Below are 230,686 nucleotides of genomic sequence, written 5' to 3'. Positions count from 1 at the left end.
AAATAATGATGGATGAATTAAGAGAATATCGATTTTATAATACAGATATGATTCATCCTAACGGAATAGCGATTGAATATATTTGGGAACGCTTTTCTGCAATTTGGATAGCTGAAGAGGCTAAGAAGACTATGATGAGAGTTGAAGAAATCCAGAGAGGACTAAGACATCGTCCTTTTAACCCAAATAGCAAACAACATCTTACCTTTCTTCAAAATCTAGAAGAAAAAAAACATCGACTTCAATCAATGTATTCTTTTATTCAGTTTTAAAATATTTTTAATTTTCTGTTTACCTTTTTGTTATACTCTACACTAAAGAAAGAAGAAGGGGACATAGGTATAAAAAGCTTTATTGTGAGGTTTTTTAACCTGAAGTCGGGGTATGACATATTGTTGTTATCCCCGACTTCTTTTTGGAGTTATATTTGTTTAATCTTTTCTTCTTAATTCTTCTTCCAGAAGTACAATTTTGGTTTCAAGATCATGTAAACGATCGTACACATCTACAGGTTCTGGCATTTGCTTAGAGGCAAACATGGTTACATACCAGGCTTCCAGGATTTCGTCAGAATTAATTGTGTAAGTAGGATAATTGCCATCTTTATTGTCTGATTTCAGGATCAATTTTCCTCGTTCTTCTACACGATTAATAACCCTTTTTAAAACAATGCCATCATTTTTGCTAATAATAACATAGACTCTACCATCTTTTATGTCTCTTAGATTTTCAACATATTTTCCAAAAACCAAATCGCCATCAAAAAATGTTCGTACCATAGAATTTCCTTGTACTTCAAAGCATCTAAAAGTTCCATTGTTTAGATGCGGCATGTTAAAAGAAGGTAAGGTTTCAATAAATTCTGTATCGCCATAACCATCAAGATATCCTGCTCGGGCTTTTATAGGAACATATACTACATTTTCATCTCCTTTTTGATCTATGGCAACTACTTGAGGTATTCCACCATATGTTGGATTTTCTTGATTTTGATGTTTTATTATGGATGAGCTCTTTCCAAATAGATATTCGGGATTAATATCAAATTCAGAGATGACACTTTCTAATAAATCATATCCGGGTTTAGTTCGTTTTCTGGAACCGTCAGATTGTAAACGACCAGTAGTAATACTATCTATTGTAGTACTGGTAACACCTATTTTTTTTGCGAAAGAGTGATTGTTTAGGTCAAGAAAATCTATTATCTCCCTTATTTTACGATCAATTTCTGTCATATTCTTTAGGTGTTAAGTTGAGAAGCTTCAGTATACAAGCGGTTTAAACATTTTACAGAAAATATCTGTATTTTGTTGTTAAAATCTGTAAAATGTTGTATATTTGTTCTGTAATTAGTTGCTAAACTACAAAAAATAATTCATTTTAAAACATTTGTAGTGCTTTTGTTGCAACATTTTCAGGTGAATACAGAATTAAAGTGTATCTAAATCATTTTATTATTGATTATTCAAACAAAAGTTTGAATAGGGTAAAATTTCTATGTCTAATATTTAAAAACTAAAAGGTTTATGCAAAGAAGTAAATTGTTATTAGAGAAACGTAAACAATTTGTTCAAAATTATGTCGAAAACAATTCAGATAAACAAATGAAAGTTATTGTTGCAGAGCTTATAGAGCAACTATTTGTTTCAGAAAAAACAATTTATAATATATTAAAAAATTAAAGTTGAGAGGCTTGTAAATTAAAACTATAGGGTTTGCTGATTTTATTATACTGTAATTGCGCCTTTTGTAATAATATCTATACCGCTATCAATTAGGTTTTTGATTTCTGGCCTTTCGGCTTTAATTTTTTCAAGATGTTGGATAATGTTTTCTGCAAAGTTTTGATCTCTATCATAAACGAGTTCATAGATTTCAATGGGCAGTAGCCAATCTTCTCCGTGATCTTTTTTTAGAATTGCAAAAACAGCTTCTAAAGAAAACTTTGTGTTTTCTCCATTACGAACATTTTTAACTGCCTGGTATAAAGAATGTAACTCTTCCTCTTTGGAAGAGTGCGTTCTTTTTATAGTATTTGTTTCTGTTGTATGAGTAACGAGATCAAAAGAATAATCGTCTGCTGGACCGGAGAATGCGGATACAATCTCTTTTCCAACGGCTAAATCAAAGGTTCCCCATTCAGGTTTGAATAAAAATTCACCTTTATACGTGATAGTACATTCGCTAAACTGTATTAGGATTAATTCTCCTTGAATATTTCTTATTCCGGTAATGTTAAGTCCTGCTACTGTTATTCCGCTTTCAAACTCAAACTCAATATATTCTCCATCGTAGAAATTGTATGCTTTAAGATCTCTGGGCGACATGTTTTCTATGGCTAGATTAATACCTTTTAATTTGCCTAAAGGAGATCTTAATCCATCAGGATGAGCATCAACTCCATGTCCTATTAATTCTTTTTCTCTAAAAGAAAGTGCGGTAGGTCCTTTGGTTTCAAAGTAAATAACCTCGTTATCTTCATTTTTTATCATTCTGGTAAATATCCCAGAAATTTGTAGTCCTGTACTGAGTTCAATAGTTCCCAGGTTTTCAGACTCTATTAATTTTGCAAGTCCGCGATGTCCTCCTTTTCTTAAAGCCATAGTGTCTGCAAATTCTTCAAGAACCTGGCATAAATATGCAAAATCTGGAGTTACAAACAGTTGTGGTTGCGGTTTAGTAATATCAAAATCCTGAAAAGCAGCTTCAGGAGAGTATGCTAGTTTTTTTACATTATCTGTCATGCACCATTCGCTTTCGCCAATGGATGAAAGCAGACCTGCTCCATAGATTTTGGGTTCATCAGTAGATCCAATAAGACCATATTCTACTGTCCACCAATGTAAATTACGAATCAAAGCCATCTCAGAAGGATCTTCTTTTTGGTTTTGTAATTCAAAAATTCGTTTTTCAGCATCTTCAATTGCAGAAGGGTCCGTATTGTGGGCTTCTTTAAGGATGGATAATAAACGAACAGCTTCATAGATATCATAATCTCTCTTTGAAGAAATGGCTTTACATCCTATTTTTCCGAAACGCCTTAGATATTCAGCATAATCTGGATTGGCAATAATAGGAGCGTGACCAGCGGCTTCATGTATAATATCAGGAGCTGGTGTATATTCAATATTCTCTAGCTGCCTGATATCAGATGCTATAACAAGAATATTATATGCCTGAAATTCCATAAAAGCATTAGGCGGGATAAAACCATCTACAGCAACGGCAGCCCAGCCTATTTCCTTTAGGATCCGATTCATCCCATACATGCTAGGTATTTCATCAATCCCAATTCCTGTTTTTTTAAGACCTTCCAGATATGATTTGTGAGCAACTTTGCTTAAGGATGCAATGTTTTTTCGCATAACATATCTCCATACTGCTTGGTTGATAGAGGTGTATTCCTCATAATTTTGAGGCTTGATAAATTGCTTCAAATGAGGAGGAAGTCGGTCAATCAAAGGATTAGACTCTATAGGTAATGACATTTTATATCAATTTTGAGGAAATAATATTTTAAAACCTGAAAGTACTGGTTTTAATACTAATAAATGAACTAATTAACTAAGTTTTTAATGATCTTACTATTCTATAATATAATAATAGGAAAGAGCAATTATAGTAATTCTATTAATCACAGAAAAAAATATGATCATTTATTACGAAAGCTCCATTCTTTTAAAGCGAAATTGAACAGTATTGATCTTAAGATTTTGCAGAGTCTAGATGATATTTTGTTTAAACAAATATGATAGATGTTAAAATAGATGCACTCATATACTCGATGGCTATCTTATTTAATTGGTGTGATTAAGATTACAGGTGCGTTATTTTCATCTGTAAGACTTATAAACCTTTCTTGGGTTTGTTTGAATCTTATTAAAGAGATGGCCTTGAAAAAATCTTTCTCTAATTCGACAGTCTTTTCACAATATATTTCAGTAGCGATAGGGAAACCAAATGAGATGGTTTTTTTGTCAATTGTGTAATTACAAGAGTATGTATTACAGGCAGAATATCCTGATATAGTTTTTTTTTCTGTATCAAAAGACATTGTGATTTTTTGCTCAGATACATCTTTGTTAAAAAGTGTAATAACCTGGTATTTTCCCTCTAGAATGGTGTCTTGTGCCGTTATTTTAGAATCAGAAATAGGGTTATTAGAACTATTGCAGTTACTAAATAAGGCTAAATAGATTAAAATAAAAGTGAGATGTTTCATTAAAAATCGGATTGTAATTTGTTCTTAGAATTTAATTCTTGACATAAGGTAAATTTATCATTTTTTAAGATTAAATATTTATTTGCAATAGTTTATATGAGATTAAAATTTATTTTTGAAGGGGAATACAAAAGAAATAACATAGATGAAACCTGAAAACAGAAAGCAAGAAATTATAAATGCAGCATCGATACTTTTTAAAGAAAAAGGGTATAGTGCGGTTACTATGAGGGACTTGGCTAAAGCTATGGGGATTAAAGCAGCTAGTTTATATAATCACATTCAATCCAAACAGGAGATTTTATCTACTATAATTATTGAGTTGGCAGAAGAGTTTACGACAGGGATGAATCGTATAATTAATTCTGACCATAATGCAATTGAAAAGCTTGAGAATATTATAGATCTTCATATAGATGTTACATTGCGCAATGCAGACGGGTTAGCTTCACTTAATAATGATTGGATGCATTTGGAAGAGAAAAGCTTATTGTATTTTGAAAAAATGCGCCTTGAATATGAAGAAAATTTTAGAGAAATTGTAATTCATGGAGTAAAGAATAAAGAGATTAAATCTTATAATATTGAGATCATTGTGTTTTCTACACTATCTACACTTAGAACCTTATATCTATGGTATCCAAAGCAAAAAAATATTGATGCAAATATTCTGAAAAGAGATATGATATCAGTGCTCTTAAAAGGAATCTGTTAAAATTAACAAATAATTATTTGTGTATAAAACTAACAATTGTTAGTTTTGTTTAGCTATAACGTTATAGTCGAACGAAGCTTATGACTGATTTTTATACTATAAAGGTTTCTGAAATAAATAAAGAAACTAAGGATTGTACTGCAATTACCTTCGATATTCCCGAAGAGCTTAAAGAAAAGTTTGCGTATAAACAAGGTCAACATCTTACTCTTAAAACCATTATAGATGGTGAAGATGTAAGACGTTCCTACTCTTTGTTTTCAAGTCCAATAGAAGACAAATGGCAAGTTGCCGTTAAACGCATTAATGGAGGAGTGTTTTCTAATTATGCAAATAATGACCTGAAAGTTGGAGATACTCTGGAATCCATGTCTCCTGTTGGTAGCTTTTTTATAGAAGTTGATCCTACAAAAGCCAAAAATTATATTGTTTTTGCAGCAGGAAGTGGTATTACGCCTATTCTTTCGATAATAAAGACACATTTGGCTTTAGAGCCAGATAGTACATTCAAGTTGTTTTACTTGAATCGCACGGTTAAATCCATTATCTTTAAAGAAGAGATAGAAGCGCTAAGAAATACATATTTTGGAAGATTTGAAATATTTTATTTTTTAACTAAAGAAAATCGCGATATCCCCTTGCTTAATGGAAGATTTACATCAGAAAAATTGCAAGAACTTACAGAAAAGATTATTGATGTTTCAGATGTGAATGATTGCTTTATCTGCGGTCCTGAAGAAATGATTTTTCTGATTAGAGATGAATTAGTTAAAGCAGGATTGCCTAAAGATAAAATTCATTATGAATTATTCTTTTCTGGAGTTACTGAAGAGGATAAGAAGAGAGCCGCAGAAGCGGTTGAACATAAATTTGATGGAACCGAAGTAACGATCATTGACGGTGGAAAAGAATTCCACTTTGATATGGACGATGATTATGATAATATACTTGACGGAGCTTTAGCTGCTGGGGCAGATTTGCCCTTCGCCTGCAAAGGAGGAGTGTGTAGTACCTGTAAGTGTAAAGTCGTTGAAGGAAATGTAGAAATGAAAATAAATTATGCATTAGAAGAAGATGAGGTGGCCAAAGGTTTGGTTTTATCTTGTCAAGCTGTACCAACTACAGAAAAAGTAGTCGTGGATTTTGATGTTTAGAATACAAATAAAACTTTGCTTACTCCTTTTTATTTAAATAAAGGTTGAGGGTGAAGGCTTCAAGTTATGAGTGAAAAAGAAATTAAAAACCTAGAAGAGATCTTTGAGCAAAGAATTGCCAGAGATGAAAAGATCGAACCTAAAGATTGGATGCCTGAGAAATACCGGAAAACTCATATCCGACAAATTTCTCAACACGCGCATTCAGAAATTATAGGAATGCTACCAGAAGGTAATTGGATTACCAGAGCTCCTTCTATGCGACGTAAAGTGGCATTATTGGCAAAAGTTCAGGACGAAGCCGGTCACGGGCTGTATTTATATAGTGCTTGTGAGACCTTAGGGATTTCTAGGGATGAGTTATATGAGCAACTACATACAGGTAAAGCTAAGTATTCAAGTATATTTAATTATCCAACTCTAACTTGGGCAGATATAGGTGCAATAGGTTGGTTGGTTGATGGTGCAGCGATTATAAATCAGGTGCCTTTATGTAGTACTTCATACGGACCCTATGCACGAGCGATGGTTAGAGTATGTAAAGAAGAAAGTTTTCACCAACGTCAGGGATATGAGATTATGATGACTTTGGCAAAAGGATCTCCTGAACAAAAAGAACTTGCTCAGGACGCATTAAACCGTTGGTGGTGGCCGTCATTAATGATGCTAGGACCAACAGATGCAGAATCTGTGCACACAGAGCAATCTATGAAATGGAAGTTGAAGCGAAAAACCAATGATGAACTTCGTCAGCAATTTATAGATCAAACGGTGCCTCAGGCAGATTTAATAGACCTTAAAGTACCAGATCCTGATTTAAAATGGAATGAAGAAACGGGTCATTATGATTTTGGTGAAATTGATTGGGATGAATTCTGGCAAGTAGTTAAAGGTCATGGCCCTTGTAATAAAGAACGCATTTCTGCAAGAGTTAATGCCTGGGAAGAAGGAGAATGGGTACGTGATGCTGCTATGACATATGCAGAAAAACAACAAGATAAAAAGCTTAAAAAAGTAATTTAAATAAAATTCCTTGCTGATACCTTTTTTACATTAGTATAAAGGTAGGGGTGAGGTCTTTAATTATGAAAAAAAATTGGCCACTTTGGGAAGTGTTTGTAAGAAGTAAAAACGGATTAGAACATCGTCATTTCGGAAGCCTGCATGCAGCCGATGAAGAAATGGCATTAGAAAATGCAAGAGATGTTTATACTCGAAGAAATGAAGGAGTTAGTATTTGGGTAGTAGAATCTAAACATATTACAGCTTCTAATCCAGAGAATAATGGAGAATTGTTTGAACCTGCTCAGGATAAAGTATACAGACATCCTACTTTTTATACTTTACCCGATGAGGTAAAACATATGTAATTGTTGATTAGAAATAAATAACTAATAAGATACCCACTTTTGCGGGCATTGCTATGAAAAACGAAAACTTAATACAATATATCTATGGTATTGCTGATAATACCTTGATTCTGGGGCAACGACTTTCTGAGTTATGTGGTCACGGACCAAGTTTAGAAACCGATATAGCTTGTACCAATATTTCATTGGATCTTTTAGGTCAAACACGAAGCTACTTCCAATACGCTGCTCAACTTTCAGGAAAAGAAATTACCGAAGATGATATCGCTTTTTTAAGAACAGAAAGACAATATAAAAATGTATTGTTGGTAGAGCAGCCTAATACACATTTCGGATACGTAATTGTAAGACAATTTTTGTTTGATGTTTTCCACCTGCTATTACTACAACAGTTGGAAAACAGTAAGGATGAAACCATAGCTGCCATTGCTAAGAAAGCAATCAAGGAAATAAGCTATCACCAGCGTTTTTCTTCAGATTGGATCAAAAGATTAGGTGATGGTACTGAAGTGAGTCATCAAAAAATTCAAGAGGCAGTCGATGATCTTTGGAGATATACAGATGAGTTATTTCATCTTACAGAAGATGATAAAGTAATGATAGCCTCAGGTATAGGAGTTGACGTTTCCAGTCTTAAAGAGAAATACTATGAAATTGTAAAAGAAATTCTGGAAGAAGCTACAATAGTAATACCTGATCTTAAATGGTTCAGTAAAGGAGGTAAAGAAGGAATCCATACAGAACATATGGGATACTTACTTTCTGATTTACAATATATGCAACGTACATATCCAGATATGAAATGGTAAATAGTTGATAGTTGCTTTTTTTGAGCTGAACTAGATCTATAATAAGAAATGACTATTGAATTAGAACAACATATAGACTCAAAATTTATCTCAATCCTTGAGAAAGTTTATGATCCCGAAATTCCGGTATTATCTATTATGGATATGGGAGTGGTTCGTTCTGCAAAAGTCGTAAATAACGTGGTTCAGATTACAATTACACCCACATATAGTGGTTGTCCTGCAATGGATGTATTGGGCGAAGATATTATTAAGGCTTTTGCCCAAGAAGGTATTAACGCCAAAGTTTCATTGGTGTTATCCCCTGCCTGGACAACAGATTGGATTACTCCTAGAGGAAGAAAAGCATTAGAAGACTATGGTATTGCAGCGCCCTTGGATGAAGAGTCAGATAAAGAAGCTTTATTAGGAAATAAGAAAATAGTAAAATGCACTCAATGTGGTTCAACAAATACCAAAATGATAAGTCAATTTGGCTCTACTGCCTGTAAAGCCTTATTTCAGTGCGAAGATTGTCAGGAACCTTTTGATTATTTCAAATGCCTAAAATAAAGATATGCTAGGTTTAAGAACAACTATATATAAAGTAAATGATCTTAATAAAGCAAAAGAGTGGTATGCAAAGGCTTTTAATACCAAACAATATTTTGATGAACCTTTTTATGTTGGATTTAATATTGGAGGGTATGAACTTGGATTATTACCAGAAGAAGGCGCTGTAAAAGATAAAGAAGATAGTGTACTTTCTTATTGGGGAGTGGATGATATCCATACTACATATCAAAAATTAATAGAATTAGGAGCTACTCCTCACGAAGAACCAAAAAATGTAGGAGGAGAACTTATGGTAGCTTCAGTAAAAGACCCATGGAACAATATTATTGGAATTATTTATAATCCCGAATTTAAAATAAAAAGCTAATATGCCATCTATAGAAATACATATTGAAAATAACATAGCTAGAATAGCCTTAAATCGCCCTGAAAGCTTTAATAGCTTTAATAGAGAAATGGCTTTATTGCTTCAAAGCATACTAGATGATTGCAAAACCAACGATGAGGTAAGAGCAATTATTATTACCGGAAACGGAAAAGCATTTTGCGCAGGACAAGATCTTAAAGAAGTTACTTCTCCTGAGCTAAACCCCGGTTTTAGAAAAATATTAGAAGAGCATTATAATCCAATAATTCAAAGAATAAGAGCAATAGAGAAACCAATTATAGCAGCTGTAAATGGAGTAGCTGCAGGAGCAGGAGCTAATATAGCTTTGGCTTGTGATATTGTTGTGGCTTCAGAGGTAGCTGGGTTTATTCAGGCATTTAGCAAAATTGGATTGGTTCCTGATAGTGCAGGTACCTTCTTTTTACCAAGACTTATTGGATTTCAAAAAGCTTCTGCTTTGATGATGTTGGGTGATAAAGTCAGTGCAAAAGAAGCAGAGCAGCTAGGCATGCTATATAAAGTGTTTTCAGCAGAAACTTTTGAAGAAGAAGTAGCGGGATTGGCATTAAAATTAGCACAAATGCCAACCAAAGCATTGGGTTTAACAAAAAGATTACTTAACCAATCAATGGTAAATGACCTGGAACAACAATTAGCAATTGAATCGGATTTACAAATAGAATCTGCAGAAAGCCAAGATTATGCAGAAGGAGTTAAAGCTTTTATAGAAAAAAGAAAACCCGTTTTTAGCGGAAAATAAAATTTAAAACTGAAAAATATCAAATGTAAAAAACTTAAACATTTTACATTTTACATTTAAAATTTATGATTCAAAAGGTAGGAATAATAGGATCTGGAACTATGGGAAGTGGTATTGCTCAAGTAGCAGCTACTGCAGGTTGTAGAGTAAAAGTACTGGATACAAAACAAGAAGCACTTGAAAAAAGTAAACTAGCTTTAGAAAAAATATTATCTCGTTTGGTAGAAAAAGGAAGAATAGACCAAGCTGAGAAAAAACGTATTCAGGATAATATTTCATATGTAGATTCTTTAGAAAGCCTGAAAGATTCTGATCTTACTATAGAAGCTATTGTCGAAAATATCGACGTTAAACAAAAAGTGTTTTCAGAGTTAGAAACTTATGTTTCTGAAGATACGATTATAGCTTCCAATACCTCGTCATTATCAATTGCATCCATAGCATCGTCTTTACAAAAACCTGAAAGGTGTATCGGGATACACTTTTTTAACCCTGCGCCATTAATGAAGTTGGTAGAAGTAATTCCAGCTGTGCAAACTTCAAAAGAAGTAACAGATCAGGTAGTCGATGTTATTAAGGGTTGGAAAAAAACTGTTGCATTGGCCAAGGATACTCCTGGTTTTATCGTGAATAGAGTGGCGAGACCTTTTTACGGAGAATCATTAAGAATTTATGAAGAAGGAATAGCAGATATAAGTACAATTGATACGAGTCTTAAAACACTAGGTGGATTTAGAATGGGTCCTTTTGAATTGATGGATTTTATTGGTAACGATGTCAATTATACCGTTACAGAAACGGTATTTAGAGCCTTTTATTATGACCCTAGATATAAACCTTCTTTTACACAAAAGAGATTATCAGAAGCTGGATATTTAGGAAGAAAAACTGGGAAGGGATACTATAACTATGACAAAACAGGTGGTGTGATTTCTCAGAATATTACAGCAGATCAGGTCAAAGGTTTAGATTTTAATCACAGTGTTTCAAAAGAAGAGCTTTCTCAATATATTTTTAATAGAGTATTAGTCATGTTAATTAATGAGGCAGCAGATGCACTATTCTGGAACATAGCTTCTGCGGAGGATATTGATAACGCCATGACTAAAGGTGTAAATTATCCAAAAGGTCTGTTAGCCTGGGCTGATGAAAAAGGGATCGATTGGTGTGTTCATAAATTAGATAAATTATATGATGAATACCGAGAAGATAGGTATAGATGTAGTCCATTGTTAAGAAAGATGGTAAGTGAGAAAAAGAATTTTTTCTCTTTGGTTTAAGATGTAAGAATGAAATCGAAAGGTAAAAGAGATTAAAAATGGAATCTGAATTTAATTTTAAGTTTGAAAACTTAACAGTTTATAATAAGGCGATGGAGTTTGGAGAGATAGTAAATAAACTAACTCAAAAATTTCCAAAAGAAGAACAACTTGAACTAGGTTCTTATTTTAGAAGAGCAGCAGATTCAATAGCATTAGATATTGCAGAAGGTTCTTCTAGTACAGATGAGCAATTTTATTTGTATTTAGAAAATGCTTGTAATAGTGGACATGAATGTATTTCATATAGTTCTAAAGCAAAATTTCGGAAATATATAACTTTTGAAGAAGATGAAGAGAATAGAAGAATGATAACCGAATTGTCAAAAATGATCAATACCCTTCGTAATAAAATATTATCAAGGATTAATAATAAATAGAAGCAAATGAATGAACTTACCCCTATACCTTCACACCTTATACCAGTAAAGATGCTTAGTCTTGATCCGTTTAGTCAATGGTTAGGTATTGAGGTATTAAAGGTAGAAAAAGGACGATGTAGAGTTGGGATGACAGTTCGAAAAGAAATGCTTAATAGTATGGGCAAAGCTCACGGAGGCATATCTTATAGTTTAGCAGATACAGCCTTTGGTTTTTCTGCAAATACACATGGCAAATATGCAGTTTCAATAGAGACATCAATAAACCATATAGAAGCCCTGGAAGAAGGAGATTATTTAACAGCTGAAGCAGTTACAGATATAGCAAAAACCAAAGTAGGTTTTAATATTGTAGAAGTAAAAAGAGGAGAACAGATTGTCGCATTGTTTAAAGGTGTGGTTTATCGAACAGCAAAAGACTGGGAATAAAAAATAACGCAAACAAATGAAAAAGCTTTTTATCTCTGTAATGACACTAGTACTGATAGTTTCTTGCGGAGAAAATAAAAAATCAAAAACAGAAACGCTTCCTGGAACAGAAAACCAGGAAAACAATCAAAAAGATAATGTATCTCAGGATGAAGTTAATGCAGCACTAAGCGGAATGTTTAATTCTGACATTAAGATGGATGTAGATGAGACTGTGTTTGTTATAGATAACGGAACCAATAGAGTAACAGAAGATATGACTGCAGGAATAATGAAGATGTTATCTCCTCAGCCATACGAACAATTAAAAGCTCGACTTGAAAAAGAACCAAATCAAGAAGGATCTACTCTTATTGGGATTCAGGAAATAGAAAAAGATGGAAAAAAAATACTTCAACAAAAATCTATGATAATAGATGAAGTAGGAGATAGAATGATTATGATGATGCATGCTGTACCAGCAGGAAATCAAACAATGATGATCTCGTCCTTCTATCCCGAAGAGCAAGAAACAAAGTATTTACCATTAATAGAAAAATCAGTCTTGTCAGCAAGATTAGAAAAATAAAAGCGTGAAAAAAGCATATATAATAGACGGAATCAGAACTCCTATAGGGAGTTATAAAGGAACCTTGTCAGCTGTTAGAACAGATGATTTGGGAGCACTAGTAATAGAAAAATTAGTAGAAAATAACCCCAATATTCCAAAAGAAGCATACGATGATGTAATTATGGGATGTGCAAATCAGGCAGGAGAAGATAACCGTAATGTTGCTAGAATGGCATTATTACTTGCAGGATTACCTTTTACAGTTCCTGGAGAAACGGTGAATCGTTTATGTAGTTCAGGATTATCAGCTATTATTCATGCTAATCGTGCTATCAAAGCAGATGATGGAGATGTGTTTATTTCTGGAGGAGTCGAAAATATGACTCGCGGACCCTATGTTATTGCAAAACCATCTTCGGCATTTGGTAATGATTCCAAAATGTATGATTCAAGTTTTGGATGGCGTTTTGTAAATAAGAAAATGCACGAATTGTATGGAACTGATGGAATGGGTAATACAGCAGAGAACTTAGTAGAAAAATATAATATTTCTAGAGAAGATCAAGATGCTTTTGCACATTGGAGTCAGATGAAAGCAACTAATGCAAAAGAATCAGGAAGGCTGGCAAAAGAAATCACAACTGTTGAAATTCCGCAAAGAAAAAAGGATCCCATTATATTCTCTGATGACGAGTTTATAAAACCAACAACCACCAAAGAAGTATTAGCAAAACTTCGTCCTGCTTTTAAAAAGGATGGTAGTGTAACCGCAGGAAACTCTTCAGGATTGAATGATGGTGCAGCGGCAACGATTATTGCTTCAGAAGATGCAGTTAAAAAATATGACCTTAAACCATTGGCTAGAATTGTAAGTTCGGCTGTAGTAGGAGTAGAACCAAGGATTATGGGGATTGGCCCGGTTCAAGCGTCTAATAAAGCTATCGAAAAAGCTGGAATAACCATGGATGATATAGATGTAATAGAGTTAAATGAAGCTTTTGCATCACAAGCTTTAGCTTGTATTCGAGAATGGGGCTTGGCCGATGATGATCCTAGAATTAATCCTAATGGAGGATCTATCGCAATAGGACATCCGTTAGGAGTAACAGGAACCCGTATTGCATATTCCGCAGCTTTGGAGTTAAAAGAACAAAATAAGCGCTATGCACTAATTACAATGTGTGTAGGTGTTGGACAAGGATATGCTTGTGTGATAGAAAATGTAGATTTTGAAGCATGATTGCAGCAACTCGTACAGGTCTGATTTTATATGTCAAGAAGTATAACGAGTGTGTAAGTTTTTATAAAGAAATCTTGCAGCTTCCTGTTCTATTTCAAAACGAAGTATTAACGTGCTTTGATTTTTATGGGACCTATCTAATGGTCGAAATAGAGGATAGAGAAGAGTATCTCAAACAAAATATGATTGACAAAAATTATAGCTGTTTACGATTAAATGTAGCTAATGTTGAAACTACAGCTAATATGCTAAAAGCTAAAGGCATTGAAGTGAATTATCAAAAACATGAATGGGGCGAAGTAGCTAAGTTTTTTGACCCAGAAGGAAATATGATTGCTTTTAAAGATGAATCTGGATTTGCCGATCAAATAGAAGAATATAGTAAACTAAATAAATAGCCAAAGAGAAGTTCTGAGGACTAGTATGTTTTAATATGAAAAAATTAGAAAGTTACATCAACGGGAAATGGACTGCCGGCACTGGAGAAGGGATCATTATGCATGATGCTGTCACTGGTGAAACTATAGGAGAAGCCACAACTGAAGGATTAGATATTCCTGAAGTACTACAATATGGTAGAACCAAAGGAGGAGAAATCCTTAGAAAGATGACCTTTCAAGAACGAGGGAACATGCTTAAAAAACTAGCATTATACCTTACTAAAAGAAAAGAAGAATTCTATGACTTAAGCTATCGTACAGGAGCAACTCGCATAGATAGTTGGATTGATATAGAAGGAGGTTTTGGTAATTTGTTTGCTAATGCTTCCTTACGTAAATTATTTCCTAATCAATCCTATCACGTAGAAGGTGATCCAATAGATCTTTCTCGTGGAGGTAGATTTATGGCGCACCACATTCTTGTTCCTAAAAGAGGAGTAGCTGTACATATTAATGCTTTTAATTTTCCAATATGGGGAATGCTTGAAAAATGTGCTGTTAATTGGATGGCTGGAGTTCCTGCAGTAGTATTACCAGCACCACAAACAGCATATTTAACAGAAGCAGTAGTACGAGTGATTGTAGATTCAGGAATTCTTCCAGAAGGAGCATTACAGTTATTGAGTGGTATGACCAAGAATATTCTGGATACTGTAGAATCTCAGGATATTGTGACTTTTACGGGTTCAGCACGTACAGGAAGAATGTTGAAAGCACATCCAAGATTAATAGAAGAATCTGTACCATTTACGATGGAAGCAGATTCACTAAATGCTTCGATACTAGGAAAGGATGCTGTGCCAGGGACACCAGAATTTGATTTGTTTATTAAAGAGGTACGAAAAGAAATGACCGTGAAATCCGGTCAAAAATGTACCGCGATTCGTAGGATAATAGTACCATCAGGATTAGTTGAAGATGTACAAATAGCATTGGGTCAACAATTGGATAAAGTTACAATAGGAGACCCAAGACTTAAAGAAGTACGAATGGGGGCATTGGCCAGTAAGCAGCAAGTAGAAAGTTTTAGGAACAATGTTTCTGAAATAGCTAAAACAGCTAATATTGTTTATGGAAACCTGGATAAGATCGAAACTATTGGAGCAGATGCAAATAAAGGAGCTTTTGTAAGCCCGATTTTATTAAGAGAAGATAATCCGTTTAAAAATACAGAAGCACATGTTATAGAAGCTTTTGGACCAGTATCTACAATTATGCCGTATGATACCTTAGAAGATGCGATTACGCTATCTCAAATGGGTAAAGGGTCTTTAGTTTCTTCCATTTTTACATATGATGACAAAATAGCAAGAGAATATATAGTAGGAGCAGCTTCTCACCACGGAAGAATTTTAGTAGGTAATCGAGAAAATGCAAAACAAAGCACAGGTCATGGATCACCGCTACCGTTATTAACTCATGGAGGTCCTGGAAGAGCAGGAGGAGGAGAAGAAATGGGTGGAATGCGAGGTATAAAACATTATATGCAGCGATGTGCCATACAAGGAACCCCAACAACTCTTACAGAAGTAACAGGGATTTATCAGGCAAATGCAGCATATAAAGAAGCAGAAAAACATCCGTTTGCCTATCACTGGGAGGATATCGAACCAGGAATGTCTTTAAAAACTCATAAGCGTACTGTTACTGATACAGATATTATCAATTTTGCTAATCTGACCTGGGATCATTTCTATGCACATACAGATATTACTTCTCTAGACGGAAGTATCTTTGAAAAGCGTACTGCGCACGGATATTTTATTCTTGCAGCGGCAGCAGGATTATTTGTATACCCTAATAAAGGACCCGTTTCTGCAAATTATGGGTTAGAAGAATGTAGATTCTTGAGACCGATTTATCATAATGATACAGTATATGTTAGGTTAACCTGTAAGCAAAAAGTAGATCGTGATGTAGCAAGCGCAGAACATCCTAGCGGAATTGTAAAATGGTTTGTAGAAGTATTTGATACAGAAGATGAATTAGTGGCAATAGCTACTATTTTAACCATGGTACAAAAAAAGCAAACTACCCTGGTAGAAATGACCGAAAGAAAAATTAAGGAATGTTTACATAAGTTAACAGCGGATACTAAACCAAAATGGGGAATTATGACGCCACAACATATGATAGAACATTTGGAGTATACCTATAAAATTGCTTCAGGAGAAATTCAGGACTTTGAAATTGCAACACCTGAAAAGATTTTAGATAAAGTTCATAATAGCCTATACAACTATCAACCTTTTCCTAAAAACACAGATTTTCCATTATTAGAAAAAGGAGTGTTGGAAGATTTAAAACATGCAGATTTAGAAACAGCTATAGCTAAATTTAATGAAGCTAGAGAAGCCTATAAAACATATTTTGAAGCAAATCCTGAAGCGAATTTGAAAAATATCGTTTTTGGAGAAATGAATAAATATGAATGGTACTTGTTAGAAAGAAAACATCTGAATCATCATTTTGAACAATTTAATCTAATAGATTAAACTGTTCAAAATTCCCGTGAAGACGGGAATCTAAAAAAGGGGATTTGTAAAGGAAAATCTCAGAAATTAAAGGATTGAATGATAATATGGAGTGTATATATTATAACCAATAAACCAAATGGAGTTCTATATATAGGAGTAACAAAAGATTTAAAAATAAGAATATATCAGCATAAGAATAAGTCGCATCCAAATACATTTTCAGCTAGATATAATTTAGATAAGTTGATTTATTTTGAAAACTATAAAACAAAGGATGAAGCATATACTTGTGAAAGACGAATGAAAAAGTGGAATAGAGAATGGAAAATTAAACTAATCGAAAAAGAAAATAAAGATTGGGCTGATTTGAGCGAAAACTTGATAGAGTATTTAAAAAAAATGAATAATTAAAATGAGACATCCGCCTTCGCGGATGATGAATATGACACAACCTTACGTAAACATAATGATAGAAAACGGAGTAGGAACTATAGAGTTTTTTCACCCCGCACATAATTCTTTACCAGGAGATATACTTGCAAAATTAGCTCAGACAATTACTGATGCAGGTAATAATTCAGCTATAAAAGTAATTGTTCTAAAAAGTGGAGGCGCCAGAACTTTTTGTGCCGGAGCAAGCTTTAAAGAATTAATTAATATCAATGACGCAGAAACAGGTAAAGTGTTTTTCTCCGGTTTTGCCAATGTGATTAATGCAATGCGTAAATGCCCAAAATTCATCATAGGACGAGTTCAAGGTAAAACTGTTGGAGGAGGAGTTGGGGTAGCATCAGCAACAGACTACTGTATGGCTACAAAATTTGCTTCTATTAAGTTAAGCGAATTAAATGTTGGGATAGGACCATTTGTTGTGGGACCTGTGGTAGAACGTAAAATAGGATTATCAGCAATGACTCAAATCGCTATTGATGCTAACTCATTTTATGAAGCAGAATGGGCAAGAGATAAGGGATTGTTTACCAAAGTTTTTGAAGATACTGAAACCTTAGATGCGGAAGTAAAAGCATTTGCAGAACATTTATGCACCTATAATCCAGAAGCTATGAAAGATATGAAAAAAGCTTTTTGGGAAGGTACAGAACATTGGGATACCCTATTAGCAGAAAGAGCAGTAATTAGTGGAAGATTGGTGTTATCTGATTTTACTAAAGAAACATTGAAGAGATTTAAATAAAATGAGAATAAGTCAAAAATATGATTTGCAAGAAAGACTTGTAAAATTTTCAGCAAGTATAATCACTAATATAAATGGGTTGAATAAGGATTTTGCTTCAGAACATTTGGCTAAACAACTAATTCGTTCATCGACTTCCTCAGCTTTAAATTATGGAGAAGCGCAAGCTGCGGAATCAAGAAGAGATTTTATTCATAAAATGAAAATATGTCTTAAAGAATTGAGAGAATCTCAAGTTAATTTGCAAGTGTTAAAAGAAGCTAGATTAATTAATGATTTAGATGAATTTAATAAGATTATTCAAGAGTGTAAAGAATTAGTTGCAATTTTCACCAGTAGTGTAAAAACAACAGCAACTAAATAAAATGTAAAACCGAAAAATGCAAAATATAAAATGTAAAAGTGAAGCTGTATTTAGTGCAAACTTTAAACTTTGTCATTTTACATTTATAATTTAATATTTAGTATTAATAAAATGATATACAGTTTCAAAGGATACATACCGGTAATACACGAAAGGAGTTTCGTACATCCATTAGCTGCAGTGACTGGTAATGTAATTATAGGAAAAAACTGTTATATAGGTCCTGGAGCCGCTATACGTGGAGATTGGGGCGAAATTATCCTTGAAGACGGAGTAAATGTACAAGAAAATTGTACGGTGCATATGTTTCCAGGTAAATCCATTGTCTTAAAAGAAAGTGCACACGTAGGGCACGGAGCAGTCATTCACGGCGCAAATTTAGGACGTAATTGTTTGATTGGTATGAATACTGTGATTATGGATGATGCTGAAATTGGTGATGAATGTATAGTAGGAGCCATGTCTTTTGTAAAAGCAAATACTGTGTTCCCGAAACGAAGTTTAATCGTTGGTAATCCAGCTAAAGTGATTAAAGAAGTTAGCGACGAAATGATCAATTGGAAAACCAAAGGGACAAAGTTATATCAACAATTGCCAGCAGATTGTTTTGAATCTTTAAAAGAAGTAGAACCGCTGCGAGAGGTTCCAAAAGATCGACCTACGCAAGAAGCGTTTTATAAAACATTAGAAGAGTTTAAGAATAAATAAGAGTGCACGAATGTCACACTGAGCTTGTCGAAGTGTGGTTAAAAGACATAAAGCTATAATAGCCTTCGACAGGGTCAGGGTGACACAAAATTTAAGTCAGTAATATAAAATATAAACTAACGAACATTAGTTAACTAAAATGTCAACAGTAGAATTAAAAATGCCCAAAATGGGTGAAAGTATATCAGAAGCTACCATTCTTAATTGGCTTAAGAATGTTGGTGATACCGTAGAAGAAGATGAAACCATTTTGGAAGTAGCTACTGATAAAGTAGACTCTGAAGTACCATCACCTTGTAACGGAATAATTACAGAGGTACTATATCAACCCAATGAAGTGGTTGCAGTAGGGCAAGTAATTGCTGTGATCAATGCAGATGCTAATGTAAAGATCACAAATGCTGCTAGTAGTGATGATTCCTCTTCCGTTTCAAAAGAAGAAGAGCCAGCTAATACAGTACAAAAAGAGCTAAGGAGTGTAAGCAATACTGAATTTAAGATTACAGCCTCAGGAGATAATGATGGATTCCTTTCTCCTTTGGTGATTAGTATTGCCAAAAAGGAAAACTTATCTATAGAAGAGGTTCAAAGTATCCAGGGAACTGGTGAAGGAGGTCGTATTCGCAAAAGTGATGTAATGCACTATCTTAAAAACAGGAAGTATCCCTTACCAAGTAGACCGCAGCAACCTCAGGCCTCAAAACCTGCGTATACTCCACCACCAATTTCTTTTACAGAAGGTAAAGATCGAATTGTAGAAATGGATCGTATGCGTAAGATGATCGCGGATCATATGGTTTACTCAAAACATACCTCTCCACACGTTACCAGTTATATTGAAGTTGACGTAACTAATATGGTAAACTGGAGAAATGATAAAAAAATATCCTTTTTAGAGAAATATGGAGAGAAACTAACGTTCACACCAATTTTTGTTGAAGCCGTGGCAAAAGCAATACAAGAGTTTCCGATGATTAATGTTTCGGTAGATGATAAGAAAATCGTTGTTCATAATGATATTAATATAGGAATGGCGACTGCTCTGCCAAGTGGTAATTTGATAGTACCTGTAGTTAGAAATGCAAATGAAAAAAACCTTTTAGGATTAGCAAAGAATGTAAATCATCTGGCAAACAATGCAAGAAATAATGCACTAAAACCAGATGAAATAGGAGGAAGTACATTTACAATTTCTAATGTAGGAACCTTTGGTAGTTTAATGGGGACACCTATTATTAATCAACCAGAGGTTGCAATTTTGGCATTAGGGATTATTAAAAAACGACCAGAAGTGATTACTACTGATAAGGGAGATGAAATAGCTATCAGAAGTATGATGTATTTATCATTATCCTTTGATCATAGGGTAGTCGATGGATTTTTAGGAGGTTCGTTCTTAAGAAAAGTAGGAGATGAACTAGAAGCCTTTGATATTAATAGAGAAATATAATAATTATATGCGCAAGGGATAGTAGCGGTTACCCCGCAGTATTGTCTTCTTGAGTTGTCACACTGAGCTTGTCGAAGTGTTACCGAAAGAAACAATATGAGGAGTATGAGCAGATAGCCCGACCCGACTTTAATGAGGGATGCGCTCAAAATAGATAAATCAGAATGGAACAACAGATCAAAATTACAAGAACCTCGAATTCAAAATTAAAGGATATTGATTTTGATAATATTCCTTTAGGAAAAGCATTTACAGACCACATGTTTGTTTGTGATTATGAGGATGGAACATGGCAAAACCCTAGAATAGAACCATTAGAGTTAATTCCTACACATCCTGCAGCAATGGCATTGCACTATGGTCAAGCTATTTTTGAAGGAATGAAAGCTACAGTTGGAAATAATAATACGCCTTTACTGTTTAGACCAGAACAAAATGCAAAACGATTTAATGTTAGTGCAGCAAGGTTAGGAATGCCTTCAGTTCCAGAAGAGCTTTTTGTTGAAGCTGTAAAACAGATTGTTGGAATAGAACAAGCTTGGATTCCTCCACAAGAAGGAAGTGCTTTGTACTTGAGACCTTTTATGTATGCTGATGAGCCTTTTATTGGGATGCGTGCAGCAACGAGTTATAAGTTTATTGTAATCTGTTCTCCAGCCGGACCATTTTTTACAAAAAAGATACGATTATACGCTGAAACTGAATATATCAGAGCAGCAGATGGAGGAACAGGAGAAGCAAAAGCAGCTGGAAACTATGCTGCGGCTATTCTTCCTACCGAAAAAGCTAAGGCTAAAGGATACGATCAGGTATTATGGCTGGATGCTAATGAGCACAAATATGTTCAGGAAGTAGGTACCATGAATATCTTTTTTAAAGTAGATGGTAAATTCATTACACCTAGTACTGATGGATCAATTTTAAAAGGGATTACCAGAGATAGTGTGATTACTCTATTAAAAGATAAAGGGTTTGAAGTAGATGAACGACCCATTACTATTGATGAGGTTATTGGTTATTCTAAAGAAGGAAAACTAGAAGAAGCCTTTGGAACGGGTACAGCTGTTGCAATTGCTATGGTAGAAGCAATAGGATACAAAGAAGAGGTGATTACTTTGCCAACGACAAATCCGGTAAGTCAGGATATGAAAAAAACACTGGACGAAATCAAAACACAAAAACAAGAAGATAAACACGGTTGGATCATACCAGTAACTGTTGAAGAAAAAGTAGGGTAAGAGGATTTATTATTTCAATATAAATTATAAAATATGTTAGCAGAGAAAACAATAGCAAAAGAAGTTCTGAAGAAAGCGTTTTTTACACTGTGTACAGCAAAAAGTATGACCGAACTGTATGAAGAAAACTTCAAAACAGTTTCTAAATACGTTCATGCAACCTCTAGAGGACATGAGGCTATTCAGATTGCTTTAGCAATGCAATTATTACCACAAGATTATGCATTTCCGTATTATAGAGATGATGCTATGTTATTGGGGATTGGAATGCGTCCGTATGATCTAATGTTACAATTGTTAGCTAAAAAAGAAGATCCTTTCTCTGGTGGTCGAACGTATTATTCACATCCTAGCCTTAGAGATGATGATAAACCTAAAATCCCACATCAATCTTCAGCAACCGGTATGCAGGCAATTCCATCAACAGGAGTAGCATTAGGAATGCAGTATAAAGAATTGGTTGGGATCGATCATACTTTTCAAAATGATCTAAGCAAGAGTGAGATAACAAAACCATCTCTGATGGAAGAAAAACCACTGGTGGTGTGTTCTTTGGGTGATGCATCTGTAACAGAGGGAGAGATAGCAGAGGCTTTTCAGATGGCGGCTTTAAAACAACTACCAATTTTATACCTGGTACAGGATAATGGATGGGATATTTCTGCTAATGAAGCAGAAACCCGTGCACAAAATGCTTTTGAGTATGCACAGGGATTTCATGGATTAGATGCTATATCAATTGATGGTGCTAATTTTACAGAGAGTTATCTGGCTATAGAAGAAACGATTAAAACGATCCGGGAAGAGCGTAGACCTATACTGGTACATGCAAAAGTACCATTGTTAAATCACCATACATCAGGAGTACGTATGGAGTGGTATCGAGATGATCTTGAAGAAGCCCGTACTCGTGATCCATATCCGGTTCTAAGAAGTCAATTGTTAGAAGGCGGTTTTACCGAAAAAGAGGTAAATGCTATAGAAGCTGGAGCAAAAGAAAAAGTAGCAAAAGATCTTGAAGAAGCTATGAAGGCTGAAGATCCAACGCCTGAAGATTTATTTACTCATGATTTTGCACCTACCACCATTACCGAAGAGAAAGGAGAACGTTCCCCATCCGATAAAGAAGAGGTGGTCATGGTAGATTGCGCATTGTTTGCTGTAGAGGAGTTAATGAAGAAGCATAAAGAATGCTTGTTATACGGTCAAGATGTTGGAGGGCGACTAGGAGGTGTTTTTAGAGAAGCAGCAACCTTAGCACAAAAGTTTGGTGATGAACGTGTATTTAACACACCAATCCAGGAAGCTTTTATCGTAGGATCTACCGTAGGGATGTCTGCAGTAGGTTTAAAACCAATTGTAGAAGTCCAATTTGCAGATTATATCTGGCCTGGCCTTAATCAATTATTTACAGAAGTAAGCAGATCGTGTTACTTATCTAATGGTAAATGGCCCGTATCTATGATTTTAAGAGTTCCTATTGGAGCTTATGGAAGTGGAGGCCCTTATCATTCATCCTCAGTAGAGTCAGTAGTAACAAATATTAGAGGGATCAAAATTGCGTATCCAAGCAATGGAGCGGATTTAAAAGGCTTGATGAAAGCCGCATATTATGATCCAAATCCAGTGGTAATCCTAGAACACAAAGGGTTATATTGGTCCAAGGTAAAAGGAACGGATGCCGCCAGAACTATTGAGCCATCAGAAGATTATATATTGCCATTTGGTAAAGCAAATATCGTACAGCGTATCTGGGCACAGGATGAAAAGGAAACTATGACTGTGGTAACGTATGGAATGGGAGTACATTGGGCATTAAATGCAACAAAAGATATCCAGGAATCTGTTGAAATTATTGATTTACGTACCTTATATCCACTGGATGAAGAAACTATTATAGAATCTGTAAAAAAGACCAAAAAATGCCTTGTGGTGACAGAAGAACCTTCAAATAATTCATTTGCAAGAGCATTGGCAGGAAAAATTCAAGAAGAATGCTTTAGATATTTGGATGCTCCTGTAATGACTATTGGATCAGAGAATATGCCTGCGATCCCTTTAAATAGTACATTAGAGCAAACGATGATTCCTTCAACAGAAAAAGTAAAAAAGAAGATTAACGAGTTACTTAACTATTAAAGATAACAACCCTGAAAACCTATTTATAGCGTTTTCAGGGTTTATTTTTTACCACCATAAACAAAATCTTCCGTGGTGACATTCTCCAAGGCCACAATTACCGTTTTCGCAACATAAATGCCTCACTTGGTGGCAGCCATCTTCACTAGCTCCTTTAACTGATTTTTGTTGATCTCTGCTTAATTTTTTAACTCCGTTTAGGTGTAAGATTTTTTTCATTTTATAGAATTTATATTCAGTGCTTTTAAAATTATTAATTATAAGTAAAAATATTATGCGGTTTTAACTCATTTGTTTTACTGTTATCGATAAAGATTAATATTGATATACTAATGATTGGTAGATAATTCAAAACCTTTGATGGAGTAGGGTATTAAGGAATATAAAAATCAAAATTCGGGGAGATTCACCCTTTTAGGGTGAATTGAAATATGATGCAAGCTGTAATTTTAAGGCTTTATTTATTACTAACTTTATTATATAAAAAATGAAGAAAAACTTTAAAGAATTAAGAGTTATTGCTACCCAAGTAATGAGTAGGAAAGAGCTTAAAATGATTAATGCAGGCCGTATGGGAGACTCTTGTAGTAGTCTTTGTACTACTGACGCAGATTGTGGTGGTGTTAACAGAGATTGTACAGAATATTATTGCAGCGGAAATTCAGGACCTACTTTTAAACAATGTGGGCCCGGAACGGCTACTTATTAAAAAGTGCAGACAAACCTCATAAAATGAAGTTTATGAGGTTTGTTATATAGTATGCAAATATCTTCTTAATAGATTTTTATAAGTATAAAGAATAATAGAGTAAGATTTGTTATCAAGAGTTAATATTACACCAGTTATATTAAAAGTAGAAATGATATCAAAGACTCCGTTCTTTTTAACCCCATCTTTTTTTAGTTTGTTTATCTTTGAATAGAATTCAAAAATAACCCATCCATTGATTTTAGATTACTTTATTTCTGATAAACAGGTAACTAACGTATGCAAGTTATGGATTTGTTTTATTGTGTTACCTTTCTTTACACATTCACTAAATGCTCAAAAGGATAGTATTGAGGTTGAAAGACTTTATAAAAATGGGATTGATAGTTTAAGGATTAAAACGAAAACTTCTTTAAGTACTTTAGAAAATGCTTTACAACTTATTAATGATAGCATTTTGACAAAAGATAACAACAATAGATATTTTTTGTTAAAAAAAGCTTTGATTTTAGACGAATTAAGTTTCTACTACCGAAAAGATACAGAATATGTTAAAAGTTTAAAGGCTATCCAGGAAAGTTTAAAAATAAAAGAAGACATCGAGGAAACCTATACTTTGCCCAAAACATATTACATTTTTGGTAGATTATACCAGCATAAGAAGGATAGTATTAAAGCATTTCAATTTTACAATAAAGCTTTGTTCTTATCTAAAGAATACGGGAATAATAAAGATTTTGTACGAGCATTGTATTATTTAAGTCAATACTACCTTTTGTATAAAGATCTGGAAAAAGGAAAAATGTATGGACTACGCGCATTTAAGTATGCGGATTCGATTGGGTATGATTATGGAAAGTCCAAAGCTCTATCTAGTTTATCCAGCTATGAAACCAAAAATAAAAACTACACCAAAGTTATTTCATATGCAAATAAGAATATAGAAATATGTGAAAAAATCAATGATAGAATTGGTCTACAGGGAGCTTATAAAAAACTAGGTTATGCCTACAGAAAAATGGGGCAACTCCAAAAAGCCGTTTCATACTATAAAAAATCTTTTGAAATGGTAGTAGATATAAGGGTTGATGGCTTAATAGCGAATCGCAGTTTAGCTTTGAGTAACATTTATAAAGACCTTGGAAATCAAGAGCTAGCTTTTAAATATTATAGAGCGTATAAACGTCAGCAAATAACGGATATGAAGGTTAAGAGTATTAAAGAATTTGCTGAGTTAGAAGCCAAATATACCTATGAACGACAAAAAGTTGTCGACAGTATTAAGTTAGTAGAAAAACAAAAAATTAAAGAATCACGTCTTTTACAGCAAGCCTCTACTAAATTTTGGAAAATCACAACAATCATTGCAGTAATATTCGGATTAATTATAACAACAATCATTTTCCTTTTACGAAAAAGAAAAGAACAACTCAGACTTGGAGAACTCAAAAATGAAATGCTTCAACAGGAGATTCACTATAAACAAAAAGATATTTCTGATTTTGCATTGAACATTTCGAGAAATCGTAAATGGAGAGAAGAGCTGCTATCATATGTCAAAAAAATAAAAAAATCAGGTTCACTTAAAAATGATACTAATTTTAAAGCTTTAGAAAAAGCAATTCTAGAGAGTGAAGTTGTAGATGGTACTATGATTAGCTTTCAAAACAAAGTAGATATTCTAAATTCTGCATTTTATGAAAAACTGCTTGAAGAATACCCAACATTAACTAAAACGGAAGTTAAACTTTGTTCATTTATTCGGTTAAATATTGATAATAATGAAATCGCAATTCTCCAAAACATAGCGATTGAATCCGTTTACAGAAGCAGATCCAGGCTTAGAAAAAAAATGAACTTATCCCCTGATGAAGATTTAAATGCAATTTTAAATAAATTCTAGATTTGTTTTTAAGTAATTAATAATCAGTTGTTTGGATATTAATTTTCTTTGATTGTACATTATTTGTACATGGGTTATTTACGCTTTGTACATTATTTGTACATATTATTTTTCTTAATTCAATAAACTTTATAAATAGTTTTGAGGCATTAAAACTTCATATGCCACAAAATGTCAATAAGACAATTCATTAACAATTTTTTTGGTGGAGATCGAGCAAGGATCATTCAACAAAAAAATAAACGTCTTAAGATGAAATTGCAGGCATTAGAAAAGCTAAAAAAGGAATTAGAAAAAAACCAACTAAAAAACTAATCATATCTCTTAATTATGAAAATCCTTAAGTTCTTCAGTGTTCTGTATATATTTTCTTTTATCTCTATTAGTTCCTGGGGGTTCCAAAACATTGAGAATTCATCTGTTTTGGAGTCACAAATTACGGCCATTAAAATTAAGCCTGTAAATGATGGAATCAATCTTGAAGTAGATAGTTCAGGAAATTTGGTTTATACCGATTTTATGGATGTTAATGATGATATTAGTATTATTTCAGAAGATCTGAATTATCGCGTAAGTAATTCTTCGGCCCTACTAGTAGCTGGAAAAGGGATGAAGCAAGATGGAAACGATGTGCTGATACCCATTACCTTAGTAACCGGAGAAATTAAAATCAATACTCAAGGAGGAGATGATACCTTTACAATAGATCTTTCTAATGGAGATATTGGCGTTCCTATTAACTATAGCGGAGGTGCCCAAAATACACCATCAGGAGATGACTTGATACTCATAAGCTCTGATGCTATTGTATATGATACAGTAGTACATACCTTCATTAATGATCATGACGGATATGTAGAAGTTTCAGGCAATAATACAATCAATTACACCGGATTGGAACCGATAACAGACAATCTGAATACATCTGATCGTGTTTTCACCTTTACAGGTGATATAGGAAATATCGAAACCATCAATTTGGAAGCAGGAGGTACCTTAGATAATAGGATAGATTCAAGTTTGGGTGAGTCCGTAGATTTCAATAACCCTTTAAATTCGTTGAGCATTAATCTCAGCGGTGCAGGTGAAGACTTATTTAGTGTAAGAAGTTTGGCAAACGGTTTTGATGCCAGTCTTACTATTAATGGAGATACAGGCGATGATGTTGGTTTTAGAAATAATGCTATCGATCTGGGTAATGGTAACCTTAATATCACCTGTGACCTGCTTAGTATTCACCAAAACATTACCACAACGGGAACGATCAATACGTCGTCTAAAAATACCACACATATTATTAATGCAACGGTGCAATCTAATGGAGGAAACATCTCTGTTAGCTCGGGAACAGAAGTGGTTTCTGGTGATTATGGTGTGATTAATATGTTCGGTGGTCATGTAGAAACAACAGGTTCCGGGACAATTGCCATGAATGGTAGAGCGTATTCTAGTCGAAACATAAATTTTATACTTAGTGGCATATTTATGAGAAACGGAAGTAGTATTACCACCGATACCGGAACGCTAGAGATGACCGGAAGCGGAGTTTTCGACGGACGTGCAAATATTAGGGGGATTCGAATAGAAGGTAATTCATCCATTCAAAGTACTACCGGAAATATCACTATCACTGGTACAGGAATGAATGGAGCAAATAATGATAACGTAGGTGTTTCATTGGCTTCAGGTGCCATTCAAACCGGAGGCACTTTAAATATTACAGGAACCGGTTATATTGGGATGCAACTGGGTGGAATTGTTAAGGATTCAGGTAATATGTCACTTCAGGGAACTAGTGCATCTGCTAATACTCCGGCAATAAATATTACTTCATCAAATGCAAAACTCGACTCAAACAATTTATTGATAAGAGCCAATGTAGGACCAATCAATACACCTAATGGAGTTGCATTACAAGAATTAATCGAAGCAAACAATACGACAATTAATGGGGTTCTGGCACCGGGGCAGTCTCCCGGGCAATTGATTGCAAATACCAATCTAACCATTGGATCAGGGAGTACAGTAGAAATAGAATTTGAGAGCTCATCAACTGCAGGGAGTGATTATGACCAAATAGTAGTTAGAGGTGCGATAGATATTACAGGAACAACATTTAATCTAGTTGATAATGCTAATGCTATTTTTAACGAAAATTATACGATTATTGATAATGATGGAACAGATCCTGTACTAGGAACTTTTGATGGGCTACCAAACGGTGCAGCTATAGCGGGTAATGGGCGAACATGGAATATTTACTATAATTATGATGGTAATAATGATGTAGTGTTGGTTACCGAACCTGATGAACCTAATGTATATGTAGACAATTCAGGGAACATGGTTTTTGAAGACTCTAATGGTTTAAATAATAACTTAAGGATTAGGGTAGATGGGGTTAATTATCGTATCAGCGATTCAGAAAACAGCTTGATTTCCGGTTTCGGAGCGATTCAGGATGGGAATGATATTTTGATCCCTATAACATCAGTTACTGGAGAGATCAATTTAAATGCAGAAGCGGGAGATGATACTTTAAATATCGACTTGAGCAATGGTAATTTTACTGATGTGATTAATTTCAATGGAAATAATGGTGCAGATAAATTGTCTTTACTAGGAACAGGTACGTATAATAATGTCGTTCACACAGTTGATAACCCTGGCGAAGGAAAAGTTAGAGTTACAGGAAATAGTATGATCAATTACACAGGAGTAGAAGGAAACATTATTGATCAATTAGACGTAAACGAAAGAACCTTTACCATCAATGCTGATACTACAACCAGTTTAAAATCAGATGGCACACTGGAGAATCAGGTGGATATACGAGGTTTTTTAACTATAGATTATAATAACCCTAATAATGTGCTGACTATAAATGGAACAGGAGGCGAAAATGGATTTATTCAGGTTACTGGATTTGCTTCGGGGTTTGATGCACATTTAGTCATTATTAAGGAGGAGGATGTTGTTAGACTTGGTCCTAACACAAATATAAATCTTGGTAGCGGGATCCTTAGGGTTATAGCAAGATCGGTTTTATTTAGAACAGAAGTTACTACCCAGGGTGCGATCGAAGTCACAAGTTATGAAGGCACTTCTTTTTCAGAGGCTAATGTTGTGTCTTCCGACGGAGAAGATATCACCATCAATGCTGGTTTGTTCCCAAATCCGGGACTTAGTACCTATGGTATTGATATGATTGAGTCAACACTTCGTACCACAGGTGCAGGAAATATAACCCTTAGCGGAAAAGCATTTAGCGATGACCCTTCAATTTCGACCAGAGGGATTACCATGGTCCGTACCAATATACTTACAGATAGCGGTACTATTACTATTACCGGTAAGGGACCTGTTATGGGTGTGAATCAATGTAAAGGAGTAATTATAGGATTGGAAACAGTAATCCAAAGTAATAGCGGGAATATCAACATTACAGGAACCGGAGGAGAATGTTCTGGAGGAGTAAACGTAGGAGTCTCGTTAGTAATAGACATGATGATCAAAACTTCGGGATCTGGTCATATAAATATTGATGGAAATAGCGGACTGGCTGGTGATTATAACTACGGAATTGAAATGATGGGTACTTCATCCATCACAGCAGAAAATGGAGAAGTTATTTTTATGGGGAATAGTACTGCCACTACGGGTACAGGTCATATAGGAATATGGCTCGAAGGAGCTGTTAGCACCACTGGTACAGGAAATATTACTGTAAACGGAAGGGTGAATTCATCCGATAATACTATCGGAATATTCCTGCCGGAACATGACACCCAGATTCAATCTGGGAACAATCTACACTTATATGCGGTCTCTGGACCTATATATACACCAGAAGGACCTGCCAGACAAGACTTGTTTAGTGCTAACAATATCTTCATTAATGGAGCTTTAGAACCGGGACGATCTTCTGGTCAGTTGATGATTAATGGAGTCCTGGAAGCGAATGTAGGAACTACTCTTGAAATAGAAATAGATGATTTTACTACGGCAGGAGTTCATTATGATCAGATTGTAGTAAATGGTACAGTAAATTTAGAAGATGCTACCCTTACTATCAAAGATAATTCAGGTAGTTTTTCTAGTCCCAAAAACCTTATTTTGATCAATAATGATGGCGATGATCCCATTACAGGTACTTTTTTTGGATTACCTCATGGTACAGCTATCCCAGGAAATCAAAAGACCTGGTATATCTATTATAACCTTAACGGAAATGATGTTTTATTAAGTACCTCGCCTCCTAATGTACATGTCGATAATTCTGGGAACCTTGTTTTCTCAGATCCCTATGCTGTAAATGATAACCTCAAGATTACTGTAGATGGAGAAAATTACCGTATCAATGACTCGGAAAAACCAGTGATTGCTGGTGTAGGAGCTACCCAAGATGGAAATGAGGTATTGGTAGCAATAACTTCTGTGACCGGAGCAATCAACATTAACACAGAAGACGGAGATGATATGTTGAATATAGATTTGAGCAACGGTAATTTTACCGATGCTGTCAATTTTGAAGGCGGTAATGACAATGATGGATTATCGGTAACAGGAACAGGTATTTATGATAGTGATGCGCATACTGTAAGTAGCGCAGGAGAAGGAACAATTGCTATTACAGGAAATAGTGCTATTAGTTATACCGGACTAGAGCAAACCATTACAGATCATCTGGAAGTAAATGAAAGAATCTTTACTATTAATGTGAATAATTTTACTATTCTCGAAGCTGTGGGTGCTTTAGAAAATCAGGTAAGAATCAGTGATATTACTACTATCGATTACAATAACCCTAATACTGCGTTGACCATCAATGGTGCAGGATCAGATGTGGGCTATGTTTATATCAATGGCTTTGCCACCGGGTTTGATGCAAATTTGACCGTTGTTAGAGAAGAAGATCAGGTTCGTTTTGGAGATATCATAAATACAGACTTGGGGAGTGGAGCACTTAATGTTACTTCGAAAATAGTGATATTTAGAACAGATGTTACTACAGAAGGCCCTATAAACATTACAGCAGATGAGGCGATTCATATGTCAGGATCGGTAGTTCAATCTACTGCCGGAGAAGATATTACTATGAAATCCGGCATTGCTCCTCAACCAGGAACGGGTTTTGACGGTTTTGAAGCGTTTGAATGTACCATCCAAACCTTTGGTACCGGAAACATTATCCTTGATGGAAAAGCGTATACAGAAAATACTTCAACTTTTCTGGAGGGGATGACATTGTATGAAACTAATATCATAACAGATATAGGTGATATTACCATTTCGGGAACAGGCCCTGCTACAGGCCCCTTAAAAAGTATAGGAATGCAGGTATTGTTTTCTTCAGAAATACAAAGTAATAGCGGAAACATTAGTATTACAGGTATAGGAGGAAACAGTATAGGTGCTTCGAATATCGGAACTGCCATAGAAAGTTCTATAGTACGTACAGCAGATGCCGGCTCAATAACGATCAACGGAACCGGTGGAATGGGTACTGAATTTAATTATGGAGTGGATATAAAAGATAATGCAACTATCCTGGCATATGATGGTAACATTACTATTACAGGAACCAGCCTGGATACTACAGGAAACAATCCATTCGGAATTAACTTTAATGCATCCGCTACTACCTTAGCGGGTACTGGTAACATTATATTAGAAGGTACCAGCGGCAGGGCAAATGCCTCGGCCATCAATATATCATATACAGGTACAGAGTTACAATCTGGAGGAGATTTAATAATGACAACTAACCTTGGACCTATGCATACAACCGATGGAGTTACAGGTGTGCAAACCAATTTTGTAGCAGAAAATAACATTGTTATAAATGGAGTTTTGGCACCGGGTCAGTCCATAGGACAGATGATAACCCTTGGCAATCTTACGATGCAATCAGATGATACGCTGGAGGTAGAAATAAATAATTTTACTACCGCAGGAACCGATTATGATCAGATAGTTGTCAGAGAAGGTTCTGTGGATATTACAGGAACAACCCTTACATTAATAGATAATTCAGGCATTCTTAGTGAAAATACTGAAACTCTGGTACTAATTGATAACGATGGAACAGATCCTATTATCGGAACTTTTGATGGACTGCCTAATGGAGCTTCAATAGCAGGTAACAACAAGATCTGGTACATATATTACAATCGAGGAGATGGAAACGATGTTATACTAAGTTCAGATCTATTAAGCCCAAATGTGTTTGTAGATGCTTCAGGAAATATGGTGTTTACTGACCCTTATCAGCTTAATGATCAACTTACAATAATTATTGATGGTAGAAATTATAGAATTAGTGACCAAACAAGAGGTCTTATAGCCGGAGCAGGAGCTATTCAGGATGGAAATGATGTCCTTGTAGCTATTAGTTCTGTAACAGGAGCAATCAATATTAATACAGAAGATGGTAATGACCATCTAAACATAGACCTGAATGGTGGTGATTTTACAGATGAGATCAATTTTGATGGAGGTAATCAGGCCGATGGTTTGTCACTATTAGGAACAGGTACGTATACTAATGTAACCCATACTTTTACAGATAATAATGAAGATGAAGGTTTAGTTGCTATTACAGAAAATAGTACTATAACATACCGATCCATAGAAGAAACTATTGTGGATAACCTGAATGTTAATAATAGAATTTTTGCTTTAGATCTTGATAATAATGTCACTTTAGATAATATAGGCTCCCTGGATAATCAAATATATGCATCTAAAGGAATAGTTGTAGATTATAAAAAACCTTCAAATTCGTTAACTATTAACAAAATAGGTTTAAGCGATAATACTTTGTTTGTTAGGGGAGTGAAAGAAGGATTTGATGCAGATTTCACCATAAATGCTAACAATGATGATGTTCGTTTTGATTCCAATAAAACTATAGACATTGGTAGTGGTAATTTACATATAAATTCAGGTACACTTACTTTTGGTAGTAATAGCCATATCACTACAAGAGAATCAATTGTTGTCAATACAAAAAGTGTGACCTCAATTCTGGGTAGAGTATATTCTGATGGTGGTAATATTTCAGTAATGGGAGGTACAGAAGTTATTCCAAAAGATAATTATAGTGGAATATTTCTGTATAGCTGTCATATAGAAACTACAGGTGCAGGATCTATTACACTCGATGGAACGGCATACTTCAATACTGCATCAGATATCGTATTAGACGGTATATTGATGAGAAGAAATAGTAGGATTATAACAGATACAGGAGATATCATACTTTTAGGAAAAGGTGTTGACAATGGATTGGTTAATTATAGAGGTGTATATATCGAAGAATCTTCTAGCATAGAAAGCCGTCGTGGACATATTGCAATTACCGGTACAGCAAGAGATCATGACGATGATTCAAATATAGGTGTCTTTATGGAGGAAGGCACAAAAATAGAGACCGATAAACCAGCTACCTTGAATATTACCGGAGAAGGAAAAGTAGGTATGGAATTGAATGGATTAATCTCTACAGGTAATGTCTCCCTGGAAGGAACGAGCCGTAGTGTAGATGCTCCAGCCATCAACCTGGTATCTTCTACAGCAAAAGTTCAGGGCTTTAGAGATGTAACTTTAACTACAAATGTAGGGACTATTCATACTCCATCAGGAGTAGCAACCCAAACTCATATTGATGCTATCACCGGTATAACAACCATTAACGGAGTACTAGCACCCGGTCAGTCTTCAGGATCAGAGATAGGACAATTGGTTGCCGATGGAGATTTTGTAATGCAGTCTGATGATACGCTAGAAATAGATTTGAATAATTTTAATAATGCGGGAGAGGGTTATGACCAGTTGGTAGTCAACGGAGGTTTTGTAGACATCAATGAAACTACGTTAGTACTCAAAGATGATACGGGGATGCTTCTTCCCGGTCAATCCGTAACATTGGTGTTGATTGATAATGATGGAACCTATGACAAAGCTATAGGTACGTTTAAGGGGTTACCTAATGGTGCGGCAATTACCGGTAATGGCAAGACGTGGTATATTTATTATAATCTTGGTGACGATAATGATGTTGTACTGAGCACAGAGAATATTGAGGTAATTGTAAAACCAAGAGTTTATTTACAAGGAGCTGCTTTTGACCCTAATACCGGCGAAGAAGCATTGATGCGTGACGATTTACGAATAGAAGGACATATTCCTTTGACTTCTCCTTATGAAGACGAGGTAATTGTAGATGCATCAGTATTCTCAATTTCGGGCAATGATGCCATTGTAGACTGGGTATGGGTAGAGCTTCGTGATAAGGACGATAATACTAAAATTTTGTATAGTCAATCCGCTCTCCTACAGCGTGATGGAGATGTCGTAGCTTTTGATGGTGTTTCAAACCTTAGCTTTAAAGGAGTGATTTCTGATAACTACTACGTTGCCATAAAACACCGAAACCACTTGGGTATCCTGAGTGCTAATACCATTAACTTGAACAATGATATAACAACAGTTGATTTTAGTAATGGTAACATGCCAACATATGGAACAAACGCACTGACTGTCACCGGTATGCCTGTTGATATTTTAGGGATGTGGGCTGGAGATGCTAATGGAGATGGTATTGTACGATATTCTGGTGATGTATCAGACAACCCTGATATTCTATCTTATGTACTGAATGATCCAGATAATTTCTTAAACCTGCCTACATATCAGATAAGCGGTTATACTGGAAATGATATAAATATCAATGGAACAACGCAGTATGTAGGTGGTAATTCTGACTTACCGTTTATTCTACAAAATGTGATGAATCATCCTGATAATTCTTTAAATCTAAGTACCTGGACTATCCAGGAACAACTACCAGAGTCTATGGATTAATTTATGAATAGACGAAAGACATATAATAATAGTAAACAAAACAAAATAATAGTACAGATTATGAAAGCAATTACTTCTTTTTACTTTGTATTACTTTTAGTAGTAGGAATAACAATGCAAGGAATAAGTGCACAACACTATGACTTTACCTTGATACATAATGGGAATTATAGCTTTAGTATCGCTGCGGTTCCAAATTTTGATTCAGGGAACTTTTCCCCGATAACTCAATCATATGGATTTACACTTGTTGTACCCGATGGGGTAACTATTAGCTTTGATAGTTATGCTCCGACTGGAACCAATGAAACCATAACTCGAATCCCCGGCACCAATGTTTCAGTATTTGATCCATTGATGGCTGATAAAGATCTGTATTTAATAACTACCGATACAAAAGGAGAAACAATAGGACATCATTCAAGCGATGCTATAATTCCTTTGGTGAATTTTACAGTGGATGGAAATCCACAAAACGGAGAATTACGAATACTGGACAACAATTCAACTTTGGCAAGTGCCTTAGGAATAAATGGTTCATTGGACAGTTTTATACAGACGGATGTAACTGATAATAATACAGTAAATTTTACAAATGTATTTAACGGGCTAACAGGTATGGATCATTTCATATTTAATACATTGGGTATTGAGGAGAATGAGGCCATTGAACAAGGTTGGACTTTATATCCAAACCCTTCCACTCATTTGGTTTATACCAAAGGAGCTATACAGCAACTCACCAAAATAGAAATATTTGATATAGCAGGACAACTTGTACTGCAACAGAATACTTCGTTAGATCAGGTTGATGTCAGCCATATGGAATCTGGTGTGTATATGGTAAAGCTTTATAACAAAAGCCATCAGCAACAGATAATAAAGCTGATTAAAGAATAATTGAAACCTACATCAATTCAAATAAACCAAGAAATATAGTTATCAGTTAATTCTGTTAAATCAACAGGACTATCTCTCTTTTAGTTTATTCATCTGTATCAGGTGGGTAAGATACTTTGAGTCAATAATTAAACACTTATTAAATATAAGACTAATAATTCTTTTAACATATGAAAAAAATAATACTCATTTTAGTTACAATTTTATGTGCAATACAAATTACTATGGCGCAATGTGGTCCTGGAGAAGATACAGAAGCTCCTGCACCAATTTTGGAAAACGGTACTCTTGAAAGACCATTTACGAACCTGTTATCGTCTTATGTTGGAAGCGTTCCAAGTGGAACCTATTACTTTAAATTTAATGGCAGTACCTTTCAAGGGGTATTGGACAATGATACCGATGGAGGTGGTTGGTTGATGATTCTGAACTATGTACATCTGGCAGGAGATAACTCTGAGTTACAGGTACGCAATACAGATTTACCTTTGTTAGGCTCTTCCTCCTTAGGGGATAACGAATCTGGAACTTCCAATTGGGGACATCTGGGAAATCAGTTGGCAGCAACCTTGGATTTTGAAGAAATGAGATTTTACGGAGTAAGTACAGGACATGCCCGTGTCATTAATTTCAAAACCGATTATGCCAACGCTCTAAACTATATCAAAACAGGAAGTGGTTCTTTTAGCGGATTTGATACCCCTGCTAATTTTACGGCATTAGAAGAGCATTCAGCTAATATTCCAGAAGATACAGGGAGTTTCTTCAGTAATCAGGGAGATCTGGCATTGACAAGTTTCCCTTTTTACAAGCATAGTAATTTTCACTGGGGAATCCGTGGATTTGGAAGCCGTTGGGAAGTAGATGATTATGCACTTAATGCCGAAAGTACTATTCATAGGGTGTGGGTACGAGGAGACTTATCTCCAGCACCGCCTACAGCAAGTATTTCTATTACCCGTAACTTGGATGCCTCCGGAAACCTGACCATTGCCGCTACTGATTTTGGAGTAACATTTACTGATAATTGCGGGAATGTTAATCAGAGCGTAAGTCAAACAGATTTTACCTGTGCAAACCTTGGAACAAATATAGTTCAGCTAATCGGGACCGATGATCAAGGAAACAGTATCTCTGTAGATGTAACTCTTGTTATTGAGAATACTCCTCCGGTAATTACTACGGATTCTTCTACAATTACATTAACTCTTGATAGTATGAATCCTTCTGTTTCGATTACCCCAGCGGACCTGAATGCCAGTGCCGAAGATGAATGTGAGGTGCAAAGTTTTGAAATTACCAGTCAAACCGAGTTTACTTGTGCTGACATAGGATCTAATACTGTAATACTGACAGCTATTGATAACCTCGGGCAAACCAGTACGGCAGAGGTAACTCTTGTTATTGAGGATACTCCTCCGGTAATTACTACGGATCCTTCTATAATTATATTAAACCTGGATAGCATGAATCCTTCCGTTTCAATCAGCCCGGAAGATCTTAATGCAAGTGCCATAGATGACTGTGGATTGCAAAGTTTCGAAATTACAAGTCAGACAGAGTTTACCTGTGCAGATTTGGGGAGTCATACAGTAACGCTGACAGCTATTGATGACCTTGGGCAAACCACGACAGCAGAAGCAACTATTTTTATAAGGGATAATGAAAGCCCGGTCGCTATAGGAAAGGATATTACGGTACAGTTAGATGCTTCGGGATCGGTAACCATTTCAGGCACCGATGTAGATAATGGTTCTACAGATAATTGTAACCTGATCTACAGTGTGGACAAAGACACCTTTTATTGTGATGATATAGGAAGTAATATGGTGACTCTTACCGTTACGGATAATGATGATAATACGGATACAGCAGTAGTTACAGTAACGGTTGAGGATATTTTAGGACCTGTATTCAATCCATCAACCCTACCAGGTGATCAGGAAGTAGTTGCGAATAATGGAGATGTCTATATAGTAACAAACTTCACTGCTGAGGCAACAGCTATTGATAATTGTGAACCGAGAAAGAAGGCAACCAATATTACACAAAACCCTGTTGTCGGAACAGAACTTTCAATTGGAGACCACATTATTACACTGACAGCTAGTGATAATAACAACAATAATACTATCCATACTTTTACCCTGACTGTGTCCCCGGTATTATCGGTAAGAGATCTTCAATTCGAATCTCAATTACAAGTGTATCCTGTTCCGGTAAGGGAAATGGTTACTATTAGTTCTTCCCAAGAACTCATTGATAATATTGTATTAATAGACTTGAGTGGCAGGATTATCAAAAAGACAGATCAAAAAAGAGTGAATAACTATCAGATGAATACTGCTGATCTTGCTAGTGGAGTATATTTTCTAAAAATCACCTCTGGAAATAAAGAAGCAATCAAACGAATTACCAAGAATTAATATATACCCCATCTAATACCTGGTTAGTTAATCAACCGGGCTTGTACTTATGACAAGCCCGGTTTTATAAGTATTATCAAAATTGATTAAAACTATATAGATCTCTTTACACTTAAAAATGATAAATTAGTACTGTACAATTACTGTACAAATAGTAAATAAATTGGTTAATTATATAACTTTGCATCACTAAAACTTACTATATGAAGAATAATTACATACCCATTAAAGTTTTGATCTTCTTTTTCTTAGGTATAACCTCAATGATGGCGCAACAAAATAATGTGTCTTCTGGGGGAAATGCTACTGGTCCAAGTGGAACCTCCAGTTTTTCTGTTGGACAAACTTTTTATACAACTACACAAAATGCAAGTGGTTCATTATCGGAAGGTGTACAACAAGCTTTTGAAATTGAAACGTTAAGTAATCCAGAATTCGAATTGGTGCAGCTTAATGTTAGTACATATCCAAACCCTACTACAGATAGATTAATTCTTTCTTTGGATGAGATTGATATAACAAACACAAGTTTCGAAATTCATGACATTCACGGTAGATTAGTACTAAGTAAAGCTATCGATAGTAATACTAATGTTATCGAAATGGGAGCGTATGCTTCCGGAACTTACATCCTAACCATGAAAATGCAGAATACTGCTTTAAAAACCTTCAAAATCATAAAAAAATAAACCAATGAACAAAATATTTACTTTTTTAATGCTTGTATTTGCTGTAAGTGTTACAGCACAAAATTCATATAGAATCAACTATCAGGCTGTAGTAAGAGATGCAGGTAATATGGTTGTAGCAAATACTAATGTTGGAGTGCAAATCAACATTTTACAAACATCAGCGACTGGAACATCTGTTTATTCAGAAACTCAAAATGTGACAACTAATATTAATGGTCTTGCTGATATAGTTATCGGTAATGTTGCAGGATTTGATACTATTGATTGGTCTGCAGGTCCTTATTTTGTGAGCGTAGAAATAGATCCTGCAGGAGGAACCAATTATACTTTATCTACAGTTAATGAGCTTTTAAGTGTGCCCTATGCTTTACACTCAGCTACTGCAGATGTGGCTACCACTGCGGATTATAATTCTTTAACAAATCAACCAACTACAATTACTACAGAACAATCGGCTAAGATTGATTTTATTTCGGTAACATCTGCAGTAAACCTTGATCAACTGCAAACAGATGTAACTGCTAATAATGCCAAAGTAACATTCCCAGGGTTTGGAACAGTGCCAGGAACGGCATTAGAAGGAAATAATGTGATATGGACAGAATCTGCATCCAATGATATTTTTTATAATGCAGGTAACGTTGGGATAGGAGTTGATGAGTCTAGTAGTTTTAGTGGTTCTAAGCTACATGTAGGAGGCCCGATTTTATTTGACGGAACACCAGCAGCTACGGTTCCAGGAAGTTTATATTATGATAGTACGGGTAGCGGAAGTTTTCACTATATAGATAATACAAACACTGATGTAACTATCAACTCAGGAGGAGTTACTTATGCTGGTGGATTATGGAGTGTTGAGAATGGAGATGCAGTTATTAGTAATGATGTAATTATTCAAAATAGCTTGGGTGTTGGTTTAGATGTATCGGCTGGAGTTGATTTTGGATTTAATTCAATTCTTCTTGCCGAAAATAACCTGAGAATATTATTTGATGATAGCGATGATATTTCAGGCACGCTACCCGCTAATGACTGGCAAATAGAAATTAATGAAACTCGTAATGGAGGTACAAATCATTTTGCCATAGTAGATGTTACTGGAGGAACTACACCATTTAAAATTATGGCTGGAGCTCCTGAGAATTCTTTATTTGTAGCTTCTAATGGTAATGTTGGAATTGGAATCAATACTCCAACCAGTAAATTAGATGTTGTTGGGGCTATTAAAGCAGATTCTTTTGTGGGAGATGGTTCAGGGATTACAGGAATTGCTGCAGGTACAGGAGGTATCTCTAATGCAGGAGATACAACAATTGCAGCAGATAACGATGCTGATACCGTGGGAGAGATTGCTTTTCAAACGCAAAACACAACTAGGATGACGATTACTAATTCGGGTGCAATAGGTATTGGTACAACCTCACCTTCCGTGGCTTTAGAAGTCATTGGGGATGCCAAAGTAAACAATATGACTCTTAGCGGTAACGCTTCTGTTCAAACTATTGCAATCACACCTAATGCTGAAACATCAGCAGCTCCTTTTCCTACTACTTATGATGTAGCAGATAAAGGGTTTGTGACTCTTAATGGTCAAGCAGCCTCTACTATTCAGGCTTTTACAGGAGGAGTGACAGGACAATCAGTAACTATAACTGCGCTTACATCTGCTATTACATTTGAACACAATGCAGGAACAGGATCGCAAAACTTTCAGTTAGCAGGAAATGCTAATATTGTTCTTACTGCAAATGGAAGTTCGACATTTATATATGATGGGACCAATTGGTATTGTGTAGGACTTAACAACTAATAGTAAGATGAAAAAGATATTAATAATAATATGCTTGTTGATTAGTACGATAAGTTTATACGCACAGGCACCAGAAAAGTTTAGTTACCAGGCTATTATACGTAATGCATCTAATGAATTGGTTATCAATTCTAATGTATCTATACAACTTAGCATTATGGAAGGAAGTGTAACTGGTACTACTGTATATAGTGAGACTCACAGTTCGACAACTAATTTTGCAGGAGGAGTGAGTGTTTTAGTAGGAAGTGGATCTGTTATTTCGGGATCTTTAAATACCATAGATTGGGGAAGCAATACCTATTATATTAAAACCGAAACAGACCCTACAGGCGGTACTAATTATGATATTGTAGGCACAGCTCAATTACTTAGTACCTCCCTGGGAATAAACACAAACAGAACAGATCTTGCCTTAAGTGTGGATTATAACAATTTGACCAATACACCTGATATTATAACTACTCAACAAGCTGATAAATTAAATTTTTTAAGTATTACATCAGCAGCAGATTTAAATCAGATCACGACCAATGTAGCATCAAATACGGCTAAGGTTTCTTTTCCGGGATTTGGAACTACCGCAGGAACAGCATTTGATATCATATGGTCAAAAATAGGAGATCACGTATACTATGATACAGCAAAGGTAGGTATTGGTTTTACCGATGCGACTAGTTTTGGGAGTGCCGTTTTAGGAGTTAAGGATGGAATGATTTTAAGCAATACTAATGATGTGGTAAATAACATGACTCCTGCAGGTACTTTATTTTATGAAGGAAGTGCCAAAGGATTTATGTTTTACTATGATAATACCGGAGCCTTAAAATCTTTAGGGACTGGTGATATTACATTTAATACGAGAAGTAATGTATTTATAGAAGAGTCCATTGTAAAGAACCGAATCGCTATTGGAGATGATGTGACAACAGGCATGGATTTTGGAGAAAACGATATGGTTATATCAGATGATACTATTGGTATTTTGTTTAGAGATACTAGTACTTCTGCAAGTTTTCCTTTTAATGACTGGTCGATACAAATCAATGATATCGCTGATAATGGTGAAGATTACTTTGCAGTAAATGATATTGATGGGAGTAGAACACCCTTTAAAGTGATGGCTGGTGCTCCGGATAAAACTCTAGAAGTTAATAACAATGGAAATATTAACGTAGGTAATGTGGTTCCAACCGAAAAAATTGAAATAGCAGGTAATGTTACAGCGACTTCTTTTGTAGGTAGCGGTAAAGATCTTACCAATCTTACAGGAGCAGGTACGGCTGCTACTTCAAATACTGGAAGTACCACTATTGGTGCCGATAATGACGCAGATACTAATGGTAGTATTATTTTTGAAACTGAGCAAAATACTAAAATTAGAATTGAAAATAATGGATCTGTAAATAACGGAACAATAGATCCTTTAAACCTCTTAAATATCAATGGAGATGCAACATTTAATGCATTAACAACTCAAAATCTTATTGTTGGTAAATCTATTGTATCACCTGTAGTTACTGAAACAACGTTTTCATTTATAGCTAATTATGATCCAATAGGGAAGTCGATTGTTATTTTGAATAATGGTTCTAACATATTTTTAAATGTGTTTGATGGGGTAACAGGGCAGAAAATACATTTTATTAATATTCATCCGACAAATACCGTAACTATTTCTATAACGGGATTGATATCCCCTAGTACACCTGTATTAGGACAAAATGAAAGCATTAGTATGATCTTTAATGGAGCCGATTGGGTTGTTACTGATTTTGTAGCTGTTCCTTAGTTTGTAAAATGCTTAGTACTATTAAAAGTCCCTTTACTGATATATCAGTAAAGGGACTTTTAAATTGCAGCTTTTCATCTCTTTGAAGAGTGAAAAGTATCAGTAAATGATAATATCTCATATTTTTTTTTAGGTTAATACTGCTAACTTGTTGGAATATAAAAACCATCATGCGTTATTCAAAAAAAGAAGTTAGCCGAAGAAAGTTTATTCAAGGAATATCAATTGGTACTATAGGTGTTGGGTTAAATTATTCAGCATTATCAGCATCTTCTACTTCTTCATCAAATATTCTTTTTCCGAGTGTTTCTGAAACTATTGCAGGCAAGAATGTTCGAAGTCAATTTATGTTACAACCTGGTTTGAGTTATTTTAATACAGGAAGTCTTGGGCCTTCGCCTAAAAGAGTCTTTGATAAAGTATCTGAAATTACCAGAGAGTTAGAACTCAATCCTGTGGGAAATAATTGGGGGCCAATAGGTAATCAAGCCAATGAAGTAAGAAACCAGTTAGCAGATTATGTAAACGCAGATGCTGAAGAAATCATTCTCACTAGAAATACTACAGAAGGAATGAACCTTGTTGCCTCTGGATTATCGCTCAAGGAAGGGGATGAAATTATTACCTCTACTGATGAACATTATGGAGGCCAAGCAGGGTGGGAGTTTTTCGAAAAATATCATGGGGTAAAAATCCGAAGAGTCGAATTTCCGAAAGAGAATATAACAACTGATCAGGTAATTGGATTCATAAAAAAACAAATTACTTCTCGAACCCGAGTATGTAGCTTTATGGATGTTTCTACTATTACCGGAATGCGGATGCCATTTAAACAGCTTTCAGAAATCACTAAACCCAAAGGAATTCTTTTGGTGTGTGACGGGGCACAATCCGCAGGAATGCTTGAGGTTGATGTTCAAAAAATGGGAGTCGATGTTTTTGCTACCAGTGGTCATAAATGGATGTTAGGGCCAAAAGAAACAGGATTTTTATATATCAAAGAAGAAGTAAAAAGCAGAATTAAATCTATACAATTAGAATCTGGGTATAAAGCATATAATCATAATACAGGAACCAGAAATGTAGCCAATATATTAGGCCTTGGAGAAGCAATCAAAACGCAACAATCTTGGGGAGGTATTACTGTAATTGGAGAATATAATATAGCTCTGGCTAATCACTTAAGAGGTAAACTAAAAGTAATTAAACGATTGCAATTAATTACTCCAGATGAAAAGAATTTACAATCAGGGATCACTTCTTTATATGTACCAAATCAGGATGTTAAGGAGATTTTTGAACAGCTTAAACAAAAGAATATTGTTGTAAAAACATTGGGTAAAAGAAATATCTTACGATTCTCTACTCACATTTTTAATACCCAAGAAGAAGTCGATCATTTAGTAGAACAATTGTCTATTTTTATAAAGTAAAGAAAAATGAAATTAGTTGTTTTTTTTAGATGTTAGGATGAATGATTTATTATTGGAGTTGAATTGTATACTTCACAAATTAAAAAGGCGGAGATTTTATTAAAATCTCCGCCTTTTTAATATTCTCATATTGTTTATTATTTCTTAATTCCAGGTAGTCCTTCAGGTTTTTTAGTTTGCCAGAAAAAAGTTTCTGCTTTTTGCTGTTTTGGCCATACTTCATCCAGGTTATTGGCATTATATACTTTACCGTTTTTGATCACGTGTGTAAGTGTATTTGTATTTCTGAGGTTTTCTAAAGGGTTTTTTGCTAAGATCAGGATATCTGCCAGTTTCCCTTTTTCAAGGCTCCCCAGATCGTTGTCTAATCCTAGAGCTTCTGCACCAAGAGTGGTAGCCACTTTAAGCGCATCGTGGTTTTTCATTCCGCCGCTGGCTACTGCCCATAACTCCCAGTGAAAACCTAACCCTTGTAATTGTCCGTGACTTCCTATACCCGCCAGTCCATCAGCTTCTACAAGATCTTTCATAAATTCAGCGTGTTTTTTAAATACGTGTTCTTCATCCATAAACCATCCTGGTCTTCTTCTGGATTTTTGAGCCAGTTCTTCATAAGGCGTGAAATATTGTAATTTTTGATCACCCCATACATTTTCTCTTGAGTAAAAATAATTCTCTGCCCAAGGTCCACCGTACGATACTAATAGAGTAGGAGTCACCGCCATTTTTGAATCTGCTACAGTTTTGATCACATCTTTATAAATAGGATAAATAGGTAATGAATGCTCATGACCAGGATATCCATCTAATAATTGAGTCATATTAAGTTTGAAATCCAATCCACCTTCAGTAGTAGGCATTAATTTTAATTCTTTGGATGCCATCATTATCCATTGTCTTTGTTGGCGATTACCTACCAGGTACATTTTGATACTTTTGGTGTTATAATATTCACTATACTGTTTTAATACCTCTTTGGCGTGATCTAGACTTTCAATTTGATATTTCCAGAAACCAACTCCAGGGCCAGTGCTATACACTCTTGGACCATGAAGCATACCTGCTTCTACCATATCAGAATAAGTAAGCACATCGGTAGTAGCGGTTTGAGGATCCCTAGTGGTAGTTACACCATAAGCCAAGTTAGCAGAATACATCCATACCTGGTTTTTATGCACTCCCCAATTAGGCCACATATGTGCGTGGGTATCTACAAATCCAGGAACCAGGGTTTTTCCCGATACATCAATTGTTTTTGCGCCTTTTGGGATAGTCAAACTTCCTGATGCACCAATATTTTTGATACGGTTATTTTCAATAAGAATATCTCCATTTTCAATCACTTCATTACCATTCATAGTAATGATTCGACCACCTTTTAATAATAAAACACCTTTAGGAGTGTCCTTCTTATAATTGACTTTGATTTTAAATTCTTCGGCTTTGAATTTAGGATCCTTCTTTTCTTTGTCTTTATCTTCTTTGGTATCTGTTTTTACAGAATCGGATTTCTTTTCGGATTTCTTAAGCTCTTCTTCTTTTTTCTTGGCTGCAACTAAACTATCCTTAAATTTTTTTCCTTCGATCAAATCATACCTAAAATGACTTGCTCCCAATGACCAATGTACTTTTTTACTATCAGAAGACCAGAACGGGAATTCACCACCCATAATGGTGAGTTTCATAGCAGGAAAAGCTGCTCCTTCTGCTTTTGCTAAAGAGATGGTAGGTGTTTTTCCGTATCGAGGGATAGTAACCGTATAGATATCATTATTGATCAAGGCTAATGCCGTTTTTGCATCTGGAGAAATTCTAATTTCTGATGCCTTTGAAGCTTTACTCTTATCTCTCCACCCTTCTTCTGAAGCTGGTAAAGCTGCAGTCTGATTTGCGTGATCATGACCCACACCAAATACATCCTGAGATCCGTATGTTGTGATCCCGGTTAATTTAAGATGTTCTTTCTGATCAGAACCATCCCAACGGATAGAGATCAATCCTTTTTCAAAATGATTAAGATAAATACGATCGTCAACCTTGGTAAAATGAGGATACTGCCTTCCTTTAGCCTTATCGATCATATTAATGGGGCCTCCATTTGATGAGATCCATACAAGATCTTCTTGCGTACGACCAGAAAAAGGATCAATAGCATCATCATAGGTTTGCGCTGCTCCTCTATGAAATACAATACGATCAGATGAGTATGACCATGCTGGTTGTGTATAAATGCCAGATTCTTTTGTTAGTTGGACAGGATTAGGGCGTCCATCGATATTAATTTTATATAGATGACCACCACCACGTTTCCAGGTAGTGAATACTACAAATTTTCCATCTGGAGACCAGGTTGGTTGCGCTTCTGTAAAATTATTTTTTGTTAAACGTTTAGGAGTTCCATTAGGAAGTTCTTGAATATATAATCGATTTAAAGCGGTGAAAACTAATTTTGATCCATCAGGAGAAGGTTTAGCGTCTCGTATTTGAGTAACCAAGGCATTCTCGGTGTCTTTAATTGGATATTTGAAAGCTAATTGAGGCCCTAAATCCAATTTTACATCTACCTGAAACGGAATTTCAGTAGCTGTTTTGCTTTCTAGCGCGATTGAATATATTTTTCCTCCATAGGAAGCAATTAGGCTTTTACTATCTGGCGTAAATGACATACCTGGTAATACTCCTAATGGAGCAATGGATTCTTGTTCATCTCGCTGAACAGGATATGCTAACCAGCGTTCTTTGCCTGTTTTTAGGTTGCGCAATACTAAACCGGTTTCATCTTCAAATCGGGTACCATACACCAGCCAATTGCCATCATCAGAAAGTGTGGGAGTAAAAGCAGAACCATACCTGGATGTTATGACTGCCATATCACTATCTTCCATATCATAAGTACCAATTTGATATTGTGGCAATTGAGCATTATAATTCCAGGACCCTCTACGTTGAGAGAAATACAACAATTTACCATCTGCACTAAAAGCAGGATCTATGGCTTTTAATTCTTTTGGTTTATCTAATAATTGACTTCCGGAACCTCCATCTTTATGATAAATATGTAATTTGATATTTCTTCGTCCTTTACCACCTACAAGATATTCTCCGTCAGGAGTCCATTCTGCAGAAAAGAAATTATGCTTCTTTTCTTTAGTGATTTGTTTGTCTTCTTTGGTAGCAAGATCAAGTGTCCAGATATTATCAGATCCACTTTTATCTGAGATAAATACCAACGATTTACCATCAGGACTGTATCTGGGATGTACATCATATGCCATGCCACTAGTGATTTGTGTTGCTTTTCCACCATTTACAGGTATAGAATATATATCACCCATAAGATCAAAAACAATTGTTTTTCCGTCAGGGCTTACATCTAATGATATCCAGGTTCCTTTATCTGTAGTAAATTCTATAGTACGTTCTGGTTCTAGTGGAAGTTCTTTAGTAGCTTTTTTGAGCGTATCTTTTTCTTTTGTAGTGTCTTGAGAGAATGTTGTAAGTGTGCTTAAAAATAGGAATAGAAATATACTCCTGGTCATAATGTGAGTGTTCATTGATCGAGAATGTTGAATTAATGTGATAGGTAAATATAGATAATAAATCCATGAACCGCATCTATACTCAAAAAGGAACTTGATATACAGCTATAATTTAGAAGTTTCTTAACAATCTTATATGTGATATGATTAAAAACAATCAATAAAAAGATTGATAATAATCAATTGATTACTTGATCTATTGGGAATTTATAGTAATGGTTATGCCATAATTTTGAAACCAAATTGAAAAACTTAACACACAAATTCAACTAATTATGAGGTCATTAACTTTTAAAACTCTATCGGTATTAGCCATAGCAGTATTTTTAATCTCTTGTGAAAATGAGCAGATAGATAATACAGATCCCGATCAAAACATCAAAGATCAAATGGTTTTAGATTATTTAACCGGACGAACATCATCAGATTGTCATTTTGAATATGAAGGCTCTTCAGGACCAGATAATTGGTTTTCTCTATGTAATGGTGCCTGGTCTGATTGCGGAGGTAATGTACAATCTCCTATTAATATCGTAACTAATTCTACACTTGAGGATGATAGTATTAATAACATTAATACCAATTATGCTAAGAGTAGTACTGATATTTTTAATAACGGACATACTATACAATTTAATTATAACAGTGGTAGTTATGCTTCTCTTGGTAATATTGATTATAACCTTTTGCAGTTTCATTTTCATACAGGGAGTGAACATACCGTTGATGGATTGAGGTACCCTATGGAAATGCATCTGGTTCATCAGGACCCTACTACTGGTTTATTAGCTGTGGTAGGTATTTTCTTTACAGAAGGAAGAGAAAATGAAGCATTAGCACAATTTATGGATCATCTGCCAGAAAATGAAGATGATCATTATACAAGTAGTGAAGAATACGATATCAAAGATATTCTTCCGGATGAGTTAGATTTTTATACATATAATGGCTCTTTGACGACACCACCGTGTTCAGAAATTGTTAGTTGGTACGTGGTTAAGGCTCCAGTAGAGGCATCACATGAACAATTAGAAAGGTTTGAGCATATTATGCATGAAAATTTCAGACCTGTCCAAATACTTGATGGAAGAACCGTAAGAACTAATGATGATTAAAATTTAGATAATAAATTCTCTTTTTTAAACCTCTCAAATAATAGACTGTCCTTTAAATTAATAAGGATAGTCTTTTTATTACTTCTAAATCGAAGAGATAACAGAATGAATCCATAATTTAAAATAATAAGAGGTGCAAATCTGTGATCATAAGAAATAAACGATTTACACATTATTTCTTACACTTCATTCTTATTTTATGCTATTTCACATAAACTATCTTTAATGCTCAAGAATATTTTAAGAATTTTAAGAGTAATTCTATTTTTTTTAGTTTTAAAGATGATAAAAAATATTGAACTTGATTTAATAGAAACACAGAAGATGAATGGTGTGTTGTTGTTGCATTATTAATGGAGATCAAATATTGAGCATATAATGTAGTATTATACTTTAGGACTTTATTAACAGGTGTTAAAGCAAAAAGTACAACTAATTCATGGTTTTTAATTTATTGATAATTAATTTGTTACTACCAATTTTTGTAAATTAGATTAAATTTACCTCGTCATGATTAATACCCTATTCCCCTACAAACGGTATTCGTTTATAAATGAGACGGTACTGGACAGTCTTCCACAGGATTTTATTGACCAAATAGAAAAGAATAAAACTGTTTTGAATCTTAAGAAAGGACAGATACTTTTTCATGAAGGTTCTATCCCGACTGGAGTATATATAGTAAAGTCTGGAAAAGTGAAAAAATACTCAACAGGATTAAATGGTAAAGAGCATATTTTTTATTTAATAAAGGAAAATGGAATTCTGGGTCATCATAATTTGTTATGCGATGAGACCTATTCGCATTCAGCAGCTTGCCTTACAGATAGTATGTTTTATTTGATTTCAAAAGAAGTTTTTCTTTCAAGCATCCAGAACAATAATGAAATGTTGAATCGATTCTTGAATAATATCAGCCATGAATTTGGAGTGTTTATGAATAATTCCAAAATTTTAGCACAGCATAATGTTAGAGAAAGAACGGCGTTATGTATTATTAAACTTCAAGAATTCTTTCAAGAAGAGGGTTACATAAAATTGTCTAGAAAAGATCATAGTAACATTATAGGAACGTCAATAGAATCTCTGGTTAGAGTATTGCATGACTTTAAAGAAGAAAGATTAATTGAGGTTAGGGAAAATACTATTTATGTTACAGATACTAAGGGGTTAATAGATGCCGCTAATTTTATCTAGAATATATTTTGATTGAACTCATCTTGACTTTTTGTTTTTAACCGAAAATGAGTTGAAATTTGACCAGATGAAGCACTTTTTGCGAGTCATAGCAGAGCTACGAACAAAAAAAGTAATAAAATATGGTTAAAATTCAGCCATTTTTTAGGAAATAGAAAAAGTCAAAATGAGTTCATTATATAAATCCTCCAAAAAGTAAATGGCATAGAATAAATGCGATTACGGATAGTATGATCCCAAATAGAAATACATTAAATGATTTACGAATTAATTTAAATTTTGAATCTATTACCTTACCTAAATGAAAAGTATCTGTAGCGATGGTTTTATATAATTCATCTCCCTGATTCATTAGATTGATTAAACTATTTACATATTCGCTTTCTTCCATATCATTAAAATTGCCATAAAACATAAGGTTATTGGCTTCTCTATCACCGTGTTTTAATTCTGGACGTGTTGCTAGTACAGCATAAGTTATGGAGGCTAAATTGGTAAATAGCATTAATACTGTAGGATAAATTAAATGGGGATCTGTATCTAATTGATTGAGTACGGTTCCTAAAACAATAGAAAGGATTAATGCATTGATGGAGATCAGGATATTTGATTTTCTATCAATCATAGCATTAAGGGTATATTGATTTTTAGAAACCAATCTAAACAGAGTTTCTACACCTCTTTCTGGTCTTGGAGCAATCTTAGAAAGTTTCTTTTTTAAAGCTTTTAATTCATCTTTATTGATATTAAGCTCCTGACTAAGAATTTCATCTTTTAGCTTTTCTATCTTTTTATCGCTCATAACACTGGTTTTAAATGTTTGATATGGTTTCTACCTGAGCTCTTAATTTTGACGTTGCACTAATGTAAGTGTTATCCTGATCTTCATTTATAACCCTTGCTTTAACGGTATCGTCTAATTGCAATTGTATCATTTTTCTTATTTTAGTATATACCTCAATATCTAATATAGGAGTTATGACTTCGATTCTGTGATCTAGATTTCGAGTCATCCAATCGGCCGAACCAATGTACATTTTTTCTTTTCCTTCATTACAGAAAATATAGACTCTTCCGTGTTCAAGAAAGCGATCAACAATACTTGTGACCTGGATATGTTCACTTTGTCCTTCAATTCCAGGAACAAGACAGCAAATCCCTCTTATAATAAGCCTTATCCTAACACCAGCATTATTAGCTTCATACAGTAGATCGATCATTTTGGTATCCTGAAGACTATTAAGCTTAAGTATAATATAGGCTTCTTTTCCAGCTTTGGCATTTTCAATTTCTACTTCTATTAGTTTTCTAAATGTACTTCTGGTGGTAAAAGGAGAAACTAATAGTTTTTTAGTTTTAGGGATTATAATAGTTCGTTCTAGCAACTGAAAAACCTGGCTTAATTCTGATGTTATTTTTGTGTTTGCAGTCATCAATCCAAAATCGGTATATATTTTGGCAGTTTTTTCATTAAAATTCCCGGTACTGATATACCCATATGTTTTTGGAATATCATTCTCAATACGCTCAATAAACAATATCTTAGAGTGCACTTTAATACCCGGATAACTATATGTTACTTTGGCTCCGTTATCTTCCAAGACTCTTCCCCATCGGATATTGTTTTCTTCATCAAACCGAGCTTTGGTTTCTATGAAGATAAAAACTTCTTTTCCATTTTTTGCTGCTTCAAGCAAGGCGTCTGCTAACCCCGATTGTTTGGCAATCCTATAAAGAGTGACTTTGATTTTGGTAACATTTTTGTCAACAGCTGCTTGTTTTGCTAAACGTAATACATCATCAAATGCCTCATAGGGATAGTATAATAATCTATCTTTTTCGGAAATAGCATCAAACATATTAGAAAACTTCTGTAATTCTTGATTGCGAACTGGTGATACGGGTGTATCTGAGAGGTTTTTATCAGTAGGGTTAGGAAATCCAAAAAAATCTTTGAAATTATGATAACGCCCACCTCTTAAAATATCAGTTTCATTAACATCCAGCATTTTTTCAACAGAGGACAATAACTTTACAGGCATATCGGTATCTATTAAAACTCTGGTAACTTGTCCTGTATCTCTATTACTTAGAGAATTTTTTATTTTAGTTAATAAATCTCCCGAATATTCATTATCAATATACAACTCGGCATCTCGAGAAATCTTTATAGAATAAAAAACAGAGGTCTCTCTATTAGAATAAAAATTTGCCAGATTGTGCTTTAAAATATCATCTACAAAAGTGATATAATAGGTATTGTTTTCTTTTGGAAGAATTATAAATCTCTTTGTATCTGAAGGGATCTTGACAATAATTAACTCTTCATCATTTAATAAGGCAGTGAGATATAACTCTTCATTCTCAATAAATACCTTTTTGTTTTCACGTTCAATATTAATGTTTATTGTAAGCTTATTTTGTAAATTATCTTTATAATATTGTTCTGCAAATTCTTTTTGAGATTTTGTAAAATCCCCACAGCTTACTAATTGTACCCCTTCTTTTTTAAGTTCTTCAAGGATTTGATTATTAAAAATATCTCCAAATTCTATCTGTTGTAGATGAACTTGTTTTTTAATTTCTTTTAAGAGCTTATTAGGCTTAGTGATTAATTTCTTTCTTAATGATTTATCAAGGTTTTTGATTTTTCTAATGTCAGATACACGTACTTTGAAAAACTCATCCAAATTACTGGAGAAAATAGCTAGAAATTTAATGCGTTCATACAAAGGGTTATTACTGTCTGCAGCTTCTTGTAATACCCTATGATTAAAACGTAACCAAGAAAGATCTCTGTTGTAATACTTTTTTGAAATTAATGACATTTTGTGTGGCTTTTAAATTTTTAAACGTATTCCCGCTCTAAAATATTTTTTATTAGAATTACCCAATGAGAGTATTCTATCTTTATTGTTATCTCTTAAATAAACACTATTACTGGCGATATAGGCTGCTCTAAAATAAAACTGAAAGTGATCTAAGAAATGGTACTCATATTGCAATCCAGAAACGATCAAAGACATATTTATACTTTCTGCAGTAACTCCATTTCCTAAATCCATTCCTTGCTGGATATTTGACGTAAAACCATCTAGTTCTGTATAGGCTTTTAGACGGTGTCTGTCTGAATAATGAAATTGTAAATTGGTTTTAGGAACACCAATGTTATATGACCATTTAGGGTGAATTTTTCTGTAGTAACTAATAAATGGTAAAGGAAAAGGAAATCCACGATTTTCTGAATACGAAATCCCAACAATAATACGATATGGTTTTCTAACGTCAGGAGCTTGTTTTTTGTCATTGATAAAAACTAAATCTCCTGATAGTACAATGTCTTCTATAGAAAGCTCATTAACTGTTAAATTAGAACTTACTCCTGGCGTAATACGAACTCCTAAACGCCAGTTTTTACTAATTTTGGTAGTATATCCAATGTTGAGATCAAGAAGTTGAAAATCTTCTAGTTTCTCTTCATTAAAAGCAGAGAAATCATTACCAAATTTTAAATCAATGTTACTATAATCAAGTCCCAAAAATAGGTAAGTGCCTTCGTTTAATTTTACCGGATAATTAAAAAGAGCTCTAAATCGATGATACTCAATATCAGAATCTCCTTCGGGTAAGAACGTATAGTCTATTCGAGCTAGATCAGATAATTGGGCTTGACCAATAATGGGAAACAGAAAAATTATGAAAAGATATTTTATTTTGGGAATTTTCATATAAAAGTAAAATTGTTAGTTGTTTTTTATGCTTACTTATTGTTAAGTTAACGATATATCTTCTTTACTAATTTTCCTATACTAAGCCCTTGTACAATGATAGAAAATAGAACGACCACATATGTAATATATAGAATCACCTCTGATGAAGAGTTACCCATTAGATTTAATGCCAATGCAATAGAAATACCACCTCTTAATCCTCCCCAAGTCAAAACAGTGACTGTTTTGATAGGGCTTTTTTCAGAATGTTTTAGTAAAGAGTAAGGGATGAATACAGAAATAAACCTGGAAAGTAATACAATCACAATAGCAAGAATACCAAGTGTTAGGTGATCTATATCAAACTTTAAGAGATGAATAGCTAATCCTATAAGTACAAATAAAATACCGTTAAAAACATCATCTAATACTTCCCAAATGTCATTGATCATTTTTCTAGTAGGGCCTTGATTAGTGGCGATATTTAATTTATTACCTATAATCATCCCCGCAACAACCATGGCCAAAGGACCAGATACATGAATAAGTGAAGCAAAAGCATATCCACCCATAACAACAGCAAGTGTAATCATTACGGTTAATTGGGGGTTATCTTTTACAGATTTAATAGATTGATATCCTACAAACCCTAATACTGCTCCATATAGTATTCCACCTACGGCTTCTTCAAGAAATAGTTTTCCGATTTCAAAACCTATAGAACCTTCTCCATGATGCCCTCCCATTCCTGTTAGGATTAAAACTCCTGAAAATACAACCACGCCAATCCCGTCATTAAATAAAGATTCTCCTTCAATTTTAATACTTAGACTTTTTGCGATATTTGCTTTTTTAAGAATTGCCATTACTGCAATTGGATCTGTTGGAGAGATCAAAGCTCCAAAAAGCAATGCATGTAAAAACGGTAATTCGATGCCTATTATTTGCGCTGTCCAATAAGTCAAACCTCCTACAATAAAAGTTGATATAAGTACACCAAGTGTTGCAAATAGAAGGATGGGCCATTTTTCTTTGGCCAGTTCATCAATATTAACGTGTAAAGCGCCTGCAAAAAGTAAGAAACTTAAGATACCATCTAGTAGTAAGGATCTGAAATCAGAATTAGTAACTATATCACAAAAAAACTGATAGAATTCTGGAAAGATACCTTTGCTAAAAGTTATAATTACTATTGTCGCTAAACTCATTAACATTAATCCAATGGTAGTAGGTAGCTTAATCCACTTATAATTGACAAAATTGAAAAAAGCAGCAATAGCAAAAATTATACTGAAAGATTGTAACATGTTTTCTAAGATTTTACATTAATATATTTTCCTACAAAGACACCAATTACGATGGCTAAGTAAAATTGACCTATAATATTCATTACTAGTGTGATAGATTGTGCTTGAGGTGTTAATGGTGTTATGTCACCATACCCAACTGTGGTAATACTGATAAAACTGAAATAGTAAAAAATATACCCAGAATAATCACCTCTATGATGAAAGGAATTAGGTTCAATGAAATGCATTGTTTCAAATAAAATACCTCCGATAATTCCCAGATAAATAAATCCCAATATTGGCCCCATAATAAATTGGAGGTTTATACTTTTTATTTTTTTTAATTGCTGAATTAATAGAATACAGAAGTATAAAAACAGGATAAAAGATGATAAAAGCCGCAAGCATCTTATAACATCCGAATTAGGATCTGAAAATTCTAACCAAATAAAGATTAAAACTAAAACGCCTAATACATAGGATCTTAATCGAGTACTAGTATTGGATGCAATTAATGAACTAGCCAGAATTACCAAGGTGTAATTAATAACGACTACTTGAGCCGGGTACATTCCAGAAAGACTTGTATGAATAGGAGTTAATAGAAAATTAAATACACTAATCAAGGCGATTAAATATTTGTATTTACGTAGTATTTCTATTAGCTTACCCATAATCAATATACTTTTGAAGGAAGGTTAAGATCTTGAATATCTTTAGTGTCGATACGCAATTGATACCAATCCTCTAACTGTACTATATCTCCTTTAATAATTGAAGGTTTACCTACGTAGGGTAAAATATCTTTATTGATAGGCTTTCCATTATTATCTGTGATCAGATAATATTCTGATATGTTGTTTTTATCAGTTGTTGCTAATACTGGAGGGATACCTCCAGAGATACATAATACGGCACAACTTCTGTGAATTTTACCTTTTCCAGGCTTCATTACACCAAAATAACATTTGGGATCAATGATCTCGCCTTTAAGTTCCATGCCTTTAACCATCGACTTTGTTTGAGGAAGTCTTCCTGAATTTGCTTTTTCCAGAAGTGTAACTTTTTCATCACTGGTAATTTGTAATAACGTTTTTCCGTTGTAGTAGATAAGGTTCCCTTCGATACTGAGCATACTACCAGATAGTTCAGAGATTTCATCTCTTATCTTTTTCAGAAAAGGATTGGCACTTGATTTTCCAAAACCAAGTAATACTATATTTTTGAATGTTTCTTCACCAGTTTTTACTTTTAACATGGGATAGGGCATCTCGTGGTATACTCCCATAATTTTTGTATTGGTAGTGAGTTCAAATGAACTATTTTTAAAAGTATTTTGCGTAAAAGCAAATACAATTGCAATTGTTATAAGAACAAGTAGACTGATCCATACAAAACTTTTTATTGTCTTTTTGGTTGTAGGAGAAACATCATCTATATAACCAACAAAAAAATCATCTTTCTTTTTTTCCATAATGTCTTTTTTATTTAAAAAGTAACGGGTTCAACCTCGGTTCCTTCTGCTAAAGCTTCTGGAAGAACATATATTTTATTATTCTTGTTTTTTAAGCGATACGTAGCCACTTTTTCGGTAAATGGTGGTGGCGATTGTCCATTATGAGGTAGATATTGATATCCGTGCCAGGGACAAGTAACACATCCATCTATAACTTTTCCTTCACCAAGAGGACCGCCCTGGTGTTTACATACATTTGATATAGCCGATAACTTATTGTCGTATTTAAAAACAGCAATACGTTCTTTATCGACAATGAATATTTTTGCTCTATCCTCAGGGATTTCATCAATATCACATACATACTCCCATCCATCTTCAACCTGTTCGGTTTTGGATTTATCGACTTTGGTTTCTTTTATTGCTGTAGTTATGTGTAATCCTGCTATAGTCAAAAAACCAATGCTTAATACTGCAATGGACCATAAAGAAGGTTGTTGTTGAAATGCACCTAAGAATACATGTAATATGATTAAGGAATAAGCAAAATACACCATCATATGCAGACGCTTCCAGGTTTTTGGTGAAAGGTTTTTTAACCAGAAATCGTGACTGGTGGCAGCCATAAGAAATAAGATTATTAATGCCAAAAATCCTAATACCTGAAATGGGAAATTAGCTATGGAACCATAATCCATATTAGAAGTAAACACCGCATAAATAGGATTTACGTTTCCTAAGGAATGAAACTGAAAAATAGAAAACCCTCCATGAACTAGAGCTGCCAAAAACATACTTACTCCCAGATGCCTTCGATTATATAACAATGGTAAAAACCTTGTATTTATTCTGGCCAAAGGGCCAATGGCTAATATAATATGTAGTAAAGCGATTGCTAAAGTACCAAAAGCTCTTATGATCAGTGTCTCTGCACTTGTTTCACTATTTGTTAAAATGGTAACTCCTATGAAACTTACAAGATAGATAAGCATACTAATGGCTATCCATTTATCATAGATCTTTTTATTTCGGTTCCATAGTACTGGTTGATAATTTACTCCCATTATAGTTCTATATTAAGTATGTCGTTTTGCTTTATCTCATCATAGATCTTTACTTTTTTGATCAATTTATCAATATCAAAAGAGTATTGTCCGGTATTATTTAGCGTTCCTATATAAACCTCTTTTTGAGTATCAGTAGTGATTCCATAAACAAGAGACGAAGCACTTTTTAAAGGTTTTTTTAGAATGATATGAAGAACATTTCCTGTATTTTGCTCTTTAATATGTATCAAAAAATTCTGATCTTCTAGGATTGTGCGTTGATTTGAAGTTTCTGATATAAATAGTTCATCATTATCCGAAAACAAAGGCTCTTTGATGCTTTGAACAGATAAAATAATCAATATAGGTACTGCGATGATTAGCAATATCCATATGATCTTATGAGTGTTTCTAAGTCCTGAAGTCATGCTTTTGTTTTTGAAGTTTTAAGTATTTTTAAAAGAAGAATGGGCCATAAACCAATTGCTCCAGGAACGAGCAACAAACGTACTGTCCATTTACTATCAGCAATCAATTCATCTATTTGAAAAGCACCTTTAATAAAAAAGTAAATTCCGAAGAGCACTCCTATAATTGCATAAATGCCCAGAATCGTTAAAAAAATGTCTATTATTATCATAATCACCTTATTTAGTAAAACCTGCTTCCAATACTACTCGTTCTCCTTTTCTAAGAACTTCAATACGTACTTTGTCACCTGCTTTTAGATTTTCGATTTGTCGTTTAATATTCCCAAGGTTATGAGGAGCGGTACAACTTGTTCCTTGTATGCTTAAAATAATATCACCGCCTAACCATATTTTTTGCCCAAGAATCTCTGCCTGTAAAAAACCAGGTTTTAAACCAATGTTAGAAGCAAAAGAATTAGGAGTTACTCGTTGTATCAATACACCCGATTTTTGAGGAGTATTTAAAACACCTGCCATTGTTTCATTAAGGAAGACTCCTTCAAAACCTGTCCAGAAATTATTAACATCAAACATGGTCTTTTTCACGGTATTGATATCTACTGCAAAACCCAATCCTTCAAAACCACCACTATTAGATAAAATAAAACTTACAATACCTATTAATTCTCCTTTGAGGTTAAACATTGGCCCTCCCGAATTTCCTTGATTGATAGATGCATCTGTTTGAATAAACCCAGCCATTTCTCCATTTGTAAGCATATTCTTTCTCATTTTTCGACTGATATGTCCAACAGAAAGAGAGTGTTCTAAACCTAAAGGAGCTCCTATGATGATAATTTGTTCTCCTATTTTGGCCGTATCCGAATTCCCTACCTTTACGGGTTTTAGATTTGTAGGCGCTGTACGCAGTTTTAAGAGAGCTACATCTGCAGCTGAAGAAGCAGATAAAACATCTGCTTTTACAGAAGTGCCATTTTGTAATTTTACAGATACTTCATTAGCAAAATCAACTACATGAGCTGCGGTAAGAATCAATCCGTCTTCACTAATAATTACTCCAGAACCTAACCCACCAGACGATGTAAGCTGTTGATCTTTTATCTTATACTGGGTAACTTCAATAGTTACCACTGCCGGATCTAATTGTGCAAATAACCCTGATAAATCTTGGGCTTCTACATGAATACCAAAGCTTATGATTAATATACAGATTAATGTTCTCATTAGTATTTACGTTTTTAGGGTGCTACGTATGCTTCTTTTACAGCTTGGGCTACATTAATTGCAATTTGATTATCTAAACTTTTCGGAATAATAAATTCTCGGCTGGGATCTTTTACACTATTTGCAATGGCATGTGCTGCTGCGATTTTCATTTTGGGTGTAATACGTTTTGCTCGGCAATCTAATGCTCCTCTAAAAATTCCTGGAAATGCTAATACGTTATTTACCTGATTAGGATAATCACTTCTTCCTGTAGCAATAATGGCTGCTCCACCTTTAAGAGCTTCCTGAGGTGTTATTTCTGGATCGGGATTGGCTAATGCAAAAACAACAGGGTTTTTTGCCATAGTTTTAATGTCATCAGCAGTCAGGATATTAGCAACACTAACACCAATAAATACATCGGCATCTTTAATTGCATCTTTTAAAGTTCCTTTGATATTATTAGGATTAGAATAATTTAGCAACTCTATCTTAGCAGTATTTAAGTTATCTCTATCTCTATGAATAATACCTTTACTGTCACAAACTAAAACATCTTTTACTGGTATACATACATTAGGATCTATACTGATACATCGTAGTAACCTTGAAATAGCAATCCCCGCCGCTCCGGCACCATTGATCACAATTTTGAGATCAGCGATATCTTTTCCTAGTACTTTACAGCTATTCATTATACCTGCCAGGGCAACAATAGCTGTACCGTGTTGGTCATCATGAAATACCGGGATACCAATATCTTGTAATGCAGTTTCTACTTCAAAGCTGCGGGGAGCAGAAATATCTTCAAGGTTAATACCTCCAAAAACAGGCGCAATTCGTTTTACCGTTTCTATAATTTCACTAGCTACTGTGGTGTTTAAACAAATAGGAAATGCATCTACATTAGCAAACTTTTTAAAGAGCATTGCTTTACCTTCCATAACAGGTATTGCTGCTTCTGGTCCTATATTACCAAGACCTAAAACTGCAGTGCCATCAGAAACAACAGCAATGGTATTTCCTTTGATTGTGAGATCATATGCTTTATCAGGATCTTTGGCAATCGCTCTGCAAGGTTCTGCAACTCCAGGAGAATACACTCTTGAGAGATCATCAGAATCGTTTACTTCAATTTTAGAGATCACCTCGATTTTTCCTTTATGCTTTGCATGAAGATCCAGAGATTCTTTGTAAAAATCGTGTTTAGCCATTCGCGGTTTATTATGTTATTATGAATTGCTCTTGCGAGTTCAAAGTTTAAATTAAATTTACATCGGTTACCACTTCTAATAGTACCGGACCATTATGGTCACGAACTTTCTCCATTGCAGGGATCAGATCTTCTAGCTTTTCTACTCGAACTCCTAGTGCTCCACAGTTTTCTGCAAATTGAGCAAAACTTGGATTGTGTAAAGATGTTTGCCATACATCTAATTCTGCCGCTCTTTGTTCTTTGGATATTTTACCGAGTTCTGAGTTATTTAACACAATATGCTTAATATTCATATTGTATTTTACAAGTGTCGAAATCTCTGCAAGGTATTGTCCCAGACCTCCATCTCCTGAAACTGACCAGATTGGTCTTTCATGTCCTTGCGCTGCCCAGGCGCCCATTGCTGCAGGTAAAGCAAATCCAATAGAACCCAGATATCCTGACATGAGTATAGACTGATTTTTAGGCTCAAAATATCGCCCAAAAGAGTAGGTGTTGTTTCCTACATCAACAGCAATTACAGCATTTGCAGGAGTTACCTTATTCATTGCATCAAATAGAGCAATAGAACTCAATCCTTTGATACTTGAATCTTCAAGTCTACTTTGTTTTTCTTCTTTCCAGATTTCCCATCGTTGGGCAATCTCAGCTTTTTGATTTATTGTATTTGTTTTGCCTTTTGTTTTTTCTTCTAAAATCCCCAGAGTTTCTGAGATTTCTCCCCATAAGGCAGCATCAACTTTATGGAATTTACTTAAGGCCATCGGATCAAAATCTACCTGAATAATTGGTTTTTTAGGAGTAATACCTGTATGATTAGAGAATGAAGCTCCAAACACAATTAAGAGATCACTTTCATTCATAAACCAAGAAGCGATAGGAGTACCACTTCTACCTAAAACACCACATCCTAATGGGTGGTGATCAGCAATTAATCCTTTTCCTTTAAATGTAGTAATGACCGGGCAGTTTAAAGTTTCTGCATATGAAATGATTGCGTTCATATTAAATCGAGCTCCGTGACCAACTACAATCACTGGCCTTTTTGAAGACAAAATCATTTTACTTGCTTTGTCTACCATTTCTTTTGGTGGAGAAATATTAAATGGTGTAATCCTATTTTCTGGAGTTTGGGCTTTGTCTTTTTTAGATTTTTTAGAAAATGCTACTTCATCGGGAAAAGTTAGATGTGAAACGTCTCTTTTGATTAACGCATGCTTCATCGCTAGAGACATTAATTCACTATGATTCGAATTTTGATGAACAGCATGATTGAATTCTGCAACAGATTCAAAGGCTTTTGCCAAATCCACTTCCTGAAAAGCACCCGTACCTACAACCTGAGTGTTTACTTGTCCAGAAAGTGCTAATAATGGTGCTCGATCTACTTTTGCATCCCACATACCGGTAAACATATTAGTCGCTCCCGGACCAGCAATACCAAAACAAGCAGCGGGTCTACCAGTAAGTTTAGCATATCCAGAAGCAGCAAAAGCTGCAGCACCTTCATGACGAATACCAAAATAGCGTAGCTTACCTTCTTTTTCCTGTCTACGCATAGCATCGGCAACTCCAAGATTACTGTGTCCTACCATTCCAAAAACAGTATCGACACCCCAATTAACCATGGTTTGAACCATTACATCAGAAACAGTTTCTTCATGATCAGGTTCTTCAGGAATGCCAACGTATATAGCATTATCTTCTTCTTTAACATCAAATGTTGCGACTCCATCATCAAAACCACCAGGAGGTAATCCGGTACAGGGATGAAAATCCCATCCATGCCAAGGACATCTAAGCATTCCGTTTTCTATAGATCCTTCTCCTAAAGGACCACCCTGATGTGGACATCGATTATCTAATGCAGAGAATTTTCCTTCAAAATGTGTTAGACAAACTCCTTGATGACCTGCGGTAACGGTTTGAACTCTTCCTTCTGGAAGCCTTTCTTTATTGTCTAATACTTTATACCAAACTGTTTTTTTATCTGAAGCCATACTTGTTTTTTTAGTTGTTTATTTTATGTTGAAATTGATCTTGCCTTATTTTAACTGCTCTAAACGAATAAATAATGAGAGTGATTAATCCTAGAAGAATGCTTGCGATTCCAGCAATGGTAATGTAGATAGCAGAATCAGAATTACTATCAATACTCTTATACAATCCAGAAACCAAAGCCGAAATAACAAAGCAAGCGACCCCTATGTATAAAAACACCATAGCGCTGTTAAGTAATTTTAGCTGTTTTAATTTTCTTTGAATCATTTTTTTTTCTATCGATACTTCTTCTATCAAACCTTTGATTTCTGTACTCAAGTTTATTAATAAGTTAGAAGTAGATAGAATCAAAAGTCCGATACCGGGAATGATTGTTGCAGGAATATACCAATGCTCCATGAACTTTAGTTTTTATAAGCGTTAAATGCTTCATTAAAGAACTGAACTCCTTTAGAAAAATCGATTCCAGTTATAGGAAGTACGGCTCCCTTAAAACCATCATTTTTCCATACGCCATTTGTAAGAGGAGAGAAACTAGATGTATCAATACCATTATGACCTTGATACGCACTTATATAGAAATAGTAATCTTGAATCATTGTATCTGGTATTGCAAGACCTAGTCCAACAGCAAGTCCTGACTCATCTTCTAAAGGAGCAAAAGCTCCAGAGTCAAAGTGATGAGGCCAAATCCTAATTTCAGAATTTAAACGATTTATACTCAAAAACTCTCTTAGAATATTACTAGTAAGAATCCTTTGCTCTTTTAATTTTTGTAAACCATTTAAATCCTCTAATTTAAATATGTAGTCGTCTTGTATTTTGTATGGTAATTCATAATGTAAATCGTAAGTGTATGGGCCAATATTACTCGTTTTAGCCATTTTTTGAATCCAGTCTAGTACTTCGGCGTGAGATGTTCCATCTAGTTTTAATACATTTTTTTTGCCCTGATCATTCCATTCTAAAATAAAGAGATCATAATTAAGAGAGAGCACAATTGATTGTCCTTTTAGTTTTCTGGTATAAAGACTTCCTTGTTCAATAGAAAATCCCAGATTGGTATGACTATCATCATCTTTTTTGTCTACAAAACTTATTCCTGCAGCAGCGAGATACTGCGCAGCCAAATGTAATTGAGTTGTCATTTTTTTCAGGTTTGTTAGTTTTCTATAATGTTCTTATGTTTTTCTTTACTTATAATTAAAAAGGTAAAATCACATCAACGATCAAAACTTCATCATTCAACTTTCTTACAAAGCTTTTAAGCTATTCAATAACAAAAAGTTTCCTTGGTTCAAAGTCATAATTGTTTTCATTAGAAGTATTGACTAATCTTTCGTTTTTCAATAATAAAATCTATTCCAGAAAGAGGGTAGCCTCCCAATGAATGATAAAGCTCAAAAATGTTTTTCAGGTTTATTATAAAATATGCGTGTTAGCTTCAATAAGACTATCTTTTAGTCTCAATGAACACACAAATCTTATCGTTCATTCTTGTTAACTATTATGACGAGCCATTGAACAAGAAAACTATTTTATAAACCCAAATTATTTATAAAACCCCAGCATAATTAATGCCCGTCAATCGATGCATGTCATAATCGAAAGTGGTCAGGTCATCAAAATTGAATTGTGTTATATCATTATGCCCACATGATCTGGCAATTACTTTCATCAACTCTGTAGATGCTTCAAAATAATTAGCTAATTGTCTGGCCGAGGATTGTATTTTTAATCGAGATCTAAGATGTTCTTTTTGAGTAGCAACACCTACAGGGCAATTATTAGTATTACAGGCTCTCATCCCAATACATCCTACAGCTTGTATTGCAGCATTAGAAACTGCAATGGCATCTGCTCCCAGCATCATAGCTTTAGCATAATCTTCTGCAATCCTCAATCCACCTGTAATTACTAAAGTAACATCTTTAACACCTTGTTGATCTAAGAATTTTCTAGCTCTAGCCAGCGCTGGTATTGTAGGTACATTGATATTATTTCTTAATACGGTTGGAGCTGCTCCGGTTCCACCACCACGACCATCGAGAATAATATAATCTGCATCAGATTCAAGTGCGAAAGCAATATCTTTTTCTATATGACTGGCTGCTAACTTGAATCCTACAGGGATACCACCAGATACTTCTCTTACTTTATCCCCCCATTCTCTAAAATCTTTTATAGTAACTAGATTAGTGAAGGTAGCAGGAGATATAGCGGGCTCACCTTCTTTGAGCTGTCGTACTTTGGCAATTTCACCTTTTACTTTTTCACCAGGCAAATGTCCTCCGGTTCCTGTTTTTGCTCCTTGTCCTCCTTTAAAATGGAAAGCTTGCACTTTGGTAACGCGATCCCATGAAAATCCAAACCCAGCAGAGGCATACTCCATAAAATATCTGGAATTCTCTGCTTGTTCATCTGGAAGCATTCCTCCTTCGCCAGAGCAAATTCCTGTCCCTGCCATTTCTGCACCGGTCGATAAAGCAATTTTTGCTTCTCGAGAGAGTGCCCCGAAACTCATATCACTTACAAATAGAGGGATTTCTAAAGTTAAGGGTTTCTTTGCTTTAGGTCCAATAATTACTTTTGAAGATACTTCTACATCATCTAATAAAGGTTTTTTGGCAAGTTGTGCAGGAAGAAACTGAATGTTTTCCCATTTTGGTAATGTATTGCGATCAACCCCCATGGCTTCTGAAAAACCATGATGTCCAATTTTTTTAAGTCCATACTGAGCTAAATGCTTAATGTAATTGGTATAAGGTTCTGTATCTTCGGGATGCGTATCAGCGTAATCGCCTAAGTATTCGTCACGATTAAATGGCTGAGGGTGATCTTTAAGATAGGCATTGATTTCTACTTCATCTACCAATACGTTATCTCCTTCTATCTGTGAAGTAAACTTATGAAGCACCTCACTATTATTGTATTCTGACACTCCGGTATCGTACCGATAATCCCATCCATGAACTCCACATATAAGATTATGACCATCTATATGTCCATCAGCCATCAAAGCACCTCTATGAAGACACCTTCCGTATAATACTGAAATTTCTTGATCAAACTTTACAATGACCAAATCTAACCCATTGACTTGGGCGTGTGTTGGTTGTTTATCTTTTAAATCACTGAGTTGTGCAATGGCAATGGGTTTCTTCATTGGTTTGTTGTTTTAGTGTTTTGTATTAGTAAATTGTGGATCGCAATCAAAACAAATATGTTAACTTGGTCTTAAATTATTCTATAAACTTACTGAGGTATTAAAAAGCAAATCCAAGAACGAAGACTAATCTACCTCCATCTGAACTGCCAAAGTAACCTGCATTAGCAGTAAAAGTATCTAAACCGGTTACCCAAAAAGATCCGCCTACACTGTTGTGCCATTTATCAGAATTATCATCTTCTAACCACACTCTTCCATAATCAAAGCCACCAGTGATGCCATATTTTAAAGGTACGAAACTGGTTTTAAATTTACCCATTTGAAGACGTAAATCTGTATTTTGATACACTGAGTATTTACCCGTAAATCGCTCATTTCTAAAGCCTCTTAAACTATGAGTTCCTCCTATTTGCGCTCCGTGATAAAACTCAAAGTTATCACCAAGAATTGCTTCGCCGCCAAGTTTTGTGGCAAGAACTAATCTTCCATTTTTTGTTAGTTTATGGTCAATGGCAATATGAGGTTCTATATAGGCAAAACGATTTTCATTATCGCCTCCATCAATATTAGATTTATAACCTGCTGTGATACCTACATCCATTCCTAGAGTAGGAAATCCAATGTCATTTTTATTTTTAAATCGATAAGTAACTTCTGCTCCTGCATACGTTTGTTGCTCAAAAACAGAACTGTTTGCAGGAAAGAAAGTGTTTACAAACCTATCTGTGGTGTTTTCTACTTCAAAAGATTCTATGAGCGGCTTAAATTGAAAGTAGCCTCCATCGCGACCTCTCCATATCAAGGATATCGCAGCATTCCATTTTCTAATTCTGGTACGGTTAAAATCCAAATCCATTTCATCTCTATCATATTCTGAATCGTTTCCTGCACCAAAGAAATTGATGGCAAAATTAGGACTGGTATATAACCCTTCGATCCCAAAATTCCAATTATGAAAAATATTAGAAAACTCACCTTTATAAGAGATGTCAAAACCGCTTGATCCAGTATAGTAAGATGCGCTTAGAGAATGTTTTTGAGTATAAGGGTTTCTTTGTAATCCATAATATGTAAAATGATCCAAGACTCCAATGCGTAACCCATCATCAGGATTAAAGGCAATAAGAGGAAGTATTTGATTAAAATTGTATTTACGTTTTTTGTGATCATAATTATTGATTCCGTAATCATCTACTAACCATTTTTTGGATCGTTTATTGATTATAGTATTGTTTTTACTTTTATAATCATAAATTTTTACTTTTTTGGTGTTTTCAAAATCATAGGTATCATTCTTTTTACCACCAATGATTTTTAGTTTTATTAAATCATCTCCTTTTCCTGTAACCTTAAAAGTATCATTTCCATCTAATCCGTAGATCCATATTTCTGTAGTTTCATCTCTATTAAAGGTTCTATTAAAAATACCGTTGTCTTTGCGATGGATTGCTACTTTTGTTTCTCCATTAGAAAGCCTGGTAATTTCAAAAAGGTCGTCTTTTTGAGTACCCACTAATACTTCAAATTTATTTAGGAACTTATAATATTTATGTGCGATATCTACTATATTGGCTCTTCTTCCTTTTAGTTTTGTTTTAATTTCATTTATGGTAGTTCCTTTAATTTCATTTGGAATTTTATCGAAAGCTTGATCAATAATTTCATCTGTAATATTGTCCTGAAGGTATTTTGCTTGTTTTTCCCAATCATCCCAATCTGATTTATTTAAGAAAGTCATATCTAATGGGTAAGGTGCGAGTGCAAACCATTTAGGGCTTTTTAACTCTTCTTTGAAAGATTGCATTTTCCTTAATTCAGGAATAGCTTGTGTTAAAAAAGAAATAATACCTCCATCAAACACTGAGAAAGCCTGATCGCGATCTCTTGGGATAGGTTTATAAGTTTTGGTACCATCTGCGTTTTTAAAAAGACCCCATCGCCATTGATCTTCATGACGATCCCAGTCACCGATAAGCATATCAAATAATCGAGCTTTTATATAAGATGGTTCGTCTACAGTAGATTTCCCCTTTTTATGGACTTCTCTTAAAATTTCATCAGTGCTTATAATATCTTCAGGTTTACCAAAACTTGCCTGCTCTGTATGTGTTGAATTTACAGCTTCTTCAAAAAGATATAACCCGTCACCATATTCATCATTGTATTGCCCCAAAGTTTGTTGTTTAGGAATATAGTACAATTGAGGGTTACTATGAAAAACACCAACAGCATCAGATAATGTGCCAATAGCAAAAGAAGTATAAGGATGTGCTGTGGTATAAAAATCTAATAAAAACTTATCAGCAAAACTGTCTTCAAGATCTTCTTCTACGTAGTTGTCTTGAAATGCAACAGCCTGTAAAAACCTAGTAGCACTTTTTCGTAAAGCTCTCATTACATATTGCTTACCGTTTTTATCTTCTAGTCTTAAAGATAAAGATTGGTGCCCACCACCTTTTCGCACTGGTGTTAACCCTCCTAAAAGGGTATCTAGAAAAACAACAGGAGCATTTACTTCTTTACTATAATATTTTCTGTAATGATTACCCCATAAACCGCGATATAATTTACTTTTTTTGGTTTCTTCTTTTGAATAAACTGAAGCGTTTTGTGTTTTAGAAAAACTGTTTTTAGGTTTAAAAGAATATTCAATACCTTTTTTGGGTTCGTCAAAAACAATTGTTGAGAAAATTGAAGTTGAGGTTCCATTTTCTGAAGAATAAAAATCTATAGTGACTTTTCCTGTTTTATGAATATCTAATTTGGCATATCCTTTTTTGGCGACAGCAAAATTACCGTTAGTTACCTTTTTAACTCTTTTGGTCGTTGACGCTGAACCACTAACGATTTGAGGAATGCCATATTGATTGATGTATTGTAAATTCTTATCATGACCCGAAACAAAAATGGTGTTTTTTGTTTGCCTTGCCAAAGTAGTTAATCGATTCCTTAACTTTCTATATTGTTTGTTTTCATAATCATTTAATGAAGCACCTGCCGTGTTAGATATTAAACCAAAAGCAGAATTAGAATGAGTAGGGTGATGAATTGCAATGATCTTGATTTTATCTTGAGATTTTTTTAGCATACTCTCAAATTCAAGAAAAAACAGGGTCCTGTTTTTTATGTCACAATCTTCATTAAGATAAATATGATTATTCCAGTTTTCTAAATACCATTGAGAATCTATCGTAATTAAAACAACATTTTCGCTAAGATCTTTTTTCTTAATAGGACAACCATCATCAGGATAAAATTTTACATTATCGTTGTTTTGGATGAACTTCTCTAGTTTACGAACTCCTCTATGGCCATTAGTAGCCCATTCATAATGTCCTGGAGTAAAGATAGTATTACCATTAAAAGAAGAAATAATGTCTAATTGCGAATTTATTTTACTTTCACTTTCTGGACTACTAAAGCCTTCTTTTATTGTTGCATTCCCTAATATTAATAATGTAGAAGAATTGGTTTTTTGAGAATGATTTGTTATCTGTGTTAAGATACTTTGATTATTGGTATTTCCAGTATTAGCAGTTATAAAAATCGATTTTTCTAACTCTTGAGAGTATCCTTGTATGCCAAAGAAAAAAAGAAACAGAACGTAAAAGTGTTTTGTCTGGATAGAAATTTTCATTTGATTAGTTTTAGTTATGTTTTTAGTTGTTGTGTTAAAAATATTGCACCTGTACAGAAAGTAGTAAAAGAGCTATTTTACTATAATCTTCATTTATTTTATTTCTTTCATTGTCAAGTTATCAGAGTCAAAAAAAATCTAATAATAAACAGAGTGATTAATACTTTATAAGCTTTGTTTTATGATCCGGTAACTTCGGGAATTCAATCTTGAGTTGCTTGCACTTTTTTCCTTTCTGTTTTAAAATTGTTTTCTATTATATGTTTAAAGAAGATCATAAGGGCGCGTTTTTTTCAGGCATTGAAATATGCTGTGAATCATAATCGATTAATAATTCCTTTCGCAAAGAACTCATCACATTACTAACGGTTTGACGTGAAGTGTTTGTAAGGTTTGAAATGTCTTTATGAGACAATAGATTTTTGGCAACAATTCTATCATTATCTATTTCTCCAAACTCTTTTATATAATCGATAATAAATTCTTTAATTCGGGTAGTACTGTCTTTATACAGAAGATCTTGTAAGCGGCGTTCTAATTTTTTTATACGCAAACCATATACTTTAAGAACTCCGTTTTTTAGAGATTTATGTTTCTCCATAATACGCTCCATTCGATCGGCTTCTATATAGCAAACGATAGAATCTTCTAAAGTAATGGCTTGCTCTTCTACAGCAGCTTGTTCATCATAAAGAGATAATTCACCAAAAATATGTCCTTTTTTGACTATGTATTTGACATTATTAGAAGCGGTATCTACAATTTTGACAGTTCCTTTTTTTAAGAAAAAGATGTTTTTTTTGTCATCGTTTTTAAGTTCGATAACAGTCCCTTTATCCATATTTTCCATTTCAAGGATTTCACACATGCGCATCATAGTGAGTCTGCCGAGTTTGTTAAAAAGATTGAATCCTTCTAAAAACCAATATTTGGTATATGTATTCAAAAAAGGGGATTTAATAGTTAGTATGTTAAAAATAATGAATTCTAACAATATTACTCTTGGATAAATTTCCAGAAGTTACTTCAGACGACAATCTGTTAATTTTTGTAGATTTTTGGTTATAAGGATACTGTGTTATAAATATGTATATATGATTAATTTATGTCTTAAAATGAAAATAAAAATGATACTTTAGTGGTCACAATATTTAAGGTATTCCTAATGTCTAAAAAATATAGCAATAGAAGTCTTATCACCCATTCGTTATATAGAATGGCAAGCTATATAAATATAAAATCTCCTTTTTCGTAATAACTTCAGTTTAATTGATTTTTGAGAAATCCTAAAGGTTTTGTTTTTACAATTTGACAAGACCGTATTGGGGATATAATTACATTTTTTTAATTAGATATTATTATGAATAGAGAAGAATTATTAGAAGCAATTGATAGAAAATATACAGCAATGGGACAAGATCCTAATACACATCTTGCAGGGTTATTATATTCAGAACCTATGCAATATTGGGATTTTATTCAGTTAGATGCTTTATTAGGATTACAGACCAAACGAACTCAATTACCCGATGAGATGGTGTTTATTATGTATCATCAAATTAATGAATTATTGTTTAAAATGATTTTGTGGGAAATGAATCAGATCTCGGAAGAAGAGAATATTACCCCAGAAAAATTTGAAATGCATTTGATGCGAGTAAGCAGGTATTTTGATATGCTTTCTAACTCTTTTGATATTATGAGCGATGGTATGGAAATAAGTCAGTACATGAAGTTTAGAACAACATTAACTCCTGCTAGTGGTTTTCAATCGGTACAATATCGTAAAATTGAGATTGCTTCTACAGAGTTGATTAATTTGATTGATTTTAGATTTAGAAAAACGATTAATAGAGAAACATCTTATGTACATGCATTTGATCATATGTATTGGCAAGCAGCAGGAAAGGATTATAAAACAGGGGAAAAGAGCAAGTTAATGCTCAATTTTGAGGATAAGTATAAAAAAGAATTGATAAGCTGGATGAAGGAATATAATACAGTAAACCTTTGGACTAAGTTTAAACAATTGCCAGAAGGTTATCAAAAAAATAAAGATTTAATAAATGCTATGAGGCACTATGATCATACGGTAAATGTTAATTGGGTAATGCATCATTATAATACCGCTGCAAAGTATTTGGATTCTGGTAAAGTTAATGTAGAAGCAACAGGAGGAAGCAATTGGCATAAATATATGCATCCAAGATATCAAAGAAGAATTTTTTTTCCAGAATTATGGAGTGAGTTTGAACTTGAAAATTGGGGAATTACCAATCTTGAGGGATATGAAAAAATAAAATAAAGACGATCAAAATATAATCGAACAGAACTAAACTTTTTAAATGATCATATGTGATATGTTTAAATAAATTATTCTTATAGTTTTCTTCTCAAAATACTGCTGGGGTAAATTTTTAAAAGGATAATTATATCTGTGGTCCTGTTTTTTTATTGATCAAAAAATATAAAACCTAAAGAAGTATTCATTACAGATACCTTGTTATTTATAACAAATATCCCATAGTTAAAAACATAATTGTAAAACCTTCCTATTTAATTTTAGAATTTACGAGCTTATAAAGTTGGGTGATAAACTGTATAACTCATAAATTCTAAAATGAAATCAATATCTATATCGTTGTTTTTAATTGTTGCTTTATTCAATACCTGTTTATTGATAGCCCAAGATAAAAACTCAGATCATTATTTATATTCTATTAATAAAACTGATCAGATATACTCTGGTAAAGGAATTGATTGGATTTTGAATAAAAGGGATACTACTCAGTTTTATCTTTTTGGAGAACAACATGGGATTAGTGAAATCCCTAAACTAGTACGTTTTGTACATAACATACTAAATGAAAAAGAACAATTTCATTTAGTATTAGAAATGGATGAATGGAGCGCTCATAATATCTCAAAAAATGGAGTCGAACGAGTAATAACAAAATATCCACATTCTGTGGCATTTGATTATGACCAAGAAATTGCACTTATAAAATCTGCTGAGAAAAAATCAGAGATTTGGGGAATAGATCAGATGGTGACGGCAATTCACCCTTTTCAACGTCTTGTAGAACTTGCTCCCAATGAAAGTGCAAGACGATTAGCTAAAGGAGCTTTTTTGAAGGCATCTCTAAAAATGGGAAACTACTTGGTAGAACCTCATTATGATGATTTTGAAGCTATTAAAGAAGCTTTTGGAAAAGAACTTCCTTCTGAAGCAAAAGAAATATTAGATAACCTTCAAATCTCGATGAAGATTTATGTAACCTATAAAGCAGGCCAACGTAAAGAAATATCTAGGCAGGTTTCGGTTGAGTTGAGAGAAAAATTTATGATGAATCAATTTGATTCTTATATCCAAAAAAAGCCAAAGCAAAAAGCAATTTTCAAAATGGGAGGGGCACATATTATAAAAGGTATTGGTCCCAATGGTGTTGAAACATTAGGCAATCATGTTATAAAAAAAGCATATCAAAATAATCTAAATGCATTAGCAATAGGAGTGTTTAATTATCACAAAGATCTACAATTTGTTACAGAAGATATTTTTAAATACTCAGATATAGTTTTATTGGATTGTAAAAAATATTTAAATCAAATAGATGGTTCTTCTTCTGATTTTTCTGATAATAATAAGTTCTTATTAGAAGGGTATGATGCTATTATTCTTTTTAATAATTCTCAAAGAGATACTAAGAGTTTTGTTAGCCTTTTTCAACGTAGTTTTAAAACAGGTTTAATTAAAAAAATATCAATTGGTGGAGTTCTTATTCTAATCTGTTTTACGTTGATTGTACCAGTAGTTTTATATAAACTCTCAAAATCTAATAAAACGAAAAACTATTACTTGTATGGTAAACTGATAGTTCAAATACTTGTTGCTTCTATCATTGCAGTTATAATTGTTTCTTTACAAATCTATACAATTTTATATAGTATCAATTCTTCTCTAATTGTAAAAAGCTCATGGAGTATTTGGATATATATAGCCCTACTGTTGACAGCAGTTTATTTTGTTTATAAAACAATTTTATTTCTAAAAAACGATGGGAAGAAAAAGCATAAAATATACTTAGTTACGGTAACCTTGTCGTATTTTCTCTTAATATGTTTTTTGTATTATTGGAATATAGGTGGAATGATTTCTTTTTAATACCTGGTAATGAAAAAAATGTTCGGAAAAATAAGTTACCTACAGCTAATTTTAGACCTGATTATTGTTTTTATTGGAGTTAGTTTGGCTTTCTTGTTTACCAATTACCGTGAACAAAAAAAAGAAGAAGAAGAAACGAAACAAGTTATCGAATTACTACATATAGGATTAAGTAAATATGATAAGTTATTTTCAGGAATTATTTCATACCACGAAAGGTATAATATTGAATTCAAAAACAAATTAAATAATCAAGAGATTCCAGATTTTACAGGAGTGATTTTTCTTTCTCCAGCATATCCTATAAATGCTATTTCTCTATTAACGGATCAAGGTTATAAAGTACTTAATCCAAAAGTTTACATCGCTTTAACAGGGTTTGCTAACGGGATACAGCGTTTAATGTATGTAGAACAAAAATTGGTTGATATTTCAGAAAAATCGACTGCAATAATCAGAAGCAATTTTAAAACTTCAAACGAATATGAATTTGAACAAAAAAAATGGGCAGAACAATATTTGAAATATTTAGAAATAAGAAAGCGTATCTTAAGAGAATTACAAAATAAAAATCATAATTTAAGAGAACTTTTAAAAGAGTTGTACTAGATATGAAAATTAAAAACACATTTAAATATCATTTTATATTAGGTGTTATTATAGTATTGATGGAGGTTTTTAGTAATTATGTGTATATGGGCTCTGAAAAGTTTTTGGATAATTTGAGACCTGGAAGAATTTTACTGAAAATAACATTCTTTATTACTTTTTTTAGTGTTTATACTATTAATTATAAAGTGATCTGCCCTAAAACACTTCCTAAAAAGAATCTGATTACTTTTTTTGTGGCTATATTTTTAATGCTTTTTCTTTTTGCAGGAATACGATATACTTTAGATGAAATAATAGTATACAATATTTTTGGGTTTCATAACTATTATGAAGATAAGCGTGTTTTTGGATATTATGTTTTTGATAATTCATATTATGCAATACAAGCACTTCTGTTTAGTACACTAATGTATTTGTTCTTTATGTATGTTAAAAATAAAGATAAAGCACATACTATGGAAATAGAACAAAAGACATCAATATTTGAAAACCAATTACGATTACTTTTAAGTGATGTAAAAGATGAAACTCTTGAGCAGAATATTATTTCTCAATTCAATAAAAAACTTATTATCAAAGTTGGAAAAGAAGCATCATTAGTTCCTATAGATACAATCAAATACATTTCGGCTTCAGGTAGTTACGTTGATGTTAAAACTATTGATAAATCATACGTTTTACGTACCTCTTTAGACGGTGTTCTAAAAGATATTAATGATAAGAAATTTGTAAGAATTCATCGTTCAACAATTGTCAATATAGATTACATAGACAAGCTTATATATTCTAACCATGGAGAAATCGATACCAAAATGAAAGATGGAACTTTGTTTAGAGTAAGTAATAGTTATAAAAAAGAATATCTGAAATTGATAGGAGCATGAAATACTTAAGGATATAAGAAAATTTCTAACTATCTACCTCCATATTTATATAACAACAGGTACCTAAAGAAAGCCTTGCAATCAATAGATCCCTGTTTTTATAGTTAGTAATAAGCGGTATCTATTTTCCTAGCATTAAGAGTTCGCTGCACACTACTTCTGTAATATATCTTTTAGTCCCTTCATTGTCATCATAGCTACGAGAAGTTAATTTACCCTCAATAGCAATTTCTTGACCTTTGGTTACATATTTTTCAACGATATCTGCTGTTTTTCCCCAAGCCACAATGTTATGCCATTGTGTATCTGTAACCTTATCACCTTGCTTGTTGTAATAGTAATCATTGGTAGCTATAGAGAATTTAGCTAGTTTTCTCCCTGAATCTAGAGTGATGATTTCAGGTTCTTGTCCTAAGTTTCCAATCAACTGTACTTTGTTTTTTATCGTGTTCATAATTTTAATTTTTCGTGTTAAACAATTGATACTATCGAGTTCTTATGTTTCGACAATGCAAACATAAAATCAAGAAATTATGAGATTCGGTTAGGAAGTGTTTAATTTCGTTTGTAATTGTTTGTAGTCGTTTGTAATTGATTATGAAATCACTTTTTTAAGTGTATATGTATTGATTATCAGGAAGTAAAAAACGTTTGTTGTTAGGGTTATTATGCTCTTGAATCTAATGAGTTGATATTTTGCAATATGTGATTTTATGTAATATTGTCCAACCCATCCTTATTATAATTATCTAGTTTGGCACTTCAAAAGCTTTTTGAAAATAGTTTCTAAGCTAGTTTAATGGTGTGCATATAATACCTCTATTCTTATTTAGATACTAATATCAAAATGAAATTAACCCTGTTAAGGGTTAATTAATATGAAACGAATAAAGAATTAATTAAAAACTTAAAACTGCTTTTAACACCTTAATTATTATGAGAAGAAACATATTACTTATAGCAACAACTTTGATCATCTTCGGTTTCTCAAAAATTGATATCCAGAATGAAAAATGGGTAGCTCCAGAAACTGCTAAAGAGATAGAAAATACGGTAGCAGAGAAAAATCGTAATTCGGCGGCAAAAAAAGGAAAGAAAATCTTTATGAAACGTTGTGCTGTATGTCATGGCGAAAGTGCAAAAGGAGATGGAGCAGTAGGAGCACGATTGAATCCAAAACCTGCTGATTTGACATCTGATAGAGTACAAAACCAAGTAGATGGAGAGATTTTTTGGAAAATAACTAATGGGAGAGGAAGTATGCCCAATTGGGGTTCGATACTTTCAGATGAAGAACGTTGGAACTTGGTCAATTTTATAAACACTTTTGCGCAATAATATAGTATTGAAACACAAGTTTGGAATAAATGAGTTTACGACTCTGGCTATGTTTTATTTATGAATTGAGTAAGAAATATTAAAAGAAAGAGAAATGAAAAAAAGAATTATACTACCAGGAATACTGGTTTTGAGTATTGTCATACTAAGTTTTAATAAGAGGATGGATAATGCAACTGATAGATATGTTCCAATTACAAATAAAGATAAAGTAGAAATAGCTTTAATCGATTTTCAGTTAGATTATAGTGATTATAAGAATTGGTATAGGATTACAAAAGATAAACCAAATACCGGAGATCCTACAGGCTTTTTATCAGGAAAACATAAAGGGATTAAAGCATATAGAGAAGTATATGTAAATAAAATAGGAGAAGCAGTAAACAAGGGTTCTGCGCCTTATAAATACCCTGCAGGAACAATGATTGTAAAAGAAGAATATAAGAATGAAGCAGCCTGGAAATCCGGAAAAAAACCTAGTATAAAACTAATGGTAAAATTAAAAGAAGGAGAATCTCCAGAAACAGGAGATTGGGGATATGCAAGTAAACTTAATGCAAAAAAAATAGCTACCAGAACATCTGGTAAAGCAAAATTCTGTACTAAGTGCCACATTTTTGTAGCGGCAAAAGATGATTATGTTTTTATGAATAGTGATTTTTTAAAATCTGAATCTAATAGAAATTAAATTAAAAGTTAGCTTATTATATGCTTCTTTACATTTAATAGATTCGATTATGTATAATGAAAAAACTTATTATTAAGTTTAATAATTGGGAGTATTGGCCTTTTTGGATATTATATATTCCTGTATTTGTAAATTGGATAGTTTCTTCTATTCGATTAAGATCGTTTCTTTACTTTACTACCATAAATCCTCAAATTGAGACAGGAGGTTTTGTGAATGAAAGTAAAATAGATATTCTAAAACAAATTCCTGAGAAGTATATACCCAGATCAATTCTTGTGACAAAGGATATGTCTTTTTCAAAAGTTTTAGAATATATAAAGAACGAAGGAATTATATTTCCTTTAATAGCAAAACCTAATATTGGAGAAAGAGGATACAATGTCCACATCTGCGCTACTAAAGAAGAATTAAAAAAACATCTAAAGAAAAACATTGGTGAATTTATTATTCAGGATTTTGTATCCTATCCTTTGGAAGTTGCAGTTTTATATTATAAATACCCCAATAATAAGAAAGGAGTGATATCTTCTGTCTGTAAAAAAAAGTTCTTGACCGTAACAGGTAACGGTATCGATAATGTGAGAATGTTAATGAAAAGAAACAATAGGGCAATATTACAGGTAGAACGTTTTGAAAAAGAAAAATCTCATTTACTTGAAGAAATTCCTGAAAAAGGAAAATCTGTTGTAATAGAATTTATAGGTAATCATACCAAGGGAACAATGTTTTTGGATGCTAACGATTTGATTGATGAAGATTTGGTAAAGGCATTTGATCAGATATGCAATTCGATTCCTAATCTTAATTATGGAAGGTTTGATATAAAGTGTGCATCTATTGATGATTTAAAAAAGTTACAAAACTTTGCAATTATGGAAATAAATGGAGTATCTGGCGAACCAGCACATATTTATGATCCGAAGCACTCTTTTTTTAATGCAGTAATGACATTATTGGATCACTGGAAAGTATTATTTAGAATATCAAAAAACCAAATTGAAAATGGAGTAAAACCCATGAAAATGATAGAATTTATTAAGTATTTAAAAAGAGTATAGAGCACATAATTATGTGGTATGAAGGCTGGTTTTAAAGTGTTTTTATCGGGATTTCTAATAAGTTTCCTGGGTTCGCTCCCTCCAGGAATATTAAATGTAACTGCTTTTCAAATAGCTGCTTCTCAAGGAGTAAGTAAAGCTTTGGTTTTTGCCTGTGCAGTGGTTTTAATTGAGTTAATAATTGTCCTTCTTATATTAGGAGGAATTAAAAGATTCAAAATTAAAACAAAGAATTACCTGTATTTACTATTGATAGCGGTTATTCTATTATTTTATTTAGCAGTTTCCAAATTCATGGAATTGGGAAAACCTGTTGAGTTAAAAAATGAACATACTTTGTTTTCAACAATAAGATCATCACTGTTTTTAGGAATACTATTAAGCGCTTTAAATTTTATTCAAATTCCATTTTGGATAGGTTGGAGTAACACATTAATTGCCAAAAATATTCTTCAGAATAAATTGATTTCTAAATTACTGTATGGTAGTGCAATAGCAATAGGAACTTTTATGGCCTTAATGATATTTATGTACTCAGGGAGTCATATTTTTCAAAATTATTACCAATATAATTATATAATCACTCTTTTTTTAGGTTTTACATATCTGGGGTTTTCAATCTACATGATATATTTGTTTGGCAAACAATATAATAAGAATACCAAACTTAAATATCACACAAATGAAAATCGTTGACTTATCTAAACCTATCCAATACAACAAACAAGATCCTTGGTTTATGAAGGTGAAAATAAAACATAAACCTCATAAAAAAGCAAAATGGCTGATTAGAATTTTAGGACTGCCTTTTAAACTATTTCCAAAAGATTTTACTGGTTGGGCAGATGATACTATCAAAAAAATGGGAGTGCATGCAACTACACATATAGACGCTCCCTGGCATTATTCTCCTATTTGCAATGGTCAACCAGCCAAAACTATTGATCAAATTCCTTTAGAATGGTGCTATGGAGAAGGCTTGGTAATAGATATGAAACACAAACTTGATTTCGACCCTATAACAGTTGAGGATATTGAAAGTTTTCTAAAAAAAGAAAATTTAGAAGTTAAAGAAGGGATGATCGTTCTTATAAAGACAGGTAGAGATAAATTTAATGGAACAAAAGATTTTCATAAGATAGGAACAGGTATGAGTGCAGCCGCTACAGAATGGCTAATAGATAAAGGGATAAAAGTGATGGGGATTGATTCCTGGGGTTGGGATTTACCTTTGCCATATTTAATAAAAAAAGCTAAAGAAACATCAGATCCAGATTTGTTTTGGGAGGCTCATCTTGTAGGGCAAAATAAAGAATATTGTCATATGGAACAACTTGTTAATTTAGGCGAATTGCCATATAATGGATTTAAAATAGCTGTTTTTCCTTTAAAAATAGTTGGTGCTTCTGCTGCACCGGCTAGAGTAGTTGCACTTTTTGATGAAAAATAATTATATTTTTATATAATGTAAAGCACTTATAATTAGGTTATTGTGTTTTAAAAAGAAAACTGCTCAATCTGTTTTATAGGTTTTTTTAAATTATTTTAATTCAGGGGGTAGGGTAGATAGTATGTAGTGCGTTCTATACATATAAATAAGTATAGCTTCGTGTGACCCTTCAGCAGGTACAATTAGCTATTTTATATAATCTGTATATTAATTAATAACGTGGAGTTTAGGGGATAAAAATTCTACAATTACGGATTATCTCATAAAAAGTGGAAGGATGATATTCTTTCCACTTTTTTTTGTTTATACGATTTTAAGATAAATTTTGGATGATGTTAATTTAATGCGATATGATTTTCGTTAAATATTAATCGTTAGATTTGATATGAGGGTTAAAAATTTGATCAGATGCCAAAATCATTACTATTTATACCTGATATATCAGGGTTTACACAATTTGTTCAAAATACAGAAGTTGAACACAGTCAACATGTGATTTCAGAATTATTAGAAGTTTTGATTAAGGCGAATACACAAAATTTGCGGCTTGCAGAAGTAGAAGGCGATGCTTTGTTTTTTTTTAAGGAAAATGAGATTCCATCTCAGGAAAAACTTTTAGCTCAAATTGAGACAATGTTTACAGCATTCTATAGCCATCTTAAGTTATTAGAAAAAAATCGTGTTTGTCCTTGTAATGCGTGTGCTACAGCTCCAAACCTTCAGTTAAAGATAATAGCACATTGTGGTGAGTTACAGTTTATAACCGTGCAAGAAAAAAGAAAACCTTTTGGAGAATCAGTAATACAGGCTCATAGATTACTTAAAAACTCTATATCTAGTGATAATTATGCATTGCTAAGTGAAGACTTATCACAAATTATAGGGCTTCCAGAAAAATATCAAAGTGTATTGTATGATTTTTCTAAAAGCGGAGATGTTTACGACGAAAAAGAAATTCTATATAGGTATTCTAAAATAGATAATAATAAATTAAAACTTAGGCCTTTCGCAACTCCTGAAAATGTAGTTTTTAATTGTGATCCAAGTGTAGTAGTTGAGAAAGAATTCGATGTATCTGCTACAAAGTTAATGGAGTATATTACAAATTATAGCTACAGACATCTTTGGGCAAAAGGAGTAGATAAGTTAGAATATAATCCAGAAGAAATTACTAGGTTAGGCTCAGAACACGTTTGTGTAATCGATGGAAAACGATTAAACTTTACAACGGTTACGAAAGAGGTAGAGCCTGGTTATTTAATTTATGGAGAACTAACTAAAGATGTGCCAATTGATGCCCTATATCAATTTTTTGTTTTTATCCCAGTTTCACAAAACACCTGTCGTTTGAGAGTAGAATTATATCCAAAAGCAAAATCGATCTTTAACAAAATACTGTTAGCTTTAATTATGAAAAAAAATTTCAGAAAATCGCTAAATAGTTCTTTAGAAGAGTTAAAAACGTACGTAGAAAAGGATAGTGATTAGATTAAATCAAGAATACGTTCTAATTTCATTCCTCTTGAGCCTTTGATGAGTATGACATCTTTTAGAGCATCTGAATTTGAATCCCAGTGATTTTTTAAGTCTTCATAGGATTTATATTTTGTGATACGAGAATCTGAGGTGATAGTTTTTTCAAAATTTTCTCCAATTAAGAAAATAGAATTTACATCGGTAGTACAGATAAGATCTGCAATACTTTGATGTTCAATAGCCGCCTCCTTACCAAGTTCAAACATGTCTCCAAGAAATACACATTTAGAACTATAATCTAACTGTTTAAAATTATCAATAGCCGCTTTCATACTAGAAGGGTTAGCATTATATGCATCTAGAATGATAGTGTTATTATTCTTTTTGATAATCTGCGAGCGATTATTAGAAGGGTTGTAAGATTCTATAGCGTTTTTAATATGATCAGTTTCTATACTAAAGTAATTTCCGATAGAAATTGCTGCCGATATATTAGAAAAGTTATACGTTCCAATCAGGTTACTGTTGATTATAGTTTTATCAAACTCTACAGAAACCATAGGATTTGCTTGAAGCAATTTTATATGCAAATCACTTTTAGAAAACTCAGAAAATGTAAAAGTTTTCATTTCTTTAGAAGCCTTTAAAAGCTTTGGATCATCAGCATTTACAAAAATAAGTTTCTCTTGTTTTTGTAAATGTCGATACAATTCTGTTTTGCCTTTTAATACGCCTTCTAAACCTCCAAAGCCTTCTAAATGGGCTTTTCCTATATTGGTTATATATCCGTAATCAGGAAGAGTAATAGAGCATAAAAAATCTATTTCTTCTAAATGATTAGCTCCCATTTCAACAATTCCGAGCTCGGTATCTGAGTTCATGGATAATAATGTTAAAGGAACTCCAATATGATTATTTAGATTGCCAACGGTAGCAACTGTATTGTATTTGGTAGAAAGAACATTATAGATTAATTCTTTTGTTGTTGTCTTACCATTACTTCCTGTTAATGCAACTATAGGTATTTTTAGATATTGACGATGGTAAGACGCTAATTGCTGTAGCGTTTGTAAAACATTATCTACGAGAATATACTTTTCTGATGTTACATATTTTTTTTCATCAATTATTGCATAAGACGCGCCTTGTTCTAGAGCTTGATTTGCAAAAGTATTTGCATTAAAACGTTCCCCTTTTAATGCAAAAAAAATGGAATTATCTATAATGTTTCTGGTGTCTGTACAAACACCATTGCTATTTAAAAATAATTGATGAATATTGGCAATTGTCATATAACAAAAACGAATTAAAAAGCCCTGCACAAATTGTCAGGGCTTATTTATATAACGAACTTTTAATCTATTATCTTCTTGGAGAACGGTGCTTAGGTGTTTTCTTGTTTTTAGCTTTTTCACCTACGCGAGACATCGCATTTCTAAAACCAATATAGTCTGTAGACATATCTTGAGGGAAGAACCTTCTCTGTGCAGGATCTAACCAATATGCTCTATCTTTCCAGGAACCACCTTTATATACACGTACATTATCATCTACGATTGTAGTTCTGGTACTGGTTTCGTCATATCTTCTATCTAATTTAGTACTATCTTCAGAACTAACAGTTACACTATGGATAGGAGCGTTGTACATTCGTTTACCAGCGTTGTCCTGCTCTTGAAAACCTTCAAAATATCTTGATGAACTCTTATCACCATCGCGGTAATTACGATTATCACTCTCTGTAAAGTTAGTTCTTAAATAAGTTTCATTTTCATCAACCGGGGTTTGTAATATTCCTCCAGGTAATACTCTTGCAACTATCTTACCATTACTTAGTGTATCATAAATAATAGAATCTGTAGTAACAATTTTTACCGTTCCATCAGGGTTAATTGCATTTTTAGTATATACATTTCCTCTGTAGTAGTTGAAATCATTATACTCATCATCTACAATTGGTCTGTAAACATCAGCAACCCATTCGGCTACATTTCCTGCCATATCATATAATCCATAATCATTAGGATCATAAGATGCTACGGGAGCTGTAATATCTGCACCATCGTCACTCCATCCAGCAATACCACCGTAGTCACCGTCACCTTGCTTGAAGTTAGCTAATTGATCTCCACGTGTTCTTCTTTTTCCAGAACGTGTGTATTTACCGCTCCAAGGATATTTTTTTCTACCTCTGTATATGTTATAACTTCTGATTTCAACTAACCCTAAAGCTGCATATTCCCATTCAGCTTCAGTTGGTAGTCTATATTTTGGTAATAACAATCCATCTTTACGCTGGATGTATAAACCTGAAGAGTCATTATCTTTTGCATATCGTTCTGAAGCTTTACCACCGCGGGTTGCTTCATCATTACCACCATAAACTTGAGTAGGGGCATTAAGATATGTTTCTGTGTCAAAAGTACTTTCTGCAGATACATCTTCGAAAGGAGTGTTATCTCCTATTACATTTTCTTCCCAAAGAATTCTTTCGTTTGTACGATTAGTTCTCCAGTTACTAAACTCTACTGCTTGAATCCAATTTACACCTACCACAGGGTACATTTGATAAGCTGGATGACGTAAATAATTATTGGTCATCATCTCATTAAATCCAAGACGATTTCTCCAAACTAAAGTATCTGGAAGTGCACCGTGATATATATTTTTGTATTTAGGTTCTGTTGGAGGGTATACGGCTTTTAGCCAATCTAAATATTCCAGGTACATTACATTGGTAACCTCAGTTTCGTCCATATAGAATGACTGCACATGTTGTTGGGTAGGGGTATTGTTCCAATCGTGCATTACATCATCTTGAACACGTCCCATAGTAAAAGTACCTCCTTCGACAAATACTAAACCTGGTCCTGTTTCTTGTTCTTTGTAATTTGTATTTACCTGAAATCCGCCTTTTTTGGAGTTGTATTTCCAACCAGTGGCTCTGGAACTGCTGCCGTAGTCGTTTTTATTACAACTGAGCAGCAAAGCACTAACGGTAACCGCCATTAGCGACTTAAAAATAAACGCGTTTTTCATAATCTTAAGTTCGTTAAAGTAGAAATTAGGGCTTGCAATATAATAATTAACGTTAAATTTACCCTAATATTTTTTAAATAATATCAAATCGCAAAAAAAATGCCTTTTTGCATCGACTTTGGTTTAACGCAATATTTTTGTATTTATTATTATTTTTGAAGAAAAACTATGATTTAGGGAAACACTAAATTAGTGTTAAACCCGTTTATACGCTATGACAAAGAAATTTACAATCTTATATGCATTACTGATATCAATATTTGTTTCTGCTCAAAAGACACAATCTGTCTCGATAGAATGGAAAAATACTGAAATCAGTACATCAAATTCTACCATAAATGTACCTGGTTTTGATAGCCAGTATTTTGGTTATAATGATGAACAGGGGATTATATATTCATCCCAATGGGAAGAATCCGGATATATTAATACTACGACCGCTAAAGTGGTTAATGTAGTATATAAGGATATATCTAGATCAGAGTTGTTAGGACTTGATCCTAATTTGATACCCGAGAAGTTATCTTATAAAATAGGTTCTGCCCAGGCTAGAAATAAGAGAACTGGATATATTCAATTGTTTCCGATCGTTAAGAATGGTAATTCTTATAGAAAAATAGTTTCTTTTGATATCCAATATCAAACTGGACAAAATAAATCTTTTGCGCAAAGGTTGCCAATATCTAATTCTGTATTAGCAACGGGTGATTGGTATAAGTTTTATGTTGATAAAACAGGAGTTTTTAGAATTACTCCTGATTTTCTTAGCGGTTTAGGAATGGATCTTTCTTCTGTAGACCCTAATACAATTAAAATATATGGTAACGGTGGTCAAATGATGCCTTTGCTTAATCAGGATAATACAGAATTTGACCTTAGAGAAAACGCAATTCAGGTTGTTGGAGGAGAAGATGGAGTGTTCTCAGGAAGTGATTATATCCTTTTTTATGGAGAAGGAACACAGGGGTTTAGTCCAGAAAATGCTACTAATATTAACTTGTACGAAGATAAATCCTATTATTTTGTAACTGCAGGAGGTAATAATGGAAGAAGAATTTCTGGATATACTGAGCCATCTGGAGCAGCAACTAATCAGATCAATTCTTTTACTGATTATCAATTTCATGAATTAGACGAAGAGAGTTTGGTTAAGGTAGGAAGACGATGGTTTGGAGATCGATTTGATATTCAGTCAAGTAAAAGTTTTGATTTTAATTTCCCAAATTTAGTTTTATCAGAACCTGTAGAGATAAGAGTTATTGCAGCGGCAGTTTCAGAGTCTACTTCGAGTATGAATATTACTTTTAGTGGGCAAAATGTAGGAACATTGAATTTTTCTACAATTACTGGTACCAGTTTTGCTTCAGGAAGAGAAATTACACGGTCAATGGATTCGAGTTCAGACCGAATTACAGTTGGCCTTACTTATAATAATAATGGAAACCCTACGGCCACAGGGTATTTAGATTATATAAGTTTAAAAGGACAAAGAACTCTTGCCGGTACAGGTACCCAAATGCCGTTTATCTATGAAACAGCAGCTACTCTGACAGGAATTGGACAGTATAATTTATCTAACGCGTCAAGTGTTTCTCAAATATGGGACGTGACTAATCCAGCTTTAATAACTAGTATTGCTAACAATAATAACTCTACAGTAAGTTTTAAAGCTAATATGGGTGAAATAAGAAAGTACCTAGCTGTAGTGCCAAATGATTATTTTGAACCATTAGTAGATCAAAATGCTACACGAGTAAGTAATCAAGACTTAAAAGGAACAATTTTTCAAAATAACCAAGGTCAGTTTCAGGATATTGATTACCTAATCATTACTAATAATGACCTGGCTGCAGCAGCAAATAGATTGGCAGAGTATCATAGAAATACTAACAATCTAAACACTAAAGTAATTACTATTGACAAAATTTATAATGAATTTGGAAGTGGTAAGCAAGATATCGTGGCAATCAGAAACTTTGTTAAATATGTGTATGATAATGCTTCTACTCCATCAAACCGAGTAAAATACTTGTGTCTTTTTGGTGATGCATCCGTTGATTATAAGGATAGATTACAAGGTAATAATAATGAAGTACCAACTTTTGAAAGTGTTTCAAGTTTTTCATTGGTGAGTTCATTTGCGACAGATGATTTTTATGGTTCAATGGATCCTGAAGAAGGTCAAATGTTGGGTAGTGACCAGCTTGACATTGCGGTTGGTAGGGTTTTGGCAGATACCCCTCAATTAGCAGATGCAATGGTGACCAAAATTATAGATTATGGTAGCCAACAATCTTATGGAAGATGGAGAAATACTGTTTTGCTGATTTCTGATGATGTAGATGCAGATTGGGAAGAAACTATACAACGCAATTTGAATGAATTGGGAGATGATCTTAATGCCAGAAAACCATTTTTTAACTTATCAAAGATTTATGCTGATGCTTTTCAGCAAGAATCATCTGCTTCAGGAAGTCGTTATCCTAGAGTTAATGAAGCGATTTCAAATGCTGTTGAGACAGGAGCAATTGCTATAGATTACTTTGGTCACGGAGGAGAAGATGGTTTGGCTAAAGAATTTATTTTTAACCAATCTGACGCCAGAAACCTGGCTAATACAAATAGGTATCCTTTTATCATAACAGTAACGTGTGAATTTACAAAGTTTGATAATCCACTTAGGCCAACCGCTGGAGAATTGACTTATTGGAATACTAATGGAGGAGCCATTGGACTTATAAGTACTACTAGAGATGTAATAGTTACGTTTGGTATTTCTGTTAATGATAGACTTTCTGGATTTTTATTTCCAGACGGATCTGATTACCCTACAGTTGCAGAAGCTGTAAGGTTAATGAAGAATACGTATGTAGGTACTCAAAGAAGAGTAGTGTTCTTTTTTGGAGATCCTGCTATGAAAATGGCAATTCCAAAACCAAATATTAGACTTACGCATGTTAATGATGTGCCCATTACTCAAACAGTTGATGTTTTAAAAGCATTGAGTAGAGTAAAAATATCTGGTGAGGTAGTAGACGCTTCTGGAAATTTGATTAATGATTATAATGGAGTGTTGGCAACGACAATATATGATAAGGAGATCGATCGGTCTACTCTTGCAAATGATGGTACTAGAAATAATGCAGGTGAATTAATAGTCCTTGATTTTAAGACACTTGGAGAGATAATTTTTAGAGGTCAGGCTTCTGTAACTAATGGAGCGTTTAGTTTTGAATTTATCGTTCCCAGAGATATAGCAATTCCCGAAGGTAACGGAAGGATTAGTTTTTATGCATCCAGAAATGGAGTTTTAGAAGATCAATCCGGAGCAGATCAGACTATTAGAATAGGAGGTCTTAATGAAAATGCTCCTGAAGATAATACAGGACCACAGATACAATTGTTTATGAATGATGAAAGCTTTGTATCGGGCGGGGTTACTAATGACTCTCCTATATTAATAGCTAAACTTGAGGATGAAAACGGTATTAATACCGCAAGTGGTATTGGTCATGATATCTCAGCAATACTTGATGGAGACGAAGCAAATCCATTTATTCTTAATGATTTCTATGAAACAGAGATTGACGATTTTACCAGAGGTACAGTAAATTTTAAGTTTAGAGATTTAGAACCAGGATTACATACACTTACTTTTAAAGGATGGGATGTTTATAACAATTCTTCAACTCAGGAAATACAGTTTGAAGTTACAGATGCCGCCGGATTTACTTTAAACAATGTGCTTAATTATCCAAATCCTTTTGTGAGTCAAACAGAATTTTGGTTTGAGCATAGTAGCTCTGCTAATGATGTCCTGGAGGTACAGGTGCAGGTATTTACTGTTTCTGGAAAAGTTGTGTGGACAGATAATCAAACATTATCAGGAAGAACTAGTTATAGAGAAGATATTCAATGGGATGGAAGAGATGATTTTGGCGATAAACTAGGAAAAGGGGTATATGTATATAAGATTTCGGTAAAATCCACGTTAACCAATCAGCGGGTTGAAAAATTTGAAAAGCTCGTTATATTATAAAACACAAAAGTAACTATTCACTAAATAACTATATATTTGTCAAAATCAATTTTCACGATATGAGAAGAAACATAATACTTGGCCTTGCGTTTTTAACACTATTGAATTTTAAAATGTGGGCTCAGGATAATAGGGCTATTACTACTGCTACACCTTTCTTATTAATTGCCGCCGATGCTCGAGCAGCTGGTTTGGCTGATCAAGGAGTCGCAACATCAGCAGATGCATTTTCACAACAATGGAATCCAGCAAAATATGCTTTTATAGAGCATAAACAAGGTTTTGCGGTAAACTATACACCGTATCTAAGTAATTTGGTTAATGATATATTCTTAGGAAACCTTAACTATTATAATCGTATTAATGATAGAAGTGCTGTTGCTGCAAGTTTCAGATACTTTAGTTTAGGAGAAATAGAATTCAGACAAGGCCCTAATGATGAACCTAATGTTCAAAAGCCTAATGAATTCACCCTGGATTTATCATATTCATTGCGTTTGAGTGATCGTTTTTCGATGGCGGTTGCAGGACGTTATTTACGATCTGATTTAAGGTTGCAAGGATTGGGAGATGATGCAAGTGCTGCAGGAAGTTTTGGGGTAGATATTGCAGGTTTTTATCAGAGTGAAGAAATAGCATATGGAGATTTTAATGGTAGATGGAGAGCAGGGTTTAATATTTCTAATATAGGTCCTAAGATTAAGTATGATGATGCAGGTCAGGAAAATTTTATTCCTACTAACTTCAAAATAGGTGCAGGATTTGATTTTATCCTAGATGCAGATAATAGAATCACACCATCTATTGAGTTTAATAAATTATTAGTTCCTAGTCCACAGGATTTTAATGGAGATGGAATAGTTACAGAATTGGATAGAGATGAATATCAGGATATCAGTTCTTTTGGAGCTATCTTTTCTTCTTGGGGAGATGCAGATGGAGGTTTTAGCGAAGAGCTGAAAGAATTCACTTGGGGTCTTGGAGCAGAGTATATGTATCGTGATGTATTCGCTTTTAGAGGAGGATACTTTAATGAGAGTGAAGAAAAAGGTGCTCGTAAATTTGTTTCTTTAGGAGCAGGATTTAAATATACTGTTGTTAATATAGATGTCTCATATCTGTTCTCAACATCGGCAGTAAGAAGTCCGCTTGAAGGAACACTTCGTTTTGGTCTTTCCTTTAACTTTGGAGATGAATATGACGAACGTTAATAATTAACGGTTTTCAAAAAAAATAAAAAGAAGTATCAAATCTTATGTTTGATACTTTTTTTGTTTATCGTACATTGTGAGGCCTTATATCATTTGGTCGACAAATGGTATTCTTCTCAAATTCAAAGTAGAATGAAAGAAATAGAGATAAAATCTACCCTACAGATATATGATTCATTAGAAGAATTGCCTGAAGATATTCAGAAATTGATGATGCAATCTTTTACAATTAGAGATAAAGCCTATGCTCCATATTCAGAATTTTTAGTTGGTGCAGCTTTGCTGTTGGAAAACGGAGAAGTTGTTTTGGGTAATAATCAGGAGAATGCTTGTTTTCCTTCAGGATTATGTGCTGAAAGAACAGCTATTTATTATGCTGGAGCTAATTTTCCTGGAGTTGCTATAAAAAAAATGGCGCTTTCTGCTAAATCTTTAAAATACCAGCTCATTACACCAACACCTCCTTGTGGTGCCTGCAGACAATCAATTGCAGAGTATGAACAGAATCAAAAAGAGCCGATAGAGATATTTTTTACAGGAGAAACAGGAAAAGTGGTAAGGTCTTCATCGTTAAGTAATTTGTTGCCACTTATTTTTGATAATTCCTATTTATAACGTTTTCGTTGATTTTTATGCAAAAACTCCTTTCCCCTTAATTTCGAATATGTTATTTTTGTTTTTCGCTCTAAAAAAAAATAGAGGAAATTTAAAATAATTGTCAGTTTTATAACTGTTTAGTAGCACAGTCGTAGATGAAGAAAATAACAAAGGAAGTTTACCTGAATTGGTACGAAGAAATGCTTTTCTGGAGAAAGTTTGAAGATAAACTAGCCCAGGTATATATTCAACAAAAAGTAAGAGGTTTTTTACATTTATATAATGGTCAGGAAGCCATCTTGGCAGGAGCATTACATGCAATGGATCTTACCAAAGATAGAATGATCACAGCCTATCGTAACCATGTACAGCCTATTGGTATGGGAGTAGATCCCAAAAGAGTAATGGCAGAGTTATATGGTAAAGGTACCGGAACCTCACAAGGAATGGGAGGATCAATGCATATTTTCTCTAAAGAACATCGTTTTTATGGAGGACATGGTATTGTAGGTGGTCAGATACCACTAGGAGCTGGTTTAGCATTTGCAGATAAATACCATAAGAGAGAAGCTGTTACTTTAACATTTATGGGTGATGGTGCTACACGCCAGGGATCATTACATGAATCATTTAATTTAGCAATGTTATGGAACCTTCCGGTTGTATTTTGTGTAGAGAATAATGGATATGCAATGGGAACATCTGTAGAAAGAACTGCTAATCATACTGATATATGGAAATTAGGGTTAGGGTATGAAATGCCTTGTGGACCTGTCGATGCAATGAATCCTATAAAAGTTGCTGAAGCATTAGATGAAGCAATTACAAGAGCAAGAACAGGAGGAGGACCAACATTTCTTGAATTAAAGACCTACAGATATAGAGGGCACTCCATGAGTGATGCTCAGAAATATAGAACGAAAGAAGAAGTAGCAGAATATCAAAAAATAGATCCAATTACTCAGGTTTTGGATATTATTAAAGAAAAAGAATATGCTACGGATGAAGAAATAGCTGAAATTGATAAAAGAGTAAAGAGCAGAGTAGCAGAATGTCAAAAATTTGCGGAGGAATCACCGTTCCCTGAAAAGAACTTGATGTATGATGTTGTTTACGAACAAGAAGATTACCCATTTTTATCACACAAACCACAATAGATTATGGCTACAGTAATTAATATGCCGCGATTGAGCGACACCATGGAAGAAGGAGTTGTTGCGAAGTGGCTTGTTAAAAAAGGAGATAAGATCAGTGAAGGAGATATTCTTGCTGAAATAGAAACGGATAAAGCTACAATGGAGTTTGAATCTTTCTACGAAGGAACATTACTTCATATAGGGATAGAAGAAGGAGAAACAGCTCCTGTAGATAAATTGTTAGCGATTATAGGAGACGAAGGAGAAGATATTTCTGATCTGTTAAATGGCAGTACTGAACCACAAACAGAAACTACAGAAGAAAAGCCAAAAGAAGAATCCGCTCCTGTTTCAACAGAAACAACAATACCCGAAGGAGTAGAAATTATTACAATGCCTCGCCTTAGTGATACTATGGAAGAAGGTACAGTTGCTACTTGGTTGAAAAAAGTAGGAGACACTGTAGAGGAAGGAGATATTCTTGCCGAAATAGAAACGGATAAAGCTACAATGGAGTTTGAATCTTTCTATAATGGTACTTTATTACACATAGGTATTGATGAAGGACAAACAGCACCTGTTGATGCATTATTAGCCATTATTGGCCCTGCTGGCACAGATGTGTCTGGTTTAAAAGACGGTGTACCAACGACATCTGATTCAGTTGCTACAGAGGCGACTCCTGTTAAAGAAGATGAACCAGTTTCTGTACCAACTACTAACACTAATGGTGGAGGAGTTTCTGGAGGAAGAATATTTGCTTCACCTTTAGCAAAAAAGATAGCTGCAGATAAAGGGATTGATCTTAGTCAGCTAAAAGGATCAGGAGAGAACGGAAGAATAATTAAAAAAGATGTAGAATCATATACACCATCAGTTGCTGCAAGTAAACCTGCATCAGCTAAAGAAACTTCTTCAGCTCCAGCTGTACAATCTTTTGCACCTGCAGGAGAAGTAAGCTTTGAAGAAGTGAAAAACTCACAGATGCGTAAAGCTATTGCAAGAAGTCTTTCTGCATCTAAATTTACAGCACCACATTATTATCTTACCATTGAGGTAGATATGGACAATGCGATTACTTCTCGTAAGCTCATCAATGAATTACCAGATACCAAAGTTTCATTTAATGATATGGTGGTAAAAGCTTGTGCGATGGCGTTAAGAAGACATCCTCGTGTAAATACGACCTGGAAGGATGATGTAACTGTTTATAATAAACACATAAGTATTGGTGTTGCTGTAGCAGTTCCTGATGGTTTGGTAGTACCAGTATTACCATTTACCGATAATATGAATATTATGGAGATTGATACAAGGGTTCGAGATCTGGCAACCAGAGCAAGAGATAAAAAGTTAACACCGCAAGAAATGAGCGGAAGTACTTTTACTGTATCTAACCTAGGTATGTTTGGGATACAGGAGTTTACTTCTATTATCAATCAGCCTAACTCTTCTATTCTATCAGTAGGAGCTATTGTTAAAAAACCAGTTGTAAAAAATGACCAGATTGTAGTTGGTAATACAATGAAGGTAACATTAGCTTGTGATCATAGAACAGTAGATGGTGCGACAGGAGCACAGTTTTTACAAACATTAAAACAGTATCTTGAAAATCCGGTAACTATGTTAGCGTAGTTTTTTAAGACAAACATAATAATAGAATCCCACCCTAAAAGTGGGATTTTTTTATCTTTTATATATATGAAGGAAAGCATAGAGAATCTAAGGTCCCAAACGCTATCTGATAAAACATTTCTACTTAAAGAGTATGTGTTTAATTATCAACACACAGAAAATCATGATAAAGAAGAGCATGTAAGAGAAGTGTATGATCATGGTGATGGCGCTTCAGTTCTGTTGTATAATTTGTATAAAAAAACGGTGGTTCTCACCAGACAGTTTAGGTTACCAACATATTTGAATGGAAATAAATCTGGAATGAGCATCGAGATTTGTGCAGGCTCCCTGGATGGAGATACTCCAGAAGAATGTGCAAAAAAAGAAGCATTAGAAGAAACCGGATACCAGATTGATCAGATACAGAAAGTCTTTGAAGCCTATGCTTCTCCTGCGGTAATGACAGAATTAGCACATCTATTTATTGCAGAATACACGGATGAGATGAAAATACAAACTGGAGGTGGTTTAGATAATGAACAAGAATATCTGGATGTTTTAGAGATCGATTTTGAAAAGGCTTTTGATATGATTGCTTCTGGCGAAATTAAAGATGCAAGAACAATTATGTTATTACAACACCTTAAAATAAATAGCATATTGTAATTTTAACCCAGATTTAACAAGGGTAATAAGTATCTTTAGCCAAAATCGAATTCATTTTTAAAAATATATAAATTACATATGAGATCTATAATTTTTATTGCAATAGCGGTATTATTCATTAATTGTAAAGAAACCACAGTTGCACAAGCTCCTGCTTCTAATATAAATGCATCTCAAGTTGGCGAGATAATGAATTTTTTAGCTAGTGATGAACTTGAAGGGCGAAATACAGGAAGTGAAGGATTGAAAAAAGCTTCAGATTTTATAATTGAAGAGTTTAAAAAGAACAATGTAGCACCTTATTTTAAAGATTACTTAGATGTTTTTGATGCGAAAGGAACAGAAACATTTAATATAGTAGGTTATATTAAAGGTTCTGATGAGAAATTATCTAAAGAGTTTATTATAGTTGGTGCCCATATCGATCATATAGGTCAGGGAAAGGATGTAAATGGAGATACAATAGCGAATGGTGCTAATGATAATGCAGCAGGAAGTACAGCGGTAATTTCTTTGGCAAAATACTTTGCTAAGGCAAAAAACAACAAAAGAAGTATACTTTTTGTGTTATTTGGAGCAGAAGAGAGAGGATTATTAGGATCAGCTAATCTCGCTAAGGTTTTAAAAGATAAAAATATAGACCTATATACAATGGTTAATTTTGAAATGATAGGAGTTCCTTTAAATAATAAGTCATATAAAGCTTATATAACCGGATATGAAAAATCTAATATGGCTGAGAAAATAAATGAATATACAGGAAGCGAATTGATTGGTTTTTTACCTAAAGCAAAAGAATACCAATTGTTTCAACGAAGTGATAATTATCCGTTTTATAAGCAATTTGGAGTACCTTGTCAAACGATCTCTACTTTTGATTTTACTAACTATGACTATTACCATCATGTAGATGATGAGGCTTCTCAAATGAATTTTGAATTTATGGCAGAACTGATTAATGATTGTATTCCTTCGATTACTAAAATGGTAAATACAGAAACAAAAGAAATCAAGTTAAACAAATAAAATTCACTCTGCTTTTATAGAGAGAACTTATGAAGAAAATTATTATCACCGGATCAAGTCGAGGAATAGGGTTTGAAATGGTAAAATTATTTGCAGATGCAGGGCATCAGGTTCTGGCTTTATCACGTAATGAAAACCCAGTAGCTTCACTTAATCATAAAAATATTGTTTCCTTTCCTTTTGACCTATGCAAACCTGATGATTTGCAAAAGATGGAAGAGTATATTTCTTCAAACTGGAAAGAAGTAGATATTCTTATTAATAACGCAGGTAAGTTATTAAGTAAGCCTTTTGAAGAAATATCTAGTAAAGAGTTTGAAGAAGTCTATAAAGTAAATGTATTTGGAGTAGCAGAAATTACGCGTAGAGTATTACCGTATATGAAAACTGGAAGCCATGTGGTTACTATTAGTAGTATGGGAGGTATACAAGGAAGCGTTAAATTTCCTGGTTTAGCAGCATATAGCTCTAGTAAAGGAGCTGTTATTACACTAAGTGAGTTACTAGCAGAAGAATATAAAGATAGTGGTATTGCATTTAATGTACTAGCTATTGGAGCAGTACAAACAGAGATGTTAGAAGAAGCGTTCCCTGGTTATGAGGCACCACTTACAGCTATAGAAATGGCTGGATATATTATGGATTTCTCTCTTACCGGCAATAAATTTTATAACGGAAAAGTACTTCAGGTTTCTAGTAGTACACCATAAAGTACTTTTCTTAATAAATATATTTTAAAGTAGGAGTATTACTTTTCTTTTATAAAAAAGTCTGATTGGATATTTTTGTTTTCTCCATTCTGGTATTTGGTAACGCTAAACCATTGATGAATTGAGTATGCCCCAGTTTCTCCTTTTTTATTTACAGCAATATAACCTACCTGGAAGTTTTTGTAATTACTATTAGGTTTGTTTACAATTCTATGAATGGCTTCTTCACAGGCTTCTTGAGGAGATTTTCCTTGTCGCATAAGTTCTACGATTAAAAAACTTCCAACGGTTTTTACCACTTCTTCTCCCAATCCTGTTGCAACAGCAGCACCAATTTCATTATCTACAAAAAGACCAGAACCTATAATAGGAGAATCACCAACTCGACCTCCCATTTTATATGCTAAACCACTAGTGGTACAAGCACCAGAAATATCACCATTTTTATCTATTGCCAACATACCGATAGTGTCGTGATTTTCGATATTAATTATTGGTTTGTATTCTGCTTCTACTTTCCATTCTTCCCAAGCTTTTTTTGAAGCTTCAGTAAGTAAGTTTTCGGGTTTAAAACCTTTGGATACTGCAAATTGTTTTGCGCCCTCTCCTGCTAGCATCACATGAGGAGTTTCTTCCATTACTTTTCGAGCTACAGAAACTGCGTGCGTGATATTCTGTAAATACACTACGGATCCACAATCTCCGTGCTTGTTCATAATACAGGCATCTAGTGTTACATTACCATCTCTATCCGGCAAACCCCCTTTACCTACCGACTGCCCTTTTTCATTTGCTTCTTCAACCATACATCCTTGTTCTACGGCATCTAGTGCAGAATGATCATTTTGCAATACCTCCCAAGCTTTTGCAGTAGAATTAGTTACATTCCAGGTTGCAATCACCAGAGGAAAAAGAGGAGGCGTTGCAACAGGATTCTCTATCTTTTTTTCAGAAGCTACGGTATTTTCAGCACAGCTGGTTATGGTAGTTCCTACAGTTAAGCCAAGTCCGGATAATGAAGCGTTCTTTATAAAATTTCTTCGTTTCATGAGTTTTTGTGTTTAAAAATGCAGATAAAAAAGATTGTATGGTAAATATGGGATTCAATATAATAGATTTTTATGGTTTTCTCTGTTAAATATGGGACATCGGTATTATTCTCATAATAAATATAGCAATGAGTGGTATGAGATAAAAAAACGGTAGAGTTGTTTTGTTAGGGTTAAATATTTGATTAATAGGGTTCTATTGGGGTTAGGGACAGTTGGCTAACTGTTTTCCGTATTTTAAAGAAGTATTTTATCCCTATAAATAGTGGTTGGATTTTCACAGTATCAGGTGTAGTAAAAAGATCTTTATTTGGCGAATTTTACAATGTAATTGATAAGGAATCAAATTGTTAACACATAAAATCACATACTTATGAAAAAGGTTATTTTAATTATTTGTTTGATATTTAATTTTATCGGGATATATGCAAAAAATGAAGGGAATGAGTTAAAAATAAAAAAAACAGGAAAAGTCATCAATATCATTGATTTTGAAGAAGGCGCCAAAATCAAACTGTTTGAACTTAAAACATATGATATAGTGTTAGTCAAGACAAGAGGAGAGATAGATTTTTCTCAACTGCCAGAAGGAAAGTATGTGTTAATCGACAGTAGTGATAAAAAAATAATCATCGATTATAAAGATGGAGTTATTAGTTTTTATGAAATGGCATGAATTTTGATAATCATATATAAGAAACCTAACAGGTGGGCTTGGGGGTAAACTTACAGGTTAGGATATTTTCCATTTATTAAATGAAATGAGCCAATTTTCTGGCTCATTTTATTTTTTGGACTTTCTGTAGATAATAATGATTTATAAATATACTACAAGCTTATCTTGTTATTATATAAAATGAGATTATTACTTTTAAGGTGACTAATATAAAAGTGATGAAAACTATATTTTATAATAATGCCTTAAAAGTTTGTTGTTTAACTCTTATGATATTTGCATTAGGGTGTAATAAAGAAAAGACTCTTGTAGCTTCACAGCCTATGGTTATTCCTGCTCCTCTACATCAGGAAGTAGAACAAACTGTATTTAAACTTAATGATAAAACCGGTTTAGAGTTTGACCAGGATTTTAAAGAAAGTGCAAAAATACTTAACAACTATTTAGAAAAAGGATTAAATACTAGGTTAGAATCAAATAATAAAGCAAAGAATGCGATTTTTTTAGAAAAAGATATGTCGATAATCCATGATGAGGGATATCGACTTTTTATTTCTAATGATTCGATTAAGGTTCAGTCCAAAACAAATAAAGGAGCTTTTTATGCGGTACAAACTTTACGTCAATTATTGCCTATATGTTTTGAAAACGGTTCTTGTTCTGAAAAAGAATTTGCTTTACAAGGAGTTACAATTCTAGATGCCCCTCAATATGTATATAGAGGAATGCATCTGGATGTAGGGCGTCATTTTTTCAAGATTGAAGAAATTAAAAAATACTTAGATATGTTGGCACTGCTAAAAATGAATACATTTCATTGGCATCTTACAGAAGATCAAGGTTGGCGTATTGAAATCAAAAAATATCCAAGATTAACTGAAATTGGAGGATATCGTGATGAAACATTGGTTGGCCATTATGGTAGTCAACCCCACAAGTATGATGGAAAAAGATATGGAGGGTTTTATACACAAGAAGAAATAAAAGAAATAGTAACGTATGCCGAAGAAAGAAATATTACAGTGATACCTGAGATTGAAATGCCAGGGCACTCCCAGGCCGCAATTGCAGCTTATCCAGAATTAGGATGTTCTGGAAAAGAGGTCAAAGTAGCTACTAAATGGGGTATTTTTGAAGAAGTATATTGTCCTAATCAAAAGACATTTGCTTTTCTAGAAGGTGTGCTGGATGAAGTTATCGAATTGTTTCCAAGTACATATATTCATATTGGTGGTGATGAAGCCCCGAAAACAAGATGGAAATCTTGTAATCATTGTCAAAAACTGATTAAAGATGAAGGTTTAAAAGATGAGCATGAGTTACAAAGTTACTTCATTACAAGGATAGAAAAATATCTTAATAGTAAAGGGCGTAGAATAATTGGATGGGATGAAATTCTTGAAGGAGGTTTGGCTCCAGACGCTACCGTAATGTCCTGGAGAGGCACAAATGGAGCTGTGCAAGCAGCAAAAGAAAAGCATGATGTAATTCTAACCCCGACGTCTCATTGTTATTTTGATCATTACCAAAGCAATAATGAAAACGAACCACTAGCCATAGGAGGTTTTCTTCCGTTAGAAAAAGTATATAGTTTTAATCCTATACCAGAAGAATTGACTCCAGAAGAAGCTAAGTATGTATTAGGAGCACAAGGAAATGTATGGACAGAATATATCCCAACATATGATAAGGTAGAATATATGGCTTTTCCCAGGGCAATAGCTTTAAGTGAAGTAGTTTGGTCACCCGCTAACAAAAAAGATTATAAAAGTTTTTTGCATAGATTAGAGAATCTGCAAAAGAGATTAGATATTCTTAATGTAAACTATGCTAATCATTTATATGAAGTTAGTGGTAACCTGGAGCGAGCTAATAACCAGCTTAAATATACTTTGACTACGCAGATGAATGATAAATCTATTAGGTATACTACAGATGGAAGTGAGCCGGATAGTACGTCAGTATTGTATGAAAATCCTATTCTGATAAATAAAGATGTGGTCATAAAAGCTTCTTTGTTTAATGATCAGAAGCCATTAGGAGGCATATTTATTCAGGAGTTTGATTATCATAAAGGAATTGAAGCTCAAATCACGATCAATAAAGAACCTCATAAATCTTATGGTACTGGTGGGAAAGAGGTTATAATCAATGGTGTTTCAGCAAAAGACACCCGATTTAAGGATAAAGAATGGCTTGGGTTTTGGGGAGAAGACCTTGAAATAGCTATTGATCTGGGGAAAGAAAAAGAAATACAGTCTATTTCAACAAGATTTTATGAAGCTGAAGGGCATTGGATTTATCGACCAGAATCTGTTAAAATTACATTGTTAGATCAAGAGAAAAATGAATTGCTAGGAGGAGGGTCAATGCAATTGTTCTTAAAAGATAAAGAACTCACTTCTACAATAAAAATGGAAAGCAATGGAGAAAAAGTAAGATACATTAAAATTGAAGTTAAGAAATATGGTCAAATCCCAGAAGGATCACAAGGAGCTGGTAACCAGGCGTGGACATTTATTGATGAGGTTGTTATAGAATAATTTTATAGTACTGTAGATGATACTTGAAATTTGTGCAAACTCATATCAATCAGCCCTTAATGCTCAGAAAGCAGGAGCCAATCGCATCGAATTATGTTCAGAATTGGCTGTTGGAGGTATTACTCCTTCTCACGGATTAATTGAAAAAGTAGTACAAGAACTTTCTATTCCGGTTTATGTATTGATCAGACCAAGAAGTGGTGATTTTACATATTCATCAGAAGAATTTGATATTATGAAACGTGATATTGAATATTGCAAAAAAATAGGATGTAGTGGTATCGTTTCGGGAGTTTTACAATCTAATTCTACCATTGATGTTCAAAGAACTGAAGAATTGATAAAAATTTCAAGACCATTGCCCTTTACTTTTCATCGAGCATTTGATTGGGTTGTAACACCTGAAAATGCACTGGAAGAACTGATTTCAATAAACGCTGATAGAATACTTACATCTGGACAACAATCAAGTGCGTTACAAGGAGCTGATATGCTTAGAAAACTATTGAAACAATCAAACTCAAGGATACAAATAATGCCTGGAGGAGGAATCAATAGAGAAAATGTACTTGTTTTCAAAGAAAATGGGTTTACAGAAATTCATTTTTCAGCAGCTTCATTAAAAGAAAAAAATGTACGACCCAAAATATCAATGAATAGTAAAAAATTATTAAGTGATACTTTATCAATATTCTCAGATTTTGAGAAAATAAAAGCAATAAAAAAAATACTAGAAGAGAATACTTGATTTAAGGGTTATAATTGATTACTGTTTAAATTGATATATTGATAAAATTGATTTACCGTAAGTATTTCTTTTAACTCTTCATTCTGAAAATACACCAGATTACTTAAACTTCTGTTTTTTTCTTTTTCTGATAGACCAGATTGGATTACTTTATTTGCTTTTACAGAATATTCAAAAATAGTTTTTTGGATAGCCATACTGGTGTAATTAGTAAGGTTTAATTCTTTTTGTAATTCTGTGGCTTTTTGTTTGGCCATTTTTTTAAGAATCTTTTTCTCCTTCTTCTCAATTTCTATGACATCCTGAGACATGGCAGAAATAGATGTTAAAAGAGTAACTAATAGGATTAAAGTTCTCATGTTGATCTTGTTTTATTAATATGTTCTGAAAATGTTAAAAAAAATGATTTCAAAAGTATTAATAATTGATTAACAGGTGTTTAAAAAGTTAAAATTATCGATAAATGTTAATTTTACTTCGGTAAAGAGTTAGTTTTTTACGGTTTTGTAATCCTGTTTCCGGTTAAAAACCGTAAAAAGTGTTATTTATGTAAGTCAATCTCACTACTTCAAGCTAAAAAATCAGCTGTTTTAACTTCATAATCAATATTCAAACATTTTAATTCAAAATGAATTCGGTTATAAAAACAGGTTAATTCCATTTTAATGTTGTTTAGCTACAATTTCAATCTGTTTAGCTAAAAAGGGTTAAAAGATCAACTCAAATTAAGTAAGTTTAGTTCCGATGATATTCTCATAAGCAGTTTATTAAGTAGCATTTTTTATAAAATGATATGTGAAATATCCTTGTAGGTATTCTAAAATCCGGTATTCCCAACCTGACCAATACCTTAACCACAAAGAATAAAGAACATAATTTTTTACTATACACAAACTAAACTTTTTAATCATGAGAAATAATTATTGTTATTTGTTTAAACCCTCATTTAAACTATGGATAATAACCCTTGTATTAGGGTGTAGTGTTTATGGCAGTTATGCAAACACTAATATTGAAGAATATAATAGAGCTTTTAATATTTCAGATGCTATCTTAATTGATGATGATCTGATATTTGTAAATGATTGTACAAATGTTGAAGAATGGTCTTCGGGTAGTACCTATACCGAAGGAGACGAAGTACAACTTAATGGTAATAAATATCTAGCTAACTGGTGGACGCAGGACAACCCTGAAACCAATAATGGACCAACAGGAAGCGGACAACCTTGGACTTTACAAGGACCTTGCGGCGATCCAAATCAGGCACCTGTAGTTAATATAACATCTCCTGGAGATGGAACTTCTTTTGATCAAGGAGATAGTATCGCTATTTCTGCAAGTGCTTCTGATGCTGATGGAGTAGTTTCTCAAGTAGAATTCTTTGCAGGAGCAATTAGTATTGGGGTAGATAATGCAAGCCCTTATAATGTAAATTGGACGAATGCTAATGTAGGAAATCATACGATCACTGCTGTGGCAATGGATAATGATGGAGAAACTACAACTTCTGTTGCAATATCAATAACTGTAAACCAGGTGGGACCACCACCTCCTGTTGTAAGTATTACATCTCCTGCTAACAATGCTAGCTTTGTAGTTGGTACTGATATTACTATTACAGCATCTGCATCAGATGCAAATGGTACGGTAACATTAGTAGAGTTTTTTCAGGGAACTACAAAATTAGGACAAGATACAACCGCTCCTTATTCATTTACGTGGTCTGGTGCTCCACAGGGTACTTATTCTTTAACAGCTGTGGCCACAGACAACGATGGTGCTACAACGACATCTACACCAGTTTCTGTTCGTGTAAGAAATGGCGGTGGATCTGGAGGAGAATTACCCAATCGCGTGATTGTAGGATATTGGCATAATTTTGATAATGGATCTGGTTTTATACGTCCTGAAAATGTGTCTTCTAAGTTTGATGTAGTTAACATTTCTTTTGCAGAACCAGTTTCTGGGAGCACATCACTAATTGATTTTACGCCAGACCCAGCTAATATATCTGATGCAGATTTTAGAGCAGGAATAGAAGCATTACAGAGTCGTGGACAAGAAGTAGTGATTTCGATTGGTGGAGCAAACGGAACAGTACAATTAAACACAATAGCCGAAAGAGATGAATTTGTAAATTCTATGATTTCAATTATCGAAGATTATGGATTTGATGGAATGGATATTGATTTTGAAGGACAGTCCTTATCACTTAATCTGGGAGATGATGATTTTCGTAACCCTACTACTCCTCTTATCGTTAACCTGATCGATGCAATCAATACCATATATGACCATTTTGGAAATAATTTTGTGCTAACAATGGCTCCTGAGACATTCTTTGTACAATTGGGATATACTTTTTATGGAGGGATATCAGCAGCAGCAGATAGAAGAGCAGGAGCATATCTTCCTGTAATCCATGCATTACGAGATAGACTTTCATTCTTACAGGTGCAGTATTATAATTCAGGCTCGATTACAGCATTAGATGATCAGTTTTATGCTATGGGGAATGCAGATTTTTATGTGTCTCTGGTAGATATGTTGTTAAAGGGATTTCCTATTACCGGAGACCCTTCTAAATTTTTTCCAGCTCTTAGACAAGATCAGGTGTTAATAGGACTTCCTGCAAATTTTAATGCAGGTGGTGGTTTTGCTCCCCCAGCAGAAGTACATAAGGCATTGGATTATTTGATCAAAGGAATTCCGTTTGGAGGAAACTATACGCTTTCTGAAACATATCCTAACCTTAGAGGGTTGATGACCTGGTCTGTTAACTGGGATGCTTTTAATAATTTTGAATTTTCTAATGAACATAGAGCATACCTAGATGCTTTGGATGGAGGTAATCCGCCTCCAGTAGCTAGTATCACAGCACCTTCTAATAATGCAAATTTTGTAATAGGCGATGTTGTTACTATTAGTGCAAATGCATCTGATAATGGAAGTGTTACTCAGGTAGAATTTTTTGTAGATGGTGCAAGTGTAGGTATTGATACCACTAGCCCTTATAGTATAACATGGAATGCCGCAACAGCAGGTACTCATAGCATTACAGCAACAGCAACAGATAATGAAGGAACTACTGGAACATCAGGTACTGTGTCAATTAATGTTACAGACACTTCTAATGAGGTGCCAACGGTAAGTATTTCTTCACCATCAGCAGGAGCTACTTTTGATCAGGGAACCCCTATAATAATTTCAGCAAATGCTACAGATTCTGATGGTACAATTGCCCAGGTAGAGTTTTTTGCAGGAGGAGTAAGTTTAGGGGCAGATACTTCTGAACCGTTTAGTGTTACCTGGAACAATGCAGGAACAGGAACCCAATCCTTAATAGCAGTGGCAACCGATAATCTTGGAGCAACTGGCAATTCTACGGCTGTAGAAATTACGGTTCAAATAGTAGTAGGAGAAGGATGTACTGGGATACCAATTTGGTCTGCATCCGCTACCTATACGCAGGGAGATGAAGTACAACTTAATAATAATAAATATGTTGCTAATTGGTGGACGCAGTCCAATCCAGAAACAGATAACGGTCCAGTAGGAAGCGGTAGATCTTGGACTTTGTTAGGGTCGTGTTCTACAGATACAAATCAACCTCCTACCATTAACATAACATCGCCATCTCCAGGTAGTACCTTTGTAGAAGGTACCACAATACAAATAGTAGCTGATGCAACCGATGATGGTACTGTGACTCAAGTAGAGTTTATGGTAGATGGAGCCAGTTTAGGAGTAGATACAACGAGTCCATATAGTTTTGATTGGACTGGTGGTTCTGTTGGAGAACATTCGATTACCGCGATAGCAACAGATAATAACAATGCCACTACAACTTCAGCTGCTGTAAGTGTTTCTATAACCGCTATACCCAGTACATTATCGGTATCGCTCACTTCTCCGAGTTCGGGAAGCACGTTTATGTTAGGGAACAATATATCGTTAACAGCAGATGCATCTGATACAGCTGGTAATGTTACCTTAGTAGAGTTCTTTGACGGATCAACAAAAATAGGAGAAGATACTACTGCTCCGTATGGGATTACATGGTCATCAGGTAGTTTAGGAAATCATTCTCTAACCGCCAAAGCGACAAACAATACTAATGACCAAGTCACGTCTTCTGTTGTAAATATATCTATTACCTCAGATGGTACGCCAGGTTCAGATTTGGCAAAACATATTATGGTAGGTTACTGGCATAATTTTGATAACGGATCTGCAGTATTACATCTAGGGGATGTTTCTACAGATTGGGATGTAGTAAACATTGCTTTTGCAGAACCAGCAACTTTTGGCCAGGCGGATATGGCTTTTGTACCTAATAATGATGTTACTACTGAAGCACGGTTTAGACAGGACGTTGCTTTATTACAAAGTAGAGGACAAAAAGTGCTGATCTCGATAGGAGGAGCAAATGGAAGAATAGAACTTCTAACACCTGAAGACGCGCAAACTTTTGCTACTGCTATGATCAGCATAATAGAAGATTACGGTTTTGATGGAATGGATATTGATTTAGAAGGTACTTCTCTTGGTTTATCTACTGGGGATAATGATTTTAGAAATCCAACTTCTCCCAAAATCACTAATTTTATTACAGGTACAGAGGTTATTTTGAATCATTTTGGCCCTGATTTTATATTAAGTGCTGCACCCGAAACTGCTTTTGTACAAGGAGGAAATAGCACATATGCAGGATCATTTGGAGCATACCTTCCAGTTATTTACAAATTTAGAGACAGGTTAGATTATATTCATGTTCAGGATTATAATTCTGGTTGTATGCTAGGATTAGATGGTGTATGTTACTCGCAAGGTACTGCCGATTTTCATGTGGCGATGACAGAAATGTTGTTGCAAGGATTCTCAGTAGCAGGACATTCTGTAGGTTTTCCAGCGTTACGACCAGATCAGGTTGCTTTTGGAATCCCGGCATCTCCACAAGCCGCAGGAGGTGGATATACAACACCTACAGAAGTAAAGAAAGCCTTGGATTACCTAATCAAAGGAATTTCATTTGGAGGGAACTATACGTTGGTAAACTCTGGAGGTTATCCAGAAATGAGAGGATTAATGACCTGGTCTATCAATTGGGATGAGTTTTTTAATAAAGAGTTTTCATTGAATTACAGACCATATTTTGATGCGCTTTTGGGAGGATCAAAAGCTAAAGAGATAATTAATAAAAAGATAGCGTTTGATGCATTTCCAAATCCGGTAAGTACAACAGCCAATTTTAGGTTTGATTTACAGCAGGATGCTTCAGTTACCTTAGAAATATATAATGTATTAGGAAAAAGAATAAAAACATTATCCAATAGTAGCTTGAAAGCAGGATCTCACAAATATGAATGGGATACAAGTGTTTATTCTAAAGGCATATACCTGATTGAATTAAAAATAAATGGAGTACCTCAAGTAAAAAAGATACTCAAGAATTGATTATTAAATTTGTTTAGATAGAAAGTAAATCCCATTGTAAATTTTGCAATGGGATTTATGATTTTAGGGTTAAAAGTTTATATTTTAATCAATAATAAATTGATATTGAAAGTAAAACCTTTTTAGAGTTTAAGGAGTTTTAAGACCCTTATCAAAAGACACTTTGATGGTATTTATAATTTCTCCATCAATTTCAACTTTAGAAGTTTTGATATATGTTAGGATTGTATCTGTTTTTGTGTCAAAAACAACTTTGGTTTTCGCAATCTTTACAGAATCAGATATTTTTTTGAAAGAATCTATAAGTTCAATTTTTTGTAGAACTGAAACCCCTTCAATAGTTTCTGATATTGAACCTGAAGTTTTAATAGTAAAATCCGGATGTTCTTTTATTAGAAGCTTTTTATCTAGTTCTTCTTCAAGTTTTTGAGTAATCAATAAAATATAGGCATCTTCTTCAGAAATAGCAATGTTTTCTTCTGCCGTAGAAACAGTTTCACTTTCTTTAAGATTAAAATCTTTGGATGTATTATTAGAACAACCAATGACGAATAATAGGATAAGTATGTATACAAATTGTCTCATGATTTTATCTTAAATTTTAATTTAACAATTTGTCCATTTAATTTCTTAGACTCAATGATTTCAACTCTTTGCAAACTTTTTGTTGGAGTAGTTAATTTATTAATAAACTCATCTTTAGCATATATTTCTATTCCTAATCCGTGAGGTAATACTTCAAAAATGTTAGCATTATCGGCAATCATTTGGGATAATTCTTTTCTTCGATTCTTCCAATCTTCCACCTTTCCGTTTGCATAATAATGAAGCATTAATGCATAATCGTCTGTTTTGATTTGTATATTCTCTGCAGTTTTTAAAGAGGTGATACGGTATATGGTATCTGTCTTGTGGTAAGGTGATTGTACTACAAAACGAATGTAATCATCCTTTGTTACCCAGGAAAAACATCCTGTACTATCGCTTTTTGTATAAAAAGAGGATTCTTTATCATTAAGTATTATGATATCGATTGGCGTTTTGGTAATAGGTTGATTTCTGTCCTGATCAATAAAACAAAAATTGAAAGTATTAGTTTTCGGGATCAAAAAATAACTGGATAATATCACTATAAAAAAGAGAAGAGTTACCCATATCTTTTTTGGAATTGTAAACCTTTTTTTTGAGGTTGCTGCAGAAGAATTTTGCACTGTAAAATTGTGCCAATCCTGATAGCCACAATATTGAGACAGTAAATTTAAGATATCAATACGAGGTAATTTTTTAGGAGTATTTTTAAAGTAGCTATAAAAAGATTTTTCGCTGATATTGGCTTTTACTTGTTTTTGTAGATCCTCCTGAAATAATACAATATCCTGACCTTTCCAATTTGAAATATTTGGATTAGAAGCAGTATTCGTCTTTAAAAAATGTTGGGCGACATTATTTTTTAGAAGCTGGAATATTATTTTTTCTTCAGGCGTGATGATTCTATTGTTTTGAAAATTAGATAAATAACTTTTGTAAAATAGTTTACAAAGGCTTTACAAGAGTTTTGCAATAGTTAATCAAGAACTACTAATAGGTTTGTTTTCAGTTTAACAAGATAAAAAAAGTATAGTTATGAAAACAAGCAAAACACATTTAGTTAAAACACTATTATTATTAGTAATAATGGTAATAACTTTTTCCTGTGCTAATGAAGGTAATTATGATATGAAATCAGAAAGGATTACTCTTGAAGAAACGGGAGAAACATCTGTGCTAAATAGTTATGAAGTAGAAACTGAAAAAACAGGTAATACTAAAGGTTCTGATCAACAAAAGGATAATATAAATAGTAATCTTAAGATTATTAGAAACGCCACTTGTAGGATAAATGTAGATAATGTAGAAGATGCTACAAAAATAGCAAAACAAATAGCAGGTAATTATCAAGGATATGTTTCTGACGAACGGTTTACTAATACGAATACTACCAAAGAAAATCGTTTTACGATCAGGATACCACAAGATAAATTTGATATTGTTCTGGATAGCATTTGCAAATTAGCGGCTTTTGTAGATTATAAAAATATCTCTACGATCGATGTTACTGAAGAATATGTAGATATTAGTTCTAGATTAAAGACAAAATTAGAAGTAAAAGAACGTTACGAAACTATTTTAAGAACCAGAGCCAAGACAGTAGAAGACATTTTAAAAGCCGAAGATAAATTAAGAAAATTACAAGAAGAGATTGAATCTGCTCAAGGAAGATTAAATTATTTAAGTAATAAGGTATCTTATAGTACAATCCAATTGGACATGTATGAAACAGTGATCCCTAAGAAACAACCTGAGAAATATGAGCCAAAATATGTAGATAAAGCCACTAAGGGATTATCGTTTGGATGGTCTTTTATAGAAAATGCAAGCTTATTATTATTTTACATTTGGCCATTACTGCTATTAGGAATCATAGTTTTAATTTATTTTAAATTTATTAGAAAATAACATCAAATGATTTAATCATTGACAAATGTCTATGTAGTACCAAAATTTAAGATAAGCGTATCATTATGATGTGCTTATTTTTGTATTTTGCAAAAGTTGAAAGTAATAGTTTAATTATACCCGTTTGAAGCAGATACTTGCAAGATACATTCCTGAACGAGCTATTGAGCCTGCATTTGATCTTATTGTAAAATGTAATGTTCATCTCAAAATTGTAAATGAACGAGTTACCCGTCATGGAGATTATCGAAAAACAACAAATGGAGATCATCAAGTAACGGTTAATGCTTCTCTTAACAAGTATCGATTTTTAATTACGTTGATACATGAAATAGCTCATCTGATTGCTTTTGAGAAATATGGTCATCTTATAAAACCTCATGGGATAGAATGGAAAAGGACTTTTCAACAATTAATGTTGCCCTACATTAATCCAGAAATTTTTCCTTCAAAATTGTTGCCCGTGATTGCTAATCATTTTAAAAACCCTAAAGCGAGTAGCGATACTGATGAAAAACTATCTTTAGCTTTAAAACAATTTGACCCTGACAACAATAAAAATTATATCTTTGAACTACCCTTTGGAAGTACATTTAGATTATATAATGGAAAAATATTTAAAAAAGGCAATAAAAAGGTAAAGCGCTATGAATGCGTAGAAATAAACACTGGCAGAATCTACCTTTTCAACCCCAATGCCGAAGTTGAATTACTAAATTAATTATGAACAAAAACTATTATGCTATACTAATGGCCGGTGGAGTGGGCTCTAGGTTTTGGCCTGTCAGTACCACTACGTTTCCTAAACAGTTTCACGATATGTTAGGAACAGGAGAAACTCTTATACAACGTACTTTTTCTAGATTGACAAAAATTGTTCCTTCTGAAAACATACTTATTTTAACAAATGAGAGGTACAGTGATTTGGTTTTAGAGCAATTACCACAAGCAGAAGAACGACAGGTGGTAACAGAACCTGCAATGCGTAATACGGCTCCTTGTATTCTATATGCTTCATTAAAAATACAAAAAGAAAATCCTGATGCGGTCATGGTGGTAGCACCTAGTGATCATTGGATTGAAGACGAAAATGCTTTTATTAATAACCTGGAGCAAAGTTTCAAAGCTTGTTTAGAAAGTGATATTTTGATGACTTTAGGGATTCAACCTACTTTTCCAAATACGGGATATGGATATATTCAATATAATAGAGAAGAGTCGTCAATTAAAAAAGTAGCACAATTTACTGAGAAACCTAATTATGAAACAGCAAAAGAATTTATAAACGCTGGAAATTATTTGTGGAACGCTGGAATCTTTATTTGGAGTGTCAATAGTATTGTTAATGCGTTTGCCAAATATCAAAAAGAAATGACCCAATTATTCGAGAAAGGGTCAGTTGTCTATAATACTGTGCAGGAGAACGATTTTATACAATCAAATTATCCACAGGCAGAAAATATTTCTATTGATTATGCTATCTTGGAAAAGGCAGAAAATGTATATGTACTTCCGGCTACATTTGATTGGAATGATCTTGGTACCTGGGGCTCCTTGTACGATAAACTAGATAAAACAGAATCTAAAAATGCTGTGGTTAATGCTCGAGTATTAGCCCAAGATGCATCGGGTAATATGATCAGAACAGCACAAGATAAGATTGTAGTAGTAGATGGTTTAGAAAATTATATTATTGTCGATAAAGAAGAAGTACTTTTAATATATCCCAAAAAGAAAGAACAGGATATAAAAGAAGTGCTTAAGAAAGTAAAAGATATATACGGAGAGCAATACGGATAAAATTCATGGAAGAGCAATCAAACCAACCACAAGCTTCAGGAAACGAAGAAATTAAAGAAACAGTTAAAAGAGATGCTAAAGGTCTTTTTGCCAGCATTCGAAAGTTTTTGACCGAATTATTAGATATAAGATCAGAAACTGATAAGGATCAAACGATTCAGGATGTTAAAAATGACATTCCATTTAAAGGACATACTGCCTGGATTCTTATATTTTCTGTTTTTGTAGCTTCGATTGGCCTTAATGTAAGTTCTACAGCTGTTGTTATTGGTGCGATGTTAATATCTCCATTAATGGGTCCGATTGTGGGAGTAGGTTTGTCGATTGCTATTAATGATATTGACACTCTTAGACGTTCTTTGATAAACCTAGGAGTGATGGTAGGTTTAAGTGTGGTTACAGCTACTTTATACTTTGCTATATCGCCATTAACAGAGCTTACCCCAGAATTAAAATCAAGAACGGCACCAACCATTCTAGATGTTTTTGTAGCAATTTCTGGTGGATTAGCTTTAATAATTGCAAAATCTAAGAAAGGTACAATGCCCAATGCTATTGCAGGAGTAGCGATTGCTACTGCTTTAATGCCACCATTATGTACAGTAGGGTATGGGATTGCAGAGTTAAATATTGACTATGCAATAGGAGCACTTTATCTTTTCGGTATTAACGCTTTATTTATTGCTTTGTCTACATTTACTGTAGCAAAGTTATTGCGTTTCCCAATGATTCGATATGCCAATTCTGCAAAGAGAAAACGTATTGCACAATTAGCCTCTTTTGTTGCTGTATTATCAATGATACCAGCAAGTTATACTTTTTACACTACACTTAATAGAAGTAATGCTGATCGTGATTATAAAAATTTCCTTCTCAATGAAATAGATGCTAACGAGAATCTATATTTACGTAAGGAATTTTATGATTACGAAAATGAGTCTATCAAATTGTATTTTGATGGAGAGATTGCTGATGCTATTGTGAGTGATTTACAAAACGAGCTTAAAAAGTATTCTTCGATTAGTGATTTTACAATAAAAATTAGCGGAAATAAAGCAAGAGGGATTGAACAAATTTCTAAAGCTAATGATCGATATATTGTGCAATTAGATCGTTTAGAAAAAGAAAACAATAAACTACTGGATGAGGTTGAAGATCTTAAGATACAGAATGCTAATCTAACTGTGCAGCTTGAAGAGGCTCAAAAAGTAATCCCTGTTGCAGTACTACCATATAACAACATCGCTAAAGATGCAAAAATTCGCTTCCCTGATCTATCAGAACTAGGATATGGAGAAGTATTAAAATCTAATTTCTTAAAAGTTGATACGATACAAGTATTATTTCCAGAATGGAAATTCCAGGTATCAGATAGTTTAAACAATGTAAGGAATAATAACCTTAGAGAGTGGATTACAAATGAACTTAAAGTAGATACATTGTTGATTCAATAGATAGTAAAATAATAGATGAGCGTGTTTAAAAAAATATTTGGTAAATCAAATCAAGAAAAAAACTCAGAAATTACTACAAATGAGTTTGCTACATTAAGTAAGACAGAATGGAATACCTTTGAAGAACTCTTAGCGCATAGTGCTGGGCTTTCTTTTGAAAAACAACTGTTGTTTGGAGATGTTATCGGTTCTAATTCCTGGCAGTTTGATATGAATAGCGGTACTATTTCTTTTGGTTCAGAATTGTCATTTCCTGTTCAGGTTATTGGATCTTTATCATTTAATGATAGCTCTTGGATGTGGGGCTGGGCAAATGCACAAAGTAATATTCCTGATAGTTTATTGGTACAATCTAAAAAAATAAAAGAACTAGGAGAGAGGAAAGGAATTGATACTTTAAGTGAAGGACATATTTCTGTAGAAGAAGGTTTTGAGCATCAAATAGGAATGATTGCTTGTGCACTTTTTAATGCCAATAGCTATTATTGTGCAAATTATGGTCAAGGAACCTTGGTAGTAACCATAGAAAGTGATCAAATACCTTCGATAAATCTAAATAGTGTTGAAAAAATATTAACTCATTTTCCTCAACTCATAGGTGGTGTTGAAGTCGATCATAAAGAAGCTTTTAAGAATTATTTGATTGATAGAGATTTTCAACTAAAAATTGACACAAATAAAATTGAAGGTGTTAGAAATGGAAAACTTGTAACTGGAGAGTTTGACGAAATAGGGAGATTAAAAAATCTAAACGGAAAAATTTAAAGTGTAAAAACAGTACATAACATTTCTTTTTACTCACTAAATAAGGAATCAAAGATGTTAATGTCCCTTTAAAGTCCTTTTAGTTGAGCATTACGAACTTTCTTAAATAGATTAGAAGAATATACAAAATCTGTAACGGCTTCGTTATCAGTTTTGAAAATTTGAGTTTTATCACCTTCCCATTCCAGATGACCATATCTTAAAAAAATAATCTTTTCACCAATTTCCATTACTGAATTCATGTCATGTGTGTTGATGACAGTAATGATATCATATTCTTCGGTGATTTCTTTAATCAGATTGTCAATAACTATTGCCGTTCTTGGATCTAATCCAGAATTAGGTTCATCACAAAAAAGATATTTAGGCCGAGTTACAATTGCTCTGGCTATAGCTACACGTTTTTGCATTCCTCCACTAATCTCTGAGGGTAATTTTTTTTCAGCATTTTCAAGATTTACACGTTTTAATACCTGATGTACTCTTTCAAGCATTTCTTCTTTTTTCTGTTTTGTAAACATCATTAGAGGAAACATTACATTTTCTTCTACGGTCATAGAGTCAAATAAAGCACTTCCTTGAAATACCATTCCCATTTGCTCTCTTAAATCTCGTTGTTGTTGTGTATTAAGATCAGAGTAGGTTGTGCCATCATAACAAATACTTCCTTTTTCAGGAGTAAAAAGACCAAGAAGACATTTTAAAAATACCGTTTTACCACTACCACTTGTACCAATAATAAGATTGGTTTTACCTCGTTCAAAAGTCGTTGTAATACCTTTTAGAATCTCTTCTCCATTAAAACCTTTATGTAAATCAGTAACTTCTATCATTAGCTTAATAATAATTGAGTAAGAATATAATTAGAAATAATGATGACTACAGTAGTCCATACAAAAGCAGAGGTACTTGCTTTACCAACTTCTAAGGCACCACCTTTCATATAATACCCATGAAAAGAAGGTATGGTTGCCAATAAAAAGGAATACAAAAAAGTCTTAATAAAAGCATATACTAAATGATAAGGAATAAATTCTTCTCGTAACCCTGTTAAAAAATCAGTGCTAGAAACAAACCCTCCATATACACCAGCAATATAAGCCCCAAAAATACCTACAAACATAGCAATCGCAATAACAAAGGGATATGTAAGCATAGCAATTATCTTTGGGAAAACAAGGTAGTTTAATGAATTGATACCCATTACTTCCAGAGCATCAATTTGCTCAGTCACCCTCATAGTCCCGATACTTGAGGTAATAAACGAACCTACTTTTCCGGCCATAATCACAGAAATAAATGTAGGAGCAAACTCCAGAATCACAGATTGTCTTGAAGCAAAAGCAATAAGCTTTTTAGGAATTAAAGGATTCGTAAGATTAAGAGCGGTTTGAATGGCTACAACGGCACCAATAAAAAATGCTAAAAATATTGTAATCCCAAGAGAACCTATAATCAGGTCATCAATTTCTTTAAATATTAGGTTTCTCAATACAGAACCTTTTGTCATTCGACTAAAAACTCCTTTAAGCATTAAAAAATAGCGACCAATATCGTCAAGATAAAACATATGTATTCATTAGAAGGGCTAAAATAGAAAAAAAAATATCGTCAGCATTTAACCTTGCATTAAAGTTTTACATTTGCACAAATAGTATTTTCGCATAAAATTTAAAAATAGAATGACTAAGAAATTATTCCTGATAATAATATTAATAATAGTATCAATACCATGTAAATCTCAAGAAGTAAATAAACCTAATACCTCACCAAAGTTAGTGGTTGGTATTATAGTCGATCAGATGCGATATGATTATATAACTCGTTTTTATGACCGGTTTAGTAATGGAGGTTTTAAACGTATGATTAGAGAAGGGTATAATTGTAAAAACAATCACTTTAATTATGTACCAACTTTTACTGGTCCGGGACATGCTTCAGTATTTACAGGAACTACTCCACAAAACCATGGGGTTATTTCTAACAATTGGTATAATAAATTTGAAGAGAAAATAGTGTATTGTGCCAGTGATACATCTGTAAAGGCTGTGGGATCTGATAGTGAGTTAGAGAGAATGTCACCACATCGTATGAAGACCAGTACGGTAACAGATCAGAATAGATTACATACACAGTTAAAAGGAAAGACTATCGGAATCGCGATAAAAGATAGAGGAGCCATATTACCTGCGGGTCACTCTGCAAATGGAGCTTATTGGTTTAGAGGTAAAAATGAAGGTAAGTGGATCACGAGTACTTATTATCGTAACGAATTGCCAGAATGGGTAAAACAATTCAATAATTCTGGTAAAGCTGCATCATATTTTAAAGAATGGAATACTCTTTATGAGATCAATACTTATGTAGAGAGTGGTTCTGATCAAAATAATTTTGAAGGAGGATATAAAGGAAAAGAAACAGCAACTTTTCCTTACGACCTGGCAAAACTGAAGGATGAGAACTCTGGTTATGATATTATCAAGGGTTCAGCTTTTGGAAATAGTTTAACTGCAGATTTTGCTATTGCTGCAATTGATGGAGAACAATTAGGTGCAGATGATATAACAGATTTCTTAACCTTGAGTTTCTCTAGTACGGATTATGTTGGCCATAATTTTGGAGTGAATTCCAAAGAGATTCAGGATACTTATTTAAGGTTGGATAAAGATCTGGAACGATTTTTAAACACTTTGGATAAAAAAGTGGGCAAGGGAAGATATACTGTTTTTCTTACCGCAGATCACGGAGCAGTTCATGTACCCTCATATTTGAAATCAGTAAAAATCCCAGCAGGATATTTTGATGTAAAAGCTTTTAATACTTCGGTAGAGACTTTTGTGAAAAATAAGTTTGCCGTAGATGGTTTGATAAAGAATATATCTAATGGGCAAGTGTTTTTTAATTATGAAGTAGCTCAAAAAAACAGTATTGATCTTACTATACTGCAAAATGCGATCGCTCATTTTATATTACAAAAAAATCAAATTGATAAGGTTTTTACTCGACACCAATTAGAAACCGGTAATTATACATCAGGTATTGCTGCCTTAATTCAAAAAGGGTTTAATCAAAAAAGAAGCGGAGATGTTGTTTTTGTATTTGATCCGGCAACGATTGTGTATTCATCTACAGGTTCGACGCATGGTAGTGGTCTTACATACGATACTCACGCACCATTATTATTTTTTGGGCAAGGAATTAAAAAGGGAAGTACGACTAAAGAAACACATATTACAGATATTGCTCCGACTATATCAGCCTTATTAGGGATTGCCTTTCCTAATGGTGCCACAGGAGATGTATTGCCTTTTATTTTAAAATAATAAAGGTTTGTATTCTTGTTTTAATGGGGTATGGTTTGGATGAGTTTTTGATACGTGGATTGAGCACTCCTTACGGCTCCATCCATGTATCCTCCAAAGTGTAATGCTGTTTCTGTTCCGGCCATAAAGAAATTTTGATCAAATAATTGTATTTGATAGATAGGATGCCCATTATTTTGGTGAGGTGTTATGTAGCGATCGGTATTTGTTGAGGTGTTGGATTCTTGTCTCCAAACCACTTCTTCGTACTTGAGATACTGTAAGGCTTGATCTCCAAAAAACTTCTGAAGCTGATGCATGACTTTGGATTTTCGATGCTCCTTGGATTCTAAATACATTCTATCATGTAAAAAACCTTTTAAGGCATATTTAGTGTTTTCTAGATTTGAATGATCATATAATTCTGTTATAGGTCCTACATTACTAAAAGCTATTCCGGAGAGATTATTTTCTTTCCAAAACGGTTTTGAATATGAAACTCCAAACTTAATAGATTCTCCCATCCAGGTATGAGTATGATTGGCTATTTCAATTACTTCTTTTGATAATTGAGGATCAAATTGTATTGAGTTTACCAGAAGCATTGGAGGTAATGTGGATACGATTTTATTTGTCGTGTATCGATTTTTAGATGAATGTACTGTAAAACAATCTTGTGTGTAATTAATACTGGTTACTGCCTCATTTAAAAGTATTTGTTCTGGATCTAATTCTGAAGCAAGTCTTTGAATGAGCGAACTTGTTCCTCCTTTTATACGATAACTAGGTTCTTGATTCTCAGGAAGCTTAAATTTTTGAACTGGGCTTGTGGATAAAGATTCAAAAAGAGCTGTTCCCTTCATAAATTGATCAAAAACAGGAAGCTCTAATTCTTTTAATAATGCTAATAATTCTTGATGTTGTGAGCCTAACCAGGTAGCACCCATTTCTATAGGAGTACTATTTTGGGAAAGTATGGTATGAATTCTTCCTCCGATTCGATCTCTTGCTTCAATTATTTTAAAGGAAATTTTTTTCTTTTTCAATCTATAAGCAAGCAGCATACCTGTTAATCCTGCTCCGATAATAAGTACTTCAGTTTTCATATATTGGATATGTGAAGAGTAAAGTTTCTGTACAGAAACTTTACTCTAAATTAGATATTATTTAGGATTTCTCCATAAGATGGGTTCCGTGCACTACCGCAGCACCAGCTCTTAGTGCTGCTGCAATAAATGTAGTTTCAGCTAATTCTTCATCAGTGGCTCCAGCTTTTACAGCGTTGTTTTTATGGATTTCTAAACAATATGGGCATTGAGTAGTTAATGCTACTGCTACGGCTATTAACTCTTTGTATTTTACAGGAATTGCCCCTTCTTCTAAGGCGATACTGTCAAAAGCTTGAAATGCTTTCATCGCTTTATCTGCGTTTTTTCCTAAGGCACCTAATTGTTTTAGGTTTTTCATATCATACATAATATTCTGTTTTTTAAGATTAGTTTCGTCCAGCAATTACTCCTCCGTCTGTATCCCATATTGCTCCGGTAACCCAAGAGGCTTGATCAGATAGTAGAAATGTGATACTATTAGCGATGTCTTGAGGTGTACCATTTCTTCCTATCGGGTGAAACTGGTTAAAGCCTGTTAATGCTTTTTTAGCTTCTTCTGCACTTCCAAATACACTATTATAGACGGGTGTTTCAACAACGGCAGGAGATACTGCATTTACTCGAATACCGTGATCTGCTAATTCCATTGCAAGATGTTGAGTTAGTGAGTGTAACCCAGCTTTTTGCATAGAGTACGCTGATGAAGGTGTTGCTTTAACCGCTTGTTTTGCCCACATAGAACCTACATTTACAATAGCACCACTATTGGTTTCTTTCATTTTTTTTGCGGCCGCTTGGGTGATAAAGAAAAAACCTCTGTTAAGATCTTGATAAGAATCATAATCTTCAATAGTATGATCTAGAAAAGCCTTTGGACCAAATATTCCTGATGCATTTACCAAATAATCCAGGTTGTCTAATTGAGATATGGTTTGAATGAGTTTCTGTACACTTTCTGTATCGGTAATATCTGCCTGATGTTTAATCAGGTTGTTCTTATCAGAGATTTTAGAAGTGTTTCTACCTACAATATGCACAATTGCACCTTGATCAATTAATGTTTCAGTAGTGGCATAACCAATTCCGCTAGTTCCTCCAATAATGAGAGCGGTTTTGTTTTCAAATGTTTTCATAAGTATTATATTTAAATGCTTAAAAAAAGACAGACAAGTCTGTCTTTATGTGGGTAAAAAAATTAATTTATAATGTTTTGACAAAGTGATAACCCAGCATCAATAGGCCATAAACTTTGATGTAATTTACTTTCTGCAATCGAACTTTCATAAATTAAGTAAATCTTTCTGGCAAGCAGATCATTTTGAGCATCAGAATCACGGTCATAATTTTGTTTTACAAGTTGTTTGATAAACAAAATGAATGCTTCCTTTTGCTTTTGTATTTCTTCCTTTATTCTAATGTTTTCTTTTGGAATTTCAGAAACAGTATTGAGACACCAGCATCCATTGAAATCACTTTGATTATAGAATTTTTTAAGAAAATAGAACAAAGCGAATAATTGATCTTTTCCTGCTTTGGCATTTTCTACAAAATCTTTTATGTCTTTTCTAAAGGTACTATTCTTAAAATCTAGATATGCTAAACATATATCTTCTTTTGAAGCAAAATGGTTATACAATGTTGCTTTGGCAATACCAGCTTCTTTTATGATTTCATTAATCCCTGTAAGATTATAACCTTGCTTATAGAAAAGATTAGAGGCGGTTTCTATAATATGTTGTCTTACTTTAGAATGTTTCATAGTGCAAATATAGAAAATAATTTCAAAAACAGACAAGTCTGTCTACTTTTTTCATAAGTATCATTTTTGAAAAAGAAAATAAACTGATTAGTTTGATAATTAGGGGATTAAAATAGCTTTTCTTTAATCTTTCTCCAGCGAAGGTTGCGTATAAATATACCTTCTGCCTCAGAAACCAGAAAGGTTTGATTGGCTTTTTTTGCTTTTAAGAACCCTGATATATAATCAGATATCAAATAGGGTCGTTTTTTTAACCAGGCCAATTTGATCGAAGCGATAATCGTAATCCAAAAACCATATCTCATACGATAGAAAGCTTCTCCTTGTTTATATTTTGCTTTAGGGTTATAGGTGTTTCCGGTGGGTTTTAGGTGCTTGACTTTTAAAGAGGTATCTGTTTTGATCTGCCAATCGTGGTATTGTGCCTGTAATTCATCAACGGTATCCCAACCCATTGAAGGTTTAAGGCCATTAATGTCATTAAAACAAGCAGCTCGATATGCTTTTAATGCTCCGCGGATATGATCTTTATTGGTTAGGTTTTCCAGAATCCAATCTTTGTTTTGTTGGATATAACAAAAACCGCCAGCCATACCAATTTTGTCATTACTATTAAAATGATTAACTATTTTTTCTAAATAATCGATAGGAAAAATAAGGTCGGCATCAAACTTGCAAATGATATCATAATCTGTATTTAACGTTTCATAACCTTTATAAAATGCATTAATCACCTTGCTGCCTGGCATATGATCTTCAGAGGTGTTTGTAGATAGCAATGATATATAATCATATTTGGCAGTAAATTCCCGAATAATATGTTCGGTATTATCCGTAGAGTTGTCGTTTACCACCACTATTTTTTTAGGAAGTAAAGTTTGAGAGACCAAGGAATCTAATGTTTTGGCAATAAATCTTTCTTCATTATGAGCTGGTATGACTATATATACGTTCAAAAAAGTAATAAATTTTTGATTAGAAATCTAAAGTTAAAAAACTAAGAGCTTTTTACTCGTTCTGCATAAACAATATAATATCTAGGCGTAAAATATCTTAGTAAAGGTCTGAATCCAATTTTTTTTATTGGGTGTGGCCATTTATTAGTTGCTTTGACCTCCCAGCCTGCTTTTTCCAGAAGCCAATCAAATTGCCAATCTTCAAACTCGTGATAATGTCGATCCCAAGGATCTGTCTTGCTACGATATGCAGGGGAGAACCACAGTCTAAGTGGTATGGAGGCTACAAGTTTATTAGCTTTGATATCTCTAAGTACATTAAAAGGCGCGATCAGATGTTCAAAAATTTCAAAAGCAGTTACAATTTCTGCATCACTATTTTTAATACTATCTGTAACAAGATCTAGGTCTTCACCTGATGTGTTAGAAACAGTATACCCCTCTTTCTCCATAAATTCTACAAAAGGGTTTCTGACTCCTAAATCTAATATTTTAGAAGGTGCAGGAGCATGTTCTCTTAAAAATTCTAGTGTCTTTTGATATCTTCTGTGAGGAAAGCTTCCTTCGTACATAGTTGTTAAATCAAAGATTAAGCTGTAAAAATAGAAATTTAGCAAGACTAGGGCTATTTCCAGGATCTAATTTTTAATTGAATTACTGTAGCGATTGATAAAGCTCTTGTTTTCATCAGATTTGCTTTTTCTCCAATAAAATTCTGATCTATTGTAGCATTAAATAATGATAACCAGGTATCAAAATGCTTGATTTCTAGAGATTTTTGGAGATGTATATTCTTATGTATCTGAAGTACATTTTTTTTATAACCTCCTTTTCTAAATAGTTGTTGCTCCCAGAAATTTGTAATATGTGGTAGGTGTTCTTCTAAATCTATTTTTGCTACTTCAGTAAAAAAATGACCTATTTCAGGATGTATTAGTGCTTTGCGATAAAAGATATCCATAATAATGGCAATATCTTCTCTGGAAGTAATATCTCGCATTGATTAGATTTTTTTCAAAAGTATAACCAAAAGATAAGGATGTTTTTATTTTATAATATTTTAACAGAAGGTACTAGTAGAGATACAAGATAGTAGGTAATAGTGTAATTGATAAGGTTTTTATTGAATCAAAATAGAATCTGAAATATGAACTACTGTTTTTCTGAAAATGCATTTTGTTTAGAAACAAGGAGGTTTCTAATTTCTTGTTGTTTTTCCTTTTCGATCATTTTTTGATGTGCATAGGCAAAAATTGCATTTTCAATGACTTCATTTTCTCGTTCTCCTGATAGGATATAAGAAATAATAGTTTTGGAATAAGGAGTTTTGTTAGTTGTAAGAATGTTATTTTTTGTCAGATATTCTAGTATTTTCTTAATGTGTTTACTTCCGATGCTTTTGATAATTGCTTCGCGTTCTTCTGGTGTGATCATAAATTGTTGACAAATGTTAATAGTATGGTTATCTTTGACAATAATATGTTATAGTTTAGTATACAATATTATATATAATATTAGATAAAAACAAATAAAAAGTTAATATTTTGGATGAAAAAGGCAAAATTTTAGATAGAGTTATCATTTTCTCAGAATCTTTAGGTAATAGTTTGAGAAGTTTTAGTTTATCTATTGGAGCTAGTCCTGGTTATTTACACAGATTACAATCTACCAAAAGTAATATAGGAGGAGATTTTATAGAAAAAATTATAGAGTCATATCCGCAACTTAATCCTGTTTGGTTGATTACTGGTGAAGGAAGAATGCTTAAAAATTCTTATGAAGCTAATGAAGCTCAGACTGCATATGGAAATAGAGACTTTTTTAAAGAAGCTTTGTTAAATTACCTCGATGATAGTGATGTGCAGGATAAGGTAATTCAAGCAGTGAGTAAGCAAAACATTGTTTATAAACAGAACGATAAAAAAGAAGAATAAAGTAAATAGAATACTTTAGGTATAAAATAAAAGGTCTGAAGATATCATTAAATGATTTTCAGACCTTTTTTAGGAACAATAATAATATTATGTTGACTATACTTCTTCCATATATGCTTCAATAGGAGTACAAGTACAGATAAGATTTCTATCTCCGTATGCGTCATCTACTCGACGTACAGAGGGCCAGAATTTATTATCAGCTATATATGATAAAGGATAAGCTGCTTGCTCTCTTGTATAAGGAAAATCCCATGTATCTGCCGTAAGCATTGCCAAAGTGTGTGGTGCATTTTTCATCACATTATTTGGATTGTCTGCACTGGTTTCGGCGATTTCTTTACGAATACTGATCATTGCATCGCAAAAACGATCCAACTCTGCTTTGCTTTCACTTTCTGTAGGTTCTATCATAATAGTTCCAGCTACAGGAAAAGATACTGTAGGAGCGTGGAAACCATAATCCATTAATCGTTTTGCAATATCAGTTACTTCGATTCCGTTAGCTTTAAAAGGGCGGCAGTCTACAATCATCTCGTGTGCTGCACGACCACGTTCTCCAGAGTATAGAGTGTTATAATGGCCGTTTAAACGCTCTTTGATATAATTGGCATTAAGTATAGCATATTCAGTTGATTTTTTCAATCCTTCTTCGCCTAACATTGTTATATAGCCATAGGATATAAGGCAAGCAAGGGCTGATCCCCAAGGTGCTGCAGATATCGCAGTAATGGCTTGATCTCCTCCAGTTGTAATAACAGGGTTGCCTGGTAAAAACGGTACCAATTGTTCTGCAACACAGATAGGTCCTACTCCTGGTCCTCCACCACCGTGAGGTATAGCAAAGGTCTTATGAAGGTTAAGGTGACATACATCTGCACCAATAGCTCCAGGATTGGTAAGTCCAACTTGTGCATTCATATTGGCTCCATCCATATATACTTGCCCTCCATTATTGTGGATGATTTGAGTGATCTCTTTGATGGCAGATTCATATACACCGTGAGTCGAAGGATAAGTAACCATCAATGCTGCAAGGTTTTCTTTATGTAGTTCTGCTTTTTCTCTAAGATCATCAACATCAATATTTCCTTCTTCGGTAGCTTTGGTAACCACTACTTTCATTCCAGCCATAACTGCTGATGCAGGGTTGGTACCGTGCGCAGAAGATGGTATTAGGCAAATGTTACGATGATGATCATCTCTGGATTCGTGATAAGCACGTATTACCATCAATCCTGCAAATTCTCCTTGCGCCCCAGAATTAGGTTGTAAAGATGTTGCGGCAAAACCGGTAATTTCTGTAAGTTGATCTTCTAACTTTTTAAGAGCCTCTTGATATCCTTGAGCCTGATCTATAGGAGCAAACGGATGTATATTACCCCATTGAGGATCACTTAATGGTAACATTTCTGAGGCTGCATTTAGTTTCATTGTACAGGATCCCAGAGCTATCATTGAGTGATTTAATGATAAATCTTTACGTTCTAGTTTTTTGATATATCGCATCAATTCTGTTTCAGAATGATATGAGCTAAATACATCGTTAGTTAAGAATTCAGTATTTCTTTTGATATTAATATTGATGATATCCGATTTTTCAATCTGCTCGATTTGTATTGCTTCTTTTCCAGCAACTGAAGCAAAGATTGATATAATTGCATTAATATCAGTGATTGAAGTAGCTTCATTTAATGAGATAGAGACAGTATCTGCATCTGGATAATAGAAGTTTACTTCATTAGCTTCTGCTATTTCTTTAACTTTACTAGTGTCTGCTTTTATTCTTATTGTATCAAAATAAACTGTATTAAGTTGTTCAAAACCTAGATTATTTAATGCATTACTTAATGTCGCAGTGGTACTGTTAACTTTATCCGCAATATAATTTAATCCGTCAGGACCGTGATATACTGCATACATTCCTGCCATTACAGCCAGAAGTACCTGTGCAGTACAGATGTTAGATGTAGCCTTATCTCTTTTTATGTGTTGTTCTCTGGTTTGTAGAGCCATACGTAATGCACGATTGCCATTTGTATCCTGAGTAACTCCTATAATTCTTCCTGGAATATTTCTTTTATAGGCTTCTCTTGTTGCAAAGTAAGCAGCGTGAGGTCCGCCATACCCCAAAGGAATACCAAAACGTTGAGTAGTACCAACTACTACATCTGCATCAAAACTCCCTGGAGATTTTAAAGACACTAAACTTAATATGTCTGCTGCAACAGCAACTTTGATATCTGCCTGATGTGCTTTTTCTACAAAATCTGCATAATCATATACTTGCCCGGATTTTCCAGGGTATTGTAAAATAGCTCCATAAAAATCATTAGAGAAATCAAATTGTTGATGATTTCCTATGACTAGTTCTATATCAAGAGGAATGGCTCTTGTCTTTAATGTAGATAGTGTTTGAGGCAAAATTTCTTCAGAAACGAAGAATTTATTGATATTATTTTTTTTCTGATCACGTGACCTAACTGCATAAAGCATGGTCATAGCCTCGGCAGCTGCGGTACTTTCATCCAGTAAAGAGGCATTGGCTAACTCCATACCTGTAAGATCACAGATCATGGTTTGGAAGTTTAATAATGCTTCTAATCTTCCTTGCGCAATTTCTGCCTGGTAAGGGGTATAAGCTGTATACCAACCTGGGTTTTCCAAAATGTTACGTTGGATAACTGCTGGGAGACATGCTTCATGATATCCTAAACCTATATAAGTTTTAAAAACTTTATTATTAGCAGATAACTTCTGCATATGAGCAGAGTACTCTTGCTCACTCATAGCAGGTGCAAGATTCAATGGTTTTTTTAGAAGAATATCATCTGGAATAGTTTCATAAATCAATTGATCTTTTGATTCTACTTTTATAGTATCCAGCATATTTGCCAGGTCCTTATTTGATGGCCCTATATGGCGTAACGTAAATAAGTCAGTTTTCATAAAACAAAAACGATTGAGATTTAGCGGCAAAAGTACATATTTAATCCTAAAAACTTTCACAATAAATTAACCTGAAACTACCAAGTTTTTAACCATTTTAGAGTGTTATTAACAGATAAGGTTAAATTTGCATCGTGGAAGTCGTAAAAAGTATATTCAGATTCTATATTAACGGTAGTATTCATGTCGCTCTTGCGATCTGTGCACTTATACAGGTTACTTATATGAAGTTTGAAGTTTCTGGAGATTACATCATCTTTTTTTTTAGTTTTTTCTGCTCTTTGTTAGCTTATAACTTTATTAAATATTCAAAAGTTACTAAGTTGTATCATCAGCGACTTACAAAATCAATGAAAAGTATTCGTTTGTTGACCTTGTTGTCTGCTATACTTTTTGTGTACTTTGCGTTTCAGGTTTCCTATAAAACATTGTTGTATTTAAGTCCTTTTATTGCTTTAACAATATTGTATGCTGTTCCTGTTTTTCCGAACAAAAAAAATTTAAGAAGTGTTGCTGGAGTAAAAATCTTTATAATAGCTTCAGTATGGGCTGGAACTACAGTTTTAGTACCTATGGTCTATGCAGAAGGGGGTCTTACTTTTGATCTTTTTATTGAGATGATACAACGATTTCTGTTTATTGTTGTAATGATGTTACCTTTTGAAGTAAGGGATCTGCAGTATGATGATATCGCTTTGGAAACGATTCCTCAAAAGATAGGAATAACGCGGACCAAAGTTTTTGGAAGTATTTTATTAGTGATATTTCTATTATTGACAGCAATTAAAGATGTTCTCTCATCTACAGAAATTCTGAGTACAATTGCAATAACGACGATTAGTCTTTTGTTTTTATGGGGAACAGAGAAAAAACAATCAGAATATTATTGTTCTTTTTGGGTAGAAAGTGTACCAATAATGTGGTTGTTAATCGTAGTGCTTCTTCAAAATGTATTTTAGTTCATTTTTTTCTGTAATTCCTTTTTCATTAATTCTTTATCTGCGGCACAGATAGTTTGAACCTGAGGGTCACCCATAGCTTTGGTAAGTTTTGTATTCCTTTTTGTGTAGGCTCTACTAAGTCTACAATATAATAAGCGTATGTTTAGTTTTATAAGTTCCACAAAAGAAGCTTCTCCATACTGGTTTTTGTCACAAATGTGTTTTGCTTCTTCATGTGATATAAATAACTTTTTATCAGTAGTTTTCATCTATTCATATAATCTTTTTACAGGCCACATGCTATACTTATAGATACTTAAAATAATCATTTCACCTGACTAAGTTAGTACAGATTATTTTAATCAAGGTAAGGTTATAATAATGTCTCACCCATTTCTACTTTTACAGTATTTTATGTTTGCTTTTTGATGTTTTAAAAGGCTGTACGCTAACTATTCAGCCATTTTTTGTTTTAATTTTTCTTTCATAGCATCTTTATCGGCTTTGTTAATGCTTATGACTTTAGGGTCTTTAACTAATTTTGTTAGCTTTCCATTATTCGTCGAATACTTTCTACAAGCCTTACAATAAATAAGATGTATATTAAGCTTAACTTTCTCCCAGAAAGTAGCTTCTTTATATTGATTTTTGTCACAGAAATGGTTTGCTTCTGAACAACTTACAAATATTCCTTTATCTTTACTCATTTTACTAGAACCAATTTTTTTCAAGACACTCTGCCATTGCAGTACGCGCTCGATGAATAATTACCCACAAATTAGACGCAGTAATATCAAATTCATTACAGATAGCTTCAGTATCAAAACCCTGTATTGTTTTCATCTTAAAGATAAGTGCTTGTTTTTCCGGTAATTTGCCCAGACAATTATGTATTGCTAAACCAAGCTCTTCGTTTTCTATTTCGCTATCGGCGTTACCGTCAAAGGGATCTGCAACTCTTTCTTCCAGCCAATCTCCTTCGGTTTCAGAATCTCCAGAGTAGTTGATTCTTACTTCAGCTTTACCTTTATTACTATTTATTTTGCGATAATGATCTATAATTTTTCTTTTTAGAATAGAAATGAGCCAAGTACGCTCACTGGCTTCTCCCTTGAAATTTTTCATAGATTTAAGTCCGGCAAAGAATGTTTCTTGTACCAAATCCTGAGCAATTTCTTTGTCATCAACTCGTACAATGGTGTAATTGAATAAGTAATCACTATACTTATCAACCCATGTAGTGGGGTCTATGATGTTTGTTGACATGTTAAATTTTATTGTTGGACTCCCCAAAAATAGGATAAAAAGTTGAATCTTATAGGGTTTACCTAATGAATATTAAATAGCGATAGATACTGTATATATTTGAAGAACTATCTTGGAGGGGTTATTGTAATGTTTGCAGTTTATTTACTGCCTATAGGAATAGTATGTTTTAATAAGTAATATCTATGTATTCTGTATAAGAAATAGTCTTTAAATTTATTTTTTTGCTTCGAGGTGCATTTTTATAGATTGATTTCTCGAATTAAGAAATTGAATTAAATGTTTTTTTAAACATAGGTAATTAAAGATATTGCCCAAAAAACTATATGGTGTTTCATATTCTAATATATCTGTCATTTCAGTCCCATAGCTTGTTTGATTGAATATATGTTGGTGTTTGAATGATTTAAAATGACCCTTGATCATTTCGTCAATAAAATAGGTAGGATAGGATAATGCTGTTATTTTACTCTGGTGTGTTAAATATAAACCAAAATGTTTTCCTTTCCAGGTTACTGTTTCATTGAGTTCAATAATACCAGTTGTGGTTCCGGCAATAGCCTTTTCTTTAGAACTCTGTGCGGACTTTATATGAAAATCGATGTTTCTTGAAAGATCAAAAACCTTTTCTATAGGAGCTGTTATTTGTGTTTTGAGATAAATTTTGGTCATAACTTAGAATTAATTAACGAGTTAAATCATTTAATGTTTGATCTAGATGAGGATACAAAAAATTAAAACCGTGATGTATTAATTTTTCAGGAATTACATTTCGGCTTTTAAGAATAAGCTCGGTTTCAGTTTTGATAATATAAGCTCCCAATTCTAATATAGGTTTAGACAATGTTATCCCGATAGATACATTTAAGGCACTTCTAAGGGTTTTCATAAGTACTGTATTGGTGGTTGGTTTTGGAGAAACAATATTTATGACTCCTTTGATATCTTGATTATTAATTATAAAAGCGATACTTCTTGCAAAGTCGGTTTCATGTATCCAGCTAAACTTTTGATTGCCTTGGCCTTGTGAACCACCCAATCCAATTTTTACTAGTTTTATAATTGGAGGAAGAGCTCCTCCTTGTGTTCCCAGTACAATTGAAGTTCTTATGGCTACTTTTCTTGTATGCGGAGTAGATTGTGTAAAAAATGTTTTCTCCCAGGAGGTAGCCACATTTACAGAAAACCCAGATCCAATTTCACCAGTAGTTTCAGTCATTTCTTTATCTAATGAATGTCTATATATGGTTGCGGTCGATGAATTTATCCAAACTTTTGGTGGATGAATACATTGCTCAATAGCTTTACCAAGTATTAGCGTAGATTCTATCCTGGAATTTAAGATGAGATCTTTGTTTCTTTGATTGTATCTACAGTCTACTGATTTTCCTGTTAGATTGATTAAAGCATCTGCATTATTCAATTCATTTTTCCAACCTCCAAGTGTTTTTGCATTCCAATGTACAAAATGGATATGGTTTTCAGTTCGGGTTTTACCACGAGTCAATACAATGATTTTTTCAGTTTTAGATTTAAAATGGTTAATCAATATTTTTCCAAGGAAGCCTGTTCCTGCAGCAATAACAATTTTTTTCATAAGTGATGTAATTAATATAATAGTATAGGTAGCCAAAGCACCCTGTAAAACACCTAAGTCCAGGTTAAATAAGTAGGTAAACCTAACTTTTTGATTCGGCGTATATGTTCAATGATCATAATTGAAATAACTACGAAGAAATAAAACACTCGTATTTCTACACTAAAAGTGCTTTTTTGATTCATAATTAAAAAAGGGATTAACATCAAAGATCCCAGCAAGGATATTGTGATCATATTATATATATAAGAAGTGATTATTTTTTTATTTATAAATATCAAAATGATCATACCTTGCCAGAATATTTGACCTGAACACATTAAAAATTCTAATATCAATTTATCATCTGGGATTATTTCGGGAATTGCTTTTGAGTAATAAAACAATGTTATTGTCGAAATTACAGTTGCAATTATGATATAAACCCATTGATAAGTAATAGAATGAGTATTCATTTTTATTTCTCTGCAGTAATTAAGTAATACCCGAAGCTTTGCATATGTAACCCGGATAATAAAGCAAATAAAGATCCTTTTAGATTTTTCCAACTCTGAGGTTTTAGATGTTTTTTTCTGAATATTTTTTTGAGAATAAATCCGGTAATTGCAAAAGGAACATGTAGTACCGATGGAGCAACTCTGAAAGAAACATCTTCTATTCTGATATTTCTAAAACCGATCTCTTCTAGAGATTTTTTTACAGTGCCAATGCTTCCTAATCCTTCTAGACTCCAACCTTTACATAATTCTTTATAACAATAATGACTCCCTAAACATAATTGATCAGCATCTTTTTTTAGAAAAGCATCTGCGATAACTAATCTGGAGTTGGGCTTTAAAATACGATAGGCTTCCTGTAAAGATTCTTTACTGTGTCCAGAATGACAAAGACTTTCAATAGCGTAAGCACCATTAACGCTATCATTTTTAAAAGAAGTATTGCAATAATTCTCTTCGAGGATTAAACCATTTACATTTTTTAATCTTTTATTTCCTTCCTTAACTTGAAATGAAGATAATGTCACTCCAATAATATGAAGCAAAGGATATTTGCGTAGCCCATATCTCATTGCACCACCGATACCACAACCCAGATCAGCGACAAGTGAATTTTTTTTAGGAATATCTAAACGATCAAACACTTGTTGATTCATTTCGTTTAACATAGAATCACGTTTAAAGAGATTGGTTTTAAAAGGGATGTAATACCCAAAATGCATATTAAAATCCTTACTCCATAACTCATAATCTTCTGTAGCTTCATCATAGAATTCAATGACCTTTTCTTTGTTGGATTTCTGAAATCTGATTTTATGTAATATAGAGAATGTGCTCATGATAAAATGTTTTAGATATAAGTGATAGATTATTTTGTAGTCATTGATAGTTTTGTGCTTGGATTATCAGAACTACTCGCACTTAGTTCAGAAACTAAGTTTGTTATATAGACAAAATATCCGGCAATTGACATCGGAACAACTGTCATAAAAACAATTGCAAAATCAGTATTTATGATTTCGGTAGCCCATAATAATCCGTATAGAATGGCAATCCCAAAATAAATGCTAAGGTGTCGTTTATGAGTTAGTTGAAGTTTCTCCCAAGAAATCAGTATGCTTAGAGCAAGGATGACTTGAATTGCTCCTAGAAAAAATTGAGCAATTAAACCAAGGTAGATTGTTACATATAATACCAAAGTGATAATAAAACACCATTTGTTTATGTTATGTATTGTTTTCATGTTATTGATAATTTTAAAGTTTCAGAAAAAATTGAAATATATATTGAAAAAGAAAAGGATACTATATCCCTTTGCTTTCTTTTGATATGTTTTACTTAATTAATTTTACTAAAGTTTTTGTTATCCAGTTCTGTTCCTGGCTTACTATTTTATTCATCATGGTATCTGCAGTATCTGCTAGATCATACAATGCTTTAGTTTGTTTTATTAACTCTTCGGTTTTTTTAGAACCATCATTAGTAATTCCAGATACATCTTTAAGTACTTTTATTACCGGTTTAATCTCTCTTCTACTACGCTCTTTGGCTACTTGTCTTGCCAGTTCTTGTACATCTTTTTCAGAAACAAAATATTCTTTACGTTCACCAACTTTATTTTCTTTAAATACGATTCCCCAGTCTATTAGTTGTCGTAGGTTCATACTCGCATTTCCTCTTGAGATATGTAATTCTTCCATGATTTCTTCCATAGAGAGTGGTTCTGGAGAAATCCATAACAAAGCGTGGATCTGCGCCATTGCCTTATTAATGCCCCATAATGTTCCTAGAGCTCCCCAAGTGGATATAAATTTATCTTTTGCTTCATTGTAATTCATAGTTCAAATATACAATAAATTTTAAACTTTCAAAAATTATTGAAAATTAAACATTTTGTACAAGTGAATACATATTAATTTGAGGTGTATCCAGTTGTTATTTTGTGGGGAATCCACTTTTGTTAAACGTTGATTTTATGTAAGTTATGGATCTAACACAAACTCAATATTAAAATGAAAAAATTAAGCTTAATTATTTCAATAGCATGCCTATGCCTTTTTTTAACGGCAGGTTATGCTCAGAAAAAATCAAAAATGTTTTTTGCGACCATGGAAACTGCGGATGCTTTGGGGTTAAAAAAAGACCATCCTAAAGATATTCGGATTATGGCATCTCAAAATGGGTATAGTGCCGTAATGCTGAGTCCGCATGCAGCAGAAGAATTACATCATAAAATATTAACTCATGGACCAGGATTTATTTATGAAAGCTCAGAAAAGAACGCACTAAATGCTATAAAAAATGTAAACAAACTTTCTCTTGCAAAACAACGTGCGGCTGGATTTAGTATCACTCAAGATCAGTTAGTACGGCAAAGCCTTGATTTGGTTAATAATGTTAACATCGCTAATCAGATTCAGGAACTTGAAAATTATGGAACGCGATATCACACAACTAATAGCGCTCGACAAGCTGTTTTGGATCTAAAAACAAGGTGGGAGAATATGGCTGGTAGCAGAAGTGATATCTCTGTAAGGATAGTAAACCATACCAGTACCAATATGCCTTCTGTAGTAATGACTATTAGAGGAACAGATGAGCCAGATGAATTTGTAATCCTTGGGGGACATATAGATTCAACGGCAGGAGGGAATAACAATAATGCACCTGGTGCCGATGATAATGCATCTGGTATCGCGACTATTACTGAAGCCGCCAGAGTATTATTTTCTATGAATTTTAAACCTAAAAGAACCATAGAATTGATGGCCTTTGCGGCAGAAGAGGTAGGCCTGAGAGGCTCCAAAGAGATTGCAGAGGATTATAAAAACCGTAATGTTAATGTAGTGAGTTATATGCAATTGGATATGACAAATTATAAAGGATCTACCAACGATGTTTATATATCTACCGATTCTTATAATGATGATACTTTAAATGATTTTATGATCGAATTATTAAATCATTATAATGCCTCTGGAACGCATAGAATTACATACGGAACTTCTCAATGTAACTACGGTTGTTCTGATCATTACAGTTGGGCACAACAAGGATATAAAGTAACTTTTCCTTTTGAAGCTCGTTTTGGAGAACACAACCCTAACATACACACAACTAGAGATACTTTTGATCGTTCTCCAACACCCAATGCTACGCATGCGGCTAAGTTTGCAAAATTAGCATTAGAATATCTAATCGAAATCTCTAATGGAGTTTCTGGCGGAGGAGGTGGAGAACCTTGTGCAAATACAGTCAATACATTTCCGTATAATCAAGGATTTGAGGGTTCAATAGGTAATTGGGCTCAGTCTTCTAACGATGATTTAAATTGGACAGTAGATGCTAATGGTACTCCTTCTAACGGTACAGGACCTGCTAGTGCTGCAGAAGGATCTTCTTATATATATGTAGAGGCTTCTGGTAGCGGAACTGGTTTTCCTTCTAAAAACGCAATACTTAACTCTCCTTGTTTTGACCTTAATGGAGTATCATCAAGTAGTCTGAGTTTTAAGTATCATATGCAAGGAAGTGCAATAGGTACCTTATCTGTAGAAGCCAGTGATGATGGTGGAGCAACCTGGTCTAATATTTATGAAAAAACAGGAGAACAAGGAAGCGGTTGGAATACAGCCGATATTAACCTCGCTTCTTATACAGGAGGTGTTGTGCAGTTTAGACTTAGTGTGGTAACTGGTAGTAGCTGGCAAGGTGATATTGCTATTGATGATCTTAGTGTTGGCGGATCGGGAGATCCAGATCCAGATGTATGTGTAGCTTTGGATTTTAATGATTATACAGTTACTTCTTTTTCTAATCAGGATAATGCTGGTAATTTCTCAATAGTTGGAGGAGGATCAGGATTATCTATGCAAAATAATACCTGGAAATATATTGCATTTAATTATACAGTTACTGCCAATACAGTTTTAGAATTCGATTTTAGCAGTACTTCTCAGGGAGAAATTCATGGTATTGGTTTTGAGAATGATAATACTTTGACATCTAATAGATATTTTAAAGTACATGGTACTCAGAATTATGGAGTAACCAACTATGATAATTATTCAAGTGGTACTATATCATATACTATTCCTGTTGGAGATTTTTATACAGGTGCTATGGATCGATTAGTGTTTGTAAATGATAATGATGCAGGAAGTGGCAATAATTCTACATTTTCTAATGTAAAAGTTTATGAAGGATCTTGTTCTAGGTCAACGGAGTCACATGTGGCTTTTGGGACAAATACTCCTATTCTTGGAAACGAAGATGAAAGTGTATTGTCTGCTATTATTATTACGCCTAATCCAACAAAAGATAGTTTTGTGATTCATGTGAAAGATTCTAAAATCAAAAATGTGAAAGCTACTATATATACTATTTTAGGCGAAAAAGCATCTCAGATGATATTGAAGCCTGGAATAAATACAGTATCTGCGAAGAATTTATCATTAGGATCAGGAATATATCTCATCAAAATAGAAAGTGAAGGAGAAAGAACCGTTGTGCAAAAAGTAATTATTCAATAAATAAGAATTTTTTAAATAGTAAAGGCGCTTCAATAATACAGTTGAAGCGCCTTTTTTGTACTAATATGAAAAAAGGTTTATTTTATTAACCCTGCACGTTTCAGTAATGCTTCTGGTTTAGGTTCCTGTCCTCGGAAACGTTTATATAATGTCATTGGATTTTCTGTACCTCCTTTTGATAATACGTGATCTTTAAATTTATTAGCGATTCCTTTATCAAAAATTCCATTTTCTTTAAAGTATTCAAAGGCATCTGCATCCAGTACTTCTGCCCACTTATAAGAATAATACCCCGCAGAATATCCTCCTTGAAAAATATGAGAAAAAGCAGTGCTCATGCAATTTTCGGCTACATCAGGATAGAGTGATGTATTTTCAAAAGCTTTCTTTTCGTGTGCTTTTACATTTGTAATACTACTTGGATTCTGAGCGTGCCAGGACATATCTAATAACCCAAAGCTTAACTGACGCAGTGTAGCCATACCTTCCATAAAAGTTGAGGACTCCTTGATTTTTTCAACCAATTCCATAGGAATCACTTCTCCAGTTTCATAGTGTTTAGCAAATAACTCTAAAGCATCTTTTTCATAACACCAGTTTTCAAGTACTTGACTAGGGAGTTCTACAAAATCCCAATATACACTTGTTCCTGATAATCCAGGGTATGTAGTATTAGCAAGCATACCATGAAGTGCATGACCAAACTCATGAAATAAAGTAGTTACCTCATTAAAAGTTAAAAGCGATGGTTTGCTAGGTGTAGGTTTTGTAAAATTACAGACAATAGAAATATGTGGCCTTATATTTTCACCTTCTTTTCTCATTTGAGGTTTGTACGATGTCATCCAGGCGCCATTACGTTTTCCTGACCTAGGGTGAAAATCGGCATAGAATACAGCAATAAAATTACCATTGTTATCAGATACATTGTACGTTTTTACTTCTTCGTGATACGTATCAATATCATTTGTTTCTTTAAATTGTAAACCAAACAAGTTTGAAGCTATCATAAATACACCGTCAATAACGTTCTCTAGTTTAAAGTATGGTTTTAGCTTTTCGTCATCAAGATCAAAGAGTTTTTGTTTTAATTTTTCAGAATAGTAAGCTCCATCCCATTTTTGAAGCTGATCAATACCATCTAATTCTTTTGCAAAAGATTCTAGTTGATTAAATTCTCTTTCTGCAGCAGGTTTAGCTTTTTCTAATATTTCGTTTAGAAATGAAAATACTTTTTCAGGAGTTTTGGCCATTCTCTCTTCCAAAACATAATCTGCATGAGAATTGTATCCTAATAATAATGCTCGTTGGTATCTAAGGTTTGCAATTTTTAAAACGGTATCTTGATTATCCAGATCATCACTATGAAATCCTTTGGCACCGGCAGAGAGTGCAAGTTTTTTTCGTAATTCTCTATTATCAGCATATGTCATAAAAGGAATATAGCTTGGATAATCTAATGTAACTAACCATCCTTCTTTGCCTTTGGCTTCAGCCATAGCTTTTGCAGCTTCTTTTGCGCCTTCTGGAAGACCGGCCAAATCAGCTTCATTAGTTAATAACATTTCAAATTTATTGGTCTCTGCCAATACATTTTCTCCAAACTTAAGACTCAATTTGGATAACTCTTTATCAATATCTCTAAGTTTTTCTTTTTTATCATCCGAGAGATTTGCTCCATTTCTTGAAAATGACTTATATCTTTTTTCAAGTAGGGTTGATTGTTCTGGGGTAAGGTTTAATGTTGCTTTTTGATTGTATACAGATTCTATTCTTTTGAATAAATCTACATTCAACGCAATATCATTACTAAATTCTGAAAGGAGAGGAGAGGCTTCCTGTGCAATTTTCTGGATATCTTCATTGGTTTCTGCACTATTTAGGTTAAAAAACACACTGGTTACCCTATCTAATAGCTCGCCACTATAATCTAAAGCTTCTATAGTATTAGCAAACGAAGGACTTTCAGGGTTTGTTAATATAGTATTAATCTCTTCTTTTGCTAGAGCAATACCGTGTTTAATAGCCGGTAAAAAATGATCTGACTCTAATTTTGAGAAAGGCGCCAGGTCGAATGAAGTTAATAATGGATTGTTCATATAAATATTGATAATTATATTTTATTTAATTCTTTTGTCGAAAAAGTGTGTCTTTTGTCGAGAAACACCCCTTTAATTCTGGTCATTTAGATTATAACCTACTATAATACTGGTAGATTTGTTTAGGTTTATTAGTAATGACCTATTTAAAGAAAGTAACATTATTGTTGTTAGGGGTATGGATGACAATAATATTCTTTATAAAGGTCAAATATATTGAAAGAGCTGCAATAATTGTAGCTCTTTTTTTGGCTAATTTTCTTAAAAAAGCCACTTTTTTGGTAGGAAACATGAAAAAATGTGTGTTTTTTCTACTAAAAAAACTAGTAAAAAGTCACTTTTTATGCCTTTTATCGAAAAAAAATGCTTTTTATCTAAATTGTTGATAAATTTTTCAGTACTTTTATTGTGTAATTAAAGTAAGGTTTTACCTTTGTTACAGGTTTTAAGAGTATGGTCTTGCAATGAATTTTTTTGTGTAATATATTTAAGTTGGTTAATAAATATTGTTATATTCTTTTGTAAGACCTGATATTGAAAAGAGTCACTGATCCAGTGACTCTTTTTGCTTTTAGTAAGTATTTATGTACAAAATACTTTATTTCTGTACTTTTTTAGCTCCTTCAATAACCTTTTGCTTTAACCCTTCTTTATAGATTAATATTTTATCCAGTACACATTTATCTGATGCACCTATAATTTGAGCGGCAAGAATACCAGCATTTAAGGCTCCATCAAGTGCTACTGTAGCTACAGGAACACCTCCAGGCATTTGTAAAATAGAAAGTACAGAATCCCAACCATCAATAGAATTTCTGGATTTTACAGGAACTCCAATTACAGGTAGTGGGGATAGTGATGCTACCATTCCCGGAAGATGTGCTGCACCGCCCGCACCTGCAATAATTACTTTAATACCTCTGGTATGAGCATTTTTACCATAATCAAATAGTTTTTCAGGAGTACGATGTGCAGAAACAATATCTACTTCGACTTCTATATCAAAACCTTGTAATACTTCTATTGCTTTTTCCATTACTGGCAGATCACTTGTACTGCCCATTATAATTCCTACTTTGCTCATTCCTGGTGTTTTATGAATGTAATTGTTTATAAAATGTAATACTGTTTTATTTGAGGTAAACAGTGTTTATGATTTATCTGCTGATTACTTTAATAGTTTTCTTTACCTGTTCCGCGATCTTTCGGGCTTCAGAAATATCCTCGTGTACTACAGTAACATGTCCCATTTTTCTAAAAGGACGAGTATGTCTTTTGCCATAAATATGAGGAGTAACTCCTTCCATCTTCAGGATAGTTTCTATATTATTATAGATAACATCACCAGTATAACCTTCAGCACCAACTAAGTTAACCATAATACCTGCCACTTTACTTTCTGTAGCTCCTAATGGTAAATCTAAAATAGCTCTTATATGCTGTTCAAATTGATTGGTATAACTGGCTTCAATACTATAATGGCCACTGTTATGTGGCCTTGGCGCCACTTCATTTACAAGAATCTCATCGTTTTGTGTTTGAAACATTTCTACAGCAAGAATACCAACGTGCTCAAAGGTTTCAGAGACTTTTTTTGCAATATCAATAGCTTGTTGCGCTACTTTTTCATTGATTCTTGCAGGGCATATTACATACTCTACCTGATTTGCTTCTGGATGAAACTCCATCTCGACCACAGGATATGTTTTAATTTCTCCAGATGGACTACGAGCTACAATTACAGCCAGTTCATTTTTAAAATTCACAAGCTCTTCTGCAATACATTCGATATCTGGTAGTTTTGCTACATCAGTTCCTGATCGAACTACCGATACACCTTTACCGTCATAACCTCCTTTTGCACTTTTCCATACAAAAGGTAACTTTACCTTATTACTAGTGATACCTTCGGTAAGGTGTGCTTTGTTAGAAAACTTAATAAACTTTGCTGTTGGAATGCCCTTATCGGCATAAAAAAGTTTTTGTTTTCCTTTATGCTGTATTTTTTCAAGAGTTGCAGCACTAGGGTATACTTTTTTGCCTTCTTTTTCAAGTTGGGCTAAAGCTTTAACATTAACGTTTTCGATTTCTATGGTAAGAACATCTACTTTTTTACCAAAATTATATACGGTATTATAATCGGTTAGGTCACCTTTTTCAAAGTGATTACAGGCAATCCTGCTTGGTGCTTCAAAGCTTGGATCTAGCACATACGTTTGTATATCATACTTACGAGTATCATATAACATCATTTTACCCAATTGGCCACCGCCAAGGATACCTAGTTTAAAATCTGAAGAAAAGTAATTTGTCATTTTGGGATACTAAAACTGTCTATGACCGCAAAAATAATTTTTTCAAAACGAATAACCATAATAATATAAGCTAAATGCCTAAGCTAAACTTTTATAACCTTATTTGTAATCACTATCTTTGCCGCTTTAAAAGTTAAACCTATACTGAGAAGATACTCAGTTTACTATGATTACACTGCACGATTTGCAATTTACGCCTTTTATTGGCGAGGATGAAATAACCAGAGCAATTGATAAATTGTCGGCTAAGCTTAATGAAGAGTTGGCAGATGAAAACCCTTTGTTTATTGGAGTTTTAAATGGTGCCTTTATGTTTGCATCAGAAGTAATAAAGCGATTCGATCATAATTGCGAAGTGAGTTTTGTGAAGTTATCATCGTATTCGGGTATAGAAACTACGAATGAAGTTCACGAGTTAATAGGTTTTCAAGAAGATATAGCAGGAAGAACTATAGTTGTCTTAGAAGATATTGTAGATACTGGAAATACTATCGAAGTTCTGGCACAACTGATGAAGGATGGAGGTTGTAAATCTTTTAAGATTGCTACTTTATTCTTTAAACCCGAAGCATATACCAAAGAAATTAATATAGATTATATCGGAATTTCGATTCCAAATAAATTTATAGTAGGATGCGGACTTGATTATAATGGATTAGGCCGTAACCTCACCGAAGTTTATCAACTAAAATCAAACAACATGACAAATTTAGTGTTATTCGGTCCTCCAGGAGCGGGGAAAGGAACACAAGCAGAAGTTTTAAAACAAAAATATAGCCTGATACATATCTCTACAGGAGATGTATTTAGGTATAATATAAAAAACGCAACCGAATTAGGGACATTGGCAAAATCGTATATCGATAAAGGGCAATTGGTACCAGATGAGGTTACAATCAATATGTTGAATGCTGAAGTCGATAAAAACCCAGAAGCAAATGGTTTTATTTTTGACGGTTTCCCAAGAACAGAAGCACAGGCAGACTCTTTAGCAGAGTTATTGACATCAAAAGGTGCTGAAGTAAGTGCGATGGTCGCACTAGAGGTTGATGATGAGGTGTTAGTTCAAAGATTATTAGAGCGAGGTAAAACATCAGGACGTCCTGATGATGCAGACGAAGGCGTGATCCGTAACCGTATCAAAGTATATTATGACGAAACAGCTATCTTAAAGAATTATTATCAAAAACAAGATAAGTATTTTGGAGTGGATGGAGTAGGAGCTATTGATGAAATTACAGAAAGATTAAGTATAGTAATTGATAAACTTTAATTACTATACCAACATAAGTTGGATCTTTTTTTCAAATATTGAATAAATAATAATAATGAGATTCTGGGTAGTACCGGGATAACTGGCAGTGAATAGTTATGACTGAAGGGAATTTTGTAGATTATGTAAAATTGCACGTAACCTCCGGAAATGGAGGAAAAGGATCTGTGCATTTACATAGAGAGAAATACATTACCAAAGGAGGACCTGATGGTGGTGATGGAGGACGTGGAGGACATATTATTATCCAGGCAAATCCTAATATGTGGACCTTGTATCATCTCAAATTCAAGCGTCATTTCAAAGCTGGACACGGAGCACATGGGAGTAAGAATAGAAGTACCGGTGCTGATGGAGAAGATGTCTATGTAGATGTTCCTTTAGGAACTGTTATTCGTGATACCGAAACTCAAAATATTTTGCATGAGATTACCGAAGAAGGACAGGAAATTGTTATTGCTGAAGGAGGAATGGGTGGTCGAGGAAACTGGCACTTTAAAAATTCAGTAAACCAAACACCCAGATATGCACAACCAGGAGTCGAAGGACAACAATATGATATTACATTAGAGCTAAAAATACTAGCCGATGTTGGATTAGTAGGATTTCCAAATGCAGGAAAATCTACTTTACTATCTGTAATTACTTCGGCAAAGCCTAAAATCGCAGATTATGAGTTTACAACGCTGAAACCTAACCTTGGAATCGTTGAGTATAGAGATTTCCAAACTTTTGTTATGGCTGATATCCCCGGAATTATTGAAGGAGCAGCAGAAGGTAAAGGAATAGGACATCGTTTTTTGCGTCATATTGAACGTAACTCTACCTTACTGTTTTTGGTGCCTGCAGATGCTCCAGATATCAAAGAACAATATGAAATCTTATTGGACGAGCTTAGACGATATAATCCAGATTTATTAGATAAAGAACGATTGATCGCGATCTCCAAATGTGACATGTTGGATGATGAATTAAAAGAAGAACTAAAAACAGAATTGGATGAACAACTCCAAATTCCGTACTTATTTATTTCTTCTGTAGCGCAACAAGGATTACAAGAACTAAAAGACAAACTTTGGCAAATGCTGAACGCATAACCAAACAATATAGATAATTTCAAGCTCTTGGTTTATTATAATCAAGAGCTTGATTTTTTTACTTACTTAACGATTCCTGATTCAGAAGAGTTTTTTGTAATGATACTTAACCCAAAAGCCGCAGCTGCAGCAGTAAAAACAGAATAATCGAGCGGTCCTTTGATTCCTGTGGTTATGGCCATAGCAATTCCAAATAACAACAATAGATATCCGCTAAGTTGAGCGAATAAAGATGTTTTAAAGCCAACTATTAAGAATAGAGCAAAAATTATTTCTGCTACCGTTGCCAAAATAGCAACTGTATTAATAAAATAGTCAGGAATCCATGGGTTTATGGTTGCGGTATATGCCAAAAAAGTACTCCAATCTCCCCAGGTTGAATTTTCTTTAGGCCATATTCCAAATCTATCAGCAACAGCAGACAAGAAACCTATTGCAAGACTGAACCTAAGAAAAATATTGATATAGGTTGTTTTCATATTAATATGATTTTTATTTACTCTTGAGAAGGTGTTGGTTTTAATAAAGTGGCTACTCCGATTCTGTTCCAAACATTGATACAACATATTGCCATAATAATATCAGCAACCTTTTTTTTACCAAAAAGTGTTATTGCTTTTTGATATAGAGATTCTTTTAACCCACCTTGCGCGATAAGGGTAACTTCTTCGGTCATTTCTAAAAGAGTTTCCTCTTCTAGAGTATAAAAATCAGAATCTCTCCAAAAAGGTAATCCATGAATTCTATATTGCTTTTCTCCTTTATCAATAGCCTCTTTGATATGCATCTGGACACAATACGCGCAACTATTAATTTGGGATGCTCGTATTTGTATTAATAAAAACTCAATATCGGTAAGTGAACTTTGCTTTAAGTCATTGTATAGTGCAAAGAGTGGTTTGTAAGCATTGGGATTAATGTCTTTAATATTAATTCTATCGGTTCTCATATCTCTTTTTTTAATGTTTGAATACAAAATTGAGAATATGAAATAAGGAAAAAATTAATCTAGATTAAGAAATGCATTATGACTTCTTTTGACCTCGAATTTTACTTAGAAACTCGGGTGTAAATCCTAGGTAAGAAGCCAACATATATTGTGGAATTCTTTGCACAAAATCAGGATTGTAATCGCAAAAAACATCATATAATTCTTCACCAGAAAGATCATACATAAACTGAATTCTTTTTTGATCGGCAACACGTACTTTTTCTAAAATGATTCTAAAATATTGGTTTAACGGCAATGATTTTTCAAGAAAAGTATCTAGTACAGATTTACTGATTTTTAAAACAACAGAATCTTCAGTAGCTTGAATATTAAGATGAGAAACAGTCTGATTGATAAAACTATCAAAATCAGTAATCCACCAGTTTTCAATACCAAAATTGACCACCTTTTCTACTCCTTTTCGATTTACAAAAAAACACCTGAAACACCCTTGAAGAATAAAGTATTTGTGTTTGCAGTGGCTTCCTTCTGTAACTAAATATTCTTTATTAGATATAGTTTGGATTTCAAAAGCATTTAAAAAGATATCCAGTTCATTTTCGGGAATAGCCACAAAAGTTAGGATATGGTTTTTAAGTTGATCGATCATCTTATGAATTGGATGTGACACTAATTGATTCATCATTTTTGTCTTTTTAACACTAAAAATGCGTCGTCCATTACATTGCCTGTTAGTATTAAATCCTTGAATGGCGTGGCTACGGATGAAGCAGACATAGTACTACCATCATCCAGGTATATTTTTTCTACTGTATAATCATTCTCCCCTCGATAATTGATTTTAAGAATTTCTGAAGGAGCTGTTTCTTTATCTCCTTTGGCATAGGCAGTGAATCGCAATAAATTAGGGTGCCCTGCGGTCCATAAATTACCTTCGGGATCGATTTCAATATTATCCACACCGGTATCACAGTCGATATCTTCTATAAAATCTAATGAACCATCTTCCAGACGTTTGTATACTTTTATTAGAAAACCTCTGGGAGAAGCTACATATAATAGATTGCGATTGGAGTCATAGTTGATTCCATTAGCATAAGCGATCCCGCTTGCTACTTCTTTAAATTCTTTACCATCATAATACAATACATTAGAGGCAGAAAGCCCTGCATATTCTTCTAGTAGCTTACCAATACCTTTAGTATATCCGTGATCATTGGTTACATAGAAGCGATTTTCATCAATAAGTACCACATCATTAGGACTTATTAAAAGAGGATCTGTAATTGTCTTTTTATGTATTGCTAGATCTTTTTCCAAAGAAAAAACTTCGATGCTATGTCCTTTTTCGGTATGGTTTATAGCCAATATCTTATAAATACTGTCCTTTTGTATCATTGAAATACCGTGCGGGGCAAATGATTCTGCAAATGATGTTGTAAGTGGAGTTATATCAAAATTTCCATTTTGTAAATCCATAGTATATAAGCCACCTTTTTCTTCTTCTTGTGGTGGATATACGCCTCTACGTGTCGAGGAGATCAGGGCAAAATTCTCTGATCGACTTATGGTGATATCTTCTGCACCAGGAAGTTTGATTTTCTTTATCACAGTTCCTTCAAAGTGATTTTCGATACTTCTGAAAAAACCTGTAGTGATTAACGTATGTAATACAAAGATTATAAGTAAAGCGAGAATAAAGAAAATAATTTTTTTAGTAAGTCGCATAGTGTTGTAGTATGAAGTAATAGATTATTTAGGTATCATTTGAGCAGGATCATAAAAGAAATGTTCTTCAGCAATATACTCATCTTCCCAACGCTGATATGCGATTTCTTCAATTTGCATTGAGGTGCCATCCAATAGATCAAATTTAAATTTCCACCGTATTACTGCCTGATTATCTTTTATAAATACAGGTCTGATACATTCAGAATATATTGATTTTACATTCGAAAGCATTTTACGTTCGTTAGCAACAAGAACGTCTCGCCCAACTCTGGGTTCTGATTGGTTTTCTTGCATAGAGGCATTAATAGTGTAAAATTCTTCGATGGCAGCAACGTGTTCATTTTCTTCAACACGAGCAATAAAACGTTCAACAATTTCAACAGAAGGCATGCGAATATTTTTAAGTTATGGTCTGTCTCGAAGATAACAAATTAATAGCATTTGTTTTAGTGATAAATTTCTAAGGGTGTGTTCTTCAATATGCTGATTATAAAGGGTTAATCGTTTTTTTAATATTTCGTTAAGAATTATTTAACCAAGCCTTACCAAAGTAAAGTGTGTTACTGGCGTTGTTAAGAAAAACTAAAACTGATTTCATTTATGAGTAGGGTTTGAATAAGGTATTCAAGAAGATTTGGTGTCAAATACAATTGTCTAAATCATCTTAAAAAGTAAAAACGCTTAATAATTAAAATCCTACGGATACTCATTTATAAACATCAGTTTGCAAATGTTAAAATATCTTTAACAAGACATCAGATACGATGCTATATAAAATAGCAGTATCAACATACTTTTTGGTAACTAACTAAATATTAATAATGAGATTTAAAACACAAATCAGCGCTTTTACCATTTTTGGAGTATTATTATTGTTAACTTCTTGTCAGGATGCAGATACAAAGAAAGTATCAAAGGTTGATAAGGATAAATTGATAGCCCAGGCAGATATTCCTGAAAAAGAAAAATATGTCCCTACTCTTTCTGAAGTAATCTCTAAGGATATTGGTTTTTCAGAATTGAATAAGATTGTAGAGACAACAGATTATTCCAAAATGCTTAAGGGTAAAGGACCATATACTATTTTTGCGCCACTTAACGGGGCGTTAGAAAGGCTACCACCTAATATGCTTGATAATCTTAAGAAACCTGAAAATCATGCTAAATTAACAGGTATTATTAATTGTCATATTATCTCTGGATTGATTAATAAGCAAGATATTATTAAGGCAGTAAAAGAATATGGAGGTAGTGTAAAATTAAAAACGATAGGAGGGTCTCGTTTAATTGCGTCTCTAAAAGGAGATAAGATCTATTTGATTGATGAAACTGGTAATGCAGGAAGATTGATGATTAATGATATTGAAGCATCAAATGGAATCATCCATACGATTGAATCAGTAATGATGCCTAAAAAGTAACCCTACCCTAATAAACCAACCACTCTGAAGCTGAATTCTGAATGTATTTTCAGAATTCGGCTTTTTTAATGGATTATTAAATCTCCTTTTTGTAATTCCTTAAAGCTATTTCCATAGACCACCAGTATTTCTTTTTATTCAGGTATGTCCAAACCAGGTAATCAAATAGTCCTAGATAATTCCACTCCCAAACTAAAAAGTTAATAGCCATTGTTCTGGCTATTTTTTTTCTGATGTTTTTTAATTCTAATTCGTCAATTCCGTTTTGAGATAACAGGTCTTTGGATTGATTTTTTTCGTGCTCCTCAAATTCTGTATCCAAATAGGGGAGATTAATATGTTCCCAGATATCAAATCGATTTATAATTGGAATTTTATGAACTGTAGCAAATTTTTCTAAAGCATTTTTTAATTCATGTTTAACGAAAATAACTTCATTTTCTTGATAGACAAGTGAAGGAGGAAAGGTGTTTAGATTTATTTCTGAAACTTGATTTGATACTATTTTTTTCCTTTTGTGAACCGGGCTTTGTTTGAAATAATATCCATTTGAGAAAAGTATTTCATTTTCTTCAAATTTGATATCTATTTTTTCATAGTTGCGCTTCACCCAAATGTTGTTTGATACCTAGTAATATAACTTATTTATTCATTGTATTCTAGAAAGCTTAAATCGAGGTAATTATTATTGATATCTGATGGATCTACGTATAAATAGGTTTTTTCTTTGATAGCAAAATGCATTTTCAATTTTGTTAATTCCATATCAATATGTAGGTTGTATTTTATCTTTTGTCTTCCATAAGGAATTTTTAATTCAATATAATTATAATTTATATCTCTATGCTCAATTCGTTGGTGTTCTCCTGCTCCAATTATAAATTCTTGATTCCAGCTATTACTTTTTATTTCAACATTATCTAAATCAATAACAATTTTTTCTCCGGTTCTGATTAATTCTTTTCTTTTTAGTATCAGCTGTTTTTTTATCTTCTTATCTTTTATTTTTTCTATCAGAAACCATATTCCGAAAGGAAGTAAGACCAATAATCCAATCCAGATAAATGTAATATTTCCATCTCTATTTCTTCCGCCAACTCCTGCATAAAGAATAAAGAAACCTAAAAAGAATATTCCAGCCAGGATGTAATAACCAATATTGGATAGTATTTCTTTAAAATTTAATTTCATTTTTTAAAGTGTGTTATAGTACTATATGTATGTGTCTCAATAAAGCAAAATGTTACCAATTACTTTTGTTAGAGCATCAGTTTATTTAGAGTAAAAACCTTTGAGAAGTGTATTATTCAACTATTATAGACCACTAAAATTCAATACTGGAATTGAAATACTAAATCCTAGAACCAATAATATTACTATTTGATATTTTTTCTTACTGCCGATTGAGATATTCCATAAAATAATACCGTAGTTAAGATCAAATAGATTAAACTTCCAACTAAATCATTGTTGATTCCTAAAATACCTGAGAATAACAGAGAAAATAAAATATTGATACTCCCATGAGTTGGAAGATGCCCATTAAAGGTCATCCAAATTACAGTAGAATTTATTAACAAATAAATTGCTGTAAAGAGAATGGTATTTTTTCTGTTCATTTAGAAATATAGAGTTTATTGTATGATTTTCAGTAATTAGTTTACAAAATAAAAAAATAATAGCGACTTGAATTAAAATCCAAATCGCTATTGCTTATAAACGTTTTGTTTAACGTTTACTTAAATATTGATATTGTTAATTAGTGGTAATCGATACAGTACTTGTACCACCATTGGTGATTGTACCATCAGCATACTTAGCATAAGGTCTGATGTGATATGTAGTCGAAGAAGTTAAACCTGATATAACCTCTTGGTAACTAGTAATTCTTATGTTTTGAGCAGGACCTGTATATAATAGGATGGTACTGTTTGAAAAATCATTGTTTAAACTGTATTCAAACCCTATTTCTGTAGGAGATTCTTTTTGTATTTCGGTAACGTTTATTTGTGGTGTGATTTCGGTTGAGGAAACAAAAAAAGGTGTTGGTTCCATCTCCATAACAAGTGTTCTTATAGTACTCGCGTTTACATTGGTACTTGCTTGTATCTCGTTACCATAAAAATAAGTGTTATCACTCATCTCAAAATACCCTCTGATAAAATAAGTTTGACCGCTTGGTAAGTTTTGGATAGCTCCTGTAAGCATATCCTGTGGACCTGCAGCAACTACAGTATTATTCGCATTTACTTCAGTATTTGAAGTTGTTCCATAAACGAAACCTCTGCTTAATACCGATCCAAATGAAGAGTTCCCATCTTTAAAGGATCCAGAGATTGTTAAGTTTACAGTACCGTCTCTATTTATGAAAAAGTCAGTCTCGGCATTTGTTGTGAAATTTCTGTCGTCAATTGGAGTTGCATTGTCATCATCATTTGAGCAACTTACTATTGACGTTAAAATTGCTACGCATAGGATTGTGTTTAATAAAATTCTCATTGTTTTAATTTAATTACTTTATAAAATGAACTTTAGATGTTAGAAAAATAAAGAACCTTGCTAATAACTGATATGGACTATTTATATTGTATATCACATAAAAAAAGCACACTTTAATTCTTACCAGAATAGTTGGTAAAAACTGAAGTATGCTTTTATACAAAATTATTCAAAAATTACACTCTCAATTTCTTCTTCAGTGTTAAAGCGTAATTCTATGTTTTTCTAAATCGGCTGCAAAAATACGAGTAACTCTAAGATATAAAAAAGGTTTTCTGTAATTATATGTACAGCTTTTATTTTAGAGATACCTTTCTTTGAGTATGTTTATATGATGCGTTTCGTGCCCTATAATAGATTTGAGAAAGTTTTCAAGAGTAATCTCATATTGTTTGGCCATCCCTTTGATATTTAATTGATTTTCTGATAATGCTTCAACAAAGCTAATGGAGGCTTTCCTTACATTGAGGAAATCTGTTTTTAGTTCTTGAAAAGTCAATTCTTCAGAACGACTATTATTTACCAAAAGATTTTGGTCATACCCCCACAATTGTACAGATTCATTTCTACTGAGTAAAAATGCACGAAACATCTTTATTCTTTCATGATCTGTGATATGACCGACTACTTGTTTAATATTCCATTTGTCTGGTAAATAGCGATAGTTAGCTTTTTCCTCATTAATTGAATCCAGAAATGTAAAGGTTGATAATGAAGAAAAGAGAGGTTTACATTCAATATCTCTTACAAGATCATAATAATATGGGAAACCATCTTTGGGTGTGTATTTCATGTTTATATTGATGATTTTAGTGAAATGAGTATCGATTTATTGTTCTTGTATCCTTAAAGATAGTTTTAAATTGGATACATTATTATCTTATATTTTTGATTCTAAATTTCTTTAATCACTTTACAAGGGTTACCATAAGCAAGTACATTATCGGGAATGTTTTTGGTTACTACACTTCCTGCACCTATCGTTACATTATTTCCTATTGAAACACCAGGAAAAATAATCGAATTACCTCCAATCCATACATTGTCTCCAATATGAACTGGTTTGGATGATGTCAAATACCGAGATTCTAATCCATTTTCTACAATTCTATCTGTAGCTTTTAAAGGGTGGGAAGCTGTATATATCTGAACATAAGGAGCTATTAAACCATTTTTTCCAATAGATATTTTATTATTGTCCAGAAACATACAATTAGTATTTATAAAAGTGTTTTGTCCTATCGAGATATTTGCTCCATAATCACAAAAGAATGGAGTCTCAATCCATACTCCAGGACCTTTATTCTCAAAAAGTTCTGATAGAATTTTTTCTTTCTCTGCAGCGAGTTCAGAATCAAGATTATTATACTTCTTTAATAGTTTCCTGGCATTATGGTACATTTTCAACAATTCAGGATCCCTTGAGTCGTAAAAATCTCCATGAAGCATTTTATCCTTTTCTGTCATTTCTTATCTTAATTTATATGATTCGCTATGGGGGATATGGTAATAGGTTCTAAACTCTGTAACAAATGATTTTTATTCTATTAATAATAGTTTGAATATTTTAGAATTTCTGTCAGGAAATTGATAGCCATCAGGAATTTCATCTTTATGTAATTCTATAAACCCATTCTTTTCATAAAATCGATGTGAGGCTTTTGCTACTGCAGCAGTATCTAAAAAAATAGATTCAAACCCAAGACTTATAGCCTCCTGTTTTAAATGATCAAATAGCTTTTGAGCAATTTTTAAACCTGTTCCTCTTAATTCTTTTTTTACAAACATTTTTCGTAGGATTCCACTTTTAAAATTCAGTTTTTGTAATCCTATACAACCTACGATTTCGTTTTTGATTTGTGCAAGCCAAAAACCACCACCATTATAAAACTCTGAAGTGTTTATCAAATCTAATTGTTCACCTTTTTTAAACCCAAGTCCAAATTCATCATTTTGAATTTTAAGAACAAATTCTGTAAGTTGAGATTGCTGATCTATTCTAAATTCATTGATCATAATAACATATTTTATTTTAAAATGATCTTGCGATGAATTTAACCTACAGTAGTTTTTGGGTTATGTCCTATTTTAAAATTGCAAGAGTTTGCAATAAAACACATTCTATTAGCTTCTGAGTGTAGCTCGTTGGCTTTTTTAATTTGTTTTTCGTTTTCGATAGTCACGATTGGATTTAGAGTAACTTCGGTAAATCTTCCATTTCCATCTTTAGATTCTTCCATAATCCCTGTGGCGTTATCAATATAATCAGTGACTACTATTTTATTTACAGAACATAGGTGTAGGTACCAAAGCATGTGACAGGTTGATAATGATGAAAGAAAAAGTTCTTCTGGATTGTATCTGGACGGGTCTCCTAAAAAAGAAGGGTCTGAAGAGGCTAAAATATCATTGTATTTTCCTTTTCCCGAAATAGTATGACTTCGGTTGTAGGATTTATAATCAAGAGTTCCTTTACCTTGATTTCCTGTCCATTCGATTTTAACTAAGTAATTATGATTTTTCATTATGCGGTTTATATGATTTTTTTAATTATTCTTTCTCCAAATGACATTTTTTCAAGATTCGACTCTAATATTTCTAAATGCTGTGTTATTGAAATGTCTTTATAAAGAATTTTAGATTTAAAGATTTGTGCTTTTATTTTAATCAAAATAAACCTCTGTATTTTGATTTATTACCATATTGTGTAATTGTAAAATCTGAGATTTTAAAATCCTGTTTTCAGAAAGTTCGGGCAGGTGATCAATATTAAAATAATCTGCTTTTTCAATATCAAAACTTGTGTTTATTTCACCTTCAAACAATTCGCATAAAAATACTAGTTTATAAACATAAAAGGGCTGAGGTGGATGAGGGTGATGCTTTTTGTCATATATAGCAAGTAGTCTAATTACTTTAGCATCTAATCCAGTTTCTTCTTTTACTTCTTTGACTATAACTTCTGAAGGAGAAAAACCTATATCTCCCCAACCTCCAGGAAGAGACCATTTACCATCTAATTTTTCTTTAACCAATAAAATCTCATTGGATTTGTTAAAACAAAATGCTCTAATATCAACTTTGGGAGTGGGATAATCATGGCTTGGCATAAAAAAGTCATTCAAAGCCGCAATAGGCTTTTCTGAAACAATACTTAATAATTCAAGGCTAATCTCGAGTAATTCATCATATCGTTCTTTATCATATTCATCTTGACAATACACAAGCCCTGTTTCTGATAATGATTTAATGCGTTTAATTAATTCGAGGGAGTTTCTTTTTTCCATGTATTTTTAAATTTAGGTCTTGCTTTATCGGGTAGGTAGTTTCATGGTATTAAAAAACAACAATTTGTTTCTTTTGCTTTAATACTAATATTTTCGTTCATTTTATATATCAGTTTAGAATGTTGGGGATATTTATAATGAATTATTCTCTACTTTATATTTATAATTTTGATAAATAATTTCGTGCATTTTTTCTGACTTACCAAGATCAAATTCAATTTGTAAAGGATATTTTCTTTTTAACTTCATAAGTTCTTCTTTATCCAGTGAGCAGAAATCTCTATTAGATTCATTAACCAAACGTTCTACATTTTTTAAATGTGCTTTGGTTATCTTTTTTAAGATAGTATCTAGAAATTTTTGATTCACCCCTTGTTGCCAATCGATTAGATAGTTTACTTTACTAAAAGATTCTGGAGCTATTTTGTTTTTACCTATGCTTTGTAGATACGTTTCAATATTTGATGGTAAAGAGTCAAGACTAATCGTTTTATCTTCTACATATAATCGATTTTTTGTATAAATATTAATGCGATAGTACTCTCTAAATCGATTAGGTATTGGACACTCCTGGCAATATGGATAGTCATAATCTGTCATAACTTTTAAAGTTCCATCCTTGTTTTCAATATCAAAAGGTATTTTAAACTCAATCCGCGAACAGTGTTTGCATAAATCATCATTATAATATAAGTCTGAGATATCTTTTCTTGCTAAATAGTAAGGTGTTTTAACATCAAATTTTAAAACAGGAATTGTATCAGTTGAAGCTATAAAATCGAATCTGTTACTACAAGTGTTATTACTATTGTTGTTATTATTATTGGAACACCCTATAAATAGAATTAAGAATATAAATGATATCGTATATTTCATTTAGTACTGATTTTATTAGGTAGTACTATGGGTTTGTTTTTTTCCATTGATTAATTATTAAAAAAGTTGAATCTAAACTTATATCCCGTGGTATCGTGTATTCTGAGATCCCTTCATATAGGATTTCAGTAGCAGCGGTTCCGCATAAGTATAAATCATGCTCTTCTGCATATTTGTACATGCTGTCCAATTTTGCTTTATTTTCCTCTCGTTTTTTTTGAGTACCAGTAGTATCAATAATATAGGAATCATAACGATCTCTTAAATAATCATAATTTAAACCGATTACAGTTTTCAAATCTTCATTTAGTTTTTTTGAATACCTAATTCGTTCTGAGATTTTGGTTTCTGTTAAAGGATCTATTATTACTAATTTGTCTATAAATAGATTAGTATTAATAATTAGTTTAGATTCAATGCATTTTTGATATTTAGAATATTTAAGGGTATCGTTCGGTTTAATTTTGGTAGTAGTACTATCTTTCTCATTTACTACCCAATAAGTAGTTTTACCATTAACCCATTTACCGTCATTTGGTAAAATTTCCTGGATGATTTTATTTTTTTTACTCTCACAAGAAAATGTAATGAATATAAAAGTTAAAAAGTATATAATATGTTTCATTTAAATAATTGGTGGTTACCTTTAATTAATAAATAGTACTAGATGTTATTGGCTTTTGTTGATTTTCTCATTTAGATAATTTTTAAACTTGATGAGTTCTATAGATTTCTTATTATCTCGGTAATTAAATTCAATTCTTCCGTTTTCAATCCAAACAGATTCAAAATATCCTTGAGATACTGTGCCAATTAGTTCGATCTGTTTCTGTGAACTAATCCTGTCAATATCTATTATAATAATTTCAAAATCTTTTATTTCCGAATTATTTATTAACCTTAAAATAGACTTACCGTGTATTACAGACTGCTCACTCCATCGAGCATGGATTGACAGAATGCCTTTTTCAACTTTAGTCAAATCGAATTTATCAATATTGTCAATTTGATTAATCCTTAAATAGATGTCTTCGCTTATATCTTGAAAAAGTTGATCAATCATTTTAATTGCATATGACGTTTTGGGTATCATTTGTTGTGAAATTTTCTAAAAGAGGATTTCGATAAGTTTTAAGATATAAAAAGACATAAAATAGTATAAGTAGTTTTTATTTTTTTTGTTGATCAGGGTTTTTTATCTCAATAATCAAAAAACTAACTAATTCATTTTTCTTAGTCTTTTTTAAATCAGCCAAAAAATGTTGATCACTTCCTTCGTTAAAGTTAGTGCCCATATACGTTGTGTATTGTTTGAAATGAATGTCATATGCTTCGGGGTGTGCTCCAAAGACCGTAGTATGAATATGACGATTATCAGCAGAGCTACCATAATCTCCAGGTAAAATGGTTTCAATATAAATCTGTCCCTTATTATTAGTTAATGACTGTCCATTTAATCGTGCTGTGGATTCATCACTGGGATCAGTTGGTTCGTATTTTCCGTCGGTAGAAGTATGGTAAAACTTCACTAACTGATTAGAAAGCGTTCTTTTACTTTCTTTGTCGATAAATGTCAAACAGAGTAAAAGCTTTTCTCCAGGTTCATTCTTATCTGCAATTTTTAAAATACTTTTCTTTTGTAGTTTTTGAAAATTGAGAAGCGTCTGGTTTTCTGTTTCAGATGTAGCTATAATAGTTCGATCTATAGAACAACTAAGTAAAGAAAGAAAAAATGTAATCAAAATTAACCGATTCATTTTTTTGTGATTTTAAGTAGAGATGCGGTTGAGAATAACGTTATAATGTACAGTGATTATTATTCTTTTTGAATTTCTGTTTTTAAAGTGATTTTACCAACATTAATATTTTCGGTAGGTTTCCAATTAAAGATTTCACCATCTTCCCAAAGAATATATTTGTGGTTATAATGAGTTTTTTTGCCAGAAGGTAAATATTCATATGTGTAAATTACATTGTATTGGGTTCCACTTCTTTTTACTTTTGAAAGATTAGTAAGTACTTTTTTACCTTTAATTTTTTTAGATTTAATTTTTGCATAAAAGCTAAAATTAGGATCAGATCTTAAAATCGTTTTCCCTTCAGCTAACAAAAAACTCTGGATATCTAATGATTCTGAACTTTTGACAATAGTTATAGAAGGACTACTCAATTCGATTGGAGTGCTGGATGAGAAGAAAATAATAGAAACCGATAATAAGAAGAATAGCTTTTTTTGATTCATAACATTTTTTTAGGTTACATAAACAATTACTTACCATTTTATAATGGAATAGCTACAAGTTTAAGTACTCAATTTAGTAAATACAAACCGAATAGAAAACTCTTACTAAATAAGTCTCTTTTACTAATTCATTAAAGAGGGTTGATAATAGTTATTTTTCATTCAATTGCTTTTTTAACCGTTCTAAAAATAACTTTTCGATCTCTATTCTGCTTAAATCATTAAGATATTTAACATCTTCTCTGTCGTATTTATTTAAAAAAATATTCCCGGTACCTTCAATTCTGTAATTTAATATGCTATCAAGCTGTATTTTTAAATACCCATCTTGTAATTCTTCCATTTTGATTTTGGTCACAATACTTGCTTTTCTTTTAGGAATCTGAATTACGTAGATGTATCTGTTCTCTTGTTCAGATTTATATAGATCCATTCCATTTTTAGCCTTTAGGAGGTCAGACTTAACAATAATCTCTACATCTGATTTGAAATTATATCTCAGAGTTTTATGAGGAAGGGTAGTGGCTACAAATGAAAAGCAACAAACTCCAATTATTATCCGTTTTAAAACTTTGTTAGGGTTAAGTATTGTTCTAAAGTTGCTTTTCCAAAAATGGTAAGAAATGGGCAAAATTAAAAGAGAAACTAGGTCTGAATAATCTATAGTCCGATCAATCCCAATTTCATATGAGTGGGCAAAGTCAAAAATAGGTTGTGAAAGTTCTGATTTCCATAAAACGAATAAAACCCCGCTAAAAATGTAAATGGGTTTAATTTTTTTAGGAAAGAAACAACTGAAAAAATAAGGAAAAGCGAATAATCCCGCAAAATCAGATAATTTTCCAGTCAGATAATTGTGATATTCGTATTTTAAGTAGAGGTCATTAAATAGTAATAGGAAAATTGAAGTAATAAACTCTATCCGGTATAAATGTTTTTCTTTAGTCATGTTCCTTTTTTGTTACTTGGAATGCCCCTTGTATTGTAAGTATATACGATATAAATTGTTATAAAAAGTTTTAACTTAATGACACTTTATATTCAGGTTTATTTCTATAAATTGATTCCAGATCTGATGATTTTTTTCTTGAGGAGATAAATAGAACCAGACTAAATATTTCTTCCTCACTGGGCAGTACTCACTTTTAATTTTAGCGTTGAGAACAATAAGTTCTTTTTTAAAGAACTCATCATACAGCTCAATTGATCCTTCAAAAGTGTTTTTATCTGTCTGTTGTAAAGAAGACTTAGTTTCAGGGATTTTTTTAAAGAAACTAAAATTAGTAATAGCACCAGTATTCATAAGGCCATCAAAATATATATTCATTATACCTTCCAGTTCAGAAGAGTTTAAATTTGGGTCTTTTTTAATCATCCATAAAAAAACATATGAAAAATAGTCCTTACTATCTTTTTCACCCCAACCCGGTGCAAATCGAATATGTTCTTCACCTTCATATTTTAAATCTCCTGCGAATATTAATGGAAACTCTAGAACTTCACTACGCCAATCATTTTTTGTTTCAAGAACGTTCTCTATATTATTATGTAATCGAAAATAAAGGTATACACCGCCAATTGCAATAATGATTATCAATATGAGTAATATCTTGAGTAGTCTTTTTAACATCTGTTGATTATATTGTTTGTTTACAGTGTGTTGTATCGAATATGTTTCAAGATATTTTGTTGTTAATTGATTTTAAAGAAACAGAATTTTCCTTAGAAATACAAAATCGTTTTTTGCGTTTTATACTATGTTTTTACTCTATCAATGATTCTTCTTAAAGCTATTTTTGCTTCTCTCATCACAGGAAGTAGTGGCCAGATATGAGGCATGTTTTCACCTTTAATTACTTCAATATCTATTGCAGATTCCTTTAGCTTTTGGATTGTCAGTAATTGATCAGGATATGTTATATCATTTTCGGCTATAAATATGATAGTTTCGGGAAACTTGTTAAAACTCCCCTGTATAGGAGAAATCATTGGGTTTTTTAGATCTTGATCTTTGGCACACATTTTCTTTGCACTAAGAACTCCAGTTTTAGATAACATAGGGTCAATAGGATCAATCTTATCTATTTCTGGATGAGACATGGTGGCATCCATTACCGGAGAAATAAGAATGATTTTAGTTGGTAAACCTTGTTTTTTTTGAATTAATCTTTGGGTTAAAGCAGTAACCAAAGTCCCTCCTACAGAATCACCAATAAGTGTAATGTATTTTGCTTGATGTTTTTCTAATGCCGCAGTATACATCAAATCTATATTCTGAGATATTGTTGAAATTGTATTTTCTGGAGCTTTTGGATAATCACACATCCAGATTGTATGATTTGTATGTTTTGCAATTTGTTGTATGGTATCCCAATGATGTTTTGCAGGTCCTGAAATAAAAGCACCTCCATGAATAAAGATTAATAAACCAGTAGAACTTTTATTTTGATTTACTTCTGTAATTAAAGTGTCTGAGATTTTGAAAGTGTATATGTTTTTTTGTTTAAAAAAGGCGCCTTTTGGATGATGAATATCTTCTTTTCTTATTTTTTTGAAATCTATAGGGTCTTTACTAAACTCTTTTTTTATCCCTTTTAGCTTGATAATAAATAAAGTAATATAATACGTTATGCTTTGTTTCATTATTTAATCAAGTTAAAATATTCTGTTAAATAGATGTGATTTGTTTCGAAGAAGAACTTGAATTTGAGTTCTTTATTTGGATTAAAAATAATTAAAATCTACGGAATTAACCCTCTGTTTTTTTCTTATTTAAAGTCGTTTAATTTTACCTGTTTTTATAAAACAGGTATTTCTACCCTAGTAAAAAATAGGATATCCAAAGATCTTTGTGAAGCGATCAAATGCAAATACTAGATAAAAGGCCTTTTACTTTTTTGATTGCCAGACTTAATCTATTACCTATTTAAAACAAAGTACAACTTAAAATCAATTTATTATGAGTGGTTCAGCTTCAAGTATATGGTCTACCAAAGGCCGACAAATCATATGTTCAAGAAATCTAGGGACTCCACTACCTTTTTTGATCAAAGGGGTGGCATACAGCCCAACACCTATAGGACAATCTAGTATTGCTGATCCTTTAGGGCAACAAAACAGTGCCATATGGCAACGTGATTTGCCACTTATCAGAGCGATGGGGGCAAACTCTATTCGTATCTATGGAATGGATGCATCAAACAGAGGTAATTCTAAAGAATTTCTGGATGCCGCCTGGAATAATGGAGTCGATCCTGTTTTTGCCATGCTTTCTATCTGGATTTCTCCTGGAGGAACAGGTATCCCTAACCTAAGTACGTTACAACAACAATATGAGTGGATGGCCGAAGATTATGGTGATCATCCTGCGGTGATAGGTTTTTCTATAGGATCAGAGTTTAATACACCTACTAATATTCAATCTTCTACTTTTTGGAGTGACTTCAATACCTTAACGCAAGCCGTAAAAAATGGGATGGCAAAAAACAAAGGACAAAAGCTGATTTCAACTGGTTTTGTGGATTTGGTAGTAGGTGATGCAGAACAAACGATCGTTGAAGGAGAAGCTAATAATGCTGGAGTAGATGTTTGGGGTATTGATTCTTATAGAGGAGATACTTTTACAAACTTATGGAGTCAGGTAGAATCAGCTACTTCAAAACCATTTATCATAACTGAGTTTGGAGCTCCGGCATCGTATCACCCAACAGGTACTAGTTGCCAGGCATCAGAGCTACCATCTACCGGTACACCCAAAATGGGAGACCTGGTTACATATATGACCAGTTTATGGCAAGATATAGAAAATAATAATGCTGCGGTGAATCCTCAAAAAGTAGGCTCTGGAGGATATATCTTTGAATGGACCGATGAATGGTGGAAATCCCCACAATGTGGAGGTAATGATACACACGCTGGTGGTTCTGCACAAAATGGATCTTTTCCTGGAGGATGGGATGATGAAGAATGGTTTGGTTTAAATTCAGTAGCAGCGGGTTCACCCAATGTGATTACTCAAAGACCAACATATACGTATTTTGAATCTATTTGGAACCAATAATTATCCCTTATAATTACAACAAAGTATTTTGGCTATAATTTTGGTAGACAAAATCAATAGAATTATCGAACTGTAGAATCAAATTTTGTTGAACGCACCAAGTCCTGATTTTTCTATTGACTACTATAAATTATAGCCATTGCTTTATGTAGTAGGTTTTTTTAAATCCATTGCCATAATGGGTAAAAACCGATCTTTGATACTACTTTTTAGTTTTCCGATTACTTGAAATCCCATTTGTAAATAAAACTTTTCGGCATTGGGATCTGCATCGAGGATTACTCTTTTAAAATCTGTTTTTTCTACCCGATGTAAAAAATCAGTTATTAGTATTTTACCAAAACCTTTGCCAATTGATTCTGGATCGATAAAAAGAAAATTGAGTTTGACATCAGTTTTGTTTTCTGGGTTATAGGCATAAAAACCAATTAGTGTTTCGTTCTCGACAAGTCTGTATACTTCATTATCATCAATATACTTTGGAGTAATAGTTAAGTCATCTCTCCACTCTTCAATTTGTTCTTTACTATAACCCCAATATGACTTTGATCGTATGGTTAATTCAGTGATTTCTTCTGCGTCTGTTCTAAGTGCTTTTTGAATTTTCATTTTAAGGACACCTTTTTTATAGCAGCGACTATTTCGCTGATGAGTATTGGTTTTCCTGTATTTTGTTGGTGATTTGTCCTAAATTATTTGTCAAAATAAGGTGTATTTATTTCAATTGTTTCAATCTCATACCAACTGGGTTCATATTCAGGTTCTTCTTGTTCTTTTTTTTCTATATAAGAATTAGCTTCATTGACTGAGATGTAGATACTATCTATTTTTCTTGTAATTTGACCAAACCCCTCTTCTAAGAGGCTTACAATATGAAATGCTTTAAGTTGTTTAGAGGTATCATTTTTTATAAGATTTGAAACATCATCTATGATTACATCTTTTTTTAAATCCACCTCTTGATATCCTTGTTCTTCCCATTTATCTTCCCGATTGCATTTTTTTATGTATAAATCCTGGTTTTTTGAAGCGTCCTCAAAACTATCAAACAAACCAATAATGATATCATGATGAGTATATGGAGAAATTTTCCTTTTAAGTAAAAACATTAATTAATAAATCTAATTGATACAAAATAGTTTTTTATAGTAAAAGTTACCAATTACAAGTATGTATTGATTTTGTTTTTAAAGAAACAGAAAATTAATTAAATAGACAAAAAGGAGTGACTTCGCAATTTGTGAGGAAGTAAAAATTAATTGTTAAATAGATCATTAGGTTTAATTACATCTATTTAAGCCACTTTTTTATAAGTTCTTTTTCTATATCCTCAGAATACAAGCATTTTTCCTGGTCTTTGCATAACATTTTACTGATCGTAATATCGTTTTTTTGGTATCGATTTTTGTATCCGTCTAATTGATCAGTGATCATCTCGACCATAGGACGATTTATAAATCCTGCATTAATTGCTTTCTGGACATTAAAATAATAAGATCCCGTAGGTTGGGATCTCCATAAAGGCATTACTTTGTATGGAAGAATACCGTTTTTAATTAAAAAATCACCATCAACCCAATGCATTTTTTCAGGCTTGCCGGTAACGTGAATAAGACAAGATACATAATCTTTAAAAGCTGTTGGATGATAGGCAACGTTATAAGATCCGTAGTTTTTTGTTATTGAACAATGAACAATAAAATTAGATAAACTTTTGGTATCCGTTACTTGCATATGGTGATTCTCTACATTTGGTAGTAGAATTTCACCTCCTTGATAAAATCGAATAGGCCAAAAAGGTTCTGAATCAGGATCTCCAGGGCGTGTTACTCTATAACCTCTCATACCGTGGGATCTATAGATAGTAAAATTATCAATTCGTTCTCTAATCGCTTCTTCTGCAAATGTTTTTCTGATGGCATATCTAAAATCCTCGCTTATTGCCTTCGGAAATTTAGGAAGTGGATTTAAAGGTTCTGATTCTGTGATAAATTTTTTATCCCATTTATCATAAACAGAAATTGTAGATATATAATGATAATGTCCAAAACGTCCTTTAAACTCTTCAAGAAAATCTGAAACAGCTTTTGGAGATTTTTGCCATGTATCTACCACAATATCCCAATAGGTATCTTTGTGTTTTTTATAGATGGCTTTGAGCCCTTTTTTGTTTTCTTTTTCTCGATCACATATGATGACAGGTAAATTTTTGAAAAGATGTGGATTGGTTTTTCCTCTGTTTAATAAAGTAACATCGTATCCTGATGTTAAAAATGTTTTGACTATAGTAGGTCCCAAAAATCCTCGGCCTCCCAAAATGAGTACTTTTTTGTTGGCGATGTTACCTGGTGTAAACCCGATAGCGTCCAAAGGGTTTAAAAAGGTAAATAAAGAAGCGGCTCCTACAGTTTTAATAAATTCTCTTTTATCCATACGATTGATCTGATTATGGATGTAAATTTGAGAACTTATAAGACGAGAATGGAACTTATTAATTAATCAGTACTTATTTCTTTTTTAAACTGACCTGGTGTTTTTCCAGTGATTTTTTTAAAGTGATGAAAGAATGCTGATTTAGAATTAAAGCCAGATTCATATCCCAAACCTTCTAAGGTAAGATTTTGATTTTTTCCTTCTTTTATTCTATTTGTGGCATAGGTTACTCTTTTAGTATTTACTAAATCATAGAATGTAGTATTCATTTCTGAATTTATGATTTGAGAAAGGTGGTGTTTAGGAATATCTACAGATGTAGATAGAACAGCTAAAGAGAAATCTGGATGGAGATAGGCATCATTTTCTTGAAAAAAATGATCGATCATATTCCTATATACAGTCATCTCTTTATTTTTTAAAGGACTGTGTTTATATTTCTTTTCTTCGATGATAGATTCGGAAGGAACTTCGGGTCTGTAAACCATCCCGTATTTTAATCCATAAAATCCAATAACAGTAACAAGAATAACATATCGCAATACATCCCAAATTTCAAAATATCGCACACCAACCATTAATTCTGTTGTGAGTCGTATGATGCTAATCCCTGTACTGATTAGAAATAAGAATGCAATGATTCTAATCCAGGAAAGTTCTAATATACTACTATCAGCTTTGTTGTTTTTTAAAAAGTCTAGTTTTTTGTTATAAGCATATAATATATACAGAGGATAAAAAGTTAGCGAGATCAGTTTTGCAAAGAGTGTTGTTATTTCCCATTGTAGTTCTGAAGTTTTTGGAATAAAAAAGCTAATGATCAGAAAGATTAGAAATGGTAAAAAATGAAGCTGGTCAATTTTACGGAGTTCTTGATTAAATATTGACTTTGTATATAATAAGAAAAAAGGAGCATGTAATAAACCGATGGTCATTATAAGTATTTCCATGGCATCACTAGGATGTAATCTTTTGTTGATCCCGATTAGTAAATGAATAGCGAATACTAAAAACCAAAATATCAAAATCCAATCGGGTAATTTTCTTTTCTTTTTTAGGACAATGAGTAAGGCAAATAAAATGCTTTGAATAGCGCCAATTCCAGAAATTATAGCGAATACATTTGACATTTTAATATAAAGTTATATTGAGGTAAGATAGCAATTATTATTACAAGCCTAGGTATAAATTATAAATCAGCAATGATCAGAGTTGTTGGCTTTAATTGACTTGTTTTTTATGAATACTCAATAAACCAAAATCAAAAGGAGTCCATAAACAAGCTTTGGTATCGCTTTGTTTTAATCCGGTATTTACCCAGGTATTACAGGTGTTAAAACCGTTATAATTTCCATTAGCTTCATAAAAATTATCATATGTTCCATAGCTTATTCCGGGTAAAATTATTTTATTATTTCCTTGATGAGTTTTAAAAGTATCTTGTATATAGGTATTAATCTTTATAAGTTGTACAGAGGTCATTTTTATAGGTAACCAATCGTTTCTTTGGGTTCTATACCTTGAAACGTGTAACAAAGCTGGAGTATTAATGAAAGCTGCTTTATATCGATCTATTGTGGTGAAATCTAAAGAAGTAGCGGCTTTTATGTAATAGTTTCTATCACCCCACCCAAATGAAAAAAAGACATCATTGTTATGATATAATCCATCTAATAAAGTAGGGCTTAGTATCGTCTTGGGAATAATGATTTCTAGATGCATACCATTAGATGAAAGGTAAATGGTATGTTCTTTTTCTATGTCCTGTTTTTCATTATTTACGGTGATATACGTAAAAGCCAGAGATACTACGAGATACAGAATAGGAAACATTAGAATGATTCCAAGTACTTTTAATGCTTTTTTCGCTATTCTCATATTTCTAATTACAAAAATTGATCTTACTCAACTTTTACTCTTACTCCTTCAGAATGACTACTAAATTCTGGAGCATACATGCTTTGAATAGTAGTTATACCATTAGAAAAATCTCCTTTATTATTTACTCTAAGATCATATTCGAATACATAAATTCCTTTTGGCAAATAGTCAAAGAAAAAGTTGGTCGAGGCATCTTTTGTGCTTTCGTAATACCCTAAACCATCTTGCCATTTATATTGAGAGATAACATTGATAGGCTCAAGACCAGAAGCTCGCATATCTTTCATATGCACAAATTCCATAGCACGATCTGATCTTAACTCAATACGTACTCGTACCAAATCTCCTAATTGTAACTGTGAATCTTTAGTTACCTCTGTAATTTCTTCTCCTGTATCAGTATTCTTTTTTAAGAATAGTTTTTTCTTGAGTTGAAGAGGTGTCTTTGCAGAAGTTATCTTATCTAAATCTTCAAAGTATTGCCAATATAAAGCTCCCCAGGCAATACCTTTTCCTTTTTTGGTGATCTTAGCGGTTGCCATTTCGGGTTTTACTTCATTAGTGTTCCAGGAAGTTTTAAAATATCCAGTTCCTGCTTCTACTTTTACATCATCGATCTGACTGGGATCAATTTTTTGATTGCCTAATACAATTTCTACCATATCGGTTACAGATAACCAATCGCTACCTTGCAATAATAAAGCATATACGGCATCAGAAGTAGCTTTGGTGGTTTGCCAACGATTAGTTTGTTTGTTTTTAAGTAACCAAACCTTTAGGTTATCTACAATTTCTGTACGTTTAGGTTCTTGCTCAATTTCTGAGAATACCTCGATCATCAGCGATTGTGTTTCAATCGGTGCTTGATACCAGAACCAGCTAGAGGTGTTGGATTTCCAATACATTCCTAGTTCTTCACTTGTAATACTATTTTCATCCAGCGATCGGATAATCTTAGTGGCGGTAGAGGTATCATTATTCCTATGTAGTATTAGGGATAGCATTCCCTGAGCATATAAGCTTCGTTTTAACCAATATTTTTTTGATTGCCCCAAGTAATAATTCCAGGCTTCATCAGTATCTTTAGATCTTTTGATATCCTTAAAGAAACTACGCATATACAAATAGTGCATCTGGGTATAACTTAAATGATCTTTATTGATATCGATTTTATTTTTTTCGCAATATCTTTTAAGCTTGTTATATTCTTTGACAAACTCTTGATCGAGGTATCGAATAGCATTCTGTAACATATTCCTGGTATCCTGGTTATTTTGTGTAACCTCTAATTTATTAAGATGACCAAACCCAGTAACGATATGTTGAGTGATAAATCTATTTTCTCGACCTCCTTGAAACCAAGGAAAAGCTCCAGAACCGTACTGCATTTGTTTTAGTTTATTAATAGCAGACTGCAACTCGTTATTCATTTTGTTAAGGTCAAAAAGTAATGCAATTCTTTTTTTCTGTTCGGTCTCGCTTTGTGCATCTCTTAACCAAGGAGTTTCTTGTATGATCAGAGATTTAAGTTCCTGGTTTTTTTCAAGATTACTAAGTAAGGCATCGGTATTTTTCCATTGATTAAATACTTCTTGAATTCTTGGATTAGAATTAGCAATATGACTAGCCAAAGAATTGGCGTAGTACCTAGAAAATGTTTGTTCTGCACACTCATAAGGATACTCCATTAAATATGGTAATGCTTGTACAGCATACCAAGCAGGATTAGAGGTCATCTCTAAAGTAAGCTTGTGGTGTTTTAATGTTTCAGATTTATTATTTTTGAGTTTAGCCAATGTGAATGTCTTAGTTTGATCTGATCGAATCCACATGGGTAAGGTTTCTGTCACTAGCATTCTATTGGATAAGACGGGTAGCATATTTTGTTCACCATCAGAGAAATCCCCGGCTTTGGCAACAATTTTATATTGTACGGTCTGTATATTATCCGGAATTGCTAGATCCCAGGATATATTGGTGTTTCCTTTTGTTTTTACTTCAAAACTCTGACGAGCAGTGGTATTTTTTAAATCGGTGTCAATAGATTTTCCTGTAAATGCATCTACTAATTGTAACTCTATAACACCACTAAGATCTTTGGATGCTAAATTTGATACTTTAGTACTTAAAGTGATCTTATCACCTTCTCTAAGAAATCTTGGAGGATTAGGAAGTACCATTAACTCTTTTTGAGTTACAGCTTCAAGGGTTGTAGTTGCTGATTTAAGATCCTTGGTATGCGTTAGTAACTGTAATTTCCATTTGGTTAATGCTTCTGGAGCTGTAAAGTTAAAACTTACATTACCTTCTGGATCTGTAGTTAATTGTGGAAAGAAAAAAGCAGTTTCCTGTAAATTTTTACGGATTTTAACTCCTTCTAAAGAGGGTTCTTTTGTTTTTTCAGCTTGACTTCCAGAATCCTTTGCTTTATCAGATTCTTTATTTTCTTCTTTGGAAAAGGCAACTAACTGAGAAGATTCTTCTAATTCAGCATCGTCACCATTGATACCTTCTGCAGACATCTCCATAGGAGCAGAAGCTACAGGAGCAGATTTTGATCTTCTTTGATTTCCTAATCGATCATAGTTATATCTAATGTTTCCAAAATATAACCCATACCAGTTAAGCTGATCAAAGTATTGAGTACTATAGGAGTTGCTACGTCCTGGATTATTGAAAATACTGAAATTGTTAGTGATAAAACTACGACCTGATTGTCTTTTGTTATACGAGTAATAGCTTGGCCTGTTAATAGGATTGAAATACCATTGATGAGGTTTGAATTGATCTAATGAAGCATCGTACATACTAGCTAATAATTCTGAAGTGACTTTGTCACCTTTCGGTCCTTTTATAGTAAAACTCCAGGTTTCTTGTTGGCCTGGTAAAAGTTTGTCTCTAAAAGTTTTGGTCTCTATACTAAGCTCGGTAGGAGCATAGGGTACAGATATAGGAAGGATACCACTTTGATAACTGTTATAATTTACAAAGCTATACTGAACAGAAAAACCTCCGAGATCTTCTTTGTTTACCGGGATTTTAATGGTTTTGCTGTTTTCTGACAGTTTAATAAGTCTGGTATCAACGATGGAGTGATTTTTTTCGATATCTACGGTAACTGTAATATCTTTTGAAGCAGAGCTAAAGGTGATTACAACTTCATTACCGATCTCATAGGATGTTTTATCAGTTGTAACCTGAAACAATTGCTGATCACTAATGGTTTTATCATTTTGGCTGTACACAGTGATGTATTGGATATCTTTTACTTCTTGCCCAAATCGATCTTTGGTGTCAAGCTCTATGATATATTTGCCGGATTTCCATTTTTTAATATTCCCTAGCTTTAACTCTTGAGTTCCTGTACTATTATTTTTAGACTCCTGGGTGTTAAAAGCTTTGTCATATACTAATTTACCTTTTTCCCATTTACGAAAGTCGTCTTCATTTCCAAAAGCATCATGAGGGAACAATTTTTTAAACTCTTCTTCTTTGAAACCTTTATAATCAGGAGCTTTCCAAGGTCTTATACGCAATGGTTTTTCAGATCCTTTTAGTTTGAAAATTTTTATATTTCCGTTGGCAGCTACAGATTCATTATTAAGGTTAGTTGTAGCGACTGTCAGTAAATGATCATTTTTAGTTTTATCAATTTTGTTTGATGTTCTGATATTGGCAATTAGCGCATGATATCCCACGTTAACCACGGTAGTAGTACTACGAGTTTCTCCATTAATGTCTGTAACATCTGCAGTAATTTCATAGTTAAAAACAGGTAAATCTTTTTTTGAAACACTTAGGTCAGGAAGCGCAGCAAAATCGATTTTATATTCTCCTTTATCATTAGTTTTTGTTTCTCCATGAGTGATTTCTTGTGATTCTGAAGATATACCTGGCCAATACCAATAGTACCAATGAGGATATTGCACTTTTCTATGCACGCGATAAACAACCTTGGCATCGGTGATATTACTGCCGGCATAAGCTTTAGCAACTCCCGTAAGTTTTATAGTGTCATTGATTTTATAAGTTTCTGTTACAGGATCAAAATTGGTTTCAAATTTTGGACGTTTGTATTCTTCAACAGAAAAAGAAGTGCTTCCGTAATTATTGGTTCCTATTGTATAGTTTCCTGTTAATCCTGAAGATGGTAAAATAAACTCGCCTGCAAAAGATCCGTATTCATTTGTTTTAAAGTTAAGTGTTTTTATCTCTTGACCGTTTACATCTCTAAGTGTGGCATAGGCAGATTGATCAGGTAGTACTTTAAATTCATCTGCACCCTTTGAAGACATCATAATCCCTTTAAAATATACTGTTTGACCAGGTCTATAGATACTTCTATCGGTAAATAAAAATGTAGAATAACGATTTTTGTCCTCCTGATGATTAGGGTCATAAGATTTATTTAAGTAATATCCCTCAAAATAGGCACTGTCTTTTTCAAAAGTAACCGCAGCGGAAACCCCATAATAATAATCTTTGGTTGTTAGATGTGCCTGTCCTTTTTCATCTGTAGTTAATGTTTTATTAAGTGTATTTCTACTTCTTCTTTGATTTTCTGTTTTTAAATGAATTTTGGCGTTAGCAATAGGGCTTCCATTATTACGATCTACCACCTGAAAGCTTAATTTTTCTGGAGTTGTGTTTTCTAAAAGTGCAAGATTACTTACCTGTAAATCTCCATAAGAAAACATACTTTTTGCAGAAAGATCTTTTGAAACTGTTGCTACAATAAGATATTGCCCGTTGTCTAATGCTGGCAATAATACTTCTGTGGTATGTGTTTGATAATCTTGTTCATTACAAATCTCGGCATCCCAGGTTTCATTTACGGTTAAGGATTGTAATAACTCTAATTGATCTTTAACTCTATAATATTGATTTAACTGTTTGAGCTGTGTTTGATTAATTTTTAAAGCTCTAAAATAGAGTTTATTCTGATTCTTATAAGTTATTAATAACCTGCCAGGTGTTTGAATCGGAACATATTTCTCTGTTTGCAATGCAACCTCAGAATGAAGGATTTGATCTCTTATAATGGTACATTTATTGGCACCTCTGGATTTAGGAAACTTTTTGATAGCAGCTTCACATAATTCTAAAGCATCTTTTAGTTTCCAACGATTAATTTCATTTTTTCCTGCTTCATAGGATCCTGCTTGTACATTAAATACCGATGCAATCTCATAATCATATAATGTAGAAACCTCGAGATTTTTAACTTTTTCTTTTTCAATTAATAATGTTCCTATTTGGACCGCTTGTTTGTTAGGGAAGGTAGCATTATAATTTACAAATTTGATGCGTTCAATATTTACCTCGGTCAACGCATCGGGTGTTTTGCTTTTGGTATGAAACTGAATTAAGTTTTGGAATAATTTTAAAGCATGAAACTGTAGAGAAAGAGAATCTTTTGTTTCCATTTTTAAGGTAGAAAACACAGCATGTTCTTTAAGGTATTTTGGATCATCTATCTCAAATGCATATGAAGGTTTGGTGATATTGGTTTCTGATGTTTTATAAAACCGTAGTGCATTATGGGCTAGAAAATCATAAAGGGTAGGTCTATATTTTTTAGAATCTTTTTGTTTGATTAGTAATTCATCAAATCTATCAAGTTTTGTTTGCTGAGCCAGCGCTTTATCCTGAAGCGATTTTTGGTAGTATACATGAATTTCTGCAAATAATGTCTCCAGATCCCAAGTCCTAAAATCTTCCTGATCTACCTTTTTTGAGGTTTGGGTTCTGTCATAAAACCTCCATCTGTTTTGCTCAAAATATTGCCAATACAGTTTTGCAAGAATATTCTCTAAGAGATTTCTTTTAGGGAAATCACTTTGTTCGATTTCACTTTTGAATTCTTTTATAATATTTAATTGAGCATCTTCTTCAAGGGTAAGCAAGTATTTTGCTTTATACATCAAAGCTTTTATAGTCTGATTTTGATTGTTTTGTTTTTTTGCTTTACTGTAGATTTCTTCTACAACTCCCAAAGCAGATTTTGGCAACCCTTCCTGATCAAAACTTTGTACTTTGTCCCAATCATTTTTATAATTGTCCTGACTCATCATATAGTTTAAGTTTGATATACAGATTATAATAAAGATGATGTACTTTTTCATGTTGAATGGTTTATGATTGTAATTACAGAATACAACTCCTGTACCAATTTTTTTAGAATCCTAAATAGCCTATCTGTAAATAACATTATAAAGCTACGTATTTGAAACGATAAATGAGTAAAATAGTTGTTTTGATTAGTGTATGATTGTGGTTGTTGAGTAAATGATAATTTGAATGCATTGACTTTGTGTATTTTTCATTACTCGATAGTTTCTTTATCCAAGGTAGGTTGTATATTTACCTACTGATTTAAGATTTAATTATGCGAGTACATTTTATAGCAATAGGTGGTAGTGCAATGCACAATCTTGCAATTGCTTTACATCAAAAGGGATATCAGGTTACAGGAAGTGATGATACTATTTTTGAACCTTCAAAATCCAGATTAGAGCGATATGGATTATTACCTGAAGAGTTTGGATGGTTTTCTGAAAAAATTACATCAGATCTTGATGCTATTATTTTAGGAATGCACGCTAAAAAAGATAATATAGAACTTCTAAAAGCGCAAGAGTTAGGTGTAAAAATATATTCATACCCTGAGTTTTTGTATGAGCAATCAAAAGATAAAACACGAGTAGTAATTGGCGGATCTCATGGTAAGACGACTATTACCTCAATGATTCTTCATGTATTACATTATCATGATAGGGAGGTAGATTATATGGTAGGAGCACAGCTTGAAGGATTTGATACCATGGTTCATTTAACAGAAGACAACGATTTTATGGTCTTAGAAGGTGATGAATATTTATCTTCACCAATTGATAGAAGGCCAAAGTTTCATTTGTATAAACCTAATATAGCTTTGTTAAGTGGGATTGCCTGGGATCATATTAATGTTTTTCCTACCTATGATAACTATGTAGAGCAATTTCAAATTTTTGTAGATAGTATTGTAACAGGAGGAAGTATAAATTATAATGAAGAAGATGCTGAAGTTGTAAAAGTGGTAGAAAATTCTGAAAATCAAATCAGAAAAATACCGTATACTACTCCCCATTATAGTATTGTTGATGGTGAAACATTATTAGATACTCCAGAAGGAGAAATGCCAATAGAGGTGTTTGGGGCTCATAACCTCAGTAACCTTGCTGGAGCTAAGTGGATCTGTCAACATATGGGGATCGATGAAGATGATTTTTATGAGGCAATCTCGTCGTTTAAAGGAGCCTCTAAAAGGTTGGAGAAAATTGCAGAGAGTTCTACAGCTGTAGCTTATAAAGATTTTGCTCATAGCCCATCAAAAGTAGCAGCTACCACTAAAGCTGTAAAAGAACAATATACTAACAGAAAACTAGTCGCATGCCTAGAACTACATACCTATAGTAGTCTAAATGCAGAGTTTTTAAAGGAATATGAAGGAGCACTTGATAAAGCAGATGAAGCTGTTGTGTTTTTCTCTCCGGATGCCGTTAAAATCAAACAACTTGAGGAAGTTACAGCAAATCAGATAGGAGATGCTTTTAATAGAGATGATCTTATTATTTATACGAATCCAGATCAATTTCAACAATATCTAAAAACTAAAGATTTTTCAAACTCAACACTATTGTTAATGAGTAGTGGTAATTACGGAGGATTGAACTTTAATGAGGTAAAATCTATGATTTAGATAAAAATCAGTATCAAGTATTTACTTTAAGCATGTTTTATAAAAACAATAAAATTGTAGTAGTTTAGTAACCAGGTGAGTAATGTAGTTCATTCAATACTTGTCTTATCTAGATATTAATTTATAACATTCTTAATAGTATGAACTTTTTATTTCAACTTAATTCAGACTTGTCAGAACAGGATACTGTGATCGTAATTATGTTGATCGTGACTGCAGTATTGTATTTCATACCGTCCATAATCGCATTGTTAAGAATGAAAAGGAATTGGGTTGCTATTGTTGCTTTAAACTTTTTTTCTGGGGTGGAGTGTTATTGGTTGGGTGGTTTCATTGGTATGGAGTCTGTCTAGAGATAATAAACCAACTCAAATAGTAGTGAATAAACAAATGCCTAAATCAGTAGAAGATGAGGTTGATAAATTAACTAAACTAAAAAAACTCATGGATGAAGGGGCAATTACTCAAGAAGAATTTAATCAGCAAAAGAGTATTATTTTAAAAAAATAGTTAAGTAAATAACAAGTGAGCTATTAAAAATGCTTTTGAAATAGCTCATTAACAAAATTTGCAATGTTTTTTTGATTGTTTTTAATAAGTTCCTGCTTTGCATTTTCAATATCTGCTGGGGTTTTATCCTGGCTTAACTTAAACTTTCCTTCCCAGTTTTTAACTTCTATTTCAAAGCAATGTATATAAGGAACTAAGCGATCCATTCTGGGATCCTCTATTGACAGCTTAAAATTTTGACTCTCACCCTCTAAGAATTTGGTCATAACTATCATGGATTCCTTGACAATTTTAGAATCGGTAATTTCTTTTACAGTTCCAGTAGCGTGAGAGATAACATAATTCCAGGTAGGTAGTTGTTTTGTAACATAGATTGAAGGAGATATGTATGTTTGCGGTCCTTGAAAAACAGCCGTAACAGGATAGTTATCCTTTAATAATTCAATATGAGGATTGTTTCGATCAATATGACCTACTAATTTTTCTCCATGAAAAATAAGAGGAGCATGCGTTACAAATGGAGTTTTATCCTTGGCTGATATTAATGTCGCAAAAGGATAAGATAATGCTACCTCTTTAATGTTCTCAATCTTACTTTCTTGATGATGTTTAGGCGGATACACTTATGAGTTGAATTGATTTAGATGATGATCCAGGTGCTTATATTGCATTTGTCCCCATTGTTGTGGTGTGAATTTTCCAAACATAGGATGAGGAGCCCATTCAGAAATATTTCTCTTGCTAGAGAATTCAGAAACCAAGGTTAACAATTCTTGTTTTTCTTGCTCAAAATCTTTTTGTTCAACAACCTTTAACTTAGAGTGTGTAGGTAAATTTTTTCTCCAGGGTTTATCATTATACATAGATTTTTTGAAGAATAATTTAGCCAATAAATTGGGCTTGAGTTCAGGATGTTTTTTTTGTAATGCAATTTTTAATGGGAATTGACAATGATGAATCATTTGAGAAATATTCATCTTTCCCCAGCTAGGTGTACTAGTATTTGATAATTTACCAATACGATTTTCTATTTCGTTTTTTGTAGCCTCATCAAACAAGGATTTCATCTCTGGTTATTTAAAAATTACAGTTATAAAAATAATGTAAATTATTTTAAAAAACGCATTAAAAACCTTGCTGTAACAATTATTTTGCGCAGCGTGTAAAATTAATAAAGTTTTGAAGGGCTTAGCTTACTTCGTCAAAAAGTTGTCTAAGAAAATTATCCATATCATCCTTTACCGATATATTAGCAGGAGTTGCAAGATTCATCATTAAAGGTTGATCTTTAATTTTCCCTTGGATAAAATATTGATATGTAGTACCAGTTTTGAACTTATATCCTTTTAACTCAAATCCAAAACATACAAAAGTAATTTCAGTCTTACCGCCATTAGCTTCTTCAAATGCAGTAATTGTAGCATCAAAAACAGCAGAAAGCATGTCTCCACTATAATAATCCCATTTTACTGTAGTTCCGTTACAAGCTTGCAATTCATATTCGGATTGAGCTTGACATCCCCTTGGGACTTGTATGTGATTTCCTACTAAATCTAAAAAAGAAATTTTCTTGTCTTGACCATAAAAACTAAATGTAGACAATACTAAAAATAGAGTAAAAATATTCTTCATAAATAGGTTATTTTGAGGTTATTTAAATGTTTGATTTTGGGCTTAACGGCTGTAAAGATAGTAAAACTTTCATTTTCAAACAAATATATCTTCAGTTTTGGCCTTGGTTAAGGGGGGATGAGGAGCTAGATATATAATAATCATATAATAATATGCTGTATTTTAGAGAAATAGTTTATACTTACTCAGGTTTTAGGGAAATTAAAAAAATAAAATATTAATATGATTGAACTTAATTCTTCATTTTCTATCAAGGAATGGAGTGAAAATGATCGCCCAAGAGAGAAATTGATCGTTAAAGGGAAGAATGCTCTTAGTGATGCAGAATTAATAGCGATTCTTATTGGATCTGGTAATAGAGAAGAGAGTGCTGTAGAGTTAAGTAAGCGAATTATGGCAAGTGTGAATCATCAATTACATGCGTTAGGTAAACTATCTGTGAAGCAACTTATGGATTTTAAAGGAATAGGAGAGGCAAAAGCAATATCTATTGTTGCTGCTTTAGAGCTAGGTAGAAGAAGAAGGGATGAAGATGCACCAGTAATGCCCAAAATAACAAGTAGTTTAGATGTCTTTAAAGTAATGCAACCTTTTATCGGGGATTTGGAACATGAAGAGTTCTGGGTATTATATCTTAATAATGCGAATAAAATAATTCAAAAGAAACAAATAAGTATAGGAGGTAAAACAGGTACCTTAGTTGACGCTAGATTAGTATTTAGATCCGCATTAGAATTTGGTGCGACTGCTATAATTTTAGCACATAACCATCCAAGTGGAGGATTAACTCCAAGCGCTGCAGATAAAACACTGACTCAAAAATTAAAACAAGCTGGTATGAGTTTAGATATAAAACTATTGGATCACCTGATAATTACAGAAAAAGACTATTTTAGCTTTGCTGATAAATCAATATTATAACCCGGATTTATGTTACTGATCTACGTGCAAAAAATTACTCCCAGGGTTTCTTATACATTTAAACAAATTTGTAAAAGAATTTTAGGGTTGGAAATAGATTTTACTTCAAAGATAGAGTCGTTTATAGCACATGATGGACCTAAATTTTCTTATGGAAAAAAGCCTTTGGGGAAAGAACTTTATTTCCAAAGTGTTGAGTTGCTTTTTGAGCATGGGTTGAATGAAGTCGAAACTCAAGTAGTCGATTGGGAAGATACAAAGTGCTTTTTTCAGGTTAAACACGCTAATGCAGCATTACCGTTTGATATTTTTGCAGCATCTTTTTATTTACTTAGTCGGTATGAAGAATATCTTCCACATGTAAAAGATGATCTAGGTCGTTTTATGGTGGATGAGAGTATTGCTTTTAAAGGAGGTTTTTTGCAAGATCCAGTAGTAGATATTTGGGCTTATAAGTTAAAAGAGGTAATCCTTGAAAAATATCCCGAAATACAATTTGGTAAAAGAAAGTTTAGAGTTATACCTATAGTTACAGTTTCTCAAACCTTTGCATATAGGCAAAAAGGAATTCTAAGATCTGTTGGAGGAGGGCTTCGGGATTTATGGTTTCTTAAATTAGGAGAGTTTACAGATAGAATTAGAGTGCTAATGGGATTTAAAAAAGATCCTTATGATACATTTGACGAGTTAATTAGATTACAAATTAGAAAAAAAAGAGATTTAAAAGTTCTATTTGGTCTTGGAGATTATTCTAATTATGAAAAAAATATAAATCATAATAATCAAAAACATAGATCTTTAATAAAACACGCTGGGGATTATATAGATATAGGACTTAAGGTGTCATATGAAGCCATTTCTAATTTATCTGTTCTTAAAAAAGAAAAAGAGCGAGTAGAAAGTATTGTAAATAGACAATTAAAAAATGCAATATGTGCATTTTTTAAAATAAGATTGCCAGAAGCATATCGCAATTATATTGAATTAGAAATTAGAGAAGATTTTTCTATGGGTTATCCCGGATATTCGGGGTTTAGAGCTGGTACTTGCACTCCTTTTATGTTTTACGATCTTGATTATGAAGTTCAGACTCCTTTAATAATTAATTCTTTCTGCTTTTCAAATTATGATTACAGAAAAGGTGAAAATGAAGCGCTGGTAAGAGAAGAATTAATGTATTGTATAAAGAAAATCAAAGAAGTACAAGGAGTTTTTATTCCTGTTTTTCATAATGAATTGTTTAGTGAGTTAAAAGGACAACCGTTTTGGGGGTCAGTTTTTGAAGAAATTTGGAATTTAGAAGATGAAACATACAGTTAAGCATATATTTTTTGATCTCGATCATACTTTATGGGATTTTGATAAGAACTCTGCTTTAGCTTTTGAGTTAATGTTTGAAAAATTTGATATTCCTCTTGAAATAGATGAGTTTTTAGAGGTGTACCAACCAATTAACATGAAGTATTGGAAATTGTATCGAGAAGAACAGGTTTCTAAAATTCAATTGCGCAGAGGAAGATTGTTCGATGCATTTGCTATTTTTGATTTGAAATATTCTACAAATACTATTGATCAGCTTTCTGAAGATTATATCTCTTTTTTACCATTGAATAATAACTTAATAGAAGGAGCTGTTGATTTATTGGATTACCTACAGCCTAATTACCAGCTTCATATTATTACGAATGGATTTAGAGAAGTACAAAACAATAAACTGTCAAAATCTGGAATCGGGCATTATTTTAAGACTATTACTAATAGCGAAGATGTTGGAGTAAAGAAGCCAAATCCAATTATTTTTGAACATGCTATAGAGATTTCTGGAGCCGAAATTAATAATAGTATTATGATAGGAGATAACTATGAAGCTGATATTATGGGGGCTGAATCGTTGGGAATCAAAACTATATGTTTTAACTATCATAACGATGAAATACCGGTAGAAAATATCCAAGTTTTGAAATTAAAACAGATAAAAAATTATTTATAGTAATAATTATTTGTATATTTTCGTTATCACTAAAACAACTTCCCCCAGATGAAAACGATAAAAACCTATTTATTCATGCTTTCGGCATGCGGAGTTTTACTATTTGCTTCGTGTGTAGAGGATCTCGATTTTGATCAATTAGACGAAGTCGTACTTACTCCTGTATTTGAAGCAGATTTTATTTTTTCGAGATTTGATACTTCAGAATTTGAAGATCCGAACCTACCTCCAGATACGCCCATTGATGTTCCACCAGTAAGAGATACAATAAATTATGATTTGGTCGGGACAGACTTTGCTATAGATAATTTAGAACGAGTTGAATTAACATTTGAGTTTAGAAATACTATAGAAACATCTTTTGAGTTTGAATTTCAATTTTTAAATGATTCTGATCAACCTGTTGGTAACCTTTATATGATGACGGCTAATCCGGGATTAGGAGAAGGTACAGAACCTGTTGTAACTACAGAGATTATTGAATTGGATAATGCAACACTTGCCCAATTAGCATCTGCCAGAAAACTAGCGACAGAAGTTAGGGTTATAAATGCAAACAGTGATCTAAGAGGTTTTGTAGAGTTGAGATCAAAGGGAACTTATTTTGTTAATTACCAATTATGAGAATCGTTATATGCTTTTTTATAGGTTTATGGGGATCTCTTGTGTATTCTCAAAACAAAGAAACCTTGTACGACGTTACAGAACTGCCACAATCGTTATTACTTAATCCAGGTGCAGAAACAAATTTAAAATTTCATGCGGGAATTCCTTTTTTGTCGCAATTTCATATCAATGCAGGGTTAAGAGGAGGGTCTATATATGATGTTTTTGCTGATGATGGAAGAGATATTAATGAAAAGATAGAAAACACCCTTAATAAGCTTACTAGTAGGGATTATGTAACACTTACACAGCAACTGGAGTTTTTTAGCTTTGGTTGGAGAAGTAAGAAAAATCAAAATATTTATTTTTCTGGAGGACTTTATCAAGAACTAGACCTTATCGCTTATTTTCCAAAAGATTTTGCAGTACTAGCGTATCAAGGAAATCAGGATTTTATTAATATCCCGTTTCGATTGTCTAATATTAGTGCTACCGGAGAATTATTGACAGTATATCATTTTGGATATAACAAAAAGGTAAATAAAAAATTAACTTTTGGAGCTAGAGCCAAACTATATTCTAGTATTATTAATTTTAGAAGCACCAATAATAGTGGAACTATTACAACTGTAGAAACTCCTCAAGGGAATAATATTTATCAGCATATAGTGAGTAATGCTAATGTTACTGTTAGAACAGCAGGATATTCTTCATTAAGAGATATAGAATCAGAAGATACTGCTGATGGAGCAAAGCAGGTTAAAAACAAATTTATAGGGAGAGCTCTTCTAGGAGGTAATTTGGGGCTTGGTGTAGATGTTGGATTTTCGTATAAATTAGAAGATCAATGGACATTGACAGGAAGTGCGACAGATATAGGGATGATATTTTACACAAAAGATGTAGAAACCTACCAGGCTCAAGGTAATTATGTTTTTGAAGGGATAGAAACACCAATTATCTCAGGTTCTCAAGGACAAGATATTCTAGATGAATTAGAAGCTGCTATACCTCTAGATACTTTGAGTAAGGCATATGTAGCCTTGAGACCTTTAAAGCTTAATGGATCTATTAAATACTCCTTTAATAGATATGATGATGGAACTTGTAATTGTTATGTACAGGGAGAAGACCCTCCATATACTGACGCTGTAGGATTGCAGTTATTTTCTCAATTTAGACCTAAACGGCCGCAATATGCTGCTTCTGTCTTTTATTACAAAAGGTTGTCCAGGTTTCTAAGAGCAAAAATAAATTATACTATAGATGATTTTTCATATTATAACCTCGGTTTTTTAATTTCTACTCATATTAACAAATTTAATTTCTATATTTCGGCCAATAATGTTTTTGAGTATTCTAATCTGGCTAAGGCAAACGGAATTTCCTTGCAGTTAGGATTTAATTTTATAATGTAATATGAGGAGTATTTTATTTTTAGGGGTGGCACTTTTTTGTACTACGGTACTTTTTGGACAAGGGAATATAAATGATTATAAATATATTATTGTTCCTGAAGGGTATGTGTTTTTAAAGAAAAATGATTCGTATCAACTGAATTCATTGACTAGATTCCTTTTTAAAAAACAAGGATATGACGCTTTTATGCGCGGAGAAAAAATGCCGGAAGATTTGATAGTTAACGGTTGTAAGGCGTTAAGAGTGAATGTAAAAAAAGAATCGGGTTTATTTGCTACAAAACTTATAATAGAGCTATTGGATTGTAACTCTAATGTGGTATATACATCTGGAGTAGGGAGTAGTAGGGAGAAAGAATATAAGAAAGCTTATCAAGAAGCTCTTAGAGGAGCGTTTAAAAGCATTGAGCTTTTGAAATATGAATATAACGGAAGTAAGGAAGTAGAGAACATAAGAAAAAAAGAGTCTATAGCTTCTGAAACAGGAAATAAAGTGGTTGCTAAACAAAAACAAAACCTTCCTAAACCTGAAAAAGAAATTAAAGCACCTAAACCTTTAAAGAAAGAGAGTGTTGTGCCCAAGATTACTTTGCCAAAAGAAGTTACTTATGTATTTAATGCAGTTAACTATGTCTTTAAGCAAAAAGAATATGGTTATGAGTTAAGTAAGGGTGAAAATGCTCAAATAGGTAAAGTTTATTCGGCCAGTAGAGATAATAGTTATATTGTTAGAGCAGGAGAGCTTAGCGGTATAGGATATTTTGATGCATATGGTAATTTTATTCTTGAACGAATTAATCCTGTGACTGACAAACTAATCATTGATACTTTTGCAAGACAGTAAATATTAATATTTATACTTTTCTCCCCATCGGGATTTAAGAAATGTTCTTAATGCATTTTCTCGTTGATTACTTCCTGGCTCATAGAGTTTAGTATCTCTGATTTCGTCAGGAAGAAATTCTTGTTCAACAAAACCATCTTTATGGTTATGCGTGTATTTATAATTTTCGCCATACCCAAGCTCTTTCATTAGTTTAGTGGGAGCATTTCTAATATGTAGTGGGACCGATAAGTCACCGGTTTGTTTTACCAATTGTTGAGCTTTATTTATTGCCATATAAGAGGCATTGCTTTTAGGAGAAGTTGCTAAATATACAGCGCATTGACTTAATATTATTCGAGATTCGGGATATCCAATTGTGGTTACAGCCTGAAAAGTATTATTAGCCATAATCAATGCGGTCGGATTTGCATTACCAATATCCTCTGATGCTAATATGATCATTCTTCTTGCAATAAACTTTAGATCTTCACCACCTTCTATCATTCGAGCTAACCAGTATACTGCAGCATTGGGGTCGCTGCCTCTAACAGATTTTATAAAAGCAGAGATAATATCATAATGTTGCTCTCCTGTTTTATCATACCTCACAGTATTTTGCTGAACCAATTTTGATACTAGATCATTAGTAATATTAATCGTTTTGGTGTCCTGGCTAGAGATAATTAACTCAAAAATATTAAGCAGTTTACGGGCGTCTCCGCCGCTTAATCGTAATAATGCTTCAGTTTCTTTGAGTTGTATGTCTTTTGATTTTAGAAAATCATCCTCTCGCATTGCTCTCTCAAGTAATGCTTCAAGCTCATCTTTGCCAAAAGCATTTAAAACATATACCTGGCAGCGTGATAATAAAGCTGGTATTACTTCAAAACTTGGATTTTCTGTGGTTGCGCCAATTAATGTTACCCAACCTTTTTCTACAGCGCCTAATAAAGAATCTTGTTGAGATTTACTAAATCGGTGAATCTCATCAATAAAAAGTATAGGGTTTTTTGTTGTGAATAAACCTCCACTTTGTTTTGCTTTATCAATTACATCTCTGACTTCTTTAACACCGCTGTTAATAGCACTTAAAATATAGAAGGGGCGATCAGATTCATTAGCTATGATATTGGCGAGTGTTGTTTTTCCTACTCCCGGAGGTCCCCATAGTATTAAAGAAGGTATAATACCTTTTTTTATCTGTTGCGTTAATGAGCCATCATCACCTATTAGATGTTCCTGACTCAAATATTCTTCTAAGGATTTTGGACGTATTCGTTCTGCAAGAGGTTCATTCATAATCGTAAAAATACGCTTTCTATTATTTATTTTTAATGAGGATCAGGTAAATACTTTAATTTATGTGTTATAACACATGTAAATATGATTTAGAATATTGCTAGGCTGACAATTTAGCGTGCTTTTATTCTTTGGAGGACTTTTTGATTGATTAGTTGTAATTATGAATGAAAAAGATCAATTTAACTTTAAGACCGGTGTTATAGGATATCCACTGCTATTCGTTCTTTTGATATGGATAGTTTTTTGGTTTGAAGTTCGTTTTGGGTTTGATTTTAACAACTGGGGAGTTGTTCCCAGGACGTTTAAAGGACTTAGAGGAATATTGTTTTCGCCTTTTATTCATGGAGATATAACGCATTTATGGCATAATACCTTACCGTTACTTGTGCTAACCTCGGCATTATTCTTTTTTTATCAAAAAACCGCCTGGAAAGTATTGATAATAGGGGTGTTTTTAACAGGGTTTTTTACTTGGTTATTAGGGCGACCCGCGAATCATATAGGAGCCAGTGGGGTGATTTATATGCTATTTGGTTTTTTGTTTTTTAAAGGTATAGTAGTAAAACATTTTAGATTAATAGCTTTGTCTTTAATAGTTGTTTTTATTTATGGAAGTATGATTTGGTATATACTACCTATCGACCCTAAAATTTCTTGGGAAGGTCATTTGTCTGGTTTGATGGTTGGTACTATGCTTGCATTTTTCATAAAAAAAGGAGTAGCAAAACCTAAATTATATAATTGGGAATCTCCTGATTATAACCCAGAAGATGATGAGTTTCTAAAACACTTTGATGAAAACGGAAACTTTATTGAAAAACTTCCTGAAGATGATCTTGAAGAAGAAATAAAGATTATCTATGAATATAAAGATACAGATGCTTCTTCTCAAAAAAAAGATAAAGAGTAGTGTATTAGGGGTGATAGAATAAAAATGAAATTAGAGTCTTTGCCTAATCACTTCATACAAAAACACGCCACAGGCAACTGATACGTTAAGAGAAGCTATTTCTCCAGACATAGGTAGTTTAGCTTGATGGTCTACAAGTTTTAATACAGAGTTTGAAACACCTTTACCTTCACTACCCATAATAATTGCAGTAGGTTTGGTCATATCTTGTTCGTAAATATTCCCAGAAGCTTTTTCTGTTGCTGCAATTACTTGTATGCCGGATCCTTGTAAATAAAACAAAGCATCTTTTATATGATCAACTTTACAAATAGGCATTTTAAATATTGCCCCTGCAGATGTCTTTACAGTATCTCCGTTAACAGGAGCACCTCCTTTTTTTTGAACTATAATACCATGAACACCAGTAGATTCTGCAGTACGAATGATTGCGCCAAAATTGCGAACATCGGATAATTGATCCAAAACTAAAAATAGAGGTGTTTCACCAGATTCTATAACTTGAAGTACAAGATTCTCCAGATCATAAAATTCAATTGGAGATATATAAGCGATTACCCCTTGATGATTCTTTCTGGTAATCCTGTTTAACTTTTCTACAGGAACAAAAGAGAAAGTAATATTATTGTTCTTTGCTAAATGCATTAATTCTTTAGCAAGCTCTCCTTGTAATCCTTTTTGAACAAAAAGCTTATCAATAGATTTTTCTGATTTGATAGCTTCAATAACAGCTCTTATACCAAAAATATGGGAATCATCTTTCATAGTGGGCAAAGATAGATATAAAAAAACATCCCGATGAAATTTTTCATCGGGATGTTTAAAGAATATTATTTCTAATATTATATTATTATAGAGCTCCTATATTTATGTAGCTCACTTCTCCAGTAACTGCATCCGTTGACTTTTCAAAAGTCGCGATTGGAATACGAGTAAGGTTTGGAGAACCTGCTGGTAAAGTACCATTAATTACTTCTAATGAACCATCAGGTAATGTAAATAATAAATCATAATTTAAATCAACCGTAGGTGAGGCTGTAAAAATGATTGTATAAACATCATAGATACCATCATCTCTTCCTGCATTTTGGAATAAATCACTTTCAAATCTGTTTCCTGATTCAGAAGTTTCAAATATAAAAGTAAAAGCTCTATCGATTACTTGCATATCAAGATCGTTAGTAGCTGGATCTTCCCAGTCGAAAAGAATGTTAAGACCGCTATCAGAAGGCAGAGTATCTGCATAAATACCTAAATCAACAGTATTTGATGTAATTGTATAGGTAGTGTTAGGCTCTAACTCATCCAAAAGAATTGCAATAAGAGATAATTGAGCAGCGTTACTTACACCTCCAACAGTATCGCCGGTAATTACACCGTCATCAGCTGGTACAGTAATAGTTCCTGTTCCTGTAGTTGCTCCTGCTGCTACAGTAGCAGTACCAGTACTAGTGTTACCATTATCTAGGGTGATTCTCGCTGTAACGGTTGCATCACTTGAAAGTCCTTGCGGTAAAGTAACAGAAAAACCTATTACATTTCCTTCACCTATAACAGCTAGATCTGAAGCTACAGTTGATTCTAAGTTAATAATGTTTTTAGTTGAAGGATCACCAATCCCCGCAGATATCGGATCATCATCATCACAAGAGCCAAAAGCTAAAATAGCTAATGACAGTAAGATATATTTAAAATTTAATTTTTTCATAATTCTAAAAGATTTATTGTTTTTGTAGCTCAAATACGTGAGCATTACCATTAAATGGGAAGAAATTCATGTTGATGGAAAGCGTTCCAACACAGGAGAAGAAGAACCCTCCTTCTACAAGGTATGTGTTTTCAACTAATCCATTTGTTCCTTCAGCCCAAACTACTGCTGAATTACCATCTTCATCATTTCCTCCACCAGTTATGATACCAGTAGCAAAATCAATATCAAGGATTAATGGATCACCTCCAGTAGTAGTATATTCACCTTCTACAATGGTAATCTGACCTGCTCCAGGTCCAGCAACAACAGTTCTCACAAAATTTGTTTCACCAAAAAAGCCTGAAAAAGCGATTTGTATTACATCATAAGAACCAGCTATTAATGCTGTGTCTACAGGACAAGATATAAAAGTAAGTAAATCATATGCTTGTCTTTGACCAACTTCTGCTTGAAGATCACCACTTAATGAACTGGAAGTAATGATACTTCCATCAGTTCCTACACTAGTACCAACAAAATCAAATCTTGTTCCAGGAGCAAAAGTTGATACATCTACTCCTAAAGCAGTTGCAACATCTCCGGCAGTTATTAAGAAATCAGCAGGAAATGTAGTAGTAGTATATATTGGTACAAATTCTGATGAACTAGTTCCTTGTACAGCTCTTACTTCAAAAGAGTGACTTGCTACATTTCCGGCAGGAGCCCTTAGCGTTCCTCCATAAGCAGAAGTGCCAATTTGAGTTACATCGATAAGTGAGTTAGTGATATCAATCAAAACAAACGTACCGTTGGGTGCATTCACAACGGGAGATTTCTCGTTGTCTTCGCAATTTGTTAAAGTCAATGCGACAAAACAAATTAAAACTATTTTTAATATATTTTTCATTGAATTTCTTTTTTAATTAATGAATCCTGCTGCATTAGTATCCCAGAATACTTGTTCTGTTCTTTCCTTTTGAGTCGCATTTACATTTACATTAACGTAGTTAGCAGGATATAAAGCACTTCTGTAATAATCTCCAGAGTTTGGCTCTAAAGTTGGTTGATAGTTACTTGGGAAACCTGTTCTTCTGTATCCGTTGTAAACTTCTAAACCATTACCGAATGCTGCGATTTGATATTCTTTCATAATGATATCAAGTCTTCCATTAGTGTCAGCTGTATCATAAGCAGCTAAGACAAAATTAACATATGCATCGATAGTAGCAGTTGTAGGTGCTAGTGCATTTCCTACAATTTGTGCATCAAAATTAACTACTTTATCAATTGAAGCTCTAATACCTGCTTCTAAGAATGCTCTAGCATCTCCTGTTGTTCCAGACATTAAAGCAGATTCTGCTTTGATGAAGTTTACATAAGAAGTAAGTAAAACAGGAGTAATTCCTTCTCCTAGTAAGTTACCATCTTCTCCGTCATTCTGAACGTCATCATCTTGATTTTCATCAAACAAACCACCAGCTGGATATACTCCATATACTGTTCTTTGCTGATTATCTGGTGGGATACCACCATTATCTCCATGATCTCTTCCCCAATATCCTCTTCCAGGATCTGCAGTACAAAATGGTACAGGAGTAGTGTTAAATATAGAAGTTACAGAAGCATAATGACCAGGAGGAGATTGTCTTCCATCTCCACAACCTAAAGTAAAGATATCCTCACCATTAGCATTGTTATCTTGTCTATAAAAGTAATAACGTAATCTAGGATCATCTAATCCTTTTTCAAAGATCATAGTCCACATCAAATAATTAGACATATATCCAGCAGCCCCATTTTCATAATATCTGTTATATCCTGGGTGACGAGAATTTGGATTTAATCTTGTATTTCCATAATTAAATTGCCAGTCTTCTGCAGGCGTGTCAATTAAATCATTTTCAGTTAATAAAGTATTAATTTCAGTTGTTACATTAATATTAACAGCAGAACCATTAAGTCTAATATTATTTAGTATTCGTAGCTTTAAGGTCTTAGCGGCAGTGATCCAATTTGCTTGTAAATCAGCATCTACAGATCCTCCGTTATTCTTAGCAAAAAACATATCATCACCAGGTAAAACTGCTGTTTCAGTAGCCAATGTAGTTATCGCTTCATCAATATCATTAAGAGCAGCAATATAAACATCAGTCTGAGCATCTTCCATTGGGTTTAGGTTATCATTACCTTGTAATGCTTCGCTGTAAGGAACATCTCCAAAAAGATCTACAAGAGTAACTAAAACATAAGCTCTCATAATCTTAGAAGCTCCTAAGTGATATGTAAGTCCTTGTTCTTGAGCAACAGGCTCTAGTGCTTTAATATCTTGTAGTATTCCTGCGTATGCAGAAGACCAAATTCCATTAAAACCAATAGGAGCGAAAGCGTTTTGATATTGATTTCCTCCTGTCATTGCGAATGAACGAGTAACTTGAGAAGTAAATGATGCGTCTCCTGCAACGGTTTGAACAAAACCATTGAATCCTAACTGAATATTATTAAATAAGAATTCTGGATCAAGATTCTCTTCTGTCACGTCATTTGGATTCTGTAATAAATCCAATTCTGTAGTCTCACAGCTTGTAAATCCTACAAGTGCCAACATAAACAGTATAATCGGTCTTATAAATTGTTTATTTTTCATAATTTTTTTAATTTTTAAAATGTAAGATTTAAGCTAAATCCATAACGTTTTGCTGTTGGACCAGTTAGGTAATCAAAACCTTGTCCGTTACCAACACCTAAACTTGTAACTTCAGGATCAAAGTTTAATCCATCAGGGAAGTTAATTGCTTTATACCACATGTTCTGTCCGATTATACGAATAGATACTTTTCCAAAAGGTGTTTGATCTAAAAATCTTTTTGGAAAATCATAGCTTAAAGAGATCTCACGTAATCTGATAGTAGAAGCATCATAAACAGATTGCTCATCAATAAAGAATCCAGAGTTTACAAATCCAAGATCTGTAGCAGCAATCTGAGTTGTATTAGGAGCTCCGTTTAAATCTACACCAGGTAGAATAAAAGTTTGAGTTCTGTCGAAATCTGTATCTGTTGTTAAACCTCTCGAAAGTAGAGCAGAAGCAGTAGTAGAGAAAATGTCTCCACCATGTGTATATTCTACTTGAGCGTTTAATGAGAAGTTTTTATAAGTAAACTCATTGATAATAGTTGTTCTCCAATCTGCATTAGGATCACCAATTATTTTAAGAGCGTTATCAGCAACATAGTTACCATCAGCACCAACAATAAAGTTTCCGTTAGCATCTCTTGCGATAGATGTACCAACGATCACACCATAAGCTTCTCCTGAGATAGCTGCGTTACCTTGGTTTCCAAATCCAGCAAATACCGTAATACTTCCAGGAGCATCTCCATTATCTTCTACGATGTTCTCATTGATTGTATATTGTCCAGAAATATCCCATCTGAAACCTTCTGAATCTGTAGGTCTGATTGGATTAAGATTAAATCCTACTTCAAGTCCTTTGTTGGTTACTTCTCCTAAGTTGTCAGAAGTTACTGTATAACCAGTAGCTGGATCTAACTGCTTATTCTGAAGAATTAAGTCTGTTGATTTTTTATCATATACAGAAAGGTCAAAACCAATTCTGTTATCAAATAATCTAGTTTCAATACCAGCTTCAAGCTCAGTAATTAATTCTGGCTTCAAATTAGGGTTTCCAAGAGCGTTTGATATACTAAGTGTGTTAGTAGTTCCTCCTGTAGGACTGTCAAATACGTTAGTAGCAGCTCCTAATCCTATAATAGAAGAATATGGGTTAGGGAATCCTGCTGAAGAACCAAATCCGACTCTTAATTTTAAATAATTAATAGCTTTGCTTCCTTTTAATGCTTCAATAGCAGAAGTAGGAACAAAAGATAAACTAGCAGAAGGATAGAAAATTGCTCTGTTCTCTCTTGGTAAAGAAGAGAACCAGTCATTTCTACCTTGTAAGTTTAAGAATAAGAAATTATCATATCCTAATGTAGCACTTGCATATGCACCAAGTATGTTGAATTCCTGGAATTGAGTACTAGCAGTAGTTTCTTCAAAGTTTTGATGAGTAAAGATACCATATACGAACTGTTGAGTACTGTTAGTAAAAGTTCCTGTGAATACTTCGTTTCTTGGATTAAGACCTATAGTACCACTAATGTTAAATCTATCAGAGATATCCTTGTCAAAATTTAAACTTAAAGTATGATCCCATATTGTACTTTCAAGATTCCAAGTGTTATATGCACCACCTTGTACCTGCTGTCCACCTTTGTTAGCAGTTCTTTCATTTTTCTGGTTGTAGCTATCTAAACTTAAACGGTAAGATAAGTTTAACCAGTCATTAATTTGATATGAAGTTGTGATATTACCAAAGAATCTTCTAATATTTTCAGTGTCTTTGATATTGTTAAGTGTCCATAACGGATTTTGAATATCATTACCACCACGATAGTATACAGAAGAATTATCAAGAGGGTTCTCATATGGTAAACCAAATAAATCAACACTTCGAGGTGTATATAGTACGTTGGCGAATAGTGAAGCTCCTGCAGGATTACTACCAAAACCAACTGCTGTTGGAGGAGTAACTCTATCTGTTCTTACATAATTAAAAGAAGAACTAACAGTAAACTTATTAGATAATTTAGTAGATCCACCGGCACTAAAGTTTAAACGATTGTATTCATTTGTAGGAATAAATCCTTCATCCTCAGTACGTCCAAAATTAATACTATAATTTGAGTTTTCACTTGATCCTGAAGTACTAACTGATGTAGTAATTACGGATCCTGTAGTAAAGAAATCTTCTACACTATCATAAGGTCTGTATTCATAACGAGCTCCCTGGAATTCAGGAAATGCAGTTGCAAGAGCATCTCTGTCATATGGGTGAGGTACTGTACCATCCGCAGCAACACCTTGTTGACCTCTTACGTTAAAGTTAGGTCCCCAGTTACTAAATGCCTGAGAGTAATTTTGATAAAAACCATTACCATAATTATCTTGGTAATCAGGTAAATTAGCTATTTGATTGGTGAAGTATGATTGGTTTACAGTAATTTCAAACTTCTTGTTGCTATCGGATTTGGTTCCTGTCTTTGTAGTAACTAAAACCACACCGTTTCTACCAGCTTGTCCATAAAGTGTTGTTGCACTAAGACCCTTTAATACTGATATTTCTTTAATGTTGTTAGGATCCAAGTCAAGAAAACGACTGGAAGCAGCAGCACCACCACCTACGAAATTGTTTGTAGGATTCGCGTTAGAGTTGAAAGGAACTCCATCTACAACGAATAAAGGTTGGTTACTACCATTAATAGAAGAATATCCTCTAATAATAATGTTAGTACCAGATCCTGATAATCCAGATGTTTGCGTAATGTTTACACCAGGAGCTTTTCCTGTTAGTGCTCTAACCACATCTGTTTGAGGTTTTGAGGAAATGTCATCAGCAGCAATTGTTGCTACCGCGTATCCTAAAGCTTTTTTCTCTCTACGAATACCTTGCGCAGTTACAACCACCTCTTCTAACTGTGCAGTGTCTTCAGTTAGTTTGACATTGATTGTATTGCCATCCCCAACAGCAATTTCTTTTGTTGCAAAACCTACATAGCTAAAAGTAACCACAGCTCCTTTTGCGGCTTTGATAGAATAATTACCATCAAAATCAGACTGTGTACCTGAACTAGTACCTTTTACAACGATGTTTACCCCTGGCAAAGGCAACCCACTATTGTCGGTTACATTACCTGAGATCGTTTTTTCTTGTGCAAACGTTAGTTGCACTACAAACGCCAGCAATAGCGTTAGCATTCCACTAAACTTTGTTCTCATTTTTATAATTTATTTGAATTAGCCAATGCCAAAAATCAAAATAATATCTTTATAAAACAACTTTTTGATACTAAAATTTGAATTTATTGCATTTCTAATGTTAAAAAAATACAAAATGTCACTATAACGTTATAGTAGTGGGATTGCGGGTTTTTGTTGTAAATATTAGGTCTGTTTTTAAAGGAATTTTAAGATAAATTAAGTGAGGTTTTGAGAGTTTTGTAAAATTGTAGTATGTGTAATTTTTTTGAGAGTTAATTATTTAAAAATGAAAACTATAAGGTGAAATTTCACTTTTTTAGAAATTATATGGAATAAACAAAAAAACCACCCAAACTTTTTAGTTTAGGTGGTTTAAAGTTAAAATTACTAGTCCGGACAGACTAGAATAATATTATTATACCATTTTAGTGAAAAGGTAATACTTCGTTTGAAGTTTTGTTATCAACTAAAACCTGACTTAAATTTATAACTGTAGTAGCTACTCCGGCCCCAGCATCATAAGTAATAGCGTCAAGATTAGCTACAACTGCATTAATGAATGAAGGAATAACTGGTAATGTACTAGGATCTCCATCAGTGATATTTGGGTTTTGTAAAATTTCATTTTCATGAATTACTAATTTAATTCCCATATCAGCGAAACGTAGACCTTCAGAAATAAATATTTCCTGACGTGTTCTATACAATAATACTAATGAAGGATCTCCAGCAGTCATTGCATCGATATCTGCTTGAACCAATGAAGTTCCAGAAACAGAAGGAACATTGATATTTCCTGCTTGACGATCCAAAACTAAACCTGAACGTCCATTAACAACAACTCCTGTGTTATCAGGTCTTCCTCCTGGATCAACTTCTGATCTTCCTTCAATTGAATCATCAATACTTCTTACTTCTCTTGTTCCAACAACAGTTAATAAATCTTCAAGGTTACCTTGAGCACCAGTTACATTTCCATCAGCAAGATTAGCTTCTGCTAATATTAAATATGCTTCTTCAGCCTTTAAATAATGTACAGAGGCATCCTGATTTGGATTTAAGAAAGAATATTTAGGATCTAAGAAATCTAACGTCGGTAACGGTTGGAAATCATCAAAAGTAGCTCTTTCGAATAAAGCATCTTCCATTCTGTTAGAAGGACCGTTTAATTCGTCATAAGTAGCAGATCTCAAGAAGTCCGAATCTAATCCTAATGCACTTTGTGCTGCAGAAACTGCGGCTGCTTGATTACCTAAGTAATAGTTAGCTCTAGCAACGGCTAAATAATACTCAGCTCTAGGATTAAGGCTAATTGCCGTTTCAAAAGAAGATATTGCACTAGCAAAATTCTCTGCAGAAGAAATTGGAGCTCCCAATTCTTCTTGTGGTAATGCTGAGAAATACATTCCAGCATATAAATATGACATCCCTTCGAAGAAGTTGAATTCTGCTTCAGTTGCAGTAGTATATTCAGAATCTCCAGGACCTACTGCTTCTAATCCAAATTTAGCAGCAATTCTCATTCTTGCAATTCTAAATTGAGTATCTCTAATATCAGGATCATCAACTCTTATTTCAAGACCGTCTAAAAACTGACTAAAGAATGTTTGAGTATTAGTATAGTTATCAGAACCAAGCTCAGCTAAAATTAAAATTTCATTAAGCGTGATTGATAATTCTCTTTCGATACCTTGAAGCCAGATCGTTGCAGAGTTGGGTTGCCCAACGATCGAAGTTTCAGATAAATTTGGGTTTTCTACAGAAGTGAAATCTGTAGCATCTTTTAAATTGTCAGTACAACTTATCAGAAAACCAAGTGTGATTATATATATTGATATTTTTTTCATTTTTACTTGTATTTTAAATTATCTAAAACTGGAATTTAAGAGAAGTCATATAAATTCTAGGTGCAGATTCTGTACCGTAAGCGAATCCACCACTACCAAATCCATTTTGATTTCCAATACCAGAACCTGTTGTTTCCGGATCAAAATCACCTTCTGTCCAGTTGAATGGGTTGGTTACAGTGAAACCAAATGTTACATCATCAAATATCTGGAACTTGTCTCCAAAAGAATAGTTAACACCGATATTTCTAATTTTTACAAAGTCATTGTCAAAAACGAAGAAATTAACATAGTTAAATGGACTTGTTGTACCAACTAGATCATCTGGAATTCCAGTATTGTCAGCTCCTCTTAAGTGTCTTAGTAAGAAACTTAAATCAACGATCTTACCTCCGAATTGATAATCACCAGTAAGGAAGAAGTTTAATTTATCCCAAGTATAGTTTAATCCAAAAGACCCAAAATTAGGTGCAAAAGTATCTCCTAGAGGAGAGTTTGGAGTAAAAGTATAAGTCCCATCTCCATTTGCATCTGCTCTTGTACCTCTTAAATATCCTAAAGTTTGTCCTTGTTCTACCCAAGATCCAATTACTGTAAATCCACCAACATTAAAAGCAGGTGCTCCACCGGTACTAACTACTAGGTTTTCATTTCGGTTATATGAAGCGTTAATACTTAAATTGTGTTTGTCAGTTCTAATTAAATCAGCACTAAGAGCAAATTCCCAACCTTTGTTTTCGATCTCTCCAATGTTCTTAATTTGATTGAACTGTCCTGAAGAAGGAGGAGCTCCTGGAGTAAATAATGCATCTTCTGTAGTAGCGTTGTATCTAGTACCACTAAGATTTAATCTGTTGTTAAAGAAACCTAACTCAAGACCAAATTCTGTTGTTACTACAGTTTCAGATATTAATTCATTATTTCCTGGATTGTTGAAAATAAATGAAGGCTGTCCTAAGAATGGATTAAGGCTAAAAGTTCTGTCTTGAGAAAATGGTTGAGCAAAGTTAGTAGCTTCACCATAATTAGCTCTTAATTTAATGTTAGATACTACAGAGCTTATTCCACTATCATAATAAAAATCGTGATCAGAAATGTTATATGTAATACCAACTTTTGGAAGGAATAATGCATCAGTATTGCTACCTGCAGAAGTGTTTTGATCTAAACGTCCTCCAAATTCAAGGAAAGCTACATCGTAGATACCAATGTTTTCTAAGAAGTATAAACCGTAGTTAGCATTTTCTAGAATAAAATCATCGGTTGTTTGAGTAGGAAAGAATCCTAAATCAGTTGTACCGTCAACTCCACCAGAACCACTAGTTTGATACTGTCTATCAGTTGTTCTAAAGAACTGACCACCTACGATAGTTACAAACTCAAAGTTGTCAATGCTACCTCTGTGAGTAAAGTTAAGATCTCCTGTTACAGTAAATGCATTTCTAACTAATCTGTTTAGTATTGCTTGATCTGTTGTTCCATCAGCAATAGAACCAATTGCAATTTGAAAAGCATTGGTTTGGTTTTCTTCTTGTAACTGAGTTCTAGAATCAATACCTATTGTTGCATTTGCTTGGATATTATCATTAAAATCGTAAACAAATTTGTTTGAATTTGTAAAACGATTTACTGTGTTAGAAATATCAACTAATGGCCCTATTCTATTAGAGCGATCTAATTCTGCTTGCCATTCAGCTTCTGTCAACTCATCTAAGTTTCCTCTTCCTGCTCCTTCAAAAGAAGAAAATCTAGAGAAACTAGTGTTAGCGTTGTAATCCAAATTAGATTCAAAACCAACATAAGAGAAAGAACCTTGGTATTTTAACTTATCAGTTACCTGGGCACCTAAACCAAAAGAAAGATTTCTTCTTACTTGCTCATTTAATAAGTTGAAAGAATCATCAGCATATAAACTTCCAGAGAAGTTATAAGTAACTTTTTCATTTCCTCCATTTACACCTATTTTGTATTCTATAGAAAGTCCTGGTCTAAATAATGCTTCACCAGTTCTCTCATATTTAAGAAAGTCTTCGGTAGCCTTGATAACACCTAATCTTGATTCAAATGTAAATCTAGCTTTTCCTTGAGTTCCTTTTTTAGTGATGATCTGGATTACACCATTTGCAGCATCTGCTCCATAAAGTGTAGTTGCTGCACCACCTTTGATATATTCTATTTTTTCGATTGATTCTGTAGGAATATCTGCAAGTGCTGAAATATCTGCACCTCCCGTACCAATTCCTAATTGCGGGTTAGAGTTTAGGTTGTCTACACGTACACCATCAACAATTACTACCGGAGTGGCAGAAGTTGCAGCGGATATAGGTCCTCTGGTTCTAATTATTGCAGCAGTACCTGGCTGACCAGAACTTAATCGGATCTGTGCACTTGGAGTGGTAGACTGTAATAATTGGTCAATCTGGTTAGAAGGAAGTTTATCAACGTCTTCAGCAGTTAAAAAATCTACTGTGGTTGATAATTTTCTTCTAGCAATACCAGAACCTTGACCAGTAATAACTACTTCTTCTAGTACAGAAGCAGATGGTGATAACTGTATGTTTACAGTGTCATTGTCTCCGGCAACTACTTCTTTGGTGTCAAAACCAATATAGCTAAAGGAAATGACAGCTCCGCGATTTGCAGTAATAGAATAATTACCATCAAAATCTGTCTGAGTACCGTTAGTAGTGTTTTTGATTAATACGTTAACTCCGGGTAAGGGTAGTCCTTTGTCATCTGTAACAGTACCCGAAATTGTTTTTTCTTGTGCAAAAGAAAATTGCACGATCAATGCTAAAAATAGCATTAATGCTAAATTTTTTCGTGATTTCATTATAGTTTTAAATATTTTGAATTAGCTTGAGTCAAAAATGATAATAATATGTTTTAGCTAAAATTTGTTTTGGTTTTTTTTAACGTACATATGTTAGTTTAGTATCATTTTAACGTTTTGTTTAGGTTTTTTTTAGAGAATATTAACGTTTTAAAACCTTGCATTTAGACTTATGTGTACTTTTGTGTTGGAAAAACGAAAATTTTGATCACTGGTTTTTCCATTTGCAAAAATAATTCTAAATAACCCTGTAGCTGTGTTAAGACCTAGTCCAAAACCAAAACTTGTTAAGTTGTCTGATAGGTTATTGCTTTCATCTTCAAAATAAGCGTAATCGATGATAGAGTGGATTAAAAGATTTTGTGAGAGAAGATATCTGTATTCTGTGTTTAATACATTGTATAAAGATGCATTAATAGTGTTTTCTTCAAAGCCTCTGATCGAATTGATTCCTCCAAACCTGTATAGTTCATTAGTGAATAAGTCATCAGAAAATATTGCAGCTGCATTGTCTTTTATTAATATAGAATTTCTTGGATTAAGCTCGAATGTGTAACCCAATTGTAGTTCGCCTTTGATTTGATCTGTGGTCGCAATATCTGTTTTTCGGGAGCCTAGTTCTAGTAAAATAGCATATCTACTTTTTATAGGGAACAATTGATTGTTTTGTCGCCTAGTACGTTCATAACCGCTTCTAATAAACGAAGCGTCATAATCGTTAATGTTTAATGCAGGTTGTGGTATGTCTAAAAGATTGCTAGAGTTAATAGTTTTGTACCCTAAAAAAACATTGCTTTTGTCGTTGATTAAATAGTTTAGGTTGACGTTTTGTTGTGTAATTAAAAAACTAGAATCTCTTTTGAATATTTCTAATCCAGCTTCAATCCCTAATGGTGTCTTTAATATATAAGGTAAAGTGATATCGGCTTCAAACCTTTGTTGTTCGTTCCCGTCGCTTTTGTATATCAAGTTAAGGCGTTCTCCAAAATTCAGGTTGTTAACCAAATTTAAGTTAATATATCCATTTAATTCTAGATTGCCATCTTCGGTGTCACTCGAGAATCCTAAGAATCCGTCAAAATTATTCGCAGTTTGTTTTTTAAGATATAGAAATACGTTGGTAGAGTCTTTTCTAAATAATACTTCTGGAGGCTTTATGTTGGTTGCAAAACCAAGATTGTCAATGTTTTGAGATTGTTCGATTAACTTATCTTTATTAAAGGTAGCGCCTTTTTTTAATCGGCTGTAATATTTTAAATAGGATTTTGGAAATTTTTCATACCCTCGAATTATTATATTGTCAATGATTCTGGATTTGCTTTTTTGACTATTTAGCGTTGCATATATTGTATCACCCTTTTTTTTAATTTGAGATAGAGAAAGATGGCTAAAAGTATTTCCTTGATTGACAAGGTAATCAGTTAGGTATTGAAGAATCTTTTCGGTTTTGTCAAAAGGTGTATTGAACGTTGTTTCGGTAGCATTGTTAGATATCTTTTGTACAATGCGTTTAGGGATAAGCTGGTTGTTATAAGTTATCGATAGGTTTTTGTATTTAACGCCTAAATTAAAATTTGCAGATAACGTACTGTCATTAGTTTTTTGAAGACTTGCTAATTTTAAATCCAAGTATCCGGCTTTAAGTAGTTTTTTTTGAAGTGTATCTATTTCTTTTTTTAGAGATAAGTAATTCTCAAAACGAGTTTGGTATGATGTGCTGTCAATTATTGAAGTTTCTACAGAGTCCTTTCCTTTTGCTGAGAGAGTGAGAATAGGGTTTTGTGCATAGCATAATGAATGTATACATGTATTAAGGACAAATAAAAAAAATAAAGAAGCTTTCAAACTGTGTTTTAATGGTGCTAAAATAACGGAAAATACATTGATTTCTTACGGTTGTGTGTTGTCATTTTAAATGTATTTGAAAATTAATGGGTTAGGATTTGAATTGCTCAAAAATATTTCTACCTTTGCAGCCCTCATAAAAGAGGTATTGTAAAAATTTTTTAATAATAGTGTAAAGCAAATTATGCCAACAATTTCACAATTAGTACGAAAAGGTAGAGCCAAAATAACTAAGAAGAGTAAATCGGCTGCTTTGGATTCGTGCCCGCAACGCCGCGGTGTATGTACTCGTGTGTATACCACTACTCCTAAAAAACCAAATTCAGCTATGCGTAAAGTAGCTCGTGTTAGGTTAACAAACGGAAAAGAGGTTAACGCATACATCGGAGGTGAAGGTCACAATCTACAGGAGCACTCGATAGTATTAGTTAGAGGTGGAAGGGTAAAAGATTTACCAGGAGTTAGATATCACATTGTTCGTGGAGCTTTAGACACCGCAGGTGTAGAAGGTAGAACGCAACGTAGATCTAAGTATGGTGCAAAACGCCCTAAGAAGTAATTAAAAAAACTTTAAGAAGAAGACATGAGAAAAAGAAAGGCTAAAAAAAGACCGATCCTTCCAGATCCACGTTTTAACGATCAATTAGTGACTCGTTTTGTTAACATGATGATGTGGGATGGTAAAAAATCGGTAGCTTTCAAAATTTTCTACGATGCAATTGACATTGTAGATGAAAAGAAACAAAACGAAGAGAAATCTGCATTAGAAATGTGGAAAGACGCATTATCAAATGTAATGCCTCACGTAGAAGTACGAAGCCGCCGTGTTGGTGGAGCTACTTTCCAAATTCCAAACCCAATCAGACCAGACCGTAAAATATCTACCGCTATGAAGTGGTTGATCCAGTTTTCGCGTAAAAGAAATGAGAAATCTATGGCTCAGAAACTTGCTGCAGAAATTATAGCTGCAGAAAAAGAAGAAGGAGCTGCTGTTAAGAAAAGAGTAGATACTCATAAAATGGCTGAAGCAAACAAAGCATTTTCACACTTTAGATTTTAATCAATAACAGAAATGGCTAGAGATTTAAAATATACTAGAAATATTGGAATTGCTGCGCATATTGACGCAGGAAAAACAACAACTACTGAGCGTATATTATATTATACGGGAGTAAGTCATAAGATAGGTGAGGTGCACGATGGTGCAGCGACTATGGACTGGATGGAGCAAGAGCAAGAAAGAGGTATTACTATTACTTCTGCTGCAACTACTTGTGAGTGGAAGTTTCCAACAGAAAATGGTCAACCAGTAGCAGATACTAAAGGATATCATTTTAATATTATTGATACTCCGGGTCACGTTGACTTTACAGTAGAGGTAAATCGTTCTTTACGTGTTCTTGATGGATTAGTATTCTTGTTTAGTGCTGTAGATGGTGTTGAGCCACAGTCAGAAACTAACTGGAGACTTGCTGATAACTACAAAGTACCACGTATAGGATTTGTAAATAAAATGGACCGTCAAGGATCTAACTTTATGGCAGTTTGTCAGCAGGTTAAGGATATGTTAGGGTCTAACGCTGTGCCAATTGTAATGAATATTGGTGATGAAGCGGATTTTAAAGGTATTGTAGATTTGGTTAAAAACCGTGCGATTGTATGGCATGATGAAACGCAAGGATCTACTTTTGATATAATTGATATTCCTGAGGAATTAAAGGAAGAAGCGGCTGAATTAAGAGGTAAGCTTATTGAAGAGGTTGCTGCTTATGATGAAAATCTTCTAGAGAAATTTATGGAAGATGAAGATTCTATTACAGAAGAAGAAGTGCATGCTGCTCTTCGTGCTGCTGTAATGGATATGAGTATTATTCCAATGATTTGTGGGTCTGCATTTAAAAACAAAGGAGTTCAGTTCCTTTTAGATGCTGTTTGTCGTTATTTACCTTCTCCGACAGATAAGGAGGGTATTACGGGAGTTAATCCTAATACAGATCAAGAAGAAGTGCGTAAACCTGATGTTAAGGAGCCGTTTTCTGCTTTAGCATTTAAGATTGCTACGGATCCATTTGTAGGTCGTTTGGCATTCTTCCGTGCATATTCAGGACGTTTAGATGCGGGTTCTTATATTTTGAATAACCGTTCAGGTAAAAAAGAACGTATTTCTCGTATTTATCAAATGCACTCAAACAAGCAAAATGCGATTGAGTATATAGAAGCTGGTGATATTGGAGCAGCTGTTGGATTTAAAGATATTAAGACAGGTGATACTATGTCTGATGAAAAAAATCCAATTGTTTTAGAATCTATGGATTTTCCTGATCCAGTAATCGGTATTGCGGTTGAGCCTAAAACTAAAGCAGATGTTGATAAATTAGGTATGTCTTTGGCAAAATTAGCTGAAGAAGATCCAACATTTACCGTTAGAACTGATGAAGCTTCAGGACAGACTATTATTTCTGGAATGGGAGAGCTTCACTTGGATATTATTGTTGATCGTTTGAAGCGTGAGTTTAAGGTTGAAGTTAATCAAGGTCAGCCACAAGTAGAGTATAAAGAGGCAATTACGCAAAGAGCTGAGCATAGAGAAGTTTATAAGAAACAATCTGGTGGTCGTGGTAAATTTGCTGATATTGTATTTACTCTTGAGCCTGCCGATGAAGGTAAGGTTGGACTTCAGTTTGAATCTACAATCAAAGGGGGGAATGTTCCTAAGGAATTTGTTCCTTCTGTTGAGAAAGGATTTAAAATGGCAATGGTTAATGGTCCTTTAGCTGGATACGAAGTAGATGCGATGAAAGTGACACTTACTGATGGTTCTTACCATGATGTGGATTCTGATCAATTATCTTTCGAATTAGCTGCTAAATTAGGTTTTAAAGCTGCTGCTAAAGCTGCTAAAGCTGTAATTATGGAGCCGATTATGAAATTAGAAGTTATTACTCCAGAAGAAAACATGGGTGATATCGTAGGTGATCTTAACCGTCGTAGAGGACAAGTAAGTGATATGGGAGACCGTGCAGGTGCAAAAACTGTAAAGGCTACTGTTCCACTTTCAGAAATGTTTGGATATGTAACTACATTAAGGACGTTATCTTCTGGTAGAGCAACGTCTACAATGGAATTTTCTCACTATGCAGAGACTCCTTCTAATATTTCAGAAGCAGTAATTGCAGAAGCAAAAGGAGTTAACGCTTAATTATTACAGAAATGAGTCAAAAAATTAGAATAAAACTAAAGTCTTACGATCATAACTTAGTAGATAAATCTGCTGAGAAAATCGTAAAGACGGTAAAGAGTACTGGAGCTGTAGTAACAGGGCCAATTCCATTACCAACACATAAAAAGATTTTTACAGTACTACGTTCTCCACACGTAAATAAAAAATCCAGAGAGCAGTTTCAATTAAGTTCTTATAAAAGACTTTTGGATATCTATAGCTCTTCATCAAAAACTATTGATGCTTTGATGAAACTGGAATTACCAAGTGGTGTTGAAGTAGAGATCAAAGTGTGATAACTTTGAAGTAAGAAATCTTACGATAAATGTCCCGAGCTGCGTGCAAGGGAAAAACGGCAAAAATATATTTCAGGGTTGAAATTATTTTGACCCTGTTTTTTTGCAAAGTATTAGAGTAAATTGGAGCGATTCCAATTGATAAATAAGAATAATTAATAAATAATTTAAATATGTCTGGGTTAATAGGAAAAAAGATCGGTATGACCAGCATCTTCGACGAGAATGGAAAGAACATTCCTTGTACGGTGATAGAAGCTGGACCATGCGTGGTTACCCAAGTCAGAACTGAAGAGGTTGACGGTTATGAAGCTGTTCAGCTAGGTTTCGATGACAAAGCAGACAAAAATGCTACTAAAGCGGCTTTAGGTCACTTTAAAAAAGCAGGAACTGTTGCTAAGCGAAAAGTTATCGAATTCCAAGGTTTTGATGAGGAGTACAAATTAGGCGATACAATAACAGTAGAGCACTTTGTAGAAGGAGAATTTGTTGATGTGTCTGGAACCTCTAAAGGTAAAGGTTTTCAGGGTGTTGTTAAGAGACACGGCTTCGGTGGTGTAGGACAAGCAACTCACGGTCAGCATAACCGTTTAAGAGCTCCAGGTTCAATCGGTGCAGCATCATATCCTGCAAGAGTATTCAAAGGAATGCGTATGGCAGGAAGAATGGGTGGAGAAAAAGTAAAAGTTCAAAACTTAAAAGTGTTAAAAGTAGTTACTGAAAAGAACTTACTTGTTGTGAAAGGGTGTGTTCCTGGACATAAAAACGCTTACGTAACGATTCAGAAGTAATGAAAGTAACCGTAATTGATATCAACGGAAAAGAAACAGGAAGAAAGGCAGACCTTTCAGATTCTGTTTTCGGTATAGAGCCAAATGATCATGCAGTTTACTTAGATGTGAAACAATACCTTGCAAATCAACGTCAAGGAACTCACAAAGCTAAGGAGCGTGCAGAAATTACTGGTAGTACCAGAAAGATCAAGAAGCAAAAAGGAACAGGTACAGCCAGAGCAGGTAGTATCAAATCTCCGATTTTTAAAGGAGGAGGAAGAATATTTGGTCCAAGACCTCGTAACTATTCTTTCAAATTAAACAAAAACTTAAAGAGATTAGCACGTAAATCTGCGTTAAGTATAAAAGCAAATGACAAAGCAATAACAGTTGTAGAGGACTTTACTTTTGATACAATTAAGACGAAGAATTTTACTGCAATTTTAAAGTCATTAGGACTTGAAAACAAAAAATCTTTGTTTGTGTTGGGTGAGTCAAATAAAAATGTATATTTGTCGTCACGCAATTTGAAAGGTTCAGAAGTTATAACTGCCTCAGAATTAAGTACTTATAAGATACTTAATGCGAACAGCGTTGTGCTTTTGGAAGGTTCTTTGAAAGGAATTGAAACGAATTTAAGTAAATAGAAGCCATGAGTATTTTAATAAAACCTATTATTACGGAAAAGGCTACTGCAGATAGTGAGTTACATAACCGCTATGGTTTTGTAGTAGATAGAAGAGCGAATAAGGTAGAGATTAAGAAAGCAGTAGAAGCTGCTTATGGTGTATCTGTTACTAAGGTTCGTACAATAAATGTCCGTCCAGACCGTAAAACCCGTTATACAAAAACAGGTATGGTTACTGGTAAAACAACTGCAATTAAAAAAGCAATTGTACAGGTGGCGGAAGGTGAAGTAATTGATTTATATAGTAATCTTTAAGACTAGAAAATGTCAGTAAGAAAATTAAAGCCAATTACCCCAGGTCAGCGTTTTAGAGTAGTAAATGGATTTGACGCAATTACTACTGATAAGCCGGAGAAAAGTTTATTAGCTCCGAAAAAAAGAACTGGAGGTAGAAACAGTCAAGGAAAAATGACTATACGCTATAAAGGTGGTGGTCATAAGAGAAGGTATCGTATTATTGATTTCAAACGTGATAAGCAGGGTATTCCTGCAACCGTTGCTACAATAGAATATGATCCAAACAGAACTGCATTTATTGCGCTTCTTAATTATCAAGATGGAGAGAAGCGTTATGTTATCGCTCAAAATGGTTTACAGGTAGGTCAGAACGTTGTTTCTGGAAGCAATGTTGCTCCAGAAATCGGTAATGCAATGCCTTTAAGTGATATACCATTGGGAACAATCATTTCTTGTATAGAATTACGTCCGGGACAAGGTGCTGTTATGGCACGTAGTGCTGGTTCATTTGCTCAGCTTATGGCTAGAGACGGTAAATTTGCAACAGTAAAATTACCTTCTGGTGAAGTGAGAATGATTCTGGTAAACTGTGTTGCTACTATTGGAGCTGTCTCTAATAGTGATCACCAGTTGATCGTAGGAGGTAAAGCTGGTAGAGGAAGATGGTTAGGTCGTCGTCCACGTACAAGACCGGTAGCGATGAACCCTGTTGATCACCCAATGGGTGGTGGAGAAGGACGCTCTTCTGGAGGTCATCCACGTTCTAGAAAAGGTCTTCCTGCTAAAGGATATAGAACCCGTTCTAAGACAAAAGCGAGTAATAAGTATATTGTAGAACGTAGAAAGAAATAACAAGATATGGCACGTTCATTAAAAAAAGGACCTTACGTTCACTATAAGTTAGAGAAAAAAGTAGCTGCAAATGTAGAGGCTAATAAAAAGTCTGTTATCAAAACATGGTCAAGAGCTTCTATGATTACTCCTGACTTTGTAGGGCAAACAATTGCAGTTCATAATGGCCGCCAATTTGTTCCAGTATATATTACTGAGAATATGGTAGGTCATAAATTAGGAGAATTTTCGCCAACACGTTCCTTTAGAGGACACGCTGGTGCTAAAAATAAAGGTAAAAAATAATTTAAGTCATGGGAGTTCGTAAAAGAGAAATGGCAGAAAGAATTAAGGAAGAGAAAAAGCAGATCGCTTTTGCTAAGCTTAATAACTGTCCTACATCACCTCGCAAGATGCGTTTAGTAGCGGATTTAGTACGTGGTGAAAAAGTTGAAAAAGCGCTTCATATTCTTAGATTTAACCCTAAAGAAGCATCACGTCGTTTAGAGAAATTATTGCTTTCTGCAATAGCTAACTGGCAGGCGAAAAATGAAGACGCTAGCATCGAAGATGCTGATCTTTTTGTAAAAGAGATCCGTGTAGATGGAGGGAGTATGTTAAAAAGACTTCGTCCTGCTCCACAAGGTCGTGCACACAGAATAAGAAAACGCTCTAATCACGTAACAATAGTGGTTGCAGCAAAAAATAATACACAAAGCTAATATAAACTATGGGACAGAAGACAAATCCAATCGGAAATCGCCTTGGTATCATCAGAGGATGGGAGTCCAACTGGTATGGAGGTAATGACTACGGTGATAAACTTGCCGAAGACGATAAGATTAGAAAGTATGTACACGCACGTTTATCAAAAGCTAGTGTATCGAGAGTAATTATTGAGCGTACGCTTAAACTTGTAACCGTTACTATCACCACTGCCAGACCTGGTATCATTATCGGAAAAGGTGGTCAGGAGGTAGACAAGTTAAAAGAAGAGCTTAAGAAAATTACAGAAAAGGAAGTTCAGATCAATATCTTTGAAATTAAGAGACCAGAACTTGATGCATATCTAGTAGGGTCTAGTGTTGCAAGACAAATAGAGGGTCGTATCTCTTATCGTCGTGCAATCAAGATGGCTATTGCGGCTGCAATTAGAATGAATGCAGAAGGTATCAAAATCCAGATTTCAGGACGTTTGAATGGTGCAGAAATGGCACGTTCAGAGTCTTACAAAGAGGGTCGTATTCCTTTATCAACATTTAGAGCTGACATAGATTATGCTTTAGTAGAGGCACATACTACTTATGGTAGATTAGGTGTTAAAGTATGGATTATGAAAGGCGAAGTATATGGTAAAAGAGAACTTTCTCCTTTAGTTGGTCTATCCAAGAAACAAGGAAAAGGTGACAGAGGTGGCCGAGGAGGTGATAAGAATAAATCACGTCGTAGAAAGTAATTTTTTAAAGTAAATTAACAATGTTACAGCCTAAAAGAACAAAATTCCGTAAGCAGCAAAAAGGACGTATGAAAGGGATCTCTCAAAGAGGGCATCGCTTGTCTAACGGTACTTTCGGAATCAAAGCGCTAGAGTCAAATTTTGTTACTGCTAGACAAATAGAAGCAGCACGTATTTCTGCTACTCGTTATATGAAAAGAGAAGGATCTCTGTGGATTAAAATTTTCCCAGACAAGCCTATTACTAAAAAGCCTCTTGAAGTACGTATGGGTAAAGGAAAAGGTGCAGTTGAATATTGGGCAGCAGTAGTAAAGCCTGGAAGAATATTATTTGAGATCAGTGGTGTACCACACGATGTAGCTAAAGAAGCTCTTCGTTTAGCAGCTCAAAAACTTCCTGTTAAAACTAAGTTTATTGTAGCTAGAGATTATCAAGCTTAAAATTGAAGATTATGAAGCAATCAGAAGTAAAAGAAATATCTACAGCTGAATTACAAGAAGAACTTGGTAAGGCTCAAAAAGCATATTCAGATTTAAGAATGGCTCACGCTATGTCTCCATTAGAGAACCCTTTACAAATTCGTAAAGTAAGAAGATCTATTGCAAGAATGGCTACAGAGCTAACAAAAAGAGAATTAAACGGTTAATTCTGCTGAAAGATGGAAAAAAGAAATTTAAGAAAAGAACGTATAGGAGTTGTTACTAGTAACAAAATGCAGAAATCAATTGTGGTTGCTGAAGTTAAAAAAGTAAAACATCCTATGTACGGAAAATTCGTTTTAAAAACGAAAAAGTACGTAGCACACGACGAGAAAAACGACTGCAATATTGGTGATACTGTAAAGATCATGGAAACAAGACCTATGAGTAAAACCAAATGCTGGAGATTAGTAGAAGTAATAGAAAGAGCTAAGTAATTATGGTACAACAAGAGTCTAGATTAAAAGTAGCAGATAACACAGGAGCTAAAGAAGTTTTAGTAATCCGTGTATTAGGTGGTACAGGAAGAAGATACGCCTCTGTAGGAGACAAAATCGTTGTCAGTGTTAAAGAAGCGACTCCTAATGGAAACATTAAGAAAGGAGCAGTTTCAACTGCAGTTGTAGTTCGTACCAAAAAAGAAGTACGCAGACCAGATGGTTCTTATATTCGTTTCGATGATAATGCTTGTGTTCTATTGAACCCTGCAGGAGAAATGAGAGGAACTCGTGTATTTGGTCCTGTTGCAAGAGAACTTCGTGATAAGCAATTCATGAAGATTGTTTCACTAGCGCCAGAAGTGCTTTAAAACATTTGTAAAGATGACAAAGCTAAAAATTAAATCAGGAGATACAGTTCGCGTTATCGCTGGAGACAATAAAGGTCAAGAGGGTAAGGTGCAAAAAGTATTGAAAGATAAGAACAAGGCGATCGTAGAAGGTGTTAACTTAGTGTCAAAACACCAGAAGCCTAGTGCTACTAACCCACAAGGTGGTATCGTAAAACAAGAAGCACCTATTCATATTTCTAACCTTTCGTTGTTAACCTCTAAAGGAGAAACAACAAGAGTTGGATATAGAGTAGAAGGAGATAAGAAAGTGAGATTTTCTAAAAAATCTAATGAAGTAATATAGTTATGGCTTATATCCCAAGATTAAAACAAGAGTATAAAGACAGAGTAGTGTCAGCTCTTACAGAAGAATTCAGCTATGGTAATGTAATGGAAGTACCAAGACTTAAAAAAATAGTTTTAAGTAGAGGTATCGGAGCAGCTGTAGCGGATAAAAAGTTAATCGATCACGCAGTTGATGAGTTAACTAATATCACTGGTCAAAAAGCTGTAGCAACGATTTCTAAAAAGGATGTTGCTTCTTTCAAATTACGTAAAGGAATGCCAATTGGAGCTAAAGTTACGTTAAGAGGAGAAAGAATGTACGAATTTTTAGATCGTCTGATTACTTCAGCATTACCACGTGTAAGAGATTTTAGCGGAATTAAAGCAACAGGTTTTGATGGTAGAGGTAATTACTCTTTAGGAATTACTGAACAAATCATTTTCCCAGAAATTGATATCGATAAGGTAAATAAAATTGCTGGAATGAATATTACTTTCGAAACTTCAGCAAGTACCGATAAAGAAGCAAAATCATTGTTAACCGAACTAGGATTACCTTTTAAAAAGAATTAATTATGGCTAAAGAATCAATGAAAGCCCGTGAGGTGAAGAGAGCTAAAACTGTAGCTAAATATGCTGAAAAGCGCAAAGCTTTGAAAGAAGCTGGAGATTATGAAGCATTACAAAAGCTACCTAAAAATGCTTCTCCAATCCGTAAGCACAATCGTTGTAAGTTAACAGGAAGACCAAAAGGATATATGCGTCAGTTTGGAATTTCTCGTGTAACTTTCAGAGAAATGGCTAACAAAGGATTAATTCCAGGAGTAACAAAAGCTAGTTGGTAATAATAAAAGTAAATTAATTGGTGTAAGGTTCGATTAAAATAATTGAAAACCAATACCATAAATTATATACAATGAATACAGATCCTATAGCAGATTATTTAACCAGAATTCGTAATGCAAACAGAGCTCAACATAGAGTAGTTGAGATCCCTGCATCAAAGGTTAAAAAAGAGATCACTAAAATATTATTCGATCAAGGATATATTTTAAGTTATAAATTTGAAGATAATACAGTACAAGGTACTATCAAGATCGCACTTAAATACGATAAGATTACAAAAGAACCTGTAATAAAAGAATTACAAAGAATTAGTAAGCCTGGTTTACGTAAGTATGCAGGATCTAGCGAAATTCCAAGAATTCTTAATGGATTAGGTGTGGCGATAGTTTCTACTTCTCATGGTGTAATGACCGGTAAAAAGGCAAGACAAGAGAATGTAGGTGGAGAAGTACTTTGTTACGTATATTAACAGTATAAAAGACAAAAGAAATGTCAAGAATAGGAAAAAATCCAGTAACTATTCCGTCTGGTGTCACTGTTGAAGTGACAGGTAATGTTGTTACTGTTAAAGGAAAATTAGGAGAGCTTTCTCAAGAGATCGATGGTATTGAAGTGAAAGTAGAAGAAGGCCAGGTTGTTCTAGAAAGACCTAGTGATGCCAAAGATCATAAAGCAAAGCACGGTTTATACAGAGCTTTGATCAATAATATGGTAGAAGGTGTGTCTAAAGGTTTTACTAAAGAGTTAGAATTAGTAGGAGTTGGTTATAGAGCTTCTAACCAAGGTCAAAAATTAGATTTGGCTTTAGGATTCTCTCATAATATTGTTTTAAACTTAGCTCCAGAGGTTAAAGTTGAAACAATTTCTGAAAAAGGTAAAAACCCTATCGTAAAATTAACTTCTCATGACAAGCAATTGGTTGGGCAGGTAGCAGCAAAGATTAGAGGCTTCCGTAAACCTGAACCATACAAAGGAAAGGGAATTAAATTCGTAGGAGAACAATTAAGAAGAAAAGCAGGTAAATCTGCATAATAACTAACGTTATGGCATTCTCAAAAGAATCAAGAAGATTAAAGATAAGAAAGCGAATCCGCGGAACAGTAAGCGGAACAGAACAACGTCCTAGGTTATCTGTTTTTAGAAGTAATAAAGAAATCTATGCTCAAATCATAGATGATGTAACTGGTAAAACTATCAGTTCAGCTTCTTCAAGAGATAAAGACATTGCATCAGCATCAGGAAATAAAACCGAAAAGGCAAACTTGGTAGGTAAAGCGCTTGCAGAAAAAGCTAAAAGTGCTGGTGTTGAAACAGTATCCTTTGATAGAGGAGGATATTTGTATCACGGTAGAGTAAAATCATTGGCAAACGGTGCTAGAGAAGCAGGACTTAAATTCTAAGAAATTATGTATCAGAAATATAAAAACGCAGAATTAGTAAAACCAAGTGGACTAGAACTTAAAGATCGTTTAGTTGGTGTACAACGTGTTACTAAAGTAACAAAAGGTGGTAGAGCATTTGGTTTCTCTGCAATCGTGGTTGTAGGTGATGAAAATGGTGTTGTAGGTCACGGTTTAGGAAAGTCAAAAGAGGTAGCAGAAGCTATCGCTAAGGCAGTAGAAGATGCTAAAAAGAATTTGGTACGTATTCCATTGCATAAAGGTACATTACCTCACGAGCAAAAAGGTAAATATGGTGGTGCAAGAGTATTATTAATGCCAGCAGCAACAGGTACCGGAGTAATAGCAGGTGGTGCTATCCGTGCAGTATTAGAATCAGTGGGAGTACATGATGTACTTTCTAAGAATCAAGGATCGTCTAACCCACACAATGTGGTGAAAGCAACATTTGATGCTTTATTGCAATTGCGTAGTGCGCAGCAAGTAGCAGTTCAAAGAGGTATTTCACTAGAAAAAGTGTTTAAAGGATAATATTAGGAACAAATGGCAAAAATTAAAATTACTAAAGTAAAAAGTGCAATTAACCGCACTCAGAGACAGAAAAGAACTCTAGAGGCTTTAGGTCTTAAAAAGATTGGCCAGGTTGTGGAGCATGATGATACTCCTAATATCCTAGGGATGGTAAATAAAGTTAAACATTTAGTTTCTATAGAAACAAAATAATAAAAGCACATGGATTTAAGTAACTTAAAACCTGCTGCAGGTTCGGTAAAAAATAACAGTAAGCGAGTTGGTCGTGGTCAAGGTTCCGGAAAAGGAGGAACGGCTACTCGTGGACATAAAGGAGCAAAGTCTCGTTCTGGATATTCTAGAAAGATCGGTTTTGAAGGAGGGCAAATGCCTCTTCAAAGACGTGTGCCAAAATTTGGTTTCAAGAATATTAACAGAAAAGAGTATCAAGGTATTAACTTAGACACTTTGCAAAAATTAGTTGACGAAGGTAAAATTAAAGATACCGTTGATTTAGATATAATTTTAGCTACACGTCTTGCTGGGAAAAATGATTTAGTTAAGATATTGGGGAGAGGTGAATTGAAGGCGAAGTTGAAAGTCTCAGCTCACAAATTTACAGCCACAGCAAAAGCTGCTATAGAAGCAGCAGGTGGTGAAGCAGTAACCTTATAATTGACATTTCATGAAATTTATTGATACAATAAAAAACATTTGGAAAATCGAAGAACTAAAAAATAGAATCTTAGTTACACTAGGATTGCTTTTAGTATATCGTTTTGGAGCACAAGTAGTACTTCCTGGTATAGATGCAGCAGAGCTGGCAAATCTAGGTACGCAAACTGATAGCGGTTTGTTGGGATTACTTAACGCATTTACAGGAGGAGCATTTGCTAATGCTTCTGTATTTGCATTGGGTATTATGCCTTACATTTCAGCTTCTATTGTTGTACAGTTGATGGGTATCGCGATACCATATCTTCAAAAACTTCAAAAAGAAGGAGAAAGTGGTAGAAAGAAAATCAATCAGATAACACGTTGGTTAACTATTGCAATTACCCTGGTTCAAGGACCTGGTTATATCTATAACTTGTTTGCGACACTTCCTGGAGAAGCATTCGTGCTTCAAAACCAGACGGTTTTTGTTGTATCTTCTGTTATCATTCTTACAACCGGATGTATCTTTGCAATGTGGTTAGGAGAAAAGATCACTGATAAAGGAATTGGTAATGGTATCTCTTTATTAATTATGGTAGGTATCATCGCTACATTACCTCAATCATTTGTTCAGAACTTTTCATCAAGAGTATCTGGAGAAGGTGGAGATATGATAATGGTGCTTATCGAATTAGTGATTTGGTTCGTTATTATACTGGCCTCAGTGCTATTAGTGATGGCTGTACGTCAAATCCCTGTACAATATGCTAGAAGAACAGCAGGTGGAGGATATGAGAAGAACGTTTTTGGTTCTCGTCAGTACATACCATTAAAACTTAATGCATCTGGAGTAATGCCAATTATATTTGCGCAGGCAATTATGTTTATTCCAGCTGCCGTTGCGGGTCTTTCAGATTCTGAAACTTCGCAAGGTATAGCAGCTGCGTTTAGCGATATCTTTGGTTTTTGGTATAATGTGGTATTTGCACTATTGATAATTGTATTTACATACTTCTATACAGCAATTACGGTGCCTACTAATAAAATGGCAGATGACCTGAAGCGTAGTGGAGGTTTCATTCCTGGTATTAGGCCAGGTAGTGAAACAGCTGAATATCTTGATAAGATTATGTCACAAATAACTTTGCCAGGATCAATATTCTTGGCCTTGATTGCAGTTTTTCCTGCAATTGCGGTGAAGTTATTAAATGTTCAACAAGGATGGGCACTATTTTTTGGTGGGACATCATTGTTAATTATGGTGGGTGTAGCTATCGATACAATGCAACAGGTTAATTCATATTTATTGAATAGACATTATGATGGTTTAATGAAAACCGGTAAAAACCGTAAAGCAGTAGCATAATGGCAAAACAACCAGCAATAGAACAAGACGGAAGTATCATCGAAGCGTTATCAAATGCAATGTTTCGAGTTGAACTAGAAAATGGTCACGTTGTGACTGCTCATATCTCTGGTAAAATGCGAATGCATTACATTAAATTATTACCGGGTGATAAGGTGAAATTAGAAATGAGTCCTTATGATTTAAGTAAGGCTCGTATAACATATAGATACTAATTAGTTTAAGAATGTTAGTTTATCAAGATTTTTTCATTACTTTTGCAGGCTGAAAAATCTTGTTAATTGTATTCCGAGATAATATTTTTCGGACATAAAAATAAAAAGATGAAAGTAAGAGCATCATTAAAAAAGAGAAGTGCCGAGTGCAAGATTGTGCGTAGAAAAGGCCGACTTTACGTAATTAATAAAAAGAATCCTAGATTTAAACAAAGACAAGGGTAATTATGGCAAGAATTGCAGGGGTAGATATACCTAAACAAAAGCGAGGAGTTATAGCATTAACCTATATCTTCGGAATCGGTAGAAGTAGAGCTAAAGAAATTTTAGCTAATGCCAAAGTAGACGAAAGTATAAAAGTTTCTGATTGGAATGATGATCAAATTGGTCGTATTCGTGAAGCTGTAGGAGCCTATACCATTGAAGGAGAATTACGTTCAGAAGTACAGTTGAATATCAAGCGTCTTATGGATATAGGATGTTATAGAGGTATTCGTCATAGAGCGGGTCTTCCATTAAGAGGACAGCGTACTAAGAACAATTCTAGAACACGTAAAGGAAGAAGAAAAACAGTTGCTAACAAGAAAAAAGCAACTAAATAATAAGTAGTATGGCAAAGTCAACTTCAAAAAAACGTAAGGTAATTGTTGAGTCTGTAGGAGAAGCACACGTAACAGCTTCTTTTAACAACATTATTATTTCGTTAACTAATAAAAAAGGAGACGTTATTTCTTGGTCTTCTGCTGGTAAAATGGGATTCAGAGGTTCTAAAAAGAACACTCCTTATGCTGCGCAGTTAGCTGCAGAGGATGCTGCAAAAGTAGCAATCGAAGCAGGATTAAAGAAGGTAAAAGTATACGTTAAAGGCCCAGGTAACGGTAGAGAATCAGCAATACGTTCTATCCACAATTCAGGAATTGAGGTATCAGAAATTATTGATGTAACTCCAATGCCGCATAACGGATGTCGTCCTCCAAAAAGACGTAGAGTATAATAATTATTAAAATTATATACTCAGTTAAAACAGTAAATAAGTAAATCTAAAGAGGAGTATTGGTTATCGAAGGAAAGAGACCTTAATTCATAACCACCTCAATAACTAAACAAGTAAAAATGGCAAGATATACTGGTCCAAAAACTAAAATCGCTCGTAAATTTGGTGAAGCGATCTTCGGAGACGATAAGTCATTCGAAAAAAGAAATTACCCTCCAGGACAACACGGAAACAACAGACGTAGAGGTAAGAAAAGTGAATATGCTATCCAGTTAATGGAAAAGCAAAAAGCTAAATATACGTATGGAGTTCTTGAACGTCAATTCCGTAACATGTTTGAAAAAGCAACGCGTGCACAAGGTATTACAGGTGAAGTATTACTTCAACTTTGTGAGTCTCGTTTAGATAACGTTGTATTCAGAATGGGATTGTCAAACTCTCGTAGAGGAGCTAGACAATTAGTTTCTCACAGACACATCACAGTAAATGGACAATTGGTTAACATACCGTCTTACCAATTAAAAGCAGGAGATGTTGTAGGAGTTAGAGAAAAATCAAAATCATTAGAAGTAATTCAAAATTCGCTTGCAAACAATAGTAAAGTATACGAATGGATTACATTTAATAATGAAACAAAACAAGGTACGTTTGTATCTGTTCCGGCTAGAATTCAAATTCCGGAAAATATTAATGAACAATTCATCGTCGAATTATACTCTAAGTAATAACTCTAAGAAGAAACAATAACATGGCAATATTAAATTTTCAGAAGCCCGATAAAGTTATCATGATCGACTCTACTGAGTTCGATGGTAAATTTGAATTTAGACCATTAGAACCAGGGTATGGATTAACAGTTGGTAATGCTTTACGAAGAGTTTTGCTGTCTTCTTTAGAGGGATTCGCGATAACTTCTCTTAGAATAGAAGGTGTAGATCACGAATTTTCAACAATATCAGGTGTAGTAGAAGATGTTACAGAGATTATTCTTAACCTTAAGCAAGTACGTTTTAAGCGTCAGATTGAGGATATCGATAATGAATCAGTAACTATTTCTATATCAGGTCAGGAACAATTAACAGCAGGAGATTTTCAGAAATTTATTTCTGGTTTCCAAGTGCTGAACCCTGATTTAGTTATCTGTAATATGGATAAAAAAGTGGCACTTAACCTTGAGATTACCATTGAAAAAGGTAGAGGTTATGTTCCAGCTGAAGAAAATAAGAAGGCAAATGCTCCTATTGGAACCATTTTTACAGATTCTATCTACACTCCAATCAAAAATGTTAAATATAGCATTGAGAATTATCGTGTAGAGCAAAAAACAGATTATGAAAAGTTAGTTTTCGAAATCGTTACTGACGGATCTATTCACCCTAAGGATGCGCTTACTGAAGCTGCAAAAATATTAATCCATCACTTTATGTTATTCTCTGATGAGCGTATCACATTAGAAGCTGATGAAATTGCACAAACAGAAACGTATGATGAGGAATCACTTCATATGAGACAGTTGTTAAAAACTAAGCTTATTGATATGGACTTATCTGTACGTGCATTAAACTGTTTAAAAGCTGCAGAAGTAGATACTTTAGGTGATCTAGTATCGTATAATAAAAATGACTTAATGAAGTTCCGTAACTTTGGTAAAAAGTCATTAACAGAGCTTGAAGAGCTTGTAAATGTGAAAGGACTTAACTTCGGTATGGATCTTTCAAAATATAAATTAGATAAAGACTAATCCATCATATTTTGCTCTCCGCAAGAGGTGGATTGAGCAAGATGATGATTAAAATTAAATGTCATGAGACACGGAAAGAAAGTAAATCACTTAGGAAGAAAAACTGCACACCGTAAAGCAATGCTTGCGAATATGGCTTGTTCTCTAATCGAGCATAAGAGAATTAATACTACAGTTGCTAAAGCAAAAGCTTTAAAGCAATTTGTTGAGCCATTAGTTACAAAGTCTAAAGAAGATACTACACATAATCGTCGTATCGTATTTAGTAGATTGCGTAATAAATATGCAGTAACAGAATTATTTAGAGAAGTTGCTGCTAAAGTAGGTGACAGACCAGGAGGATATACTAGAATTATTAAACTTGGAAATCGTCTAGGTGATAATGCTGATATGGCAATGATCGAATTAGTAGATTATAACGAGCTATACAACGCTGGTAAACCTGCTAAGAAGAAAACTACTCGAAGAGGTAGAAGTAAGAAAACCGAAACTGCTCCAGCAGCTCCGGCAACAGAAACTACTAATTCTGAAGAAGAATAAATGACAGATGTGAATAACACATAATGACAAAAGGATAAGCGTTCGGCGTTTATCCTTTTTTTTTGAATAATATAAAAAAGGCTTTCCGCCTCTTAAAGGAAACTATACAAATTCTCATATAAAACGATAGATAATGAAATATCAATCTCGAAAAAAAGCAATACTTCTACTGGCAGACGGTACAATTTTTCATGGTAAAGCGGTTGGAAGAGAAGGCAGCGCCTTTGGCGAAGTGTGTTTTAACACAGGTATGACAGGATATCAGGAAATTTTTACCGACCCTTCTTATTATGGACAATTAATGGTTGCCACTAATGCGCATATAGGTAATTATGGAACTAATGAAGCAGAGATCGAATCTGATTCCATAAAAATAGCAGGCCTTATCGTAAAGAATTTCAGCTATGAATTTTCACGTGTTCTGGCTGATAGCTCATTACAAGACTTTTTGGAGAAACATAACCTTCTGGCAATTTCTGATGTAGATACAAGAGCATTGGTAAGTTATATTAGAGATAACGGTGCTATGAATGCGGTAATTTCTACAGAGGTTGACAATATCGATGGTCTTAAAGAACAACTTGCGGCTGTTCCAGATATGAATGGATTAGAACTTGCTTCTAAAGTTTCTACAAAAGAACCCTATTTTGTTGGAGATCCAAATGCTACTTATAAAATTTCAGCTTTGGATATCGGAATTAAGAAAAATATACTTCGTAACCTGGCTTCAAGAGATGCATATATTAAAGTATTTCCATACAATGCCTCTTTTGAAGAAATGAGCGAATGGCAACCAGATGGTTATTTTTTATCTAATGGTCCAGGAGATCCAGAACCATTAACAGATGCAATTAATACAGCTAAAGAGATTATTAAAAGAGACCTTCCATTATTTGGAATATGTTTAGGTCATCAGGTATTGGCATTAGCTAATGGCATTGGTACGTATAAGATGCATAACGGACATAGAGGAATAAATCACCCGGTAAAAAATCTGATTACAGGAAAAGGAGAAATCACTTCTCAAAACCATGGTTTTGCTATTAATAGAGAAGATGCAGAGAAACATCCAGATGTTGAAATTACACATGTACATCTTAATGATCATACAGTAGCTGGAATACGATTAAAAAGTAAAAATTGTTTTTCTGTCCAATATCACCCTGAAGCAAGTCCAGGCCCTAATGATTCAATATATCTTTTCGATCAATTTATAGAAAATATAAAAAAGACAAAAACAACTGTATAAAATTTTCATAATGTGGCTAGGATTAAGAGGTTTGTATAACATCTTAACCTATAACGTTATAGTTGATAACTTAATGGCTATATGGAGATTTTGAGGGTAAATTAGACCCTTTTTGAAGATGTTAGAGTTAGGCGGTTTTGTATATTGCGAAGAATTAAAATTATCCAACAAAACAATAAAAAAATGAGTGTAATTATTAATATTCACGCTAGACAAATTTTAGATTCACGAGGAAACCCAACTGTAGAAGTTGATGTGATTACAGAAAATGGTGTTTTAGGAAGAGCAGCAGTACCTTCAGGAGCTTCAACAGGAGAACATGAGGCTGTTGAACTTCGGGATGGTGGAAAAAACTATATGGGTAAAGGTGTTCTTAAAGCTGTCGAAAATGTAAATACAATAATTGCAGAAGAGTTACTGGGCTATTCTGTATTTGATCAGAACCTATTGGATCAGACAATGATCGAATTAGATGGCACTCCTAATAAATCTAAATTAGGAGCTAATGCAATTTTAGGAGTATCATTAGCAGCAGCAAAAGCAGCAGCAAATGAATTAAATATGCCTTTATATAGGTATGTAGGTGGAGTAAGTGCAAATACACTTCCCGTTCCTATGATGAATATTATTAATGGAGGATCCCATAGTGACGCCCCTATCGCTTTTCAAGAATTTATGGTAATGCCTGTAAAAGCCGAAAATTTCACGCAAGCAATGCAGATGGGAACAGAAATCTTTCATCACCTTAAGAAAGTATTACATGATCGAGGATTAAGTACTGCAGTTGGAGATGAAGGAGGATTTGCACCAACTCTTGATGGAACTGAAGATGCATTAGATTCTATAGCCAAAGCAGTAGAAAATGCTGGGTACAAGTTTGGAGATGAGATTATGGTAGCATTGGATTGTGCTGCTGCTGAGTTTTATGTGAATGGTAAGTATGATTACACAAAGTTTGAAGGTGATAAAGGAGTAGTGCGTTCAAGTGAAGAGCAAGCAGATTACCTTGCAGAATTAGCTGCTAAATACCCTATTATATCTATTGAAGATGGAATGGATGAAAATGATTGGAATGGTTGGAAATATCTTACAGATAAAGTGGGAGACAAAGTTCAATTAGTTGGAGATGATTTATTTGTAACCAATGTAGAGAGGTTGTCAAGAGGTATTGAGAATAATACTGCAAATTCAATTTTGATAAAAGTAAATCAAATAGGAACATTAACAGAAACGATTGCTGCAGTTAATATGGCGCATAATGCAGGGTATACTTCTGTGATGTCACATAGATCTGGTGAAACAGAAGATAATACCATTGCAGATCTAGCTGTAGCTTTAAATACAGGGCAGATTAAAACTGGTTCTGCTTCTCGTAGTGATAGAATGGCAAAATACAATCAATTACTTCGAATAGAAGAAGAATTAGGTACTGTTGCATATTATCCAAAAGAAAAAGCTTTTAAGATAAAGTAATAAAAAAATAAAATGTAGGAAAAAGCTCACAATTAGTGAGCTTTTTTTATAAGCTATTTTATTGTGTTCTTGATTTAAAGCTCTTTTGGATACGATAAAATGTAAGTTTTTGACGACAAAATACAGTTAATTAACTAATTTTAACTATTTTAGGGGGCTGGATAAGTATTTTTTAATACTTTCGTGCCATCAAAACCAGACTATATGAAGAAATTTTTACTAGTATTCTTCTTATTGATTTTATGCAATCAGATTGCTTTTGGAAATGAATATGAATATCGTATTCATATTTCAGAAGACTTTGATAGTTTTAATGATGTAACATCAAATTTGAAGATTAAAGATTTAGATATCTTAAATAGAGCCTTTGATTATTTGGTTTGTTCTGATGATATAGAAACAAATCATTATCCTAAGAATTATAAATTCGATAAAACAACCTATTCTACAGGAACTGTAACAATTACTTATCCAAATAGTGTTGGGTCCAGTTCTATATTTTGTGAAAGTGATAACAGTGTTGTACCAGTTATAATAACTGGTACAGCTGGAGGTACTTTTGTTAGTACTCCTGTAGGGTTGTCGTTACAGGCTGATGGAAGTATAAATATTGCTGCTAGTAACGTTGGAACTTATACGGTTACCTATACAACACCAGATGCTAGTTGTACAGATGATTATACTGTTGAGATTACAAATACTGTAGATGCAGGATTTAGTTATGAATCTGTTAATTATTGTACTGGTGGTCAAAATCCTTTGCCTATATACAATCAACCATTATTCCCTAATGTGGCTGGAGCTATTTTTCAAAGTAGCACTTTAGGAGGAAGTATGTTGGATCCTGTAACAGGTGAGATAAATTTAGCTACAGCACCCATAGGAGAACATACGGTACGAAGATTTATATTTGGAGGAGGTTGTAATGCAGCTGGTACAGCTCAAGCTCAATTTACAATATTTGTTGTAAACACAGGAGATCCCTCTTTTGTATATCCAGCAATAAGTTTTTGTAAAACAGACGCTAATCCATCTGCTACGATAACTGGTACTGCTGGTGGTACTTTTAGTAGTACAAATACTAATCTTGTTTTTGCAGATATAAATACTGGAGAAGTAGATCTTACTACCACTCCACCTGGAACCTATCCAATTGTATATACGTTGACAGGTAATTGTGCAGCAGCCAGTGCTCCATTAAATATTACAGTGTTAAATGTTGATGCTACTTTTAGTTATGCATCGGATTATTGTAGTTCAGATTCAGATCCTACCGCAAATATTACGGGTATTACGGGAGGAACATTTACTAATTCTTCAACTTCAGGGTTAATTTTCTTAAATACAACCACGGGATTGATTGATTTGGGTGGAAGTACTTCAGGAAACCATGAAATTACATATACTGTTACTTCAGGTGGTTGCACTGTATTTACTACAACCACAATTAATATAACTCAAAATAGTACAGCAGATTTTAATTATACTCAAGCTAGTTATTGTATTGCAGATAGTGATCCATCACCTAATATTACAGGAGATGGAGGAGGAACATTTTCTAGTGCATCAGGATTAATCTTTAACGATTCAAATACAGGAGAAATTGATCTTAGTGCCAGTACTCCAGGTTTATATACGATAACCTATACAATTGCTGGATCTTGCGGAATTACAGTGCAAAAAAACCTAACTATTAATGCAGAAAATCCTACACTTTCTTTTGAAGTTAGTATAGATGATGCTGCTTTTGTGGCAAGACCTACTGCGGATATTTCTATAGAGATCGGAAGAAAACTAGAATTGAGAATGCCAGAAAGTTTTAATGGTACCATTTCCTGGTCGGGACCTAATTCTTTTTCAGCTTCAGGAACAGAAGTAGAGGTTTCTGATGATATTCAGATGGTTAATTCAGGAGTGTATACAGCAGCGGTGACATTTGATGTAACCTGTGGAGCTGCTCCAACGTCATATGATTTTACTGTGAATGTTATTAATAATGTTGTTAGGGTGTCACCAAAGGTATATCTTCAAGGAGCAATGTTAGGAACCACAGATGATATGATGCGTGATAACTTAAGAACTTTATCCTATTTGCCTAATGATACTCCATATACCGATGGTGTATCAGTTGATGGAACGATTTTTAATGATGCTGCACTTGATCAGGATAATATTGTTGATTGGGTGTATGTAGAACTTCGTGATGCAACCACCAATACAACCGTTATTGATGGACAATCTGCATTTGTACAACGTGATGGAGATGTGGTAGATATTAATGGAAACTCAGAAATTACACTTGCTGCTACAACAGGAGGGGATTATTTTGTAGTAATAAAACATCGTAATCACTTAAGTATTATGACGGATACTGCAATAACCTTAACGACAACCACTACAACTCTTGATTTTAGAGATGGTACTCAAGCAACTTTTGGAGGAGTTGATGCTCAAACAGTTTTTGGAATGCCGGTAAATACCGTTGGGATGTGGGCTGGAGATGTAAATGGAGATGGAGTGGTATTGCTTTTTGGTAGTGGTAACGATTCAATTTCTATAGGAGATGAGATTTTAGCAGACCCTGGTAACGGTTTTAATTCATTACTTTTTTCACCTAACGGATATAATAATTCAGATCTTTTCTTAGATGGTACATCAGCACTATTTGGGAGTGGAAATGATACTTTACTTATTGGAGATAATATTTTAGCAAATCCAGCTAATGGTTTTAATAGTCTATTGTCTAATGTTACTACTTTTTTGCCTTAAATTTAAATACCCAAAATAACTTAAAAAACAAATTACTTATGAAAAAAATATTTGCGCTTGTTACAATTTTATATAGTTCACTTTCTTTTGGTCAGGTAACCTATGATTTAGAATTAAGGCAAGATGGTGGAGATCCATATTTGTTTACCGTTTATGGAGTGCCTAATGCAGATGCTACTGGAGCTGACTTTTCTCAAGCAGGAATTAGAATTATATTAGAGACAGGTAATGGTATTGCCTCTTTTACTGATATTATTGGAGATAATTGGAGGATAGGAGGTCAATTCGATGCTACTTTTTTAACTACAAATAGCATTGGAGATGGTACAAAAGATTATTTTTATTTAACCTGTAATGTAAGTACAGGAACATCTATTTTTAATCACACAAATGGTACAGCATTCGCTCTGTTTAGTTTTAGAGTAACCGGAGATCCAGTTTCAGGAACCATTGAAGCAATTTTAGATACGCATCCTGTATCTACAGGTTTAATAGGAGGAGGAATTACTGCTGGTAATTTTGTAACAATAGACCCTAATGATGGAAGTGGAAGTGGAACTTTTGGAACACTTACAGGAACTACTAGTTATAGTTTTGCAATTCTATCAGCAAATGATTTAGTGATTACAGATTTTAGTATTCTCCCTAATCCAAATAAAGGAGTGTTTAGAGTTACCATGACTAATGATATGTTAAATCCAAACTTTAAGCTTATGGATATTAAGGGTAGAGTAATTAAAGGAATTAAAACTACATTTGGTAATCAAAGTATAGAAGTAGATGCTTCTAATCTGGCCACAGGTATCTATGTAATTCAAATTGGTAACAACCAAAAACGTATTGTTATAGAATAAAAAATATTAAAATTTTATAAGGAAAAAGCGAGGATTTTTTAAATCCTCGCTTTTTTTTGCGAATAATTTTGACAATACGTTGTAAGGCTAAAAATCCTGTAACGATTAATATTATATTAACGCTAATATTTCGTAATTTAGCAACCCTTAATGTAATAGCAAAATTCTAAAAAATCATATGTCAAAAACAGCAACTTTAGAAATCGATGGTAATAAATATGAGTTCCCAATTATTGAAGGAACTGAAAACGAATTAGGAATAGATATCAAAGCTCTTAGAGGAGCTACAGGAGGAATAACAACAATAGATCCTGGGTATAAAAATACAGGAAGCTGCGAGAGTGGTATTACCTTTCTTGATGGAGAAAAAGGAATCTTGAGATACCGTGGATATTCTATTGAAGAACTAGCTGAAAAAGCAGATTTTCTTGAAGTTGCTTACTTATTGATTTTTGGAAATTTACCAACAAAAGAGCAGCTAAGTAAATTTGATAAAGACATAAAAGAAGAATCTCATGTAGATGAGGATATGAAAAAAATCTTGGACGGATTTCCTAAGAGCGCTCACCCAATGGGAGTTTTGTCTTCTTTGACCAGCGCCTTGATCGCATTTAATCCAGGTTCTGTAGATGTAGATTCTGAAGAAGAGATGTACAATGCCATAGTAAAAATTATGGCCAAATTTCCTGTGCTTGCAGCTTGGACGATGAGAAAGCGAAAAAGCTTACCATTAGACTATGGAGATAACTCTTTAGGTTATGTAGAGAATTTGCATAAGATGATGTTTGCAAGACCTAATCAGGCATATGAAGCTAATAAGATTGTAAACGATGCACTGGATAAGCTTTTAATTCTTCATGCAGATCACGAGCAAAATTGTTCTACTTCTACAGTACGTATTGTAGGTTCTTCTCACGCAGGATTATTTGCATCTCTTTCAGCAGGGATTTCTGCATTATGGGGGCCTCTTCATGGAGGTGCTAACCAGGCAGTTATAGAAATGCTAGAAGCGATTAGAAAAGATGGAGGAGATACAGCTAAATATATTAAAAAGGCAAAAGATAAAGAAGATGCTTTTCGTTTAATGGGATTTGGGCATAGAGTATATAAAAACTTTGACCCAAGAGCTAAAATTATCAAAAAATCTGCAGAAGAAGTACTAGGTGATCTTGGTATGGAAGACCCTGTACTTGATATAGCAAAGGGATTGTCTGAAGTAGCATTAGAAGATGAGTACTTTGTGCAACGAAAATTATATCCAAACGTAGATTTTTATTCTGGAATTATTTATAGAGCTTTAGGTATTCCAACAGAAATGTTTACTGTAATGTTTGCTTTAGGAAGATTGCCAGGATGGATTGCTCAATGGAGAGAAATGCGTTTACGTAAAGAGCCTATAGGAAGACCAAGACAAATATATACTGGTGAAACATATAGACCATTTGTTGATCTGGAAAGTAGATAAATATAGATTATAATTTTATAAAAAAGCCTTACTTGATAGAGAATTAGAGTAAGGCTTTTGCAATTCTAATAAGAAATAATACTTTAGCTAAAAATTCTGAAAAAACGTTTCTTAAGAAAATAAAACTTATCAATGAAAGGAATTAAATTAATAAAAAACAGATCAGATTTAGGAGCAGGAACAAGGGGATCTGATTTAGGGATTGACGCAATTGAAATTGCAGCTATTAATCAGAATGATGATTATTTTAATTTATATCCGTTTGAAGATATTGAAACAGAAAACGAAACGATATACAATAAGGTAAAAAATTCGTTTGCAAAACGTATTGAAAATGTTTGTAAAGTATGCGAAAGACTTAGTAATAGCGTTGAAGAAAATCTAAAAAAAGAAAACTACCCAATAGTGTTGTCAGGAGATCATTCTTCTGCGTTAGGAACAATAAGCGGAGTAAAAGCTGCTTATCCAGATAAAAAATTAGGAGTAGTATGGATAGATGCACATGCTGATATTCACTCGCCTTATACATCACCTTCTGGAAATATACATGGGATGCCCTTGGCAGCAGCTCTTTCTAATGATAATCTTAAATATAAAATAAATGAGATATCAGACGAAACAGAAGTTTTATGGGAGAGAATGAAAAATATTGGTGTTGAAGGTAAAAAAGTAAATGCCGAAAACGTTGTGTATTTTGGAGTAAGAGATACTGAAGAACCAGAAGAAGGCGCTATAGAAGATAATGGCATTAAAAACTATACTGTAGAAGAAATAAGATATAGAGGTTTTGAATTGTGTTTAAAAGAAGCAGTTGAAAAATTAGAATCCTGTGATATGATATACATATCTTTTGATGTAGATAGTATGGATTGTGATATGATTTCTAACGGAACCGGTACTCCTGTATCTAAAGGATTTGATATTGAAGAAGCTATTTTAATAATTAAAACTTTTATAGATACAAAAAAAACAGTTTGTTTTGAGGTGGTAGAAGTAAATCCCACATTAGATCATAAAGGTAATAGAATGGCCGAAGCGGCGTTTGAAGTGCTTAAAGAGGCAACTACCTCAATAAATAATCAAAATATAAGATAGATATTACTTTGGAAAACCAGGTTACTAATACAATAGTTATGATTCGTCCGGTAAAATTTAGGATGAATGAGCAAACAGCTGTTAATAATTATTATCAAGATGATGCAGGTATTGTTGCCGAAGATGCAAATTCTAGAGCTCAAAAAGAATTTGACGAATTTGTGAATTCTTTAAAAGCTGTAGGAGTACAAGTTTTGGTGATTGATGATGATCCAAAAAATGATACCCCTGATTCTATTTTTCCTAATAATTGGATTTCTTTTCATGAAAATGGAGATATAGGGCTGTACCCTATGTTTGCTGTAAATAGACGAAGAGAAAGAAGACCAGAGGTGATGGATTTATTAGAATCTTCTGGTTTTGAGATAAATAATATTGTTGATTACACAGACGCAGAGGAAGAAGAAGTGTTTCTTGAAGGAACCGGTAGTCTGGTTCTTGATCGAGTAAATAGAAAAGCTTATTGCGCTTTATCACCTCGGGCGGATGAAGAATTGGTTATTGAGTTTTGTGAAGATTTTGAATATACTCCTGTTATTTTTACAGCTTATCAAACTGTAGGTGGTCAACGACTTCCGATTTATCATACAAATGTTATGATGGGTATAGGAGAAACTTTTGCAGTGATATGCCTTGATTGTATAGATGATAAAAAAGAAAGAAAAAACCTGGTAAATCATTTAAAAAACGATGGTAAAGATATTATCACTATTACCGAAGAACAAGTAAATAGTTTTGCGGGTAATATGTTGCAAGTTGTAGGTTCAGGAGATAAACGCTATCTTGTGATGTCATTGGCGGCTTATAATAGTCTATCTAAAGATCAAATATTGAAAATAGAAAAACATTGTGCAATTCTGTATAGTGACCTTACCACTATCGAAACCCTTGGAGGTGGAAGTGCTAGATGTATGATGGCAGAAGTTTTTCTTCCTAAGATTTCATAATCTATCTTTGATTTTTATGATGGATCATTATTTTACGAAAAGTAATATCTATTAAGAACCGAACTGTAATAATCAGAAATTAATTAAATATGCTCTCTAAAAAAACGAAATATGGTTTAAAGGCTCTGACCTATATCGCAAGAAAGAGATGTGAGAATCCTGTACTGATATCAGAAATTGCACAGAGTGAAAATATCTCTCAAAAATTTCTGGAAAGCATTTTGTTAACCTTAAGAAAGAACGGTTTTTTGGGTTCTAAAAAAGGAAAAGGAGGAGGTTATTATTTAATTAAAGAGCCTAAAGATATTTCTATGGCCTCAGTAATAAGAGTCTTAGAAGGGCCAATAGCTATGTTGCCCTGTGTAAGTCTTAACTTTTATGAGAAATGCGATGACTGCCCAGATGAAGACACCTGTACCGTACATGGATTAATGATAGAAGTAAGAGATAATACACTTAGGGTTCTTGAAAATAAGACTTTAGCTGATTTTATGGATTAAAACAATGATTTTATATAATCTTTAGATACCCTCTTATATCTATATGGGCCCTGTATTTTGCCCCACACTTGTTTTCCGTTTATATCATAACCACGATCCCAAACAGAGATTTTATCTTTACTTAAAACAATATTGCTCACGAGATAAGCAACATTTTTTATTCTATTACTTAAACAAGAAATGTTATTGGTCTTACCCGCGTATATAGAAGATGTTTTTTTTCTGTAAAAAACATCACAACCATCTCTTAATTCAAGTTCATTCATTGTTAGTTGATCAAAAACATTTTCATTTCTCCAGCCATTTGCATATTTCTTTTGATCAGGAATCAAATAGTTAATAGTTCTAAAAGAAACACTATCAATTTTTTCTATTTTAAAAATCCTTTGAGTATATATAATAGAAGGATCTTTTGCATTATGAACTTCAGAATATAGCCAATAACCGTTTTGATCTTTCCAGATAGGTGTATTTATTAAGTTGGTATCAATGTATCCAATCTCTTTTTCAGCTTGTTCCTTAGATGAAAAATAACCAGTAAGCAACCCTGCTAGGTGATGCAGTTCGGGGTCCTTTTTTTTATCAGGGTTACAACCAAAAAAAAGTAGAATTAAAGAAAAATAGAGTATAGTATTTCTCATACACAGGTTACCATAAAACCGTTAATTTTTTAACAAAATAAGGTAATTTGTCGATAAAAACAAACCTTTCGTCGTTTAAAATATTAGTTTTTACGAACTGTATTGTAAATCATTCCGTTATGTGTGAAATAAAAAGAAAGATTTTGTTTGCTATAAATATTTTTGATTTTTTAAATTAAAATGAAATATTATTTTATCAATTACATAATTATAAAAAGGGGATTTTTCATCTTTTTTGAGTTGAAAATTTGCTCAATCTTTTTTTGTTGAAAATCTTAACAGTTTATTTTTTTATTTACAGATATAAATGATGAAAAAACAAAGAGTAAGACACTATTATTTCTATTATCTTTGCAGTTCGATTTTTTGTATCAGGGGATTTACTATAAACTGATTAAAGCAAAAAATATGATTTAATTTTTAATTCCCTTAATGGGCTTATTTTTAAAAATGACATTACAACAAATCATTTCAGGACAAGTAAAAAAAGCATTACAGGCATTGTATAATGCAGATCTAGAATCTGTCGAATTACAAGGAACTCGTAAAGAATTTGAAGGAGATATTACGGTAGTTATATTTCCTATGCTTCGCACCGTAAAAGGAAATCCTGTGCAAATAGGAGAAGCTATTGGTGAATACTTGGTTAGTAATGTTGAAGATATCAGTGCTTACAATGTTGTAAAAGGCTTTTTAAACCTTGTAATTTCAGATACTTATTATCTTAACTTCTTTGCAAAAATCAAAGATGATAAAAAATACGGTTTTGTTTCTCAGTCAGAGAATAATAAAGCCATGATGGTAGAGTATTCTTCGCCTAATACAAATAAACCGTTGCATTTGGGCCATGTTAGAAATATCCTTTTAGGATATGCTGTTGCCGAAATTATTAAGGCAAGTGGTAAAAAAGTATATAAAACCCAAATTATTAATGATCGAGGAATACATATTTGTAAATCTATGATAGCCTGGCAACGATTTGGTAATGGAGAAACACCTGTAAGTGCTGGATTGAAAGGAGATAAACTTGTTGGGAATTATTATGTGAAATTTGATCAAAAATATAAAGAGCAAATTGCAGAATTAATAGCAAAAGGTCGAACAGAAGAAGAAGCTAAAAAGGAGGCTCCAATTCTTATTGAAGCACAAGAAATGCTTCGTAAATGGGAAGCAGGAGATCCTGAAGTAGTAGCGCTTTGGAAAACTATGAATGGATGGGTATATGAAGGTTTTGAGCAAACATATAAAGCTATAGGAGTTGATTTTGATAGTTATTATTATGAAAGTAATACTTATCTGCTAGGAAAAGATAATATTGAAGAAGGTCTTAAAAAAGGAGTGTTCTTTAAAAAAGAAGATGGATCCGTTTGGTGTGATTTAACCGATGAAGGATTAGATGAAAAACTAGTGCTTCGTAGCGACGGAACAGCAGTATATATGACTCAGGACATAGGTACGGCAATTCAACGAATTAAAGATAAGCCCGATGTAGGTGGAATGATCTATACTGTTGGTAACGAACAAGATTATCATTTTAAGGTACTGTTTCTCATTCTTAAAAAATTAGGATATGAATGGGCAGGTAATCTACATCACTTAAGTTATGGTATGGTAGATTTGCCTAGTGGTAAAATGAAAAGTAGAGAAGGGACAGTTGTAGATGCTGATGATCTAATTGCAGAGATGGAAAATACTGCAGGCGAAATCTCAAAAGAGTTAGGGAAACTAGATGGGTATTCTGAGGAAGAAAAGAAGAAAGTATATAAAAATATAGGATTAGGAGCATTAAAATATTTTATCCTTAAAGTGGATCCTAAAAAACGTATTCTGTTTAATCCAGAAGAATCTGTGGATTTTCAAGGTAATACAGGGCCTTTTATACAATATACCTATGCAAGGATTCAGGCGATTGTGCGTAAAGCAGATTTTGACTGGAGTTCTACTATTACAAATCTGTCTTTGCATCAGAAGGAAAAAGAACTTATTAAGCAATTAGAGTTATATCCCGAAATTATTCAGAACGCAGCGAATGAATTGAGTCCAGCCGTTATCGCTAATTATACTTATGATCTGGTGAAAGGCTATAATTCATTTTTTCAAAATGTATCAATTTTTGGAGCAGATACAGATCAGGAAAAATTGTTTAGAGTTCAATTATCTGCATCTGTTGGAGATGTAATTAAATCTGCATTTGCCCTTTTAGGGATATTTGTACCAGAAAGAATGTAATGACTTAGGTTGTTAGTTGATGATGTTAGTAGTAAGGAGGTTATAAGAACGGGAAAAAGTAGTCTAACGATTTTTTATTCCTTTTATCCGAATTAGAAAGAAAAATGAAGGCGAATAGATGTTTTTTTATCACCTATTTTATAACTTAGTGAATATGAAGCACGAAATATCCAGAGCAGTTGATGCAGATTTACCTTTAATGCAACGTTTATTTTACGAAACGGTAACTACTTATGGGTCAAAAATATTTACCAAAGCAGAAATTAAGATTTATTCTAGGCTAGCTACTAATACTTCCTACTGGCATAAAAAGTTTAATGAAGATTTTATTTATAATGCCAAAATTAATGGAGAAATCATTGGCTCATTCTCTATGGATAAATCAGGTGTTATCGAGTATATTTTTGTTCATCAAAATTATCTTGGGCAAGGAATTGCCAGTGGTTTGTATAAAACTATTGAAGAAGTGGCGAGAACATATGATATTAAAACCTTGACTACACAAGTAAATCTATTAACTAGATCTTTTTTTGAAAAAAATGGATTTACTATTGTAAAAAATGCAACACAAGTTGTAGGAGGTGAGGATGTGATAAGTTATAGTGGTATCAAAAACCTTAAAATTTAAGGCAAAATACTATAGCACTAGACAGTTTATTTTTCATTCTCAAAACGTACCCCAGTAATATTCTCAATTTTTAAATACCTTTTTTTAAGGTGTTAATTTAATTACTTGTTCATTAGAACTATCGTGTTGTCTTGAATAGTGTATTTTATATGCATCGGTAGTGTAATAGATCGCAAAGCATTTTTTAAATCCGAATGGGCAAAATTACCGGTAAAAAACTTTGTATCATCAATGTTTTTTGTATTGATAGTTACTCCGTATTGCCACTCGAATTCTTGGATAACTTTACTATAAGGAGTATTTATAAATAAACTTCTATTGTGTATCCAATTGGGTTCTAGTGCTCCTACTTTTTTATTGATGATTTTTTCGTTTGCAATTTCGACCGCATCTCCAGCACGTAAAAATATCTGTTCCTCATTAACAGTTAAGCTTACCATGCCGTGATAACAAGTTACTTCTAGATAGTTGTCTCTCTCCTTCACATTAAAGATAGTCCCTAAAACACTAATAGTTCCTAATGAAGTTTCAACATCAAATTTTTTTCCTTTAGCAACTTTAAAGTAAGCTTCACCTTTAAGTTTAATCTTACGATTTTCTTTCCAATTTTTTTCTGGATATTTAATAGATGATAGTGCGTTAAGCTGTACAATAGATTCATCAGGTAATTCGATAGTAGACATTTGTCCTACTATAGTTTCTATAGTTGTATTTCCATTATTGTGTGAAAAACCAAAATATGAACCGATAATAATTATAAAAACGACAGCAATTTTGGCAATAGTAACTAAATAGTTTTTTGACTTAGATGTGGTCATAAGTTCTTGTAATGTATTACTTAATTCTGTTAATCGATGTATTTAGGAAGTAGAGTGTCTAAAGATAAGAATTAAGGGCGTTTAAGAGATTAAACGCCTCTAATTCAATATTTATAAGTGGCTCACTATTAGGTCACTTTTAAGAGATCTTTCTTTTTCATAGCAAGATTTCTATATATAAAACAGTTATCACCTCAAAAATCCTACTCTAAAACCCTAAATTTTATCAACTTTTTTCCTAATTTTTTCTAAAATTATAAAAATTAACCATTTATAAAAGTGGTTTTATGGTGTAAGTTCTTGTTTTTATGATTAAATGATTGAAAAAATGTTTGTTATAGATGTTTCTGAATTGATTTAAGAGGGGTATTTTTCGAGATGTTATAACGATTTGATAATTAGTTATAAGAAACTCTAATAAAATATTGGAAGGAAGATTATCAGAAGAGGTTTTTTGTTCAAAAGTTGGTAATAAAAGAGAGTGATCGCTAATTGAATGGTAAATCAACTACAACTTAAGTAATTCTGTAATTACATCCTTTATTTATACATTTCAAATACTTAAATTTGCACCTATCTGTTTTTTAAGAACAGAGTTTTCTAAATCAGAATAAAGAATATGTTTGATAATTTAAGCGATAAGTTAGATAAGGCGTTACACATTCTTAAAGGTCATGGTCAGATTACAGAAGTAAACGTAGCCGAGACACTTAAGGAAGTAAGAAGAGCTTTGGTAGATGCCGATGTAAACTATAAAATAGCAAAAGAGTTTACTGCTAATGTTAAAGAAAAGGCATTAGGACAGGATGTTTTAAAAAGCCTTAAGCCTGGACAGTTAATGGTGAAGTTGGTTAAGGACGAGCTTACCGAGTTAATGGGAGGTGATGTTGCTGGAGTTAACCTGTCTGGAAATCCATCTGTAATTCTTATGTCAGGACTACAAGGTTCTGGTAAGACGACTTTTTCTGGTAAATTAGCAAATTTTCTAAAAACTAAAAAAACTAAGAAACCTCTTTTGGTAGCTTGTGATGTCTATAGACCAGCTGCGATCGATCAGTTACACGTGGTTGGAGAACAGATAAATGTAGAAGTATTTAGCGATAGAGGGAATAATGACCCTGTTGCAATTGCAAAAGCTGGTGTTGCTCATGCAAAAGCAAATGGATTTAATACTGTAATTATTGATACAGCAGGTCGTCTTGCAGTGGATGAAGCCATGATGACCGAAATTGCTAATATTCACAAAGCAGTTACTCCTGACGAAACATTATTTGTAGTTGATTCTATGACAGGTCAAGATGCTGTAAATACAGCTAAAGCATTTAATGATGTTTTGAATTTTGATGGTGTTATCCTTACAAAATTAGATGGTGATACTAGAGGTGGAGCTGCTATTTCTATAAAATCTGTAGTTAATAAACCTATCAAGTTTATTGGTACAGGAGAGAAGATGGAGGCAATTGATGTTTTCTATCCTTCTCGTATGGCGGATCGAATCTTAGGAATGGGAGATGTTGTTTCACTTGTAGAAAGAGCTCAAGAGCAATTTGATGAGGAAGAAGCAAGAAAACTTCAAAAGAAAATTGCTAAAAACCAATTTGGATTTGATGATTTTTTAAAACAAATCCAACAGGTTAAGAAAATGGGTAACATGAAAGATTTGATAGGCATGATACCCGGAGCAGGAAAAATGATGAAAAATATGGATATAGATGATGATGCTTTTAAGCATATTGAAGCTATAATCCATTCAATGACTCCAGAAGAAAGATCAAAACCTCAAATAATCAATTCAAGTAGAAAAAAGAGAATCGGAAAAGGTTCTGGAACCTCTATTCAACAGGTTAATCAATTACTTAAACAATTTGATCAGATGAGTAAAATGATGAAAATGATGCAAGGTGGTGGCGGTAAACGAATGATGCAGATGATGGGTAAAATGAGGTAATACGTTTGTGTTATTAGTAAGAATTTGAAGATTTAATAGGGGTTATAAATATGGAAGTATTAGATGGGAAAAAGGTAAGTAATGACATTAAAAATGAAATTGCTGCCGAAGTACAAAAAATGAAAGATAGAGGAGAGAAAGTTCCTCATCTCGCTGCTGTTTTGGTGGGGAATGATGGGGCTAGCTTAACTTATGTTGGAAGTAAGGTTAGAGCCTGCGAGCGCATAGGATTTGAATCTACCTTAGTTAAAATGCCAAGCACCACAAGTGAAGTTGAATTGTTGGCAAAAATAAAACAGTTAAATGAAGATGATGATATTGATGGTTTTATAGTTCAATTACCACTTCCTCCACAGATAGATACCCAAAAAGTTTTATTAGCTGTTGATCCAGATAAAGATGTGGATGGTTTTCATCCTATGAACTTTGGAAAAATGGCCTTGGATATGTCTACATTTATTCCAGCTACTCCTTTTGGTATTCTGGAGCTGCTAGAGCGTTATAATGTTGATACCAAAGGAAAACACACAGTTGTCATTGGTAGGAGTCATATTGTAGGTAGGCCTATGAGTATATTAATGGGAAGAAAAGGATGGCCTGGAAATTCTACGGTTACTTTAACCCATAGCCATACTAAAAATATCACTCAGATTATTTCTCAAGCGGATATAGTAATTTCTGCGTTAGGAGTCCCTGATTTTCTAAAAGCTGAAATGGTAAAGGATGATGCCGTGGTTATTGATGTAGGTATTACACGTGTTGCAGATGAGTCAACTGAGAAAGGATATCGTATTGTTGGTGATGTAGATTATGAAAACGTAAGTAAAAAGGCTTCATATATTACTCCTGTTCCTGGAGGTGTTGGGCCTATGACGATCGCAATGTTGTTAAAAAATACTCTATTGGCCAGAGAAAGGCATCGTTCAGGAAAATAAAATAATTATCGCTATAATTAGTAAATAATAACCTTAGGAAGCAATTTCTAAGGTTTTTTTATGAATAAATATGAATGATTGATTGTGAACTCTGTTTATTAGTGTTTATGAAATAAAGAGTTATAGAGTAAAAGATGTAAAGTGCGTAAGGGTAAAATAGGTTTTACTATTATGTTGTAAACTATAAAAGAGGTATTGTTTTGTATTTAATTTTTGGGTATAAAAAAAACGCCAGCGTAAACGGACTGGCGTTTTTATTACATTTATTTTATTCAGATATTAATATAATAAAGATACGATCTAACTATCTGTATTTATTAATAGCTCTGGAATTCTTCTAATTTGATGTTATCATCGTTTCCATCATATCCTAGAGTACCATTAGGTAAAAGATCTAGAGATAATGTGTATGATGGGATGTTAATACCTTTATCAGTTTTAATAGCGTTATAGTTTAGAACATCAGCTCCTTTTTCATATAATGCATTCTTTGTAAAACTTCCAAGAACTTTACCGTTTTGAGTAGTTTCTTTCCACTCTTTACCGTAAGCAATTACACAATAGTATTCACCTTCAGGTATATTTCTTATGTATTGAGTTGCATTACTGTTGATGTAAGTAACTCGTATTGTTTCGTCATCTTTTTCGGTTTTACCCATTTTGATAAGCTTTACAACTACTTGAGTATTTTTACCTACATTAATTTTTAGGTAATTATCTAATTTGTAGTCAAACTTACCTTTGAACTTACCAAATGACTTAGGTGTAGCACCAGATTTATAGTTTTTCTTTTCCCAGCTAGAGAATTTATCTTCTCTCGTTACCTTAGATGGAGCTGGAGCTGCCTTTTTCTCAGGCTCAGATGATGCGCCAAACGAATCAGTAGTAGATTCTATAGGAGTAGATGCAACAGTTCCGCTTTGTGAAGCTCTCTTTTGTGCTTCTGCTAATGCACGTCTAGTTTCTTCAGTATCTTTTAGAGCGTTTCTTCTAGCAATGTCTTTGTCTCTTTTTGCAGCTTCTGCTTTTGCGATTGCAGCAGCAGCATCAGCTTCAGCTTGTCTTTTTGCAGCTTCAGCTCTAGCAATTGCCAATCTTGCAGCTTCAGCAGCTTTCTTAGCAGCTTCTTCTGCATCTGCGATGGCTTTGGCAGCAGCAGCTTTAGCAGCAGCAGCTCTCGCAGCTTCTTCTTGTGCCGCTTTTTCTGCATCAGCAATACGGCTATCTTCTGTTAATAGTTTTGTAAGAACAAAACCATTAGTGTTCTTATATTGTACAGTACTCCATTCTCCATATCCGGAGTTAATAACGTATACTTGGGTTCCTTTAGTAATTTCACCTATAATATTATAGTTGTATCCTGGACCACTTCGAAGTTCAAGTTTCTCAGTAGACATCAGGTACTGATCTGATTGGGCAAATGCTGTTGAGGCAGTCATCACCAAAAGCAAAATAAATGTAAAAATCGATTTCATATCTTTCGTGTTTACTTGTTAAATAATTATGTTAGTAGATCGGGTTTATCTTTATGGTTAAACAAAAATTTATTTTAATTAGGTTTTATCCTATATTTTTTATTCTCTTTTTTCTTTAAAAAGCTAAAAAAATCATCCAAAATTAACATTTCAAAAAGAATGCCAAATTATTTTAATCTTATTTAGACCTTTAATTAAACGTATTATTTGTTATAAAAATCTATTAGTATTACAAAGAACGTTTTTCATCTTAATATCCTGTTTTTCAGGATTTTACTTTATGTTTTCTTTAGTAAAACTTCAATTTTTTTGAATAATATACTGAAAAGAAAAGCCTTAAAGTGTTAACAAAAGTAACGTTTTAATATGAAAAACACAACAAGTTCTCATAATATTTATGTAAAAGTAGCAAAATTATTTTATCATTTTGTGTTTTTCAACGATTTTTTTTGTCATTACAACGGATTTATTGACAATTCCAAAGATGAGTTGTCGGTTTGGTAAAAATTGAACGAATTCTTAAAATTTTTGAGGAAAAACCATAATTATATAGAGAAAATGAAGAACCTGGTTTTCTTGTTGTTTTAACATTATCATTTAATGAGGGTTTTGATTTAATGTTAAAATTAGAGTGAAGCCTTGCTTATAGTGGTTTAGGTGTAAAATTCCCTTGTTGTTAGTCGTTTTTGATTATTTCTTGATAATTTGATATGTGAATTAGTAGGATTTGTTTTCTTAGGGTTTTTAAAGAGCTAAAAAAAACTCTGTATTCTAAATATATAGGATACAGAGCATTTGAAATATTTATGTTGCTGTGAGGTAGTAAATTATGTAGGTAATTTTTTAATGATCTTTTTTTATAAGCTCCGGGAATTTGGCTTGAAATCTTTTTAATCGTGGAATAGAGACATTTTGTATGTATCTATTATATGGATTTCTTTTTTCGTAATCTTGATGATAGCCTTCTCCTTCCCAAAATTTTTGAAAAGGAAGTATTTCTGCAGCGATTCTTCTATTTAGTTTTTTCTTTAAAGCTTCTTTCTTTTCTTCGATGATTTTTTTCTGCTCATCATTTTGATAAAAAATAATCGATCTATATTGTGAGCCACGATCAGGACCTTGCCCATTTATTTGTGTAGGATTTTGAGATCCGAAATAAACATTAACTAATGTCGAAAAAGAAACAACTTTAGGGTCATAGATAATCTCTACGGCTTCTGCGTGACCAGTTCGACCAGTATTACT

General features: G+C 33.5%; 220 protein-coding genes (2 of these 220 running past the window's edge). 124 read left to right on the top strand and 96 right to left on the bottom strand.

The features are described 5' to 3' along the window. A protein-coding gene (locus U0D62_RS03205) for a GSCFA domain-containing protein (RefSeq protein ID WP_322193856.1) crosses the window boundary here: on the top strand, positions 1-272 show its end. It extends 676 nt beyond the left edge of the window; only the last 272 of its 948 coding nucleotides appear in the window; its start codon lies off the left edge, out of view; its stop codon occupies positions 270-272. Between the two features lie 159 nt (positions 273-431). Here the strand turns inward: U0D62_RS03205 and U0D62_RS03200 are convergent, their stop codons facing one another. Further along, complete coding sequence (locus U0D62_RS03200; RefSeq protein ID WP_322193855.1) at positions 432-1,235, bottom strand: S24 family peptidase; 804 nt, start codon at positions 1,233-1,235, stop codon at positions 432-434. Positions 1,236-1,526: 291 nt separating this feature from the next. On the opposite strand from U0D62_RS03200, the gene U0D62_RS03195 reads away from it, so the two are divergent. Then, entirely contained in the window at positions 1,527-1,682 is a 156-nt protein-coding gene (locus tag U0D62_RS03195) for a hypothetical protein (protein WP_322193854.1), read from the top strand. Positions 1,683-1,727: 45 nt separating this feature from the next. Here U0D62_RS03195 and U0D62_RS03190 read toward each other — a convergent pair whose 3' ends face one another. Both U0D62_RS03190 and U0D62_RS03185 read right to left on the bottom strand, forming a co-directional pair. Further along, entirely contained in the window at positions 1,728-3,488 is a 1,761-nt protein-coding gene (locus U0D62_RS03190) for an aromatic amino acid hydroxylase (protein WP_322193853.1), read from the bottom strand. Between the two features lie 305 nt (positions 3,489-3,793). After that, positions 3,794-4,222, bottom strand: a complete 429-nt coding sequence (locus U0D62_RS03185) for an META domain-containing protein (RefSeq protein WP_322193852.1) — start codon at positions 4,220-4,222, stop codon at positions 3,794-3,796. 145 nt (positions 4,223-4,367) lie between these two features. Here U0D62_RS03185 and U0D62_RS03180 point away from each other — a divergent pair, with 145 nt between their 5' ends. The 22 genes from U0D62_RS03180 to U0D62_RS03075 all read left to right on the top strand — a co-directional run bounded on the left by U0D62_RS03180 (position 4,368) and on the right by U0D62_RS03075 (position 23,902). Continuing rightward, positions 4,368-4,937, top strand: coding sequence for a TetR/AcrR family transcriptional regulator (locus U0D62_RS03180; protein WP_322193851.1), 570 nt, complete (start codon positions 4,368-4,370; stop codon positions 4,935-4,937). Between the two features lie 80 nt (positions 4,938-5,017). Next, positions 5,018-6,091 carry a 1,2-phenylacetyl-CoA epoxidase subunit PaaE gene (gene paaE, locus U0D62_RS03175; RefSeq protein WP_322193850.1) on the top strand — a complete coding sequence of 358 codons (1,074 nt, stop codon included), beginning with the start codon at positions 5,018-5,020 and terminating at the stop codon, positions 6,089-6,091. 66 nt (positions 6,092-6,157) lie between these two features. After that, the gene (gene paaA, locus U0D62_RS03170; RefSeq protein ID WP_322193849.1) at positions 6,158-7,114 is read left to right on the top strand and encodes a 1,2-phenylacetyl-CoA epoxidase subunit PaaA; all 957 of its coding nucleotides are present in this window, start codon (positions 6,158-6,160) and stop codon (positions 7,112-7,114) included. Positions 7,115-7,176: 62 nt separating this feature from the next. Then, a complete protein-coding gene (gene paaB, locus U0D62_RS03165; protein ID WP_322193848.1) occupies positions 7,177-7,461 on the top strand; it encodes a 1,2-phenylacetyl-CoA epoxidase subunit PaaB in 285 nt (94 codons plus the stop codon). A 53-nt stretch (positions 7,462-7,514) separates the two neighbouring features. Further along, entirely contained in the window at positions 7,515-8,270 is a 756-nt protein-coding gene (gene paaC / locus U0D62_RS03160) for a 1,2-phenylacetyl-CoA epoxidase subunit PaaC (RefSeq protein ID WP_322193847.1), read from the top strand. Between the two features lie 48 nt (positions 8,271-8,318). Further along, positions 8,319-8,822: a 1,2-phenylacetyl-CoA epoxidase subunit PaaD gene (gene paaD / locus U0D62_RS03155; RefSeq protein WP_322193846.1), complete on the top strand. Its 504-nt coding sequence runs from the start codon at positions 8,319-8,321 to the stop codon at positions 8,820-8,822. Between the two features lie 4 nt (positions 8,823-8,826). Next, positions 8,827-9,192, top strand: coding sequence for a VOC family protein (locus tag U0D62_RS03150; protein ID WP_322193845.1), 366 nt, complete (start codon positions 8,827-8,829; stop codon positions 9,190-9,192). A gap of 1 nt (position 9,193) precedes the next feature. Beyond that, positions 9,194-9,973, top strand: coding sequence for an enoyl-CoA hydratase-related protein (locus U0D62_RS03145; protein ID WP_322193843.1), 780 nt, complete (start codon positions 9,194-9,196; stop codon positions 9,971-9,973). Positions 9,974-10,038: 65 nt separating this feature from the next. Then, entirely contained in the window at positions 10,039-11,253 is a 1,215-nt protein-coding gene (locus U0D62_RS03140) for a 3-hydroxyacyl-CoA dehydrogenase NAD-binding domain-containing protein (RefSeq protein WP_322193842.1), read from the top strand. Positions 11,254-11,291: 38 nt separating this feature from the next. Continuing rightward, complete coding sequence (locus U0D62_RS03135; RefSeq protein WP_322193841.1) at positions 11,292-11,672, top strand: four helix bundle protein; 381 nt, start codon at positions 11,292-11,294, stop codon at positions 11,670-11,672. 6 nt (positions 11,673-11,678) lie between these two features. Next, positions 11,679-12,101, top strand: coding sequence for a PaaI family thioesterase (locus U0D62_RS03130; protein ID WP_322193840.1), 423 nt, complete (start codon positions 11,679-11,681; stop codon positions 12,099-12,101). 16 nt (positions 12,102-12,117) lie between these two features. After that, on the top strand, positions 12,118-12,669 hold the full coding sequence (locus U0D62_RS03125) for a hypothetical protein (protein ID WP_322193839.1): 552 nt from the start codon (positions 12,118-12,120) through the stop codon (positions 12,667-12,669). Between the two features lie 4 nt (positions 12,670-12,673). Next, positions 12,674-13,891, top strand: coding sequence for a 3-oxoadipyl-CoA thiolase (locus U0D62_RS03120; protein ID WP_322193838.1), 1,218 nt, complete (start codon positions 12,674-12,676; stop codon positions 13,889-13,891). Then, positions 13,888-14,289 (top strand): VOC family protein, encoded by a 402-nt coding sequence (locus U0D62_RS03115; RefSeq protein ID WP_322193837.1) that lies wholly within the window; start codon positions 13,888-13,890, stop codon positions 14,287-14,289. The genes U0D62_RS03120 and U0D62_RS03115 overlap by 4 nt, the downstream gene beginning before the upstream one ends. 35 nt (positions 14,290-14,324) lie before the next feature. Beyond that, entirely contained in the window at positions 14,325-16,826 is a 2,502-nt protein-coding gene (paaZ, locus tag U0D62_RS03110) for a phenylacetic acid degradation bifunctional protein PaaZ (RefSeq protein WP_322193836.1), read from the top strand. A gap of 78 nt (positions 16,827-16,904) precedes the next feature. After that, the gene (locus U0D62_RS03105; protein ID WP_322193835.1) at positions 16,905-17,219 is read left to right on the top strand and encodes a GIY-YIG nuclease family protein; all 315 of its coding nucleotides are present in this window, start codon (positions 16,905-16,907) and stop codon (positions 17,217-17,219) included. Between the two features lie 31 nt (positions 17,220-17,250). Continuing rightward, positions 17,251-18,003, top strand: a complete 753-nt coding sequence (locus tag U0D62_RS03100; RefSeq protein WP_322194846.1) for an enoyl-CoA hydratase/isomerase family protein — start codon at positions 17,251-17,253, stop codon at positions 18,001-18,003. A 1-nt stretch (position 18,004) separates the two neighbouring features. Then, positions 18,005-18,367: a four helix bundle protein gene (locus U0D62_RS03095; RefSeq protein WP_322193834.1), complete on the top strand. Its 363-nt coding sequence runs from the start codon at positions 18,005-18,007 to the stop codon at positions 18,365-18,367. A gap of 111 nt (positions 18,368-18,478) precedes the next feature. Further along, on the top strand, positions 18,479-19,075 hold the full coding sequence (locus tag U0D62_RS03090) for an acyltransferase (RefSeq protein WP_322193833.1): 597 nt from the start codon (positions 18,479-18,481) through the stop codon (positions 19,073-19,075). Positions 19,076-19,214: 139 nt separating this feature from the next. Then, positions 19,215-20,525 carry a dihydrolipoamide acetyltransferase family protein gene (locus U0D62_RS03085; protein ID WP_322193832.1) on the top strand — a complete coding sequence of 437 codons (1,311 nt, stop codon included), beginning with the start codon at positions 19,215-19,217 and terminating at the stop codon, positions 20,523-20,525. 164 nt (positions 20,526-20,689) lie between these two features. After that, positions 20,690-21,763: a branched-chain amino acid aminotransferase gene (locus U0D62_RS03080; RefSeq protein WP_322193831.1), complete on the top strand. Its 1,074-nt coding sequence runs from the start codon at positions 20,690-20,692 to the stop codon at positions 21,761-21,763. 33 nt (positions 21,764-21,796) lie between these two features. Then, complete coding sequence (locus U0D62_RS03075) at positions 21,797-23,902, top strand: alpha-ketoacid dehydrogenase subunit alpha/beta (protein WP_322193830.1); 2,106 nt, start codon at positions 21,797-21,799, stop codon at positions 23,900-23,902. 48 nt (positions 23,903-23,950) lie between these two features. On the opposite strand, the gene U0D62_RS03070 is transcribed toward U0D62_RS03075, so the two are convergent. Beyond that, complete coding sequence (locus tag U0D62_RS03070) at positions 23,951-24,121, bottom strand: hypothetical protein (protein WP_322193829.1); 171 nt, start codon at positions 24,119-24,121, stop codon at positions 23,951-23,953. Positions 24,122-24,389: 268 nt separating this feature from the next. Between U0D62_RS03070 and U0D62_RS03065 the strand changes: the two genes are divergently transcribed. The 9 genes from U0D62_RS03065 to U0D62_RS03025 all read left to right on the top strand — a co-directional run bounded on the left by U0D62_RS03065 (position 24,390) and on the right by U0D62_RS03025 (position 44,435). Then, positions 24,390-24,611 carry a hypothetical protein gene (locus tag U0D62_RS03065; RefSeq protein WP_322193828.1) on the top strand — a complete coding sequence of 74 codons (222 nt, stop codon included), beginning with the start codon at positions 24,390-24,392 and terminating at the stop codon, positions 24,609-24,611. Between the two features lie 235 nt (positions 24,612-24,846). After that, positions 24,847-26,514, top strand: a complete 1,668-nt coding sequence (locus tag U0D62_RS03060) for a tetratricopeptide repeat protein (RefSeq protein ID WP_322193827.1) — start codon at positions 24,847-24,849, stop codon at positions 26,512-26,514. Between the two features lie 330 nt (positions 26,515-26,844). Beyond that, positions 26,845-35,382: a beta strand repeat-containing protein gene (locus tag U0D62_RS03055; RefSeq protein WP_322193826.1), complete on the top strand. Its 8,538-nt coding sequence runs from the start codon at positions 26,845-26,847 to the stop codon at positions 35,380-35,382. Between the two features lie 60 nt (positions 35,383-35,442). Further along, entirely contained in the window at positions 35,443-36,282 is an 840-nt protein-coding gene (locus U0D62_RS03050; RefSeq protein WP_322193825.1) for a T9SS type A sorting domain-containing protein, read from the top strand. Between the two features lie 170 nt (positions 36,283-36,452). Beyond that, complete coding sequence (locus U0D62_RS03045; RefSeq protein ID WP_322193824.1) at positions 36,453-38,708, top strand: T9SS type A sorting domain-containing protein; 2,256 nt, start codon at positions 36,453-36,455, stop codon at positions 38,706-38,708. 203 nt (positions 38,709-38,911) lie between these two features. Then, positions 38,912-39,397 carry a T9SS type A sorting domain-containing protein gene (locus U0D62_RS03040; protein WP_322193823.1) on the top strand — a complete coding sequence of 162 codons (486 nt, stop codon included), beginning with the start codon at positions 38,912-38,914 and terminating at the stop codon, positions 39,395-39,397. Between the two features lie 4 nt (positions 39,398-39,401). Next, on the top strand, positions 39,402-41,210 hold the full coding sequence (locus U0D62_RS03035; protein WP_322193822.1) for a hypothetical protein: 1,809 nt from the start codon (positions 39,402-39,404) through the stop codon (positions 41,208-41,210). A 7-nt stretch (positions 41,211-41,217) separates the two neighbouring features. After that, a complete protein-coding gene (locus tag U0D62_RS03030) occupies positions 41,218-43,002 on the top strand; it encodes an autotransporter outer membrane beta-barrel domain-containing protein (protein ID WP_322193821.1) in 1,785 nt (594 codons plus the stop codon). Between the two features lie 170 nt (positions 43,003-43,172). Then, a complete protein-coding gene (locus U0D62_RS03025; RefSeq protein ID WP_322193820.1) occupies positions 43,173-44,435 on the top strand; it encodes an aminotransferase class V-fold PLP-dependent enzyme in 1,263 nt (420 codons plus the stop codon). 137 nt (positions 44,436-44,572) lie between these two features. Here the strand turns inward: U0D62_RS03025 and U0D62_RS03020 are convergent, their stop codons facing one another. After that, the gene (locus U0D62_RS03020) at positions 44,573-47,989 is read right to left on the bottom strand and encodes an amidohydrolase family protein (protein WP_322193819.1); all 3,417 of its coding nucleotides are present in this window, start codon (positions 47,987-47,989) and stop codon (positions 44,573-44,575) included. Between the two features lie 260 nt (positions 47,990-48,249). Between U0D62_RS03020 and U0D62_RS03015 the strand changes: the two genes are divergently transcribed. Then, positions 48,250-49,089: a carbonic anhydrase gene (locus U0D62_RS03015; RefSeq protein ID WP_322193818.1), complete on the top strand. Its 840-nt coding sequence runs from the start codon at positions 48,250-48,252 to the stop codon at positions 49,087-49,089. Between the two features lie 510 nt (positions 49,090-49,599). Then, positions 49,600-50,286 carry a Crp/Fnr family transcriptional regulator gene (locus U0D62_RS03010; protein WP_322193817.1) on the top strand — a complete coding sequence of 229 codons (687 nt, stop codon included), beginning with the start codon at positions 49,600-49,602 and terminating at the stop codon, positions 50,284-50,286. A 175-nt stretch (positions 50,287-50,461) separates the two neighbouring features. Here U0D62_RS03010 and U0D62_RS03005 read toward each other — a convergent pair whose 3' ends face one another. The 17 genes from U0D62_RS03005 to U0D62_RS02925 all read right to left on the bottom strand — a co-directional run bounded on the left by U0D62_RS03005 (position 50,462) and on the right by U0D62_RS02925 (position 70,393). After that, positions 50,462-51,088 carry a Pycsar system effector family protein gene (locus U0D62_RS03005; RefSeq protein ID WP_322193815.1) on the bottom strand — a complete coding sequence of 209 codons (627 nt, stop codon included), beginning with the start codon at positions 51,086-51,088 and terminating at the stop codon, positions 50,462-50,464. Positions 51,089-51,098: 10 nt separating this feature from the next. Next, the gene (gene ppk1 / locus U0D62_RS03000) at positions 51,099-53,114 is read right to left on the bottom strand and encodes a polyphosphate kinase 1 (protein WP_322193814.1); all 2,016 of its coding nucleotides are present in this window, start codon (positions 53,112-53,114) and stop codon (positions 51,099-51,101) included. Positions 53,115-53,126: 12 nt separating this feature from the next. Further along, positions 53,127-54,014 carry a DUF6268 family outer membrane beta-barrel protein gene (locus U0D62_RS02995; RefSeq protein ID WP_322193813.1) on the bottom strand — a complete coding sequence of 296 codons (888 nt, stop codon included), beginning with the start codon at positions 54,012-54,014 and terminating at the stop codon, positions 53,127-53,129. Between the two features lie 47 nt (positions 54,015-54,061). Beyond that, positions 54,062-55,303, bottom strand: coding sequence for a cation:proton antiporter (locus tag U0D62_RS02990; RefSeq protein WP_322193812.1), 1,242 nt, complete (start codon positions 55,301-55,303; stop codon positions 54,062-54,064). Between the two features lie 5 nt (positions 55,304-55,308). Then, positions 55,309-55,959: a potassium channel family protein gene (locus tag U0D62_RS02985; RefSeq protein ID WP_322193811.1), complete on the bottom strand. Its 651-nt coding sequence runs from the start codon at positions 55,957-55,959 to the stop codon at positions 55,309-55,311. A 2-nt stretch (positions 55,960-55,961) separates the two neighbouring features. After that, the gene (locus tag U0D62_RS02980) at positions 55,962-56,759 is read right to left on the bottom strand and encodes a hypothetical protein (protein WP_322193810.1); all 798 of its coding nucleotides are present in this window, start codon (positions 56,757-56,759) and stop codon (positions 55,962-55,964) included. Between the two features lie 14 nt (positions 56,760-56,773). Continuing rightward, positions 56,774-57,805, bottom strand: a complete 1,032-nt coding sequence (locus tag U0D62_RS02975; RefSeq protein WP_322193809.1) for a Rieske 2Fe-2S domain-containing protein — start codon at positions 57,803-57,805, stop codon at positions 56,774-56,776. Further along, complete coding sequence (locus U0D62_RS02970; RefSeq protein WP_322193808.1) at positions 57,805-58,215, bottom strand: hypothetical protein; 411 nt, start codon at positions 58,213-58,215, stop codon at positions 57,805-57,807. The genes U0D62_RS02975 and U0D62_RS02970 overlap by 1 nt, the downstream gene beginning before the upstream one ends. After that, positions 58,212-58,427, bottom strand: coding sequence for a hypothetical protein (locus tag U0D62_RS02965; protein ID WP_322193807.1), 216 nt, complete (start codon positions 58,425-58,427; stop codon positions 58,212-58,214). The genes U0D62_RS02970 and U0D62_RS02965 overlap by 4 nt, the downstream gene beginning before the upstream one ends. Positions 58,428-58,434: 7 nt before the next feature. Continuing rightward, a complete protein-coding gene (locus tag U0D62_RS02960; RefSeq protein WP_322193806.1) occupies positions 58,435-59,442 on the bottom strand; it encodes a S1C family serine protease in 1,008 nt (335 codons plus the stop codon). 14 nt (positions 59,443-59,456) lie between these two features. After that, positions 59,457-60,638 (bottom strand): NAD(P)-dependent malic enzyme, encoded by a 1,182-nt coding sequence (locus U0D62_RS02955; RefSeq protein ID WP_322193805.1) that lies wholly within the window; start codon positions 60,636-60,638, stop codon positions 59,457-59,459. Between the two features lie 46 nt (positions 60,639-60,684). Continuing rightward, entirely contained in the window at positions 60,685-62,640 is a 1,956-nt protein-coding gene (locus U0D62_RS02950; protein ID WP_322193804.1) for a thiamine pyrophosphate-binding protein, read from the bottom strand. 10 nt (positions 62,641-62,650) lie between these two features. Next, positions 62,651-63,040 (bottom strand): DUF2721 domain-containing protein, encoded by a 390-nt coding sequence (locus U0D62_RS02945; protein WP_322193803.1) that lies wholly within the window; start codon positions 63,038-63,040, stop codon positions 62,651-62,653. 5 nt (positions 63,041-63,045) lie between these two features. Next, entirely contained in the window at positions 63,046-63,789 is a 744-nt protein-coding gene (locus U0D62_RS02940; RefSeq protein WP_322193802.1) for a hypothetical protein, read from the bottom strand. Positions 63,790-64,196: 407 nt separating this feature from the next. Continuing rightward, positions 64,197-65,807, bottom strand: coding sequence for a glutamate synthase-related protein (locus tag U0D62_RS02935; RefSeq protein ID WP_322193801.1), 1,611 nt, complete (start codon positions 65,805-65,807; stop codon positions 64,197-64,199). Positions 65,808-65,907: 100 nt separating this feature from the next. Beyond that, the gene (locus U0D62_RS02930; protein ID WP_322193800.1) at positions 65,908-69,447 is read right to left on the bottom strand and encodes a bifunctional metallophosphoesterase/BamA family protein; all 3,540 of its coding nucleotides are present in this window, start codon (positions 69,445-69,447) and stop codon (positions 65,908-65,910) included. A gap of 274 nt (positions 69,448-69,721) precedes the next feature. After that, positions 69,722-70,393 carry a Crp/Fnr family transcriptional regulator gene (locus U0D62_RS02925; protein ID WP_322193799.1) on the bottom strand — a complete coding sequence of 224 codons (672 nt, stop codon included), beginning with the start codon at positions 70,391-70,393 and terminating at the stop codon, positions 69,722-69,724. 414 nt (positions 70,394-70,807) lie between these two features. On the opposite strand from U0D62_RS02925, the gene U0D62_RS02920 reads away from it, so the two are divergent. The 4 genes from U0D62_RS02920 (at position 70,808) to U0D62_RS02905 (ending at position 75,108) form a co-directional block, all read left to right on the top strand. Continuing rightward, on the top strand, positions 70,808-71,752 hold the full coding sequence (locus U0D62_RS02920; RefSeq protein ID WP_322193798.1) for a tryptophan 2,3-dioxygenase family protein: 945 nt from the start codon (positions 70,808-70,810) through the stop codon (positions 71,750-71,752). A 315-nt stretch (positions 71,753-72,067) separates the two neighbouring features. Further along, complete coding sequence (locus U0D62_RS02915) at positions 72,068-73,612, top strand: hypothetical protein (protein WP_322193797.1); 1,545 nt, start codon at positions 72,068-72,070, stop codon at positions 73,610-73,612. A gap of 9 nt (positions 73,613-73,621) precedes the next feature. Then, positions 73,622-74,221 (top strand): hypothetical protein, encoded by a 600-nt coding sequence (locus U0D62_RS02910; RefSeq protein ID WP_322193796.1) that lies wholly within the window; start codon positions 73,622-73,624, stop codon positions 74,219-74,221. Positions 74,222-74,223: 2 nt separating this feature from the next. Further along, a complete protein-coding gene (locus tag U0D62_RS02905; protein ID WP_322193795.1) occupies positions 74,224-75,108 on the top strand; it encodes a LytR/AlgR family response regulator transcription factor in 885 nt (294 codons plus the stop codon). Positions 75,109-75,229: 121 nt separating this feature from the next. Here U0D62_RS02905 and U0D62_RS02900 read toward each other — a convergent pair whose 3' ends face one another. Further along, positions 75,230-75,562 (bottom strand): single-stranded DNA-binding protein, encoded by a 333-nt coding sequence (locus U0D62_RS02900; protein ID WP_322193794.1) that lies wholly within the window; start codon positions 75,560-75,562, stop codon positions 75,230-75,232. A gap of 482 nt (positions 75,563-76,044) precedes the next feature. Between U0D62_RS02900 and U0D62_RS02895 the strand changes: the two genes are divergently transcribed. From U0D62_RS02895 to U0D62_RS02870, 6 genes are all read left to right on the top strand, one after another. Beyond that, positions 76,045-76,446 carry a c-type cytochrome gene (locus U0D62_RS02895; protein ID WP_322193793.1) on the top strand — a complete coding sequence of 134 codons (402 nt, stop codon included), beginning with the start codon at positions 76,045-76,047 and terminating at the stop codon, positions 76,444-76,446. 94 nt (positions 76,447-76,540) lie between these two features. Further along, the gene (locus tag U0D62_RS02890; RefSeq protein ID WP_322193792.1) at positions 76,541-77,134 is read left to right on the top strand and encodes a cytochrome P460 family protein; all 594 of its coding nucleotides are present in this window, start codon (positions 76,541-76,543) and stop codon (positions 77,132-77,134) included. Between the two features lie 56 nt (positions 77,135-77,190). Further along, on the top strand, positions 77,191-78,195 hold the full coding sequence (locus U0D62_RS02885; protein ID WP_322193791.1) for an ATP-grasp domain-containing protein: 1,005 nt from the start codon (positions 77,191-77,193) through the stop codon (positions 78,193-78,195). An 18-nt stretch (positions 78,196-78,213) separates the two neighbouring features. After that, positions 78,214-78,891, top strand: a complete 678-nt coding sequence (locus tag U0D62_RS02880) for a LysE family transporter (RefSeq protein WP_322193790.1) — start codon at positions 78,214-78,216, stop codon at positions 78,889-78,891. Next, positions 78,878-79,645 carry a cyclase family protein gene (locus U0D62_RS02875; protein ID WP_322193789.1) on the top strand — a complete coding sequence of 256 codons (768 nt, stop codon included), beginning with the start codon at positions 78,878-78,880 and terminating at the stop codon, positions 79,643-79,645. The genes U0D62_RS02880 and U0D62_RS02875 overlap by 14 nt, the downstream gene beginning before the upstream one ends. 408 nt (positions 79,646-80,053) lie before the next feature. After that, positions 80,054-81,133 carry a DUF2652 domain-containing protein gene (locus U0D62_RS02870; RefSeq protein WP_322193788.1) on the top strand — a complete coding sequence of 360 codons (1,080 nt, stop codon included), beginning with the start codon at positions 80,054-80,056 and terminating at the stop codon, positions 81,131-81,133. Here the strand turns inward: U0D62_RS02870 and U0D62_RS02865 are convergent. Together U0D62_RS02865 and gldJ are read right to left on the bottom strand one after the other, a co-directional pair. Beyond that, entirely contained in the window at positions 81,130-82,413 is a 1,284-nt protein-coding gene (locus U0D62_RS02865; RefSeq protein ID WP_322193787.1) for a UDP-N-acetylmuramoyl-tripeptide--D-alanyl-D-alanine ligase, read from the bottom strand. The genes U0D62_RS02870 and U0D62_RS02865 overlap by 4 nt on opposite strands. A gap of 70 nt (positions 82,414-82,483) precedes the next feature. After that, the gene (gene gldJ, locus U0D62_RS02860; RefSeq protein ID WP_322193786.1) at positions 82,484-84,160 is read right to left on the bottom strand and encodes a gliding motility lipoprotein GldJ; all 1,677 of its coding nucleotides are present in this window, start codon (positions 84,158-84,160) and stop codon (positions 82,484-82,486) included. A gap of 214 nt (positions 84,161-84,374) precedes the next feature. Between gldJ and porU the strand changes: the two genes are divergently transcribed. The 8 genes from porU to U0D62_RS02820 all read left to right on the top strand — a co-directional run bounded on the left by porU (position 84,375) and on the right by U0D62_RS02820 (position 95,162). Beyond that, the gene (gene porU / locus U0D62_RS02855) at positions 84,375-88,199 is read left to right on the top strand and encodes a type IX secretion system sortase PorU (protein WP_322193785.1); all 3,825 of its coding nucleotides are present in this window, start codon (positions 84,375-84,377) and stop codon (positions 88,197-88,199) included. A 59-nt stretch (positions 88,200-88,258) separates the two neighbouring features. Next, positions 88,259-89,410 carry a type IX secretion system outer membrane channel protein PorV gene (porV, locus tag U0D62_RS02850; RefSeq protein ID WP_322193784.1) on the top strand — a complete coding sequence of 384 codons (1,152 nt, stop codon included), beginning with the start codon at positions 88,259-88,261 and terminating at the stop codon, positions 89,408-89,410. A 132-nt stretch (positions 89,411-89,542) separates the two neighbouring features. Further along, positions 89,543-90,025 (top strand): cytidine deaminase, encoded by a 483-nt coding sequence (locus tag U0D62_RS02845; protein WP_322193783.1) that lies wholly within the window; start codon positions 89,543-89,545, stop codon positions 90,023-90,025. A gap of 137 nt (positions 90,026-90,162) precedes the next feature. After that, positions 90,163-91,164 (top strand): pyruvate dehydrogenase (acetyl-transferring) E1 component subunit alpha, encoded by a 1,002-nt coding sequence (pdhA, locus tag U0D62_RS02840; RefSeq protein WP_322193782.1) that lies wholly within the window; start codon positions 90,163-90,165, stop codon positions 91,162-91,164. A 3-nt stretch (positions 91,165-91,167) separates the two neighbouring features. Then, a complete protein-coding gene (locus U0D62_RS02835) occupies positions 91,168-92,778 on the top strand; it encodes a 2-oxo acid dehydrogenase subunit E2 (protein WP_322193781.1) in 1,611 nt (536 codons plus the stop codon). Positions 92,779-92,844: 66 nt separating this feature from the next. After that, positions 92,845-93,426, top strand: coding sequence for an NUDIX domain-containing protein (locus U0D62_RS02830; protein WP_322193780.1), 582 nt, complete (start codon positions 92,845-92,847; stop codon positions 93,424-93,426). Positions 93,427-93,504: 78 nt separating this feature from the next. After that, entirely contained in the window at positions 93,505-94,452 is a 948-nt protein-coding gene (locus U0D62_RS02825) for a M20/M25/M40 family metallo-hydrolase (protein WP_322193779.1), read from the top strand. Positions 94,453-94,481: 29 nt separating this feature from the next. Then, entirely contained in the window at positions 94,482-95,162 is a 681-nt protein-coding gene (locus U0D62_RS02820; protein ID WP_322193778.1) for an SDR family NAD(P)-dependent oxidoreductase, read from the top strand. Positions 95,163-95,200: 38 nt separating this feature from the next. Here U0D62_RS02820 and U0D62_RS02815 read toward each other — a convergent pair whose 3' ends face one another. After that, positions 95,201-96,211 carry a N(4)-(beta-N-acetylglucosaminyl)-L-asparaginase gene (locus U0D62_RS02815; protein WP_322193777.1) on the bottom strand — a complete coding sequence of 337 codons (1,011 nt, stop codon included), beginning with the start codon at positions 96,209-96,211 and terminating at the stop codon, positions 95,201-95,203. Between the two features lie 373 nt (positions 96,212-96,584). Between U0D62_RS02815 and U0D62_RS02810 the strand changes: the two genes are divergently transcribed. The 3 genes from U0D62_RS02810 (at position 96,585) to U0D62_RS02800 (ending at position 100,178) form a co-directional block, all read left to right on the top strand. Continuing rightward, positions 96,585-96,887, top strand: a complete 303-nt coding sequence (locus tag U0D62_RS02810; protein ID WP_322193776.1) for a hypothetical protein — start codon at positions 96,585-96,587, stop codon at positions 96,885-96,887. 218 nt (positions 96,888-97,105) lie between these two features. Beyond that, the gene (locus U0D62_RS02805) at positions 97,106-99,430 is read left to right on the top strand and encodes a beta-N-acetylhexosaminidase (RefSeq protein WP_322193775.1); all 2,325 of its coding nucleotides are present in this window, start codon (positions 97,106-97,108) and stop codon (positions 99,428-99,430) included. A 16-nt stretch (positions 99,431-99,446) separates the two neighbouring features. Beyond that, positions 99,447-100,178: a copper homeostasis protein CutC gene (locus U0D62_RS02800; protein WP_322193774.1), complete on the top strand. Its 732-nt coding sequence runs from the start codon at positions 99,447-99,449 to the stop codon at positions 100,176-100,178. 8 nt (positions 100,179-100,186) lie between these two features. Here U0D62_RS02800 and U0D62_RS02795 read toward each other — a convergent pair whose 3' ends face one another. Continuing rightward, positions 100,187-100,537: a hypothetical protein gene (locus tag U0D62_RS02795; RefSeq protein WP_322193773.1), complete on the bottom strand. Its 351-nt coding sequence runs from the start codon at positions 100,535-100,537 to the stop codon at positions 100,187-100,189. Between the two features lie 550 nt (positions 100,538-101,087). Here U0D62_RS02795 and U0D62_RS02790 point away from each other — a divergent pair. Further along, positions 101,088-105,638 (top strand): Ig-like domain-containing protein, encoded by a 4,551-nt coding sequence (locus U0D62_RS02790; RefSeq protein WP_322193772.1) that lies wholly within the window; start codon positions 101,088-101,090, stop codon positions 105,636-105,638. Positions 105,639-105,767: 129 nt separating this feature from the next. Here U0D62_RS02790 and U0D62_RS02785 read toward each other — a convergent pair whose 3' ends face one another. Further along, the gene (locus U0D62_RS02785) at positions 105,768-106,223 is read right to left on the bottom strand and encodes a hypothetical protein (protein ID WP_322193771.1); all 456 of its coding nucleotides are present in this window, start codon (positions 106,221-106,223) and stop codon (positions 105,768-105,770) included. Further along, the gene (locus U0D62_RS02780; protein ID WP_322193770.1) at positions 106,220-106,747 is read right to left on the bottom strand and encodes a hypothetical protein; all 528 of its coding nucleotides are present in this window, start codon (positions 106,745-106,747) and stop codon (positions 106,220-106,222) included. The genes U0D62_RS02785 and U0D62_RS02780 overlap by 4 nt, the downstream gene beginning before the upstream one ends. A 514-nt stretch (positions 106,748-107,261) precedes the next feature. Between U0D62_RS02780 and U0D62_RS02775 the strand changes: the two genes are divergently transcribed. From U0D62_RS02775 to U0D62_RS02755, 5 genes are all read left to right on the top strand, one after another. Then, positions 107,262-108,134 carry a DUF4349 domain-containing protein gene (locus tag U0D62_RS02775; RefSeq protein ID WP_322193769.1) on the top strand — a complete coding sequence of 291 codons (873 nt, stop codon included), beginning with the start codon at positions 107,262-107,264 and terminating at the stop codon, positions 108,132-108,134. Between the two features lie 124 nt (positions 108,135-108,258). Continuing rightward, entirely contained in the window at positions 108,259-108,855 is a 597-nt protein-coding gene (locus U0D62_RS02770; RefSeq protein ID WP_322193768.1) for a SprT-like domain-containing protein, read from the top strand. Between the two features lie 2 nt (positions 108,856-108,857). Next, the gene (locus tag U0D62_RS02765; RefSeq protein WP_322193767.1) at positions 108,858-109,934 is read left to right on the top strand and encodes a mannose-1-phosphate guanylyltransferase; all 1,077 of its coding nucleotides are present in this window, start codon (positions 108,858-108,860) and stop codon (positions 109,932-109,934) included. A 5-nt stretch (positions 109,935-109,939) separates the two neighbouring features. After that, on the top strand, positions 109,940-111,388 hold the full coding sequence (locus U0D62_RS02760; RefSeq protein WP_322193766.1) for a DUF389 domain-containing protein: 1,449 nt from the start codon (positions 109,940-109,942) through the stop codon (positions 111,386-111,388). A gap of 15 nt (positions 111,389-111,403) precedes the next feature. Beyond that, the gene (locus U0D62_RS02755; RefSeq protein WP_322193765.1) at positions 111,404-112,153 is read left to right on the top strand and encodes a DUF6882 domain-containing protein; all 750 of its coding nucleotides are present in this window, start codon (positions 111,404-111,406) and stop codon (positions 112,151-112,153) included. A 68-nt stretch (positions 112,154-112,221) separates the two neighbouring features. Here U0D62_RS02755 and U0D62_RS02750 read toward each other — a convergent pair whose 3' ends face one another. Together U0D62_RS02750 and U0D62_RS02745 are read right to left on the bottom strand one after the other, a co-directional pair. Continuing rightward, positions 112,222-112,986 (bottom strand): ABC transporter ATP-binding protein, encoded by a 765-nt coding sequence (locus U0D62_RS02750; protein WP_322193764.1) that lies wholly within the window; start codon positions 112,984-112,986, stop codon positions 112,222-112,224. Beyond that, positions 112,986-113,723, bottom strand: a complete 738-nt coding sequence (locus U0D62_RS02745) for an MlaE family ABC transporter permease (RefSeq protein WP_322193763.1) — start codon at positions 113,721-113,723, stop codon at positions 112,986-112,988. The genes U0D62_RS02750 and U0D62_RS02745 overlap by 1 nt, the downstream gene beginning before the upstream one ends. 112 nt (positions 113,724-113,835) lie before the next feature. Between U0D62_RS02745 and pafA the strand changes: the two genes are divergently transcribed. Next, positions 113,836-115,476 (top strand): alkaline phosphatase PafA, encoded by a 1,641-nt coding sequence (gene pafA / locus U0D62_RS02740; RefSeq protein ID WP_322193762.1) that lies wholly within the window; start codon positions 113,836-113,838, stop codon positions 115,474-115,476. A 20-nt stretch (positions 115,477-115,496) separates the two neighbouring features. On the opposite strand, the gene U0D62_RS02735 is transcribed toward pafA, so the two are convergent. The 8 genes from U0D62_RS02735 to U0D62_RS02700 form a co-directional block, all read right to left on the bottom strand. Further along, entirely contained in the window at positions 115,497-116,561 is a 1,065-nt protein-coding gene (locus tag U0D62_RS02735) for a flavin monoamine oxidase family protein (protein WP_322193760.1), read from the bottom strand. A gap of 61 nt (positions 116,562-116,622) precedes the next feature. Continuing rightward, the gene (locus tag U0D62_RS02730; RefSeq protein WP_322193759.1) at positions 116,623-116,922 is read right to left on the bottom strand and encodes a carboxymuconolactone decarboxylase family protein; all 300 of its coding nucleotides are present in this window, start codon (positions 116,920-116,922) and stop codon (positions 116,623-116,625) included. A 28-nt stretch (positions 116,923-116,950) separates the two neighbouring features. Further along, entirely contained in the window at positions 116,951-117,697 is a 747-nt protein-coding gene (locus tag U0D62_RS02725) for an SDR family NAD(P)-dependent oxidoreductase (RefSeq protein ID WP_322193758.1), read from the bottom strand. A 62-nt stretch (positions 117,698-117,759) separates the two neighbouring features. Next, positions 117,760-118,323, bottom strand: coding sequence for a TetR/AcrR family transcriptional regulator (locus U0D62_RS02720; RefSeq protein ID WP_322193757.1), 564 nt, complete (start codon positions 118,321-118,323; stop codon positions 117,760-117,762). Positions 118,324-118,430: 107 nt separating this feature from the next. Beyond that, positions 118,431-119,279: a glycosyltransferase family 2 protein gene (locus U0D62_RS02715; RefSeq protein WP_322193756.1), complete on the bottom strand. Its 849-nt coding sequence runs from the start codon at positions 119,277-119,279 to the stop codon at positions 118,431-118,433. Positions 119,280-119,320: 41 nt separating this feature from the next. Beyond that, positions 119,321-119,851, bottom strand: coding sequence for a methyltransferase domain-containing protein (locus tag U0D62_RS02710; protein ID WP_322193755.1), 531 nt, complete (start codon positions 119,849-119,851; stop codon positions 119,321-119,323). 53 nt (positions 119,852-119,904) lie between these two features. Next, a complete protein-coding gene (locus U0D62_RS02705) occupies positions 119,905-120,279 on the bottom strand; it encodes a group III truncated hemoglobin (RefSeq protein WP_322193754.1) in 375 nt (124 codons plus the stop codon). Between the two features lie 152 nt (positions 120,280-120,431). Then, the gene (locus tag U0D62_RS02700) at positions 120,432-120,713 is read right to left on the bottom strand and encodes a hypothetical protein (RefSeq protein WP_322193753.1); all 282 of its coding nucleotides are present in this window, start codon (positions 120,711-120,713) and stop codon (positions 120,432-120,434) included. A 110-nt stretch (positions 120,714-120,823) separates the two neighbouring features. Between U0D62_RS02700 and U0D62_RS02695 the strand changes: the two genes are divergently transcribed. Beyond that, positions 120,824-121,213: a PDC sensor domain-containing protein gene (locus U0D62_RS02695; protein WP_322193752.1), complete on the top strand. Its 390-nt coding sequence runs from the start codon at positions 120,824-120,826 to the stop codon at positions 121,211-121,213. Between the two features lie 96 nt (positions 121,214-121,309). Here U0D62_RS02695 and gcvP read toward each other — a convergent pair whose 3' ends face one another. Further along, positions 121,310-124,162, bottom strand: coding sequence for an aminomethyl-transferring glycine dehydrogenase (gcvP, locus tag U0D62_RS02690; RefSeq protein ID WP_322193751.1), 2,853 nt, complete (start codon positions 124,160-124,162; stop codon positions 121,310-121,312). Positions 124,163-124,296: 134 nt separating this feature from the next. On the opposite strand from gcvP, the gene U0D62_RS02685 reads away from it, so the two are divergent. Beyond that, positions 124,297-125,121, top strand: coding sequence for a UbiA prenyltransferase family protein (locus U0D62_RS02685; RefSeq protein ID WP_322193750.1), 825 nt, complete (start codon positions 124,297-124,299; stop codon positions 125,119-125,121). On the opposite strand, the gene U0D62_RS02680 is transcribed toward U0D62_RS02685, so the two are convergent. The 9 genes from U0D62_RS02680 to U0D62_RS02640 all read right to left on the bottom strand — a co-directional run bounded on the left by U0D62_RS02680 (position 125,118) and on the right by U0D62_RS02640 (position 130,301). Next, a complete protein-coding gene (locus tag U0D62_RS02680) occupies positions 125,118-125,372 on the bottom strand; it encodes a hypothetical protein (protein WP_322193749.1) in 255 nt (84 codons plus the stop codon). The two genes, U0D62_RS02685 and U0D62_RS02680, sit on opposite strands and share 4 nt — an antisense overlap. A 183-nt stretch (positions 125,373-125,555) precedes the next feature. Next, a complete protein-coding gene (locus U0D62_RS02675; protein WP_322193748.1) occupies positions 125,556-125,810 on the bottom strand; it encodes a hypothetical protein in 255 nt (84 codons plus the stop codon). 4 nt (positions 125,811-125,814) lie between these two features. Then, positions 125,815-126,369 (bottom strand): sigma-70 family RNA polymerase sigma factor, encoded by a 555-nt coding sequence (locus U0D62_RS02670; protein WP_322193747.1) that lies wholly within the window; start codon positions 126,367-126,369, stop codon positions 125,815-125,817. A gap of 216 nt (positions 126,370-126,585) precedes the next feature. Continuing rightward, positions 126,586-127,041: an SRPBCC family protein gene (locus tag U0D62_RS02665; protein ID WP_322193746.1), complete on the bottom strand. Its 456-nt coding sequence runs from the start codon at positions 127,039-127,041 to the stop codon at positions 126,586-126,588. 13 nt (positions 127,042-127,054) lie between these two features. Next, positions 127,055-127,966: a TIGR01777 family oxidoreductase gene (locus tag U0D62_RS02660; protein WP_322193745.1), complete on the bottom strand. Its 912-nt coding sequence runs from the start codon at positions 127,964-127,966 to the stop codon at positions 127,055-127,057. Positions 127,967-128,019: 53 nt separating this feature from the next. Next, positions 128,020-128,421: a hypothetical protein gene (locus U0D62_RS02655; RefSeq protein WP_322193744.1), complete on the bottom strand. Its 402-nt coding sequence runs from the start codon at positions 128,419-128,421 to the stop codon at positions 128,020-128,022. A 2-nt stretch (positions 128,422-128,423) separates the two neighbouring features. Continuing rightward, positions 128,424-129,302, bottom strand: a complete 879-nt coding sequence (locus U0D62_RS02650) for a methyltransferase domain-containing protein (protein WP_322193743.1) — start codon at positions 129,300-129,302, stop codon at positions 128,424-128,426. A gap of 29 nt (positions 129,303-129,331) precedes the next feature. Continuing rightward, on the bottom strand, positions 129,332-129,706 hold the full coding sequence (locus U0D62_RS02645) for a hypothetical protein (protein ID WP_322193742.1): 375 nt from the start codon (positions 129,704-129,706) through the stop codon (positions 129,332-129,334). A gap of 91 nt (positions 129,707-129,797) precedes the next feature. Then, on the bottom strand, positions 129,798-130,301 hold the full coding sequence (locus U0D62_RS02640) for a GbsR/MarR family transcriptional regulator (RefSeq protein ID WP_322193741.1): 504 nt from the start codon (positions 130,299-130,301) through the stop codon (positions 129,798-129,800). A 174-nt stretch (positions 130,302-130,475) separates the two neighbouring features. On the opposite strand from U0D62_RS02640, the gene U0D62_RS02635 reads away from it, so the two are divergent. Then, positions 130,476-132,995: a M20/M25/M40 family metallo-hydrolase gene (locus U0D62_RS02635; RefSeq protein WP_322193740.1), complete on the top strand. Its 2,520-nt coding sequence runs from the start codon at positions 130,476-130,478 to the stop codon at positions 132,993-132,995. A 77-nt stretch (positions 132,996-133,072) separates the two neighbouring features. On the opposite strand, the gene U0D62_RS02630 is transcribed toward U0D62_RS02635, so the two are convergent. The 3 genes from U0D62_RS02630 to U0D62_RS02620 form a co-directional block, all read right to left on the bottom strand. Further along, positions 133,073-135,094, bottom strand: coding sequence for a M3 family metallopeptidase (locus U0D62_RS02630; protein ID WP_322193739.1), 2,022 nt, complete (start codon positions 135,092-135,094; stop codon positions 133,073-133,075). 598 nt (positions 135,095-135,692) lie between these two features. After that, the gene (gene purE / locus U0D62_RS02625) at positions 135,693-136,178 is read right to left on the bottom strand and encodes a 5-(carboxyamino)imidazole ribonucleotide mutase (RefSeq protein WP_322193738.1); all 486 of its coding nucleotides are present in this window, start codon (positions 136,176-136,178) and stop codon (positions 135,693-135,695) included. A gap of 73 nt (positions 136,179-136,251) precedes the next feature. After that, on the bottom strand, positions 136,252-137,409 hold the full coding sequence (locus U0D62_RS02620) for a 5-(carboxyamino)imidazole ribonucleotide synthase (protein ID WP_322193737.1): 1,158 nt from the start codon (positions 137,407-137,409) through the stop codon (positions 136,252-136,254). Positions 137,410-137,575: 166 nt separating this feature from the next. On the opposite strand from U0D62_RS02620, the gene U0D62_RS02615 reads away from it, so the two are divergent. Further along, complete coding sequence (locus U0D62_RS02615) at positions 137,576-138,682, top strand: adenylate kinase (RefSeq protein ID WP_322193736.1); 1,107 nt, start codon at positions 137,576-137,578, stop codon at positions 138,680-138,682. A gap of 98 nt (positions 138,683-138,780) precedes the next feature. Beyond that, on the top strand, positions 138,781-139,779 hold the full coding sequence (gene obgE / locus U0D62_RS02610; protein ID WP_322193735.1) for a GTPase ObgE: 999 nt from the start codon (positions 138,781-138,783) through the stop codon (positions 139,777-139,779). Positions 139,780-139,841: 62 nt separating this feature from the next. Here obgE and U0D62_RS02605 read toward each other — a convergent pair whose 3' ends face one another. The 5 genes from U0D62_RS02605 to U0D62_RS02585 all read right to left on the bottom strand — a co-directional run bounded on the left by U0D62_RS02605 (position 139,842) and on the right by U0D62_RS02585 (position 142,852). Then, positions 139,842-140,258: a DoxX family protein gene (locus tag U0D62_RS02605; RefSeq protein WP_322193734.1), complete on the bottom strand. Its 417-nt coding sequence runs from the start codon at positions 140,256-140,258 to the stop codon at positions 139,842-139,844. A 17-nt stretch (positions 140,259-140,275) separates the two neighbouring features. After that, complete coding sequence (locus tag U0D62_RS02600; RefSeq protein ID WP_322193733.1) at positions 140,276-140,728, bottom strand: carboxymuconolactone decarboxylase family protein; 453 nt, start codon at positions 140,726-140,728, stop codon at positions 140,276-140,278. A gap of 76 nt (positions 140,729-140,804) precedes the next feature. Beyond that, a complete protein-coding gene (locus U0D62_RS02595; RefSeq protein WP_322193731.1) occupies positions 140,805-141,416 on the bottom strand; it encodes a Crp/Fnr family transcriptional regulator in 612 nt (203 codons plus the stop codon). Beyond that, positions 141,413-142,459 carry an SMP-30/gluconolactonase/LRE family protein gene (locus U0D62_RS02590; RefSeq protein ID WP_322193730.1) on the bottom strand — a complete coding sequence of 349 codons (1,047 nt, stop codon included), beginning with the start codon at positions 142,457-142,459 and terminating at the stop codon, positions 141,413-141,415. The genes U0D62_RS02595 and U0D62_RS02590 overlap by 4 nt, the downstream gene beginning before the upstream one ends. Positions 142,460-142,483: 24 nt before the next feature. After that, positions 142,484-142,852 (bottom strand): nuclear transport factor 2-like protein, encoded by a 369-nt coding sequence (locus tag U0D62_RS02585; protein ID WP_322193729.1) that lies wholly within the window; start codon positions 142,850-142,852, stop codon positions 142,484-142,486. A gap of 431 nt (positions 142,853-143,283) precedes the next feature. Here U0D62_RS02585 and U0D62_RS02580 point away from each other — a divergent pair, with 431 nt between their 5' ends. Next, positions 143,284-143,883: a fasciclin domain-containing protein gene (locus U0D62_RS02580; protein ID WP_322193728.1), complete on the top strand. Its 600-nt coding sequence runs from the start codon at positions 143,284-143,286 to the stop codon at positions 143,881-143,883. A gap of 76 nt (positions 143,884-143,959) precedes the next feature. Here U0D62_RS02580 and U0D62_RS02575 read toward each other — a convergent pair whose 3' ends face one another. From U0D62_RS02575 to U0D62_RS02495, 17 genes are all read right to left on the bottom strand, one after another. Continuing rightward, positions 143,960-144,493 (bottom strand): hypothetical protein, encoded by a 534-nt coding sequence (locus tag U0D62_RS02575; RefSeq protein ID WP_322193727.1) that lies wholly within the window; start codon positions 144,491-144,493, stop codon positions 143,960-143,962. 35 nt (positions 144,494-144,528) lie between these two features. Continuing rightward, positions 144,529-145,074 (bottom strand): hypothetical protein, encoded by a 546-nt coding sequence (locus U0D62_RS02570; protein WP_322193726.1) that lies wholly within the window; start codon positions 145,072-145,074, stop codon positions 144,529-144,531. A 185-nt stretch (positions 145,075-145,259) separates the two neighbouring features. Next, on the bottom strand, positions 145,260-145,502 hold the full coding sequence (locus U0D62_RS02565; RefSeq protein ID WP_322193724.1) for a hypothetical protein: 243 nt from the start codon (positions 145,500-145,502) through the stop codon (positions 145,260-145,262). Positions 145,503-145,638: 136 nt separating this feature from the next. Beyond that, positions 145,639-146,382 (bottom strand): hypothetical protein, encoded by a 744-nt coding sequence (locus U0D62_RS02560; protein WP_322193722.1) that lies wholly within the window; start codon positions 146,380-146,382, stop codon positions 145,639-145,641. A gap of 301 nt (positions 146,383-146,683) precedes the next feature. Next, on the bottom strand, positions 146,684-147,175 hold the full coding sequence (locus U0D62_RS02555; RefSeq protein WP_322193721.1) for a DinB family protein: 492 nt from the start codon (positions 147,173-147,175) through the stop codon (positions 146,684-146,686). Positions 147,176-147,276: 101 nt separating this feature from the next. Beyond that, positions 147,277-147,849, bottom strand: coding sequence for a sugar O-acetyltransferase (locus U0D62_RS02550; RefSeq protein WP_322193720.1), 573 nt, complete (start codon positions 147,847-147,849; stop codon positions 147,277-147,279). Positions 147,850-147,921: 72 nt separating this feature from the next. Then, positions 147,922-148,398: a GNAT family N-acetyltransferase gene (locus tag U0D62_RS02545; RefSeq protein ID WP_322193719.1), complete on the bottom strand. Its 477-nt coding sequence runs from the start codon at positions 148,396-148,398 to the stop codon at positions 147,922-147,924. 38 nt (positions 148,399-148,436) lie between these two features. After that, entirely contained in the window at positions 148,437-148,907 is a 471-nt protein-coding gene (locus tag U0D62_RS02540; RefSeq protein ID WP_322193718.1) for an OsmC family protein, read from the bottom strand. Positions 148,908-149,045: 138 nt separating this feature from the next. Continuing rightward, positions 149,046-149,669 (bottom strand): NUDIX hydrolase N-terminal domain-containing protein, encoded by a 624-nt coding sequence (locus U0D62_RS02535; protein WP_322193717.1) that lies wholly within the window; start codon positions 149,667-149,669, stop codon positions 149,046-149,048. 132 nt (positions 149,670-149,801) lie between these two features. Further along, complete coding sequence (locus U0D62_RS02530) at positions 149,802-150,545, bottom strand: hypothetical protein (RefSeq protein ID WP_322193716.1); 744 nt, start codon at positions 150,543-150,545, stop codon at positions 149,802-149,804. Positions 150,546-150,570: 25 nt separating this feature from the next. Beyond that, entirely contained in the window at positions 150,571-151,170 is a 600-nt protein-coding gene (locus tag U0D62_RS02525; protein ID WP_322193715.1) for a hypothetical protein, read from the bottom strand. 45 nt (positions 151,171-151,215) lie between these two features. Beyond that, positions 151,216-151,638 carry a hypothetical protein gene (locus U0D62_RS02520; RefSeq protein WP_322193714.1) on the bottom strand — a complete coding sequence of 141 codons (423 nt, stop codon included), beginning with the start codon at positions 151,636-151,638 and terminating at the stop codon, positions 151,216-151,218. 76 nt (positions 151,639-151,714) lie between these two features. After that, positions 151,715-152,302: a dioxygenase family protein gene (locus U0D62_RS02515; RefSeq protein ID WP_322193713.1), complete on the bottom strand. Its 588-nt coding sequence runs from the start codon at positions 152,300-152,302 to the stop codon at positions 151,715-151,717. Positions 152,303-152,361: 59 nt separating this feature from the next. Further along, positions 152,362-152,787 carry a hypothetical protein gene (locus U0D62_RS02510; protein WP_322193712.1) on the bottom strand — a complete coding sequence of 142 codons (426 nt, stop codon included), beginning with the start codon at positions 152,785-152,787 and terminating at the stop codon, positions 152,362-152,364. Between the two features lie 151 nt (positions 152,788-152,938). Continuing rightward, positions 152,939-153,736: an Asp-tRNA(Asn)/Glu-tRNA(Gln) amidotransferase subunit GatC gene (locus U0D62_RS02505; RefSeq protein WP_322193711.1), complete on the bottom strand. Its 798-nt coding sequence runs from the start codon at positions 153,734-153,736 to the stop codon at positions 152,939-152,941. Between the two features lie 75 nt (positions 153,737-153,811). Then, positions 153,812-154,417 carry a hypothetical protein gene (locus U0D62_RS02500; RefSeq protein ID WP_322193710.1) on the bottom strand — a complete coding sequence of 202 codons (606 nt, stop codon included), beginning with the start codon at positions 154,415-154,417 and terminating at the stop codon, positions 153,812-153,814. A gap of 125 nt (positions 154,418-154,542) precedes the next feature. Further along, the gene (locus tag U0D62_RS02495; protein WP_322193709.1) at positions 154,543-155,430 is read right to left on the bottom strand and encodes an alpha/beta hydrolase; all 888 of its coding nucleotides are present in this window, start codon (positions 155,428-155,430) and stop codon (positions 154,543-154,545) included. Between the two features lie 316 nt (positions 155,431-155,746). On the opposite strand from U0D62_RS02495, the gene U0D62_RS02490 reads away from it, so the two are divergent. After that, the gene (locus U0D62_RS02490; protein WP_322193707.1) at positions 155,747-156,847 is read left to right on the top strand and encodes a glycoside hydrolase family protein; all 1,101 of its coding nucleotides are present in this window, start codon (positions 155,747-155,749) and stop codon (positions 156,845-156,847) included. Between the two features lie 144 nt (positions 156,848-156,991). Here the strand turns inward: U0D62_RS02490 and U0D62_RS02485 are convergent, their stop codons facing one another. The 6 genes from U0D62_RS02485 to U0D62_RS02460 form a co-directional block, all read right to left on the bottom strand. Next, on the bottom strand, positions 156,992-157,456 hold the full coding sequence (locus U0D62_RS02485; protein ID WP_322193705.1) for a GNAT family N-acetyltransferase: 465 nt from the start codon (positions 157,454-157,456) through the stop codon (positions 156,992-156,994). A gap of 83 nt (positions 157,457-157,539) precedes the next feature. Beyond that, positions 157,540-157,956, bottom strand: a complete 417-nt coding sequence (locus U0D62_RS02480) for a hypothetical protein (protein ID WP_322193704.1) — start codon at positions 157,954-157,956, stop codon at positions 157,540-157,542. 181 nt (positions 157,957-158,137) lie between these two features. Then, the gene (locus U0D62_RS02475; protein WP_322193703.1) at positions 158,138-159,280 is read right to left on the bottom strand and encodes an NAD-dependent epimerase/dehydratase family protein; all 1,143 of its coding nucleotides are present in this window, start codon (positions 159,278-159,280) and stop codon (positions 158,138-158,140) included. Positions 159,281-159,342: 62 nt separating this feature from the next. Further along, positions 159,343-160,410: a helix-turn-helix domain-containing protein gene (locus U0D62_RS02470; protein WP_322193702.1), complete on the bottom strand. Its 1,068-nt coding sequence runs from the start codon at positions 160,408-160,410 to the stop codon at positions 159,343-159,345. Between the two features lie 91 nt (positions 160,411-160,501). Beyond that, positions 160,502-161,158 (bottom strand): DUF2459 domain-containing protein, encoded by a 657-nt coding sequence (locus tag U0D62_RS02465; RefSeq protein WP_322193701.1) that lies wholly within the window; start codon positions 161,156-161,158, stop codon positions 160,502-160,504. Between the two features lie 23 nt (positions 161,159-161,181). Further along, positions 161,182-167,286, bottom strand: coding sequence for an alpha-2-macroglobulin family protein (locus tag U0D62_RS02460; RefSeq protein WP_322193700.1), 6,105 nt, complete (start codon positions 167,284-167,286; stop codon positions 161,182-161,184). Between the two features lie 263 nt (positions 167,287-167,549). Between U0D62_RS02460 and U0D62_RS02455 the strand changes: the two genes are divergently transcribed. From U0D62_RS02455 to U0D62_RS02450, 3 genes are all read left to right on the top strand, one after another. Beyond that, on the top strand, positions 167,550-168,902 hold the full coding sequence (locus U0D62_RS02455) for a UDP-N-acetylmuramate--L-alanine ligase (protein ID WP_322193699.1): 1,353 nt from the start codon (positions 167,550-167,552) through the stop codon (positions 168,900-168,902). Positions 168,903-169,042: 140 nt separating this feature from the next. Beyond that, entirely contained in the window at positions 169,043-169,255 is a 213-nt protein-coding gene (locus U0D62_RS25520) for a superinfection immunity protein (protein WP_416135527.1), read from the top strand. Positions 169,256-169,292: 37 nt separating this feature from the next. Further along, positions 169,293-169,412 carry an SHOCT domain-containing protein gene (locus U0D62_RS02450; protein WP_322193698.1) on the top strand — a complete coding sequence of 40 codons (120 nt, stop codon included), beginning with the start codon at positions 169,293-169,295 and terminating at the stop codon, positions 169,410-169,412. A gap of 23 nt (positions 169,413-169,435) precedes the next feature. Here the strand turns inward: U0D62_RS02450 and U0D62_RS02445 are convergent, their stop codons facing one another. The 3 genes from U0D62_RS02445 to U0D62_RS02435 all read right to left on the bottom strand — a co-directional run bounded on the left by U0D62_RS02445 (position 169,436) and on the right by U0D62_RS02435 (position 171,044). Further along, positions 169,436-170,035: an FMN-binding negative transcriptional regulator gene (locus U0D62_RS02445; RefSeq protein ID WP_322193697.1), complete on the bottom strand. Its 600-nt coding sequence runs from the start codon at positions 170,033-170,035 to the stop codon at positions 169,436-169,438. Next, positions 170,036-170,479 (bottom strand): DUF1569 domain-containing protein, encoded by a 444-nt coding sequence (locus U0D62_RS02440; RefSeq protein WP_322193696.1) that lies wholly within the window; start codon positions 170,477-170,479, stop codon positions 170,036-170,038. Positions 170,480-170,600: 121 nt separating this feature from the next. Then, a complete protein-coding gene (locus U0D62_RS02435; protein WP_322193695.1) occupies positions 170,601-171,044 on the bottom strand; it encodes a hypothetical protein in 444 nt (147 codons plus the stop codon). 222 nt (positions 171,045-171,266) lie between these two features. On the opposite strand from U0D62_RS02435, the gene radC reads away from it, so the two are divergent. Genes radC through U0D62_RS02405 form a run of 6 tightly spaced genes read left to right on the top strand, consistent with a single transcriptional unit; the run spans position 171,267 to position 176,823 of the window. Then, positions 171,267-171,965, top strand: a complete 699-nt coding sequence (gene radC / locus U0D62_RS02430; RefSeq protein WP_322193694.1) for a RadC family protein — start codon at positions 171,267-171,269, stop codon at positions 171,963-171,965. Between the two features lie 9 nt (positions 171,966-171,974). After that, on the top strand, positions 171,975-173,285 hold the full coding sequence (locus tag U0D62_RS02425) for a polysaccharide deacetylase family protein (RefSeq protein ID WP_322193693.1): 1,311 nt from the start codon (positions 171,975-171,977) through the stop codon (positions 173,283-173,285). Beyond that, entirely contained in the window at positions 173,269-173,955 is a 687-nt protein-coding gene (locus U0D62_RS02420; protein WP_322193692.1) for a YjjG family noncanonical pyrimidine nucleotidase, read from the top strand. Before U0D62_RS02425 ends, U0D62_RS02420 begins: the two co-directional genes overlap by 17 nt. 48 nt (positions 173,956-174,003) lie before the next feature. After that, the gene (locus U0D62_RS02415; protein WP_322193691.1) at positions 174,004-174,579 is read left to right on the top strand and encodes a hypothetical protein; all 576 of its coding nucleotides are present in this window, start codon (positions 174,004-174,006) and stop codon (positions 174,577-174,579) included. Continuing rightward, a complete protein-coding gene (locus tag U0D62_RS02410; protein WP_322193690.1) occupies positions 174,576-175,979 on the top strand; it encodes a DUF5723 family protein in 1,404 nt (467 codons plus the stop codon). The genes U0D62_RS02415 and U0D62_RS02410 overlap by 4 nt, the downstream gene beginning before the upstream one ends. 1 nt (position 175,980) lies before the next feature. Next, positions 175,981-176,823 (top strand): hypothetical protein, encoded by an 843-nt coding sequence (locus U0D62_RS02405; RefSeq protein WP_322193689.1) that lies wholly within the window; start codon positions 175,981-175,983, stop codon positions 176,821-176,823. A 3-nt stretch (positions 176,824-176,826) separates the two neighbouring features. On the opposite strand, the gene U0D62_RS02400 is transcribed toward U0D62_RS02405, so the two are convergent. Beyond that, the gene (locus tag U0D62_RS02400) at positions 176,827-178,104 is read right to left on the bottom strand and encodes a replication-associated recombination protein A (protein WP_322193688.1); all 1,278 of its coding nucleotides are present in this window, start codon (positions 178,102-178,104) and stop codon (positions 176,827-176,829) included. A 163-nt stretch (positions 178,105-178,267) separates the two neighbouring features. On the opposite strand from U0D62_RS02400, the gene U0D62_RS02395 reads away from it, so the two are divergent. Then, the gene (locus U0D62_RS02395; RefSeq protein ID WP_322193687.1) at positions 178,268-179,017 is read left to right on the top strand and encodes a rhomboid family intramembrane serine protease; all 750 of its coding nucleotides are present in this window, start codon (positions 178,268-178,270) and stop codon (positions 179,015-179,017) included. A gap of 30 nt (positions 179,018-179,047) precedes the next feature. On the opposite strand, the gene rlmB is transcribed toward U0D62_RS02395, so the two are convergent. The 8 genes from rlmB to U0D62_RS02355 form a co-directional block, all read right to left on the bottom strand. Then, complete coding sequence (gene rlmB / locus U0D62_RS02390; RefSeq protein WP_322193686.1) at positions 179,048-179,782, bottom strand: 23S rRNA (guanosine(2251)-2'-O)-methyltransferase RlmB; 735 nt, start codon at positions 179,780-179,782, stop codon at positions 179,048-179,050. Positions 179,783-179,867: 85 nt separating this feature from the next. Beyond that, a complete protein-coding gene (locus tag U0D62_RS02385) occupies positions 179,868-180,725 on the bottom strand; it encodes a hypothetical protein (RefSeq protein ID WP_322193685.1) in 858 nt (285 codons plus the stop codon). 13 nt (positions 180,726-180,738) lie between these two features. Then, positions 180,739-181,614, bottom strand: coding sequence for a hypothetical protein (locus U0D62_RS02380; protein WP_322193684.1), 876 nt, complete (start codon positions 181,612-181,614; stop codon positions 180,739-180,741). Between the two features lie 12 nt (positions 181,615-181,626). Further along, the gene (locus tag U0D62_RS02375) at positions 181,627-183,351 is read right to left on the bottom strand and encodes a SusD/RagB family nutrient-binding outer membrane lipoprotein (RefSeq protein WP_322193683.1); all 1,725 of its coding nucleotides are present in this window, start codon (positions 183,349-183,351) and stop codon (positions 181,627-181,629) included. A gap of 14 nt (positions 183,352-183,365) precedes the next feature. Continuing rightward, positions 183,366-186,545 (bottom strand): SusC/RagA family TonB-linked outer membrane protein, encoded by a 3,180-nt coding sequence (locus U0D62_RS02370; RefSeq protein ID WP_322193680.1) that lies wholly within the window; start codon positions 186,543-186,545, stop codon positions 183,366-183,368. Positions 186,546-186,952: 407 nt separating this feature from the next. Then, complete coding sequence (locus tag U0D62_RS02365; RefSeq protein WP_322193678.1) at positions 186,953-188,374, bottom strand: hypothetical protein; 1,422 nt, start codon at positions 188,372-188,374, stop codon at positions 186,953-186,955. 22 nt (positions 188,375-188,396) lie between these two features. Beyond that, the gene (locus tag U0D62_RS02360) at positions 188,397-191,207 is read right to left on the bottom strand and encodes a TonB-dependent receptor domain-containing protein (protein WP_322193676.1); all 2,811 of its coding nucleotides are present in this window, start codon (positions 191,205-191,207) and stop codon (positions 188,397-188,399) included. Positions 191,208-191,357: 150 nt separating this feature from the next. Next, a complete protein-coding gene (locus U0D62_RS02355) occupies positions 191,358-193,052 on the bottom strand; it encodes a POTRA domain-containing protein (protein ID WP_322193674.1) in 1,695 nt (564 codons plus the stop codon). Positions 193,053-193,236: 184 nt separating this feature from the next. On the opposite strand from U0D62_RS02355, the gene rpsL reads away from it, so the two are divergent. The 40 genes from rpsL (at position 193,237) to U0D62_RS02155 (ending at position 220,767) form a co-directional block, all read left to right on the top strand. Further along, positions 193,237-193,611: a 30S ribosomal protein S12 gene (gene rpsL, locus U0D62_RS02350; protein WP_024770883.1), complete on the top strand. Its 375-nt coding sequence runs from the start codon at positions 193,237-193,239 to the stop codon at positions 193,609-193,611. Between the two features lie 24 nt (positions 193,612-193,635). Beyond that, the gene (rpsG, locus tag U0D62_RS02345) at positions 193,636-194,112 is read left to right on the top strand and encodes a 30S ribosomal protein S7 (RefSeq protein WP_322193673.1); all 477 of its coding nucleotides are present in this window, start codon (positions 193,636-193,638) and stop codon (positions 194,110-194,112) included. Between the two features lie 12 nt (positions 194,113-194,124). Beyond that, complete coding sequence (gene fusA, locus U0D62_RS02340) at positions 194,125-196,251, top strand: elongation factor G (RefSeq protein ID WP_322193671.1); 2,127 nt, start codon at positions 194,125-194,127, stop codon at positions 196,249-196,251. Between the two features lie 11 nt (positions 196,252-196,262). Further along, on the top strand, positions 196,263-196,568 hold the full coding sequence (rpsJ, locus tag U0D62_RS02335) for a 30S ribosomal protein S10 (protein WP_010181931.1): 306 nt from the start codon (positions 196,263-196,265) through the stop codon (positions 196,566-196,568). A 173-nt stretch (positions 196,569-196,741) separates the two neighbouring features. After that, positions 196,742-197,359 (top strand): 50S ribosomal protein L3, encoded by a 618-nt coding sequence (gene rplC, locus U0D62_RS02330; RefSeq protein WP_322193654.1) that lies wholly within the window; start codon positions 196,742-196,744, stop codon positions 197,357-197,359. Next, positions 197,359-197,988: a 50S ribosomal protein L4 gene (gene rplD, locus U0D62_RS02325; RefSeq protein WP_322193652.1), complete on the top strand. Its 630-nt coding sequence runs from the start codon at positions 197,359-197,361 to the stop codon at positions 197,986-197,988. Before rplC ends, rplD begins: the two co-directional genes overlap by 1 nt. Positions 197,989-197,993: 5 nt before the next feature. Then, positions 197,994-198,284, top strand: a complete 291-nt coding sequence (rplW, locus tag U0D62_RS02320; RefSeq protein ID WP_322193650.1) for a 50S ribosomal protein L23 — start codon at positions 197,994-197,996, stop codon at positions 198,282-198,284. 9 nt (positions 198,285-198,293) lie between these two features. Then, positions 198,294-199,118, top strand: coding sequence for a 50S ribosomal protein L2 (gene rplB, locus U0D62_RS02315; RefSeq protein WP_322193648.1), 825 nt, complete (start codon positions 198,294-198,296; stop codon positions 199,116-199,118). A gap of 6 nt (positions 199,119-199,124) precedes the next feature. Continuing rightward, positions 199,125-199,403 (top strand): 30S ribosomal protein S19, encoded by a 279-nt coding sequence (gene rpsS, locus U0D62_RS02310; protein ID WP_024770876.1) that lies wholly within the window; start codon positions 199,125-199,127, stop codon positions 199,401-199,403. A gap of 8 nt (positions 199,404-199,411) precedes the next feature. Continuing rightward, complete coding sequence (rplV, locus tag U0D62_RS02305) at positions 199,412-199,819, top strand: 50S ribosomal protein L22 (RefSeq protein ID WP_322193644.1); 408 nt, start codon at positions 199,412-199,414, stop codon at positions 199,817-199,819. A gap of 8 nt (positions 199,820-199,827) precedes the next feature. Continuing rightward, positions 199,828-200,553, top strand: coding sequence for a 30S ribosomal protein S3 (gene rpsC / locus U0D62_RS02300; RefSeq protein ID WP_322193642.1), 726 nt, complete (start codon positions 199,828-199,830; stop codon positions 200,551-200,553). Positions 200,554-200,573: 20 nt separating this feature from the next. Then, positions 200,574-200,993 carry a 50S ribosomal protein L16 gene (gene rplP / locus U0D62_RS02295; protein ID WP_322193639.1) on the top strand — a complete coding sequence of 140 codons (420 nt, stop codon included), beginning with the start codon at positions 200,574-200,576 and terminating at the stop codon, positions 200,991-200,993. Between the two features lie 11 nt (positions 200,994-201,004). Then, complete coding sequence (gene rpmC, locus U0D62_RS02290) at positions 201,005-201,199, top strand: 50S ribosomal protein L29 (RefSeq protein ID WP_322193636.1); 195 nt, start codon at positions 201,005-201,007, stop codon at positions 201,197-201,199. A gap of 12 nt (positions 201,200-201,211) precedes the next feature. After that, positions 201,212-201,469: a 30S ribosomal protein S17 gene (rpsQ, locus tag U0D62_RS02285; protein ID WP_024770871.1), complete on the top strand. Its 258-nt coding sequence runs from the start codon at positions 201,212-201,214 to the stop codon at positions 201,467-201,469. Positions 201,470-201,471: 2 nt separating this feature from the next. Next, the gene (rplN, locus tag U0D62_RS02280) at positions 201,472-201,840 is read left to right on the top strand and encodes a 50S ribosomal protein L14 (protein ID WP_322193633.1); all 369 of its coding nucleotides are present in this window, start codon (positions 201,472-201,474) and stop codon (positions 201,838-201,840) included. Between the two features lie 13 nt (positions 201,841-201,853). Beyond that, complete coding sequence (gene rplX, locus U0D62_RS02275) at positions 201,854-202,165, top strand: 50S ribosomal protein L24 (protein WP_322193630.1); 312 nt, start codon at positions 201,854-201,856, stop codon at positions 202,163-202,165. A gap of 2 nt (positions 202,166-202,167) precedes the next feature. Next, positions 202,168-202,719, top strand: a complete 552-nt coding sequence (gene rplE / locus U0D62_RS02270; RefSeq protein WP_322193627.1) for a 50S ribosomal protein L5 — start codon at positions 202,168-202,170, stop codon at positions 202,717-202,719. 2 nt (positions 202,720-202,721) lie between these two features. Beyond that, entirely contained in the window at positions 202,722-202,991 is a 270-nt protein-coding gene (gene rpsN / locus U0D62_RS02265; protein WP_025666456.1) for a 30S ribosomal protein S14, read from the top strand. A 71-nt stretch (positions 202,992-203,062) separates the two neighbouring features. Then, positions 203,063-203,461, top strand: coding sequence for a 30S ribosomal protein S8 (gene rpsH / locus U0D62_RS02260; RefSeq protein ID WP_322193626.1), 399 nt, complete (start codon positions 203,063-203,065; stop codon positions 203,459-203,461). Between the two features lie 20 nt (positions 203,462-203,481). Further along, entirely contained in the window at positions 203,482-204,024 is a 543-nt protein-coding gene (gene rplF / locus U0D62_RS02255; RefSeq protein WP_322193625.1) for a 50S ribosomal protein L6, read from the top strand. 11 nt (positions 204,025-204,035) lie between these two features. Continuing rightward, positions 204,036-204,392, top strand: coding sequence for a 50S ribosomal protein L18 (gene rplR / locus U0D62_RS02250; RefSeq protein ID WP_322193624.1), 357 nt, complete (start codon positions 204,036-204,038; stop codon positions 204,390-204,392). 6 nt (positions 204,393-204,398) lie between these two features. Then, positions 204,399-204,923, top strand: a complete 525-nt coding sequence (gene rpsE / locus U0D62_RS02245) for a 30S ribosomal protein S5 (RefSeq protein ID WP_322193622.1) — start codon at positions 204,399-204,401, stop codon at positions 204,921-204,923. Positions 204,924-204,935: 12 nt separating this feature from the next. Then, on the top strand, positions 204,936-205,115 hold the full coding sequence (gene rpmD / locus U0D62_RS02240) for a 50S ribosomal protein L30 (RefSeq protein ID WP_103863696.1): 180 nt from the start codon (positions 204,936-204,938) through the stop codon (positions 205,113-205,115). Between the two features lie 9 nt (positions 205,116-205,124). After that, positions 205,125-205,577 (top strand): 50S ribosomal protein L15, encoded by a 453-nt coding sequence (gene rplO, locus U0D62_RS02235; RefSeq protein ID WP_322193618.1) that lies wholly within the window; start codon positions 205,125-205,127, stop codon positions 205,575-205,577. A 10-nt stretch (positions 205,578-205,587) separates the two neighbouring features. Further along, a complete protein-coding gene (gene secY / locus U0D62_RS02230) occupies positions 205,588-206,925 on the top strand; it encodes a preprotein translocase subunit SecY (RefSeq protein WP_322193616.1) in 1,338 nt (445 codons plus the stop codon). Continuing rightward, positions 206,925-207,140, top strand: coding sequence for a translation initiation factor IF-1 (infA, locus tag U0D62_RS02225; RefSeq protein WP_010181908.1), 216 nt, complete (start codon positions 206,925-206,927; stop codon positions 207,138-207,140). The genes secY and infA overlap by 1 nt, the downstream gene beginning before the upstream one ends. A 108-nt stretch (positions 207,141-207,248) precedes the next feature. Then, the gene (ykgO, locus tag U0D62_RS02220) at positions 207,249-207,365 is read left to right on the top strand and encodes a type B 50S ribosomal protein L36 (protein WP_073316873.1); all 117 of its coding nucleotides are present in this window, start codon (positions 207,249-207,251) and stop codon (positions 207,363-207,365) included. 2 nt (positions 207,366-207,367) lie between these two features. Further along, complete coding sequence (gene rpsM / locus U0D62_RS02215) at positions 207,368-207,742, top strand: 30S ribosomal protein S13 (protein ID WP_322193604.1); 375 nt, start codon at positions 207,368-207,370, stop codon at positions 207,740-207,742. Positions 207,743-207,750: 8 nt separating this feature from the next. Further along, a complete protein-coding gene (gene rpsK / locus U0D62_RS02210) occupies positions 207,751-208,134 on the top strand; it encodes a 30S ribosomal protein S11 (protein ID WP_073316875.1) in 384 nt (127 codons plus the stop codon). 119 nt (positions 208,135-208,253) lie between these two features. Beyond that, complete coding sequence (rpsD, locus tag U0D62_RS02205) at positions 208,254-208,859, top strand: 30S ribosomal protein S4 (protein ID WP_322193602.1); 606 nt, start codon at positions 208,254-208,256, stop codon at positions 208,857-208,859. Between the two features lie 23 nt (positions 208,860-208,882). Beyond that, the gene (locus U0D62_RS02200) at positions 208,883-209,875 is read left to right on the top strand and encodes a DNA-directed RNA polymerase subunit alpha (protein WP_024770856.1); all 993 of its coding nucleotides are present in this window, start codon (positions 208,883-208,885) and stop codon (positions 209,873-209,875) included. Positions 209,876-209,938: 63 nt separating this feature from the next. Next, positions 209,939-210,415 carry a 50S ribosomal protein L17 gene (rplQ, locus tag U0D62_RS02195; RefSeq protein ID WP_322193601.1) on the top strand — a complete coding sequence of 159 codons (477 nt, stop codon included), beginning with the start codon at positions 209,939-209,941 and terminating at the stop codon, positions 210,413-210,415. A gap of 133 nt (positions 210,416-210,548) precedes the next feature. Then, the gene (gene carA / locus U0D62_RS02190; RefSeq protein ID WP_322193600.1) at positions 210,549-211,664 is read left to right on the top strand and encodes a glutamine-hydrolyzing carbamoyl-phosphate synthase small subunit; all 1,116 of its coding nucleotides are present in this window, start codon (positions 210,549-210,551) and stop codon (positions 211,662-211,664) included. A gap of 183 nt (positions 211,665-211,847) precedes the next feature. Then, on the top strand, positions 211,848-213,137 hold the full coding sequence (eno, locus tag U0D62_RS02185) for a phosphopyruvate hydratase (protein ID WP_322193599.1): 1,290 nt from the start codon (positions 211,848-211,850) through the stop codon (positions 213,135-213,137). Between the two features lie 204 nt (positions 213,138-213,341). Next, the gene (locus U0D62_RS02180) at positions 213,342-215,906 is read left to right on the top strand and encodes a hypothetical protein (protein WP_322193598.1); all 2,565 of its coding nucleotides are present in this window, start codon (positions 213,342-213,344) and stop codon (positions 215,904-215,906) included. A gap of 38 nt (positions 215,907-215,944) precedes the next feature. Then, the gene (locus U0D62_RS02175) at positions 215,945-216,760 is read left to right on the top strand and encodes a T9SS type A sorting domain-containing protein (protein WP_322193596.1); all 816 of its coding nucleotides are present in this window, start codon (positions 215,945-215,947) and stop codon (positions 216,758-216,760) included. 178 nt (positions 216,761-216,938) lie between these two features. Further along, entirely contained in the window at positions 216,939-218,225 is a 1,287-nt protein-coding gene (locus U0D62_RS02170; RefSeq protein ID WP_322193595.1) for a citrate synthase, read from the top strand. Between the two features lie 132 nt (positions 218,226-218,357). Next, positions 218,358-219,320 (top strand): arginase, encoded by a 963-nt coding sequence (gene rocF / locus U0D62_RS02165; protein ID WP_322193594.1) that lies wholly within the window; start codon positions 218,358-218,360, stop codon positions 219,318-219,320. Positions 219,321-219,358: 38 nt separating this feature from the next. Further along, positions 219,359-220,267: a citrulline utilization hydrolase CtlX gene (gene ctlX, locus U0D62_RS02160; protein ID WP_416135535.1), complete on the top strand. Its 909-nt coding sequence runs from the start codon at positions 219,359-219,361 to the stop codon at positions 220,265-220,267. Positions 220,268-220,356: 89 nt separating this feature from the next. Further along, on the top strand, positions 220,357-220,767 hold the full coding sequence (locus U0D62_RS02155) for an RrF2 family transcriptional regulator (RefSeq protein ID WP_322193593.1): 411 nt from the start codon (positions 220,357-220,359) through the stop codon (positions 220,765-220,767). On the opposite strand, the gene U0D62_RS02150 is transcribed toward U0D62_RS02155, so the two are convergent. After that, a complete protein-coding gene (locus U0D62_RS02150; protein WP_322193592.1) occupies positions 220,764-221,408 on the bottom strand; it encodes a chromophore lyase CpcT/CpeT in 645 nt (214 codons plus the stop codon). The genes U0D62_RS02155 and U0D62_RS02150 overlap by 4 nt on opposite strands. A 450-nt stretch (positions 221,409-221,858) precedes the next feature. Between U0D62_RS02150 and argS the strand changes: the two genes are divergently transcribed. Then, positions 221,859-223,637 (top strand): arginine--tRNA ligase, encoded by a 1,779-nt coding sequence (gene argS / locus U0D62_RS02145; RefSeq protein WP_322193590.1) that lies wholly within the window; start codon positions 221,859-221,861, stop codon positions 223,635-223,637. 154 nt (positions 223,638-223,791) lie between these two features. After that, complete coding sequence (locus tag U0D62_RS02140; RefSeq protein WP_322193589.1) at positions 223,792-224,265, top strand: GNAT family N-acetyltransferase; 474 nt, start codon at positions 223,792-223,794, stop codon at positions 224,263-224,265. 101 nt (positions 224,266-224,366) lie between these two features. Here the strand turns inward: U0D62_RS02140 and U0D62_RS02135 are convergent, their stop codons facing one another. After that, complete coding sequence (locus U0D62_RS02135; protein WP_322193588.1) at positions 224,367-225,083, bottom strand: FecR family protein; 717 nt, start codon at positions 225,081-225,083, stop codon at positions 224,367-224,369. A 619-nt stretch (positions 225,084-225,702) separates the two neighbouring features. On the opposite strand from U0D62_RS02135, the gene ffh reads away from it, so the two are divergent. Both ffh and U0D62_RS02125 read left to right on the top strand, forming a co-directional pair. Beyond that, on the top strand, positions 225,703-227,031 hold the full coding sequence (gene ffh / locus U0D62_RS02130) for a signal recognition particle protein (RefSeq protein WP_322193587.1): 1,329 nt from the start codon (positions 225,703-225,705) through the stop codon (positions 227,029-227,031). Between the two features lie 50 nt (positions 227,032-227,081). Next, positions 227,082-227,966 (top strand): bifunctional 5,10-methylenetetrahydrofolate dehydrogenase/5,10-methenyltetrahydrofolate cyclohydrolase, encoded by an 885-nt coding sequence (locus U0D62_RS02125; RefSeq protein WP_322193586.1) that lies wholly within the window; start codon positions 227,082-227,084, stop codon positions 227,964-227,966. A 317-nt stretch (positions 227,967-228,283) separates the two neighbouring features. Here the strand turns inward: U0D62_RS02125 and U0D62_RS02120 are convergent, their stop codons facing one another. Both U0D62_RS02120 and msrA read right to left on the bottom strand, forming a co-directional pair. After that, positions 228,284-229,441: an SH3 domain-containing protein gene (locus U0D62_RS02120; RefSeq protein WP_322193585.1), complete on the bottom strand. Its 1,158-nt coding sequence runs from the start codon at positions 229,439-229,441 to the stop codon at positions 228,284-228,286. 843 nt (positions 229,442-230,284) lie between these two features. Beyond that, on the bottom strand, positions 230,285-230,686 hold the 3' portion of the coding sequence (msrA, locus tag U0D62_RS02115; RefSeq protein ID WP_322193583.1) for a peptide-methionine (S)-S-oxide reductase MsrA. The gene runs 264 nt beyond the window's last position; the window shows 402 of its 666 coding nt (coding positions 265-666); its start codon lies beyond the right edge, outside the window — the gene reads right to left on this strand; its stop codon occupies positions 230,285-230,287.

Source organism: Aquimarina callyspongiae, assembly GCF_034322225.1.
Lineage (GTDB): Bacteria > Bacteroidota > Bacteroidia > Flavobacteriales > Flavobacteriaceae > Aquimarina.
The sequence above is the reverse complement of the archived record's forward strand: the minus strand, read 5'-3'. Positions and strand labels throughout refer to the sequence as shown.

Bases quoted from the DNA above. Each gene is read 5' to 3' on its own strand.
- U0D62_RS03200 (WP_322193855.1), bottom strand. From the start codon at position 1,235: ATGACAGAAATTGATCGTAAAATAAGGGAGATAATAGATTTTCTTGAC.
- U0D62_RS03195 (WP_322193854.1), top strand. From the start codon at position 1,527: ATGCAAAGAAGTAAATTGTTATTAGAGAAACGTAAACAATTTGTTCAA.
- U0D62_RS03190 (WP_322193853.1), bottom strand. From the start codon at position 3,488: ATGTCATTACCTATAGAGTCTAATCCTTTGATTGACCGACTTCCTCCT.
- U0D62_RS03185 (WP_322193852.1), bottom strand. From the start codon at position 4,222: ATGAAACATCTCACTTTTATTTTAATCTATTTAGCCTTATTTAGTAAC.
- U0D62_RS03180 (WP_322193851.1), top strand. From the start codon at position 4,368: ATGAAACCTGAAAACAGAAAGCAAGAAATTATAAATGCAGCATCGATA.
- paaE (WP_322193850.1), top strand. From the start codon at position 5,018: ATGACTGATTTTTATACTATAAAGGTTTCTGAAATAAATAAAGAAACT.
- paaA (WP_322193849.1), top strand. From the start codon at position 6,158: ATGAGTGAAAAAGAAATTAAAAACCTAGAAGAGATCTTTGAGCAAAGA.
- paaB (WP_322193848.1), top strand. From the start codon at position 7,177: ATGAAAAAAAATTGGCCACTTTGGGAAGTGTTTGTAAGAAGTAAAAAC.
- paaC (WP_322193847.1), top strand. From the start codon at position 7,515: ATGAAAAACGAAAACTTAATACAATATATCTATGGTATTGCTGATAAT.
- paaD (WP_322193846.1), top strand. From the start codon at position 8,319: ATGACTATTGAATTAGAACAACATATAGACTCAAAATTTATCTCAATC.
- U0D62_RS03150 (WP_322193845.1), top strand. From the start codon at position 8,827: ATGCTAGGTTTAAGAACAACTATATATAAAGTAAATGATCTTAATAAA.
- U0D62_RS03145 (WP_322193843.1), top strand. From the start codon at position 9,194: ATGCCATCTATAGAAATACATATTGAAAATAACATAGCTAGAATAGCC.
- U0D62_RS03140 (WP_322193842.1), top strand. From the start codon at position 10,039: ATGATTCAAAAGGTAGGAATAATAGGATCTGGAACTATGGGAAGTGGT.
- U0D62_RS03135 (WP_322193841.1), top strand. From the start codon at position 11,292: ATGGAATCTGAATTTAATTTTAAGTTTGAAAACTTAACAGTTTATAAT.
- U0D62_RS03130 (WP_322193840.1), top strand. From the start codon at position 11,679: ATGAATGAACTTACCCCTATACCTTCACACCTTATACCAGTAAAGATG.
- U0D62_RS03125 (WP_322193839.1), top strand. From the start codon at position 12,118: ATGAAAAAGCTTTTTATCTCTGTAATGACACTAGTACTGATAGTTTCT.
- U0D62_RS03115 (WP_322193837.1), top strand. From the start codon at position 13,888: ATGATTGCAGCAACTCGTACAGGTCTGATTTTATATGTCAAGAAGTAT.
- paaZ (WP_322193836.1), top strand. From the start codon at position 14,325: ATGAAAAAATTAGAAAGTTACATCAACGGGAAATGGACTGCCGGCACT.
- U0D62_RS03105 (WP_322193835.1), top strand. From the start codon at position 16,905: ATGATAATATGGAGTGTATATATTATAACCAATAAACCAAATGGAGTT.
- U0D62_RS03100 (WP_322194846.1), top strand. From the start codon at position 17,251: ATGACACAACCTTACGTAAACATAATGATAGAAAACGGAGTAGGAACT.
- U0D62_RS03095 (WP_322193834.1), top strand. From the start codon at position 18,005: ATGAGAATAAGTCAAAAATATGATTTGCAAGAAAGACTTGTAAAATTT.
- U0D62_RS03090 (WP_322193833.1), top strand. From the start codon at position 18,479: ATGATATACAGTTTCAAAGGATACATACCGGTAATACACGAAAGGAGT.
- U0D62_RS03085 (WP_322193832.1), top strand. From the start codon at position 19,215: ATGTCAACAGTAGAATTAAAAATGCCCAAAATGGGTGAAAGTATATCA.
- U0D62_RS03080 (WP_322193831.1), top strand. From the start codon at position 20,690: ATGGAACAACAGATCAAAATTACAAGAACCTCGAATTCAAAATTAAAG.
- U0D62_RS03075 (WP_322193830.1), top strand. From the start codon at position 21,797: ATGTTAGCAGAGAAAACAATAGCAAAAGAAGTTCTGAAGAAAGCGTTT.
- U0D62_RS03070 (WP_322193829.1), bottom strand. From the start codon at position 24,121: ATGAAAAAAATCTTACACCTAAACGGAGTTAAAAAATTAAGCAGAGAT.
- U0D62_RS03065 (WP_322193828.1), top strand. From the start codon at position 24,390: ATGAAGAAAAACTTTAAAGAATTAAGAGTTATTGCTACCCAAGTAATG.
- U0D62_RS03055 (WP_322193826.1), top strand. From the start codon at position 26,845: ATGAAAATCCTTAAGTTCTTCAGTGTTCTGTATATATTTTCTTTTATC.
- U0D62_RS03050 (WP_322193825.1), top strand. From the start codon at position 35,443: ATGAAAGCAATTACTTCTTTTTACTTTGTATTACTTTTAGTAGTAGGA.
- U0D62_RS03045 (WP_322193824.1), top strand. From the start codon at position 36,453: ATGAAAAAAATAATACTCATTTTAGTTACAATTTTATGTGCAATACAA.
- U0D62_RS03040 (WP_322193823.1), top strand. From the start codon at position 38,912: ATGAAGAATAATTACATACCCATTAAAGTTTTGATCTTCTTTTTCTTA.
- U0D62_RS03035 (WP_322193822.1), top strand. From the start codon at position 39,402: ATGAACAAAATATTTACTTTTTTAATGCTTGTATTTGCTGTAAGTGTT.
- U0D62_RS03030 (WP_322193821.1), top strand. From the start codon at position 41,218: ATGAAAAAGATATTAATAATAATATGCTTGTTGATTAGTACGATAAGT.
- U0D62_RS03025 (WP_322193820.1), top strand. From the start codon at position 43,173: ATGCGTTATTCAAAAAAAGAAGTTAGCCGAAGAAAGTTTATTCAAGGA.
- U0D62_RS03020 (WP_322193819.1), bottom strand. From the start codon at position 47,989: ATGAACACTCACATTATGACCAGGAGTATATTTCTATTCCTATTTTTA.
- U0D62_RS03015 (WP_322193818.1), top strand. From the start codon at position 48,250: ATGAGGTCATTAACTTTTAAAACTCTATCGGTATTAGCCATAGCAGTA.
- U0D62_RS03010 (WP_322193817.1), top strand. From the start codon at position 49,600: ATGATTAATACCCTATTCCCCTACAAACGGTATTCGTTTATAAATGAG.
- U0D62_RS03005 (WP_322193815.1), bottom strand. From the start codon at position 51,088: ATGAGCGATAAAAAGATAGAAAAGCTAAAAGATGAAATTCTTAGTCAG.
- ppk1 (WP_322193814.1), bottom strand. From the start codon at position 53,114: ATGTCATTAATTTCAAAAAAGTATTACAACAGAGATCTTTCTTGGTTA.
- U0D62_RS02995 (WP_322193813.1), bottom strand. From the start codon at position 54,014: ATGAAAATTCCCAAAATAAAATATCTTTTCATAATTTTTCTGTTTCCC.
- U0D62_RS02990 (WP_322193812.1), bottom strand. From the start codon at position 55,303: ATGTTACAATCTTTCAGTATAATTTTTGCTATTGCTGCTTTTTTCAAT.
- U0D62_RS02985 (WP_322193811.1), bottom strand. From the start codon at position 55,959: ATGGGTAAGCTAATAGAAATACTACGTAAATACAAATATTTAATCGCC.
- U0D62_RS02980 (WP_322193810.1), bottom strand. From the start codon at position 56,759: ATGGAAAAAAAGAAAGATGATTTTTTTGTTGGTTATATAGATGATGTT.
- U0D62_RS02975 (WP_322193809.1), bottom strand. From the start codon at position 57,805: ATGGGAGTAAATTATCAACCAGTACTATGGAACCGAAATAAAAAGATC.
- U0D62_RS02970 (WP_322193808.1), bottom strand. From the start codon at position 58,215: ATGACTTCAGGACTTAGAAACACTCATAAGATCATATGGATATTGCTA.
- U0D62_RS02965 (WP_322193807.1), bottom strand. From the start codon at position 58,427: ATGATAATAATAGACATTTTTTTAACGATTCTGGGCATTTATGCAATT.
- U0D62_RS02960 (WP_322193806.1), bottom strand. From the start codon at position 59,442: ATGAGAACATTAATCTGTATATTAATCATAAGCTTTGGTATTCATGTA.
- U0D62_RS02955 (WP_322193805.1), bottom strand. From the start codon at position 60,638: ATGGCTAAACACGATTTTTACAAAGAATCTCTGGATCTTCATGCAAAG.
- U0D62_RS02950 (WP_322193804.1), bottom strand. From the start codon at position 62,640: ATGGCTTCAGATAAAAAAACAGTTTGGTATAAAGTATTAGACAATAAA.
- U0D62_RS02945 (WP_322193803.1), bottom strand. From the start codon at position 63,040: ATGGAGCATTGGTATATTCCTGCAACAATCATTCCCGGTATCGGACTT.
- U0D62_RS02940 (WP_322193802.1), bottom strand. From the start codon at position 63,789: ATGACAACTCAATTACATTTGGCTGCGCAGTATCTCGCTGCTGCAGGA.
- U0D62_RS02935 (WP_322193801.1), bottom strand. From the start codon at position 65,807: ATGAAGAAACCCATTGCCATTGCACAACTCAGTGATTTAAAAGATAAA.
- U0D62_RS02930 (WP_322193800.1), bottom strand. From the start codon at position 69,447: ATGAAAATTTCTATCCAGACAAAACACTTTTACGTTCTGTTTCTTTTT.
- U0D62_RS02920 (WP_322193798.1), top strand. From the start codon at position 70,808: ATGAATAGAGAAGAATTATTAGAAGCAATTGATAGAAAATATACAGCA.
- U0D62_RS02915 (WP_322193797.1), top strand. From the start codon at position 72,068: ATGAAATCAATATCTATATCGTTGTTTTTAATTGTTGCTTTATTCAAT.
- U0D62_RS02910 (WP_322193796.1), top strand. From the start codon at position 73,622: ATGAAAAAAATGTTCGGAAAAATAAGTTACCTACAGCTAATTTTAGAC.
- U0D62_RS02905 (WP_322193795.1), top strand. From the start codon at position 74,224: ATGAAAATTAAAAACACATTTAAATATCATTTTATATTAGGTGTTATT.
- U0D62_RS02900 (WP_322193794.1), bottom strand. From the start codon at position 75,562: ATGAACACGATAAAAAACAAAGTACAGTTGATTGGAAACTTAGGACAA.
- U0D62_RS02895 (WP_322193793.1), top strand. From the start codon at position 76,045: ATGAGAAGAAACATATTACTTATAGCAACAACTTTGATCATCTTCGGT.
- U0D62_RS02890 (WP_322193792.1), top strand. From the start codon at position 76,541: ATGAAAAAAAGAATTATACTACCAGGAATACTGGTTTTGAGTATTGTC.
- U0D62_RS02885 (WP_322193791.1), top strand. From the start codon at position 77,191: ATGAAAAAACTTATTATTAAGTTTAATAATTGGGAGTATTGGCCTTTT.
- U0D62_RS02880 (WP_322193790.1), top strand. From the start codon at position 78,214: ATGAAGGCTGGTTTTAAAGTGTTTTTATCGGGATTTCTAATAAGTTTC.
- U0D62_RS02875 (WP_322193789.1), top strand. From the start codon at position 78,878: ATGAAAATCGTTGACTTATCTAAACCTATCCAATACAACAAACAAGAT.
- U0D62_RS02870 (WP_322193788.1), top strand. From the start codon at position 80,054: ATGCCAAAATCATTACTATTTATACCTGATATATCAGGGTTTACACAA.
- U0D62_RS02865 (WP_322193787.1), bottom strand. From the start codon at position 82,413: ATGACAATTGCCAATATTCATCAATTATTTTTAAATAGCAATGGTGTT.
- gldJ (WP_322193786.1), bottom strand. From the start codon at position 84,160: ATGAAAAACGCGTTTATTTTTAAGTCGCTAATGGCGGTTACCGTTAGT.
- porU (WP_322193785.1), top strand. From the start codon at position 84,375: ATGACAAAGAAATTTACAATCTTATATGCATTACTGATATCAATATTT.
- porV (WP_322193784.1), top strand. From the start codon at position 88,259: ATGAGAAGAAACATAATACTTGGCCTTGCGTTTTTAACACTATTGAAT.
- U0D62_RS02845 (WP_322193783.1), top strand. From the start codon at position 89,543: ATGAAAGAAATAGAGATAAAATCTACCCTACAGATATATGATTCATTA.
- pdhA (WP_322193782.1), top strand. From the start codon at position 90,163: ATGAAGAAAATAACAAAGGAAGTTTACCTGAATTGGTACGAAGAAATG.
- U0D62_RS02835 (WP_322193781.1), top strand. From the start codon at position 91,168: ATGGCTACAGTAATTAATATGCCGCGATTGAGCGACACCATGGAAGAA.
- U0D62_RS02830 (WP_322193780.1), top strand. From the start codon at position 92,845: ATGAAGGAAAGCATAGAGAATCTAAGGTCCCAAACGCTATCTGATAAA.
- U0D62_RS02825 (WP_322193779.1), top strand. From the start codon at position 93,505: ATGAGATCTATAATTTTTATTGCAATAGCGGTATTATTCATTAATTGT.
- U0D62_RS02820 (WP_322193778.1), top strand. From the start codon at position 94,482: ATGAAGAAAATTATTATCACCGGATCAAGTCGAGGAATAGGGTTTGAA.
- U0D62_RS02815 (WP_322193777.1), bottom strand. From the start codon at position 96,211: ATGAAACGAAGAAATTTTATAAAGAACGCTTCATTATCCGGACTTGGC.
- U0D62_RS02810 (WP_322193776.1), top strand. From the start codon at position 96,585: ATGAAAAAGGTTATTTTAATTATTTGTTTGATATTTAATTTTATCGGG.
- U0D62_RS02805 (WP_322193775.1), top strand. From the start codon at position 97,106: ATGAAAACTATATTTTATAATAATGCCTTAAAAGTTTGTTGTTTAACT.
- U0D62_RS02800 (WP_322193774.1), top strand. From the start codon at position 99,447: ATGATACTTGAAATTTGTGCAAACTCATATCAATCAGCCCTTAATGCT.
- U0D62_RS02795 (WP_322193773.1), bottom strand. From the start codon at position 100,537: ATGAGAACTTTAATCCTATTAGTTACTCTTTTAACATCTATTTCTGCC.
- U0D62_RS02790 (WP_322193772.1), top strand. From the start codon at position 101,088: ATGAGAAATAATTATTGTTATTTGTTTAAACCCTCATTTAAACTATGG.
- U0D62_RS02785 (WP_322193771.1), bottom strand. From the start codon at position 106,223: ATGAGACAATTTGTATACATACTTATCCTATTATTCGTCATTGGTTGT.
- U0D62_RS02775 (WP_322193769.1), top strand. From the start codon at position 107,262: ATGAAAACAAGCAAAACACATTTAGTTAAAACACTATTATTATTAGTA.
- U0D62_RS02765 (WP_322193767.1), top strand. From the start codon at position 108,858: ATGAACAAAAACTATTATGCTATACTAATGGCCGGTGGAGTGGGCTCT.
- U0D62_RS02760 (WP_322193766.1), top strand. From the start codon at position 109,940: ATGGAAGAGCAATCAAACCAACCACAAGCTTCAGGAAACGAAGAAATT.
- U0D62_RS02755 (WP_322193765.1), top strand. From the start codon at position 111,404: ATGAGCGTGTTTAAAAAAATATTTGGTAAATCAAATCAAGAAAAAAAC.
- U0D62_RS02750 (WP_322193764.1), bottom strand. From the start codon at position 112,986: ATGATAGAAGTTACTGATTTACATAAAGGTTTTAATGGAGAAGAGATT.
- U0D62_RS02745 (WP_322193763.1), bottom strand. From the start codon at position 113,723: ATGTTTTATCTTGACGATATTGGTCGCTATTTTTTAATGCTTAAAGGA.
- pafA (WP_322193762.1), top strand. From the start codon at position 113,836: ATGACTAAGAAATTATTCCTGATAATAATATTAATAATAGTATCAATA.
- U0D62_RS02735 (WP_322193760.1), bottom strand. From the start codon at position 116,561: ATGAAAACTGAAGTACTTATTATCGGAGCAGGATTAACAGGTATGCTG.
- U0D62_RS02730 (WP_322193759.1), bottom strand. From the start codon at position 116,922: ATGAAAAACCTAAAACAATTAGGTGCCTTAGGAAAAAACGCAGATAAA.
- U0D62_RS02725 (WP_322193758.1), bottom strand. From the start codon at position 117,697: ATGAAAACATTTGAAAACAAAACCGCTCTCATTATTGGAGGAACTAGC.
- U0D62_RS02720 (WP_322193757.1), bottom strand. From the start codon at position 118,323: ATGAAACATTCTAAAGTAAGACAACATATTATAGAAACCGCCTCTAAT.
- U0D62_RS02710 (WP_322193755.1), bottom strand. From the start codon at position 119,851: ATGTACGAAGGAAGCTTTCCTCACAGAAGATATCAAAAGACACTAGAA.
- U0D62_RS02705 (WP_322193754.1), bottom strand. From the start codon at position 120,279: ATGCGAGATATTACTTCCAGAGAAGATATTGCCATTATTATGGATATC.
- U0D62_RS02700 (WP_322193753.1), bottom strand. From the start codon at position 120,713: ATGATCACACCAGAAGAACGCGAAGCAATTATCAAAAGCATCGGAAGT.
- gcvP (WP_322193751.1), bottom strand. From the start codon at position 124,162: ATGAAAACTGACTTATTTACGTTACGCCATATAGGGCCATCAAATAAG.
- U0D62_RS02680 (WP_322193749.1), bottom strand. From the start codon at position 125,372: ATGAAAACTACTGATAAAAAGTTATTTATATCACATGAAGAAGCAAAA.
- U0D62_RS02675 (WP_322193748.1), bottom strand. From the start codon at position 125,810: ATGAGTAAAGATAAAGGAATATTTGTAAGTTGTTCAGAAGCAAACCAT.
- U0D62_RS02670 (WP_322193747.1), bottom strand. From the start codon at position 126,369: ATGTCAACAAACATCATAGACCCCACTACATGGGTTGATAAGTATAGT.
- U0D62_RS02665 (WP_322193746.1), bottom strand. From the start codon at position 127,041: ATGACCAAAATTTATCTCAAAACACAAATAACAGCTCCTATAGAAAAG.
- U0D62_RS02660 (WP_322193745.1), bottom strand. From the start codon at position 127,966: ATGAAAAAAATTGTTATTGCTGCAGGAACAGGCTTCCTTGGAAAAATA.
- U0D62_RS02655 (WP_322193744.1), bottom strand. From the start codon at position 128,421: ATGAATACTCATTCTATTACTTATCAATGGGTTTATATCATAATTGCA.
- U0D62_RS02650 (WP_322193743.1), bottom strand. From the start codon at position 129,302: ATGAGCACATTCTCTATATTACATAAAATCAGATTTCAGAAATCCAAC.
- U0D62_RS02645 (WP_322193742.1), bottom strand. From the start codon at position 129,706: ATGAAAACAATACATAACATAAACAAATGGTGTTTTATTATCACTTTG.
- U0D62_RS02640 (WP_322193741.1), bottom strand. From the start codon at position 130,301: ATGAATTACAATGAAGCAAAAGATAAATTTATATCCACTTGGGGAGCT.
- U0D62_RS02635 (WP_322193740.1), top strand. From the start codon at position 130,476: ATGAAAAAATTAAGCTTAATTATTTCAATAGCATGCCTATGCCTTTTT.
- U0D62_RS02630 (WP_322193739.1), bottom strand. From the start codon at position 135,094: ATGAACAATCCATTATTAACTTCATTCGACCTGGCGCCTTTCTCAAAA.
- purE (WP_322193738.1), bottom strand. From the start codon at position 136,178: ATGAGCAAAGTAGGAATTATAATGGGCAGTACAAGTGATCTGCCAGTA.
- U0D62_RS02620 (WP_322193737.1), bottom strand. From the start codon at position 137,409: ATGACAAATTACTTTTCTTCAGATTTTAAACTAGGTATCCTTGGCGGT.
- U0D62_RS02615 (WP_322193736.1), top strand. From the start codon at position 137,576: ATGATTACACTGCACGATTTGCAATTTACGCCTTTTATTGGCGAGGAT.
- obgE (WP_322193735.1), top strand. From the start codon at position 138,781: ATGACTGAAGGGAATTTTGTAGATTATGTAAAATTGCACGTAACCTCC.
- U0D62_RS02605 (WP_322193734.1), bottom strand. From the start codon at position 140,258: ATGAAAACAACCTATATCAATATTTTTCTTAGGTTCAGTCTTGCAATA.
- U0D62_RS02600 (WP_322193733.1), bottom strand. From the start codon at position 140,728: ATGAGAACCGATAGAATTAATATTAAAGACATTAATCCCAATGCTTAC.
- U0D62_RS02595 (WP_322193731.1), bottom strand. From the start codon at position 141,416: ATGATGAATCAATTAGTGTCACATCCAATTCATAAGATGATCGATCAA.
- U0D62_RS02590 (WP_322193730.1), bottom strand. From the start codon at position 142,459: ATGCGACTTACTAAAAAAATTATTTTCTTTATTCTCGCTTTACTTATA.
- U0D62_RS02585 (WP_322193729.1), bottom strand. From the start codon at position 142,852: ATGCCTTCTGTTGAAATTGTTGAACGTTTTATTGCTCGTGTTGAAGAA.
- U0D62_RS02580 (WP_322193728.1), top strand. From the start codon at position 143,284: ATGAGATTTAAAACACAAATCAGCGCTTTTACCATTTTTGGAGTATTA.
- U0D62_RS02570 (WP_322193726.1), bottom strand. From the start codon at position 145,074: ATGAAATTAAATTTTAAAGAAATACTATCCAATATTGGTTATTACATC.
- U0D62_RS02565 (WP_322193724.1), bottom strand. From the start codon at position 145,502: ATGAACAGAAAAAATACCATTCTCTTTACAGCAATTTATTTGTTAATA.
- U0D62_RS02560 (WP_322193722.1), bottom strand. From the start codon at position 146,382: ATGAGAATTTTATTAAACACAATCCTATGCGTAGCAATTTTAACGTCA.
- U0D62_RS02555 (WP_322193721.1), bottom strand. From the start codon at position 147,175: ATGAAATACACACCCAAAGATGGTTTCCCATATTATTATGATCTTGTA.
- U0D62_RS02550 (WP_322193720.1), bottom strand. From the start codon at position 147,849: ATGACAGAAAAGGATAAAATGCTTCATGGAGATTTTTACGACTCAAGG.
- U0D62_RS02545 (WP_322193719.1), bottom strand. From the start codon at position 148,398: ATGATCAATGAATTTAGAATAGATCAGCAATCTCAACTTACAGAATTT.
- U0D62_RS02540 (WP_322193718.1), bottom strand. From the start codon at position 148,907: ATGAAAAATCATAATTACTTAGTTAAAATCGAATGGACAGGAAATCAA.
- U0D62_RS02535 (WP_322193717.1), bottom strand. From the start codon at position 149,669: ATGGAAAAAAGAAACTCCCTCGAATTAATTAAACGCATTAAATCATTA.
- U0D62_RS02530 (WP_322193716.1), bottom strand. From the start codon at position 150,545: ATGAAATATACGATATCATTTATATTCTTAATTCTATTTATAGGGTGT.
- U0D62_RS02525 (WP_322193715.1), bottom strand. From the start codon at position 151,170: ATGAAACATATTATATACTTTTTAACTTTTATATTCATTACATTTTCT.
- U0D62_RS02520 (WP_322193714.1), bottom strand. From the start codon at position 151,638: ATGATACCCAAAACGTCATATGCAATTAAAATGATTGATCAACTTTTT.
- U0D62_RS02515 (WP_322193713.1), bottom strand. From the start codon at position 152,302: ATGAATCGGTTAATTTTGATTACATTTTTTCTTTCTTTACTTAGTTGT.
- U0D62_RS02510 (WP_322193712.1), bottom strand. From the start codon at position 152,787: ATGAATCAAAAAAAGCTATTCTTCTTATTATCGGTTTCTATTATTTTC.
- U0D62_RS02505 (WP_322193711.1), bottom strand. From the start codon at position 153,736: ATGACTAAAGAAAAACATTTATACCGGATAGAGTTTATTACTTCAATT.
- U0D62_RS02500 (WP_322193710.1), bottom strand. From the start codon at position 154,417: ATGTTAAAAAGACTACTCAAGATATTACTCATATTGATAATCATTATT.
- U0D62_RS02495 (WP_322193709.1), bottom strand. From the start codon at position 155,430: ATGAAACAAAGCATAACGTATTATATTACTTTATTTATTATCAAGCTA.
- U0D62_RS02490 (WP_322193707.1), top strand. From the start codon at position 155,747: ATGAGTGGTTCAGCTTCAAGTATATGGTCTACCAAAGGCCGACAAATC.
- U0D62_RS02485 (WP_322193705.1), bottom strand. From the start codon at position 157,456: ATGAAAATTCAAAAAGCACTTAGAACAGACGCAGAAGAAATCACTGAA.
- U0D62_RS02480 (WP_322193704.1), bottom strand. From the start codon at position 157,956: ATGTTTTTACTTAAAAGGAAAATTTCTCCATATACTCATCATGATATC.
- U0D62_RS02475 (WP_322193703.1), bottom strand. From the start codon at position 159,280: ATGGATAAAAGAGAATTTATTAAAACTGTAGGAGCCGCTTCTTTATTT.
- U0D62_RS02470 (WP_322193702.1), bottom strand. From the start codon at position 160,410: ATGTCAAATGTATTCGCTATAATTTCTGGAATTGGCGCTATTCAAAGC.
- U0D62_RS02465 (WP_322193701.1), bottom strand. From the start codon at position 161,158: ATGAGAATAGCGAAAAAAGCATTAAAAGTACTTGGAATCATTCTAATG.
- U0D62_RS02460 (WP_322193700.1), bottom strand. From the start codon at position 167,286: ATGAAAAAGTACATCATCTTTATTATAATCTGTATATCAAACTTAAAC.
- U0D62_RS02455 (WP_322193699.1), top strand. From the start codon at position 167,550: ATGCGAGTACATTTTATAGCAATAGGTGGTAGTGCAATGCACAATCTT.
- U0D62_RS25520 (WP_416135527.1), top strand. From the start codon at position 169,043: ATGAACTTTTTATTTCAACTTAATTCAGACTTGTCAGAACAGGATACT.
- U0D62_RS02450 (WP_322193698.1), top strand. From the start codon at position 169,293: ATGCCTAAATCAGTAGAAGATGAGGTTGATAAATTAACTAAACTAAAA.
- U0D62_RS02440 (WP_322193696.1), bottom strand. From the start codon at position 170,479: ATGAAATCCTTGTTTGATGAGGCTACAAAAAACGAAATAGAAAATCGT.
- U0D62_RS02435 (WP_322193695.1), bottom strand. From the start codon at position 171,044: ATGAAGAATATTTTTACTCTATTTTTAGTATTGTCTACATTTAGTTTT.
- radC (WP_322193694.1), top strand. From the start codon at position 171,267: ATGATTGAACTTAATTCTTCATTTTCTATCAAGGAATGGAGTGAAAAT.
- U0D62_RS02425 (WP_322193693.1), top strand. From the start codon at position 171,975: ATGTTACTGATCTACGTGCAAAAAATTACTCCCAGGGTTTCTTATACA.
- U0D62_RS02420 (WP_322193692.1), top strand. From the start codon at position 173,269: ATGAAACATACAGTTAAGCATATATTTTTTGATCTCGATCATACTTTA.
- U0D62_RS02415 (WP_322193691.1), top strand. From the start codon at position 174,004: ATGAAAACGATAAAAACCTATTTATTCATGCTTTCGGCATGCGGAGTT.
- U0D62_RS02410 (WP_322193690.1), top strand. From the start codon at position 174,576: ATGAGAATCGTTATATGCTTTTTTATAGGTTTATGGGGATCTCTTGTG.
- U0D62_RS02405 (WP_322193689.1), top strand. From the start codon at position 175,981: ATGAGGAGTATTTTATTTTTAGGGGTGGCACTTTTTTGTACTACGGTA.
- U0D62_RS02400 (WP_322193688.1), bottom strand. From the start codon at position 178,104: ATGAATGAACCTCTTGCAGAACGAATACGTCCAAAATCCTTAGAAGAA.
- U0D62_RS02395 (WP_322193687.1), top strand. From the start codon at position 178,268: ATGAATGAAAAAGATCAATTTAACTTTAAGACCGGTGTTATAGGATAT.
- rlmB (WP_322193686.1), bottom strand. From the start codon at position 179,782: ATGAAAGATGATTCCCATATTTTTGGTATAAGAGCTGTTATTGAAGCT.
- U0D62_RS02385 (WP_322193685.1), bottom strand. From the start codon at position 180,725: ATGAAAAAATTAAATTTTAAATATATCTTACTGTCATTAGCTATTTTA.
- U0D62_RS02380 (WP_322193684.1), bottom strand. From the start codon at position 181,614: ATGAAAAATATATTAAAAATAGTTTTAATTTGTTTTGTCGCATTGACT.
- U0D62_RS02375 (WP_322193683.1), bottom strand. From the start codon at position 183,351: ATGAAAAATAAACAATTTATAAGACCGATTATACTGTTTATGTTGGCA.
- U0D62_RS02370 (WP_322193680.1), bottom strand. From the start codon at position 186,545: ATGAGAACAAAGTTTAGTGGAATGCTAACGCTATTGCTGGCGTTTGTA.
- U0D62_RS02365 (WP_322193678.1), bottom strand. From the start codon at position 188,374: ATGAAAAAAATATCAATATATATAATCACACTTGGTTTTCTGATAAGT.
- U0D62_RS02360 (WP_322193676.1), bottom strand. From the start codon at position 191,207: ATGAAATCACGAAAAAATTTAGCATTAATGCTATTTTTAGCATTGATC.
- rpsL (WP_024770883.1), top strand. From the start codon at position 193,237: ATGCCAACAATTTCACAATTAGTACGAAAAGGTAGAGCCAAAATAACT.
- rpsG (WP_322193673.1), top strand. From the start codon at position 193,636: ATGAGAAAAAGAAAGGCTAAAAAAAGACCGATCCTTCCAGATCCACGT.
- fusA (WP_322193671.1), top strand. From the start codon at position 194,125: ATGGCTAGAGATTTAAAATATACTAGAAATATTGGAATTGCTGCGCAT.
- rpsJ (WP_010181931.1), top strand. From the start codon at position 196,263: ATGAGTCAAAAAATTAGAATAAAACTAAAGTCTTACGATCATAACTTA.
- rplC (WP_322193654.1), top strand. From the start codon at position 196,742: ATGTCTGGGTTAATAGGAAAAAAGATCGGTATGACCAGCATCTTCGAC.
- rplD (WP_322193652.1), top strand. From the start codon at position 197,359: ATGAAAGTAACCGTAATTGATATCAACGGAAAAGAAACAGGAAGAAAG.
- rplW (WP_322193650.1), top strand. From the start codon at position 197,994: ATGAGTATTTTAATAAAACCTATTATTACGGAAAAGGCTACTGCAGAT.
- rplB (WP_322193648.1), top strand. From the start codon at position 198,294: ATGTCAGTAAGAAAATTAAAGCCAATTACCCCAGGTCAGCGTTTTAGA.
- rpsS (WP_024770876.1), top strand. From the start codon at position 199,125: ATGGCACGTTCATTAAAAAAAGGACCTTACGTTCACTATAAGTTAGAG.
- rplV (WP_322193644.1), top strand. From the start codon at position 199,412: ATGGGAGTTCGTAAAAGAGAAATGGCAGAAAGAATTAAGGAAGAGAAA.
- rpsC (WP_322193642.1), top strand. From the start codon at position 199,828: ATGGGACAGAAGACAAATCCAATCGGAAATCGCCTTGGTATCATCAGA.
- rplP (WP_322193639.1), top strand. From the start codon at position 200,574: ATGTTACAGCCTAAAAGAACAAAATTCCGTAAGCAGCAAAAAGGACGT.
- rpmC (WP_322193636.1), top strand. From the start codon at position 201,005: ATGAAGCAATCAGAAGTAAAAGAAATATCTACAGCTGAATTACAAGAA.
- rpsQ (WP_024770871.1), top strand. From the start codon at position 201,212: ATGGAAAAAAGAAATTTAAGAAAAGAACGTATAGGAGTTGTTACTAGT.
- rplN (WP_322193633.1), top strand. From the start codon at position 201,472: ATGGTACAACAAGAGTCTAGATTAAAAGTAGCAGATAACACAGGAGCT.
- rplX (WP_322193630.1), top strand. From the start codon at position 201,854: ATGACAAAGCTAAAAATTAAATCAGGAGATACAGTTCGCGTTATCGCT.
- rplE (WP_322193627.1), top strand. From the start codon at position 202,168: ATGGCTTATATCCCAAGATTAAAACAAGAGTATAAAGACAGAGTAGTG.
- rpsN (WP_025666456.1), top strand. From the start codon at position 202,722: ATGGCTAAAGAATCAATGAAAGCCCGTGAGGTGAAGAGAGCTAAAACT.
- rpsH (WP_322193626.1), top strand. From the start codon at position 203,063: ATGAATACAGATCCTATAGCAGATTATTTAACCAGAATTCGTAATGCA.
- rplF (WP_322193625.1), top strand. From the start codon at position 203,482: ATGTCAAGAATAGGAAAAAATCCAGTAACTATTCCGTCTGGTGTCACT.
- rplR (WP_322193624.1), top strand. From the start codon at position 204,036: ATGGCATTCTCAAAAGAATCAAGAAGATTAAAGATAAGAAAGCGAATC.
- rpsE (WP_322193622.1), top strand. From the start codon at position 204,399: ATGTATCAGAAATATAAAAACGCAGAATTAGTAAAACCAAGTGGACTA.
- rpmD (WP_103863696.1), top strand. From the start codon at position 204,936: ATGGCAAAAATTAAAATTACTAAAGTAAAAAGTGCAATTAACCGCACT.
- rplO (WP_322193618.1), top strand. From the start codon at position 205,125: ATGGATTTAAGTAACTTAAAACCTGCTGCAGGTTCGGTAAAAAATAAC.
- secY (WP_322193616.1), top strand. From the start codon at position 205,588: ATGAAATTTATTGATACAATAAAAAACATTTGGAAAATCGAAGAACTA.
- infA (WP_010181908.1), top strand. From the start codon at position 206,925: ATGGCAAAACAACCAGCAATAGAACAAGACGGAAGTATCATCGAAGCG.
- ykgO (WP_073316873.1), top strand. From the start codon at position 207,249: ATGAAAGTAAGAGCATCATTAAAAAAGAGAAGTGCCGAGTGCAAGATT.
- rpsM (WP_322193604.1), top strand. From the start codon at position 207,368: ATGGCAAGAATTGCAGGGGTAGATATACCTAAACAAAAGCGAGGAGTT.
- rpsK (WP_073316875.1), top strand. From the start codon at position 207,751: ATGGCAAAGTCAACTTCAAAAAAACGTAAGGTAATTGTTGAGTCTGTA.
- rpsD (WP_322193602.1), top strand. From the start codon at position 208,254: ATGGCAAGATATACTGGTCCAAAAACTAAAATCGCTCGTAAATTTGGT.
- U0D62_RS02200 (WP_024770856.1), top strand. From the start codon at position 208,883: ATGGCAATATTAAATTTTCAGAAGCCCGATAAAGTTATCATGATCGAC.
- rplQ (WP_322193601.1), top strand. From the start codon at position 209,939: ATGAGACACGGAAAGAAAGTAAATCACTTAGGAAGAAAAACTGCACAC.
- carA (WP_322193600.1), top strand. From the start codon at position 210,549: ATGAAATATCAATCTCGAAAAAAAGCAATACTTCTACTGGCAGACGGT.
- eno (WP_322193599.1), top strand. From the start codon at position 211,848: ATGAGTGTAATTATTAATATTCACGCTAGACAAATTTTAGATTCACGA.
- U0D62_RS02180 (WP_322193598.1), top strand. From the start codon at position 213,342: ATGAAGAAATTTTTACTAGTATTCTTCTTATTGATTTTATGCAATCAG.
- U0D62_RS02175 (WP_322193596.1), top strand. From the start codon at position 215,945: ATGAAAAAAATATTTGCGCTTGTTACAATTTTATATAGTTCACTTTCT.
- U0D62_RS02170 (WP_322193595.1), top strand. From the start codon at position 216,939: ATGTCAAAAACAGCAACTTTAGAAATCGATGGTAATAAATATGAGTTC.
- rocF (WP_322193594.1), top strand. From the start codon at position 218,358: ATGAAAGGAATTAAATTAATAAAAAACAGATCAGATTTAGGAGCAGGA.
- ctlX (WP_416135535.1), top strand. From the start codon at position 219,359: ATGATTCGTCCGGTAAAATTTAGGATGAATGAGCAAACAGCTGTTAAT.
- U0D62_RS02155 (WP_322193593.1), top strand. From the start codon at position 220,357: ATGCTCTCTAAAAAAACGAAATATGGTTTAAAGGCTCTGACCTATATC.
- U0D62_RS02150 (WP_322193592.1), bottom strand. From the start codon at position 221,408: ATGAGAAATACTATACTCTATTTTTCTTTAATTCTACTTTTTTTTGGT.
- argS (WP_322193590.1), top strand. From the start codon at position 221,859: ATGACATTACAACAAATCATTTCAGGACAAGTAAAAAAAGCATTACAG.
- U0D62_RS02140 (WP_322193589.1), top strand. From the start codon at position 223,792: ATGAAGCACGAAATATCCAGAGCAGTTGATGCAGATTTACCTTTAATG.
- U0D62_RS02135 (WP_322193588.1), bottom strand. From the start codon at position 225,083: ATGACCACATCTAAGTCAAAAAACTATTTAGTTACTATTGCCAAAATT.
- ffh (WP_322193587.1), top strand. From the start codon at position 225,703: ATGTTTGATAATTTAAGCGATAAGTTAGATAAGGCGTTACACATTCTT.
- U0D62_RS02125 (WP_322193586.1), top strand. From the start codon at position 227,082: ATGGAAGTATTAGATGGGAAAAAGGTAAGTAATGACATTAAAAATGAA.
- U0D62_RS02120 (WP_322193585.1), bottom strand. From the start codon at position 229,441: ATGAAATCGATTTTTACATTTATTTTGCTTTTGGTGATGACTGCCTCA.